Source organism: Leucobacter sp. cx-42 (genome assembly GCF_014529985.1).
GTDB lineage: Bacteria > Actinomycetota > Actinomycetes > Actinomycetales > Microbacteriaceae > Leucobacter.
Window position 1 is genome coordinate 115,344 of sequence record NZ_JACVMU010000007.1, and the last position, 202,489, is coordinate 317,832.

The window sequence follows — 202,489 nt, forward strand, 5'->3', positions numbered from 1 at the left end:
TCATCAGAACGGAACGGCGTACCGGTGAGCGAGAGCCTACGGCGGGCGGTGCCGTATGCCTCGCGGATCGCGTCACCCCAGCTCAATGCGTCGCCACCGTGATGGACCTCATCAAGGATCACGAGCGTGTCGGCGTTCTCCGTGAGGAGCTTGTGCTGGATCGGCTTCATCGCCACCTGCGCATAGGTGACCGCGACACCGTGATAGTGCCGCCCGTAGCCGAGGCCGTCGTTGTTCGAATAGTCCGGGTTCAGACGAATACCGGCGCGCGCGGCCGCGTCCGCCCACTGCGTTTTCAGGTGTTCCGTGGGGGCAACCACGATAATCTGGGTGACTGTGCGGTTCGCTCGAAGAATCGCAGCCAAGCGAAGCGCGAATGTCGTTTTACCTGCGCCAGGCGTTGCCGAGGCGAGGAAGTCTTGGGGACCTGTTTCGAGGTAGCGGTTGATCGCTTCCTCCTGCCAGGCACGAAGCGTTCCCGCTGTACCGTGAGCTGCACGCTCTGGGTACGCCGGGGGCAGGTGCTCTGCGGCACTTGTTCCCGGAAGGTGAATTGCTTCCTGCTGATCGGTCACAGCCCAATAGACTACCGGTGAACCCCCGACACTGACTGCCGCGTTTCTCAGCAGGCCTGGAGTTTTGAAGGAGACGTCAGATATGGAACACCTCGCTGTACAGCACCGCGATAACACCGCACTGCCGTGGACTCGGTACGTTGCAGTCGGCGATTCTTTCACCGAGGGAGTCGGTGATCCGAGCCCCGATAGCCCGGGCGGGTTGCGTGGGTGGGCGGATCGCTTCGCCGAGGTACTCCACGAGAAGAATCCCGAGCTCGCGTATGCGAACCTCGCGGTCCGCGGCAAGCTCATTCAGCAGATCATGGACGAGCAGGTCGAGCACGCGCTCGAGCTGCGGCCCGATCTCATCAGCGTCTGCGCTGGCGGCAATGACGTCATCCGCCCCGGCACCGATCCTGACGAGGTTGCTGAGAAGCTCGAGCGACTCATTGCGAAGCTGAAGTCCGGCGGCGCAACGGTCATCGTGTTCACGGGTGTTGACGTGTCGTTCCAGCCGGTGTTCCGCTCGATCCGCGGCAAGGTCGCGATCTTCAACGAGAATGTGCGCAAGGTCGCCCAGCGGCAGGACGCGATTGTCGTCGATCAGTGGGCCATCGAAGAGCTCCAGGACAGCCGCTACTGGGCAGGTGACCGCCTGCACATGAATGCGCTCGGCCATCACACAATTGCACGCGCCACGCTTGACGCGCTCAACGTCCCGAATGACCTTGAACCGCTCACTCCTCCGGCGCTTCCCGAGCGCAGCTGGCGTGCTGCCCGCAAGGACGACGTGGTGTGGGCGAAGGAGCACTTGGTTCCCTGGGTCATCCGTCGGCTGAAGCACGTCTCCTCAGGTGACAACATCGTCGCGAAGCGGCCTGAACCTGGCACCCCACTGCCACCGCAGGTGCCCCAGGCGTAAGACACAGGCACGCCGAGAATTTTCGGTGCATTTCTCGCGGGTGCGCGGTAGGTTGAAGACATGACGAACCTCACGAAGCAGCTCGCAGACGCCGTCACGAAGAACGGCGTGAGTGCAGCCTACGGCGATCCCATTGATGTTGACGGCACGACGATCATCCCGGTCGCGTGTGTCTCTTACGGCTTCGGCGCAGCTGAGGGCGATGCTGGCGACACTGACGCCAAGGGCGAAGGTTCGGGCGGTGGCGGCGGCGGATCTTCGATTCCCGTTGGCGCCTACGTGACGCGCGATGGCTACACCCGTTTCGAGCCCAACATTATTGCGCTCCTCGCGGTCGGCGTACCGTTTGTCTGGGTAGCCGGTCGGGCACTCGCTCGCGTGATTCGGGCGCTTAAAAAATAAGGCCGGGCCACGTCCAGGCATCCCGCGGCAGCGCCTGCGGGTCAAAGCGTGCAAGGAGCAGGTCAGTGGTGACCTGCTCCTTTTCGTGTGCCAGGCCAAGGGAGACCGCAAGCGTGCGAAGCACCTGCGCGTCGGTGATCCCCTGTTCGCGCAGTTGCGGCAGCGTCACCGCGCCATCACGCTTTGCGAGGCGCTGACCGGTCGGCCCCAGCACGAGCGGCACATGCGCATACTCCATCGCCGGCGGCGTCGGGAGGCCCAGCAGCTGCTGCAACAGAATCTGGCGGGGTGTTGAGGGCGCGAGGTCCGATCCGCGCACCACCTGATCGACCCTCATTGCGGCGTCATCAACGACAACAGCGAGGTTGTAGGCGACAGTGCCGTCTCCGCGGACGAGTACACAATCGTCAATGTCGCCCGTGACCTCGCCAAGTATGAGGTCAGTGAATCCGAGCGCGATCAGTCCTTCCGGGGCCCGCAGCCGAAGGGCTGGGAGGCGCGGGGCGATGGCCGCACGGGCCGCTTCGCGCTCGGCATCGGTGCGGTCTCGGCACGTGCCTGGGTACGCACCGGGCGGGGCGTGTGGCGCGCTTGGCGCCGCAAGAATGTCCTTGCGCGTGCAGGTGCATTCATACACCAGGCCAAGGCCTTGCAACTTCGCAATGGCAGCGGCGTGATCCGCACCCCTATCGGTCTGCAACACGGCAGGGCCGTCCCAGTCGATGCCCAGACTCGCGAGGTCGGCGAGCTGCTGCTCCCCCGTTCCAGCATCACGAGCCCGGTCAAGATCTTCGATGCGCATGACGAACGCACGCCCCGTCGAGCGGGCGAAGAGCCACGCGAGGAGCGCCGTGCGGAGATTTCCGAGGTGCAAATCGCCAGAGGGACTCGGGGCGTATCTGCCGGCGCCGCGGAGGGCATCGCTCATCGTCATGATCCCAGTTTCTCACGGCACCGCGTCGCGCCCGGTGTCACGCGCCCCGCGTCGATAGGCTGCAAGCAACCAATGAGGGGGAAATAGTGGATCTACACGCACTGCACACTGCGCTCGGCAATCGATTCGTGACCGAGGGCGACGCGGTCTCCACGCACGCACTGGATTCCTCACGTGCCGTATTCACCGGCACTCCCCTCGGTGTCGTGTTCGCGGAGTCCACCGCAGACGTCTCGACGGCGCTCGCGTGGGCACACGCACACGCGGTTCCCGTCAGCGTGCGTGGCGCTGGCACCGGTCTTACTGGTGGCGCGGTGGCGTATGACGGCGGACTCATCGTCTCTCTCGAGCGCATGACACAGATCATCGAGATTGATCCGGCGAACCGTATTGCGGTCGTGGAAGCCGGAGTCATCAACGCGGATCTCACCACCGCGTGCACCGAGCACGGACTGTTCTTCCCGCCCGATCCCGCGAGCTCACGAATCAGCACCATCGGCGGCAACATTGCGACCAACGCGGGCGGTCTACGCTGCGTCGCCCACGGCGTGACGAGCGACTGGATTGCAGGCCTCACCGTGGTGCTCGCAGACGGCCGCATCATGCAGACCGGCGCACGTACTCGGAAGAACGTCGTCGGCTACGATCTCACAAGCCTATTCGTCGGCTCCGAGGGCACCCTCGGCATCGTCACCCAAGCAACCGTGCGCCTGAAGCCATTGCCAGAGGGTGTACCTGTCACGTTCTGGGCAGACTTCGACTCCGTCGGCGAGGCTGGCGATGCCGTCGTAGCGATTGTGAACAGTACCGCCGGTCCAGAGGTGCTTGAACTCATGGATGCGTTCAGCGTCGAGATCATTGAGTCTTTCAACCCCACCGGGATCCGCGTCCCCAAAGGCGCGCTCCTCGTCGGCCAAACCGCAGGCTCCGACGCCTTCGCGGCCGCAGAACTCATTTGCACAATCGCCAAGGCCTCAGGCGCCGTCGATGCAGGAATCGCCGCAACGGACGCCCTCATCGAGGCGCGACGCCTCTCCAACCCAGCACTCAACGCACGCGGCCTGAAAATCTCCTGCGACGTCGGCGTCCCTGTCTCCTCCCTCGCAGAGATGTTCCGCGGTGTCGAAGCGCTCGCCGCAGCACATGGAATTCGGGTGTCGAGCGTCGCGCACGCTGGTGACGGCAATCTGCACTGTACGGTGGAGTCCCCCGACACCCCAGCTGGCATCGCCGCCGCAGATGCGCTCATTGACGACATCACGCGCCTCGCCCTGTCGTTGCACGGCACCATCACGGGCGAGCACGGCATCGGGTCGGTGAAGCAGCACGAGGTGTCGTGGCAGCTCGACGAGGTCGCGCGAGACGTGCAGTTCGCCATCAAGGGGGCGCTCGATCCGCGCAATATTCTGACGCCCGGCCGCGGCATCTAAATTGGTTCACCGGAATGCACGCGCAGTGGTCCATACTGAGGCCCGGTGGGAAAATCGAGCCATGCGAATGCTCTCAATTCAGTCCGCCGTCTCGTACGGTCACGTTGGCAATTCGGCAGCGGTCTTCCCCCTGCAGCGCATCGGCGTTGAGGTCATGCCCGTTTCGACCGTGTGCTTCTCGAATCACACCGGGTACGGCTCATGGGGTGGCCCGATGCTTACCGGCGACAACGTGCGCGACATCGTCGCGGGAGTCGAAGATCGTGGCGGCCTCGCCGGAGTCTCTGCGGTCCTTTCGGGCTACCAGGGCGGCGACGATATCGGCGACGCAATTCTCGACGCCGTTGCGCGCGTAAAGAAGCACAGCCCCGAGGCGATCTACGCGTGCGACCCAGTCCTCGGCAACGCCGTTTCGGGCTGCCACGTTGCACCAGAGGTGCAGGCGCTCATTCGTGACCGCGTCGTCCCCCACGCCGACCTCATCACGCCGAACCAGTTCGAGCTCGGCTTCATCACCGGCACGTCGCCCGACACGCTTGAGTCGACCCTTGCATCGATCGATGCAGCCATGGCCATTGGCCCGAAGTACGTACTCGTCACGAGCGTCACCTACCCCGAGCAGGCAGCCGATTCGATCTCGATGATCGCGGCAACCGATGCGGGCGCGTGGATGATCACGACCCCCCGTCTGCCGTTCAAGGCAAACGGCTCTGGCGACGTCACCGCAGCGCTCTTCACCGCACACTTTGCACGCACCGGCGACGCTGCAGATGCGCTCGCGCGCACCGCGTCGAGCGTGTACACCCTGCTGGAGAACACGCTCAACTCGGGCGAGCGCGAACTGCAGCTCGTCGAGTCACAGGACGCATATGCGAACCCGAGCATGCAGTTTGCGGAGGAGCAGATCCGCTAAGTACCGGCGTAGCCGAGCGCGATCCCCAGGATCGCACAGCAGACGGCCGCAACCAACATGCCAACACCGTTCGCGAGTGCCGCACCATAGCGGCGCTCGCGAACGAGTTTTACCGTGTCGAGACTCGCGGTACTGAATGTCGTGTACCCACCGAGCATGCCCGTCCCAAGCAGGAGCATCAGCGGCACCGGCGTTGCGAACCCCACGAGGAGCCCGAGCACGAACGAGCCAGTGAGGTTCACGATCGTGATGCCCACTGGATATCGGGCGCGGATCCGCCCCTGCACGAGCGTGTCAACGACGTGGCGAAGCACAGCACCGATGCCGCCGCCGAGGGCAACACAACCGAAGGCGAGGAGCGCACTAGGCATGATCCGCCCCCTGCGTGCTCGACTGTGCATCGCGGGCGCCAAGCGCATTGCCGGAGATCATGCCCAATAGGCTCGCGCCCGCACCACCGATGATTGTCGTTGCGGCGTACAACGCAACGAGCGACCATTGCTGCGCGAGGATGAACTCCCCAAGCTCGACGGCGAGCAGGCTGTAGGTGGTGAATCCACCCAGCACACCAGTGCCAAGGAAGAGGCGCGCGTTCCGGCGCCCGCCGGCGTCTGTACCGCGCGCCGCCAGCCAGAAGGTGATGAGGCCGAGGAAGAACGCACCCGCGAGGTTTGCCGTGAGCGTCGCGACGGGGATCCCGTCACCCACTGGAAGCGCGAGCGAGAGCGCATAGCGAGCCACAGCGCCAAGCGCGCCACCGAGCGCAACAAGAGCGATCTCTCGCAGCGGCAGGGCCTGTTTCATAGCCCAATTCTATGGGGGCGTTTCTGCTGACCGTATATTAGCGGCTGCCCTTGCGAGCGCACCCAGCAGATTGCAGCACGATACATAGTGAAACCCTTTCAACTCAATGTCGAGGAGTATTGCGTGAAATCTGTGCAGGTAACTGGCCCCGGAATCAATGCGTGGGTCGAAGTCCCCGAGCCAACGGCGGGGCCGAACGACGTGCTGCTGCGCATTCGTGCGTGCGGCATTTGCGGCTCTGACGCATTCTATTCACACAACGGAGGTATTCCACCCCGAATGGGCGCCACCCCGCTTGGCCATGAGCCAGCAGCAGAGGTCGTTGCGATTGGCACGAAGGTGACGGAAATTGCCGTGGGTGATCACGTGGTCATCGACACGATGCGATTCAGCGACGGCCTCCTGGGTAGTGGCGGTGCGCAGGGCGCACTTTCGCCACTCGTCGTGGTGAAAGACTTTGAGCCAGGCAAGCAGTTGCGCGTCATTCCCAGTGATATTCCGTGGCACGTTGCTGCCCTCAATGAACCAATGGCGGTTGCACATCATGCGGTGAACCGTTCTAGCGCACAGGCGGGCGACAAGGTCGTCGTGTTTGGCGCTGGACCTATCGGGCTTGGCGCATTACTGAGCCTAAAGTCGAAGGGCGTTGCACACGTGATTCTCGTCGACATCGTGGGTAAACGGCTTGAGAAGGCGCTGCAGATTGGCGCAGACGCGGTCATCAATTCAGCAGAGGAGGATGTCGCGGCACGTCTCATCGAGTTGCATGGCGGGCAACCAGATGCGCTCGGCCGCGGCACACGCGCGGGCTCGGACATCTACATCGATGCGGCCGGCGCACCGTCGGTCATCCAGACAGCGCTCCAATCGGCAAAGCACCGTGCGGTGCTGACGATCCCTGCGGTCCACAAGTCACCTGTGCCGATCGACTTCGGTGACATCCTCATGACCGAGGTCGACATTCGCATGTCCATGGGATATCCCACAGAAATCTTCGAGGTGACCGATGCAATCATCGCGAGCCCTGAAAAGTACGCACTCATTGTGAGCGACATCTTGCCCTATGAGCGTGCGATTGAGGCACTCGAACTTGCACAGATTCCTGGCGCAGCCGAGAAGGTCGTCGTAACCTTCGACTAGCGGGAATCGCACGTACAACAATGGGGCGAGGGGCGGAATGCGCTCCTCGCCCCACTGTCCTTTATTGCGCGCCTTGCGGCCGGGAGGCGCCTACCGAATGTAGACGTCGAGGTGGTTGCCGAAGGTACCGCGATCGTAGATCTTGCCCTTGAAGCCGAACGGCGTATCAACCACCGTTCCCTTCGCCGCGTCACCGGCAAGAACGATATACCCGTCGGCGTCTGCGACATACCCACCGGCATTCACGTGTCGACCCGGCACTTCAAGACCTTCACCCGGCAATACCTGCTGGCTGTAATAGGTGAAGCGATAGCCGCCCCAGTTCACGACGCCACTGAACAAGAACTGCTCGAGTGTATACAGCGCCCCATTCGGCTGCGCTGCCGATTCGACGTCTTTCACCGAGGGAATGCGCAGATCGAGCATTTTCTCGGGCCCCTCGGCGACGACGAATGCCTGCACCTGACTCCCCGCGGTGAGGTCAAACTCTGAGGGAGCCGAGGCATCCGCCTGCGTTACTGGCGCAAGCGCGGCCGAGCCGAGCAGCAGCCCCGAAAACGCCACGGCGGCAACCGCTTTGCCGCGTGAAAGGCGGGATGCGGTTCCGGATGTCGTAGGCATAATGCGGAAAATTGTACCCGGGAACGCTGAGTTTTCAACGAATAAGAAATATCTATTTCTCATATTGCATTTAGGGCACCCTCATGAAATGATCATTTCACACCATTTACGGAGCAAAGGAGCTCTCAATGAAACTGAAGTCGTTTACCCCGCTCATCGCAGCAGCAGGTATCGCTTTCGCCCTCTCGCTGACCGGTTGCACCAACGCGGCCGAGCAGTCGACCAGCACTGAAGGTGAAACCGCTGAGCAGTCGACCGGTTCTGGACTTCCCACCGAGCAGATCACCGCGCTCTCTGCAAACCCCGAGCTGGTGAAGCTCCTCCCGGCGAACATTGCCGAGGCAGGCGTGCTGCGCGTTGCGACCGACCCCACGTACGCACCCTTCGAGGTCTACGCAGACGACAACAAGACCGTTGTCGGCCTGGACGCAGATCTCGCAACCTCGCTCGGACAGCTGCTCGACCTCAAGGTTGAGTTTGTCCCTGCAGGCTTTGACGCAATCATCCCCGGCTTGAGCTCGGGCAAGTACGACATGGCAATGTCCGCGTTCTCCGTCACCGATGAGCGCAAGGCAAACGCTGACTTCGTGATCTACCACCAGTCTGGCAGCGGCGTAGCCGTGCCGACCGGCAACCCCGACAAGCTCTCGATGGATCCGCTCACACTGTGCGGCAAGACCATCGGCGCAGAAAAGGGCACCACCCAGGGCATGGAGATGCTCCCCGAATTCAGCACCACCTGCACCGACGCAGGCAAGGAAGCAATCGACATCAAGCTCTTCCCCGGCACTGACAAGGCGATCACCGCGCTGTCGTCCGGTCGTGTTGCTGGCGTTGTTTCGGGCGCGACCGGGCTCGGCTACCAGGCAAAGATCACCGGCGCATTCGACCTCGCAGAGGGTGGCGACTACGCATCGAAGCCCACCGGCCTCGTTCTCCCCAAGGGCTCGGATCTCACCCCCGCAATCACCGCAGCAATGCAGGAGCTCGTCACCACTGACGCATACACCGAGGCATTCGCAAAGTGGGGCATCAACGAAAGCAACTACGTCACCCCTGACGAAGTTCCCGTTTCGTAAATTCCCCGCTCGACCGTAAGCACAGAGGTACAAGATCACGATGAGTACATTGGTGGATCCGATGAACGAAACAACCACAACGCATGCTCCTCCCACGGAGGACTATCCGATAGCCCAGAAGAAGCACCCCTGGCGGTGGATCTCTGGCGGCATCATCCTGTTCCTGATCGGGATGCTGGTGTACTCGGCGATCACGAACCCCCGGTTCCGCTGGGATGTCATCGGCCTGTACTTCCGCGATGTGTCCATCGCGGAAGGCATCAAGCTCACCCTGTTCCTCACGATTGTGTGCATGGTTGTCGGCGTCCTGCTCGGCATTGTGCTCGCGGTCATGCGACTTTCGGTCAATCCGGTTATCAGAGGGGCAGCTGGCCTCTACGTATTCTTCTTCCGAGGCACTCCGGTCCTCGTGCAGCTGCTCCTCTGGTACAACCTCGCCGCGCTCTACCCGGACATCACGTTTGGCATTCCCGGCATTCACCTCGACGCCAACCAGATCGTCACGCCACTCATGGCGGCCATTCTCGGCCTCGGCCTCAATGAGGCCGCCTACATGTCCGAGATCGTTCGCGCCGGCATCCTCTCGGTCGACCAGGGCCAGTCCGAAGCGTCTGGCGCACTTGGCCTCAATCGTCTGCAGACCATGATCAAGGTCGTGCTCCCACAGGCCATGCGTGTCATCATCCCGCCGACAGGCAACGAGACGATCGGCATGCTCAAACAGACCTCACTCGTCAGTGTGCTCGCCGTTTCCGAGCTGCTCTACACCACCCAGGTGATCTACACCAAGAACTTCCAGGTCATCCCAATGCTCATCGTCGCGAGCATTTGGTACATCATCATGACCACCGTATTTACGCTCGGCCAGGCATGGCTCGAAAACCGGTATTCCCGCGGCGCAACCCGTACCGTCCAGGTCAGCTGGACCCAGCGAATCCGTAACGCCATGCGCGTCCACGCACCCGAAAGCAACCCGAAGGGTCTCAAGTCATGACCAACCCAGATCTCATGGTGCGCGCAGCAAACGTGCACAAGCACTTCGGCTCGCTCCAGGTACTCAAGGGCGTCGACCTCGAGGTCGGCCGCGGTGAGGTCGTCTGCCTCATCGGCGCATCGGGGTCGGGTAAGAGCACGCTCCTGCGTTGCATCAACCACCTCGAAAAGCTCGATGGCGGTCGCATCTGGGTCGACGATAATGTCGTTGGCTACGAGCTCCGGAACAAGACGCTGCATGAAAAGAACTACAGCGAGATTTGCAAGGACCGCACCCAGACGGGAATGGTCTTCCAGCAGTTCAATCTCTTTGGTCACATGACCGTTCTGGAGAACATCATGCTGGCCCCGAAGACGGTACTTCGCAAGCGCACGGCTGACGTCAAGCCTCGCGCATTGGCGCTTCTCGAACAGGTTGGCCTTGCGGACAAGGCCAACGCCTACCCGCGCCAGCTCTCCGGCGGCCAGCAGCAGCGCGTCGCGATTGCGCGAGCACTCTGCATGGATCCCAAGCTCATGCTCTTTGATGAGCCCACCAGCGCACTCGACCCCGAGCTCGTCGGTGAAGTACTCAAGGTCATGCGTGACCTTGCTGCCTCGGGCATGACGATGATCGTCGTCACGCACGAGATGGGATTCGCACGGGAGGTCGCGGATCGCGTGGTCTTCATGCACGGCGGCCAGATCGTCGAGCAGGGTCCCGCCGCAGAGGTACTCGAGAACCCGCAGCACGAACGCACCAAGGCGTTCTTGGCAGCGGTGCACTAGGCCTTCGACGCACGCGGCCCGCGATGTACGCATTTCGCGGGCCGCTCCCGGTGAACGTCGTACGTACTCGGCGATACGCCACCTACTGTCCCTGGGCTTCGAACCGGGGCTGAGCCGCTGCATGCCCGCGCGCGGCCAAACTCAATGAAGAGAATGGATGAAATACGTGGATCACGCAAAGATTCGCCGAACTCTCGGCGTCACGGCTGTGGTTGCCTCACTCACAGCTACCAGCCTGGCATTCGGCGCAGCCTCAGCGCTTGCGAACGATGACGCCACGGTTGCCCCGGCAGTCGTTGACACCGGCAAGAAGGGCACCGTCGTCATGATTGGCGGCGCAATCAGCCCAAGCGATGAGAGTGGCCATAGCGCCGCAATCATGGATGAGATTGTGCGGCTCGCGCAGGAGCACGCTGACCCAGGCAATAGGCCGCTCATCGCAGTGTCAACCGCGGCCTCAACTCCCGCAGCAAACGCCATCGAAGCGGCAGACGAAGAAGAAGATAACGCCACCATCAACGGCATGGCTTACTACAAGCAGTGGTTCGAAAGTCATGGCGCTGATGTCTACCCGATCCCGGTTGATGTCAACACCGGTCTCGATTACGAAGGCGACCCGTATAGCGCCGACAATGCGCGTGACCAAGCAGTTGCAGACGAAATCGCCAAGGCTGACGGCGTCTTCTTCGGCGGTGGCGACCAGACCAACTACATTCGCGCATTTATGGATTGCGAAGGCCCCGACGCTGAAGCTGAAGCGATTCACGCCTACACGAGCTGCACCGATACCGTCGCGATGACTGCGATCCGCTCCGTGGTCGACAGCGGTGGCGTCACCGGCGGCACGAGCGCCGGCCTTGCGATCCAGCAAGGCAAGGACATGATTTCTGGCGGTTCCCTCTACCAGTCGTGGTCAGAAGGCCCTCGCCCGGGCTGGTTCACCGGAGATGATCCCGTGATCGGTGATCCGCTCACCTATGTCCCTTCGGGTGGCTTCGGCTTCTTCGATGAGGGCACCATGGACTCCCACTTCGCACGTCGCGACCGCCAGCCCCGTGTGATCCGCCTCGCGATTGACCGTGGTCACGAGCTGGCATTCGGTGTCGAAGAAAAGACCGCGCTCATCGTCGATCGCGCGACCCGTCAGGGACGCGTCATCGGCGATCTCGGCGCGACCATGCTCGATGTGAGCAATGCGGCATCGGACGGCCAGAACGTCACCGGCGTGCGCTACTCCTACTTCAAGGACGGCTCAACCATCGACTTCGCCACCCGCGAGATCACCCTGCCTGGCGAAATCAAGACCGGCCCCGGCACCGAAACCATTCCTGCCGATTGGGCACAGGAAGATATCTGGGGCTCGGCAGACTGCAACGACGGCATCTTCGGCACCACGGACGTCATTGAGACTCTGCTCCCCTCAACCGAGTCCACCCTGTCCGGCACCACCTGCGACGCAGGCGATGGCAAGCCTCGCTTTGTCACCACCTTCAATCGCACCGCGAATACCCAGTGGACCGACGCTGGCAGCTTCACCGGTCTCGAAATGACCATCGCACACCAGGCCTCGTTCGAGGTCGCTGCAGTGTCCAATCTGGATAAGGTCATCGCTGGCGAGGCGACCGATCTCCAGTTCACTGTCACGAACACTGGCGGCACGGGCTTCATCAACGTCGCGGCCAACGGCGCAGCGACGACCTCCGCAGCTTCGGCTCGGGCCGCCGCACCGGTACTGCTCCCCGGCGAGTCGGTCACTGTCACCGCCCCCATCAGCGCGAAGCTTGGCGCTCAGGAATACGCACCGAACGTGACCGCTACCCCGAGCACGCTCGACGGCGTTCCCCTCGGTATCGACGCGACCACCGCGTCCAGTGAGGTCTTCACCGTCACTGGCGTCGCAGCGACCCCCACCACGCCCGAGAAGCCCGGCACCAAGCCTGGTACTGATGCAGGCACCGGCGGCGTCGCGACTGGCGGATCAGACACCACGGCCAAGGACGGTGCACTCGCAAACACCGGCGCTGATGCAACCGCTGGAATGGCCTTCGGCCTCGCGGGTCTCGCACTCGTCGTCGCTGGCGCAGCTGCGACCCTCTTCGGCCGCCGCGCTCGCGCACAGCGATAACGCCTCCTGAAAAGACTTGTGGCCCCGCTCATTCAATTGAGCGGGGCCACAAGGCATTTGTTTGACGGATCAGCCAGCCAGCGGCGGCATGTCCCACACGGCGTCATACTGCACCGAGAGCTCTGGCCAGATCTCGCGCAGGGCGTCATCTAGTGACTGCACGGTCTCCGCTGGGTCGCCAAACACAATGATCTCGTGCGGAATCACGCGGCCAGAACGATCCGTGCGGCCCCGCGGGTCCATGAGTCGGAACATAAAGCCGGTGTTGTCGTTCGTACGGGCGAAGAAGTCGCCAGACGCGGGTGCGCCACGAAACGCTTGCTCGAAGGCAGGGAGCGGATCCGCACAGCCATCTGCGCGGAGAAACTTAAAGCCCCAGGTCTTGCCACGGGTGGCCCAGATGATCTTCATCGGTTTCTCCTGAGCAGTATGTGTGCGCGCTCCGCCTGTTCGAGCGCGAGTTTAAAGCCCGTGAGAATCATGGCTAAGTGATCATTCTTTGCGCGCGCCTTTTCGTTGAGTTTCTGCAGCGCGTCTCCGCCGAGCTGCGCAGCCTGATTGATCTCATTCGCGCCAACAAATTTGAATACAAGGCCGAGACGGCCGCGAAGGAACGGCGTGACAAACCCGAGCAAGCCGCCGGCGAGTGTGCCGACATTGCGCAACGCCTTCTCCGCAATCTGCACAGGAAGCTGCTTAGCAGCTGCCCACTTTGCATGACGTTCGAACGGCATAATTACTGAAAGTGGCAGTATTAGATCCACACCGACGCGCTTTTCAACGTCAATAGTGCCGGGAGTGAATTGGGCCGCTGAAATAAGCATGAAGTCATCTCCGATGGAGAGCGCTTCCGCCCCATCGATCATCCCGCTAATCACACCTTTGAGGTCTTCGAGCTCAGCGCCCGCTTTCTCGATAATGAGGTCGCGGAACCAATAGACATCGTGCTCTGGCATGAGGTCGGCTTTGGAGAGCGCTACCGGCCAGATACGTGGGAACACCGCGAGCTTCTCGCCGTTTAGACACAAGTTCTCCTGCATGGCAAGCAGCGTGTTCCGGAAGTTTGCGAAGAGGCTCTTGAGGTAACGTTCTTCCTCACCAACGTTATCCAAGAGCCGCTGAGCGTCAACCAGAAGAAAGGCGACGTCAGCTCCGAGGAGCGAACGGAAGGTCTCTACTCGACGTTCAGCCTCAGCTGGACCACCTGGTTCCTGTTCGAACCACTCGCCTGGATAATCGTGCCAGGTCAAGCGTGCGGCTGAGAATGGCTGCTTCTTCGAACCGTTACCGACGTTCCAGTTGTGCGGCTGGATCGAGAACGAATGCCGCGATACGTCGAATCGCGTCGCAGCAGGCGGCACAGCAGAGTTCTTCATACCGAGGTAGTTCTGGTGCAGTCGTAGGCCAGCACCCAGGTCGTCAGCGATAACGCGGAATCCGTTTTCCTTCGGATACTGGGCTTCCTGTGTAAAACCATAGAAGGAAGAAACAAGTACTGATTTACCGCTGCCGCTTTCACCAAACACGGCGATCTCTTGCTCGAGCTTCTTTAGTTCTTTCATAGCTTCAGCCTAGTCAAATACTCATGTGGGCATAGCTCCACTCGCAGGCTCCACGCACCCCTTTGTCCTTCAAGCGATTCTCGGGGTCGTCGAAACTGGCGCAGCCGCTGCCTTCTTCTTCTGCCGTAACGCTCAAGTTCAGGGATAAGCGACAGTACGTGCCAGGGGGCTGGGTTCTACATTTCGGTGTGAAACCCAGCCCCTGACGCGTGTACGCACTTCCCTATTCGGCGATCACCGGGATTCCCGTAAGGACGGCGGCTGCGTCGAGACCGCCAAGATCTGTCACCTGCTTAATGCCTGCGGCTTGCAGGAGCTTGACGGCCTGGCTTGAGCGGCTCCCCGAGCGGCAGTACACGTAATACTCCTGCTCCGGATCGAGTGCTGCCGCTTGCGCGGCTACTTCGCCTGCGTTGAAATCAAGTACCGTTGCGCCGGTGAGGTGTCCGCTCGCAAACTCCTGCGGGGTACGCACATCGAGAATGACTGCGTCAGCTGGCACCTCGATGGTATGTGTGCTGGCTTGTGGTTCCGCACCATCGCCTGCGGCTGGAGCGCACCCGGTAAGCCCAACAGCAAGCGCAACGGCTGCGAGTGGGAAGGTGAGTGCGGTGAGCATCTTACGAAGCATCGGTCGTCCTTTCGATCGGGGAAATGTGATTGCCAGAGGTAGGCGCCGCGCAGGTGTCGCCCGCGCAGTACATCGGTGGACGTCTCGAAAAAAGCCCCTGCAACTTACATCCCACGCAAATGCCAAACGCAACTTCGAGAAACAGGAAGCTCAAACAGAGCCCACACAACGCAAGAGTGACCCACAGCGGAGCTTGGAACAGCCCCGTGGCCGCGCAGGCGACAACGCCCATCCCGTAGCCCATCCACCAGGCAAAGAGCTTCTGCGGTGCGCCAACCCACTCTGGGGTTTGCCGTCGAACGAACAGCGCGCCAAGCGCAAGGGATGGCGCCCATTTCTCGCCCGCCGTCACACGAATGAACATGTCGATTATGAACAACGCCCCGAAGGGTTTCAGTGCTTCAGCTGAGCCTGTAGTCGCGGCAATGACGTACAGCACCAGGCCGGGCAGAAACAGCAACCCAGCCCCGGCCCGCGCTACGCGCTCATTGATCACGGGAATTTCGTAACCAGGTACCCACTGGCCAACGGGGGAGGCGTCCTGGCGCGCAGGGTCCACGTTGAGCGAGGCATCGCGTTGCGAATGAGGCATGACTGACCTTACGTCCGGTGTGCAAGATTTGCAGGCGCAAGAGCGCCAACACCTCCACCATACTATACCCCTGGGGGTATTGGTTCACCGGGGACATCGCAGTGAGTTGTCGCCTAAAACACTGCCGCCGCGCCACCACCATCACCCAGCGCAATCAGCGTGCAACACGTAGCCTATACAGCAGCAATTGCCGATTGTAGGAGCTCGTAGGCTGCCGCATCGATTGTCACCAGACGCACTTCGCTCACGTCTGACTTCACTTGCGAAAGAGTGTGCACCGCAATCGTGATGGCGTCTTCAATAGGCCAGCGATAAATACCGGAGCTGAGGAGTGGGAACGCAACGCTTTGCGCGCCGAGTTCACTCGCCACCTCCATCGAACGGCGATAGCAAGACGCCAACAGCTCAGGGTCACGCTGGCCACGGCCATAATTGGGGCCCGGGGTATGAATAACCCACTTTGCCGGCAAGTCACCGGCCGTCGTGAAGCCAGCATTTCCCGTCGCGAGGCCCTCTGGGAAGCGAGTAATACACTCAGCCAAAATCGCGCGCCCACCCGCTCGGTGAATGGCGCCGTCAACTCCCCCGCCACCGCGCATGCGATAGTTCGCAGCATTCACGATCGCGTCAACGTGCTGCTCAGTGATACTCCCCAGAACTGCGGTAATAGTCGTCATGCGTTCACACTAGAGCCGACCACTGACATTTCGGGACCCCCAGACGCCAAAAGGCTCCGACCGCAATGGTCGGAGCCTTTTATTGGTGGATCTAAGGGGATTCGAACCCCTGACCCCCTGCATGCCATGCAGGTGCGCTACCAACTGCGCCATAGACCCAAGTGAAGTCGGACGAATGCTCGCCCGACGACTCTCTTACTCTACCTCGAGACGAGCCTCGTGAGCCAATCGCGCACGCTCGAGCGTGTCGTTGACATCAATGCTCGGGCAATCGCCCCAGAGGCGCTCGAGCTGGTAGAACTCACGGTCCTCGTGATGGAACACGTGAACGAGCAAATCACCAAAATCGAGCAGGACCCAGCGTCCACCCGAACGCCCCTCACGACGAATCGTGCGAACGCCGGACTTATTCAGCTCGTCCTCGATGTTGTCAGAGATAGCCTGAACGTTGCGCTCAACAGAGCCACTCACAATCAGGAACGCGTCAGCGTAACCGAACTGCTCGGCTACGTTCAAGGCAACCTGGTCGGTTGCGCCCTTCGCGTCGGCGGCGAGGACCGCGGTCTCAATGATGGACTCAAGCGGCTGCGTCTCCACTACGGTGACCCTTTCGAAGAAGTGTTTCTGAAGAACTCAGAATGCGCCGCTGTTTACGGCCCAAACAATAATACCGCCAACGACTACGACCAGTCCGCCACCCGAGAGCGCAAGGATCATCGGAAGCTTGCTCTTCTCGCGTGTCGGAGCGGCTACCACAGGCGCCTCGCGAACGGTCTGCGCACTCACAGCGGCGCGCGCGGAGACCGGAGCGACACCGTGGTCTGCCGTTGCGTTGAGGGAGTCTTCAACCACCTCAGCAACAAACGGATCGTACTCAGCCGAGTGCTGCAGCGACGCGTGCGTACCAGTTTCGCCGAGCGACTTCGGAAGATGAATAGCTCCAGTGACGAAAAGTTCACCGGTCATACCCAACGGCCCGGTCAGCGAGTCGGTTGCCTCGGGGTGTGAAGGAAGGATGAGCGCCGAAGTGTTGCTTGGGCTCGCCGCGCCCTCCTGCGCCACGGCGCGGGAGATAAGCGACTCGAAGTCTCCCTGAGCCGCAGCAGCACCACCGACACGTGATGCGGGATCGTCAATGACGGGATGCCACTCCTCCGGCGGGCGAATATCAGGGAAGGTATACGCCGGTGCATCATCTGATGCAGGCGATTCCTCCTCGACAGCCTCTTCGCCAACTACCGGCGCGACTGCGGTGACGGGAAGTTCATCAGCCTCAACCGAGGCTTCGACCTGCTCAGCGTCACTTGAGTCTTCAGGTACCTCAATGTCAGCTTCAGCTTCTGTCTCTGCCTCAGCTGCGTCTTCAAGGTCAGAAGCCTCAGCATTTGCAGACTCAGCTTCGGCAGACTCGGCCTCGTCAGACTTCTTGCCACGACGCCACAGCGAACCAAAGCCACGCTTTGACTTTGCTTCCTGCTCGCTGCCGTCAGACTCTTCAGTGCCGTCAGCCGTGTCTGCGCTGTCTACCGGAGCCGCGTCTTCACCCGCATCAGCAGCCTCAGCGCTGGGCTCTTCGGCCAGCTTCAGCTCCTCGAAGGTGTACGGTGCAGTCTCCGGGAATGCAGTGTCGTCAATCGCCGGGACCTCGGCGAAAAGATCCGCAGCGCCCGGCGCGACAATCTCAGCCTCGGGCTCAACGTCGCCAGATTCGACAGCTTCTACCGACTCAACTGCGGGCGCAAGCACCTCTGCAGCGAAGTTCTCAGAAGCAACTTCTTCCTGCAATGCAGCAACAGCCTCTTCACGGAGCTGTCGCATCTCGCGACGCGAACGCGGCGTGCCGTCCTCGTGGACAGGCGAAATTTCGATTGCTTCGAGGACTACCTCTGGGATCGACGCCGTGATCGGCGCCGGTTCCTCTACGGTCTCCTCAACCGGCTCAACCGGCTGCTCATTTGCGGCACTATCGTGTGCGCGCTCCGCTTCTTCGCGGGCACGCAGCTCGCGACGCGTTAACGGTCGTTCCTGCTCACTCATGATTCCAATGCTCCCTCGGCGTATAGCCCATGCTTTGCAATGTACTGCACGACGCCGTCTGGCACGAGGTACCACACGGGAAAACCTCGTCCAACACGCTCTCGGCAATCCGTCGATGAGATCGCAAGCGCTGGAATCTCCAGAGTACTTACGTTTTCATGGGAGAGCCCAGACAGTTCAAGTTCATGGCCGGGGCGAGTCACCGCAATAAAATGCGAGAGGCCCCAGAGGCGGTCTACGTCTTTCCAGCCGACGATCTGTTTGATGGCGTCGGCGCCCGTGATGAAGAAGAGTTCTGCATCGGGCATCTGCTCCCGGAGGTCCGCGAGCGTGTCGACCGTGTAGGTGGGGCCGAGTCGATCAATATCAACTCGGCTCACCTTAAAGCGCGGGTTCGAGGCGGTCGCGATTACCGTCATCAAATAACGGTGCTCCCCCTCGGAAACGTTACTCTTTTGCCACGGCCGACCGGTCGGCACGAAAATGACCTCATCGAGGTCAAAACTCTGTGCCACCTCACTGGCTGCGACGAGGTGGCCGTGGTGAATGGGATCGAATGTTCCACCCATCACCCCGACCCTGCGTCGGTTAGCCACGATTAGTGCTGCGACTCGCCGCCGTGCTCACGTGCGTATGCCTCTGCCTTCTCCGAGTGACGGTTTGCAACGTCACGGAAGGAGAACACAACGAGACCCATTACGGCGAAGAGAGCGCCGACGATAATGCCGTAGGCAACCGCCGGAATCGGCAGTTCGTTCACAATGTGCGCGCCCTCAGAGGCTGCGAGAACGGTTGCTGCAAGTGACATGAAAACCCCTTGTGTGGAAACTCAAGAAACAGATGTTCAAATATAAGTGTAGCGGTTGCCGCTAGCGGATCTGGCCAGCGCCGCGCACGAGCCACTTCGTGCTCGTCAGCTCGGGCAGTCCCATCGGGCCGCGTGCGTGCATCTTCTGGGTCGAAATTCCGACCTCCGCGCCGAAGCCAAACTCGCCGCCGTCAGTGAAGCGAGAAGAGGCATTGACCATGACGACCGCAGCGTCGATCTCTGCGAGGAATCGATCCGCACTCGCGATATCGCTCGTCACAATAACCTCGGTGTGACGGGTCGAGTAACGCTCAATGTGCTCGATTGCTTCGTCCAGCGAGTCGACCACGCGAACGCCCATCGTGAGGCTGTGATGCTCGGTCTCCCAGGTCGCATCGTCAGCCGCGGTGACAACGTCGTTCGCAGCAATTGCGCGATCGTCGCCGAGCAGGCTGACGCCGCTCTCTGCGAGCGAGGAGAGGATCCGCGGAAGCATACGCTCAGCAGCGTCACGGTGCACCAGCAGCGTCTCAGCAGCGTTGCAAACGCTCGGGCGGTGAGTCTTCGCATTGCGCACAATTTCCACGGCCATGTCTTCGTCAGCGGACGCGTCAACATAGACGTGCACGACACCCGCTCCGGTTTCGATGACGGGGACAGTGGACTCCTGCACAACGGTCGAAATGAGGCCTGCGCTACCGCGCGGGATTAGCACGTCAATGAAGCCACGGGCTCGCATGAGGCGGTTCGCGCCCTCGCGGCCGAATTCATCGATGGTCTGAACCACGTCGCCGTCGAGTCCCGATGCCGTAATTGCCTGCTGAATGAGGCGCACGAGAACTTCGTTGGAGGATGCGGCGGCGGATCCGCCACGCAGCACTGCGCCGTTCCCGCTCTTGAGCGCGATTGCGGCAATATCAACCGTGACGTTCGGGCGCGCCTCGTAAATCGCGCCGACGACGCCAAACGGGACGCGGACCTGCGAAATGCGGATACCGTTCGCGAGGGTACTGCCGCGTACGATCTCACCAACGGGGTCCGGGAGCGCGATGATCTCGCGCACAGCTGCGGCGAGACCCTTCAAGCGGTCTTCGTCGAGACGGAGGCGGTCGAGGAGGCCATCGCCGATGCCCTGCTCGCGTCCACGGTCGAGATCTTTGGTGTTCTCTGCCACGATCTCTGGGATGTTCGTCTCAATGGTCTGTGCAATCGCTTCTAGAGCGCGATTCTTCTCATCGGTGGTCGCGGTACCGAGACGGCGCGACGCGGTCTTTGCACGCTGCAAGCGTGCGAGAAACAGATCTGAGGTAGCCATGACCACAGTCTAGGACACAGATGTGTCGGTCACAGCTACCTCAGAGCTATAGATTGCCTACGAGTTAGGCGGATGCGGGCCGGGCGTCGAACCAGGTTCCGCGATCCGCGCCCTCAAGCACGGAATCAAACAGGCGCGCCTCGGTCAACAGCACCTCGGCGCCAGCGTCAGCAGCGAGGCGAGCGGCCTGCACCTTGGTCGCGGCACCGCCGGTGCCCCAACCTGAACGGCTCTCACCAATCTCGATACCTTCGAGCGGATCACGGAAACCAACGCGCGGAATACGCTTGGCGCCGGGATTCTCGGGCGGTGCGGTGTACAGCGCGTCTACATCAGAGAGCAGCACGAGCAGATCGGCACCAATGAGGCGTGCGACAAGCGCCGCAAGCCGATCGTTGTCGCCGAAGCGGATCTCGTGGGTTGCGACCGTATCGTTCTCGTTGATGATCGGGAGAATGCCGAGCTCAAGCAGACGCTCGAGCGCACGCTTCGCGTTGCCGCGGTGCGTCGGGTTCTCCATGTCGTTCGCGGTCAGGAGTACCTGACCGCCGACAATCTCGTGGCTCGTGAACGCACGCTGGTAGCGGTTGACCAGAACATTCTGACCAACCGCGGCAGCGGCCTGCTGAGTTGCGAGGTCGTCGGGACGCTCGTCCAGCTTCAGGAACGGAACGCCGGTTGCGATCGCGCCGCTCGACACCAGCACAACCTGTGCTCCGGCAGCGTGCAGCTTCGCAAGCGAATCAACGAGGAGTGGGATCTGTGCGGCGTTGTCGCCACTCACCGAGGAGGAGCCAACCTTTACGATGACTCGCTTCGCAGCAAAGAGCTTCTCGCTCAGATTCACTCTTCTTCCTTCCAGAGTCCTGCCTCGCGCTCGCGCTCGAGCTCGGCACGTGCTTCTGCCTTCGCGTCCATCATCTTGTAGTAGTCAGCGCGACGCTCGTTGTTCGTACGGCGCGAATTTCGATCGATGCGATCATCAGAGCCACGAACGCCAACCTGCACCTCGGCAGCACTCGTAATCGAGGGCTCCCAATCGAAGACGACGCCCGAACCTGGGCCAATCACGACGGTTGAGCCAGAGACTGCACCAGCCTTGACGAGCGCGTCCTCGAGGCCGGCCTTCTGCAGGCGGTCAGCGAGATAGCCCACAGCCTCATCGTTTGCGAAGTCCGTCTGCTCAACCCAGCGCTCGGGGCGCTCACCGAGAATACGGAAGATCGTGCCGTGCGTGCCACCCTCAGTGCGAACCGTGAACGATGCTTGACGGCCGCCACGGCTGCGCTGCTTGGGCTCAAGCACGATGCGCTCGCGCACCTCTGCAGCCGCAGCGAGCTCAGCTGCGCGTGCTTCCTCGACGAGGCCAGCCAGCGCGAAGGAAAGCTCGCGCAGGCCTTCGTGGCTTGCAGTCGAGATCTCGAAGACACGGTAGCCCTGCTTCTCAAGGTCGCCTCGTACGAACTCCGCGAGCTCACGAGCCTCAGGGATGTCGATCTTATTGAGTGCGATCAGCTGGGGGCGCTCGTTGAGCGGCTTCTGGCCCTCAGGTACTGGGTACGCCTCAAGTTCTGCCTTGATGACCTCGAGGTCAGACAGCGGATCGCGTCCCGGCTCAAGCGTTGCGCAGTCAAGGACGTGCAGCAGCGCGCTGCAGCGCTCGACGTGACGGAGGAAATCAAGGCCAAGGCCCTTACCCTCACTCGCGCCCTCGATGAGACCGGGAACGTCTGCAACGGTGTACCGGTGCTCACCAGCAACAACCACACCGAGATTCGGGTGGAGCGTGGTGAACGGGTAGTCGGCAATCTTTGGCTTTGCCGCACTCATTGCGGCAATGAGGCTTGACTTACCAGCGGACGGGTAGCCGACGAACGCAACGTCTGCGATCGTCTTCAGCTCAAGGGTGAGCGAGAGTGCCTTGCCCTTGGTCCCGAGCAGCGAGAAGCCTGGCGCCTTACGCTTCGGGCTCGCGAGCGCCCAGTTACCGAGGCCACCGATGCCACCACGAGCGGCGAGGAATCGCATGCCGGGCTCGGTGAAATCAGCGAGGGTCTCCCCCTTCGAGCTCTTGATCACCGTTCCGACAGGAACGCTCAGCGCAAGCTCTGTGCCGTTTGTGCCATCGCGGTAGTCGCCAGCACCATATCCACCGTTTTCAGACATGAGGTGTGGGCGTCGATGGAAATCGATCAGCGTCGTGCTCTGTGGGTCAGCAACGAAAACGATGTCACCACCGTTTCCGCCTGCGCCACCGTCTGGGCCAGCGAGAGGCTTAAACTTCTCACGCTTTACCGAGACACAGCCGTCGCCACCGCGTCCTGCCTGCAGGTGCACCTGCACCTGATCAACGAACGTCACCATGACTTTTCCACCCTCTCACCTGCGGCCAATTACACCTCCAAGTGTATGGCCGTAAAACAACAAGAGGCGAGCCGAAGCCCGCCTCTTGCGAAAACCCGCGAACTTACGCTGCGGTGACGATGTTGACGACCTTGCGGCCGCCCTTTGCGCCGAATTCAACCTCGCCTGCAGCAAGTGCGAACAGCGTGTCATCCTTGCCACGGCCGACGTTTACGCCGGGGTGGAACTTGGTGCCACGCTGGCGAACGATGATTTCGCCTGCGTTCACGTCCTGGCCACCGAAGCGCTTCACGCCGAGGCGCTGTGCGTTCGAGTCGCGGCCGTTCTTGCTAGAGCCTACGCCCTTCTTTGATGCCATGAGTCTCTACTCCTTAGGTAGCAGCCGAAGCTGGTTACTTGATGCCGGTGACCTTGAGGCGGGTCAGGTCCTGACGGTGACCCTGGCGGCTCTTGTAACCGGTCTTGTTCTTGTAGCGCTGAATGACGATCTTCGGGCCGCGGAGGTCGCCGAGAACCTCAGCAGTAACCTTTACCTTTGCAAGCTTCGCTGCATCGGTGGTCACGGTCTCGCCGTCGACGAGGAGAACTGCGGGAAGCTGAACCTTACCCTTTGCGTCACCTGCCATACGGTTAACGGTGATGATCGAACCGATTTCGACCTTCTCCTGCCGGCCGCCTGCGCGCACAACTGCGTAAACCACTTGTCACCCTTTTCCTAGGATCGTCTTTCTAAGTCAGTCGCAATTGGTCTGCAACCGAAACACTGTCGCCGATGCACATAAAAGCATCTAGCACAACGATCAATATTAACTTGAACTTCTATTTTCGGTCAAATATGTGCCAGCGTGTCGAGCCTGGTGTCGACCAATCACCAGGCTCGATGGGACTGTTAGTCCCGCTCGGAAGCCTTTTCTTGCACGCGCACATCGAGCGCATCAAAAATGAGCTGCTGCGGATCTACCGCGACGTCTTTCGCCACCTGGGGTGCCGAGTCTTCCGTTGCCGAACCAGCGGACTGCGTCGCGCGATTCGCACGAGCCGATCCACCTGCCGGCTGCGAAGCCCGACGACGAGCTCGCGACGTTCCGACCGCGGGTGCGTCCGGAAGAGCGTCGAGAACGCTATCAAGCAGGTTCGCTGCAGGGCTCGGTTCAGCAGCTGCGGGTGCGGCGCCACCACGGCGGGCCTTCCCACTCACTACCTTGCCGCTCTTCTTTTCTTCTGCGACAGCTGGTTTCGATCCCGCATGCGCGGGTTCGTCAGCCGATGAAGCAGGAAGTGTCGAAGCGGCTACCTGAGCCAGCATGTTCTTAGCGCCATCGGTGATGGCGTGAGCCTTAGCGTCGGCTGCGACAGGCTGCGACTGGTTTTCACCCTGCGCATTGCCGTTGTCGCTCTTGTTGCCGGCGTGAGTGTTCGTGTTGCCACCACCGCTGTTGTTGCGGTTTCGCTTCGATGAACGGGGTGCCTCGTTACGATGCTTCGAGACGGGATCGTGGTGCACCACAACGCCACGGCCCGCGCACACATCGCAGGGCTCGCTGAACGACTCGAGCAGGCCAAGGCCCAGCTTCTTACGAGTCATCTGAACGAGACCAAGCGAGGTCACCTCAGCCACCTGATGCTTGGTGCGGTCGCGGCCGAGGCATTCAACAAGACGACGAAGCACGAGATCGCGGTTCGACTCGAGGACCATGTCAATGAAGTCAATGACGATGATGCCACCGACATCGCGCAGCCGAAGCTGACGAACGATTTCCTCAGCAGCCTCAAGGTTGTTCTTAGTGACGGTCTCTTCGAGGTTGCCACCAGAGCCAACGAACTTGCCCGTGTTGACGTCGACAACGGTCATTGCCTCAGTGCGGTCAATGACGAGCGAGCCACCCGATGGCAGCCAGACCTTTCGGTCGAGCGCCTTCGCGATCTGCTCCGTCACGCGGAACTTATCAAAGACATCACGCTCACCCTCGTAGCGCTCGACGCGCTGCAGCAGATCGGGAGCAACCTGCTCGAGGTAGTTCGAGATCGTCGCGTGCGTATCGTTGCCCGAAATCACCATGCGCTGGAAATCTTCATTAAAGACGTCACGCACAATCTTGATGAGCATGTCCGGCTCTGAGTGCAGCAGTGCGGGACCGCCACCCTTCGCCATGCGTGCCTGGATGTGCTCCCACTGACGTGCAAGATGCTGAACGTCGCGAGTGAGCTGCTCTTCGGTCGCACCTTCGGCAGCCGTGCGCACGATGACGCCAGCGCCGCTCGGGAGGACTTCCTTGAGGATCTTCTTCAGGCGTGCACGCTCGGTATCGGGCAGTTTGCGGGAGATGCCGTTCATCGCGCCGCCGGGGACATACACGAGGAAGCGACCGGGAAGCGAAATTTGGCTGGTCAGGCGTGCACCCTTGTGCCCCACCGGGTCCTTCGTGACCTGCACGAGCACACGATCGCCGGGCTTCAGTGCATTCTCGATCTTGCGAGCGGTGTTTCCACCTTCGAACTCAGACCAGTCAACTTCGCCTGAGTAAAGCACCGCGTTGCGGCCGCGCCCAATATCAACGAATGCTGCTTCCATGCTCGGGAGCACGTTCTGCACACGACCGATGTACACGTTGCCGATCAGTGAGTTCTCGCTCGAACGAGCAACGTAGTGCTCAACCAGAACGCTGTCTTCAAGTACGCCGATCTGAATGCGGTCAGCAGAGCTGCGCACGATCATTTCGCGGTCGACTGCCTCGCGGCGAGCAAGGAATTCCGACTCGGTAATGACTGTGCGACGACGACCTGCGTCACGCCCATCACGACGACGCTGCTTCTTAGCCTCGAGTCGAGTTGAGCCCTTCACGCGCTGCGGCTCGGTCACCACCGGAGCCGACTGGCGACGCTGGGGCTCAGCCTCAGGCGCCGCCTGAGGTGCAGCAGAACGACGCTCACGACGCTCACGACGTGCGGGCTGCTCAGCCTCGCGATCATGCTGACGAAGCGCCTGATGCTGCTCTTCAAAGATGTCATCGAGCTGACGGAAGTTACCACGACGGGGGCGCGGATCAATCGGCGGAACGTCAGGAGCAAGGAAGATCAGCCGCGTGGTCGCACGGAACTGCTCTTCTGGCGAGAGCGCAGCGAGGGGTAGTACGAGCGGCAGGCCGTCGGAACCCTTCACAACCTCGGGCTCTGCGGGCTTTGCTTCTTCCGCCTTAACCTCTTCGGCGACAACCTCAGCGGCAGCGTCGGGCTTCTCAGCTTCGTCAGCGGTCGTCTCAGTCACAGCTGCATTCGCTGCTTCGGCGGGCGCGTCAGCCACGGCCACCTCGACAACTTCGACAGTTTCTACGGATTCTTCTCCCGATCCGCCCACTTCTGGGGTCTCGGTAATCTTGTTCGTCACCATTCCTGGTGCTCTCCATTCACTGCCCCAAATACGGGATCTGGAGCAAAAACTCTTGGCGCAATGCGCCTTAACAACTCGTACTCTTCCGCGTACCGGCAGACCGTCGCCCTGTGCGACTGGCCTCGCTTTCCGGCGGTGCAAGACTCTTGTGGGTAACACGACTATGCGTTGCCACAGCTTCCATTATTACATGCGACTTGCGACATAGCCTCGTCTGACGTTCAGTGTCGTGGGTTTAGAATCGGGGCATGACTGAGGTGACGCAGACCCCAACCCGTTCCCGCGTGTTCCCGATTGCGACAATCGTGCTCGGATTCATCGGGCTTTTCGCGGCTTTCGAGCTCATCACCGAGTACATCAAGAAGATCAAAGAGCCGGGATACATCCCGAACTGTAACGTAAGCGTGCTGGTCACCTGTGGCCCAAACATGGACTCTTGGCAGGGTTCCATCTTTGGCTTCAGTAACACAATCATCGGCATCGGTGCATTCATGGCTCCGATCATCGTCGGTGTCGCATTGCTCGCAGGTGCCCGGTTTGCGAACTGGTTCTGGGCCCTCTACCGCATCGGCCTCGCGCTCGGCCTCGTGTTTGTCGGCTGGCTCGCATACCAGAGCATCTACAGCCTCGGCACCCTGTGCCCGTGGTGCATGGTGGTGTGGTCGGTCACGATCCCGCTCTTCTGGACCACACTGTTCCAGCCCGAGGCTGCGGGCTACGTGAACGTTTCCGACCAGACCAAGCAGCGCTTCGTCAACATGCGCTCATGGGTGTGGGTAGCGATCGTACTCTGCTTCGTCGTTATTGCGGCAGCAGCTCAGTTCCGTCTTGATTGGTTCGCTGAGTTCACGCGTTAATCACCGCAACACCAAGGGTCCGGGTCGCAGGCAATGCGGCTCGGACCTTTGTCTATGTGCTCGCGGGCCTCGCGGGGCGGATCACTCCCCCAGCGACTGCCAGATCGCATCGACCTGGGCGCGGGTCGCATCCAGTGACTCAGCAGTATGAATGAGGATGTCCGCAATCGCACGACGGTCCTCATCGGTGGCCTGACTCGCGATACGTCGCTGCGCTTCCTCTTCACTCAGACCGCGCAAGTCACGCAAGCGATCGAGACGCACCTCCGCAGGCGCGTCTGCAACCACGATGACATCCCATTGCTGCGGCGATCCCGCTCCGCCGAGCCCGTGCCCCGATTCCACAAGCAGGGGAATCTCATAGACGATAACCGCGTGCGGATCCGCCTCGCGAGCGGCATCGATGCGCTCGGCCGCAAGACGACGAACTTCCGGGTGCACGATTCCATTCAGTGTCGCAAGCGCTTCCGCGTCGCCAAACACCCGCGCGCCAAGCGCAGCACGATTGAGCTCTCCTGAAGCCGAATCGAGCACATCAGCACCGAACGCCTGCACGATACCGGCAAGACCAGGCGTACCGGGCGCCACGGCTTCGCGGGCAAGCTGGTCAGCGTCAATGACGACCGCCCCGAGCTCCGCGAAGCGGGCACTGACCGTGGACTTGCCTGAGGCGATACCGCCTGTGAGTGCAATAAGTGTCATATCTCCATCAAACCAGAAAGCCCGGCTCCAGAAGGAGCCGGGCTTTCTTACGTAGCTATCGAGCTAGAAGGACTTAGTTGCCTTCGAGCTGAGCCTTGAGTGCAGCGAGTGCCTCATCGTCAGCGAGTGCGCCGGTAGCGTTCGAGTCGCTCGAGAAGCTCGAAGCGGGTGCCTCAACTGCGGGAGCTGCTGCTGCCTCAGCGATCGAAGCTGCAACCTGCTTCTTGTGTGCTTCCCAACGCTCCTGAGCAGAAGCGTATTCCTTCTCCCAGTTCTCGCGCTGGCTCTCGAAGCCTTCCTTCCACTCCTGGGTCTCAGGGTCGAAGCCTTCGGGGTACTTGTACTCGCCGTTCTCGTCGTACTCAGTGGTCATACCGTAGAGTGCGGGATCGAACTCGGTGCCCTCGGGGTCAACGCCCTCGTTTGCCTGCTTGAGGCTGAGCGAGATGCGGCGACGCTCGAGATCGATGTCGATGATCTTGACGAAGACTTCCTGGCCGGCCTGAACGACCTGCTCAGCGAGCTCAACGTGCTGACCCGAGAGCTCCGAGATGTGCACGAGGCCCTCGATGCCGTCTGCAACGCGAACGAACGCGCCGAAGGGAACGAGCTTGGTGACGACGCCCGGTGCAATCTGGCCGATTGCGTGGGTGCGTGCGAATACCTGCCAGGGATCTTCCTGCGTAGCCTTGAGCGACAGCGAAACGCGCTCGCGGTCGAGCTCAACCGAAAGAACCTCAACGGTTACTTCCTGGCCAACCTCAACGACGTCCGAAGCGTGCTCGATGTGCTTCCACGAGAGCTCCGAAACGTGCACGAGGCCGTCGACGCCACCGAGGTCCACGAATGCACCGAAGTTGACGATCGACGAGATGACACCCTTGCGAACCTGGCCGGGCTTGAGCTCTGCGAGGAACGACGAACGGGTAGCCGACTGGGTCTCCTCGAGGAGTGCGCGACGCGAAAGCACAACGTTGTTGCGGTTCTTGTCGAGCTCGAGGATCTTTGCCTCGATCTCCTGGCCGAGGTACGGCGTGAGATCGCGGACGCGGCGGAGCTCGATGAGCGATGCGGGGAGGAAGCCACGGAGTCCGATGTCAACGATGAGGCCGCCCTTGACAACCTCGATGACGGTACCGGTAACAACGCCGTCGCTTTCCTTGATGCGCTCGACATCGCCCCAAGCACGCTCGTACTGAGCACGCTTCTTCGAGAGGATCAGGCGGCCTTCCTTGTCCTCCTTCTGGAGAACGAGTGCCTCAACCGAGTCGCCGACCTTGACGACCTCATCGGGGTCAACGTCGTGCTTGATGGACAGCTCGCGCGAGGGGATGACGCCCTCGGTCTTGAAGCCTACGTCGAGGAGAACCTCGTCGCGGTCAATCTTTACAACGGTGCCCTCGATGAGGTCGCCGTCGTTGAAAGACTTGATGGTCAGTTCGACCGCTGCAAGGAAGTCCTCGGCCGAGCCGATGTCGTTGATTGCGACCTTGCTGGTGGTCGTTGAGTTAGTCATGAAATTGGTCTCCAGAATGGACAGGAAATCAGGCGGACACGCACTAACTCACGTTAGTGAGGCACAAGGCCTCCGAAGCGGTGTCCGCGTGGACAGGTTTCGCCACAAATGTGACACTCAACCCTACCCCGAATCTGAAAGTTTTGCCAGCAGCATGCGACGCGGCGAGTTATGCCGCTGGCGGCACCAATCCCAGGTGTTCCCAGCCAAGTCGCGTGGCGATCCGCCCACGTGGCGAACGCGCGATGAGACCAGCGCGCATAAGGAATGGCTCAACGACCGCCTCGATCGTCTCCGACTCCTCACCGACAGACGCAGCGAGGGTCGATAGGCCGACAGGACCGCCGCCAAAACGCTCAATAATCACGCCAAGCACCTCGCGGTCAAGGCGGTCGAGGCCATTCTCATCCACGTCATACAGAGAGAGCGCCGCGCGCACCGCAAGTACATCCGCCTCCACCTCGTGCACGAGGCAGTAGTCACGCACTCGGCGCAGCAGTCGGTTTGCGATACGGGGCGTGCCACGAGAGCGACCCGCGATCTCCACGACGCCAGCATCTGCGAGTGGGAACGCGAGGAGACGAGCTGCGCGCGCGACCACCCGTTCAAGTTCGGTGTGCGCGTAGTACTCAAGGTGCGCAGTGAAGCCGAAACGGTCGCGCAACGGGTTGGGCAGCAGGCCAGCCCGCGTCGTCGCGCCAACGAGCGTGAACGGCGCCAATTCGAGCGGCACAGAGGTCGCACCGGCACCCTTGCCCACCATGATGTCGACCTTGAAATCTTCCATCGCGAGATACAGCATCTCTTCGGCGCTGCGCGCCATGCGATGGATCTCGTCAATGAACAGGACTTCGCCCGGCGACAGCGAGGACAACACCGCGGCGAGGTCGCCAGCGTGCTGAATTGCCGGGCCAGATGTCTGCTGCAGCGGCACCTCAAGTTCGGCCGCAACGATCATCGACAGCGTGGTCTTGCCAAGCCCGGGAGGGCCAGCAAGCAGAATATGGTCGGGCGTACGGCCATCAATTGCCGCTGCCCCGAGCAGTAGCCCGAGCTGGTCGCGCACCTTTTCCTGACCAACAAACTCGGCGAGCGAGCCAGGGCGCAGGGCACCCTCGTAGGTGAGTTCGGCGGATCGGCCCTGCGGGGAGAGCTCACCGTTGTCGACGCTCAACGTCCCACCCCGCGGTTACTCTGCAAAAGTGCGAGCGCGGCACGCAACAGTCCGGCGTGGCTCGCGGGAGCACCAGCGTCGAGCGCATCCTGCGCTGCCTGCTGAGCATCAGATTCGCGCCAGCCGAGGCCAACGAGGCCCTCTGCGACTGCCGCTACGACGGCCTCGTTGGGATCCGCACTCTCTGCTGCGTCATGACGCAGCTCAATCTGGAGGCCGTCCAGTTTGCCAGCGAGCGACACAACGATGAGCTTCGCGGTCTTCGGGCCGACGCCAGAAACCTTCTTGAACGGCTTCTCGTCTTCGCGCTTGACCGCCTCAACCAGCTCGGTCGGGGCAAGCGCAGACAGCACACCAAGTGCCATGCGCGGGCCAACACCCGACACGCTCAGGAGGCGCGTGAAGAGCTCAAGCTCAACATCTTCGTGGAAGCCAAACAGCGTGAGTGAGTCCTCGCGCACGATCAACGATGTAACGAGCGAGAGGTGGTCACCGACAGTCACGCTGGGGCCGCGGCCTGCAGGCACCTCGACGCGGTAGCCCAGGCCACCAACACCAATAACTACCCAGCCGGCACCCTGCGAGAGGACCGGCCCGTTAATCGAAGAAATCACAGTGCCAACCCTAAACGCACGAATGGCCGGAGTGACTCACGCCACTCCGGCCATTCGAACAAATGTACGACTACTTACGCCGCGACCTTCGTGCGCTCAGCGCGGTTGATCGAAGAAACGATCGCCTTGAGCGTCGCACGGGTGGTGTCAGGATCAATGCCGACGCCCCACAGACGCTGGCCATCAACCTCAAGGTCAACATACGCAGCGGCTACCGCGTCACCACCCGAGCTCATTGCGTGCTCAACGTAGTCAAAGAGCGTGACCTCGTGGCCACTCTCGTTCACGCCCGAGATGAACGCGTCAACAGGACCGTTACCGCGCGAGGTCATCTGCTCGCGTGCTTCACCGTCACGGTAGTCAACGACGAGCTCGGTGACACCGTCGCCTGCACTCGTCGATGCGGTGCGGAACAGCTCGTAGCGACCCCACTGGTCAAACTCGGTACCGGCGGTCGGCAGGTACTCATCCTGGAAGATGCGCCAGATCGACTCGCTCGAGACCTCGCCACCCTCGCTGTCAGTGACGTCCTGCACGACAGCGCTGAACTCGATCTGCAGTCGACGCGGCAGATCCAGGTTATGGTCAGTCTTGAGCAGGTACGCAACGCCACCCTTACCCGACTGCGAGTTCACGCGAATGACCGCCTCGTAAGAACGGCCGAGGTCCTTGGGGTCGACGGGCAGGTACGGAACCGCCCACTCGATTTCGTCGACGCTCTTGCCCGCAGCCTCAGCATCGGCCGCCATGCGCTCGAAGCCCTTCTTGATCGCATCCTGATGCGAGCCAGAGAATGCGGTGTAGACCAGGTCGCCAGCCCAAGGGCTGCGCTCGGGCACGCGAAGCTGGTTGCAGTATTCGGCGGTACGGCGAACCTCGTCGAGGCGCGAGAAATCAATCTGGGGGTCAATTCCCTGCGTGAACATGTTGATGCCCAGTGCGACCAGGTCAACGTTGCCGGTGCGCTCACCGTTACCGAAGAGGCAACCCTCGATACGATCCGCGCCCGCCATGTAGCCCAGCTCCGCTGCAGCGACGCCGGTACCGCGGTCATTGTGCGGGTGGAGCGAGATGATGACGTTCTCGCGATTGTTGATGTTGCGGCACATCCACTCGATCGAGTCGGCGTAGACATTCGGCGTTGCCATCTCGACGGTCGCGGGCAGGTTCAAAATGACCTTGCGCTCGGGGGTCGGCTGGAACACGTCGAGGATCGCGTTGCAAACCTCTGCCGCGTACTCGAGCTCAGTACCGGTGTACGACTCGGGTGAGTACTCGTAGAAGATGTCGGTGCCTGCGCAGATGTGCTCGAAGGACTTGCAGAGCTTTGCACCCTCGACTGCGAGCTGCTTGATGCCCTCGCGGTCCTGACGGAACACCACATCGCGCTGCAGAATGCTCGTCGAGTTGTACAGGTGAACTATCGCCTGCTTCGCACCGATGAGCGACTCGTAGGTGCGCTTAATGAGGTGCTCGCGTGCCTGGGTCAGCACCTGAATGGTGACGTCATCGGGAATCGCGTCGTCTTCAATGAGCTGTCGCACGAAGTCGAAATCGGTCTGGCTTGCCGAGGGGAAGCCAACCTCGATCTCCTTGTAGCCCATCTTCACGAGCAGATCGAACATGATCCGCTTACGCTCGGGGCTCATCGGATCGATAAGTGCCTGGTTGCCATCACGGAGATCGACTGCGCACCAGCGCGGAGCCTCGGTGATCTGCTTCGTGGGCCACGTGCGATCGGGGAGATCAACCTTGATGATCTCGCTGTACGGACGGTAACGGTGGGCCGGCATGCCCGAGGGCTGCTGCATGTTCTTCATGAACCTTGTATCTCTCTACGTTCGCTTGTTTGTTCCGCCAAACACAAACACCGCGACGAGGAAGGCCAGAAGGATTAGGCCTCGTCGCGGCAACTAAGGAGAAGCGTGCCGAACAGCATGTCTTTCACTATAGCACCCGCTAACCTAGCCACATGCCATGGACACGCTTTGCGCTAACCCCTGTACTGCTGCTGGCGGCATCCTCTGCCGCAATATTTGGCGGATCAGCACCGGCTTCAGCCGATGTTGACGACTTCTCCTACAGCAGCTGGTCTGTGGACTACCGCATTACGCAAGATGACGACGGCCGCGCACTCACCCACGTGACCGAGACACTCGTGGCCGAGTTTCCCGAGGTTGATCAGAATCGCGGCATTGTTCGCGGTCTGCCGATGAACTACGAGAAGGCGGCAATCGATCCACGAGATTTCACCGTCACTGACGAGCATGGCGCAGCGGTCCCCTTTGACACTGAGGTGGACGAAGACGGGGACTTCATCGCGGTCCTCACCGGAAACAATGACTACGTCCACGGCCGCCAGACCTACGTCATCGACTACACGCTCAGCGACACCATTCTCGCGCGCGACGACGAAACCGCCGACGAGTTCTACTGGGATCTCGTTGACTTCGAACACCACCAACAGATCGACGCCTTTCAGGCATCAATCACCGTAGATCCCACGCTTACGTCTTCGCTCAATGGCAACGTTGCGTGCTACGCCGGGGCTGCCGAATCAACGGACCGTTGTGACATCTCGCGCTCGGGCACGACATTCACCGTCCCCCCGGCCCCACTCGCCGCATATGAGGGCGTCACGGTCGCTATCGGATTCGCGCCGGGCACCTTCACCCAGCCGCCTGTGCGCCTGCCCAACGCACTCCTCGACACCGTGCCGTTCCTATCCGGCGGACTGGCTTTTCTCATGAGTCTCGGCTCGATGTTCACGGGGGTGCGATACATTCGCAAGCGGCGGATCGATCGCGGCACCATCATTGCCCAATACGACGTTCCCCGCGACCTCCCTCCACTGCTGGCAGCCAAGATTGCTGGGCGCTCCAGCTCCCCCGTTCCCGCCGAGTTTGTTCATCTCGCAGTGCAAGGCGCGATCCGCATCGAAGACGACCCCAAGAAGCCTGGCGCTCGATCGGCAAGGCCGACGCTGCGCCTGATGAGCCGCGAGGCAGCAGTCGACCCGCTCGATGGCGCGACACTGAACAAGCTCTTCGGAAGCGCGGGTCCCGGCGCGAGCAAGACGCTCCCAAAGAAGGATGAGAAGTTCGGCGCTAGCATGCAGAAGCTCACGGAGGCAGGGAGTAAGCAGGCTCACTCGCGGGGCTACTTCGAGAAACGTCAGGTACCGCTTGCCCGGCTGCTCGCCTTCATCAGCATGCCGATCGCCGCGGTGCACATTGTGCTCACGATCATGGCACTGGTACAACGTGACTCCGGCTCGTCGGTACTGTTCCTCATCATCGCAATTGCCGCCATCGTCGGCATCATTTTTGGCCTGGTGCCACATGAGATGCACACGAAGCGCGGGGCCGAGGCACGCGAGTACCTGCTCGGCGTGAAGGAGTTCATTTCGGTCGCGGAGGCGGATCGCATTCGCGTGCTGCAATCACCCACCGGAGCAGAACGCCGTGAGGTTGACGAGGCGACGGTCGTGGAACTCTATGAGAAGCTCCTCCCCTACGCGATGCTGTTTGGCCTCGAGAAGCAGTGGACGAAAACCTTGCAAACGAAGTATGCGGAGACGCCAGGGTACTCCCCGCTCTGGTATCCGGCGCTCATGATGCACGGCGGGATCGATCGCTTCGCGAGCGAGATCTCACGCTTCACCGACAACATGAGTTCGTCGGTGAGCTACACCTCAAGCAGCTCGGGCGGATCGAGCGGCGGTGGCTTCGCCGGCGGTGGCGGCGGAGGCGGGTTCAGCGGCGGTCGTTAGCGGTCGGTGACGGCCGGTGACGGCTGCCCGAGGCGCGCTCCCTCGCCACGCACACGCAAAAGGGCCCGTTCTCTCACAACAGACAGTTGCAGCGGTGAATAGCTGCACGTCTCGAGAGAACGGGCCCTTTCGCGTGGTTGAGCGCAGCAACGTGGCCGCGCAACCGCGTTACTGCGCGTTGCGGTCGTACTTCGCCTGGCCGAAACCGATGATGAAGAAGCCGATCGTGGAGAAGATCCAGATCAAGAACACCGAGAATGCGGTGCTCTTGCCGAACTTCATTCCCACACGGAGGCACACCATGATGTTGAAGATGAAACCGATGATCGGAACGATGTAGAGCAGCGAAAGCCAGCCTGAGTAGCCGGCAATCTTCACGAGGAAGATGATGTTCACAATCGGGATAATCGCGAGAATACCCGCGTACCCGGCCTTGGTGAAGACCTTCCACATCGCAATGACGACGAGGATGTACCAGGCCACGGAGACTACGCCGAGACCACCCTGCATCAATGCGACAAACTGCTCACTTACGTCCACTTCGGTCTCCTCTTCGAGGTCGGATTGCGCTGGCTATGTAGCCGCTTTAGAAACCGAGCTTACCGAGCGCCTTCGGGTCACGCTGCCATTCCTTCAAAACTTTTACGCGGATCGAAAGGTACACCCGGCGCCCGAGCAGCTCTTCAATGCCTTTGCGTGCGGTCTCACCGATCGCCTTCAGACGCTGCCCGCCCTTGCCGATCACGATGCCCTTCTGGCTGTCACGCTCGACGTACACCGAAGCGTAAATCTCGATGAGGCCATCCTCGCGCTCCTCGCGGTCATCGACCGAAGCTGCGAGCGAGTGCGGCAGCTCTTCACGAGCACCCGCGAGTGCAGCCTCACGGATGAGCTCTGCGATCCGCTCGTCTTCGCTCTCATCGGTGATCGTCTCGTCCTCGTAGAGCGCTGGCGACTCAGGCATGAGGTCGAGGAGCACCTCAGAGAGGATGTCGAGCTGCTGGTCTTCCGTTGACGAGATCGGCACGACCGCATCCCACTCGCGCATTGCGCCGAGCTTGGTGAGCTGGTCGATGATCTCGGTCTGCGAAGCACTGTCGATCTTCGTGAGGATCGCAACCTTCTTTGCACGCGGGAAATCGTTCAGGCGCTCATCGATGAAACGATCGCCGGGGCCAATCTTCTCGTTCGCGGGCACGCAGAAACCGATCACATCGACGTCGCCGAGCGTGGTCTCCACGAGTGCGTTCAGACGCTCACCGAGGAGCGTGCGCGGGCGGTGAATGCCCGGGGTGTCAACGATGATGAGCTGACCATCGGGACGGTGCACGATACCGCGAATCACGCGACGCGTCGTCTGCGGCTTTTCACTCGTGATGACGATCTTCTCGCCAACGAGTGCGTTGGTCAGGGTCGACTTGCCAACATTGGGGCGACCGACGAATGAGACAAAGCCAGCGCGGAACGGCTTCTCAGCAGCCTCCGCAGGCCCGGTCACGTCGCCAGCAGGCTGCGAAACTTCTTCGCTCATGATGATTACTCTTCCTCTTGCTGTGCTGACGACGCTTCGTCGTCATTGAATTTTTGGGCGCGGATCGTGACGAGCCGCTGTCTGCGACGCTCGACCTCGACGGCCTCAAGTCTGATGTCCTCGACGACTGCGGAGTCGCCGGGTTCCGGGAGTTTGCCTACGAGCATGGTGAGCAGGCCGCCGACCGTATCAACGTCTTCGACGTCGAGTTCGGCCTCGAACAGGTCTGCGAGACGGTCGATCGGCAGGCGCGCACTGACGAGGTATGTCTCGTCACCTTCCTCGACGATGTCAACGGTTTCACGGTCATGCTCGTCGCTGATCTCGCCAAAGAGTTCCTCAATGAGGTCTTCCAGCGTCACGAGGCCGGAGATGCCGCCGTACTCGTCCACAACGAACGCAAGGTGGTTGGCCTCGTCCTGCATCTGCCGCAGGAGACGATCCGCGCGCTGAAGCTCGGGGACAAACACCGGCGACTTCGTAATGCGCGTGACCGGTGAGGTTTCTGCCTCATCAGGCCGCCGCAAGACGAACTTACTCGCGTCGCGCAGATGCACCACGCCAACGATGTCATCGGTGTCCCCACCGACGACCGGAAGGCGTGAATGACGCGAGCTCAGCTGCGCTTCAAGCGCCTCGCGCACGCTCTGATCTGCGCTCACGGTCACCATGTCGATGCGCGGCACCATGACTTCGCGAACGTAGGTGTCGTTGAGCTCAACGATCGAATGAATGAGGTCGCGGTCGTCGTCTTCGAGCACAGCCTGCTCGGCCGCTTGATCAACCACGGACAGCAGCTGTTGCTCATCACGAATGCGAGCAGCACCGTCACGACCGGGCGTCACTCGGTGGCCGAACCTGATCAGGCCGTTCGAAAGCGGACCCAAAAGGATGCGGATCGCGTGCACCGTCGGAGCCGTAAAACGAATCACGCCGTCAGGGCGATGAGTACCGACCGTGCGCGGACTCGAGCCGACGAGCACGAACGTCACGGCCGTCATCACGATCGTTGCGATGACGAGTTCGAGCCACAGTTCGTCGAGCATGTAGGCGAGCACGAGCGTGATGAGTACCGCCGAGAGCACCTCAGCAAACACACGTGCAAATGACAGCGCGTTGATGTGGCTTTCTTCGTTCTCGGCAATCGCGCGGATCGACTTACTCGAGCGACCACCCTCGTCTGCGAGCGCGAGGAGTTCAGCCCGCGAACGCACCGAAAGTGCCGCATCGGTTGCAGCGAGCAGGCCACCGATCGCGGCAAGCAGCAGCGCCGCGATGATGAGGAGGGCAGCTAAGCCAGCGCTCAAAGTGAACGCTCTCGCGCGTGGAACGCGGTGACGATGTCGCGCTGAATGCCGAACATCTCGGCTTCCTCTGGCGGGGTCGCGTGATCGAAGCCGAGCAGATGCAGCATGCCGTGCGTCGTGAGAATGATGATCTCCTGCGCGAGGTCATGTCCCGCGGCGTCGGCCTGACGATCTGCCACCTGGGGGCAGATCACGATGTCGCCGAGAATGCCAGCTGGCGTCTTCGAATCAAGACGACCGGGGCGCAGCTCGTCCATCGGGAAGCTGAGGACATCGGTTGCGCCAGGTTCGCCCATCCACTGCTCGTGCAGGTCAGACATCGCGGGCTCATCGACGAGCATGATTGCTACGTCGGTGTCGGCGTGCACGTGCATCGCCTCGAGCGCGAACAGCGCGAGGCGCTGCAGCTGCTCTTCAGAAACTTCGATTGCTGATTCGTTATTGATCTCTACGCTCATGAGGCGTCTCCTTGGTTCTTCTGCTCATCGTAATCCTGGTACGCGTCGACGATGCGACCGACCAGGCTATGACGAACGATGTCGTCTGCGGTGAGCTCCGCAAAATGGATGTCCTCGACGTCGCCGAGGATGCGCTGCACAACTCCGAGGCCGCTGCGGCCCTTCGGGCGATCGACCTGGGTGAGATCGCCCGTGATGACCATCTTCGAGCCATAGCCGAGACGGGTCAGGAACATCTTCATCTGTTCGGGTGTCGTGTTCTGCGCTTCGTCAAGAATGACGAACGCTTCGTTCAGGGTGCGACCGCGCATGTAGGCGAGTGGGGCGACCTCGATGGTGCCGTTCGCGAGCAGACGGCCGACAAGATCTTGGTCCATCATTGCACTCACCGCATCGAACAGCGGGCGCAGGTACGGGTCAATCTTTTCCTCAAGACCACCGGGCAGGAAGCCAAGGCTCTCCCCCGCTTCGACCGCGGGACGGGTGAGCATGATCTTCGAGACTTCGCGGCGCTGCAGGGCCTGCACGGCCTTCGCCATCGCCAAGTACGTCTTGCCAGTGCCGGCAGGTCCGATGCCGAACACAATAGTGTTGTCATCAATCGCGTCGACGTAGCTGCGCTGGCCGTCGGTCTGGGCACGTACGGCGTTGCCCCGCACCTGCACGATCGGCTCGCTGAGACGCTGGGCGGCGGATCCCGCCTGCCCCTTGTTGACCAAATGGGTGATCGCGCGCACATCGTGTGCTGAGACCTGCCCGCTCTTGCGAGCAAGATCGAGCACCTCAAGCACGACTGCCTCAGCGGCACGCACCTGTGCGACGTCACCGCGCAGGGTCATCACCTCATCACGTACGTGGAACCGTACGCCTGGATGCAGCTCCTCGAGGTCACGAACGAGCTGGTCTCGGTGCCCGAGGAACGAACTCAGTTCGACACCCGAGAGCGTAATGGTGCGTGTCAGCTCACGTGAGTTGACGGACGCGGAAGTGGGGCTGGTTGTTTCAGGCTCCAACGAGCGAGTTCTCCTTGAGGTCTCCTGCGAGCACATGGGCGTGCACATGGAATACGGTCTGGCCGACAGTTTCACCCGAGTTGAAGAGCAGACGGAAGTCACCGTTGCCGTGCTTCTCTGCGAGCTGCTTCGCTACCGCAACCATCTCGGCGAGGGTTTCGGGGTCACCAGCGGCAAGTTCGACGACGTTCTCATACTCGGTTGATTTAGGGATCACGAGAATGTGAACGGGCGCCTGGGGCGCAATATCTGGGAACGCGATCACGCGCTCGGTCTCGGCGAGAATCTCGACCGGGATATCTCCAGAAACGATCTTGGCGAAAATGGTGTCCTGAGCCATACCACCAGTCTACCCGGCCAGGGCCGATGCGAAAGAGTCGCAAACGCAGTTCGCCCCTGGCAGACAGCAAGCGCTGGAGCCAGGGGCGAACGATGCGATGACGAACAGTCGTTTTAGGCTTCGTCGGTTGCGGGCACGTCGGCCTGCAACTTTTCTGCGTCACGCTTCTTCAGCTTCTTCCGAACAAGCGGCCAGAAGAGTACGAGTACCACGGTCGCAATAAGGCTCGTCCACACCTGGGTGCGGCCTGCCTCAGTCGTGAGCATGATGATGAGGATCGCGACGATTGCGAGGATGAGGACAATGTTCAGCCAGGGGTGCAGCCACATCTTCAGCTTCAGCCCCTTCACCTCATCGGGGCTCATCTTCTGACGCAAGCGCATCTGCGTGATTGCGATGAAGACGTAGACGAAGAGCGCAACGAGGCCAGCCGAGTTCATGATGAACGAGAAGACGCCCGAGTCAGGCGCTGCGAAGTTCACAATGGTTGCGGCGACCGCACCACTCGTGGAGGCGATCAGTGCCCAGACAGGCACGCCGTTACGTGAACGCTTCGAAATCAGCTTTGGCGCGAAGCCCTGGTCTGCAAGAGCAGCGAACATGCGTGATGCCGAGTACAGGCCAGAGTTCAGTACCGAGATCACCGCGGTGAAGATGATGAGCTGCATGATCATCGCTGCGCCGGGAACGCCCAGCAGCGAGAACACCTGCGTGAACGGAGCGACTGCGACGCTCACGGGTTCGGGGAGTTCATCCCAGGGAATGACCATCGTGATGATGAGCACTGCACCCACGAAGAAGAGCAAGATGCGCCAGATGATCGTGTGCGTAGCCTGACGGATACCCTTCGCCGGGTCTTCCGATTCAGCGGCTGCCATAACCGCAATCTCAGTGCCGAAGTACGAGAAGATGACGAGTGCTACACCAGTGAAGACTACGCCGAAACCGTTCGGTGCGAAGCCGCCATGCTCCCACAGATTCGGTACAGAGAACGTTGCATTCGGCCAGAGACCAAGCGCGAAGAGCAGACCAGCACCCAGGAACACCACGATCGCAACGACCTTGATGCTTGCGAGCCAGAACTCAACCTCGCCGAAGGTACGAACCGAAATGAGGTTGGTGCCAACGAAGATTGCGATCAGAATGAGCGACCATGCCCATCCTGGCAGGAAGGTGAACCAGCCGTTGAGGGTTTCACCACCGAGTACGGCCTCATATGCAAGGACACCGACCCAGAAGTACCAGTACAGCCAGCCGACGAGATACGCCGCCCAGTTGCCCAGACCAACTCGTGCATACTCCATGAACGAACCGATGGTGGGCCGCGCCGCCGCCATCTCTCCGAGCATGCGCATCGCCAGGAAGACGAGAAGTCCGCCAATGAGGTAGGACAGCACCGCTGCCGGTCCAACCGCGCGAATAACGTTGCCAGATCCCACAAACAAACTCGCGCCAATGATGCCACCAAGCGTGATCATCGTCACGTGGCGAGACGCCAGCTTTTTGTGCTGAATGGGGGGCGGCGTCGAGGCGTTCGGTATCTCTTTTGCTCCGTTGTTTAGTGCACCGTTTGAGTTGTTGTCACTCACTTGTAAAAACCTCTATATACCTATGTTCAACGCACATCTTTCGGGAACGCTCGTAGCGAACCCCATGCGTGAGCACGATGGTATACCCAGGTGACTTATATCGCAAAAGCCAGAGCTTGGCCAGAGTTGAAATGATCCCGTTTGGTGGAACAAATCAGTGCATATGCACTGATTTACCAGCGGTGTAGCCCCACATTCAGCACGGCGAGCGCAGCTGGACCAGCAGATGATGTGCGAAGTACCGTATTTCCGAGTACGAGCACACGCGCGCCAGCAGCCTCAAGCTCGTCAATTTCGCCGTCAGAAAGTCCACCTTCTGGGCCAACAACGAGCATGATCTCACGCGCCTGACGGTCAAGACCATCGGTAGCCCAAGAGCTCAGCGCACGTTCACCGCGCGGGTGCAGCACGATGACTTCGATTTCGGGATCCGCTGCAGCCGCACAGAGGTCACGTGTGGTCGCGAGCGGACCAACTTCCGGGATCCAGGCACGAAGCGACTGCTTCGATGCCTCGCGAGCAATGCGCTGCCATTTGGCAATGCCCTTCGCTGACTTCTCTGCGCCGCCAGCGCCATCCCAGCGCGAGACTGAACGCGCAGCCTGCCAGGGCACAAAGCCGTCAACGCCAAATTCCGTCGACTGCTCGACGGCGCGCTCATCTCGGTCGCCCTTTGCGAGCGCTTGTACGAGGGTGAGGCGAATCTCTGGCGCTGCGTCCTGCGTCACGTCGAGCAGACGTACCGAAAACCGGTCCTTGCCAACGACGGTTGCCTCGGCGTTTGCGAGCGCGCCCGCGCCATTGCCGATGAGGATCTGCTCACCCTGCCGCAGACGACTGACGCGAACTGCGTGCCGAGCTTCGTCACCGGTAATTTCGATGACGGCGCCAGGAACGAATTCAGCTGCGGTCAGGCCCTCACGGTAGTAGAGATTCGCCACGGCGCTTAGTTCTTAAAGAAGCGATCGCGGATCTTGCCGAAGAAGCCCTGGTGGAACTCACCAAAGTGGGGATCTTCGTCCTTGCGCAGTGCCGCGAGCTGGCGCACGAGATCTTTCTCACGCTTGCTGAGCTTCGCGGGGGTCACGACCTGCACAGCAACCTTGAGGTCGCCGCGGTTCGTGGTCTGAAGGCCCTGGATGCCGCGGCCACGCACGGTGATGATGTCACCCGACTGGACGCCAGCGGGAACCTCAATCTCAACCTTGTCACCGTCAAGCGAATCGAGCGAGACCTCAGCGCCGAGCACCGCGTCAGTCATTGCGACCTGGAGCGTGCTGAGCAGATCATCGCCGTCGCGGCTGAAGATGTCGTGGTGCGTCACACGGAATTCAATGAAGAGATCGCCGTTGGGGCCGCCACCTGGGCCAACCTCGCCACCACCACGCATCTGCATGCGGGTGCCGGTCTCGATACCCGAGGGGATATCGAGGGGAAGCTCGCGGCGCTCGCGCACGCGGCCCTTGCCTGCGCACGAGGTGCAGGGGTGCTCAATAATCGTGCCGTAGCCTGAGCAGCTGCCGCAGGGGTGCATCGTCACAACGTTGCCGAAGAGCGAGCGAACCTGACGCTGCACCTGACCCTGGCCGTGGCAGACGTCACAGGTAACGGGGCTCGTGCCGGGCTGGCAGCCACTGCCGTCACACGTATTGCAGAGCACTGCGGTATTGATGGTGATGTCGCGCTTCGCACCGAAGACAACCTCTTCGAGGGGAACGTCAATGCGAATGAGTGCGTCCTCGCCGCGCTCGGCGCGCGAGCGGGGGCCCTGTGATCCGCTGCCGAAGCCGCCACCAAAGAAGGTCTCGAAGATATCGCCGAAGCCGCCGCCTGCGCCGCCGAAGCCGGGCTGATCGCCACCGCGGTCGTAACGCGCGCGCTGCTCTGCGTCGCTGAGCACGTCGTATGCGTGAGTGACGTCCTTGAAACGCTCTGCGGCGTCCTCAGACGGGTTCACATCGGGGTGGAGCTGACGCGCAAGCTTGCGGTACGCCTTCTTGATCTCTTCTGGGGTCGCTTCGCGGGAAACTCCGAGGACCTCGTAGTGATCTGCCACTCTGATTGCTCCTTAGTGGTTGCGGTGAAAAACTGATGAAAAACGGCGAAGGCTGCTAGTGCGCTTCGTCAAGGATCTGATTGAGGTACCGTGCGACAGCGCGGACGCTCGAAATGTTGCCTGCGTAGTCCATGCGGACGGGACCGAGCACGCCGAGGCGCGCAGCATTGTCACCTGCGGAGGCATAGTTGGTGGCGATGACCGACGCTTCGGGCAGGCCATACAGCGCGTTCTCACGCCCGATCGAGGCGGCAACGTCACGCTGGTCATGCACGAGTTCTTCAAACAAGCGCAACAGCGTTACCTGCTCCTCGATCGCCTCGAGCACGGTGGTCAGGGTACCGGAGTACTCCCCCGGCCGCGAGAGATTCGCTGTGCCAGCAACCGCGATCTTGTCACTGCGATTCGCTTTGAGCTGCCCGAGCACGATGTCGAGTACGCGCCCGATGAGCTCGTTTTCGAGCGGATCGACCCACTCGTTCGCGTTCGCAGCGAGTGCGGTCAGCGCGCGTTCAGCGGAGTCAAGATCGAGACCGATGATCGCCTGCGCGATCCGCCCCCTGAGTCCGTTCACCCACGCCTCGGTCACCTGCGCAGAAGGCAACTTCGCGACCTGCTGCTCAACCACGCCGGAGCCAAGGATGAGCACGCACAGCACGCGATCTTCGCCGACGGCAACGAGGTCGATGTGACGCACGACCGTGCTGCGTAGCGACGGGTACTGCGCAACGGCCACCTGGTTCGTGAGCTGCGCGAGCAGTCGAACCGTGCGGCTCATCGCATCGTCGAGATCATTCGATTCACCGAGGAACCGTTCGATCGCGGTGCGCTGCGCCCCCGTGAGCGGACGTGCGCGAGCCAAAGTGTCAACGTAGAGCCGGTAGCCCTTGTCCGTCGGCACACGGCCAGAAGAAGTGTGTGTCTGCGCGATGAGCTCTTGGTCTTCGAGCGAAGCCATGTCATTGCGAATGGTCGCGGCCGAAACCCCGAAGCTGTGCCGATCAACGATGGATTTCGAACCAACCGGCTCGCTCGTCGCAACGTAGTCACTCACGATCGCGTGCAAGACAGCGAGACCGCGTTCGGTAACCATCGCGACTCCCTTCCTGGCACTCAACACCTTCGAGTGCCAAGTCTAGCGCAGCCAGCCTCAGAAATACTTAGCTCAGCAGAGCGCCGACTACGCGGTCAGCGAGCAGCCGCCCCTTGAGTGTCGGCACGATTCTGGGTGCGGATCCGCCACTTCCCAATGCAGCGCGACCCTCGATGAGGCCGTCAGCAATCAGTCCGGCAACCGCTCCGCGTTCGCTCTCAGCAAGAGCCGCGATCGGGAGGCCGTCGGCAATGCGGGTCTGCAGGAGCACCTGTTCCTCGTGCCGAGCCTCGTCGTCGAGCAGTTCACGCTCGAGCGCGGGCGAGAGGCCCTGCGAGATCCGGTCAGCGTAGGCGCGGGGATGCTTGACGTTCCACCAGCGCGTGCCACCGATGTGACTGTGCGCACCCGGGCCGGCAGCCCACCAGTCCTCGCCGGTCCAGTACGAGAGGTTGTGGCGTGAACGGTGATCCTCGCTGCGCGCCCAGTTACTCACCTCGTACCATTCGTAGCCGGCTGCCGCGAGCTTCGCGTCTGCATGCTCGTACATCTCAGCGTGCAGGTCGTCGTCAGTCTCCGGGTACTCGCCGCGCTTGATCTGCGCGGCAAGCTTCGTGCCGGGCTCGACGATCAGAGCGTAGGCCGAGAGATGATCGGGCGCCATCGCGAGTGCAGCATCGAGCGTGGTCTCCCACTCCTCGATGGTCTCGCCAGGCGAACCGTAGATGAGGTCAAGACTGACCTGCAGGCCGACCTCGCGCGCCCAGGCAACCACCTGCGGCACGCGCTCAGGTGAGTGCGTACGGTCAAGCACGCGCAACACCTTCGGCACAGCCGACTGCATGCCGAAGCTCACGCGGGTGAAGCCGTTGTCTGCAAGGTGCTGCAGGTAGTCGCGATCCACCGAATCGGGGTTTGCCTCGGTCGTGACTTCAGCGCCCTCCGCGATGCCCCACTCGTCACGGATACGGTTGAGCATCAGCACGAGGTCGGCAGCGGGAAGCAGCGTCGGGGTACCGCCGCCGAAGAAGACGGTCGACACCTGGCGCTCGGGAAGACCCGAGTCACGCATCACCTTGGCACCAAAGCTCAGCTCAGTTGCCGCCTCAGACGCGTAGTGCGACTGGTTCGTGGTGCCGAGCTCGCTCGCGGTGTAGGTGTTGAAGTCGCAGTATCCGCAGCGCACACGGCAGTACGGGACGTGGACGTACACGCCGAACTTCCGGTCTTCTGCGCCAGGAAGCACAGAGGCCGGAAGGGCACCGTCAGCGGGAGCAGGCTCGCCGGGCGGGAAGGTGCTTGGCACGGTTAGCGATCCGCCGAATCATCAGCGGGAAGCTCGATGATTATGGGTTCGGCAGCATCCTCAGACACTACCGGGTCAGTTTCAACCGCAACATCGCCCGCTGCCGCGTCGTTCGGCAGCGTGTTCACCGGGGCAGCACCGGGCTGCAACGCCTCAAGGATGCGCTTGGCAGCATCAACGACGTTGCGTTGATCGCCACGTGCCTTCAGGCCGAGGAAACCGTTCTGCGAGGAGTAGAAGAAGCCGCGAACGCCGGCCCAGACCGTGCCGTCTTCTTTCAGCTCCACAACCGCGAAGTGCTCGCCGTAGGGGCCGCCCTCTGCAGAACGATCGCCCCATGCGAAGCCAATGCGGTTCGTCTCAACGAGCGTGTAGACCACGAGAATCTCGCGGTCGAGGTCGCCAATTCGCAGCCGAGCAGTGGTGCCAGCAGTGATGAACGGCTCACCGTCGGGGCCAAACAGCTCCTCGGTGTTGCCACTGGGCAGGGGCGAACCCTCGGCATCGAACGCGACACCAACGTAGTTACTGCCCTCGCCACGATCGACATCGTCGACCGCGCAGCCCGCACCACGGTGCGCACCCCAGGTCATCAGCCAACTGGAGGCCAGGATGAATCGCTCTTCGCCGCTCCCGAGCTGGGCCGTCTCCTCGTATGAGGTACTCCCGGCAGGCGGGAAGCGGAGCAGATCACTCGCCCGCGAGGCGCCGACGGCTGCGTAGCCAACCGGCATCTCGCGGTGCGTCGAGCGCCGCGGAAGTTCTTCCTTCGGCGCCGGGGTCACTTCTTCGCGTCCTTCGTCTCGACGTCGCCCGACAGCGCTGCGATGAAGGCCTCCTGTGGCACCTCAACGCGGCCGACCATCTTCATGCGCTTCTTGCCTTCCTTCTGCTTTTCGAGCAGCTTGCGCTTACGGCTGATATCGCCGCCGTAGCACTTGGCAAGGACGTCCTTACGGATGGCGCGGATCGTCTCGCGAGCAATAATGCGCGAGCCAACCGCTGCCTGGATGGGCACCTCGAACTGCTGGCGCGGGATAAGCTTGCGCAGGCGCTCAGCCATCATCGTGCCGTAGTGGTATGCGTTGTCACGGTGGACGATCGCGCTGAACGCGTCGACCTTGTCGCCCTGGAGGAGGATGTCGACCTTCACGAGGTCTGCTTCCTGCTCACCCATGGGTTCGTAGTCGAGTGACGCGTAGCCCTGGGTACGACTCTTGAGATGGTCGAAGAAGTCGAACACGATCTCGCCGAGGGGAACGCTGTAGCGAAGCTCAACGCGCTCGCCGAGGTATTCCATGCCCATGAGGCTGCCTCGGCGGCTCTGGCAGAGCTCCATGACGGTTCCGACGTAGTCCTTGGGGGTGAGAATCGCGACGCGCACGACGGGCTCGCGAACCGAGCGGATCTTGCCCTCGGGGTACTCGCTTGGGTTCGTCACGGTCGTCTCCGAGCCGTCTTCACTCGTGACCTGGTAGACCACACTGGGCGCGGTCGCGATGAGGTCGAGGTCGAACTCGCGGCGCAGGCGCTCCGAGATGATCTCGAGGTGCAACAGGCCAAGGAAGCCACAGCGGAAGCCGAAGCCAAGCGCGACCGAGGTCTCTGGCTCGTACTGGAGCGCCGCGTCAGAAAGCTTGAGCTTGTCGAGCGCCTCGCGGAGCACCGGGTAGTCGGAACCGTCGATCGGGTACAGACCCGAGAAGACCATGGGCTTCGGGTCAGTGTAGCCGGGCAGCGCCTCTTCAGCACCGTGGAACTTGGTGGTGACGGTATCGCCAACCTTCGACTGGCGAACGTCCTTCACACCGGTGATGAGGTATCCCACCTCGCCGACGCCGAGACCCTTGGTCGGGGTCGGCCCGGGAGCCGAGACGCCAATCTCGAGCGCTTCGTGCTCGGTCTTGGTCGACATCATGAGGACCTTCTCACGCGGGGTGAGCTTGCCGTCAACCATACGGACGTAAGTAACCACGCCACGGTAGGGGTCGTAGACCGAGTCGAAGATCATTGCGCGGGCGGGGCCGTCAGCGTCGCCGACGGGCGCGGGAACGCGCTCAATGACGCTGTTGAGCAGCTCTTCAACACCCATGCCGGTCTTGCCCGACACCTTGAGAATGTCATCGGGGTTGCCACCGATGAGATCCGCGATCTCAGCAGCTACGCGCTCAGGGTCTGCAGCTGGGAGGTCGATCTTGTTCAAGACGGGGATGATCTCGAGATCGTTCTCCATCGCGAGGTAGAGGTTCGCGAGCGTCTGCGCCTCGATGCCCTGTGCGGCGTCAACGAGCAAGATCGCACCCTCACACGCTGCCAGCGAGCGAGATACCTCGTAGCTGAAGTCAACGTGACCCGGGGTATCGATCATGTTCAGTGCATAGTCACCACCGTCGTGGTTCCAATGCATACGGACAGCCTGCGACTTAATGGTGATACCGCGCTCGCGCTCGATATCCATGTTGTCGAGGTACTGAGCGCGCATATCGCGGTCAGAAACAGTGCCCGTGACCTGCAGCATGCGGTCAGCGAGGGTGGACTTACCGTGGTCGATGTGCGCGATGATGCAGAAGTTGCGAATCTTCGCGGGGTCGGTCGACGACGGCGCTGGGGGGTTCACACTACGAGGAGACATTGTGGCTCATTATCTCACAGTGGCCCCTGAGTTGCTGTTCCCCCTATATGAGAGCACGCGTGGCGTGCCCCTGAGCGCGGTTGCGGCGCTGCTGGGCACCACCGGGGCGCGGATCAGCGCCTCCCCCACAACCGCTCTTACGCACGTTGTGTGACCGTCACGCGTCCACAATGCGAACACGCACGACGACGCACCCAGCAGGAATGACCCTTCATCTGATAGAGTTAATCTCTGACTTGCGTGTGGAACTATCCACACATCCGGGAGGTGCCCTCTCTCACCGAAACGGAACAATTCATATTGACCTTGAAATGAAGGAACTCACTTAACGTGGCAAACATCAAGTCGCAGCTGAAGCGCATCAAGACCAACCGCAAGGCTACCGAGCGTAACCGTGCATACAAGAGCGAGCTGCGTACCCTCATTCGCAAGACCCGCGAGTCGATCGCGGCTGGCGACAAGACCGCTGCTGAGGCAAACCTCAAGGTTGCTACCCGCAAGCTCGACAAGGCTGTTTCGAAGGGTGTTCTGCACAAGAACAACGCTGCGAACCGCAAGTCGAAGCTCGCAGCTCAGGTTGCAGCTATCTAAGACTGCTTTCTGAAGCATCGCAAAGCAGCGGATCACTTCGGTGGTCCGCTGCTTTCGTCTATCCGCAGTCGTGATGTGCTGCGTTCATGTGAGGAGACACGCTTTGCCCGCTGCTTGGAAAGCACTGTTGCAGACGAAAACCCCGCCGCGCCCTGCGCTGAGCAAAATCGTGGTCGCCACGCTGGTCGCTGGCATTGCGCTGTGCTCGTTGGTCGCGATTGGCACATGGACGGGGCATCAACTACTGATCCCGCCGCTCGCTGCGAGCATGGTGTTGATTGTGACGGGTCCGAATCTACACCTGTCGCAGCCGCGTCAGGTCGTTGGCGGGCACCTGCTGTCTGCGCTGGTCGGCGTGGGCGTTGGCTACATCAGTCATTCGCTGTGGGCTGCCGCTATCGCTGGCGCACTCTCGCTCGGCGTGATGCTCGTGCTGCGCACGGCGCACTCCCCTGGCGCGGCGACGGCGATGATTGCGGCGATGACAGTGTCGGGTCAGTGGTCGCTGATTATCTCGACGGTGCTTGGCGCGATCATTCTCGTGGTGTTCGGCATTCTGTTGAACAAGATCAAGCACACGGGCTACCCCGCATACTGGTGGTAAACCGGCGTTAGCGGCTGGTGCGGCCTCGGAGAGCAACGAAGCTCACGAGCTGCTCGAGCGCGTACTCGGGATCGCGGGTGCCGCCCTTGAGCTTCCACTCGGTCTCGCACGCCAAGTCGATTGCGCGTGCGAGGTCTTCTTCGCGCCAGGCCTGCGCGTCACGTACGGCGTTCTGCACCATCCACGGTGCCATACCGAGTTCTTTCGCAAGCTGACCCGCGTTGCCACGGGCACCGTAGACTCGTGCCATGCCGCGCAGCTTCATGTTGAGTGCCGCGAGCATCGGGATCGGTGAGAGGCCGGTCAGGAGCGCCTGACGCAGGAGCACGAGCGCGTCTGAGCGCCGGCCTGCAATTGCCGCATCTGCAAGCTTGAAGCCGCTGGCCTCGACACGGCCCTCGGTCGCGCGGTTGACCTCGGTTTCGGTGAGGTTGCGGCCGACGTCTGAGACGAGCTGCACGCACGCACCTGCGAGCTCACCGACGCTACCGGAGGCGTAGGCCGCGACGAGCATGCGGACCGCGCCAGGTGTTGCCTGCGCGCCAAGGCGACGGAACTCCTGCTGCGCGAACGCGAGTCGGTCAGACTCTTTCTTGATCTCGGGGCACACGATCTCGATCGCGCCGGGTGCGCTCCCGCGAACAGTGTCCAACAAGGCTTTGCCGCGCATGCCATTGACGTGACGAAGCACGAGAGTCGTGTCTTCTGCCGGGTCAAGCACATACCGCTTGGCGTCTTCAATGAACGCATCGGAACTTTTCTCGACATTACTCACGCGGATGAGTCGAGGTTCGGCAAAAAGCGACGGGCTCGCAAGCGTGAAGAGTTCGCCCGCCGCATAGGACGCAGCATCGATATCGTGCACCTCGAGCTCAGCATTCTCAGCTTTGAGCTGTTCGCGAATGCGTTGCCCTGCCCGATCAGCAAGAAACTCTTCAGCGCCGCTCACGAGCACGGTTGGCGCTGGGCGCGCTTCGGTCCAGTCACACTGCGGTGCCTTGGTCTTCGCGCTCTTCGCCGGTGTCGTTCGTGCTGCTGCTGCCACGACACACACTCTACCCGCCCCCGCCGACATCAGCAGGTTCACCCCAGTTAACGCCCCATGAGCATCCCACTGGAAACACATGGATAAGCGGGAACCTCATTCATCTGACTAATATTAGGAGAGCCTTACTTCTATGACTAACTCCCAGGTGACCATGACAGTTCTCACTCTGCACGCCGACCGTGCACCACGCCCGAGCCTCCAGACTGAAGCCCCTGAGCCACTCTTGGCACGGCTTCCTCTGCACTCGCCAGAACACTACGTCGCCGATCCATATCTCTTCACCACTAGCGTGCACATCCCCAACCATGCCGTCACCTGGGCTCGCCACAGTCACCCAGAACACGAGCTCCTCTGGACAGACCGTGGTGTTGTCACAATGGTGACTGGTGGCCGCCAGTGGACAGTCACCCCAGGCATTGGACTATGGATCCCAGCCGGGATGGAGCACGAAGGCTCCTCACGCGAAAGTACCGAGATCCGCACCACCTACTTTGCACCGGAAAGCTGGACGCGCGTCTGGGACAAGCCCGTCGCGGTGCGACTTGTGCCGGCCGCACGTGAGTTGCTGATTCACCTGAAGAATACCCGCATGTCAGTGCAACAACGCTTGCGTGCGCAAGAGGTCTGCATCGACATGCTTGAGTTGAACGATTCTCTTGGTCTCGACGTCCCGATCCCAGAGGACCGGAGGCTCGCACTTCTCGTGGAAAAGGTCCTGAGTGACCCGGCCGACGACCGCTCTCTCGAGCAGTGGGCTTCGCTGCTCAACATGACATCACGAACGCTTACTCGTGCATTCAGCGCCGAAGTTGCAATGAGCTTCACGCAGTGGCGTCGACTCGTGAGAATGCGCGCTGCGCTCGGCTCGCTCACCGATGGCAACAGCGTGAAGTACGTCGCACGTCGTGTGGGCTACAGCACAACAAGTGCGTTCGTCACTGCTTTCAGAAAGACCATTGGCTGCACGCCAGGCGAGTTCACCGAGCGAATTACCGGGCAGGGCCGAAACCGGCGCGCAGCTTAACGCCTGTCTCATATGAGAAACGACCTGTCTCCCCAGGTCTGAAGTACCACCGTAGCTTGGAAGTACGCGCCAGACCGGCGCGATCGCCCTCACAGCCACCGGAGCTCGCCTCGCATTATGCCCATGCCGACTCAAGCCAGCACTCAACCCCGAGATCACGCGGACTTACGCGATTCACCGGAACGACCGAGCCAAGGAAAGGCCTCAGGAAACCTCGCACGCACGCTCTGGTTATTCGTGGCTTGTCTCGGACTCGGTGTCATCGTCGTCGCAAGCATCGTCATCGGCTCACGTGAAATTCCCCTGGCTACCGTGTGGGACGCACTCTTCGCACCGGCCGATACCGAGGATCACTTTGTCGTCCGCGATCTGCGCGTCCCCCGCACCGTCGTCGCTATCGTCGTTGCTGCAGCACTTGGCATTGCCGGGGCACTCATTCAGGCACTCACCCGCAATCCTCTTGCAGATCCCGGCATCCTTGGCGTCAATTCAGGGGCCTCATTCGCTGTCGCAGTGGGGGTCGGCGCATTCGGTGCAGCCTCAATCACCGAATACATCTGGTTCGCGTTCGGCGGCGCCCTCATCGTCACGTTTGCGGTGTACGCCATCGGCTCGGCTGGCCGCGGTGGCGCGGATCCACTCCGACTCGTGCTCGCTGGTGTTGCGCTCGGTGCAGCCCTGAGTGGCCTAACTTCAGCTTTGACGCTGCTAAATCCTCAGGCCTTTGACAAGATGCGAAACTGGGGCGCCGGCACCGTCGTCGGTCGCGACCTCGATACCGTTTGGCCTGTCTTGCCGTTCCTCGCAATCGGACTGATCATCGCCATGTGCCTCGCACGATCGCTCAACGCCATCGCGCTCGGTGACGATCTGGCTGCGGCGCTCGGCGCGAACGTGCTGCGTACCCGAATCCTCGTGGTCATTGCGGTAACGCTTTTAGCTGGTGGTGCAACCGCAATTGCAGGACCAATTGGTTTCGTCGGCCTCATGGTGCCGCACGTTGCACGCTGGATCGTTGGGCCAGACCAACGGTGGATCTTTGCCTACACCCTGGTTCTCGCACCAGCACTGCTTTTACTTGCGGACATCGCCGGACGACTCATCATGCGTCCAGCAGAGGTCCCCGTCGGAATCGTGACAGCGTTCGTGGGCGCACCGGTACTCATTATGCTCATCCGCAAGCGGAAGGTGAGTGGCCTGTGAGCACTCCATCGAAACCACAGTCGGCATACACGCAAGGAGATGCTCCAGCGAATCCGCACCTGCCACAGCATGTGCAGTTTGGCCGCACCTTCCGCAGATGGCATGTGCGCGGCGTATGGCTCCGAATCGACATGCGTGTGTTCACCATGTGCCTCGCCCTGGTGACGCTCGCGGTCGTCATTTTTATTGCGGCTCTCGCAAGCGGCGACTACCCGCTGACAGTTGCTCAGGTATGGCAGGCACTCACCTCGCAGGCCGAAGAGTTCACGCGGACCGTCGTCATCGAGTGGCGCATGCCGCGCGCGCTCGCGGCATGCGCGTTTGGCACAGCGCTTGGGGCAAGCGGCGCTATCTTCCAGTCGCTCACGAGAAACCCGCTCGCAAGTCCCGATATTTTGGGCTTCTCAGCCGGCGCCTACACCGGCGCGCTCATCGTCATCATTGTGCTGCAGGGCACTTACCTTGACGTTGCAGCAGGCGCGTTCGTAGGCGGCATTGCTACTGCTGGACTCGTGTACATTCTCGCGTTCAGGGGTGGCGTGCAGGGTTTTCGACTCATCATTTCAGGTATCGCGGTGTCAGCAATGCTGAGCTCGCTCAACACGTGGCTGACACTCACTGCAAATCTCGATACCGCCCTGGTCGCGGCTGTCTGGGGGGCCGGATCCCTCAACGGCATGACCTGGCTACAGACCGGCGCTGGCACTGTGCTGGTGATCATACTTCTTGCGGTCACCCTAGGGTTCACTCGACCGCTCAAACAGCTTGAGCTTGGCGATGATGCCGCGCAGGCACTTGGCGTGCGCGTCGAGCCTATTCGCCTGGTTCTCATGCTGCTCTCGGTCGCACTCATCGCCGTAGTAACCGCCGCAGCTGGCCCGATCTCATTCGTCGCGTTCGCCGCACCGCAGATCGCGCGTCGCATTACTCGATCTCCCGGTGTCTCTGTTGCCGCATCGGCCTGCATGGGTGCGGTTCTCCTTTCGGCCTCTGACTATGTCGCACTGCACGCGCTTCCAGCAATGCTTCCAGTCGGCACCGTGACCGTCGTTCTTGGTGGCGGTTACCTCATTTGGTTGCTCATCGCCGAAGCCCGCAAGCGCGGTTAACACCTTCATTCCCCACGCTCTCAGAAAGCACTCGCATGACTGTTTCTCCTTCTGCCGCCACTGCACTACAGGTTGCCGACGTCACGATTGGCTATGACCGAAAGACCATCTCAGAGAATCTCTCGGTCGCGATTCCAGACGAATCATTCACCGTCATCGTTGGCCCCAACGCGTGTGGCAAGTCGACCCTGCTTCGCGCACTTTCCAGACTCATACGTCCGACTGCCGGCGAAGTGCTGCTCGACGGCAAGAATATTGCAACGTATAAGGCGAAGGCTGTAGCGCGGAAGCTCGGCCTACTTCCCCAGTCATCCATCGCCCCAGAGGGAATCACTGTGGCGGATCTCATCGCGAGAGGCCGGTACCCACACCAGGGCCTCATCCGCCAGTGGACCGACGTTGACGAACACGCTGTACTTCAGGCTATGAACGCAACGGGAGTCACCGAGCTCTCACCCCGTCTCGTCGATGAGCTTTCAGGTGGACAGAAGCAACGCGTGTGGGTCGCCATGGTGCTTGCTCAAGAAACCCCGCTGTTGTTGCTTGATGAACCCACCACTTATCTCGATATTGCACATCAGATTGACTTACTCGAACTCTTCACCGATCTGCACCTTGCTGGAAACACGCTTGTTGCAGTCCTACACGACCTCAATCAGGCAGCGCGTTACGGCACTCACCTCATCGCTATGAAAGATGGCGCCGTGGTTACCCAGGGGTCTCCAGAAGAGGTCGTCACCGCTGAGATCGTCGAGGAGGTCTTTGGGCTCGCGTGCATCGTCGTTCCCGACCCGGTCACCGGATCCCCGACCGTTGTGCCACTCGGTCGTGACCGTTCACGTCCAGATCGCGAAGCGCCACGTCTCCCCCTCGATGCGAGAAGTTTCTAACGTTGTACTCAGTGGCCAAAGCAAACACGCTGCGGCCCTCTCGCCTGCCAAACAGGCACCACATCATGTCAAGGATTTATATGCCACTCTCAATTGCCGAATCCGGCATTTCACGCCTCAGGCCTGCCCGTCGCACACGCGCCCTAATGTTCCTCTCAGCGGCAGTTTCGGTTGGCCTGCTCACCGGTTGCGCTGGCGGTAACACTGCAGGGACCGAGAGCAGCGCCTCAGGTGAAACTATCGATTTCAACTACGAGGGCTACACTGCAGAGATCCCCGCAGATCCGCAGCGCGTAGTCGTGCTCGATAGCCGCAGTGGCCTCGAAATGGCGCTCCTCGCGGACTACCCACTCGTAGCAACTGCATACGGTGAGGACAGCCCGCTCTCACCGCTCGTTGATGAGGACGTCGCTCATCTGAAAAATACTGCATTTGATTTGAACCGCGAGGAGATCGCCTCGTACAACCCCGATCTCATTGTCGTTGGCAAGGGTTGGTGGGATTTCTATGAGGGCGAAGACTTCAAACTTGATGACATCGCTCCCGTGCTCGCCGTGAACGATGGCATTGATGTTGAGGGTGCCTCTGCCGAGGATCCGTTCGTGGCGATGACTGCACAGCTCAATATGCTCGGTCGTGAAAATCAGGCCGAGGCCGCTATCGAAGGTTACGAGCAGGCGGTAGAAGACGCACGTAAGCGCATTGAGTCCTATACCAAGGGCAAGTCGATCGCCGTCATTCACGCACCAGTTGATAATTTCACGGTCATTTCCGACGAGTCGCTCTACCAGGTCGTGTTCCCCGCGCTCGGATTCAACATTTATGACAATGCAGAGATCACTGCTGCACCGCCTAACCCAAACGGTATGGGCCACATGCTGAGCTATGAAAGCGCAGTCAGCTCGCTCGGTGACGCAGATGCATTGCTCGTCTACAAAGCCGATGTCGATGCGGATCTTGATCCGCTGCTCAACCGAGTGCCAGCGGTCGCAAACGGTACTTGGATCGAGGGCAACCTAGCTGAGCGATTCGGCTTCGCGCTGACCTACACCAGTGTCGTTGACGGCATTGCGGACGCAGTTGAGGAGTTCCCCGACTTCAAGTAGTCACAGAGTGAGCTGCAGGGGGTGCAGCTCACTCTGCACATGTGTGCCGGTACGGTTTCATCTCCGCAAGTGACCGTACCGGCACTTTTGTATCGATCGTGACATACACGCCCGTGCGTTTCGCATCTTTAAGGCAGCCGAACAGATGCACCTCGCCCTTTCATATGAAATCCACGCAGCCCCTGCACTTCCAGCACAAATACGACCGTGCCCAAGTCATCTGTTCGCCAAGTCTGCATACCCATCTTTTGAAGTGCAGAGAGTAACTCTTGGTTGGGGTGCCCGTAGCGGTTCTTGCTACCAACAGATACGAAGGCAGCCCCAGCACCCACCTGCTCGTAAAGGGTGAGGTACTGATCCTTTGACCCGTGATGCGCAATCTTCACGATGTCGCTAGAGACATCTAGCCCAGCGGCGAGCATGCTTTTCTGCTCGTCTTTACCAGTGTCGGCAAGCATGAGAATGCGCTGACCCTGGATCGAAACCGACATCACAATACTCGCCGCGTTTGTATCTTTCGGAACGACTCCCTGAGCCGGAGCCAACGCTTTCCACCACAAGCCAGAATTTCCTCCGGGAACAGCTCCTCCGGTATCACCCTGCCGCACAATCACTGGCGTCAGGCCATGCGCACGCAAACTTTTCACGAGTGCACGATCTTCGCCGTCATCAGCATTCGCCGGCGCAATGATCACCGTCTCCGTGATTCCCGCGACCGCATCTAACGCACCGACATGATCACGATCATCGTGGGTGAGTACCAGCTGATCTATGCGTGATACCCCGAAGCGCTTCAGGCATTGCTGCAATAGGTGTTCATCGTCTCCCGTATCAACTAACATGACGAAGTCAGGGCGTTCAGGGTCCCGCAGCAGCGTTGCGTCTCCCTGTCCGACATCGCAAGAAACGATCGCCCAGTCTTGCGGAATCCCAATTTTGGACGCTACCGGCGCAACACCGATCATCGTGAGTGCAATGCCAGCACTGGTCGCCCCGAGCAAAACACTGATCCGCTTCGCAGCTACCGGCAGCCGTTGCACCTCACCCCATGGAAGTCTGCGCTTCCCTGTTTCCCACGTGCCTCGCGAGAGTTGTCTCGTAATCACCGCCACCAGCATCACACCGATCGCTTCAACCAATGCCAAGGCGCCTGCCCCGAACCAACCTCCGCTCCAATGCCATCGCCCAAACGGCAACTCTGATCCAATCGCTGCGATTATTTCGATCCAGCGCGCCGGTATCGCGGCAAGATATACCAGACACGTTCCAGCTTGTTCTGCGACCGGAAGAACGATGGTAGCGCCCAGCCCGAGTGCAGTCCCAAGAGGTGCCGCAGGCGCTGCCAAGACGTTTGCGAACACACTCACAATTGAGACGCCTGATTGCAGAAGTAGGAGCAGTGGACCGCATGTGAGTTGAGCCGCCAGCGTGAGCGCAAACGGTGTCGCAAGCCATCCGGGTACCCGACACCTGCGCTTCAGTCCGCTCGTGAACTGCCGAGAGAACAACAGGATGCCTAGTGTGGCAGTGACCGAGAGCGCGAATCCGGCTTGAACAGCTTCCCATGGGTCGCGGATCAAGAGGATCAGCACAGCAGCTCCCAACGCAGATAATGCCTGCGATCGTTTCCCTGCAAACTGCGAAATCAACACGACAGCTGCCATCACCGCGGCTCGCTGCACGCTCGAGTCGGGCCCAACTATGCCAACGAACCCGAGGAGAAACAACCCCGCAATTGGAAGCCTCGCCCGACGCCCAAGCCCCAAGCGCGAGGCAAGCCAGATTCCGGCGGAGACAACGAGCGCACAGTTCGCGCCTGAGACGGCAGTGAGATGCGTCAGCCCGGTTTCCAGCATGTCGGCGGAGAGGTCTTCATTCACCAGCGAGGTATCACCCACGGCGAAGCCCGGAACTAGCGACGCGCTCGCCACCGGAGAAGCTGCCGCCAAAAGGCTTGCGCGTAGGCGGGAAGCAGTCGCGTTCCAGCCTCCTGCAGGCGCAACTACCTGCAAGCTGCGCACGGTAATGTGCCAAGCACTTGTAGCACCGAGCATCGCTGGTTTCGGCCGCCCGCGCACAGCGACTCTCGTCCCGGGTCCGAACGTCACATCTGGAGCCCCATCGAGCCAGAGATTTACCGGCACGGCTGCCCCATGCATATCGGCCATCGCCTGCATCCCAAAACTCGCTCCTCCGGCGGGAGCCGCAGTTGCTCTCGGGAATCCGACGACATCAGCTTGAAACTCAATGGCCCGTTCTTGCTTCGCCGCTGCAACAAACTCAACGTGCATCCTCGCGGTGTCACTCATCTCTACCCGCGCTGCGAGCAGAATGACGACAGTCAATAACACGAGCAGCGCGCTACGAACCGTCGGCGCACTACGATTGCCGTCTCGATGACGGGATCGAAGCGTGCCCACCAGCGTAACGATTCCAGCGACAAACGCAACGGCAATGCACCATCGGCTTGCTTCTGGACGATGAATCAAGAGCGCATACATGACCCAACCTGCAAGCGCAGGAAAGAGGAGCCGCCACGCGCCAGGTGGGCCTGTGCTCGCATCGACGAGAAATTGGCCGTCGACTCGCGATTTCATAATGTGACTAGCGGCTTGAGCGATTCAAGTGTTTTGTCGCCAATGCCGCTCACTTCACCGAGCTGATCAATCGTGCGAAAACCACCGTTTGCCTTCCGCCACTCGATGATTCGTGCAGCGAGGGCAGGCCCAACGCGAGGCAACGTCTCAAAGTCGCTCTCGTTCGCAGTATTCAGGCTCACCAGCGGAGCGTCGCCGCCACTTGTCGCACCACCGCCTTGACTCTGATCTGAGACTGCAGCAGCTGAAGCTAGCGACTGTTCGAGGTTTGGTACAACAATTTGTTCGCCGTCAATGACCAACCGTGCAAGATTGACGTCGGTGAGTACCGCAGTTGCAGTAGCGCCACCGGCAGCCGCCATCGCGTCAAGCACCCGTGATCCCTGAGGCAGTTCGACCACCCCGGGCTGCTCCACCTCTCCTACGACGTGCACGGCAAGCAGAGATTCAGGTTGGCCCGTCCCCTCGTTTTCCGTAATCACGCCGCCACCAGCACTTGCAGACTGCTCAGACTCGACAAACGGAGCCGTAGCCTCCCCCGGCTGCTCCCAAATCAACAGCAGAGTGACGAGTGAAGCGACAACGAACAACGCGATTGCGGCGGCAGCCGGTAGGGCGATCGACCGCTTCGTCAGGGCGGCGACGGAGACCCGTTCGCGCCAGGTGAGCGCAGGAGCCTCGGCAGTTCGTTTTGGGTGTGCAAGGGCCCAGCGCCCTGGCACATTGGGCTCCTGAACCGACGCAGGTTCCGTCGCTGTCTGATCGCCTTGCACGAGGTGCAACCAACCTTGCTGTGTCGGTGTTTCCCGCGGGCCGGTGCTCTCTGCATCGTGCATCGGCTCGCGCGTCTGCTCGTACACATGCTTTCGAATTGGTGGAAGTTCCCAGTGCTGCGGTCTCATGCAGCCCAGTTTGGGAGTGAATACCTGCGCAGAAGGGTGGGTTCACAGAATTGTGGGCAATGCACGCGATTCAACAGACATTCACGATTGTGCACAACATACGAAGGCCGCGCAGCTCGTAAGAACTGCGCGGCCTTCGTGACGCTTATCGCGTGAAGCGGAAACGACTACTTCGCGGGCTTCACCGCGATGCTCACGATCTTGGGAACGCGAACAATGAAGTTCACGATCTCCTGATCGCCGATAGCGCGCTTCACGCCGTCGTCTGCGAGTGCAGCCTCGCGTGCTTCGTCTTCGGTAACCGATGCGGGCAGCGTGAGACGCGCGCGCACCTTGCCGTTGACCTGCACGACCATGGTGACCTCGTCCTCGACGAGCAGCGACTCGTCAGCGGCGGGCCAGGTTGCGAGTGCAACTGTCGCCTCGTGGCCGAGCTTGGCCCACATGTCTTCTGCTGCGAAGGGCGCGAAGAGCGAGAGGATCTGTGCGATCGCCTCTGCCGACTCACGAACAGCGGGGTCTGCGATGCCGCAGCCCTTGTCGATTGCCTTGCGGGTGAAGTTCACCTGATCCATGAGACGTGCGACGACAACGTTGAACTTGTACTGCTCAATGAGGGTCGGTGCGTCTGCGAGGAGCTGGTGGGTGTGCTTGCGGAGCGCCTTGTCACTGCCGGCGAAGTCGACGCCAGCGGGGGCACCGTTCTGCTCGACATCGTCGGCGATACGCCACGCACGTGCGAGGAACTTTGCCGAGCCCTGCACCGAAACGTCAGCCCAGTCGATGTCGTCCTCGGGCGGACCAGCGAACGCGAGCGTGACGCGCAGTGCGTCAGCGCCGTGCTCCGACAGCTCCGAAGCGAACTCGACGAGATTGCCCTTCGACTTCGACATCTTCGCGCCGTCGAGCAGCACCATGCCCTGGTTGAGGAGCGAGGTGAAGGGCTCTTCGAAGTCGAGGTAGCCGAGGTCGTGCAGCACCTTGGTGATGAAGCGCGAGTAGAGCAGGTGCAGAATTGCGTGCTCAACGCCGCCAGCGTACTGATCGACGGGGCCCCACTTCTTTGCTGCCTCGGGGTCGAACGCCTGGGTGTCGTCGTTCGACGAGAGGAAGCGGAGGAAGTACCACGAGCTGTCCACGAAGGTGTCCATCGTGTCAGGGTCGCGCAGCCATTCGCCGTCTTCATCGGTGACGGTTGCCCACTCGGTTGCGGCGCCGAGCGGCGACGAACCCTTGGGCTTGAGGTCGAGGCCCTCAGATGCGGGCAGCTCAACGGGCAGCGACTCCTGCGAGACGGGCTTCATTTCGCCCTCGTGCTCGCCGGTGCCGTGCAGGATGGGGATCGGAGTACCCCAGTAACGCTGACGCGAGATGAGCCAGTCGCGCAGGCGGTAGGTCGTGGTCGCACGGCCTGTGCCGCGTGTCTCAAGCACCTCGATCGCCTTGGCGATTGCCTCAGCCTTAGGCAGGCCGTCGAGCTCGCCCGAGTTAACGAGCAGGCCTTCGCCCGCGGTCGCCTTGCCGCTCTCAGCGGGGTTGGGGAGCTCTGCACCGTCTTCGTCACGCACGTCGACGACCACACGAACGGGGAGGTCGAACTTGAGAGCGAAGTCAAGGTCGCGCTGGTCGTGCGCTGGCACGGCCATGATCGCGCCGTGACCGTAATCAGCGAGCACGTAGTCAGATGCCCACACGGGGATGCGCTCACCGTTCACGGGGTTCACAGCGAAGTGATCGAGGAAGACGCCGGTCTTCTCGCGATCCGCATTCTGACGCTCGATCTCGGTCTGCTTCTGCGTCTGCTCCAGGTATGCCTGGAACTGCATGCGAACCTCGGGCGATGCGCCAGCTGCGAGCTCTGCAGCGAGGTCAGCATCGGGAGCGACCACCATGAAGGTTGCGCCGTGCAGGGTATCGGGACGGGTCGTGAAGACGGGAACCTTCTCGTCGCGACCCTCGATCTCGAACTCGACCTCTGCGCCACGCGAGCGACCGATCCAGTTGCGCTGCATGTTGAGCACCTTGGTGGGCCACTGGCCCTCGAGGGTGTCGAGGTCGTCGAGCAGGCGATCCGCGTAATCAGTGATGCGGAAGTACCACTGGGTCAGCTTCTTCTTGACGACCATCGCGCCGGAGCGCTCCGAAGTGCCGTCAGCGAGGACCTGCTCGTTCGCGAGCACGGTCTGGTCTACGGGGTCCCAGTTGACCCAGCTCGCCTTGCGGTATGCGAGACCCTTTTCGTACATCTTGAGGAACAGCCACTGGTTCCACTTGTAGTACTCGGGGTCGCTCGTGTGCAGCACGCGGCTCCAGTCGAATGACGGAGCGTACTTGCGGAACGAGTCCTTCTGCTGCTGAATGTTTGCGTAGGTCCACTCACGGGGATCAACGCCACGCTTGATTGCCGCGTTCTCAGCGGGGAGACCGAACGAGTCCCAGCCGATCGGGTGCAGCACGTCATAGCCGCGACCGCGCCAGAAGCGAGCCATGATGTCACCGAAGCAGAATGCCTCAGCGTGACCCATGTGCAGGTCGCCCGACGGGTACGGGAACATATCGAGCACATACTTCTTCGGCTTGCCCGAATCTTCGTTACCCACCTGGAACGGCTTCATCTCGTCCCAGACGGGAAGCCAGCGTTCTTGGATCTTGCGGAAGTCGTAGCCTTCGGCGTCACGCCCCTGCTGCTCGGTCACACATACCTCGTTTTCAACTGCGTCACACGCCCCGGCGGACGTGCATATCTTTCAAGAATACCGCTTACAGCGCGGCAAGAAGCGGAGTTGCCTTCAGATGCTTCTCTGCGGCCTCCATTGCCGGGTCGGAGTCAGCGGTGATTCCTCCCCCGGCGCCAATGCGCACGGTCGTTTCGACTGCCCCACCGACTCCCTCGCGCGAGTGGATTTCCACGCTGCGAATGGTCATTGCGATCTCTGCGTCACCGTTTTCGTCGACCCACCCGAAGCACCCGGAGTAGAGGCCGCGCGGGCCAGCCTCAAGCGCCCCGAGAATCTCGACGGCGCGTCGTTTCGGCGCCCCGGTCATGGATCCACCTGGGAAGCAGGCCGCAAGAGCGTCCCACATGTCGTTCCCCGCAGCCAGGTCGCCAGCGACCGTACTCACGAGTTGGTGCACGTGCGGGTGGGTTTCTACCTCAAGGAAGCGCTCGACGCGCACCGATCCTACGGTGCATACCCGGCTGAGATCGTTGCGCATGAGGTCAACGATCATGAGGTTTTCTGCGCGTTCCTTCGGGTCGGTGCGGAGCTCGGTTGCGAGTGCGCGATCCGCCGCTTCGGTCGTCCCACGTTTGCGCGTGCCCTTGATCGGGTGCGTCCGCACGGTGCCGTCGTGCACGCTGAGGAAGCGCTCGGGGCTCACACTCACGAGCGCGCGGTCGCCCGCGACGATCACACCACCGCGCACGGCTGGGCCTGTGGCGCGCAGCTGCAAGAACAGGGCGAGCGGATCAACCCGCTCAGTTACGACCGTCTCAGCCGTGTCGGTGAGGCACAGGACGTAGGCATCACCCTCGGCGATCGCGGAGCGGCACGCTTCGACCTCGGCCTCGTACTGCGCATCCGTGCGACGCCAGGCGAGATCGAGATTGCGTGGGGTACGGGCGGGCGTGGTCAGGGGCTCGGCAGCAGCTGCCGCCGCGCGGAGCGGTGCATCGAAGCGCGCGAGCCAGTGGGTACGTGCCGGGGCGGATCCGCGCAGGGTCGCACGTCCGGTCGCGTGGTCGATCGCGAGTACGGCATCGAGGCGGATCGCGAAGCTCGCGTCGCCAGAAAATCCGGGCGCACGTGGCACGCCCAGCAGACCAACACCAAACTCATACGAGAGCGCGAGCGCCCAGTAGGCGCCGGCAGCGGATTCCGCACGAAGCTCCGCGAGGAACTCGTGCTGCGCACCTGGCTGCGGCATACGAACCTCAGCGGCAACGCCAAGCAGACTCACCGCTGATTCTCCTGGCGCTGGCGCGGCGCCGTCAAACCAGCACCACGCCTCACCTGAAGCGGCCAGCACAGCCGCGGCGGTCGAGGCGTCGACGGCGTACGGCAGCTCGGTCAACATCACCTCATAAGGGTAGCGTCGCCGCGCGGGGTCTTGCTCCACGGGCGGTGGGATCCGCCGCCCTGCTACGCTCACGGCATGGAACGTGAGCTACTTGTCGCCGATTCATTCCGCACCCGCACGAACTCCTTCACAGGAGAAACTGAGGCGCGCGGCATGGAGATGCATGTCTCCCGCTTTATCGACTCGGTCGAGGAGGCGGTGGCTGGCGAGATCCCGTTCGATGATCTCGCGGGCTGGCTCACTGACTTCTTTGAGTCTGCCGGTGAAGATATCGCCGCGGGTGGCGATGGCTTCCCACGTTTTGAGCTGTGGCGCACCGAAGAGGGAGACCTGGAGCTGGCGTGCGCGATCCGCCCCCTTCCCGAACTCGGCGAGACGCTTGCACTCGTGACGACAGACCGAGCGGGTGAGCGCATCACGCCGTGGCGCAAGGGGCCGAACATTCCGTTCTACTCGGCACTCAATCGTGAGCTGGGGGCCGAGGCGCTGTTCGTCGATGAGGACGGGTTCGCCATCGAGGGCGCGACGACAAGCTTGGTGCTGTGGAATCCCAGCACGGGTGATGGCCACTTCCTTCCGGGCGCCGGTGAACGCCGGCCAGAGGGGCGGATCGTCTCGGTCACGGAGATCCTGGTTCGGGTCATCGCTGAGGAGGACGAGTCGAGTCAGGCGATCACCGAGATTGCAGTGCTTGGCAGCGCGATCACCCTGTTCGAGGTCTGGGCGGTCAACGCGCTGCACGGTATTCGCGTGGTGACGAGCGTCGACGGCAAGGCAACACAGCCGGCAAACGAAGAGCGCCTTGCGAGGTTCCGCAAGGTGCTCGACCAGAGCTGGCAGCCGGTATAAGCGGCCCGCCAGCCTCAGATTCGATTACAGCTCGAGTCGCGCGCCGGTCACATCCGTCGGCAAGTCGGTGTGCGTAATGAGTACGACCGCACGGTCATCGGGAATCGCACCGAGCAGATCGCGCATGAGCACATCTGCGCGCTCACGGTCGACACCCGCGGTTGGTTCGTCGAGAATGACGACCGGGAAGTCCGCGAGAATGGCCCGCGCGAGCGCAATTCGTTGCGCCTGACCGCCCGACACGAGCGCGCCGTGTTCGCCGACTCGGGCGTCGAGCCCGCCGCGTTCTGCGAGCCACGGGCCGAGGCCCACACGCTCAATGACGGCGAGCAGCTCGTCGTCGCTCGCGGTTTCGTGTGCGAATTTCAGGTTCTGGCGAATATCTGAGTCGAAGAGGTGCGGGCTCTGCTCGCACAGGCCGACGAACGAACGCAGATCCGCGCCGGCGAGGGTGTTCGCCTCGACTCCGGCAACGCGATATTCCCCGCGGTACTCCAGCAAGCGGGTGAGCGCGAGGGCAAGCGTCGACTTTCCCGAGCCCGACGGGCCGGTGATCACGAGCAGCTCACCGGCAGCGAGTTCGAAGCTGATGCCGGTGACGGCATCATGATCCGCGCCAGCATGGCGAACCGAAAGGTGCTGCGCCGCAAGCAGCGGGGTGCCGGTCGGCACGGCCGCCGGCAGCTTGGCTGGCGACGCAGGGTCGACCGGAATCTCGGCGGGCAGCGGCTGCTCGGTGAGCTCGGCAATGCGATCGGCGCTTGCCTCAACCGCGCGACGAGCGGTAAAGGTCGCGAGCAACTGGGCATACACCTCGAAGACCGCGGCCGGCACCACGACAATCGCAGCAAAGACCGGCGCCGAGATCGACTCGCCTGCTGCCGGCAACGCAATAAGGAAGATGCCGAGCGTCGCGATGCCAGCGCCAAGTGCCACAATCGCACCGGTCAGTCCAGCGGATCGCGCGCGGCGCTCCTGCACGGCCGCGAGCCGCGCCTCGGCCGCAGCAATGCGTGCGCGCTGCGCCGGCAGCGCGTCGAACGCGGCAAGCACCTCTGCCGAGGCGAACCGCTCGAGGAGCGCGTCCATGAGGCCGGATCGCGCGGCCGCGAGCTCGCGGTCACTCTCGCCAGCGAGACGGCGTGCGAGCCAGGCGGCAACGAAGCCCGAGAGCACGAGCACCAGGAGCAACACGAGCGCCGCGGGAATCGATGCGATCGCCACGACCAGCACCGTCAGGCCAATGACGATGCCGCTCACGATCTTGGGCTGGCGAACGCGCAACGCCTCGTCCTGCAACTGATCAACGTCGTCAACAAAGGCCGACAGGACCTCGCCACGCTTCGACGTTTCGAGCGCACCCGGCACCCGTGGGATCAAGCGCTCGAAGGTCTCCGTGCGGAGGTGTGCGAGCTGCTTGAGCGCAGAGTCGTGGCTCGATAGTCGCTCCACATACCGGAACGCCGCACGGCCAACCGCCAATGCTCGCACGCCCACGATCGCAAAAGTGAGGTGCAACACTGGCGGCTGCTCCCCCGCGCGCACGATGAGCCACATGCTCAACGCGAGCAGGCCAACGGCGCTGCCGTCAGAGAGGACGCCCAGCAAGATGCCAGGCATTCGGCGCTTCGTCATCGGCACCGCACGCGCGATGACCGTCTCGCGAGCCGTCACTGTTGCGCTCATGCCTGCACCTCTGCTGCTTCGATTCGTTCAACTCTGTCTGCGGCGTTCAGTACCGCCGGCCGGTGGCTCACTACCAACACCGCACGACCGGCATCAGCTTCATCACGCATTGCGCGGATCACCAACCGCTCCGAATCAGCATCAAGTGCCGAGGTGGGTTCATCGAGCACGACCGCTGGCGCGTCGAGCTGCCAGGTGCGGAAGAGTGCTCGCGCAACACTCACACGCTGCGACTGGCCACCGGACAGACCGCTGCCGAGCGAGCCGAGTTCGTAATCGAGCTCGAGGTCTTCGAGACCGACCGTGTTGAGCGCGCGGCGCGCGAGCGCCACATCGGGCGTGCCGCCGAGTGCAAGGTTTTCACCAACTGTGCCCTGGATGAGGCCCGGTCGCTGACCCACCCAAGACAGGTGCGCCGGTCGGTAGACCGTGCCCTCGGTCGGTTCGAGCGTGCCCATAAGCAATGCAATGGCGGTCGACTTGCCGACGCCAGAGGGCCCGGCAAGCGCCACGACCTCACCTGGCGCGGCCGAAAGCTTCAGTGGTGGCGCGAGCTGCCGCGATCCGCGCACAAGTGGAACATCGGCGAGTCCGATGAGTCCATCGGTGACGGCGACATCACCAGCCGTGGTATCTGGCTTGGCAGCAGCGTCGGTGTCGGCATCGGCATCGGCATCGGCATCGGCACCAGCCTCGGCTGCGCCCCCGAGCTCCTTGCCATCGATGAGGTCAAACACGTCACCGACTGCCGTGAGTCCCTCGGCCGAAGCGTGGAACGCCGCGCCAACCTGGCGGATCGGAATGAACACCTCAGGCAGCAACAGCAGCACGAAGAGACCCATCGCCAGCGGGAAGTCGCCCACGACCAACCGCGTGCCGACCGTGACCGCAACCAGCGCGATGGAGAAGGTACCGGCAAGGTCGAGCACGAAGCCCGACAGGAACGTCACGCGCAGCACCTTCATGGTGCTCTCGCGGTACTCGTCCGTCTCACGCGCGATGCGAGCGGCCTGGCGCTCCTCGCGGCGGAAAATCTTGAGGGTTGCCAGGCCAGTCACCACGTCGAGGAACGAGGCAGAGAGGTGCTGCAGTCGGCTCCACTGGCGATCCTGCACAGCTTTCGTTGCGAGGCCGATGAGCACCATGAACACGGGAATCACTGGGAACACGATGACGACGATGATGCCGCTCAGCGGATCCGCCAGAAATACGCATGCAATCATCACCGGGGTTGCAACGACCGCGAGAATGAGCTGCGGAACGTACCCGGCAAAATACCCGTCGAGCGCGTCGAGGCCGCGGCCGAGCGTGGTCGCAAGCCGCGAGTCCGGCACGCCAGCAGTGGCCTGCGGAGAGCGCGCATCGATCGCATCAAGGGCGGCGGATCGCAGCTCCGCCTTTACCCGCACCGAGCCGCGCGCCGCAAGCGCGTCCATGGCCCAGCTCGACCCTGCCCGCAGCAGCAGCGCAACCAGCGCACACCCCAGGAGGAACGGAAGCTGCTCAACCGGTGCGGTCCCCTGCGGGGTGAGGCTGAGATCCGAGCCCTTCGTGAACCGCAGCACCGGGAATGCCGCGGCCGCAATCGACTGCGCGAGGAACCAGCTCCAGGCGATAATCGCGAGGGTGCGGATCAGGCCGATCAGCGCACCCCACCCAAACACGGAACGGGCAGAACTCGCAGTGCGCAGCATGCGCGGGTCAAGCGGTTTCACAGCGGTGAACTCCTTGAGGTGAAGCGGATCCGAATGCGCCAAGGGCCAGGCCCGGGTCTTCCCGAACCTGGCCCTTGTATTGCACTCAGACTAGTGTGCAGCGGCGGGAATCATGTCCCGACTGACGCGCTTACGGAATACCCAGTAGGTCCACGCCTGGTACGCAAGCACCAGCGGGAGGGTAATCACTGCAACCCAAGTCATGAACTCCAGGGTCTTTGGCGAGCTCGCCGCGCCCTCGATGGTCATCGAGAATGCGGGGTCAATGCTCGACACCATGAGGTTCGGGAACAGGGCGGCAAAGATCGTCAGCAGCGCGAACGCGATCGTGACGGTGTTGCCAACGAATGCCCAGCCCTCACGACCTGCGAGGTTCGCAACCCAGCCGGCAATGAGCGCGACAGCGGCAATTGCAGCGCACGCGATGATGAGGCCGAGGTGCGGGCTGTCGAGGTTCATCACGATCGTCCAGACGAGGAAGCCAGCGGCTGCCACGATCGTGACGAGTCCAACGCGAGTTGCGAGCGCGCGAGCGCGGTCACGGATCTCGCCGGTGGTCTTCAGCGCGATGAAGACTGCGCCGTGGGTGAAGCAAAGCAGCGTCACGACTACGCCACCGAGCAGACCGTACGGGTTGAGGAGCGTGAGCAGCGTGCCCTCGTAGAGCCAGCCACCGTTGTCCATCTTGGTGATGGGGAGACCCTGAACGAGGTTCGCGAACGCGGTGCCCCAGAGGAGCGGCGGCAGGAACGAGCCCCACATGATGAACTGGTCGAACCAGTTCGTCCACTGCTTCCCCTTGCCCTGGTGGCGGTACTCGAACGAGACACCGCGCAGAATCAGCGCAACGAGAATGAGGAGCAGCGCGAGGTAGAAGCCCGAGAACATCGTCGCGTACCACTCGGGGAACGCAGCAAACAGGCAGGCACCAGCAACGATGAGCCAGGTCTCGTTGAGATCCCAGACCGGGCCGATCGTGTTGATCATGACACGGCGGTCGGTGTCATCCTTGCTGATGAAGGGCATCGACATGCCAACACCAAAGTCGAATCCATCGAGAACGAAGTAGCCGATGAGCAGCACTCCGACGATGAGGAACCAGATTGTCGTCAATTCCATGATGATCGTCCCTCCTTAGTAGACCGTCGTCAGCTTGTGCTGATCCGGCTGCTTGCTGTCGTCGCCATCTTCAAATTCGATCTCAGGCAGGCCAGCGATCGCTGCCTTCCGGATGAGTCCGAACTCGACCACGGCAAGCGCGCCGTACACGACTGTGAACACGATGAGCGAAATGAGGACTGCCCAACCGGGGACGCCCGGCGAGACTGCCTGCTCGGTCGTCATGAGGCCGAACACGATCCAGGGCTGGCGGCCCATCTCGGTGAAGATCCAGCCAACGAGCGAACCGAGCAGCGGAAGCGGAGCGGTCCAGATCGCAACGCGCCAGACCCAAGTGGGGAGCTGCGTCTTCTTGCGGGTCACCCAGAGGCCAACCGCAGAGATCACTGCTGCGAGGCCGCCAAGACCAATCATCCAGCGGAACGACCAGTAGGTCACCCAAATGATCGGCGTGAAGCTGCCGTCAGCGGGGCAGGTCATGAGCGAGTCAGCACCGCAGAAATCGGCGGTGTACTGCGCCTGCAGGTCGTTGATGCCTTCAACCGTGCCGTCGAACCCACCGGTAGACAGGTACGAGAGAAGGTACGGGATACGAATCGAGAAGATTTCGTGCAGGCCGTCGGGAGTGCCGAGGCTGAAGATCGAGAACGACGCGTCCTTACCCGAGGCTGTGTTGTAGATTGCCTCAGCTGCAGCCATCTTCATTGGCTGGGTCTCGGTCATGGTCATCGAGAGGTGGTGGCCGGTGAAGCCAGTGCCAGCGAACGCAATAATGTTTGTCCATGCGCCGAAGCGGAGTGCCGTGTGCATTTCATCAACGAACTGGTTGCGCTTGAGGTGCCATGCTGCGATAGCAACGATGACGACCGCAGCAAACATGATCGAGGCAAAAATCGTGTGCGGGAACTGCCAGACAGCAACCGGGTTCGTGAAGACCTCACCGATGTTGGTGAGCTCGGCACGGCCACGCTCTTCGTTAATCTCGAAGCCAACCGGGTTCTGCATGAAGGCATTCGCCACGAGGATGAAGTACGCCGAGATGGTCGAACCGATCCAGACAAACCAGATACTCATGAGGTGCAGGCCGCGAGGCAGCTTGTTCCAGCCGAAGATCCAGATGCCGATGAACGTTGCCTCGAAGAAGAACGCGATGAGGCCCTCGAGCGCAAGTGGTGCGCCAAAGACGTCGCCGACGAAGCGTGAGTAGTTCGACCAGTTCATGCCGAACTGGAACTCCTGGACGATACCGGTGACAACACCCATCGTGAAGTTGATGAGCAGAATCTTGCCAAAGAGCTTGGTAAGTCGCAGGTACTTAATGTTGTCGGTGCGCACCCATGCGGTCTGCAGCAGTGCGACCAGCAAGCTCATGCCGAGCGTCAGCGGCACAAAGATGAAGTGGTACAGCGTGGTCAACCCGAACTGCCAACGGGCAAGCAAGAGCGGATCGAGCGCCTCGGTCATATATTGCATTGTTGACTCCTGAACGTGGAATCCCTATCCGCGCCAGCGAATCAAATTCCCGTAGTGAAGTTTTCCGAATCGGGCATATTGCCAAAATCGGTGAAAGCCAAAATGGCCGTCACCTGTGATTTTACGCATATCTATGAGATTCCTGCGAATAATTCTTGACGTCAAAATTCTTCTAGTTTGATGTCAAAATATTCATAGCTTCACGTCAAAACAATGTTTCCTCGACCCGAAGCAAAATGGCGCCAGTTGTACCAACTCCGCTCGGCGCGAACATTCCGCCTCGCGCACAGACTTCCATTCAGCACACGGGTCGACGGCCTAAACTGGCTTGGTGACTTCCCTACAGCAGCCAGATGATCGACCGCGCTTCGCAGCGCGCCTCGAAGATCGCATTCACGGCTTCCGAGAGAAGCGTGCAATTTCGCGCGGCAAGACTCCGTCCGTGATTCCCTACATTGGGTACGGCTCGACGGAGTGGGTGCGCGTCCTTGGCCGGGTGTTGTATTTGAAGCCAGACACCCGCGAGCACACACGCTTTCGCCCTGATGTCGCGGCAATTTCTCGCGTCCGGGGCTGGCGCACATTCACCAGCCTCGCCGTCCCATTTCAGCGAGTCCAGGTCCTTGTCGATGGCGAGCCAGTAGGCGAGGTGTTCGCAGATCGCGGCGGCGTCATCGACTCTATGGTGCCCGTGAGCCTCACCCCCGGCTGGCACACCGTCACATTGCAGACCGACGAGGCCGAAGCGGCACATGCCCCGGTCAACATTCTTGACCCGAAAGCCACGCTCGGCGTCATCTCTGACGTCGACGACACCATCCTGATGACGACCCTCCCCAAGCCGCTTGTAGCAGCCTGGAACAGTTTCGTTCTCGACGAGCATGCGCGCACGGCCATCCCCGGTATGCCCGTCATGCTCGATCACTTCACCGCTGCACACCCGGGCGCGCCGGTGATCTATTTGTCGACCGGCGCCTGGAACGCGGCCCCCGCGCTCAGCCGTTTCCTGGAACGCAATCTGTACCCCATGGGTCCGTTGCTGCTGACCGACTGGGGTCCCACGCACGATCGTTGGTTCCGCAGCGGCAAGGAGCACAAGCGCCGCGAGCTCCGACGTATCACCAAAGAATTCCCCGGCGTGAAGTGGCTCCTCATCGGCGATGACGGCCAGCACGACGAGACGCATTACCACGAGTTCGCAACTGAACACCCTGAGAGCGTGGCCGCTGTGGCGATCCGCCAACTCTCGGTGGGCGAGGCCGTTCTTGCGGGAGGCCGTTCAAAGGCGCGTCTGCACCGAAATACCAGCGGTGTGCCCTGGGTCTATGGACCTGATGGGGCAACGCTGCGCGAAGAACTCAGGAACATCGGACTGCTATGACCATCAATCAGGGCCGCATGGACTGGCGAGGTGCGCCAAAGCGCATCACCGGACGATTCACCGTTTCACAGCGGCAATCAATCCTGCAGCCCCTGAAAGCGGCCGCTGCCGCCATTACCACCTGGCTGGTGTGCACGACGTTCCTTGATTCGCATCTCCCGATCTTTGGCGCCATTGCGGCGCTGCTCGTGATGCAGGAGAACGTTGACCAGTCCCTCACTCGCGGTATCGAACGCGTCGTCGGTGTGGTCGTTGGTATTTCCGTTGCTCTCGGCGCAGCGGCCATCTTTGGCCCGCATCCTTGGCTCTTTATCGCCGCGATCATCGTCGCGATGCTCCTCGGCTGGATACTGCGCATGTCCCAGTCTTCAGCAAACCAGATTGCCATCAGTGCACTGCTGATGATTGCGCTCGGCGGCCTCTCCATGGACTACGGCGTCGAACGACTCCTGGAGACCGCTATCGGCGCCACCATCGGCGTCCTGTTCAATGCGCTCATCGTCGCCCCGGTGCGCACGCCGTCGTTGCGCGCGGCGATCACTGACCTCACACAACAGTCTGCCGACGCGCTGATTCGCCTCGCTGAGGCGCTCGAAAGCCCCCGCGACGAGGCTTGGCTTCAGAACATGTACAACCAGGCGCGTTCGCTCAATGCCGATCGCGCACGCGTACACACGCTGCTGCGCCAGGCGCGTGAGAGCCTGCGCCTGAATCCGCGGAGCCGGCGCTATCGCGCGGATCTCATCGAGGACGACGAGCTGTTCCAGCAGCTCCAGCCCATCATCACCCAGGTCATTGGCATGTCACGCACGACGTTTGATCTGTACGACGTTGATGTGGTGAATGATCCCGCGGTACCCGGCATGGCCGATGAGATTCGCCGCGCTGCGCACGACCTGCGCCTGCTCTCAGCTGGTGACTCTGAGTGGATCTCCCATCATGAGCTGCCAGCGCTGACTGCGCCGTATGTGATTCCGCGTGCCAACCCTGACCACTGGATCCTCATTGGTTCATTGATGGCGGATCTCGGCCGCGTGCGCGGCCGCATCACTGGCGGCCTCGACCTCTAAGCGCAGCTCACACCACGGAGGTAGAGCGCTCCCCCATTTCCTGAGACGACAAACGCCCCGTGACCAACGTCACGGGGCGTTCATACTTATTCTGCGGCGTACCGACCCTTGCGGTCTGCACGTTCACCTGGCGGAAGCAGGTCGGGTCGCACCTTCCGAGTGCGCTCGACGCGCTGTTCCTGGCGCCACTTGGCGATTGCCGCGTGATTGCCACTGAGAAGCACGTCAGGGACCGAGCGATCACGCCAGGTAGCCGGCTTGGTGTAGCTCGGGTACTCGAGCAATCCATCTTCCTCGTGCGATTCCTCGACGAGACTCTCGGGGTTACCGACGACACCGGGAACGAGGCGACCAATCGCCTCGATCATCGCGATTGAGGCGACTTCGCCGCCATTCAAGATGTAGTCACCAATGCTGACCAGGCGGATCCGCGCACGGGACTCGTACTCATCAAACACGCGATGGTCAATACCCTCGTAGCGACCGCATGCGAACACCAGGTGCTCTTCGTGAGCGAGCTCACGTGCCATGCGCTGCGTGAAGACATCACCGGCGGGCGACGGGAAAATGATGAGCGGAGCCGAGTCGTCAGCGTCCTCGATAATGCCATCGAGTGCCGCGCCCCAGGGCTCGGGCTTCATCACCATTCCAGCGCCGCCGCCGGTGGGTGTGTCGTCTACCGTGCGGTGCTTATCGTGCGCATGGTCGCGCAGATCGTGCACGTTGAGGTCAATGAGTCCCTTGCTCTGTGCCTTGCCCATGAGCGAAAGCTCGAGCGCGTCAAAGTAGCCAGGGAAGATCGAGACGACGTCGATTCTCAAGAGTGATCTGCCTCCGCAGTGTCAGATTCCGAGTCTTCGAAAAGACCCGCGGGCGGGGTGATGAAGATCTTGCCACCTGCAATGTCCACCCGGGGAACGATTGCTTCCACGAAGGGAACCAACACTGGGCCGTTTTCGGTCTTCACCGTAAGCAGGTCCTGTGCGGGGAAATGCTGCACTTCGGTGACCTTGCCGACGACTACGTCGCCGTCTTCAGTCTCACGAATGACCTCGAGTCCATTGAGCTCGTGGTCGTACCAGGCGTCATCCTCAGCACCGGCGTTGACGGTTTCTTCATCGATCCAGAGGATCGCACGAACGATCGATTCTGACGCGTTGCGATCAGGAACCTCGTGGAAGAAGCCAACGGGCGAGTCGTTGAACCAACGCAGTTCGCGCAGCTCAATCGTCTTGCCAAACCACTCAGACTCGGTCGGAACCTGGAGGTGGAACACCGCACCAGGAACGAACCGGAGTTCGGGGTTATCCGTGAAGAGCTCGAGCTTAACGCCGCCCTTCAGGCCGTGAGGCTTCGTGAGCCTACCGACGCGCAGGCTCCCCGCCCCACAATCGGGACGGGGAGCCTGCGCGCGACGTGGAGCGTCTGCCATTAGCGAGCGCTCCGATCGCCGTCGGTATCGATGACGTCAACGCGAATACGCTCGCCAGAAGCAAGAGCGGAAATCACGGTGCGAAGCGCCTGTGCGGTACGCCCACTGCGTCCGATGACGCGACCGAGATCTTCGGGGTGCACACGCACCTCGAGAACCTCGCCGCGACCGGAGCTCTGTGCGTCCACGCGAACATCGTCAGGGTGATCTACGATCCCGCTAACGAGGTGCTCGAGCGCCTCAGCAAGTGCCATCTGAGCCAAAGGACTTAGGCCTCGGTGGTCTCAGCTGCAGCCTCTTCAGCTGCGGGAGCCTCAGCAGGCTTTGCTGCCTTGGGGCGAACAACGCTCTTCTTTGCTGCGTCAGCCTCGAAAGCAACCTTTGCCTCGGGTGCGAGGACCTTCGACTCGGTGTTGCCCTCGCCCGAGAACTTGCCCCAGTCGCCGGTGAGCTTGAGGAGTGCTGCAACCTGCTCGGTGGGCTGTGCGCCAACCGAGAGCCAGTACTGTGCGCGGTCCGACGAGATGTCGATCAGCGAGGGGTTCTGGGTGGGATCGTACTTGCCGATCTCCTCGATGACGCGGCCGTCACGCTTGGTGCGCGAGTCTGCAACGACGACGCGGTAGAAGGGTGCGCGGATCTTACCGAAGCGCTTGAGGCGAATCTTTACTGCCATGAGTAACTCCTAAAAAGTGAAGTGTGCCGCACCGAAAGCCAGTGCGGAAGCCTGAATACGCGGTAACCGCGAACTCAACAATTCTTCCACAAACAAGGGGTGAATTGCAATTTTTGCTGCGACCAGGGGTTTTAGCAGCAACCTGAAGATTTAGAGCTTGCCGCCGAGCATCTGCTGCAGCTTTGCCATGTCTTCTTCGGTGGGTGCAGCACCCGCGCCACGTCCCAACCCGAAGCCTGAACCAGCCGCAGCGGACTCTGCCTTCGCGGCGATGCCCGCCTGCTCCTGGGCACGCTTTGCCGGGTTACCCGACTGCTTCTTGCCCTTGCCCTTGGCCTGCTGCTTCTTCTTGCCGCCGTGGCTCATGCCAGGCATGGGACCCATGCCAGGAATCTGGGGAACGCCACCGCGTGCAACCGTCTTCATCATCTTTGCAGCCTGCTCAAAGCGCTGCACGAGGGAGTTCACGTCGGTCACGGTCATGCCCGAGCCCTTCGCGATACGCAGACGACGCGAGCCGTTGAGGATCTTCGGGTTGGTGCGCTCTTCCTTGGTCATCGACTGAATAATGGCCTCGGTACGAACAATCTCACGCTCGTCAAAGTTCTCGAGCTGATCCTTCATCTTGCCCATGCCCGGAAGCATGCCCATCATCTTCTTGATGGAGCCAGCCTTACGCAGCTGCTGCATCTGACCGAGGAAGTCGTCGAGCGTGAACGCATCCTTCGCGATCTTCTCGGCAACCTTGCGCGCCTCATCCTCATCGAAGGCCTGCTGAGCCTGCTCGATCAGGGTAAGGATATCGCCGAGGTCAAGAATTCGGCTCGCCATACGGTCGGGGTGGAACGGCTCGAAATCGCCGAGCCCCTCACCGGTCGACGCGAACATGATCGGACGGCCGGTAGCCGAACGGATCGAAAGCGCAGCACCACCGCGTGCGTCACCGTCGAGCTTGGTGAGGACAACGCCGGTGAAGTCAACGCCTTCCTGGAACGCCTTCGCGGTTGCCACCGCGTCCTGACCGATCATCGCATCGATGACGAAGAGTACCTCGTCGGGATCGATTGCCTTGCGGATGTCAGTAGCCTGCTGCATGAGCTCAGCGTCAACGCCGAGGCGGCCAGCGGTATCGACGATGACGAAGTCATGCTGCTTACTCTTTGCTTCAGCGATACCGGCCTTTGCGACCTTGACGGGGTCGCCGACGCCGTTGCCAGGCTCGGGAGCGAAGATTGCCGCGCCAGCCTGCTCGGCAACAACGCCAAGCTGGGTCACTGCATTCGGACGCTGAAGGTCACACGCGACGAGCAGCGGGGTGTGGCCCTGGCCCTTGAGCCACTTTGCCAGCTTGCCTGCGAGGGTGGTCTTACCCGCACCCTGCAGACCGGCGAGCATAATGACGGTCGGCGGGTTCTTCGCGAACTCGAGACGGCGCTGCTCACCACCGAGGATCTCAACGAGCTCCTCGTTCACGATCTTGACGACCTGCTGCGCAGGATTCAGCGCATTGTTGACGTCATCGCCCAGGGCGCGCTCGCGCACCTTGCCGGTAAATTCCTTGACGACGTCAAGCGAGACGTCGGCCTCGAGCAGTGCACGGCGAATCTCGCGGACTGTCCCATCAACGTCAGACGCCGAGAGCTTGCCCTTAGAGCGGAGATTCTTGAGCGAGTCAGTCAGCCGCGCCGACAGGTTTCCAAAAGTAGCCATAGTGGCTAAATTCTACCCTTATTCTGCGGCGCGACTCACGCGGAAACTCGGGTGTCAGCCGATGAGCTGTGCAGCGAACACGTGCGGGGTGAAGCCCGTCAGGTCGCCAATGCCCTCACCCTGACCCACGAGCTTGATGGGAAGCTTCGTGTTCTCCTGTACGGAAAGCACGAATCCGCCCTTTGCCGAGCCGTCGAGCTTGGTGAGCACAAGCCCGGTCACGCCAGCGTGCTCAATGAAGGCTTCCGCCTGCGCAAGACCGTTCTGACCGGTGGTTGCGTCGAGCACGAGAAGCACCTCAGAGACGGGCGCAAGCTTCTCGATGACGCGACGCACCTTGCCCAGCTCATCCATCAGGCCGCCCTTGGTCTGCAACCGGCCTGCGGTGTCAATGATGGCAATGTCGTACGACTCGTCGATCGCCTTCTGCACGGTCTGGAATGCGACCGACGCCGGGTCCTGGCCCTGCTGCTGTGGCTTGACAATTGCGACGCCTGCGCGATCCGCCCACGTAGCCAACTGCTCAACAGCTGCCGCGCGGAACGTGTCGGCCGCGCCAACGATGATCTTCTTATCGAAAGCCTGGAGGTAGTTCGCAAACTTACCAATGGTCGTGGTCTTACCGACGCCGTTGACGCCAACCACGAGGATCACCGCGGGTCGCTCCGACAGGCGCAGAGTCGGATCGAAGGCCGCGAGGCGCTCCTCGATCGCGTCCTGGAGCATGCGGCGCATCTCCTTGACCTCGGTCACACGGTGGCGTTCGACCTGCTCGCGCAGCTCGTTGAGGATCGACTCCGCGATATCGGGGCCAAAATCGGCAGTGATGAGCGCAACCTCAAGGTCGTCCCAGGTCTCATCGGTGATGAGCTCGGGTCCGCTGAAGAAGTTGCGGAACGCCTTTGAAAACGACCAGGATTTCTCTGCCATGCAGATAAGACTACCGACTACGGGGCGCGGATCGTGATTCGGCCGCTATTCAGCCGAGGTTTCGGCCACTTCCCCGTCTCGAGCGAGGCGCTGGCCAACAACCGCTGAGATACCGTCCTTGCGCATCGAGACACCGTAGAGCGCGTCAGCAATCTCCATCGTGCGCTTCTGATGCGTAATGACGATGAGCTGCGAGTTCTCACGCAACCGTTCGAAGACCTCAAGCAGGCGGCCAAGATTCGCATCGTCGAGCGCGGCTTCCACCTCATCCATAATGTAGAACGGGCTCGGGCGGGCCTGGAAGATTGCGATCAACCAGGCGACCGCTGCGAGCGAGCGTTCGCCACCCGACAGCAGCGACAGGCGCTCGACTTTTTTGCCGGCCGGGCGAACCGAAATCTCAATGCCCGTCGTGAGCATGTCATCCGGATTCGTGAGGATGACCTCGCCCGCACCACCCGGGAACAGGATCGGGAACACCTCACTGAACGCCGCCTTGGTGTCGGCAAACGCTGCAGCAAAGATGTCCTTCATCTTGTCATCGAGTTCGGTGATGATGCCTCGGAGATCCGCGCGGGTACGGGTGAGATCTTCGAGCTGCTCGACGAGGAACTTATGGCGCTGCTCAAGCGCCGCAAACTCCTCAAGCGCAAGCGGGTTGATGCGGCCGAGCGCAGCGAGACGCTGCTCAGCCCGCGCCAGGCGCGCCTCCTGCTCGGCACGAATGTACGGGACCCCAGACACTTCAGCTGCAGGAGCCGCTTCGGCCGAGGTGCCCTGAGCGGTCGGGCCGGTAGTGCCCGCAAGCTCGTCAGCGAGCGCCGCCTCGAGCGACCCTTCGTCGACACCAGCGTCCGGCGTCTCCCCCAGTTCGGCAGCCAACTGCTCTTCGAGGCTGAGCTCGCGCGGAGCCTCGCGATCCGCCCCCGCCGTGCCATCGGCGCTCTCACCGTCAGCATCGGACGCGATGGGAATCAAGACGCTCGGGCCGTACTCCGCGAGGAGCACCTCTTCCCGCAAACCAAGTTCATTCGCGGCACGCTCGACGAGCGAGGTGAACTGAATGCGACGCTCGTGGCTCTTCATCTCAGAGCCGTGCACGAGATTCGTGACCTCTTGGAGCCTGGCGCGCAGCTCCGCTTCTTCGGCACGCAGCAGCGTGAGCTCCTGCGTATTGCGTGCACGCACCTGTTCTGCACGCTGTTGCGCGACCCGAGCCTCGATGAGCGATCGGTCGCACGCCTCAAGAATCATGGGAATACGTGCCGCAACGCGCTCGGCCTGGGCCGTCTGACGCGCTCGCAACACGGCGCGGCGAGCGGCTTCTTCAGCCGCAATGCGCTCTGCCTCGAACTGCCGCTCGATCGACTGCGCCTGAGCGTGTGCCGCCCTGGCGCGCTCGCGGGCAGTCTCGAGCGCGAGACGCTTGTCGAGCTCGACCTGGCGGCGCTCGTCGAGTGCGCGCTGGGCGCCCTCGCGCCGGGTCACGTCAAGCACAGGGCGCGGATCCGCAAGCGCTTCAGCCAACAGCTCTGCCGCGCGCTCAGCCTCAGCCTGAGCGGCCTCGCCATTTCCTGCGACACCTTCGTATGCGGTTTTGGCGCGCTCAGCCTCGGCGCGGCCGGCCTCGGCGCGCGCGACCAACCGGTTGCGATCGTTCTGGAACGCCGCCACGCGGGCATCGGCCTCACGCATCTCTTCGAAAATACGCTTTGCGTCGGCCTGCGTTTTCGAGACGAGCGCGCGCAAATCACCAAGCTCAATCTCGACGCCCGCGAGCAACTCAGACACCTCTGCACGACGTGCGCGGGCCTGGTCGAGCTCACCCGTGAGTTCAATGCGGGACGGTGCCTGGCCTGATCCGCCGGCGAGGGTGTGCGCAGTGATGACGTCGCCGAGCTCGGTCACGACCGTGAAATCGGGTGCACCAGGAAGCGCGCGGAGTGCAACCGCACCCGTCTGTGCCGCGGCAAGATCCGTAGCGATGTACGTCGTCTGCAGCAGCGCCCGCACGCCAGCAGGAGCTTCAAGAATTACTTCGCTCGCGTGCGTGAGACCCGCGATCTCAGGAGCTTCGGCACCGATCGCGGCGCTCGAAGCACCCGCGACCACAGCACGCAAGCGGCCGAGTTCGCCATCGTGGGCTTGGCGGATCGCGGCTACCGCCGAATCCTCATCCTCGGCGAGCAGTGCATCTGCGAGCGAGCCAAGCGCCACACCGATCGCGGCGGAGGCCCCTTCCTGCACACGGAAGTGGTCAGCGACGCGGCCGAGTACGCCGGAAGGTGCCTCCGCGAGGATGGCAGCTGAGGCGTCCTGAGCTTCGAGCGAGCGGGCAAGCGCGGAGATACGGGCATCAAGGCCCGAACCCTCACGCTCAAGTTCGTGAAGACGATCGCGGGCTTCGTCGCGGGCCTGTTCTGCTGCGACCTGCGCGTCTTGGGCGGCCCGGTAGATGGCGTCGCGATCCGCGCCAGATCCAGTGTCGTCAGCGAGATCACCCGCGCCAGCCGCGGCAGCACGCTCCTCGAATTCCGTGAGTTCCCGTTCAACGGCCGTGACGCGCTCGTCAGCTTGAGTGAGCGCAGTTTTGCGGCGTTCGATCTCGGCGGTCACGGCGTCGCGTTTCTGCTCTGCCGCTGAGACAGATCCGCGCAGCTGCGAAACCCGCAGGTCGTATGCCGACACAGCCGCGCTCTGCGCTGCGACCTGTTCGTCGATGGCGTCAAGTGCGGCCTGCGCCGTGCGGGTCTGCAGACGGGCCTGCTCCCAGACTTCTTCCGCCTGCGGGATCAGCTGGTCAAGCTCGGTGGCCTCGGTTTCCGCGTCACTCACGGTGCTCTTCGTAATGCGATGCGCCGGGGTGTCTGGATCAGCCTGCGTTGCAAGGAAAGTCAGGCGCTGTTGTGCCTGGGTGTAGAGACCGCGAAGCTTCGACTGCGCGGCCTCCAGCGACATCGTGACACGACGTGCCTCGTCGAGTGCGTCGCCCTGCTGTTCAGCTTCGAGGTGGGTGATGCGGAGTCGCTTCTGCTCGGACTGCTCCTGCAGTACAACCTGCTCCTGGTGCCGCTCAGCTTCGTTGCGCGAGAGGTCTTCGAGTTCGCGTTTGAGGCGCGTGACGTCGTCAGCGATCAGACGCGCCTTGGCATCTCGCACTTCGGCCGCGATGCCCTGTGCGGCGCGGGCTACCTCCGCTTGGCGACCAAGCGGCTTCAGCTGACGGCGCAGCTCCCCCGCAAGGTCGTTCAGGCGGGTGAGGTTCGCCTCCATGCCGTCAAGTTTGCGAAGGGTGCGCTCCTTTCGGCGGCGATGCTTGAGGATGCCCGCGGCTTCCTCAATGAACCCGCGGCGCTCCTCAGGGGTGGCACGGAGCACGGCATCGAGCTGCCCCTGACCCACGATGACATGCATTTCACGGCCGAGACCGGAATCGCTCAGGAGTTCTTGCACATCGAGCAGGCGGCAGCCCTCGCCGTTGATGGCGTACTCGCTTGCGCCGCTGCGGAACAGCGTGCGGCTAATCGTGACTTCCGAGTATTCAATTGGCAGTGCGCCGTCACTGTTATCGATCGTGAGGCGAACCTCCGCGCGGCCAAGCGGCCCGCGCGTCGACGTGCCAGCAAAAATGACGTCTTCCATTTTGCCGCCGCGCAGGTTCTTGGCGCCCTGCTCGCCCATGACCCAGGCGAGCGCGTCGACGACGTTTGACTTGCCAGATCCGTTCGGACCGACGATCGCTGTCACGCCAGGCTCAAACTGGAAGGTGGTGGGCTGAGCGAAAGACTTGAAGCCGCGCAACGTCAAACTCTTGAGATGCACCCGCCGTCCCTTCGCTTCCGATCAGCCGATCCGCCTACGTATTTCATAGGCCCGATATATACGACAAGCCTAGTCGCAGAAAAGCCTCCCGCCACGGTGTGACGGGAGGCCTCGACGTGTCGCTCTAGGCGAGCACCATCTGCACGATCGTGCCATCGGCGGCGCGAGGTCCGAAACCGAGGGTGCGGTCGATCGCGATGTGCACGAACCAGGCAAGACCTGCGAGGGCAAGCGCGTAGAAGCCACCGGGGAACGCTCCGGTGAGGAAGAACAGAATGACACCCACGATGAGCATGATCACGGGGATCGTCATCGTATGCATCGTGTTGTAGAACTTCACGCGGCTCGGCTTCAGACGCCCCTTCTCAGCGAAGGCCCCGATGAGTGAGATGTCGGGCAGCAGGCCGAACACAATCGCAATCGCAACGGCAGGTACACCCCACATGACGCAGCACAGAATGATCATGATGAACCAGACCGCAGCACTCATGCCCCAGGTCAAACGCAAGAAACCCATGCCTGAATTGTATCGGGGCAGCGCACAGGCTTCCTGGCGCTCCCCCGAGTGTGGGATTCGCTTAGACCTTTGCGACGCTCACGGATACCGGGGTGGGGTTCACGAAGAGGTCGTAGACCGGGCAGTTCGCATCGACGGCGACGCGCAGCTCCTCATAGCGTTCGAGGGATTCCGGGCCAGAGATCTCCACACGCAGACGAATGTCGCTGAAACCTGCACGAACCGAGGGATCCTTACCCAACAGGCGGGCAGCGTCGAGGTCACCCTCAGCGATGACCTTGATGTCGTCGACCTGGATGCCGAGCGCATCTGCGTACAGGCGGTAGACCACCGTCTGGCAGCCGATGAGCGCGCCGAGGGCGTACTCAACCGGGCTCGGCGCAACATCGTCACCCGCGAGCGGTGCAGGCTCATCGATCACAAACTCGTGCTTGCCCGAACGGACACGGGTAGCAACGCTGCCCTCACCAACACCGGTGGTACGGAAGGTGAGCTTCGACGAGTTTCGGTTCGCATCGATGCGGTCGCTCCAGGCAGCGCCAGCGGTACGCAGACGCTCGGTGCGCTCCTCGGCGGTGATCTCGGGGATTACGGTTGCGGGTGCAATTGCAGTAGTCATGTCCGAGACAGTAGCCCGACCGATCCGCGCCCCGCATCTGCGGGTGAAACGTACCGACACCGGGAGTCATTCGGCGTCACAAAGCGGCGAATGTTTGCCCAAATCCGTGCGCTGTGATTCGATGCGCGGCCAGAGAAAGCGCGCTGAAAATTCCGGGAAACTGAGGCAGGCATTGGGGTGGCCTGATGGTCGAGTGGTCATTTCGGTCAGAATCTTGGCCGTCATTCATCTGCGCTGCTTGGATTGAAGCATGCACAGCACAAAACAAGACTTCGGTCGCTTCGTCTCCGAGCATCGCAAGAGTCAGGGACTCACCCAACGCGAACTCGCAACGGCACTGCACGTGACCGAATCCGCAATCTCAAAGTGGGAACGCGGACTCTCCTACCCTGACATCACCGTGATCCCCTCGCTCTCGCGAGCACTCGGTGTCAGCGCAGATGAACTCATGAACGCCAGCGAAGATCAGGACGCCCGCGAAGAAAAGCGCGAGGCGCGCAGCTACCGCAAGTGGCGCACTGCGATCCTGTGGAGCACATCACTGGCATATGCCGCGGCACTCATCACATGCTTCATCGTGAATATTTCGGTCTCGCACCGACTCGACTGGTTCTGGATCGTGCTCGCCGCCGTCGCACTTGCGGCGAGCCTCACGACACTGCCGCTGTTCAACCTGCCCGCGAAGGGATGGCTGGTACTGGGAAGCGCAACGGTTTCGCTGCTTGCGCTCCTCGGAATCACGGCGCTCGTCGTAGGGTCCGGCGCCGGCACCTGGCTCCCCATCACGCTCACCGCAATTCTGCTGGGGCTCGTCATCTGCTTCGGGCCGATTTGGCTTTCGTCGGCCGCACCTCCTCAGCCGGCCGCCTCACACAAGATGGTGATCTCGCTCGCGCTCGATACGGTCGCGCTCCTGCTCTTCATCACCGTCACCATGCTTGTGCTCGACCGGGGCGACGCACTCGTCATGCCGACCCTCGCGCTCGTGGCGATTGGCCTCATCCCGTTCTGGATCTGTGCACTCGTGATCCGCTACGTCCCCCTCCACGGGCTCACCCGTGCCGGCATTGTCCTCGGCATTCTCGGCGCCCTTTCGTTCTCCATGAACGACTGGATCTCTGCCGTACTCGACTCCCCCATCACCGAGCGTAGGTTTGACCTTGCGCGGTGGGACGGCGCGTACCTCGACGGCAACATTGCCGTGCTCGTAAGCGCAGGACTGATCGCACTCGCGGTGATCTTCATCCTCGTCGGCATCGTCCGAGGTGCACAGCGGCGTCGCCAACGTCGCTAGTACACCGTCCACTTCTGTGGGCCCGGGCATACCCTGCTCGGGCCCACAGTTGGTTGTTCATTGGCGCGGATCGATGTCCTCGCTCGACTTGGCAGCTTTCTATACTCGAAGACATGCACCTGGAAACTGAACGCCTCGTTCTTCGCGAGATGTCCGCGGCTGATTTGCCTGCATTGCGCGCGATCTTGCAGGACGAAGAAACCATGACCGCTTACGAAGGCGCATTCACCGAGGCGATGGTGCAGGACTGGCTGCAACGCATGCTCGATCGGTACGTGACGACTGGTTTCGCACTGTGGGCAGTCGAACTCAAATCGACCGGCGAGGTCATTGGCCAGTGCGGGCTCACCAGGCAGCACATACTCGACGAAGATGTCATCGAAGTTGGGTACCTCTTCAACCGCGCACACTGGCACCACGGCTACGCGACCGAGGCCGCGGCGGCCTCGCGCGACTACGGCTTCAACACACTCGGTCTCGACCGCATCTGGGCTCAGGTGCGCGATACCAATATCGCATCAATGAATGTCGCGATCCGCCTCGGAATGACCGTGCGCGGCCGCTTCGTGAAGCACTATCGCGGGATCGAAATGCCGCACCTTGCATTCGCCGTGGATCGGTAGCCAGTTAATTATCGCTTCGACGCCCGATAGCCCGCTGCAACCGCAGCTGCCGTCGTGCGGAAGCACTCCTCGGGGTTCGTTCGGTTGTAGTACGCGCCACCGGGGACGTGGTAAATCATGGAGCTCGCATTGCCCTTGATGGGCGCCCATGCCGGGCAGCTGCCACCGGAGACCGTCACGCGGTTGGGATAGGTCACCGTGGCAGTCTGAGCCGAGGTTCGTGTGGCCGAGCTGTACCCCGACTTCGCGCCCGTGATGCGCACCGAGATCTTCTTGCCGGCATCGCTCGCGGTGAGCTTGTAGTTCGCGCCAGTCGCGCCCTTGATGGCAACACCGTTCCGCAGCCACTGGGTTGAGAGGCTGCTGCCTGCGGTCCAGGTACCGCGGTCGACCCTCAACGTCGAGCCAACCTGCTTCGTGCCAGAGATTGCGGGCGCGGCAGTTTTCAGCACTCGCGGGACGCTCTTGCTGGCCGAAGTCCGAGCAACCGACGCGTAACCAGTCTTCTTGCCGGTCACACGTACGCTGATCTTCTTGCCTGCGTCGCTCGAGGTGAGTCTGTAGCTTGTCTTGGTTGCACCCGCGATCGCGGATCCATCCCGCAGCCACTGGTACGACAGCCCAACCTGGGCGGGCGACCAGGTTCCGGTCTTCACCGAAACCGTCGAACCTACCTTGACCGTGCCCGAAACGGTCGGCGTCGGGGTTGCGGTCAGCGCACGGAGCACGGACCCAGTCGCCTTCGAAGTCGACGATTTCGCGGTGTAGCCAGCATTCGTGCCGGTCACGCGCAAGCTGATGTTCTTCCCGGCATCGCTCGAAGTGAGCTTGTAGGTCGACTTGGTCGCGCCAGGAATTGCGGCGCCGTTGCGTAGCCACTGGTAGCTGAATGTCGTTCCCTTGGTTGACCACGTGCCAGGTGCACCGGTCAGGGTTTTCCCAACGATGGCGGATCCGGAGACCGTCGGAGTCGCGCTCCCGAGCGTGCCCGCGACCACCTTGGAGGTGCCGCGCGATGTAACGGTCGCAGGCGCGTCTCCGCCATGAGTCCCCGTCGCGCGTACGCTCAGCACCTTGCCAAGATCCGCCGCGGTGAGCGTGTATTTTGCGGAGGCACTGCCAGCGATCGCCGAGCCGTTGCGCAGCCACTGATACGTGAAGTGCGTGGCAGCAGGCTTCTGACCCGCATGAGTAGCCAGCAACGTCTTGCCGACAGCAGCTACTCCTTCAACCGAGACGCTGCCAAGTGCGAGCGTTCCCGGACTCACTTGCACAGCGTTTGCGGGAAGCGGAAACGGCGGGAGTTCGCCAGAATGCAGCCAAACAATGAGTCCAAGACGCGAACCAGCGTGCTCAACACCCGGCACAAAGGTCTCGCTCGTTTCACCAGGCACGGCAACGTCGTCAACCAGCCACTCAATGGTGGTCGTAATTCCTTCCCCGCCGTCCCACGCGCCGAAGCTTGCTACAACAGGGACCCCGACCTGAGCCGTGCGAATCTCTGGCAGTTTCGTGATCGTCGGGAAGGTGGGAGCGGGCGGATTCACTTCGTCGGGACCACCAGGGAACTCGGGTAGCACCGGAGTGACCGGCGTTGCGGGTGGCTCCGGCGTCACCGGAGCGACTGGCGAAGCCACGTCCTCCGCAAATACAGGACCCACCGGGCCAAGTGTCGTCATTCCGCCACCCAGCAATAGCGCAGTCGTGAGCATAAGCCCGGCTGCTTTACGCATCGCATCCTCCATCAGAGGCGCAGCGGCCATCGCTGCGCAACCTTGCAAGGTTATGGGAGCAAACGTCCCAAAACTCAACGACACGTGCTGCACATCTGCATTGCCTTAGCCACGCTGCGTCCTATAAGTGGCAAAGCCCTTTCTTTGCAACATCTATCTGGCTACGATGATTTGGGGGCTATCTATGAGAATGCCCGTAGTTGTCGCGGTGAGAGCTTTGCCCAATGCCTCCATCTGCAACTCCTTAACTTGTTTCCGTCGCATGAAGGATGTCGCTTACATGAAGAAGCCCATGAAGATCGCTGGTACGGCACTCATTGCCGCAGTTGGCCTCTCTGCGCTCCCCACGCAAGCATTCGCCGCCCCCACACTTCTGTCGGAATCAAGCGCTTCGCAGCAGCCCACACTTGCTGAACTACAGCAACGCGTCGCTGAAGCAGCGGCAGCCGTTGCCGCAGCAGAGGAGCGAGTCTCACGTGCTTCAACGGCGGCGGACCTCATGCGCGATGCGCACGGCACAGCGCTCGCCGATCTGGCAGCTGCTGAAGCGGCACTTCGCGAGGTGAACGACGAAGACGCCATCGCCGACGCCACGGCCGCAGCGGCCGCAGCGGCCGATAGTCTCGCTGCCGCCAAAGACGCAGAAACGCAGGCAGCTGCAGACTTGCAAGCTCAAGTCGCAGTTCATGAAGCCTCCCAAACGGCACTCTCACAGGCAGCCACCGCCTTGAAAGCCGCTGAAGAGGATGCCCAGGCAAAGCAGGCGCAGGCCGATACACACGACTACGCAGCACTCGAGTCTGCAACACAGGCCGCAACACAGGCGGAGAATGACGCCACAGCCGCTCATGCCGACGCAACCGATGCGCTCACCGCAAAGCAAGCCGAGGCGGTCGCCGCCAAGGAGGCCCTCGAGAAGGCAGAAAAGGATGCGGTCGACGCCACAGATCCTGACAAGTACGCTCAGGCGGAGGCTGCCGTTGCGGCCGCCAACAAGGTGCTACAGGAAGCCAATGCAACCCATTCTGATGCGAAGAACGTTCACCAAGCAGCGACCACAGCACACACGGACGCCAAGGACGCGCGAGACACCGCTGTCGCCAATGAGACAGCAAGCCAGGCTGAGGTCGATCGTTTGAAAGTCGCCGTGGAAACCTCAAGCACCGCAGTTGCAAGCGCCACGACTGAGCAAGCGGCAGCCACAACCGCAAAGAATGACGCACAAACAGTAAAGACCGCGGCTGATTCCGCTGACGCCACAGCGCAGCAGGAGAAGACCGCAGCCGCGACCGCACTCGGCGCAGCTCAGCAGAAGAGCGATGACGCCGAGAGTGCTCGCCTCGCGGCCGTAGCGGAGGAAGCTCGCCTCAAGCACCTTGCCGAGGAAGCCGATCGCCTACTTCCCATGGGAGCCGCCGGATACTTCGAAAATCGTGGTGCCACTGATGCGCTGAGAGTGTTGACTGATTCCACGTTTACCCTCAACCAAAGCTACGTAAAAGTCGGCAATGACAATAGCGCCACGAGCCTCGACAATTTCAAGCAGTCCCTCGAGTATCTCAAGGAGGCGAACAGCATCCGACAGCTTCGCGGGGTGCCCACCGTCAACGTTTCTGACGCTTACATGGCTATCGCTATGGCGAATGCTGACTACGCAGCCACCGAAGGCAAGGCAGTCATGCAGTTCTCTAACTATGGAACCGAGAACCTTGCCTTCGGCAGCGGTTCACCCTTTAACGAGTGGTACTACGACGCGCAGGATGGCGCCATTCCGAAAACCATCTTGTTGCAGCAGGACCTTCGTTTCATGGGATTCGCGATCTCTGGGCTTGGTCCACAACCTGCATACGTCAATACCTTCTACACGACAGATTCGGTGACCAACCACACTGGTACGCCGGTCACCTCTCGAACAACTGCACCGTTTACCGTCGAGGACTACGAGGAAGACCTCGACTCATACATCTACGATCAGATCTGGGCGGGCGTCCGGCACGAAGAGTCTGCTGACGCACTCATGCTCGCCACGCAAGCAGCAACGGCTGCAGCGAGCGAACTCACTGCAGCAGAAAAGCGACACACAGATGCGATTGCAGCTGCTGAGCTGACCGCAAGCGCCAAGCAGGAAGCAGATGAGGCTTTCAACGCTGCTTCGACTGCGCTCACGAACGCTGACGATGCACTCGCTGCAGCACAGTCAGCGCACACTCAGAACACCACCGACCTGGCAACGGCCGAGGCAGAACTCGAAGATAACCAGGCGCTCGCAGCGACTGCGGTCGAAACAGAGAAGTCCGCAGCCGCCCACCTCGCGAGCGCAAATGCGGCCGTCACAGACGCTGAAGCTGCTGTCGTTGCTGCACAGCAGAAAAAGACTACGGCCGACGTCGCACTCGCTGCGCTCGACAATGCCCTCGAAAACCTTCAGCAGGCTCAGGATGCATCTGATGCTGCCCAGCAGGCAGAAGAGATCGCACAAGGCGCGGTCGACGCGGCGCTCGCAGATCTGAACGACGCCCGCGCAGCACGCGAGGCAGCAGAAGCAGCAGAAGCGAGTGCACTGGCGGATCTCGCGGCTGCGGAAGCAGCCCAAGCGGCGTTGCTCGATGCACAAGACGCACATCGCGATGCCGTTGCGGCTGAAGCCGCTGCGAGCGAAAAGCGGGATGAACTCAAGGCCGCAGCCGACGCCGCCACTGCCGCAGTAACAGTTGCCCAGGAAGCACAGGACGCAGCTGCCGACACGCTTGATCGCTTGCTCGCGGCAGTCGCTGAGGCTGAAGAAAGGGTCGCGGAAGCGCAGGCCGCACTGGACAAGGCGGCTGACGCACTCGATGCTGCCGAGCAGGAGTTGGCTGCCGCGAACCAGGCGTTGAAGGATGCACGCGAGGCCTACGAGCGAGCGCTCGCAGCTCTTGAGGCCTTCGAGGAGGGTTCCGTGACGCCTAAGGATCCCGCTGTCGACGACCTCATCACGAATGGCACGGGTGGGGACGCTGGTACAGCTGGCAAGCCCGGGCTTGCCAACACCGGCAGCGCGGCAACCCTGAGCATCGCAATTGGCACCGCATCAGCGCTCGCCCTCGCGGGCGCTGGCGTGACACTCGCCGCACGCCGCCGATCCACGCAACATTCAGTGCCCAGCGAATAGGCTCAACCTATGTCAATGAACTTTGCGCTCGGTTTCGCGCCAGACACGACCGTGCCCTCGGCCGCTGACACGTTGAGTTTCGGCGAGGCCGCAAGCAGCATGTCTGGCCAGCCCGCCGCAGCCCAGCACGGGCCGCACACGCTCCTCATCGATCCGACGATGCAGATGCTCGAGTACAGCCTTCCGGGGATCCCTGACGCGTTGCTCGTCACGCTCGCGGGCGTTGCCGACACCTACGTCGTGCAGGCGTTCGGTAATCCCGGTCGCCTCCGCGTGTTCAGCGAAGGTGCAGTCATCGAAGAAGAGGGCGATCCACTCCCGACCGAATCCATTCTGAGCATGGGCGCGGATCCTGAAGACGCACACCTCGACTTCTTCTGCCAGGCTGCAGGCATCACCCCAGAAGCACTGTTTGCACTGCGCTGGTCACCTCTGACCGCGCAGGGCTGATCCGCCGCTGTCTCGTGCAGCGAGTGCGGCTAGCCGCAGGCCCAATCGAAGGTGTCTGACTCGAGGTCGATCTGGGCGTTGCCATCTCCGCCGAAGTTGAGGCCGACGATCTCTTCGAGTTCGAGGTACCACGGGGTCAGACCATCAGGAAGCCCTTGCACAGGGAACGTCGTTCCGCCGAGGTGACTCATGCCCAGCAGCGGTTCTGCCCATGGCTGGAAGTTTGACTGCGCATCAAACGGGTTCGAATACCCCGCGATTGCTGGCTCGTCGTCGGAGAATTCCTGCGGGACGATGCCAGCGTTGGGGTCGGCGCGCGGGACCAGCCAGACATCCGAGCGCGGAGCCCGCTCATCCCAGGCGTTGCAACCTTCACTGTCGTCAATCCAGGTTCCAGCGGCTCGCAGGTCGGGACTGGGCGCGGTTGGACCGCCAGCCAGCGCTTCTGCGGTGAGCCAGAGCAGCGCGAATTCGCCGTCGATAAGATCGCGCCTGCGATGCAACGCGGGGTGCTCGATCGCGGCCGCGAGGTCACGGAGGAATGGATCCGCCGATGACGCGTCGCCCTGAATTGGTTCTGGAGCAAACTGCCCCTCCCCTGCGAAGAATGAAATCGCCGGGTACTGCTCACCCTTGCGACGGTACTCAGCTGGAAGCACCAACGTGATGACGTGCATCATCGGGAGGCCGGTGGCGGCACTGCGGGGCCAGTACTGCCACGCGATTCCAGGCCCTTCGTGGCCGACCCATCCTGAGGGTGCGTAGGTGGGCGTCTGGAAGGTTGCGGGGCCTCCGGGCCTGGGCGCGACGCCGTTCTCGGTGGCGAAGAGCAAGTTCCAGGCGATGTGCGGGGAGGACATAGCCACATCGTAGCTATTTTTTCGTCAGGACGAACGCACCAAACGTTGCCCGAGATTTGAGCACCACAGCGCCAGTCCATAACTCATCACCGAGACCAAGAACACAGGAAGCGCGCTGACCAGAGCCACGACCATTGCTCCTTCACCCGAACTGGCGCATTCGGTAGCCGGGGCGCAGGCGACAACGGCTCGGTACATGAGCGCGATCACGCCGAGCAGGATGCTCCAAACGGCGACCATGAGGCCACCGAACAGCAGCGATTGTGAGAACGGAAAGAATCGACACAGCCTTCCTCCGACCAGGGAAGCCACGCACGCCGCCAACGAGGCAAGGCCTGCAATTGCGACCCAGGTTCCAAGTTGCGCCGCCAGGGCGGGTGAGTCTTGCTGCACAAGTGCATCTGCCGAGAAGAGCACAGCAGCAAGTCCAGCGACGACGATCGTCCACACGAACAGACGCCAGCCAATGCCCCAACGCGTCTTTTCGAGCCAAGCGTGCCCGGCAGGCAAGCCAGAGAGATCCGAGCCATCACTTTGATCGTTCGCAAGCCCCTCTGCTTTCATGGCCAAAGTGTAGCTCACGGTCTACGGAAGGGGTCGGAGCGTGGGTGATCCGCCGAATGGAGCAGGGATTACTCGAACGAGAACTCGACCTTTGCAGTGGGATCGACACTCATCACGATGTTCGTGTAGAAGGTGCGCGCCTGCGATTTCAGGATGTCGAGGTTCTTGGCGACGTAGGCGTCCTCATTCTCGGCGCTGAGAATTCGGTTCGTCATCTCACTCTGATTGATCTCGCCCGCGGTGCCACTCAGGATCCCGCCAACCTCAAGCATGTCGTCGAACTGCACGTCACCGTTCCCGACGAAGATGAACTTCGGAATCGCGATGTGGTACTCGTTCTCGTCCACCTCGGAGATGCGGACCTTCCCACCATCGATGCCAAGCTTTGCGGTGAAAGAGTAGGGCAGGAATGCCTTCTTGCCGCTGCCGGGCACAGACAGACCCCAGATTTCGCCGTGCGAATCGGTTTGCTCAAGGCCCTGGATGCCGAGACTCATCAGCACGACCTGATCCTCGCGCTGGACCGACATGACGACCTGCGAGCTGCGGCTTTCGGTGACTGTGGTTGGGGTGGGAACACCCCCTTTAACAATAATGACGGTGACGAAAGCGGTCGCCGTGATGAGAACAAGCGTTCCGAAGGCGATCAGCACAGCACGAAGAGTCTTCACGTTCAGCAGATTAACAGCAATCGCGAGAAACTTGCGTAGCAGAGGCACAGTCAACAGATTCACAGACGCAACATGTCATGTGTCTGACACACTCGAGGACATGAGCATCATGGTGGTGGGCGGCAGCAAGGGCCTCGGTCGAGCAATCGTTGAAGCGCTGCGTTTAGATGGCAGCACAGTGGTCGGCGTCTCACGAAGCGCACCGAGCGACTTGGCAGGTCCTTGGATCACCGCCGACTTCTCAACTCCAGAGGCCGCGGTCGCCACGTTGGCGGATCAGTGCCCCACAGACCTCGACACCCTCATCTGGAACTTGGGCATCTGGGAACCCACCGCATTCACCGACGCGTACCGTTTCGACGCCGCCCCGGACACGGTGACGGCCGAGCTCATCGCAACGAACGTGACGGCACCTATCCTCGCGCTCCGAGCGCTCATTCCGACATTGCTTGCAAGTGGCGCGCCCCGCGTGATCCTCACAGGCTCGACCTCCGCGCTTCGCCAAAGCGGTCGCCCGGAGGTTGCGTTTGGTGCAAGTAAGACCGCGCTGAATGGGATCGCTGATGCACTGCGCGAAAGCTACCGCGAGGAGGGACTGCGGGTCACCACGCTGCAACTCGGCGACCTCAACACGGAAGACGGGCTCGAAGTTGCTGCCACCGATGCCGCAAGCCGCGGAGATGGCGCGCTGGTGCCTGTTCACGATGTGGTCTCGATGATCCGCGCGCTACTCTCATTGTCTCCGGCATCCTTCGTTCGCGAGATCGTCATGCCCGCGGTGCGTGATCCGCGGTTCTGAATAGCCAAATCGCATCAGGCTCCGGGGATCCATCGCCACGTGAGAATCGAGCAACCTAGGCTCGAGATCATGAGAATCCTGCTTACATCGCTAAGCGCCCCGCCTACTTCTTCGCATCCTTCGGAAACATGAATTCCGTCTGCGACACCTTCTATAACTGGGATATTGACGCTGCGTTTGCACTCGTCAGGCCGCTGCACGTCGCGAACGGGATCGGATTCGCAGTTGTCGTGGCCTCTGTGATCGCGGGCCTACTGATTCTCAGCAATAGGCGGCGAGAACCTCAAACATTTCACCAGACACGTTGAGCAGGCCCACTGAGGGGATCTACACCTTTCCGCGCTGATCTGTCGGACGGGAGCGGTACTCTTGCCACGCGTTGAGAAGTTCGGATCGCGCGCCTGTGGGATTAGCCTCGTGCCACGCTCGGGTAAAGCGGTTGTACTCGAACTGCGAGTCAATGGGCTTCGCCCCTTGACTGCGCGTCGAAATGTAGTGCTCGAGCGCATCTCCGAGAGTTTGCATGCCATCCACCCCCGCGAAGAAGGCACGCATCTCACCGTCGAATCCGAAGGACGGACCCACCTGATCAACGAACCACGCCCTGACGACCTGGCTGCACCGCTGGCCTACGGGGATCACCGTTGCGGCTGTGAGTGGCGCTGCTAGCTGCTGGCCGGCATGGCGAGGTGCCCGCTGCGGCTCCACGAATGCGATGCCGTCGAGCTTCGCTGCTATGCGCCGCGTGAGCAGGTCTTTCTCGCCCGTTGCGCGGATACCCAAGTACCTGGCGAAATCGGAGAGCTCGTCCTTGAGCCAGTACCAACGGCGCAATTCGGAACTCGTCAGGCTGTCTGTCAGCTCAGGGCGTTTCTCTCCAGTCACGCAGCAAAATTCTACCGGAGCGAGGTGGTTCCCCGGCTACCGTGCACCACGTCGAAGGAGCGATTCGTTCCAGTCAGCTGCTCGGCGCGGAGGCTCGACGCTGACACTTCGGGCAGAAGTGGCTCGAACGCCCACCAAACGGAATGCGCGAGATCTCAGCACCGCACCGCGGGCATGCTTCTCCCCCGCGACCGTACGCGTTCAGTGAGTGCGCGAAGTACCCAGCCTGGCCATTCACGTTGACGTACTGCTCGTCGAAGCTCGTGCCACCCTCACTGAGCGCCTGACCCAGCACCTCGCGCACGTGGCCAAGTAGCTCACGCACCTTGCGCGGGCCGACCGCACGCCCTGGAGTATCCGGGTGCAGACGAGCACGCCACAGCGACTCATCTGCATAAATGTTGCCGATGCCGCTCGCGACCGCCTGGTCAAGCAGCAATGCCTTCACGCCGGTTCCGCGCGATCGCACTCGCGCTGCCCAACTCACGTCGTCAAACGCGGGATCCAGCGGATCACGCGCGATATGCGCCGCCTGCGCAGGAATGAGCGCAGGCGCGACCGGCGCACCGCCGGCGCTCGCCTCACCAGCAGCCCGCAGCAGACCGTTGCCGACGAAGCCGCCGGGAGCTCCATCATCGGTCGGCACAAGCTCATCGAGGGCGAGCGAGCCGAAGAGCCGCTGATCCGCGAAATCCAATCGCAGCTCGCCGTGCTCGGGATGATCGATCCAGATGCGGATCCGCACGTGCCGGTCATCAGCGGCCTCGTGCGCGCGCAGCAACATCTGCCCGCTCATGCCCAGATGCGCGAGAAGCGCGAGGCCTGACGCCCCGCGCTCGCTCGCGACCGGAATCCACATGAACTTCCCGCGCCGTGCGGGTGCACCGAGCACGACACCGGTCAGCCGGCGCTCGAAGTCGGCGGCGCGGATCGCAGCAGCCTCCGAGGTGAGCGTCACGCCGTGCCCACCGCGCCCGTCGTCGCCCACCATCGGCACATGCCGTTTGAGTGCACGTCCGTCGAGCACCTCGACGCCGACGATGCGAGCGCCGTCCACCGCGGGTGCAAGCCCGGCGCGGACGACCTCAACCTCGGGAAGTTCAGGCACTTAGCGGCGCTTTCGCTTTGCCGCGCGCTCTTGCAGCTGTTCGACAGCGTCGCGCGCCGCAGCGAGCTCTGCCGTCTTCTTGCTGGTGCCCTCGCCACGACCGCGAATGCCACCGAGGCTCACGCGCGCCACGAAGCGACGATCGTGATCAGGGCCAGCACCCATGGTTTCGTAGGTGGGGTGCGGTTCGCCACGCTTTGCGGCCTCCTGCTGGAGCTGCGTCTTCGGGTCGAGCGCCTTGGTGAAGCGCTTGCGATCCGCAAACAGCGGCGCAACCAGGTCGAGCACGAAGGTGTTGGCGATCGCAGGCGTGGTCGACAGGAAGACCGCACCAATCACGGCCTCAACCGTGTCGGCAAGGATCGAGTCCTTGTCGCGGCCACCGCTCTTCGCCTCGCCCTTGCCCAGGCGAAGCGATGCGCCAAGGTTCAGGCCGCGCGCAATCTCAGCGAGTGCAACCGTTGACACCAGAGCTGAACGTCGCTTCGCCAGCTCGCCCTCAGGCAGGTCTGGGTAGTCGTTGTACAGCTTTACTGTCACCGCTTGCCCGAGGATCGAGTCCCCCAGGAATTCAAGTCGCTCGTTGTGCGGAGCATGATCATGCTCAAACGCCCACGAACGATGAGTCAGTGCAAGTTCTAGAAGCCCGGGGTCTACGTCAACGTTGAAGGGACGGAGAAAGCCGCCGAACTCACTCTGAGAGGAGTCCGACGGCTTTACACCTTCTGCGTGAGACGCAGTCTTCGCGTTCCCCGGGATCGAATGTTCTTTCCCGTTCACGTGAGACTTAGGCGTCTGCGACCTTGCGGCCCTTGTACTCGAGGAACAGAGCGTTGCCCTGTGCGTCCTCAACTACGCGTGCGCGGTGGGGCAGGCTGTACACGGTACGGCCATTCTCAACGGTCTTTACCAGCTTGGGCGCAACAGCCTTCCATGCCGAACGGCGGTGGCGGGTGTTAGAGCGCGACATCTTTCGCTTGGGAACAGGCATGATGCTCTCTTTCCTACTTAGTCAGATTCAGGCGAACCCGAACCATTTGATTCTGCAGCTTCGACGGGCTCAGTCACGGTTTCTGCGAAACCAGCCAGAGCTGCCCAGCGCGGATCTACGATCCCGCCGTGCGATCCTTCATCCTCTACATCACGCAACTCACCAGACTCGGGATCGAGTCCCGGGCAGTCGGGGCGACACACAGGTTGAAACGGCAGTGCAAGCACTACCGCGTCTCGAAGCGTCGGTTCGAGATCTACATGATCTCCTTGAACCAAGCTTTCTTCGGCCTCACTGGGAGTATACGCGAAAAGTTCCTGGATTTCGACATGAAACGGCGTGGCGAACGTCTCAAGGCAGCGTCCACACTCAGCGTCCATCGTCGTGTTTACGTCGGCAGTTACGAGGACACCCTCGTGAACCGACTCGAGCTTGAGGTCGATCTCGATCTCGCTGCCCTCACGAACCTGGGCGAGCGCCTCGCCAAATGTTTCGGGTGCGACGATCGTAATTTCACGCTCGCGCATCTCACCGGGGCGACCCATCAGGTCGCGTACCTCAATGAGGTAGGGGTTTTTCTGAGCCATTATGCAAGCCTTGCCTTTTCAAGGAACCGCGATACAGGTGCGGGAACATAGCCGCTGACGTCGCCGCCAAGCTCAGCTACCTGACGCACCAGCGTGCTCGATACATGTGCGTGCCCGGGTTCGGGAAGCATGAAGATCGTCTCGACGCCCGCGAGGCTGCGGTTCATCAGCACCATCGGGGTTTCGTATGCGACGTCAATCTGCGAGCGAATGCCCTTGACGAGCACTGACGCGCCCACCTCGGTGCAGTAATCAACGAGCAGCCCAACCGACCACGAAGCAACAATGATGTTGTCTGGCATGCCAGGCGTTTCATTGAGCGACTTCTTGATAAGGTTCACGCGCTCAGCGATCGGCAGCATCGCTGCCTTACTTGGATTGTGCACGACGAGCACGTGTACCTCGTCGAACAGCTCCGCGCTTCGGCGGATCACGTCAAGGTGACCGAGAGTGATCGGATCGAATGATCCGGGTACCACTGCAATCTTCTTCATACCTAAGAGCATATGACCCCGACCATCACTCATGCTGATTACAGGCCGTGATCTCGAGCGAAAATCACCGCTTGGACGCGATCACGCAGCTCAAGCTTTGCGAGAATTCGCCCCACGTGGGTCTTCACGGTCGATTCTGAGAGGAAGAGATCCGCGCCAATCTCGGCGTTGTTTCGCCCGGTCGCGATGAGCGCAAGCACATCCCGTTCACGGTCGGTCAGCACCTCGAGCGCTGACGCGTCCCCCGCGGCAGCCTGCTCTTCACCGAGGAGGACACCACCGGCGCCCGTTTGCATCTGCTCAAGCATCCGTCGAGTGACCGCCGGCGCCATGGCCGCGTCACCTGCCGCGACGCGTCGGATGGCGTCGACCAGCTCCGTCGGCCGCGCGTCCTTCAGCAGGAAGCCACTTGCCCCGGCACGAATCGCACCGATCGCATATTCATCGAGGTCGAACGTTGTCAGCACGAGTACCCGCACGTCTGGGAATTCCTGCACGATGCGCTCAGTAGCTTCGATGCCGTTCATTCCTGGCATTCGCACATCCATGAGGACGACATCGCACGCGGTCCCCTCACTACTCAACCGCGCAAGCGTTGCGAGTGCTTCGCGCCCATCGGAGGCCTCTCCAACGACCGCGATGCCGGCCTCAGCCATGAGGACCAGGCTGAATCCTGTGCGGATGAGCTCCTGGTCATCGACCAGCATTACGTTGATGGTGCCTTCGGTCACGCTATGTCCTTTGTTCGTCAGTTGTATTCTCGCAGCAGTCACTGCATCGCGCACGGCCTGCGCAGCATGCTGCGTTGCTAGTTGGCGTTCTTTGCTCCGGAGTCAGCGCGGATCTCCGCGCGCACGAGCCAGCCTCGGCCGTCAGGCACCGGGCCTGCGTCAAGCGTGCCGCCGAACATGCGCGCGCGCTCCCGCAGACCCTGCAGGCCACGCCCAGAGCCAAGACCAGTGACCGGTGGCTGGGCGCCAACCGAACCGAAGTCACGCACGGCGACCTGGGCAAGGTTCGGGCTGTGTGAGATCCGCACCTCCACTTGTGCACCAGTGCCCGCGTATCGCAGCACGTTGGTGAGCGACTCTTGCACGACTCGGTAGATCGCGAGGCCCTGGCCACGGTCACCTGTTTCGGCACCCTCGGTGACGAGTGTCACGCGCAAACCTGCGTCATTAAAGTCGCGGATCAGTCCAGGCAGGTCGCTGAGCCCCGGTGTGGGGGCAAGCTCAGCTTGACCGCTGTCAGGGGTGATCGCGCCGAGTAGGCGCCGCATTTCCGCAAGCGCGGTGCGGCCAGTCTCAGCGCTGCGCTGCATGGCATTTGCCGCGGCCTCGGGCGAAGCCGTCACCGCACGGGAAGCGCCCTCTGAAAGCGCGATCATGACCGATACCGAGTGCGCTACGATGTCATGCATCTCGCGCGCGATTCGGGAGCGTTCTTCGGCGACGGCAAGTTGAGCCAGTTGCTCGCGTTCGCGTGCGAGCTGATGGGCGCGGTCGAGAATGGCATCGACGTACCGACGACGATTACCGATATTGATACCAGCGAGCAGCACCGCGAGCATCCACGCAGCGGAGATGAGCATGAGCGTGATGAATTCACCCATGCTCTTATGACTCGGCCCCATTGCGACAACGAGCGAACCCGACGCGCTGTTCGGGTTTGGCGTGATCCAGTACTGGAGCACCGTTCCGAGCATGACAATGCCGTATCCAGCCCAGCCAGCCCGCGCACTGCGGTACACCGGAACCGCGTAGAGCAAGAAGATCAGCGCGATGCCAGTTGCGAGCGCCTGAATTCCGTGGTCACCAAAGCTTGCCAACACACCTGCGGCGAGCGCAAGCAATGGGTACTTGCGTCGGAAGAGGAGTGCTGCCGAGATGACGGCAATGCGGAGGACCGCGAAAGGCCACCACGGCCAGGTGAGGTATCCGGGCATTGGGGAGTCCGGGACAAATTCACCTGTGGCGGGATCGGCGACGAAGGCCGCGTCGACGACATCCAGTCCGATACCCATGAGACAGCCGATGATGAACCAGACGACGATGAAGATGTCTACGGCGAGTGGGTGTGCGGCGAGCGCCCGCCGGATGAATCCTGGCGGGCGCGGGAGCCGGATCTCCTCAGTGTTGAGTGAGGTTGCGGGCTGGGGCTGTTGGGTCACATTCTCACCTTAGTGAGTGGATTATCGCGCGTCACGCTTGGCGAACAGGATGCCTGCTGGGACGAGGGTGATGGTGGCCCACCCGAACATGCAGAGGAGTGCCTTCCAGTACCCGAAGGGCTCGTAGGCGTACTCGGGGTCCTGGATACCTTGCGCGAGGGTGGAACCGAGCTGGTCAGGAAGGTAGCGGGAGAGCTCGTATGGCCATTCCCAGGTGCTGAATCCGGCAAGGATTGCGACTGCGATAGGGAGGACGAACATGATGCCGACGACGACAACGATGCCGCCCGCAGTTGAGCGCAGGAGTGCTGCGATACCGAGCGCGAATACCGTAATGAGGGTGAGGAAGAGGGTCGTACCGAGGATGCCGGTGACGACGGGAGCCGAGAGGGCCTGGTCTCCTGCCGTGGGGAAGGAGAGGATGGCAAGGCCGAGTGATGTGATTGTGAGGATGAGTCCCATGCCCAGTGCAAGCGCTGCGGTGACGATGGCTTTGGCGATGAAGACTGCCTTGCGGCCGGGCACGGCGATCAGGGTGGAAAGGATCATTCCGCTGGAGTATTCAGATCCGATAGCGAATACTCCGAGCGCCCCGAATACGAGTGCCATGAACGGTGATGCGAAGGTCGCAACGGTGAGCAGGTAGGACTGATGCATTTCAGCCCCGGCGTTGGCGAAGTCTGTTGTCGCGTATTCAGAGCTGGCGACCAGTGCGATGAGCAGGTTGAGGGCGATGCCTCCCACCAGGGTGAGGAGCACGATGATACGGATACTCCGGAGCGAGCTGAGCTTAATCCATTCTGAGCGGATCACTCCCCCAAAGCTGAGCCGTGGTGCTTCGGTGAGCCCTTTGGCGAGTATCCCGACCGGGCGGGATACCGCGCGTGAGGCGATCGGTGCGGTACTGGTTGGTGTGGTCATCGCTACATTGCTGCTTTCGTTGCTGGGTGATGCGCGTTACTGAGGGTCGCCGTGCGGGCGTTAGACAGTCTCGTACTCAAGGACGTCTCGGGTGATCGCGAGGTAGGCATCTTCGAGCGATGCCGTTACTGGCGTGAGCTCGTGCAACGCAATACCCGCATTCGCTGCGCAGGTGCCGACCGTCTCCGCGCTCATACCGGTAACGGTGAAGCGGTACTCGCCAAGTGAGTCAATCTGGGGCGTCTTCCCCGAAGCACTCGCATCGAGGAGCATGGCGACGAGCTTTGCCGCTTCTGGGCTCCCCACGGTGACGCGCGCCTGATGCGTTGTCGCGAGCAGAGCACCGATGGGTGCGTCTGCCACGACCTTGCCCTTGCCGAGCACAATGAGGTGATCTGCCGTCTGCGCCATTTCACTCATGAGGTGGCTCGAGAGCAGGACGGTGCGCCCCTCAGCTGCGAGCTGTCGCAGCAGGTGTCGTACCCAGAGCACGCCATCAGGGTCGAGCCCGTTTACCGGCTCGTCCAGAATCACCGTGTGCGGATCCCCCAGCAACGCCGCAGCAATTCCGAGCCGCTGTCCCATGCCGAGCGAGAACCCGCCAACGCGCTTGTGAGCAACCTCGGTCAGGCCCGCTTGTTCGAGCACCGCGTCAACACGCGCGTCTGGAATACGATGCGTTGCGGCGAGGGCACGAAGATGGCTGCGCGCTGATCGCCCGGGATGCACACCCTTTGCGTCCAGGAGTGCACCCACCTCTGCGAGCGGAGCCGACGAGCGCGTGAAGTTCTTGCGTGCGATGGTGACGGTGCCAGAGGTTGGCCGGTCGAGCCCGAGCATGAGCCGCATGGAAGTCGACTTGCCTGCACCGTTCGGGCCCAGGAAGCCGGTCACCTGTCCCGGCCGAATGTCAAAGCTCACGTCTTCGAGCGCTGTCTTACGGCCATACAGCTTAGTGAGGCCTCGTGCTTCGATCATCGGGTGTCCTTTCGCATGGGTGCGTAAGAGACACGTTAGGCACTGGGAGGTGGTGGGCGGATCCCCCTGAGGGATTCTGTCCGTAGTACCTGGGTACCAGGGGATCCTGACATCCGGGCAGAGTTCTCTCTGGTCAGGACTTTGCGAGGTTCTCGAGCCTGCCGCTCTCGCCGTACTGCGCCAAACGGGCGGCGAGAATTGGATGTTCCGAAAGCGCAGGGTCGGCTGTGAGCAACGCTTCGGCCACGTCTCGTGCGTGCGCGATGATGTCGCCATCCTTCGTCACCCGCAGCAACTTGAGCGTCGACCCGTTACCCGACTGCACCGTACCGAGGATGTCACCCTCGCGACGCAGATCCAGGTCAATCTCCGCGAGCACGAAGCCATCGCTCGTCGCAGCGACAGCTTCGATCCGCTCCCTCGCCTTGGTGCCCTGCTCAGCCGTGGTCATCAGCAGGCACAGACCGGGGTGTTCGCCACGACCGACACGGCCGCGCAACTGGTGAAGCTGGGAGACGCCGAAGCGATCCGCGTCCCGCACGATCATGATCGACGCGTTCGGCACGTTCACACCGACTTCGATGACGGTCGTGGCGACGAGGATGTTCGTGCGTCCGCTGGAGAACTCCCCCATGACGCGATCCTTTTCGTCGCTCGCCATCGCGCCCGTGAGCGCTTCGATCTGCATGCCTTCGAACTGCGGCATCGAACGGAGCCAGGCCACGGTTTCCATGACGTTGGCCATGGGCTTTGCTGCTTTGCCGTCTTCTGCATCATCGGGTGATGCCGCTTCTGGATCCTCTGCCTTGCCGCCCGGTTCGATCGCGGGACACACGACGTACACCTGGCGACCAGATGCGATGTCTTCGGCGGATCGGGCCCACACGCGCGCCGCACGCCGCGGCATCTCGAGCTCCGGCACAACAAACGTCTCAATACCCTGACGCCCAGGCGGCAGCTCACGGATCGTCAGCGTCTCAAGGTCGCCAAACGCCGTCAGCGCGATCGTGCGCGGAATGGGCGTTGCGGTCATCGCGAGGACGTGCGGCTGCGCACCCTTCTGCCGCAGCGTCTCGCGCTGCTCCACACCGAACCGGTGCTGCTCATCGACGACAATAAGACCGAGGTCGTAGAAGGACACCGTGTCACTGAGGAGCGCGTGGGTGCCGACGGCGATCCGCGCGGTGCCAGAAGCGAGGGACAACAGCGCGCGCTTGCGTTCGGCCGCAGGCATCTTGCCGGTGAGCAACACTGGGTTGAGCTTCGCAGTGAGATCCGGGCCAAGCGCCTCGACAATCGAGCGGAAATGCTGCCCCGCCAGCACCTCGGTCGGTGCGAGCATCGCGCTCTGGCCGCCGTCCTCAGCAACCTGGAGCATCGCACGCAACGCCACCAGCGTCTTACCCGAACCCACCTCGCCCTGGAGCAGGCGGTGCATGGGGCGTTCCGAATCCATTTCAGCGCGGATCACCTGACCCACCGCGCGCTGATCGCCCGTGAGTGAGAACGGCAGCGCATCATCGAACGCGTCGAGCAGGCCGCCGCTCACCGCGCTGCGCGCCCGGCTCTCAGCAATTTGCATCCGCATGCGTCGCGCAAGGAGCGCGAGCTGCAGGTCGAACGCCTCACGGAAACGCAGACTCTGCTGTGCGCGCTGCCAATCGGAGTCGCGTTTGGGGCGATGAATCAGCTCGATCGCCTGGCCGAGCGGCAGAATGCCCTCAGCACGCTGCACCTCGGCCGGCAGCGGATCTTCAATCGGGGCAAGCGCATCGAGCACGAGCTCGACAGAGCTCTGGATCGTCCACGTCGGCACCTGCGCTGTCGCAGGGTAAATCGGCACGGGGGTTTCCGACCATGCCTTTGCGGCAGCCTCATCGAGCAACTCTGCGCCCGGGGCTTCATCTGGGTCATCGAACAGCTGATAATCAGGATGCTGCAGTTGCAACCGGCCCTGGTACGCATTCACTTTGCCTGCGAACGTTCCGCGCACGCCGGGCTTGAGCTTTTCCGCCTGCCACTTCTGGTTGAAGAAGGTGAGCGCGAGGGTGCCGACGCCGTCGGTGATCCGCACCTCGGTCAGCACGCCGTTCCGGCGTTGCATGCGCCGCTCACGCGCATCGAGCACCTGCGCGACGACCGAGACTTGCTCGCCAATCGGCAACGAATCAAGCTGCGTGAGCTCGCCACGCTTCGAGTACCGGCGCGGCACATGATCGAGCAATTCACGGGCGGTGCGGATCGCGAACGCCTTCTCAAGCGCCTTCGCGGTGCGCGCGCCGACCACGTCTGCGATGCCGGAATCGAGCGTGACGGAAACCATGTCTCCAGGCTACGCGGTCAACGAGTCAGGATATTGACAGCTTGCCGCACGCCGCAGAATCATTCTCGTTCGCTACACTCGCAATACAAGGGACAGAACAATCGAGACAAGGACGTCATATGAGCCAGCTTTCTTCCCGCACCGTCGCGCTCGCAACCGCACCGAACATGCGCACCCTTGGAGGCTTGGAAGTGTCGGGTGGGCGGATCCGCGAAGGCCTCATCTTCCGTTCGGCCACGCTCGCGCACCTGTCTGAAACCGATGGCTTGGCATTCGCAGAGCTCGGTATCAAACTGGTGTTTGATCTGCGCACCAAGGGCGAATGCGCTGCGCAGCCTGATCGACTACCAGCAGGTATTGATCTGGTGAACCTCGATGTCCTCGCCGATAGCCCGGTTGATCTTGCAGCAAGCATGGCGATGCTAGATAAGGATCCTGCGGCCACCAACGCGATGCTCGCTGGCGGCAAAGCAGTCTCGATGCTTGAGCACTCCTACTGTGACATCGTTTCGCAGCCTTCCGCGCGGTGGGCGTATCGGACATTCTTCGAAACCCTGTCTGAGCCGGGTGAGACTCTGCCCGCACTGTTCCACTGCACGACCGGTAAGGACCGCACCGGCTGGGCAGCTGCCGCGCTGCTACTCCTTCTCGGGGCAGATGACGAGACCGTGCGCGCCGACTATCTGCAGACCAACGTCGATCTGCTTCCTGCGCTGACCCCATTGCTTGACAAGGCATCTGCAGCAGGGATTGATCCAGATTTGCTGCTCCCGGTGCTGTCCGTACAGGAAAGCTTCCTCGATGCCGCGTTGGGCGAGGTGGAGAAGCGTTTCGGGTCCATGCAGGGCTACTTCACTGAGGGGCTCGGGCTCAGCGAGTGCCGCATCGACGCGCTGCGCGAGCGGTTCGTCGTCGCGAACTGAAATACACTTGAGGCGTGACCAGAATCATCGCAGGAGCAGCCGGCTCGCTCACGCTCGACGTCCCCAAGGCAGGCACTCGACCCACGAGTGACCGTGTACGTGAGGCGCTCTTCTCGAGCCTTGAAGCATGGGGCATGCTTGAGGGTGTCAAGGTGCTCGATCTGTATGCAGGTTCTGGCGCACTCGGATTCGAGGCAGTGAGCCGCGGGGCGGTAGAGCTCGACCTTGTCGAAAAGCACGGTCCCGCAGCGCAGATCGTTGCACGCAATGCAACAAAGATTCAGGCGTCGCTGCGCGGATCCTCTCCGCGCATTGACGTTCACCGTCAGGCAGCTGCGAACTACCTTTCCGGTTGTGCCGAGGTTCCGATGTGGGACGTGGTGTTTATCGACCCGCCGTACGACCTTGGCGAGGCAGAGCTCGTTGAGAACCTTGAGGCTGTCGCGCTGCGCCTTCGTCCGCAAGCGCTCATTATGGTGGAGCGGTCGAGCCGCTCGCCCGAGCCAGCATGGCCTGCCGGCATCGTCCTGTTCAAGAAGAAGTCGTACGGCGAGACTGCCGTGTGGTGGGCGGAGTCGGCCGAAAGCGCGGCAGCGAATGCCGCCGACGATGCGAACACTGATTCGGGTTCCGAAGGATCGGAACCCGCCGAGTAGCATTCACCCGACTGCAAGCGGACACGGGCACCGTTCGCACAGGCGCCGCAGCGAGTTGCGCGGGGAACCTACCGGCCTGTTGCCCGCTCAGCTGAGGAACGACGAATGATCTTCCGAAGCTGCAGCTTTTGAGCTGCCTTGCGCTCACGTCGCACTTCGCGCACCGTTTCGTCGAAGGTCTGGTTAAGCTTCGCCTCTCGGTTCTGCTGACGCGCGGCGAAGGTCTCTGGCGAGAGGCGATATGGCATTGGCGTGAAGGTCATGTTCCACTTCCTCTCTGATTCAAAGCGTTACCCACAGAATACATCCCGAGTCTAAAAAGTGCTCCCCTTCGGGTGTGAGGCTTCCGTTTCGCTGCGGCATAGTACTCAGCAAGCACGTCTGCAATAGGGATGAGGTTTGCTTCATCGACCTCGAACAGATCAGTTTCAGACGCCGTATCGACCGTGAGGATTCCGAAGACCTGATCACCCCGCGAAACAGACACTGCCGCGAAGCTGGTGTACTCGTTTCCGATCATCTTCTGCTTGCTGACGGAATCGCTCTCGCCGGTGAGTAGGCTCATCATGCCGACAAAGACTTCGTCGCCATCGTCATGTGCCCGTGGCTGATCTTTGCGCCCAGCGCTTGCAACCGGACGCATGTGCACGTTGCCCCGCCCGTCGCGCCCCAGCTCGAAGAGCGTCACTCGATAGCCAAGTTCTCCCGGGTATGCGGTCTTGACCAGCTGTGCCACGATCTCCTCGAACGCTTGGTCTCTCAATCGTTGGCGGTCGCGTAGGCCCGCAGTCTCCATCGCAGAGAGGAGCGGCACCATGCGAGAGACTAAACGCAGACTTGCTCGCTCACGGGCGTCTTGTTCATCTTGCTTCTTCTGAACGTGACGCAGAAAATACTGGCGAATTGCGAGCGGAAACGTGCCAATCGCAATGAGAGCGACACCCAGCCAGAACCAGAACGGATCGAAGGTCTCCCCGACATGGGTTGACACCATCGGGCCACCAATGAGTGGCAACACCCAGGGTGCCATTTCGATGAACAGATAGCGGTTTGCAATGAACTCTACGGTGAGCCACCAGGCGGTTCGAATCAATCTCATGAACGCCCTCCTCTGTGCTCAGCCGATGGTGTGTGCGTGTTCCCCACGCTACGTCTGACCACTGACATTTCAAGACGCGCTGCTAGCCACCCGCACCTCAGCACGCTGGCGCACGCCCAACTATTTCTTGAGACTCAATCCCGCGAGATCGACCGTTTCTGCCGAAAAGACCCCTTTCATGCGTATGAAAGCATCAATCTCGGAAGAAACGGCCATGCTCGATGAGTTGGCGCCCCACCCAACAACCAGCACAACGGCACACCGCACAACAGAAAACGGGCGGCCCCGCATCGATACTCGATGCAAGACCGCCCGTTCACTAGGCGAAGAATTAACGCGGGATGAGCGTGTACTTCGTTGCGAGGAACTCGTGGATGCCCTCGAAGCCACCCTCACGGCCGACGCCCGACTGCTTCATGCCACCGAAGGGTGCTGCAGCGTTCGAGACGAGGCCAGTGTTGAGGCCCATCATGCCGCTCTGAAGCTTCTCGATCATACGCTGACCACGAGCAAGGTTCTCGGTGAACACGTAGCTCACGAGGCCGTACTCGGTGTTGTTCGCGATCTCAACAGCCTCTTCCTCAGTGGAGAAGCGGATGATGCCGAGAACCGGGCCGAAGATCTCTTCGCGCATGATTGCCGACTGCTTGCTGAGCTTGTCGATCACGGTGGGCTGGAAGAAGTTGCCAGCACCCTCGATGATTTCGCCACCAGCAACAACGGTTGCACCAGTGTCAACTGCGTCTGCAACGAGGCGAGCGGTGTTTGCCACTGCCTTGCTGTCGACGAGTGCGCCGATGTCGTTGCCCTCTTCAGCGCCACGGCCGATCGAGAACTTGTTGACGCGCTCTGCAATCTTCGCTGCGAACTCGTCAGCAACCGACTCGTGCACGATGATGCGGTTTGCCGCGGTGCATGCCTGGCCGATGTTACGGAACTTCGCGAGCATTGCGCCCTCGACTGCTGCATCGATGTCTGCGTCTTCGAACACGACGAAGGGAGCGTTGCCGCCGAGCTCCATCGAGGTACGAAGAACGTTCTGCGCTGCTGCTTCGAGAAGCTTCACGCCAACCGGGGTCGAGCCGGTGAACGAGAGCTTACGGAGGCGGCTGTCGCTGAGCAGTGCGCTCGACTGAGCGCTCGACTTGCTCGTCTGAACAACGTTGACAACACCTGCGGGCACGCCAGCCTCTTCGAGCAGCTGCACGAAGAAGATGGTGGTGAGCGGGGTGAGCGCTGCAGGCTTCACAACGACGGTGCAACCAGCTGCGAGTGCCGGCGCGATCTTACGCGTCGCCATTGCCAGCGGGAAGTTCCACGGGGTGATGAAGTAGCAGGGACCAACGGGCTGGTGCGAGACAACGATGTTGCCGCTGCCCTCGGGGTTCGGACGGTAGTCGCCGCGCACGCGCACTGCTTCTTCCGAGAACCAGCGAAGGAACTCGCCGCCGTAGTTGACCTCACCACGTGCCTCAGAGATGGGCTTGCCCATCTCCATCGACATGAGGAGTGCGAAGTCTTCCTTGCGCTCCATGAGGAGGTCGAATGCACGACGAAGGATGTTCGAACGCTCACGGGTCGAGGTTGCCGCCCATGCGTCCTGAGCAGCTACTGCAGCGTCAAGCGCGCGAACTGCATCATCAACGGTTGCGTCAGCAATGGTCTTGATGACGTCACCGGTTGCGGGATCGTGCACATCGAAGGTTGCGCCCGAGGACGATGCCTCGAACTTGCCACCGATTGCGAGACCCGAAGAAACTCGATCGAGCAGTTCCTGCTCGTTAGGCTTCAAAGCCATAAGAATGACCTACTTTCCTGTTGGGAAAAAGTTAGTTTGCCTTGATCGCGTCAACGACGACCTGGAGGCCCTCGCGAAGCAGCGCGTCAGAGATGGTGAGCGAAGGCAGGAAGCGGATGACGTTGCCGTAGGTACCGCAGGTCAGAGCGAGAACGCCCTGGTCAGCTGCAACCTGTGCAACCTTGTTGGTGAGGGCCGAGTTAGCCTTCTTCGAACCCGACTCAACGAGCTCGACAGCCATCATTGCGCCACGGCCGCGGATCTCGCCAATGCGATCGTCCGACTTCTGGAGCTCCGAGAAGACCTCGGTGATGGTTGCTTCGATGCGCTTTGCCTCGCTGAGGAGGTCGTCCTCGAGGTAGGTCTCGATGGTTGCGAGTGCTGCTGCACATGCAACGGGGCTACCGGTGTAGGTGCCGCCGAGGCCGCCTGCGTGCGACGAGTCCATGATCTCGGCGCGGCCGGTCACTGCCGACAGCGGGAGGCCGCCTGCGATGCCCTTTGCGGTGGTGATCATGTCGGGGACAACGCCCTCGAAGTTCGCAGCGAACATCTGGCCGGTGCGTGCGAAGCCGGTCTGAACCTCATCAAGGATGAAAACAACCTTGTTTGCGGTTGCCCACTCCTGGATTGCGGGGAGGAAGCCCTCAGCGGGAGCGATGAAGCCACCCTCGCCCTGGATCGGCTCGATGATGATCGCAGCGAGGTTGTTTGCGCCAACCTGCTTCTCGATCTGGCTGATTGCCTGTGCTGCAGCCTCTGCGCCGGTCAGGCCGTCACGGTACGGGTACGAAGCCGGTACGCGGTAGAGCTCGGGAGCGAAGGGGCCGTAGCCCTCCTTGTAAGGCATGTTCTTAGCGGTCATGCCCATGGTGAGGTTGGTGCGACCGTGGTAAGCGTGGTCGAAGACGACAACGCCGTTCTTGCGGGTGTAGTGACGAGCGATCTTGATCGCGTTCTCTACTGCCTCAGCGCCCGAGTTGAAGAGCGCCGAACGCTTCTCGTGGTCACCGGGGGTCAGCTCGTTGAGCTTCTCTGCGACTGCAACGTAGCCCTCGTAAGGGGTAACGGTGAAGCAGGTGTGGGTGAACTGAGCAACCTGCTCCTGAACAGCCTTCACAACGCGGGGTGCCGAGTTACCAACGCCGGTAACTGCGATGCCCGAGCCGAGGTCGATGAGCGAGTTGCCGTCGACGTCAACGAGGACGCCGTCGCCGCCTGCTACGACCGAGATGGGGAGAGCTGCGCCAACGCCCGCTGCAACAGCAGCGTTCTTGCGAGCGATGATTTCCTGCGACTTCGGGCCAGGAATGCTGGTGACGAGCTTGCGCTCCTGGGGCAGCGAGGGGCCGCCGATGACGGTTGCGTCAGACATGTTTGAAGTGCCTCCATGTGTCAGTGATAGGCCACGCAGGGGTGCTCCCACGTAACTAGTCACAAGTGTATGCTTCCTTTCCTGAGATTCCTGGTGCCATAATGGAGATTGATGAACACAGCTTTCGCCAATCCGGCAAACACACCCGCAGCTGACAGTCTGACCCACCAGCCATGGATCCCCCTTGAGGATCTCCTGCACGACTATCAGCTGGGTCTCGTCGTGATTGCTGGCGGTGGCGGTGATGCCGGCGCGCGGCCTGTGCAGTGGGTTCACCCCAGCGATCTCGTCGATCCTGCGCCGTTCCTCACCCCACGAACTGTCCTGCTGACGACCGGCGTCCAGTTCCCCGGCACGCTCTCCCCCGGCACCGCGGAAACCTACGTCACGCGTCTCGTTGATGCCGGCGTGTCTGCGCTCGGCGTCGCAGTCGGGCTGCGTTGGGACCGCATCCCCCCGACACTGATTCGCGCATGCGAGGAGCACCGTCTTCCGCTCGTCCGCGTTCCCTACGACACCCCGTTCATCGCGATTTCGCGTGCGGCAACCCGCCTCATCGAGGCTGCCGTACACGCCCGCAGCATGGATCGCACGGATAACCTTTCTCGAGCACAGCGATCCGCGCCCCATCTCGCGCGTGTGGAATCGGCCGTGCGTTCTGCCGTGTTGCGGCTCCTCACTGCCGGTGAGATCGAACTCGCAACCTCGGTTGCTGCCGAGCTGCTCCCTCCGCTCCCGCGCGGTCAGATCGTTGTGCTGAGCCTCGATGATCGCTCCGGCGCGGTGCGCCCAGCGATCGACTCAGCCATTGACGGCGTGATTTCAGGCGACCTCGATCATCGCTCGCTCATTGTGTGTGAGACGTCGCGGCTGGCGCCGATCCGCCGTCTGCTTGATCGTAACCAGGTCGCCGCGGGGGTATCCGAGCGCGGTCGCCACGACGACCTCACGACCCTCATTGATCAGGCGGATCGCGCGCTCGAGAACGCGCAATCGCTCGAGGCACCGAGCATCGTTGAGTATCGCCCGTCGATGCATTCTGGCGTGCTGCAGTTGCTCACGAAGAGCCGTGAGGCGCGACGTCGCGCACACGGTTTGCTCGCCCCTATCACGGCACACGATGAGCGGCACGGCGACACCATTCTCGTGAGCCTCGAAACCTGGCTCGCGCACAACGGTCAGCTCTCACCCGCCGCGGAAGACCTCGGCGTGCACCGGCACACGCTCCGCTCACGCATCAGGACGGCCGCGAGTCTCCTGCAACGTGACATCGACTCCCCCGATACCCGTGCCGAGATCTGGACGGCACTGCGCCTCCTGCACGCCGAACAGCAGGGCGAGAGCGCGCGCTAGTTCGACCCTGGCGGAACGACGAGGTACGGGTCCCAGCCAGCCGGCGACACCGGCGCGCCGTCAAGCAGTACGCCGGGCGTCGTGGCGGGGCCGTCAGCGGGGTTTGCGCTTGCTTCGTCCCCCTCACGCGTGACGACCTCACCGATCCGTACGAATCCTGCGGGAAGCGCGTCATCGGCAGGGAACGTCGCCAGCAGGCCATGATCCTCACCGCCGAACAGCATCGCGGGGACGCTTACAGCTTCCCCAGCCTGCTCGCCGAAGCCGGCGCACAGCAGATCCGCGCGCAGTGCCATCGTCACCCCACTCGCCGCCGCAATGCGCGAGGCATCGAGGGCAAGCCCATCTGACACGTCCATCATTGCGGTCGCACCAGCCTGCGCCGCGACGACGCCAAGTGAGATCGGCGGGACCGGAGCAAACTGCGCAGCAATCGCAGCCGGGTGGGCGGATCGCAACTCCCCCAACGTGCGCGAGTGCGCCGTGCCGTCAGCCTCGGTGGCGTCAGCAAAGAGCTGCGCGAGCCCCTGGCCCGCAAGTCCGAGCTGGCCAGCGTACGCCACCACGTCACCGACCCGCGCCCCAGAGCGCAACACCGGCGTCTGGGATCCCAGATCGCCGAGCGCGGTCACCGCGGCCATGAGGACAGGGGCGCGACCGAGATCGCCGCCCACAACGCCGCAGCCAGGAGCCAGTTCAGCGCACGCTGCGGTGAGTCCGCGCGCAACCTCTTCGAGGTAGTGGACGGGCAGATCTCGCGGTACCGCGAAGGCGACCGTGAGTCCGACGGGCACCGCGCCCATCGCTGCAACGTCTGAGAGGTTCGTGGCCGCGAGCTTCCACCCCAGGTCGAATCCGCTATGCCAGGCCAGGCGAAAGTCGGGTCCCTCGATCATGGTGTCGGTCGTCACGACACTCTCGCCCGCGTACCCCAGCACGGCACAGTCGTCACCGGGGCCGACACGTGCGGCTGCAGCGGGACCGAGATTCCGGAGCACACGCGCAAGGACACCGGCCTCGCCAAGTTCGCCAACTGTCACGTCTTCTGAGCCAATCACACTCGCAACTGTAGCCTCTCGGGGTTTCCTCCAGCGCGGCTCGCTAGAGTTGATGCTGTGTTTGATTCGCTGATCCGCCGCCCGCGCACGCTTGCCACTCTCGGTCTGATTGCGGTTGCCGCTCCGCTCGCCCTCTCGGGCTGCGCCGGCCCCGCTCCCATGCACGCGGCTGACGACGCGAACAACCCCGCCTGCGCCGACGTCATTGTGCGACTGCCCGACACGGTCGCAGACCTGCAGAAGCGTGCCACCAACGCACAGTCGACCGGCGCCTGGGGCAACCCCGCCGACGTTGAGCTGCGCTGTGGCATCGAGACGAGCGGCCCCACCACCGACATGTGCGTGAATGTCAACGACGTCGACTGGATCATCGACGAATCGCAGGCTCCCCTCTACCGCTTTGAAGCGTACGGTCGCGAGCCCGGCCTCGAGGTCTACGTGAACGGTGACAAGGTGAGTGGCACCTCGGTCGTGACCGATCTTGCGGCGGTCGCAAAGCAGCTTCCCCAGGTGCGCGAGTGCACCGGCTACGCAGACAGCATGGCGATCGCAAACGACAAGTAGCCGTCACCGCAACGACGACCACGCGAAAGGCCCCGGGGATCTCTCCTCGGGGCCTTTCGCGTGCGTGGCGATTAGTACATCGGGCGCTTCTCGATTGCGAGCTCAACGAGCTCAGTGATGAGGTCGGTGTATCCGAGGCCTGATGCCTCCCACAGGCGCGGGTACATCGAGATCGGAGTGAACCCGGGCAGGGTGTTGATTTCGTTGAGCACGGGTCCTTCCTCGGTGAGGAAGAAGTCGATGCGCGAGAGGCCAGCGCACTGGCAGACCTCAAACGCGAGCACGGCTGCGTCGCGGATCGCCGCAAACTCCGCCTCGGTCACGTCTGCGGGCAGTGCGAGCTCGATGCCTGCCGCACCGAGGTACTTTGCCTCGAAGTCATAGAAGTCACGGCCGGTGAAGACAATCTCACCAATCACCGAGCTCGTACGCGGGCGTGCGTCGCCGCGACCCTCGAGCACAGCGATCTCAACCTCGCGACCGGTGACGCCCGACTCGATGAGCACCGTGCGGTCCTCTGCGAAGGCGAGTTCGAGCGCTGCGGGAATCTGCGATGCCTCGGTGACGCGGCTGACGCCGACACTCGAGCCGGCGCGGGCAGGCTTCACGAAGAGCGGGTAGGTGAGACCTTCGTCGATCCGCTGAACAAACGCGGGATCGCGCTCGATCTGCTCGCGGGTCACGGTGCGCCACGGCGCGACCGCGATGCCCGCATCAGCGAGCACGGTCTTGACTGCGTGCTTGTCCATGCAGAGCGCCGAGCCAAGCACGCCGCTACCAACGTAGGGAACCCCCACGAGGTCAAGCATGCCCTGTACCGTGCCGTCTTCACCGTACGGGCCGTGCAGCATCGGCAGCACCGCATCGATGTCACCGAGGGGGCGGATCGCGCCCGCTGCGTCGATGACAGACAACTCGCGCGTCTCAGTGGAGGCGGGCCACAGCACACGGGTGCCGTTGTTCTGTACCTCAGGCAGTGCGCCAGCCTCGAGTCGGTACTCAGCAAGATCGGATTCCTGCATGAGAACGTTTGCGCCCTGCTTGGTGATACCAACGAGGATCACATTGAACTGCTCACGATCAATCGCACGCAGCACGCCAGCAGCGGTCACACAGCTGATGCCGTGCTCGCTCGAACGTCCACCAAACAGGATGACAACAGTGCGCTTCGCAGAGCTCATCACTTGCTCCCCTTCAATCGGCTAATAAACCGCTTCCAGCGGCCTCCCGCCTCGACCGCGAGCTTGAGCTCGGGCTGCGGGATATCGTCTTCGGTCGCGAGATGCGGACCAAGATTGTGTGGCTTCATGGTGCCCTCAAGCACCATCTTCACCTGCTGCACGATCGGCATTGTGATGCCGAGCTCAGACGCAACCTTCAGCACCGGATCAACCGAGGTGATGCCCTCAGCAGTCTGGTTCATCTGCGCCTTCGTCTCTTCGAGAGTGAATCCCTGACCAATGAGACGGCCAGCGGTATTGTTACGTGACAGCGGCGACTGGCAAGTTGCGATGAGATCGCCAAGGCCGGCGAGGCCGGAAAGCGTGATCGGATCCGCGCCAAGTGCGACCGCAAACTCGGTCATCTCAGCGAGACCGCGCGTAATGATCGCGGCTTTCGTGTTTTCGCCGTACCCCACGCCATCGACGATGCCGATCGCGAGCGCGATGAGGTTCTTCAGCACGCCACCCAGCTCAGTGCCAGGAATGTCAGTATTCACGAACGTGCGGAAGTACGGTGCGGCCGCAGCCGACGCGATTTCCTGCGCGATCGCGAGGTTCGCACAGGAGGCGACAGCACCGGTGGGCTGCTCCTTCGCGATCTCAAGCGCGATGTTCGGGCCGGAGACGACACCGATGCGCCACGGATCGAGATCGAGGGTGTCCTCAATAACCTCGGTCATCCGCATGGTCGTCGAACGCTCGAGGCCCTTCACCAGGCTCACGAGCACACTGCGCGGATCAAGGTAGGGCTCAATGTCTTCGAGGTTCTGACGCAGGGTCTGACTCGGAACCGCGAGGAATACGATCTCAGCGCCGGTCAGGACCTCTTCAAGATCTGAGGAGGCGTACAGCGACTCAGGGAGCTCAATGTCAGGCAGGTACCGGCTATTGCGGTGCTCAACATTGATCTCCTCGGCGACCTCTGGACGGCGCGCCCAGATGCGCGTCTCGGAGCCAGCATCACAGAGCACCTTCGCAAAGGTCGTGCCCCAGCTGCCCGCGCCGACGACGGCAACGCGGCGGCCGCGCTTACCTGTTGGCGTTCGCCCGGTGTCGATCAAAAGCGCCCCGTCTCTGTCTGCTGATGCTTACTTGGGTCCCAACGCTCCGCGGGAGCCTGCTCACCGCGGAGACCCTCAAGCAGTGCCGTGATCTCGTTCATGAGCAACACGGTCGCCTCGTTGATGGTCTTCTGGTCGTGGGGTTTGCCGTCAAACCGGCTCAGGTCAATTGGCTGGCCGACAGCGACATGAATGGTCTTGCGCGGGAACGGATGAATGCGCTTCGCGTAGCGCGGCATGAGTTCCTGTGTGCCCCAGTGCGCAACCGGGATCAACGGAATGCCCGACTCGAGCGCGAGGCGAACCGCGCCAGCTTTGCCGCGCATGGGCCAGAGGTCAGGGTCACGGGTGAGCGTACCCTCGGGATACACGATGACGCCCGCGCGCTGCTCAATGAGCTGGTTTGCCGCACCCATGGGGTTGTTCTTCGTCTGCGCCGAACGCGCAGCGCCCTGACGCTCGACAGGAATCTGACCCGACTTGCGAAGCAGCCAACCGAACACGGGAATCTTGAACAGGCTTGCCTTTGCCATGAAGCGGGGAACGCGACCGAGCTTCCAGGTTGCAACACCCATCGCGATCGGGTCGATCTCGCTGTAGTGATTCGGCGCGAGAATAAACGGACCCTCAAGCGGAATCTTCGAGTCGGGCGTGTACCGGTAGCGCGTCATGAGCGCCCAGATCGGAAGCACGAGCCCGGCGAGGATCCAAAACACGGATGGGCGTCGTTTTTCGGCGGAGGATCGCCCTCGTAGCTTCACCGTGTTAGTCATGTCCCCAATTATCCCGGAAAAGCATGATGGCGCGTGCATGCACGCGCCATCATGGATGAATCTTGTCAGCCCAACAACAGAGAAACTGTGTTGCTGGCCGGTCGAACTTACCCTTCGAAGACGAAGTCTGCGCCGAGCAGACGAAGCTTCTCGATGAAGTTCTCGTAGCCGCGAGAGATGATTCCGAGGTTCGTCACCTTAGTCTGTCCCTCTGCGGTGAGACCGGCGATGAGGTAGCTGAAGCCACCACGCAGGTCAGGAACTTCAATCTCAGCGCCCTTCAACGGAGTCGGGCCCGAGATCACTGCAGCCTGTTCAAACTCGCGACGCTTCACGCGACGGTTTTCGTCGTGCAGACCATCGCGGAAGACCTCGATGTTTGCACCCATCTTGTTGAGCGCGTCGGTGAAGCCGAAGCGGTTCTCGTAGACGGTCTCGTGAATCGTCGAAACGCCCTCCGCCTGGGTGAGCGCAACCACGAGGGGCTGCTGCCAGTCGGTCATGAAGCCGGGGTGCACATCAGTCTCGATGGTCACAGGCTTCAGTTCACCACCGGGGTGGAAGAAGCGAATGCCGTCGTCCTGGATGTCAAAGTCGCCGCCAACCTTACGGAAGACATTGAGGAAGGTCATCATCTCTTCCTGACGAGCGCCGCCAACGAAGACATCTCCCTTGGTCGCGAGCGCAGCCGAAGCCCAGCTTGCAGCTTCATTGCGGTCGAACAGTGCACGGTGGTCGTAGCCACGGAGCTCTTCGACGCCCTCAATGAAGATCACGCGGTTGGGCTCAACCGTGATGATCGCGCCCATCTTCTGCAGGATGCAGATGAGGTCGGTGATCTCCGGTTCAATAGCAGCGTTGCGAAGCTCAGTCTGGCCCTTGGCGAGCACACTCGTGAGCAGCACCTGCTCAGTCGCGCCAACCGACGGATACGGCAGCTCGATGTTTGCGCCGTGCAGACCGTTGGGAGCTGTCAGGCTGATGCCGCTCGGCAGCTTCTCAACGACCGCACCAAACTTCCGGAGCGCATCCAGGTGGAAGTCAATCGGGCGATCGCCAATGCGGCAGCCACCGAGGTCAGGAATGAACGCCTCACCCAGGCGGTGCAGCAGCGGTCCACAGAACAGGATGGGAATACGCGAGGAACCGGCGTGCGCATCGATGTCTGCGTGGTGTGCAATTTCAACGTTCGACGGATCGAAACGCCATTCGCCCGGCTCTTCACCGCGGGTCACAAGGACACCGTGCAGCGCGAGCAGGCCAGCAACCACGCGAATGTCAGAGACATTCGGCACGTTGCGAAGCACACTCGGGGTCTTGCCGAGGAGCGCAGCAACCATTGCCTTGGGGGCAAGGTTCTTGGCGCCACGCACCTCAATACGACCCATGAGCGGACGACCACCGTTGATGATGATCTCGTCAGAGGTCAAGCCGACACGAGCGCCCGCCTTTTGGGCGTCCTTCTTGAGTCCAGAAGCTTCGCTGTTGTCGTCCTGATGCTCTAGCTGAGTCACGCGTTCTCCTTCACCGGAAGCGTCTGCGGCATCCAAGCCGGACGACGCTTCTCGAAAGCGGTAATGTCTGCCTCGTTACGCAGGGTCAACGAGATGTCGTCGAGTCCTTCAAGCAGACGCCAGCGAGTGTAGCTGTCGATCTCGAAAGGAACCTGCAGGTCGCCTGCAGTAACGGTCTGATCCTCGAGGTTGACGGTGAGCTCAAGCCCGGGTGCAGCGTCCATTGCTGCCCAGAGACGCTCAACATCAGCCTCGGAAACCTGCGCGGCAAGCAGACCCTGCTTGCCCGAGTTACCACGGAAGATATCTGCGAAACGCGAAGAGATAACGACCTTGAAGCCGTAATCGCGGAGCGCCCACACGGCGTGCTCTCGCGACGAACCGGTACCGAAGTCCGGGCCTGCCACGAGGATCTGCGCGTTCTTGAACACGTCCTGGTTCAGCACAAAGTCAGCGTCTTCACGCCAGCGCGCGAAGAGCGCATCGTCAAAGCCAGTCTTCGTGACGCGCTTCAGGTACACCGCGGGGATGATCTGATCCGTGTCGACGTTCGAGCGCTTCAGCGGCGCTGCAACACCCGAGAATGTTTCGAATTTCTCCATGATTACGCCTCAACCTTCTGAGCTGCGTGGTCTACACCGTTGGCCAGGTCTTCCTGGAGGTCCCAGGGGCTCGAGAGCGTGCCGCGGATCGCGGTCGCCGCTGCCACGAGCGGCGATACGAGGTGCGTGCGGCCGCCGTTGCCCTGGCGTCCCTCGAAGTTACGGTTCGAGGTCGAAGCGCAACGCTCACCGGGAGCGAGCTGGTCGGGGTTCATGCCGAGGCACATCGAGCAACCGGCAAAGCGCCATTCGCCACCGAAGTCCTTGACGATCTTGTCAATGCCCTCGGCCTCTGCCTCGAGACGCACGCGTGCTGAGCCGGGAACCACCATGAGGCGGATCCCCTCTGCCATCTGCTTGCCCTCGATCAGACGAGCGAACTCGCGCAGATCATCGAGGCGTGCGTTGGTGCACGAACCCATGAACACTGCGTCAACCTTGATGTCCTTCATGTCCATGCCGGGTTCGAGTGCCATGTACTCAATTGCGCGTTCTGCAGCTGCGCGCTCGTTCGGATCCGCGATTTCAGCGGGAACCGGCACGCGCTCGCTCAGTGCGACGCCCTGACCCGGGTTGGTGCCCCAGGTCACGAACGGCTCGAGCTTGTTCGCATCGATGAAGATTTCCTTGTCGAAGGTCGCGCCCTCGTCGGTGGGCAGCGACTTCCAGTACTCAACTGCCGCATCCCAGTCAGCGCCCTCGGGAGCGTGGGGACGACCCTTGACGTACTCGAACGTGGTCTCGTCAGGAGCGACCATGCCTGCGCGTGCGCCTGCCTCGATCGACATGTTGCAGATCGTCATGCGACCGTCCATCGACAGTGCGCGGATCGCAGAGCCACGGTATTCCAGGACATAGCCCTGGCCGCCGCCCGTGCCGATCTGAGCGATCACTGCAAGGATGATGTCCTTTGCGGTAACGCCGGGGCGAAGGTCGCCGTCAACGTTGATCGCCATGGTCTTGAACGGCTTGAGCGGGAGCGTCTGCGTCGCCATGACGTGCTCAACCTCGCTCGTACCAATGCCAAATGCCAGCGCGCCAAACGCGCCGTGCGTCGAGGTGTGGCTATCGCCACAGACGACCGTGATGCCGGGCATCGAGAGACCGAGCTGGGGACCGACAACGTGAACGATGCCCTGCTCCTTGTCGCCGAGCGGGTGTGCACGCACACCGAACTCTGCGACGTTCTTCCGAAGGGTCTCGATCTGCACGCGGCTGGTCGGCTCTTCAATCTCACGCGTAATGTTCAGCGTGGGAGTGTTGTGATCCTCAGTAGCGATCATCAGGTCGACACGACGCAACGGACGGTCTGCCATGCGCAGGCCGTCGAATGCCTGCGGACTCGTCACCTCGTGAATGAGGTGGAGATCGATGTAAATCAGGTCAGGATCGCCGTTTTCACCCTTGACGACGACGTGATCGTCCCACAGCTTCTCTGCCAGGGTGCGGGGCTTCGTCGAAACGTTGCTCTGCTCAGTCATGTTTGCTTCTCTTCATTCTCTGCATGCGCGAAAACTCATCGCCCGCGCGTGAAACCGGTCATCACAAAGACTCCGCGGCGGGCGACCGATATGGGCTATTCCCCGCCGCGGCAAACAAGAAGCTGTTGCCACGAACGCATGTCGGGAGTCTAGCACTCAGGGCGCCCTACCGATTGGTAAGGCGCCCTGGAATGGCAGAACTCTCGGAGAAATTACTTCTCTGAATCGTCCTTCGGAAGCTCAGCAGCACCCAGGTGCAGACGCTCGCCGGTCTCCTTTGCGGTGCGCTTCATCTTCACAACGCTGAAGATCGTTGCGACAGCCATCGCGAGGACGATGAAGCCGAGCGACATACCCGTCGTAATGTCGGGCACGTGAACCGGCTCACCACCGTTGATGAACGGAAGTTCGTTCTCGTGGAGCGCGTGGAGCACCAGCTTCACACCGATGAACGCAAGAATCGCAGCGATACCGTACTTGAGGTACTCGAGCTTCTCGAGCAGGCCACCGAGCAGGAAGTAGAGCTGGCGCAGACCCATCAGTGCAAACACGTTTGCTGTGAAGACAATGAAGGGGCTCTGCGTAATGCCGAAGATCGCGGGAATCGAATCGAGCGCAAAGAGGACGTCAGTGCTACCAAGCGCAATGTAGACGAGCAACATCGGCGTAATGAGCTTCTTGCCGTCGATCTTGGTGACCATGCGGCCGCCATCGAATTCCTCAGAGTACGGCAGGAAGCGCTTCGCAAGGCGCACCATCATGCCGTCCTTCACAGGCGCATCATCGTCATGCTTGACCTGCTGAATCGCGGTCCAGATGAGCCATGCGCCGAAGATGAAGAAGACCCAGATGTAACGCTCAATGACTGCAGCACCAGCAATGATGAGAATGCCTCGGAAGATGAGCGCCAGCACGATGCCAACCATCAGTGCACGCTGCTGATACGCCGTCGGTACCTTGAAGCTCGCGAGAATCATCACGAAGACGAAGAGGTTGTCAATCGAGAGACTGTACTCGGTGAGCCAACCTGCGAGGAACTCTGTGCCGTGTTGGACGTCACCCAGCACGAAGATAGCTCCGGCAAACACCAAGGCAAGCAGCACGTAGAAGCCAACCCACAGGCTTGCTTCGCGCATCGACGGCACGTGCGGTCGCTTGATGATCATCAGCAGGTCGACGACAAGGATCGTCACGAGGACGACCATCGAGCCGACCTCGAACCAGAATGGAAGAACCGAGTTCACTCAGACTCCTGTTTCAGTAGGCCGCGTTTTACGGCGCGGCGGATTCTGAAAGTCTCTTCCCAAACTCAAATTCGAGCCTGCTCCATGCCGGCAGCGCCACGGAGCACTACGTATTGACGACAATGAAGAAGTGGAATACTCCCCTTCGCGGGTTTAAGTGTAGCGCCTTGACATCTGTGCTGCGTTACCATTTAACAACTTACCCACGACCGAAAGGCCGACCGTGTCCCGTTCTAGCCAACCCCACATTGAACGCACTGCCGCGAAGGGACCGAGCGCTGCCTCGCGCACGCTCGCTGGCTTCATCTTTGCCAGCCGCTGGCTGCAGGCGCCCCTGTACCTCGGCCTGATCATCGCGCAGGCCGTCTATGTTGTGCTGTTCTTTGTTGAGCTGTGGCACCTGTTCGAACACGTCATCATCACGGGCCAGATCAACGAGACCGACGTCATGCTGAGCGTGCTCGCTCTCATTGACATCGTCATGATCGCAAACCTGCTCATCATGGTCATCATTGGCGGCTACGAGACGTTCGTCTCGAAGATCCGCGTCAATGGCCACCACGATGAGCCTGACTGGCTCTCGCACGTCAACGCAAACCTGCTCAAGGTCAAGCTCGCAATTTCGATCATCTCGATCTCGTCGATCCACCTACTGAAGACCTTCATCGAGGTTGGCCGCATGGAGAACGGCATCGTAAAGGACAGCGCCGGCCGCGTCATCTACTCGTCAGAGGGCGTCATGTGGGAGGTACTCATCCACGTCGCCTTCATCGTTTCGGCACTCGCGCTCGCGTGGATCGACCGCATGAGCCAGCACGGCCACAAGGATGAGGCGCCCGCGGCTGCCCCGATCGCCCCCGTGGTCATTGCCCCGGTCGCGGCACACGGCGCTCCGGCAACGAGCGCGGATCCCGCAGGCTTCGTCACTGTCCGGCTCCCCGCCGGCGCGCAGCTGCCCGAGGGCGCTGAGGTCATCGACCGCTAGGCGATCCGCCGCAAAAAACACGCGGGAATGAAGTTCACGTCTGTCCGTAAAACCCACTAGGCTAAAACGGTGCCCACGGGCACAACGCGCGAGTGGCGGAATTGGCAGACGCGCTAGATTTAGGTTCTAGTGTCTTCGGGCGTGTGGGTTCAAGTCCCACCTTGCGCACCATCATGCTCTTACTAGAACTATAAGCACTAGAAAGAGCATTGGGAGAGTGAATTACATCAGCAAAGAGCCTGTCAGAAACGGCAGGCTCTTTGCTTTTCAGTGCGAATTCGTTGGCGGCGACTCGGATCTCACGCTGTCCGAGGAAGACGAAGGCTTCCGTGAACCTGGGCTCCACTGATGATTCCATTTCGCCGTGGTCGAAGAAAACATCAAGGCGTTCAAAGATGAGCTGGTTCAGCATGCGCCTGATGTGGGGTGGGGCTGCCTGGTAGCTGCGCGATAGATCCTCGACGATATCAAGTGCCAGCGTAATCAACCGATCCATTTCTTTGAGGTCTTGCATCTGCGCGTCGAGACTCCGGGTTACTGAAAGGTGTTCGGCTTCAAGACGTTGCTGCTCTTCGCGGAGCAGTTCGACAGGGATTGCATCGTTGTAGTGCGCTTCAAGCAACTTCTTCTGCTTCCGTTGAATTTGTATCTTCTCGGTCTCCAGGCGCTTTCGTTCGTCCTCGTTGTCTAGATCGACGGCTTTCAGGGCGCTACGCACCATGGCTTCCAGATTCTGTCGCAGGTCAGGATCAATGGAAATGCGCTGGTAGATTGCTTGAATCTTGTCTTCTAGCACGTCGAATTGGATGGAGCGGAGGTCGCATTTGGTGCGTTTGGCCAGTCTGCCGGAGCAGGAGAAATATTCGTATATCTCTCCGTTGCCTCCGGAGCGGGCCTTCTGGATGATGAGCCGTGAGCCGCAGTGTCCACAGAATACGGTGGATTTCAAGTAGTGCTCGTGCTTGCGAGAGCGTTCTCCCTTGAGCTTGCCCCGAAGCACGCTCTGTACCGTCTCGAAAGTGTCTCTGCTGATCAGTGGTGTGTGGTTGCCGGGATACTCAACTCCCTGGTAAATCACCGTCCCGGTGTAATAGGGGTTGTTGAGGACGTTATCGAGCTGCCGTTTCTGGATAGGTAGCGAGCTCATCCGGGCTGTCGGTACTGTCCTAAGGCCTCGCCTCGTCAGTTCTTGGCCGAGGGATTCCATTGTCCATTCACCGGTGGCATAGGCCTCAAATGCCCACGTGATGAGTGGTGCTCGGGTTTCGTCCACGATGACCGTACGGGCTTCTCGTCCGTTTTCAATGGTGCGCACATTCAGGTAGCCGATCGGGGCACGGCCTGGGGTTCCACCATTCTTGGCTTTCTCGCTCATACCTTTGATGACCTCATTGGAGAGGTTCTTGGAGTAGAACTCGGCGATTGACGACATGATGCCGTGGAGCAGGAGACCGCCAGGGGTTTGGTCAATGTTCTCACTGGTGGAGATGAGGCGAACCCCGAGGCCGTCGAGTTGCTTGTTGATCTCCACGTCATCTGCCCGGTTGCGGGCGAGCCTGTCGAGCTTGTGCACGATGACGTAGTCAATGTGCTCGGCCTGCTCTTTGAGATACCGGAGCATCTCTTGCAGCGCCGGTCGGTTGGTGGAGGTTCCGGAGACGCCCCGCTCGACGAACTCTTTGGAGATCATGGCCCCAATTGATTGAGCTTTCTTCTTGTTTGCTTCACGCTGTGCAGGAATCGAGAAGCCTTCTTCGAGGCCACCCTTTTCTGCCTGTTCACGAGTGGATACACGAATGTAAGAGACTGCGCGTTTCGGTGTGAAGCTTTGGGTCAGTGCCGCGAACGGGTCGGCCATCGCGGGCGGCGCAGCTGTTGCGCTTGGGGTGGATGTTGACATACTCATGTCTCCATTGACGCTTCTTTGCTCGGAAGAGTCCAGTCCATTCTGCGGCGTGATCATGCGGTTTTCCACAGGCTCTGGCGCGCCATCGGGGGTGGGGCTACTTGTAGAAGACATATACGCGGCCTCCCCGCTCTACCAAGTCAACCATGTCTCGTACTTCTTGCCGCAGGGCCTCCCAGTCAGGGGTGAGATAGTCGTAGTAGAGACCCTTTTCTGAAATGTATTCTTCGATCTCACGTTCTCGCTCGTCAAGGTCGCAGACCGAGCGCAGCGCATCTTCTTCGTCGCGAAACTCCGCAATATATGAGTTGTGGAAGCCTTCCATGATGTCGCCGCTGAACGCGTTCACGTTCGGGAGCGACAAATAGGCTTGCAGGCCGATGTCTTTATCGAGCTGCAGCAACGTGAGTTCTTGCTTGAGGTCTTCGATGGCGGCGCTGTCGTAGCAGCCGGGGACGTGCACTTCCATCTCAAGATCCTCGATCTGTACTTTCGTTGGCACGAGGAGCTCCTCGAGCGTGAGCGGGTAGGGCTCGTTGGAGCTAATCGTTTCGGCCTGTGGATACTGCTTGCGGATGATGTGGGTGCCGAGCCAAGTGACTTGCTCTGCTACCCAAGCGGGTGCTTCACTATCGATGTAGAGCTGAAGATATTCGTCGCGCATCGCCGCGTAGTCGGCTTCGCCGGTGCGGCCAAATTCAGCCAGGGCGCTCATCCTGCCGAACGCGCGCCCGAAGGTGTGCGCGATGCAGCGGGCGGTTTCGTGGTTGATGCCGGTGTGGCGTTCGGTGGCGTGGGCGATGCCGTCGGCGATGCGGTCGCCGAATCTGCGGGAGGCGACTTCAAGTCTGCGCCAGTCAAGTTCGACGGGGTCTGGCGCGAGATATGACTCCCCTGCAAGGCGGCGTTCAAGCAGCTGTTCTGGTTCACGTTGTGACCGATTGGGCGTGAGGTTGTCAATATTCATGGTGGATCCTCCTTTCGAGGTGAGGTGAAGATGTTTGGTGGTGTCGGCCAGTGGTTCGAGGGGTTCTGGCCGACACCGGGTGCTGGTTCTAGCGGTCGGTGGTGATGACCTCCGGCCCGCCTTCCATGAGTTCTGCTTCGACGAAGAAGTTGTCATGGGTGTTAAACCCGAGGACGTCTTCCGACGCGGCGAACAGTACTTGTGGGTGGGTGTTGTGCCAGAACGTGAAGAGGTCGGTGATGCCCTCGCGTTCCTCCGCCGGTGATTGCCCGCAACGGTCGATGAACTCGGCGATGATGAGTGTTTGGGCTTCTTGCGCAAGCTGCTCAATGATTCGACGTTGTTCATCGAGTGACGGGTATTTCTCCGCATAGAGGTCAGCGACGTGATCGGCTGGCTCTTCTCGTAGGTAGGAGACCCCGAAACGGTAGGTTTCGCCCTCGTAATGGTTGGTGTAGATCGATTGATAATCGGTCATGATGTCGCCTCCTTCCAGCGATGCCCACACCCAGGGTGTGGCGCTATGTAGTTGTATTTCCCCTTCACCTGCTGGTGAAGAGCCTGTGAACCACCGCCTGCACTTGGTGCTGAGAGGTGGTGGTTGAGTTAGGGCGCGGAGCGAGCCGAGCCATTTGCGCTGGGCCCGCTCCGCTGGTGGTGTTAGTCCTCGTACTCGACGGCGAGTGGCCTGCGGTCAAAGACGTGGACGCCCTTGATCGCGGGGATCAGCTCGTATCCCTCGGCGAGAACTTCTCGGAGTCGTGACTCGTCCCAAGGTAGGGAGGCTATGCCACCCGTGTCTCGATGAAGCGCCTGAATCGTGAGTCGCCAGCCAGATCGTTCGAGGAGTTGTTCGGTTGCGTTTTTGAGGCTCGTACCAGTGAAAAGGTATGAACGTCGGTACATGTCATGCAGGTCACCGGCGAACACTTCCTTAACTTCTGGCGCGAGCATAAACGCTGCGAACGACTCGCCGTATCGTTCCAGCCCGGTGACGAGCGCCTTCAGGCGTCCTGGTTCGTACGCGAGCATCACGATTGCCTGTGTTGCAGCGGTGAGTGCACGGTCGTACCGTTGGTCTTCTGCAGAGAGTTGATATGTCATAGTGATTTCCCTCCTTCCAGGGTGAGTTTGTTGACCCGGGACGCCCGTCGGCAGCAGCGCGCTACCGGGGGTGAACACCGGTCTAGAAGAGATCGTGAGGACTCGGGGAAGCTAGGTGTTTGAGGTTGGCCCGTCGCGGACAAGTTGCTGCAGCTCCGGCATCGTGATCACCGTGAAGAGATCTTTGGGTAGACCAGGCTCGCTGCTAATCGCTTTGACGAGTTGGTGCTTGCGCGCTTCATGTGGGACAAGCCACACCACTGCCGGGTAGACGCCGTGCTCGCGTTGTTCGGTGCCGCTGCGCTGGTAGTGGACGTAGCGCCAGCACTTTGCGATGACGCGGGCTGGGTTCTCGGTGTCTCGGTCGACTTCGATGAAGTAGCGGTCAACGTAGTCGTCGCTCGTTATTGTCGCTGCGAGGTCAGGCTTCAATGTGTTCGCACCGCCGTGTCCATCCAGGTAGCGTCGCCAACAATTCGGCTCGACCTCCACCTCAAGGCCACGGTGGAATTGCCGGGCTGCTTCGTGGAGCGTGACCCTGGTTTCAGTAATCGCGAGGTGGTGGCGTAGGAACGTTGTCGTGTGGTGGTGGGGCCTGACACGCCTGCTACTGCCGCTGAGGTGACGCAAGCCTTTGGTGGAGAGTGTCCAGATCGAAACCCCAGATCCGCCCTGCCAACCGCCGATGCGCCGCTCCAGACGAACCAGATAATGCTGTCGTTGAAGTTCGCGAAGGTGCCTGCTGGTCTGCCGAATCGCCGACCGACGGTTGCCATACCGGTGCATAGTGAGTCTCGTGAGCTGGTGGGTGTCAGCAAAACGATGCTCGTGAATCGTCTGCAGCAGTAACGCGTGAATGGGTTGCATATCGATGGTCATGGGGTACCTCCTGCGGCTCCGGCGGCGGCACCACTCTCAGCGAGAGAAGTCACCGCCACTTTCTGAGGTGTTTCGGCCACGTTCCGCGGTGCTTCAGGCTGTGAAACGCGGGCGGCATGTCTACCCAAATGTCTAGGGGTCAGGTATACGGTCATCGCTTGACCCTCCCTACCGGTGCACTCACATCGTCAGCCTCCGCACCTAGGTCAGGCGTATCGGGGTAGATGAGCTGCACCAAGTCGCGCTCGGTCTGCTCAGCAGGCACCCCGTAGCGTTCCTGCGAGGCAGCGTAGGCGTCGGCGGCGTGCTGCTGCGTTGGTGTCGGTGGGAGTGTGCGAACACTCATCCAGCCGGTGCTATCGCCGTCCTGCATGACGTTGGCGTAAGCGTGATATTTCGGGAGCAACATCAGGTCTTGCTGTTCTAGCCCCGGCATGAGTTTCGCGGTTGCGGCTGCGTCGAGGCCGTTCATGCCGAAGTAGATCTTGTTCCTGGTGTTTGCCTCCACCGCTTGCACCATCGCGGGAGACAGTTGTGATCGGTACTGGTGGGCGAGTACGAATCCTGCCCCGAGGGATCTCGCCTGTGCAAGAGCGTCAGCCAAATCGCCTGGGAGTCCGGCGATGAAGTCGTGCACCTCATCGATATAAACCCCGACCATGTGACGACGTGCCTTTGGCAAAGCTTGGCGAGCGAGCAGTCGACTCCACAGTTGCCCGAGCAGGAGCGTGCCGAGGAGTTTTGCGGCGTCGCTTCCCAGGAGGCCGCTATTGAGATTTACGATGACGATGCGTTGTTTCGAGAACAGGTCACCGATATCGAAACGTGGCATTTTTTGCCCGAGCACGGCACGCAGCCCCGGACGCAAGATGAGCTGCCGAATTTTGTTGAGCACCGGTGCGATCTCCACCGCCTGCGCATCGGGCTTCTTTGCGTCGTACTGCCGCCAGAACGCGTCGGTACCGAGCGGGTCAGTATTCTCCTTCAGGAGCTTCTTACGAAACACCGGATTTGTGAGCAGTGGGTGCAGCCAGAGTAGATTCGCGCCGTCCAGCCGCGCCAAGGTGAGGAACGCTGCCGAGAGGACATCCGCGGTACGGATGCCCCAGTTTTCTTTGAACAGCGATTCAAACGTGGCAAGTAGTGTATCGGCGGTGACGGATGGGTCACGTTCACCCGCGTTGAGCGGATTGAAGCCAATCGGAGTGCTACTTGTCGGATCAATGACGACAACATCGCCCTGGCGAGACGCCGGGATGCGGGCGAGGACATCAGTGGCGAGGTCACCTTTCGGGTCGATCAGGAACACGCCACGGCCAGCTTTCATATCGGCTTCGATGAGGCCGAGCATGACCGTCGACTTTCCGCTGCCGGTTGGCCCCATCAGATGCGTGTGGAAGGCGGCATCGGCGAGCGGGATCGCTACCGGATCATTCCTGCCAGGGGCGATCAACTCCCCGATGACTCGCTCGCTTGGCTCCAAGTCAGACTTCGGGGTGAGGAGCCTGGGATGGATGCTGCCAAACATCGGTAAGGGTGGTTCACCGATCGGCCAGCCCGTCAGCGCGGTTATTTCGCTTACGCGGAGGTGGAGCGGCCACCGCCAAGGCAGCTGCGGCTCCAACAATCGGATGGGGTGCTCATTCTCGAGACCGAGCGTGCTGCTGCTCGTTTCGAGCCCTCGGAGCACCCCACCGATACTGGTGATGAGATGTCGGAGCCTGCCGGGTGGGCTACCGGTCGCCCCGACCCGCACCGTCAGCGAGAAGCCATGCTCCTCGCTAGAGCGACTGGAGGTCGAGCGGGACGCGTGCGTTTTCGGCGGTGACGTGAGGAGCATTTCAAACCAGCTCGGTGCTTCCACTCGCTGCCAGCCTCCGGGAGCGATACGGCGACCAAGTAGCAGCTGGGTGACGACACGTTCATCTCCGGTGAGGCTGGTCAGTGTGCCGTACAAGCCACGAATCACAGCGGCCACTTTTTCGGGGGCGAGAGTCAAACCTCGCCCTCTCTCGTGTAGACGTGCAGCGACATCAACGTCTGGTCGCTTCCACCTCGGTTTCACAATGCGCACCTGGAGGAGCGCGGTCAGGGTCTGCTTGAGTGTGTCGATGCGGTGACGTTCCACGCCAATGAGCCAGCGCAGATGCTTCTCGTCGGCGTGGAGTTCCAGCCCGATGACACCGAGTTCTCGGGCGGTGGCGAGGCGTTCGAGGACAGTCGTGACGGTGTTCGGGGTCAGGGTGGTGTCGAAGTGGAGTTCGCGCCACTCGAGGTTCAGGCCCCGTTTCGAAGCCACGAGTGCTTTCAGTTGACGGTTACTCATGGTGCCCACCTCCATCACTTGTCATCTGCCCAGATTTCTGCCCCTTGTTATGGACGACCGGGTTCGTTTCGTCAAGATGCATCGCAAGCATCAGCATGATGCGAGCAAACTCTTTCTCATCAAAGGTGGTCTTCCAGACCGGGACGACCCGGTGATTTCCGTTGTCTTTTCGCACATAAGCGCGTTTCTTAGGCTTACTCATGACCAGCCCCTGCGAGTGCGGCGCACCGCTACCGATCGCCGTCCCACCGCTTCTTCTGTCGCAGAATCCACCGCCAGGCGATGCCCACGATGACCCCGATTGTCAGTAGCGCGAGGAGCCACCAGATCTGCTTCGCCAGTTCCACTGCGAGCATCAGCAGGACGACGCCGATGAATAGCGACAACGCGAGGTTCACAAAGTTCCCCCCGAAGGGCGTCTTCCCGCCACCGTCGGACATGCTTGACCCCTTTCATTACTTGGGCTCCTGGGCTACCGCCTCTGCCAGCGTCAGCAGCGAGGAAGGTGCAGCAGCGTTTCGGGCGACGTCGTTAGTGGGGTCGACAACCGGGTCGCCCGGCACCGGGTACCCCCACTGCTTCAGCGAAATCAGCGACGGTTCAGATCCTGGAAGTTCATTTCCCCAGACATCCCAGTCACCCCGCGTCGGCGCTGGCCGCCGCGCAAATAGCTCCAGGTACGGGCCGTCGCCAACTACCCTGGACACCATGGAGTGAATTTCCTCGGGCTTGTGCGAGTGCTGCTGGAGAGCATGGAAGCCCCAGTTGGGTTGTGACCGGAAGGCAAACTTCGTGCCCTTCCCGCGTACCCCAAGGAGGAGCAGCTCTCCAGCGTTGCGGAAGGTATTGCCGAGTGTGAACCGTGGCTTCGCCCAGAAATAGAAGTTCGTGTAGCGGAACCCCCACCGGGTGAGCACCTGGATGCCCAGCGGTAAGGTGGCGGCGGTGACCCAGAGGAAGCAGAAGCTCTGCTCGGCCGAGATCTCCTGGATGGCGTCGCCTAACCCAAGGATTCTTTCGTCGGTCATGAGTGGGTAATGGTCGGCTGCGGCTGCGTAGCCGGAGGAATTTTTTGACCGCTCCTGGAAGAGACTCCAGGGCGGATCGGCCAGGATCGCCCGGTAGGTGCAGGGCTTCGGGGTGCGGTCGGGGTTGAGCCGCTCGTCTCGGCTGCTTTCGGTGGCGATCGTAGTGGTGGGTTCAGGCATGGTGGTGTCTCCTTTGTTGGTGGTGAACGATGGTGAAAATTGGGTGCGGTCAGAACCGTCGGGTTCGGCTGCGGTGGCCTTATTGAGGACTACTTCGCAACATTTGTGAAGAGTTGGCAAGCGCTCTTGCTCCCGCGATTGACCATCCAAATAACAGAGGTCGGGCGAAAATAAGTGGCTACCGGAGCTGTTGCTGTGCTTTTTACAACGCCCCATGAGAACCACCCCGTTTCGGTACTGGTGAGAGCGGTTCCAGCCGGTAGCTGGGCTGTCCCGCGCCTGGCCGATACCGTGTCAATGAATGCGTAAGTGCAGCTGCCAAACGACCCGGTGGATCGAGGGAGCTGACCTGCGTAATGAGGACATTTGGAAGGGCCAGTAGCTCGGCAGGAGGGGCGGCGTTCATGACGACGGCATGCACGAGGCCCGGAAACGAAGCGATCTCTTCATACGGTTGAGCCGGGTTAAGATCGAAGAGTTCGAAGTCGGAGAAGATCACCGCCACATGGTCGGCATCGGGATGCTTCTCGGCGGCCCGGTTCATGGCCATCATCGCCGGAGTCAGAGTGCTCGCCCCCGTGATGCCCACGGGTGGATCGACCGCCGTCAGGAGTTCAGTCAGCGGCTCCTTCTTGTGCAGTGGCAGCGGCCCTACTTGCGGTACGTTGGGGTGATCGAATCGGTAGATAGTGACTTGCTGCATGTTGCTTCGTGAGCTGTTCGCAATGTGCCGGAGAGCTTTTTTGGCTTCTTCGTAGCGGGCACCGATGGGGTCGTTCCCGTGCGAGAGTGACCCGGAATCATCGAAACAGCACTGCACATAGACCGGGGAGCTGGGGTCGTGACCAGCAGCCCCGAGGGTGATACGCCGCTGCATAGTGGGTGCCGGGCGAGCTACTGCCGGGGGAAGCATCTGGCTCGGGAGCAATGTCATGGCTACTTCCCTCCCTTTCGGGGCGCACGGCCCACGGCGTCGTCAGGACGAGGACCGTGACCGGCCACACTCGGGTTGCCGCGGAGGATCCGCCATTTCAGGGCTTGCACCTGCCGAGTGGCCGCATCGCCGCGAGCCGTGAACTCTTCTCGCAGGCTGGCTTCCTCGGCACCGTGCTCTGCCCAGGCCTGCCAGTTGGTATCAGCGGCGAGCTTCAGGTGACGCTGCTGCTGCGCGTCATAGTCGGCCTGGTGGAGATCGATAAGGTCAGCGACCTCGTCAGCCCCGGCATACGAGACAAGGAATGAGCCGCCCGCGACCGCGAAAGCAACACCTGCGAAGATAAAGCCAACGAGCGGATCGTCGACTGCCCCGCGCAGCGCCCCAATCCCTACCCCGACCGTCAGCGCTGTCACGAGCGATAACAGCAGCACTCGTTTGACGATCTGTGCTCCGGAGTCGGTGTCAGTAAACAGGTGCGCGAAGGGGCGCTCCTCCGGGGTGAGAGCTTCCAAATCACGTTCGCGAAGCTTCCGTCGCCGCATGTCCGAATACTCGGTGCCGACGAGACCGGCAACGACCGTGGCTACGGCAGCACTGGCCGCCAACGTGACCGCGATAAATGGCGGTTCCCCGAGCCACATAGCCGCGGCCGCGAACCCCGCCATATCACCCACAAAGATGAGTACTTTCGCTAACTGATACCAGCGCTTACTACCAACCGCGCGACGCCGAAATAGCGACAGCACCGCCAAGACTTGCTGGAGTCTCGTCCGCGACTGGTCGAGAAGCTCCCGACTACCAGTCACTGCATGGGTTAGCTCAGTTGCCTGTAGTTCAAGGCCTGCTTGTGCAACACTGGGCCGCCGGGTTTCGCTGGCGGCAGTGGACTCCCAGAGGGCAACCTGCTCGCTGGTCAAGTCGTCATATTCCACCTCGACCCAGAGATACGCGACCTCTTTCGGGCGAGGCAGGACGCCTCCGGAATCGGCAGGCTGGAGTGTCACACGCTCTGCCACAGTGGCAGCGTCACCAGCCGCCTGGAACGGATCGAGCAGGGCCTGCGGCGCACCCATAACGTTTGGGTTCGTCATGATGCTCAGCCCTGCCACTGGGTTGCGACAGTGCAGGAAGCAGCGCCCGTGCGTTCGCAGACGCGCTGCCAGAATGCCGTCACCAGTTCAATAACCGATGAAGGCACCGACGTAGTCGTCCGCCCGATCCCCACGAAAGTCAGCTTCACACCGGAAAGATCCGGCACTGCAACCTGATCCGCCAGCGCCACTGCAGCCTCCGTGCTGGCCACTGCTGCCGGATCCACGCCGACGTTCGTGAAACCGTCCGTCAGGATGAATACCTCATGCGCCGCATCTGGGTGCTGCGCTTTGGCTTCCTCAATAAGCCGCAGGAGACCCAGGACGTCAGTGGCTGAGGCCGGGGTGCGGGCCGCGGCTTCGCCGAGCTTGTCACGAACGGTCGAGGTGGCGTCTTCTGCAAGCTTCTCCCGCTTGCGGCGTGCAGCATTCTCCGTCGGGGCTTCGACCTGGAACGACCGCTCCAGCAGCGTCACTGTCTGACCGGATGACTCCCCGAAGGTCGCCACCCACAGGTCACCGCCACAGGCGGCGGTGTGACGAGCGAGTTTTGAGATTGCCGTTTCGTAGTCCTCACCGCTGTTGCTCGCGAAGCTGGAGCCGGTGACATCAACGAGACTAATGCTCTTCAGTGGCGCATCCGGGCAGGCTTCGGTTGGTGCTGAACCGGTCGGAGCGGTGCAGCCAGTGAGTGCCAGGAGTGCCACTGCGGAAAGAGTGACACTACGCATAAAGGGTCGGGACATGTGCGTACCTTTCTGAAATGAGTTCTGGGGAAAGAAGTGGAGCTGTGGGGGCCAGGACGCGCGCATCATCACGTGCCCGGCATTTTCGTCCGCTCAGGCGGAGACTCCGTGAAGATCTGCTGGCAGATACCGCACCCGATCGTGCCAGCACGCCACCAGCCACGAGCCATGCGAATAGTGCGCTTGCGGCCCTGCTCGTTTCTGCAGCCACACTGCGCGAACACGTACTTCTGTACCGCGACCTCAAGCGCAGCCTCTGGGGTCGACTCGGCCTCGGCTGGCGTGGACGGTGTGAAGTTCGGGAGCAGTCGCAGCTCACGCTCTACCTGCGAGATGAGGTCCGCGTAGGTTTCTGCGCCCTGTTCGGTGAAGCCGGTGGTCTGGAACCCGATATGGCTGCGTCCGCTGCGCTCCACCCGAAGCTCCAGACGCCGAGCAAGGTCAGCGAACCGCTTGTTGTGGTAGCGGTTCCCGCGGCCCGATGTGTCTCGGATGTCGTTCGCTTTGGCGTAGAGATGGACGAGTTCGTGGCAGATCGTGAGCACGATGTCCGAGGCAATAGCCGCAGTGCTGCTACCGGCGTAGACCCCGTGCCCGATATTGATGTGGATCTCATCGAAGGGTTGCTCGTTATAGGCCCATTTCTCTGGCGCGTAGAAGCCGAGCGCGCCAGAGCGCTGACCGTTTACGACAAGCAGTGCCTGGTCAAGGTAAAGATCGGGAAGACCGGGGAGCTGTAGCGCGCACCGCTGGGCTACTTCACGACCAACGAAGTAGCACGTCGCAGAGAGTCGGAGAAAACTCTCCTGGGCCTGCGTCCCGCTTGGTAGCTTTGAGCGTCCCGGGTTGGTATTTTCGTCCAGATGGGCGGAGACTCTCGCTGCGGATTCAACCGAAACGATGTCATTTTGAGCGGTCACAGTACCCCTCCTTTCAGGCTTGAACTTGGGCTACTTCAAGCCTGAAAGCAGAGCGGTTTTACTGAAACTCAATGATGGGTCAAAGCTTGACCTAATATTGAACAGTTGGAGTCGTCTGTCGTGACTCCCTATTCCAAAGAGGGGACGTATGGCGAGTGTCTTACCGCAGGATCAGCTCTTTGACCTTTGCGCTCGCGAGGGTGCGACTCCAAAGAACATCAGAGAGCGTGCACCCTTCTTAGAAACACTTCCGGCGACCCAGCACGCCCTCAGTTTGCTTCCCGTGGAAGGTTGGGGTGAGGCAGCCCGAGCGCTGCTAATTTGCGTTACGAGACCAGGTGGGGCTGGTGGGTTTGATGAGAGAATTTCCCTTTTCGTTGTGACGTGCCTCGCATTAGACGGGTCCATTGCTCCGCTCGGTCAGCGGCTCGATAATTTAATCGAGAGAAGAATCGAGAACTATCCCACATCTAGAAATACTTGGACGAAGATGCGACAGGTCGCCATGACCAAGCTCGCCGTCTCACTTCAAACCCTGCAGGAATACCCTTGCGGGTCTGAAGACTCTCTACGGGGTATAGCCCGTTTGATCGCAGCAAATGCTGCGTTGATCCGAAAGCACATGGCCCCGAAGCTCAGCAAAGACGAAGTGTTGCAGCTTCACCAGTTGGTCTTCGAAGAGTTGCCGAGAGTCAATGAATACTTCGAGTCCATCCGTATCGCGCCAACCGCATATGTAAAGAAACTGCAATGGGTTATCAGCGCGATTTCAAGAGGAGCCTACGCGCGACTGTACGAGGACCTCGGGCCAAGTGCCGCTGAGATCCTCGTTCCACCACGCTATGTCACGTCCTTTTTTGGGGATGTGCTGGGGAGCTATGACCCAGACGCCGAGGAGATTCAACTCATGGTGCGCGCGATCTCAGTGATCATGTTGGACACGGAAGGCCACGACCTCTGGAGGGAGGCATTCCATAGAGAGCGGCGAAGTGAGAGCCTGTCTCCCGGCATGCTCGAGCAACGGCGCCGAATCGCAAGCTATTTTGAGTCATGGATGTTCGCTAAGCCTTCAATGGTCTGAGCTGTGCTGCTATCGAACCTTCGCGGGACGTTTGACGCAATGTACACCAAGAGGGGCTATCTGAACTGTGTAGCGCTCATGCTTGCGTTCTTGCGCACATGCGTTTATAACAAGGGTTAGCTCGGATCGAGCGCATCTAGTTGGTGGTGCGCTCTCAGAGCAGCACTTCCCTGTCTTGCACGGAGGTGCACCATGTCAGTAAAGCGGATTTTCGTAAGAATTGAACGGCCAATTGTATTTGAGGTCGAGATTGCGCCGGAGAAGCTTGGGCTTTTCGGAGACGCGATTGACCTGCTCAACAAGGGGGTTTGTGACGATGAATTCCCGACGGCCCTCACAGAAGCTGAGATTGTAGAGATGCTCGGGCTTCCAGGCGAAGAACAGCTTGACACCCAAAACTTCTCGGTCACTCGAGGGTATCTGGCACCGTTCACTCTTCACGTTGTTCCCGAAGAATAATCGCCTGACAGCTACTGCCCGCCACCCTCAGAATGAGGGGGCGGGCAGCTTTCATTTCTAATGCTGGTTCCAGATCCAGCTATCAAGCCCTTATGTCTCGCCTAGGTCTTCACGAAAACACCTGTTCATGGGATAATCAAAGACAGATCGCAGTGTTTGGTCGCAGCGCATATGCTCCCGGCTGCATCAACTCGTCGACCGAGTGTCGGTGGCAACAGGTAACTTTGTTACCAGCGCGAGAGCAACGATATTAATGCGCCCTGAGCGCAGAGGAGAACATCACCAGATGAGCAGTACAGTCCGAGCGAACAATACGAAGACTCACGCGAGGGTGGTGGCGTGACGGTGGCTCTCAAGAAGTCGGATCTTTACTCGTCATTGTGGGCGAGCTGTGACCAACTCCGCGGCGGTATGGATGCGTCGCAGTACAAGGATTACATCCTCACGCTCCTTTTTGTGAAGTATGTCTCCGACAAAGCTAAAACTGACCGGAACTCGCTCATTGATGTTCCCGAGGGCGGCTCGTTCGATGACATGCTCAAGGCCAAAGGTGACAAAGAGATTGGGGATCGCTTCAATAAGATCATCGCCAAGCTCGCCGAGACCAACGGTCTCCGTAATGTCATTGACCAAGCTGACTTCAATGATGAAGAAAAACTCGGTAAGGGCAAGGAGATGCAGGACAGGCTCTCAAAGCTGGTCACCATCTTCAACGATCTAGATTTCCGTGGATCACGCGCTGAGGGCGACGACCTACTCGGAGACGCATACGAATACTTGATGCGGCACTTCGCAACAGAGTCAGGCAAGAGCAAAGGGCAGTTCTACACGCCTGCGGAAGTATCGCGTATTCTCGCGAAGGTTGTCGGCATCAACAGCCAGACTCGTCAAGATCAGACCGTGTATGACCCTGCGGCTGGATCGGGCTCGTTGCTCCTCAAGGCCGCGGCTGAAGCGCCGCGCGGGATGACCATCTACGGTCAAGAAAAAGACAACGCCACCTGGGCGCTATCTAAAATGAACATGATTCTGCACGGCAACGAGATTGCCGAGATCGCAAAAGGCGACACGATCACAAGCCCACAGTTCACGAACGGCAATCAGCTCAAGACATTTGATTATGTGGTTATGAACCCACCCTTCTCGGTGAAGTCGTGGAGTAATGGTCTTGAGAACGAGTATGACCGCTTTGAGTACGGTCGTCCGCCTGAGAAGAATGGCGACTACGCGTTCCTCCTGCACGCGCTCAAGTCACTCAAGAGCAACGGCAAAGGCGCGATCATTCTCCCGCATGGAGTGCTGTTCCGAGGCAATGCCGAAGGTGTGATCCGCAAACGTCTCCTCAAGCAAGGCTTCATCAAGGGCGTCATAGGTCTCCCCGCGAATCTCTTTTACGGAACGGGTATCCCGGCATGCATCGTGATCGTTGACAAGGAGAATGCGCAAGCTCGCAGTGGTGTCTTTATGATCGACGCTTCCAAGGGCTTCATCAAAGACGGCAACAAGAACCGTCTGCGCAGCCAGGATCTGCATAAGATCGTTGACACGTTCAATAAGCAGATCGAGACCGAGCGCTACTCACGTATGGTGCCGATGAGCGAGATCGCTGATCCAAAGAACGACTACAACCTCAACATTCCGCGCTACATTGATTCCTCCGAACCAGAGGATCTGCAGGATCTCAACGCGCACCTGAATGGTGGCATCCCAAACGTTGACCTTGACGCACTCGCGCCTTACTGGGAGGCCTTCCCGCAGCTTCGCGATCAGCTCTTCAAACCAAACCGTCCTGGATATAGCGACCTAGATATTGATGTCGCCGATGTCCAGCAGACGATCCTTGACTCCATTGAGTTCAAGGAGTTTGCCGCAGCTGCCCGGACGCTCACCGGAGATTGGTTCACATCGCATCGTGACGCACTTGCCGCGATTGACGAGAACACTGAGCCTGCTGAACTCATCGAGACAATCAGCGACGACTTGCTTGAGCGATTCAAACCTGTGTCGCTACTTGATGAGTACAACGTGTATGAGCAGCTCCTGACCTATTGGCACGAAACGATGCACGACGATGTTTACCTGGTCATGGCTGACGGCTGGAAGCAAGCGGCGATGCCACGACTGACAATTAATGACAAGGAACGGAAGCTCACTGAGGAGCCAGACTTGACGATCGGCACCGGCAAGAACGCTCAGAAGTACAAGATGGACCTCGTTCCTCCGTCGCTAATCGTGGCGCACTACTTTGCAGAAGAGCAGGCCAGAGTAGACGAGCTCAATGCACAGCTTGAAGCTGCTTCTGCTGCGGTGACAGAACATGCCGAAGAACACGGCATCGATGAGGCACTGCTCTCGGAAGCAACCAATGACAAGGGTGCGTATACCAAGCAACTCCTGACCACCGCAGTCAAGGAGGCGAAGTCCACACACGACAACGAGACTCTTGTGTGTGCGAATGAAGCGCTCGCGCTCGTTAATGCCGAAGCGTCAGCTAAGAGGGCCGCCAAGGACGCACAGTCGCAGCTCGACCTCGCCACGCTCAAGAAATACGGTGAGCTCGCTGAGAACGATATCAAGGCGCTCGTGCTCGACGACAAGTGGAACGCCACTGTTAGACAGTGCGTAGCAAGAGAAGCAGAAGCACTCACTCTTAATCTTGTTTCCCGCCTCCAGCAGCTGGGTGAGCGCTATATCGAGACGACCGCTGATCTCAGTGCCGAATTAACAAGGCTCGAAAAGAAGGTTTCGGACAGTCTTGCGGCCATGGGGGTTGAGGCATGACAACTGCGCCCCCCTTAATAGCTGACTGGAAAGAGGTAGAGCTAGGTGACGTGTGCCCACCCGGTGGGCTCGTTAGAGGCCCGTTTGGAGGCTCTCTTAAGAAAAGCGACTTCGTACCTACTGGCTTTCAAGTGTACGAGCAGCGACACGCAATATGGGGCCCCAAAACCGAAGCTCGCTACTTCATCGATGCTCGCAAGTATAAAGAGATGCAGCGCTTTGCCGTCGAGGCAGGTGATTTTATCGTAAGTTGCTCGGGAACGATCGGTCGGATTTCTCGTATCCCAGGATCAGCGGCACCAGGCATAATCAATCAAGCACTACTCAAGATCCGAGTAGACGAACGAGTAATCGACCCACTTTTCTTCTTGACCCTCTTCGGATGGGAGATGTTTCAAGAGAAGATCTTGGACAGCACGCAAGGTGGGGCGATGCAAAACTTAGTGGGCATGCCTGTATTCAAGGCTACAAAACTTGCTTTACCGCCGATGGCAGAGCAACAGGCGATAGCGACCGCTATCTCCAGCATCGGTGAACTGATCACCACCCTCGAGCATCTCATCGCCAAGAAGCAAGCGATCAAGCAAGGCATGATGCAGCAGCTTCTGACTGGTCGAACCCGGCTACCGGGTTTCGAGAAGAAATGGCAACTACGGAAACTAGGCGAATTGCTGGGCTATGAGCAGCCCGGACCGTACCTTGTGTCGAGTACCGATTACTCCGATACAGGTGTGCCAGTGCTCACAGCAGGAAAGACTTTTGTCTTGGGCTACACAGCGGAGCAAAAAGGCATCTATGAAAACCTCCCGGTCATTATTTTTGATGACTTTACTACCGCCTCCAAATTTGTTGACTTTCCGTTCAAGGCTAAGTCTTCAGCTATGAAGATGTTGAAGGCTTATCCGGGAGTAAACCTTCGATATATTTTTGAGCGCATGCAGTTGATCGATTTCAATCCAGTTGACCATAAGCGTCGTTGGATCGCTGAGTTCAGCAAATTTGAAGTTGAAGTCCCAGAAACGGATGAACAGTCAGCGATCGCTGGGATCATCGAAGCGGCTGACGCAGAGATTAAGGCCCTGCAGCGACGTCTCGAGAAAGTCCGCTTCATTAAGCAGGGCATGATGCAACAGCTCCTCACTGGACGCACGCGCCTACCTGTGGAGGCTGTCTCATGAGCGACGTAGGACAAATCGAACGCTTCGCTCAGAACCGCGTAGTCAAGCTGTTTAAAGACCATCTTGATTATGACTACCTCGGCAACTGGGAGTACCGCGAGAACAACTCGAACATCGAGCAGAGTCTGCTCGTTCAGAACCTCAAAGCGCGTGGCTACGAAGACAACCTCATCACCCGCGCTCTTGATCACCTGGGTAAAGCGGCTTCAGTCGGTGGCAGCCACGATCTCTACGACGCCAATCGCGAGGTCTACAACCTATTGCGCTACGGCGTGAAGGTAAGGCCAGGCGTCGGTGAGCAAACCGAAACAGTCTGGCTTATCGACTGGGCAAGACCAGAAGCTAACCACTTCGCTGTAGCCGAAGAAGTTACGGTGCTCGGGCAGCACACCAAGCGCCCCGACGTCGTTCTGTATGTCAACGGTCTGGCCCTCGGCACAATCGAGCTAAAGCGCTCTAAAGTCTCAGCAAGTGAAGGCATCCGCCAAACGATCGGGAACCAGAAACCCGAGTTCATTCGCTCGTTCTTCTCAACTGTGCAGTTCGTTTTCGCGGGTAATGATGTTGAGGGGCTTCGTTACGGTGTCATCGATACGCCCGAGAAGTACTGGCTGGAGTGGAAAGAGCCAGCTGCTCCTGGCACACAAGCTCTGGGTCCGCTCGATCAATCACTTCTGCAGATGTGCGCGAAAGATCGCTTTCTCGAATTGATCCACGACTTTATCGTTTTCGATTCAGGCTGGAAGAAAGGTCCACGCCACAACCAGTACTTCGGAGTGAGAGCAGCTCAAGAGCGCATTGCAAGGCGTGAGGGCGGCATCATCTGGCACACCCAAGGATCAGGTAAGAGCCTGACAATGGTGTGGCTGGCGAAGTGGATCCGTGAAAATCAGCCGGACTCGAGAGTCCTCCTGATCACCGACCGTACTGAACTCGATGAACAGATCGAGAAGGTCTTTAATGGTGTCAACGAACAGATCTACCGTACAAAGAGCGGTGCCGATCTTCTCGAGAATCTGAACACAACCAGCGAGTGGCTCATCGGCTCCCTCGTGCATAAGTTCCGTGGTTCCGACGATGATGCTGATCTGGATGAGGCGGGGGCGGACTTCATTGCGCAGCTCAACTCGAAGATGCCGAAGGACTTCAAAGCCAAGGGCAACATATTCGTCTTCGTTGACGAGGCGCACCGTACTCAGTCAGGCAAGATGCACGCTGCGATGAAGCAGCTGCTCCCGGACGCGATGTTTATCGGCTTCACTGGTACGCCGCTACTAAAGGCTGACAAAGCCACTAGCATCGAGACCTTCGGCTCTTTTATTCATACCTACAAGTTCGACGAAGCAGTCAGTGACGGCGTGGTACTGGACCTGCGTTACGAAGCACGCAATGTCGACCAGCATCTGGCATCACCGGAGCAGGTAGACAAATGGTTCGAGGTTAAAACTAGGGGCATGACCGACCTCTCCAAGGCTGAACTCAAGAAGCGTTGGGGCACTATGCAGAAAGTCGTCTCCAGCGAACCGCGTGCCAAGCAAATAGTCAACGACATTCTGCTTGACATGGAAACGAAGCCACGTCTCATGGATGGGCGGGGCAACGCCATGCTCGTCGGTGCCAGCATCTACCAGGCGTGCAAGTTCTACGAGATGTTCGTCGCTGCAGGCTTCAAGGGCAAGTGCGCTATTGTCACGAGCTACACACCAAACGCCAGCGACATCTCGAAAGAGGACTCTGGCGAAGGCAAGACGGAGAAAATCCGTCAGTATGACATCTACCGCAAGATGCTCGCGGACTACTTTAGTGAGTCCGAAGACCAGGCCATGAACAAGGTCGAGCAGTTTGAGAAAGAAGTCAAAGAACAGTTCATCAAGAACCCCGGCCAGATGCGCCTCCTCATCGTGGTCGACAAGCTTCTAACTGGTTTCGACGCACCTTCCGCTACCTATCTCTACATTGATAAGACAATGAAGGACCACGGTCTCTTCCAGGCCATCTGTCGCGTCAACCGCCTCGATGGCGACGATAAAGACTACGGCTACATCATCGACTACCAGGACTTGTTCAACTCCCTCAAGGGCGCGATATCGGATTACACATCTGGTGCGCTCGATGGCTATGAAAAGCAAGACATCGAAGGGCTCCTGAGCAACCGCATCGACAAAGCGCGCGAAGATCTTGATGACGCACTCGAGCGAGTTCGTGGGCTTGTTGAAGCAGTTGCGGCACCAAGGGGAACCCTTCAGTATCAGCAGTACTTCTGCGCCCGGGAACCAGGCAGTGTCGAGCAGCTCAAAGTCAACGAACCAAAGCGCGTCGAGCTTTACAAATCCGTGGCTGCCGTAACTCGTGCATACGCCAACATCGCCAACGAAATGACAGCTGCCGGATACACGGAAGCTGAGGCTGCAGCGATCAAGTCGGAGATTGCCCATTACATTGATGTCCGTGCCGAAGTGAAGCTCGGTGCAGGTGAAGATGTTGACTTCAAACAGTACGAAGCTGGGATGCGCTTCCTGCTTGACACATACATCCAAGCCAGTGCATCAGAGACGGTCTCCCACTTTGATGACACTGGGCTCATCGACCTCATCGTCAAACTCGGTGCGGGTGCGATTGACAAGCTACCATCTGGCATCAGGAATAGCCCCGAGGCAGTCTCCGAGACGATCATCAACAACATGCGCAAAGTCATCATTGATGAGCGTGCGATGAACCCGAAGTTCTACGACAAGATGAGTGAACTTCTCGACGCCATTATTGAAGAGCGCCGCAAAGCTGCCATTGAGTATGAAGAGTTTCTCGCGAAGATCCTTGAAGCTGCCAAGCAACTCGGCACGAAAGAATCAGACACTAAATATCCCGACTGGGCGGCCAACGGAGCACAGCGGGCTGTGGTTGATTTCCTCTGGCCCCGAGACGACATCGCCCTAGTGCTTGACTATGAGGTTCGGCAGTCGAAGCCGGAAGCTTGGGTGGGCAATCGCATGAAGGAACGTGTCGTGCGGAATGCTATCGAGCGCGCAGTTGGTACCGACTTTGACCAGATCGAAGAACTCTTTGACCTCGTGAAGGCGCGAGATGAGTACCGCTAACGCCTACCTCACAGTCCGAGGCATCGATATTGATGTCGTCTACAAGGACATCAAGAACTTGCACATTGGCGTCTACCCTCCGATGGGGCGCGTGCGAGTAGCTGCCCCGCAGCGGTTTGACGACGACCAGATCCGCATAGCAGTGGTGCAGCGGCTCCCCTGGATCAAGCGTCAACAGGCGCAGCTCAAAGAAGCCCCGCGACAGACAGAACGCGAAATGATCACCGGTGAATCGCACTACGTCTGGGGCAACCGACTCAGACTCAAAGTGGTTGAGCGACCTGGTCGGGTGCACGTTGAGGTCGATGGTGATCGGCTGGTCATCTACACCGCCCCTGGTTCAACCGTGGAGTCACGACGCACAGCACTCGACCGTTGGTACCGTGAGCAGCTACGCCAGGCGATTCCTCCGCTGATCGAGAAGTGGGAGAACGAACTCCAGGTGGCTGTCCCCAAGTGGACGATCCGACGCATGAAGACCAAGTGGGGCTCCTGCAATAGGGAGTCGCGGCACCTCTGGTTCAATCTTGAACTTGCGAAGAAGCATCCTGATTGCCTTGAGTACATTGTCGTCCACGAGATAACGCACTATTTTGAACGTCACCACGGCGAACGCTTCACTGAGCTTATGGACAAGCAGCTCCCTGATTGGCGGGTTCGGCGAGAAGAGTTGAATGGGTCACCGCTTGCGAGCGAGGAGTGGGGCGTAAACGAACAATCTGAACGACGAAAGGCGCTACCAGCGAATGTCTGAATCGGATCTCACTGGCATCATGGGCAACCTAGTTAAGGCGACACGCGTTGATGCTGATAACTGCACATTGCACTACCGGATGCAAGACGGTCAGACGGGACGTGTCACTGGATTGGCGAATCTGGAAGTCGTGTCCATTGGTGACCTTCTCATTCTGGGTATCAATGGCTGGGAGCGGGCTCCAGACGAGATCTGGAACGAGCAGAAACTAGTTGCAGTCGTAAAGAGCGTGATCGATGACGGGGACACCCTTGTAGTAGATACTGATATGCGCCTCAGGAGTATCTCGAACCCCAAGGGAGTTGTCTTCAGGCCGGGAAATACAGTTGAGTACACCGACTTCGATGGTGCGCTTCGGGTGATCTCCGAAACGCCAATTCGCAGCAACACCTTTGGTCAAGAGACTGAGCTGGAGGACATCCGGAAGGAATATCTGTGGGACGCGAAGAGCCTGGGGGCGGGATTTAGCGATTTTGGCGGGTATCCCCTAGTCAAGGAGCGCGCTCAGGAGCTGATTGAGACACAGCTGGAGCGGCGTGAGAAATTGGAGAAGATTGGGGCACGACCTGTAAAGGGCGTGCTTTTCACAGGACCGCCCGGGACCGGTAAGACTCATCTCGCTCGTATTATTGCCAGAGAATCTGGTGCCGACTTCTTTTTGATCAGTGGCCCTTCAATCGTCAGTAAGTGGGTTGGTTCTTCTGAAGACAACCTGCGGAAGATCTTCGAGGCTGCGGCGAGTAGTGACTCCGGCAAAGCCATCATCTTCTTTGACGAAATTGACAGTATTGCCGAGCGTCGCGGCGGTGATTCACATGAGTCTTCGAGGAAACTGGTCGCGCAGTTCTTGACGCTCATGGACGGTTTTGACGATAGAGGCAAGAGCGTTGTAGTTATCGCGGCAACGAATCGTATCGAGTCCCTTGATCCTGCTCTTACACGGCCAGGACGGTTTGATTGGGAGATTGAGTTTGGGCTTCCCGATAGGCAAGACAGGTTTGAAATCTTGCTGGTGCGAGCCAAGACGCTTCTAACTTCAGGCGAATTACCGCTAGAGGATGTTGCTGTTCTTACTGAAGGTTGGTCAGCTGCCGAACTTACTGCAATTTGGACTGAAGCGGCCTTGGTCGCAGCTGGCGATGACAGAGAAGCAATTTCTCCCGAAGATCTCGCCATGGCTTACGAGCGGGTAGCTCGAAGGCCGAGACGGGAACTTGTAAAGGAGAGTGCGGGATGAGTATTAAGAGTTGGTGGCAAAACCGCTGGGGTAAGCCAAAGAAGCAAGAGCCGGAGGGTAAGTCCGACGAGTTCAGCAAGGAGAATCTGCGCGAGTTCGTCTATTTAGACGAAGTGAGCCTCAGAAGTCTGCTTTCTTCCCTCAAAGGCGACCTAAGGGACGGCACCTCCGAAGACTCAAGCGATACTCTTGAACTCGAAGCCGAGGCCATGGTTGAGGCGAATACCCCACTCGTCGGAAAAGCAGGGGCGTCTTCACGTTTTCAAACGTCAAACAGTAGCTCCATCCAGACGTCACGAAAAGCAACGGTGCAGTCGTGGTTCCGAGACTTTCGCACGATCGAAGGTATTCGCCTCGTCGAGAAAGCGACGCCCACGAAGGCAGCAACCGATATTGAAGCCTTGAAGAGAACCGATGACACCTCATTGAAGGTTGCATCTCGTGACCTTGTGCGAGGATCGCTAGTCGAATTCCGTGTTGAACTCGCAGCTGATCCGGTCTACCACTTGAGTACGGTTACATCCGAGCTTGCAGGCATGGCAGATGACTACCCTGAGATGTTCGCAGCAGGAGGCGGAGCAGAGGTGCTGCACGAGCTGGCTCCAGTCAGAAAGGTGCTGGAACGACTTCTGGCTGGACTCGTTCCAATCCGCGCTACATCTCTGGATTATGTTGTTATCCAGCTGGACGGAACCGAGTACGTCGTACATAAGGAACTCATCCAGGGACTTGACCTCAATTCCGAACCGCTGCAAATCGTTGGGGTCACGGAGCTTCTTGCCTATTGGAAAGACCTGCGGCGTGTCATCTTCTCGGAAGCAGAATTCACTCTTCTCGCGCGCATCTCTCGAACAGGCATTCAGTCCTCATGGACGCCGGTCAAGCTCGCTGATATTTTCAGAGAGATGGTGCCGCAGCTGGTTGCGCAAATCAATGCAGCTGGGAAGGTACCTTTTGCTCCGCAAGTGGACGAAACAAGCCCGGTCATGCACAAGCTGCGAGAAGCGTTAGCTCACTATGCAACCCACGCCCTGGCACTTTCTGGCACGGTACTCGAACACCCAGACCAAGCGGAGTTGGCATACCTTATCGAGACACTTAAGGTGCGCGTCGCGTCAATTTCAGATCAGCGTTCAGCGTTTAAGGTACTTCATCGGTGGATTGAAGGGCATGTCAGCGAGGGGATCTCGTCAGAGCAGAGCTATGAGCTCCGCGAGACAGCGCGCGACGAAACCGGGCTGTCTCTGTTTCCAGCGTTGGATACATCAGTAGCTAACGCTTCAGTCCAGATTGGTTCTGAACAGAAGGAAGTGCAGGTGGAACGAGAGCGACTTCTCGACGTGGAGATCATCGCAATCTATTGGTAGGCCATTCCCTTGGGTGTCAACGTGCCGAAGGGGTCGTGCATGACTTAGCTCCGCTGCTCCCGACAGGCTCTTGCAAGCACTTCTTCGAATACAGGTGGAACTGTTCCACCAGCGCTAAGAGTGACTCGACGGTAGGCCCCATGATTCTTCCTGGCTGAAACCCCGCTGGCTGTTTCAAGTTCGCTTAGCTCAGTCATCCATTCAGGCCAATTGTTCTGCAGATATCCTTCAAGATGGTCCTCGAAGATAGCTACATTTTCCTCAACGGTCTCAGAAGGGAAATCCACCTCGGGGAGGCCAAAGTAGGTGAGGAGGTTTCGATTCTCACGGATATGATTCTGCACATCTACCGCGATCTTTGCAATGTCCTTCCCGTTTGCAGTGGCGCGAGCTTCGTGCCCGGCATCTGCGTCAAAGAGGGCGTACACAGGCACGCCAAGCTCATCGAGGATTGCATGTGCCAACGGAATGTTCATTTTGCCTGACACTGGCACAATGGAAAGGCCCAAGGCTTCGAGACTACCCACGCCGCTGCGATCACCAAGGCCGTAGAACACTGCGCATTCCGTTGTTCCTTCGACCAAGAACGCGCGATCTGCGAAAATTGCAGTTGAAAGCTGGTTCGAGATTGTGCCGTCGAGCTGACTCTCGACGGACGAAGAATTGATCGTGCCGTTCAGTCGAATCTTTACGTCATCCAGCGTTGCCGAGTGCACGGTGACTTCGGGCTGTTCAGCTCCCGAGCGAGTCATGCGTCGCACTTGGTGGAACTTTTGCGCCTCAATGAAGTAGGGGCTGTGTGTCGCGTAGGTCACCTGAATGCTCTTTGAGTCATCCTCCGCAAGGGTGCGAAGTACCTTTGCGAATGCCTGTGCCTGGATGGGGTGTTGGAATAGCTCCGGCTCTTCGATTGCCAGGCAGATGACTCCTTCTTCCCCAGCGGCCCCAGATTGTGCGAGCATCTGCAGAGCTGAGATGAGAAGGGTGCGCTGGAAACCGTGCCCCTGTCGCTCGACAGAAGTCTCGGTGCTCCCGTCCAAGATGGAGACTTGGAAAGTAGTGCGCGGAGCTTTGAGTTCTACGTCGGCGGGTTTCACTGAGACAGAGCGCCCCGGGGTGTAGCCTTCAACGACGACATTCAAATCTGAAGTTATTTGGGCGAGTTGTTCGCCAAACGCCTCGTCATAGACGGCCTGTTGGTCGCGACGGCTCTGCTCTACGATCTCAGTAACACGCTCGTCCGCGAGCGTGCGATCCACAGAGCGCTCCAAGATACGCCCAATAATCGTGGACTTCGCATCTTGAGACTCTTCGCTGGCGCGGAGATCCGCCGTCACGAGAACGAAGTCAAAGAGGCCGTTCATCTTGGCGTTGCTGTTGAAGCCAAAGAAGTTGGTTTGGACCTCTGGAACGTCCTCGAGGAGGTCGATATGCTCCGCCTCCCACTCCGTCATCGCCTCCTCTGCCGCCGTACCCGACGAGGCAGCACGAAGGTTCAGCTCGGGTGAACTGTCACGAAGCTCCTTGTAACGGTTCTTCTTCTCGGTCGCATTCGGAGCATTCTTGATTGGTGTAAATGGAGGGAAACCCTTGGCGTTTGCAGACAAGGTCTCAGCGCCGTCTGACGTGCGAGTCTTCCACGCAGTGAAGGTATCCATCTCAGCGGTGACATATTTTCCGAGCACCTGCCTGTCAGCGGCGGTGAGAGAGTCAAATGTGACCTGCACCTCAATCGGCTGGTCGACTGCACCGTAAGAGCAGTCTTCATTCGTAAGGTCACCACCCTTGGAGCCATTGAAGAACCAGTCCAGTGCGCGAAGTACCGTCGACTTACCAGCACCGTTTGGCCCAATTAAGGTCGTGATGTCATCGAATTCGATCTCTACATCCTTGAGGGATCGGAAATTCTTGACAGATATATTTTTGATTCTCATCAGGCTCCATTATGACCGAGCTTTGAAGTAAGTCAATGAACACGTTTTCTTCACAAGCGCGCCGCGTGCCATCTCTACCGAAAGAAAGAAAGCAAGGCTACAAGCCTTTGTTGTGCGGAAGTATTTTGAAGCACAGATTTCACTAATGCATAGGTCGCACAACGCACAATGAGCGCCCCTCCAGCCGTTGACTTAACCCCGCTCATGCTTCATAGTAAGCGGCAGAATTTAGACATAAGCAGGAATATTATGCATGAGAGGGACATCTCCACAAACACCACGCACGACTGAAACAACCAAGCGGCTGGGTTTAGCGCTCGATCGACTCTCTGGGCTTCACCGTGGTTCTACCCATCGTGGCTTCACCATCGTAGAGCTCCTCATTGTGGTCGTAGTCATTGCTATCTTGGCTGCGATAACCATCGTGGCGTATAACGGCATTACCGCTAACGCCAAAGAATCTGCCCTCAAGGCAGATCTCAACACCACAGCCAAGAAGGTCGGTATCGCTCAAGCAGAAACCGGCACGTACCCAAGCTCAAAGCCTGCCGGTCTCCCTGACTCCATTCAGTACTCTCAAACCAACTCAGGCCAAGGCTTCTGCGCCACTGCATCCAAGGACGGCAAGGCCTTCCACATCACCCAGGATGGCACCATCCAGAGCGGTGCTTGTTCTGGCCACACTATCGCCGGAGGTGGCGGTGGCGGAGGCAATGAAATCGCTGCCAACTCACCAATCCAAAACGTCACACAAGCCCAGTGCCAAGCCCTTCCAGAATTCACAGGCAGCAACACCAGTGCCATCCGTACCGTCACTGACAACCGCGGTGGCACAACAAGAACATACGAAATAGCCAAACTCGCTGACGGCAAGTGTTGGATGCTGACTAACTTGAAACTTGGCTCTACGAGCGGATCAATTACCCTCACCCCAGGCGACAGTAATGTTGCTAGTAACTTTACGTTGCCACAGCTCAACGATGGTAGTCGCTCAGTGATCTGGGAAGGATCTGGCAACGACTACGACACGCCATATGCCTACGGCCCCGTCCCTGGTGACACAGGTTTAGGTGCCACTAACTATGGCTATCTCTACAACTTCTCAGCAGCAACTGCCGGAGAAACGCAAGTCTCCCTCATCACCGGCAACGCCTCGCACTCCATCTGTCCGGCTAACTGGCGACTTCCAACCGGTGGATCTCCAAGCAGCGACTTCGGGCAGCTGGATGTGGCCTTTGGTGGTACTGGCAGTTACGCAGGCAATGGAGAGACAAACATAGCCAAGTGGCAACCGAGCGGACCGTTTAGAGGGTCGTTATCCGGCAACTGGCGCAGCGGCTTCCGCGATCAGGGTGGCGGGGGTGACTTGTGGTCGGCTTCAGCCACCCCGGACGACCCGGACGGCGCCTTCTACGCGCACTTCGGTCCGGACGTCGTCAACCCGGGCGGTAGCTACGGCTACCGGTACTTCGGTCTCGGGGTTCGCTGCCTCTTAAATTAATCTCCGATGGGGTTGAGCCCAACGGGTGAGACTCCGGAGGGATTAATTTGTAGTACCCCACAAAGCAAGGTGAGCGTAAGGGAGTGACCACGACCGCACCCACCGCGTCGACTGGTCAGGCTCCAGGAAGTTTTCGGGCAAGGAGGCCATATGGAAGATAAACAAGGCTGGCTCAAAGAGGAGCTCGCCAAGGCATATAGATCTGCCCGCCTAGGAAAAACAAAGAAGCCAGAGGTTATGGAGTTCGACAAGATTGCCGCCGCAGAGATGTCGGCACTTGCCAGTGAGATTCATGGCCGCCGCTACACGCCGAGGCCATCAACAGCTGGCGTAAAAGAAAGGGTACGCTCTACCGCATTCGCAGGCTTGACCACCATATCCGCTCAGAGAGGCGGAACTGCAGCAGGGAGACCTATGTTCTCAAGCTTGATTTGCAGGGCTATTTCATGAGTCTTGATCGCAAGCGACTCTACACCCGGGCTCTATGGGGGGGGGGAGCGGCAATTTCCAGATGGAGGTTACGCGTTTCAGGCATGTCATTACCTCTGGAAGAGGAGTGGCCGCCAAGACCTCACCGCTATTGGCACGCTGATAGCGGTGCATTGAGCGGTATCGGCAGGGTGTCCTGTGAGAGGGTCGTTCTCCGGCAACTGGAACGACGGCTTCAACGATCAGGGTGACGCGGGTAACTTATGGTCGGCTTCAGCCAACCCGGGCAACCCGGACAACGCCTTCAACGCGAACTTCGATCCGAGCAACGTTAACCCGGGCGATGACAACAACAACCGGAACAACGGGATCGGGGTTCGCTGACTCTTATTGCGCTGGGGAGGGCGTTAACCGTCTGGTCAAGCGTTTTCACGCTTACTTCTCAATATTGCCGCTTCACTCTTACTGCGCATTGCGATCCCCGCGCGCTGCAGGTGCTTGCCTACTGCACTACTGCTGAATCCCAGTGCTTTGGCAACTCCAGCGCACGATAGTCCCGATTCGTAGAGATCTACCATTTTGGTGACTATATCTGCGCCAATAGGAGTGTACTTCCGGATCTTGATACCGTTCCGGCGGAGAACGTCAGTGACAGTTCTCAGTGGGCGATCCGTCTGGCGGCCAACTTCGCTCGCCGATAAGCCTTGCTCATATAACTCAAGGATTCGAGCTGTCTCCCGTCCGGTCACGTACTTATACCGTGAATCGTGATAGGTGCGCGTATCTGTGCTCTCAAGAAGGTCGCCTGAAGCTCGAAGCTTAGCTTTCAAGGGGCGGAGTGCGTCGTTAACCTTGGTCAATTTGTTTGTGTTGCAGGCACTCAGGCGCACCACGTTACACACACAGGGAAGTAGCTTTTCGGAGCCACTTCCATGTGTTCGTTTTTGGCGGCTTACGCGCGTGGGCGAGCAGCCTGCCGATCAGAAACTACCTGCCGCTGCTCCCACTGGACAGGCAAGACGCATAGCAGGCTCAAGGTTGTTTCAAGAACACGGTAAGGTACCCCACATGTGCCAGTATCAGTCGACTTGTCCGACAACACGCCACCGCCCAGGAACGGTGTGTCCAGAGCGTCACCGCATCCAGAAGCACAACCGCAAGGTCGACGAGCATAACCGTCAAGTAGATGCAGAGAACCGAGCTGCACTCATCACTGTGGCGGTAGTAGTCGTCATCGCAGCAGCGACTGCTGTGTGGTGGTTCTGGCTCCGCTAAGGAGCACCCGTAAGCGACCGCTGATACCGCCCGGGCGTCTGCCCGACCAGCGCGGTAAACGCGTCGATGAACGCGCTCGGGTTCAACCACCCGCAGGCGAGCGCAGTCTCGGTAACTGACCGGCCGGCGGCCAACAACAGCAGCGCGTGATGCACCCGCAGCTGGGTTCGCCAGTGTACGAAGCCCATTCCAGTCTCGGCACGGAACAGCCGATTCAACGTGCGCTCACTCGCCCCGACCCTGCGTCCGAGTTCGGCGAGCGTGGCAGGGTGCGTAAGGTCGGCCTGCACCAACCTGGTCACCGCGAGGAGCCGGTCATCCTCGGGCACGGGCAGGTGCAGCGGCTGTTCCGGGGCGGCAACCACGTCGTCGATGATGACCTCGCGCAGCCTCGTGAGGGATTCGACGGTGTGACGCCGATCCGCGTCCGTCGCCGCAAGCATAGCCTCGCGCGCGAGCGGGGTCATCACTAATACGGCAGAGTGCGCGGGAAGCAGAGCCGCGAGCGAAGCATCGAGGAAGATCACTCGCATGTCTGTGTGGCCGTGGGCGCGGTGCGCGTGCTCGAAGCCGCCTGGAACCCAGATGACGCGGTTGGACGGCGCGATCCATGACCCGTGCCGGGTGACGACCGACAGAACGCCCGTCGCGGGATAGACGAGGTGGCCTTGCGTGTGGGTCTGCGTGGGCGTGCGCTCATCATGCCCGAGCAGCAGGCTGAGCTCGGGATCGAATCCATCGTGGCGGGTTTCAGTCATTATCCGTCAGTTTATTGGTGGCACGCCAACCGCGCGAGCGGGTTCACTGGGGAGGAGAGTCACCGGGCAGATCCGCTTGGTGACTTTCGTATTTCCCGGAAAGGGCACCAGAGTGAACCTCGCCTCCCCCAGCACACCACGCACCAAGCCAGTGCCAACCGTGACAACCGTGACAACCGCACAGCCCACCCGCTCACGCTGGAGCCTTGCGTTGCTCGCGGCGGGACTCATGTTGATCGCCCTCAACATGCGTCCTGGCATCGCGGCGATTGGCCCGGCGCTGCTGGAGATCCGCACCGATCTCGGATTGTCGGCAGAGGTCGCGAGTTTCCTCACGACAATTCCGGTGTTTGCCTTCGGCGTCTTTGCGTTCTTCACGCCTGTGCTCGTGCGCAAGCTCGGCACGCACCGCTTACTCGGCCTCACGATGCTCGTGTTGGCCGCGGGAATCGCCTTGCGTCTCGCGCCGTCAATGCTCTGGATCTTCGCCGGTACCGTCTGCATCGGCGCCGCAATCGCGGTCACAAACGTGGTGATGCCCGCGGCAATCAAGCAGGATTTCGCTTCGCGTTCCGCCCTCATGATGGGCTTCTACTCCACGGCGATGTTCGTCGGCGCATCTGCTGCATCTGGCCTCACCGCTCCCCTGGCTGTTGCTGCCGGCGGTTGGCGCCCCGCTGTCGGCGTCTGGGCGCTGCCTGCGCTGGCCGCGTTCCTGCTATTCCTTCCCCAGATGATTCGCCCACGCGAAGTGGGCGCGGATCCGGCAGCCCGCACCACCGACACCACACCCGCGAGTTCAGCATCACGCGCGACACCACGGCTCCGAGATCTCTTCACGGATCGCGTCGCGATCGCCATCACGATCCTCATGGGCACTCAGAGCCTGTCATACTACGTGAGTCTCACCTGGTTCCCGGCGCTCCTGCAGGATTTCGGTGTGGACAAGAACACCGCTGGCCTCCTGATCGCGTTCACTGCGCTCCCCGGCCTCGTTGCGTCACTGTTCACGCCGATGATCGCGCAGCGTGTCCGCCCCACGTGGGTCCCGTTTGTCGTGGCGGCACTCCTGCCGGCCTCCGCGTACCTCGGGCTCGCGTTCTCGCCGTTGCACGGCACCTACCTCTGGATGACGCTGCTCGGCCTCGGCCAGGGCGCTGCGATCGGTTTGGCACTCACCTACATTGTGTGGCGCTCACCCGATGTGCAGACGACGGCGCTCGTGTCGACGATGTCACAGGGCTTCGGCTATCTCCTGGCCGGCCTCGGCCCAATTCTCTTCGGCGCACTGCACTCCGCAACCGGGTCATGGGACGCTCCGCTCTGGCTCCTTGGCGGGATTCTCGTACTGCAGGTCGTTGCGGGCATCGCAGTGAGTCGTCCCCGCATGGTGCTGGCTGGGCCGGTCGCATAGGGCGCGGATCGCGCAGCAGCACGCCCCATCAGCAGGTCGGGGCGAATTCAGCGCCGGTGAATCGATCCGCCGTCCACGCGATGAGGTCGTCTGGCAGCGCAGAGCTGTCACCAACGACCCCCATGTGGTCGAGGCCGGGATACGTGCGATATTCGATGGCCTGTCCCGCTGCGCAGCGATCCGCCACGAACTGCGTTTGCACCGCGGGAAGCACGAGCGTGTCTCCCCCGCCCTGGCCGATGAATACGGGTGCGTCGATGAGCCCAGTCGGGGTGTTCTCCGCAGCGCGCTCGAGCAGCGGACCGTGTACCGGGTCGCCACGCCACACGGTGCCGTCTGCGAGCAGGGCGGTTGCGATGGAAGCGAGCGTTCCTGGGTCAGTGAGGCAGCGCTGGGCGTACTCGTCGACGAGGATCCGCGCACCTGGTCGCACGTATGCTCCGAGCGTGACATCGTCGTAGGTGTCTGCGTATGCGGTGATCATGAATGCGCCAAAGACGCTTCCGACCCGCGTTTGGGTGAGTCCGGAAAGCAGCGCGGGAAGGTCGCTCGCGGGCGCAAGTGCCGCGACGCCGACGATGTCGAGCTCGGGTGCGTAGTGTGCGGCGAGCCCACCAGCCCAGAGGGCAGCGTGTCCGCCCTGCGAGTGTCCCCAAATGGTGGTCTTCGTACCAAGGTGTGCGGCCTCAAGCTGCTGTGCAGCGCGCACCGCGTCCAAGACATTGCGGCCAGCCGGTTCGCCCACGAGATACCCGTGGGTGCCCTGCGTACCGAGCCCCGCATAGTCGGTCGCGACAATGGCCCACCCCTTGGCAAGCACGGCGTCTGCGTTCAGCAGCGCACCGGCCTCGAACGGATGTTCCAGTAGCGAAGGTGCGCATCCGGTTGCCGCACCGGTCGTGCCGTGCGCCCACGCGATCACGGGTGCGTCCGGTATCCCAGACGGTGCCACCACGAGTGCAGATGCCACGGCGGTGCTGCCGTCAGCGTTGGTCGTTGAATACAGGATGCGCCAGCCCGCGCTGCCAGCGGGGATGTCGGTCGCGAACGGTTCTGATCGAATCAACGTGCCCGGTTCCTCCGGAATGTGCGCCGGTGCTGCGTAAAAGCCATCGGGTTGCGGCGTGCCAGAGAGCTTCGCGCTCACCCAGAATGAGCCGAATGCGAGGGCGCACACGAGTCCTGCAGCGATCGGCCGCGCCCATCGGCGCCCGCCACGGGAGGTGGCGCCCGGCAGTGTTTCCCTGCCGTCGCCAGCCGCGCGGGTGCGCTGATCACGCAGTGCTCGCACCGCACGCGCGATATTCTCCACCCCAAACAGGACGAGCTGCACACCAAACACTGCGGCGAGCGCGAAGACCGAGAGGTCCGGCCAGGTGAACGCGACGATGCCGAAGACGATCCAGGCGATGGCGAAGCAAAGGTCCGCGAGCCAGCCGTCTGGGCGGGCCAGGAGTGACTGTGTGAGCTTGACTGCACCGCTGATCACCAGTGCGGCGGCGAGGATCAGGGTGAGGAATGAAATGGTGAGGGCCGGTACGAGGAGTACTGCCGCTGCGCCAAGGCACCACGCGGTTCGGGCGGCGATGGAGAGTACGCGGTGTGCGGGTTTGCCTGTGCCTGCACGTGAGCTTGGCAGGAAGGCGTTGAGGAGCATGCCGCACGCGATGAGGATCACGAGCACCCGCAGTGAAGCAAATGGGGTAAGCGTGAGTATCACGCCACCGACGACTGACACGATGCCGAGCAACAGTCGGAACTGTGCTGATTGTGCCCAGCGCCAGTTCTGGCGGTCAATGACTCGTCCGTATGCGGCGCTGAACACTGAGGTCATAATTTCACAGCTTACGCGCGCCCCAGCCTCAGGCGATGCATAGTAGTAGATGTATCGTTCTCCGAAAGTGTCTGAGCGAAGAAGGAGCCACCCCATGCCTCACGAAGAAGAGTCCAATCAGACTTCGTTGCCCGCTTCGTTTCCGGTGGATAACGCTCCTGTTTCGAAGGCAACTCCGCCCAACGCACAAAAGCGAGGCGCGTCTCCACTTGACCCGAGCGCGTTCATCGAATCTCGCAGCACTGCGCAGGCGGAGTTTGGGCGCTTCAATCTCGCGGTGATTGGCGGGACAGGCGTGGGAAAGTCATCGCTCGTGAACGCGGTCTTTGGTCGAAATCTCGCGAAGACGGGGGCCGGCCTTCCAGTCACACGTGGCGTGAAGTACTACCAGGACGATTCACTGGGTATCTGGGATATCGAGGGCTTCGAGATTGGCTCGTCGGTGTCGCCGCGTGAACAGCTGCGGCAGCACCTCGCTGAGATCGCGAAGCATCCCGCCGATACGCAGATCGCAGTGGTCTGGTACTGCGTGAAAGCCAATGACGCCCGTCTCACTCCCGCAGATATTGAGATGATTCGTGAGCTCGATGCGAGCGGGCTGCCGGTCATGTTGGTGCTCACCAAGGTGGACTGGGATCGCAACCCGATCACCGGCGCACGACGACCAGTGAAGGCGCTCGCTGAGTTCATGGACTGGCTCGAGCATCCCGAGGACAATGGCACGCCCATCGACATCCCCTACCAGCGAGTGATGCCGACCTCGACGATGGACCGCGACGGAAAGGGCACGGGTCACGGACTCGGTGAACTTGTTGAAGAGACGCTGGCGCTCTCACCCGAACGCGCCAAGGATTCCTTTCGCGTCGCCCAACGACTCAACCTCCCGTGGAAGCGGGAAATGGCGCGCACCGCGACCAAAGCTGCCGTGGCGGCCGCTGGCGCAGCTGCCGCAGTCCCGCTTCCGCTTGCGGACGCCGTGGTCCTCGCGCCGATCCAACTCGGACTGATGGGGCGGATCGCTGCCATCTACGACCTTGATCTCACGACGATGATGTCAGCTGCCGGCCTTGCGCAGGTGGGCGTACAGTTTGCCGGGCGCGCGCTCGCGAGCAGCTTTTTAAAGCTCATCCCTGGCGCGGGCAGCGTCCTCAACGCCGGTGTCGCTTCGGCACTGACCGCTGCAACCGGTGAGGGGTGGACGCGGCTCTGCGAACAGATTCACACCGGAAAGCTCGACATTTCCAAGGTGGAGAGTTCCTGGGGCGCCTACGCGCCGAGCTACCTCGAGGTGGTCCGCGGTATCCTCACGCAGCGCGGGACACAGCGATGACCGGCGCACGCTCGACAGACACGCTTGACGATCTGCTCCAGCGTGCGATTTCCCCCGGTGTCGGATGCGGTGCCGTTCTCCTCACCGCCGTCGACGGTGCATTCGTCAGCGACTATGCGCTAGGCACGACGCGTCGGTACGACAACGTCGGCATACCCACCACACTGCCTGGCACACCGGTCACCCGAGACACGGTCTTTGACCTGGCGTCAGTGACCAAGCCGCTCGTCGCGGCAACCCTCCTCACCGAGCTTGCGGAGCGCGGCTACGGGCCGGAGCTGCCCGTAGCCGAGGTACTTCCCGAATTTCGCACGCCAGACACCCACGCGCTCACCGTCGGCCATCTCCTCACCCACACCTCAGGGTTCACGCCAACGTGGCCAGATCGCAGACCCGACCCAGGCGGTCGTCGCTTTCGCGCAGCCGCACGACCAAGCCGCGCCCCCATGCTGCAGCACGAATACTCGTGCCTGAACTTCATCTGGGCCGGATATCTCGCTGAAGCGCTCGCCGCAGCACCGCTCCCTGCACTCGTCACGCAGCGGGTGCTTGATCCGCTCGGCATGCGCAACACGGGTTACCTGCCGGCGCCAGAGCGTTGGCCGAGCATCGCGGCGACCGAGTATCAGCCGGGTCGCGGCATGGTGCAGGGAGAAGTGCACGATGAGACCGCGTTTGCGCTCGGCGGCGCGGTGGGCAACGCTGGCGTCTTCGGTACCGCCCCTGACCTTATGCGCTTCGCAGAGGCAATACGCACCGGCGTCGGGCTGCGTCCCCAGGTCCACGGGTGGCTCACCGAACCCGTACCGCTTCCGGCGGGTGCTGCCTACGCCCACACCTATGGCCTGCGCAGCGCAGAAGCCTGGTGCGCGGCAACTCCACGCACGGCAGTCAGCCACACCGGTTTCACCGGCACCGCATTCCTCACGGAGCCTGGCGGATCGTTTTCACTCGTCCTGTTCACGAACCGCGTGCACCCCACCAGAACGCAGACAGCGCTGCCGACCATGCGCGCGAGCATTGTCGCGGCGGCGGTCAGCAGCGCTGGCGTATAGCGGGGCGCGGATCCCTAGCGGCGCACCGCGAACGGCGTCAGGTCAAGGTTCTTCCCCTTCACCTGAGTGACGCGGTTCGCGACAAGGTCTGCGACAACCTCACCGGTCACGGGACCGAGCGAGAGGCCGTGCATGTTGTGGCCAGACGCGACGATGACGTCTGCGCGACCCGGCACACGACCGAGCAGCGGCATGCCGTCTGCCGTCATGGGGCGCGGACCCACCCATTCATCGGTGCGGTTGTCCCAGTCGCCACCGGTAATGAGGCCAGCTGCCGCACGAGTGAGCACGTCAAAGCGGTCGCGGTTCATGCGGGTGGGCTGCTGGTCGAACTCCATCATGCCGACGATCCGCAAGCGGCCGTGCATGGGGATGGCGACGCAGTGGCGGTCCATCGCGTGAATGAGGGTCGACGGCATCGTCTCGACGGGCACCGTGAAGCTGTAGCCCTTGCCGGAGACCACCTTGGTCGAGCGCACGCCTGAGCGTTGCAAGAACGGCGTGGTCCACGCGCCAGCGGCGACGACCACCTTGTCACCGGAGATCGTCACGGGTTGGCGAATCTCGTCTTCGCACTCAACGCTCGCGCCCTGGCCAAGTCGCAGCGCGGTGAGTCCGGTACGCACATCCGCACCAGCTGCGCGAATGTGGTCGCCCAGGCTCGCAACGAACGTCACGGGATCCAACGAGAACTCTGCCGGCAGCATGAAGCCACCGGTGACGCCGGGGTCAAGCGTTGGCTCGTGGGCCGCGAGTTCGGCATTGCGCATGATCTTGCCAGGCGCCTCGCCCCAGCCAAGGTCGGCACGACGCTGGTAGCCTGCGTGCGCTGCCTGCAGTGCACCCTCCTCTGAGCAGGTCATGAGGTAGCCGTCACCGCCACCTGAGATGTCGATACCGTCTGCGGCCATGCGATGCATCGCGGGCAGGATCTCGCCAGAGAACTGGGCGAGGGCTGCCGATCCGCGCGCCGTGCCGCGCTTACCCGACGCCTTGATGAAGCCGAGGCCGAAACCGGCGAGCGCGGGGAGGCGCAACGCGTCGATCGAGAGGTATGAAGAGCGCGTAAACACGCCACGCAAGACGTCACGTGCGGTGTTCGGTGACGCGAGCGGAGCAACCTGCTGCGGCGTGAGTTCGCCAGCGTTGCCAGTGGCAGCGCCAGCGCCGAGGTGATCGCGTTCGATGATCGTGACGCGGTGACCGTCGCGCAGCAGCGCATACGCCGAGCTCAGACCGATGAGGCCGCCACCGACCACGACAACGTGCTGTTTCTTCAATTCAACTCTCCTTCGAGCGAGCGGGGTACATGTGAGTGGCCGACTAGCCGATGATGACGCGTGGGCGACGTCCGTCGAGCTCTGACGCTTCGGCAGAGGTCACCGACAGGCTCTGCACGAGGGGCGCTGCGAGGCCAATCAGTCGGACCTCACAGAACAGTTCGCCGCGATCGCACGCAATCGACCAGCGCAGGTGGGCAGCATCGTCTGCTGATCGGATCCGCGAAGCGAATGCCGGCTGACCAGCAGAGATCGGGCCGATGTCGGCGAGCAAGGCATCGATCCGCGCCCGCCGAACCGGCTCGGGGGTATCGAGCAGCACGTTGGTCGCGAGCACACCCGTGTCTGCGAACGTCGTGTTGTGGCGGATCGCAGCGTCAAGCGCCTCCGCAGCGTGCAGGGTTGCCGGCCACGGTCGGGTTTCCTCTGCGGGAGCATCGACCGCCGCGAGCACGCGGACGAGTGCGTCGGCGGCGAGACGTTCCGTGCGGAAGACATCGGAGTTTCCAAATGCCACCGCCCCAATGCCGGTCGCGAGCTGCCAGCGCATGTGCGAGCTGAAGCCGGGCAGACCACCGGAATGCTGCGCGATGCGGCCGTGCTGACGATCGTGTTCGACCGCGAGACCGTAGCCGTAGCCGAGCGCAGCCAGATCGCGATAGGGGCCAGCGTCACCGACGGGAATGACCGTGTGCACGCGCTGCATTTCACGGCGACTGTGTGCCGAGAGCACCTCCGGGCGCAGCGGAGCGTCTGAGAACCCAGACGCGAGGAACGCCGACCAGGCCGCAATGTCATCGACCGTGCTGAAGAGTGCGCCGATACACGCGAGCGCGCCGGAGCCGACGAATGGTTCGGGCACGAAGCTCGCGCCGTCGTCAAAGGTGCGGAAGCCGTGCGCAAGATCGTGACCGGGCGCGTACTCACCCGCGTCGTAGCGCGTCGAATCAAGCCCGAGTGGTACGAGGAAGCGCGAACGCACCTCCGCTTCAACGGTGTTTCCGGTGACCGCTTCGATCGCGCGTCCCACGAAGGACATGCCGATGTTTGAGTACTGATACTTTTCGCCAGGCAGCGCGGTGAGTTCGAAGCCGTGTTCGCCGAGCGCTGCGATTTCTTCGCGGTTAGCCCCGAGCGCACGGTCACCGTACGCATTGTCCTCTGGCATGCCGGATCGGTTCGCCAGCAGCTCACCAACCGTCACCTGGCGGGCTTCACCCTGCCACCGGAACAGGACCCCAGGCACGTACTCGTCCAGATCACGGTTGAGATCGAGGCGCCCCTCATCGCTCAGCGCGAGCGCGGTTGCTGCGAGGAAGCTCTTCGACATCGACGCGATACGGAAGACGGTGTTCCTCGCAGTAGCGTCACCGTCGAGGCGAGGCTCGCCGAGTCCGCGCCAGGCGATGACGCCGGTGCGGTCAAAGATCGCCACACTTACGGCGGGAGCAACCTCGGTCTTGGCAGCCACGACGGCGTCATCGAGCGCGCGTGCGGCGGCTGCGACGATGCGGGGCGATCCGCCCATCTCTGCAGCGAACGCGTCAATCAATTGCCGGCTCGCAGAGGTGTTCTCGCCGTGCACGGCACGCGCCGCCGTGAGCAAATCTGCAATGTCGAGCCCCTCCTCGCGGAGCGCAGCATCGTCCCAGTTCTGCAAATCTGCCGCGCTTGCCTCTGGATGAAACTGCACCGCACGCACATGCTCGCCAATGACGAAGGCCTGGTTCTCGATCGCGTCACTCGACGCGAGCAGCACCGCGCTCTCGGGAAGGCGTGTGATCATGTCTTCGTGGTTTTCGATCATGTGGGCCGAGTGACCGATCGCACCGATGACACGGTCTTCACGTCCTGCTGGCGTGGTGTGGATCGCGGTCGCTCCGCGCTCCTTCGGGCCGGTTTTGGCCTGTACTTCGCCGCCGGCGACCTTCGCGATTACCTGCGCGCCGAGGCAGATGCCGAGCGTTGGCAGGTCCTGTTCAATTGCCTGCCGGACGAGATCACGCTCGACGGAAAGCCAGGGGGCGCGCTCGTCATCGTCTGGCATGAGTCCGCCGCCGAGCAGCACGAGACCGTCGAACCCGTCGAGCGTTTCCGGCAGGCCGTCGGCGCCGTGGACAGCGACGACCTCGACTCCTGCGTGTTCGAGCCACGTTGCGAGGCGACGCGGTCCCGAGCTCGGCGAGTTGACGACCACGAGCGCTTTCGGGGTGTGCGGGCTAGTCATGGGGTATTCCTTAGTTCTTTCAGTTTCGCTGTTCGGTATCGACCGCTGGGACGATCACGGGCGCGGTAGCTTCACCGGCGGCGCCAGCGAGGAATGCGCGGTAGTCGTCGTCCGATGCCTCGAGTACGCGAAGTACGTTTTCGTGCGCAAGACCGCGCAGCTCTGACTCAGTCCAGCCGCGACGCTCCAGCTCGGCAAAGAGCGCCGGGTAGCCAGACACGTCGCTGAGGCCGGTCGGCAACGCATCAGTGCCGTCGTAATCTGCCCCGATGCCCACCGCGTGGACACCCGCAATCTTCCGGACGTGATCGATGTGATCCGCCACGTCAGCAATGCCAACGTACGGGGCTTCGCCGACCTCGCCAGCCTCAACCCAGAGCCTGCGCGCTTCATTCAGGAACGAGGGCACAAACGCCACCATGACCACGCCACCACCCTCGCCAATCTTCGCGAGCACATCGTCAGGGACGTTGCGCTTGTGATCACAGATCGCGCTCGCACCAGAGTGGCTCACCATCACTGGACGTGTGCTCTCCTCGAGCGCGTGCCGCATGGTGTCGGGTGACACGTGTGCCAGGTCGACGAGCACGCCAATGCGGTTCATCTCGCGCACGACCTCGCGGCCGAAGTCGGTGAGTCCGCCGTGCACGCGCTCGTCGGTTGCCGAGTCTGCCCAGTCAATCGTGCGCGACCAGGTAAGCGTCATGTAGCGCGCGCCGAGGCGAGCGAACTGACGGAGTACTGCGAGTGATCCGCCAATCTGGGCACCACCCTCAATACCGATCAGCGAAGCAATCTTGCCGTCAGTGAGCGCGGATCGGGCATCAGCTGCCGTACGCGCCAGGCGGAGCTGGTCAGGATAGGTGTCGACAAAGCGGTAGACGAAGTCGATCTGTTCAAGGGTCGCGACGACCTGCTCTGCGCCCTGGAGTACTGGGTCAACCCAGACCGACCAGAACTGGCCGCCAACGTTGCCTGCGGCCAGGCGAGGCAGGTCGGTCTGCAGGTTCGGAACGCCAGTGTCGAGTTCGGCGACCGAGTACGCACGGTCGATACGGCAGGCCCATGCAAGATCATTGTGGCCGTCGATGACGGGGTAACGGGTGGTCATGCGAGGTCCTCCTCAGCGGAATCGAAGACTGCGGTCGAAAGTTCTTGGATACGTGCGGTGTCTACCTCGAATCCGAGCCCCGTTCCGGTCGGCACAGCGACCACACCGGAGACCGCGACTACGGGCGGGACGATGATGTCGCGTTCGTAGTACTTGTCTGAACCGGAGACATCCGACGGCAACAGGAAGTTCGGCAGCGACGAAATCGCGACGTTCGCAGCGCGCCCAATGCCGAACTCGTGCATGCCACCACACCACACGGGAACCCCAGCATCAGCCGCGACATCGTGCGCGCGCTTCGCTTGCGAGAGGCCGCCCATGCGCGAGACCTTGATGTTGAGAATGCGTCCGGCATCGAGACGCAACATCGTCTCGAGATCCTCGATCGTCACGACCGATTCATCTAGGCAAATCGGCGTCTCGATCACGGCCTGCAGCTCAGCGTGCGACACGAAGTCACGCACATCGAACGGCTGCTCGATCATCGTGAGTCCGTGAGTGTCGAGCTCACGGAAGATCTCAGTCGATTCCGCAGAACGCGGGTACGCACCGTTGGCATCGACGTGAACATCGAGCGTGGGAAACGCTCCGCGCACCGCACGCACCGCTTCGACGTCCCAACCGGGCGCGATCTTCAGCTTCACACGGCCATATCCCGCACTGGTGTGATGCGCCACCTGGGTGAGCAACGCGTCAATCGACGGTTCGATACCGAGCGAGACACCGGCGACGACCTCCGTGCGCGTGCCACCGAGCGCCTGCGACAGAGAAACGCCGCCGCGCTGCGCAAACAGATCCCACGCAGCACCTGCAAAGCCAGCCTTCGCGAACTCGTGCCCACGCACCTTCGCCCACGTCGCCTCAAGCTCTTCCGGCCGGTCCCACGACGCACCAAGCACCGCAGGCGCCAAGTACTTCGTTGCAAGCAGCCAGGCCGTATCAATGGTCTCCGAACAGAAGTACGGGTCACTCGGAGACGCGATCTCGCCCCAACCGATCCGCCCATCGGAATCAGTCAACTCGACCAGCAAGTGTTCGATACCCGACTTCCGGTGCGAACTCGTCTGAAAACTGTGCCGCAACGGGAGACCCATTGCACATACGCGCACACGTTGAATCGTCACAGCAGTCACGCTCACTCCCCCGCCCCGAGTCCAGGCTGATACAACGCAATCTGCGCCGCATACTGATCACGCACCGCCAACCGACGCCGCGCACCCTTCGCGCTCGCCGTCGTCAGCGTACTGAGTAGGTGGCACACCGCGGCAACCGCGGTCGGGGAATCCGCGTATGAGACGGAACCCGTGCGCACCTTGATGAGTGCCGTCGCAAAGTGCGCAAGCGGGCATTCTTCGCTGTCAGTAATGACGACGAGTTGGCCACCAGCCTCTTTGAACAGTCGCCCAAGCTTGATGGTTTCTTCCCGGTAACGCCGCATCGAGAACACGATGAGCACGTCGCTCGCGCGCACATCGGTGAGCACGGTGATTGGCGATAGGCCTCGTCCGTCGATGAGGAACACGTTGGACAGCGTCGCAGAGAGGTCAGCGTTGAGGAGCTGCGCGTAGGCCGCAGACTTTCCCTCGCCACCGATGTAACGCCGGCGCGCGCTCAGAATGAGGGCGGCCGCGCGGGGCACATCACCGGTCTCCGCGAGCTCTTCAAGCGTTTGGGCGAGCGAACTGAGCTCGCTCTCAATCACCTGTGACTGAATACCCTCAGCAGACAGGTTGGTCTTCAGCCGTTCGCCAAACCGATCTTGCGGTGAGACGAGCGAACGGTTGAGTGCGTCTTCCTCTTCGTGCTTCATGCGCTCTCCTCATGGGGTGTGGGCGGCCGGTCAGCTGGCACCGCAAGGTATGCGGCAGAAAGTTCATCAATACGGCGGCAATCGATCAGCACATGGCCGTCGGAAATGAGGCCGCCGAGCACCTCGGCGAGTGCGCCACGGATCTCAGGAGTCGCAGCAGCATCCTGGTCAGTTGGCAGCGAGATCCACACGCCGTGCTCATCTTCGATCGGGGTCGCCCACTGTGCTGTGGTGAGTCGGGGCGGCGTTGATCCGCGAAGTTCGAGGTGGGGCGTCGGCGCGTCACCGATCGCCCACTCAACGATGAGCCGGTCAGTTTCGCTGCGACCGTAGTAGTCGTGGAGGAAGCCGGTGCCGGTCGCGCCGAGGGTACCGAAGTTGAAGTGTCCATTGCGGGCAAGGATCGGATCAAACGTCCAGCGCATCGTCGTGTGTCCCCACCGTTCGGCGACTGCGCGCTGCAGCTGCTTGAGTTCGCGGCCAATACCGGAACCTTGATACGCGGGGTCAACGACCGCCGACTGCGAATAGTGGAAGTCACGACCGTTGTCATCTCGACCAGCGAAGCCATACGCAAAGCCGACAAGCTTTTCATTGCGGGTGTACACGCCGACGGCAGACCCACCGTTATCTTTGAGCGCAAACATGAGATTTGGGTTCAGCGCAAAGCTAGGATCTTCGTAACCGAACACCCGAACATAGAGTTCATTCGCTGCGCGGAAGTCTTCGTACGTCGAGAGTTCGCGGCCAAATAGCCCGCGGCCGCCCTGAGTATTCAGGTGCGCGAGTGAGGTCCGTGGACTGGGAACTACAGCGGTCCCGATCGACATCGTTGTGATCATGATTCGTATCCTATGTCCCCGGTCACTGTCCGGCAAGGCTTTTATTTTTCGGCTATTGCCAGAGTTCAAAGTCTGGGATACGTTTCGTAACATGACTTTAGAATCATCCGACCGCAACGCCGGGGTCGATGAGGTAGCGCTGCTTCGTCAGCTCGTCGAAATCGAATCCCCGAGCCTTGACACCGCGGCGAGCGACGAGATCGCCCAACTCATCGAGGCCGAGTTTGCGCGCCTCGATGCCACTGTCACGCTCACCCGCACCGAGGCAGGCACGAGCCTCACGATCGATATGGGGACCACGGGCGACGACGCCGGCCGCCCACCATTGCTCCTTGTCGGCCACACTGACACGGTTTGGCCGGTTGGCACACTCGCCGGCGACGTGCCATGGAGGCGCGACGGCGACCGCATCGCTGGCCCAGGCGCATTCGACATGAAGTCGGGCATCGTCATCATGCACGCCGCACTCGCACGGCTGGCCGGTCGTCCCCACCGGAAGGCGCGGATCGTGCTCACCTGCGACGAGGAAATCGGGTCACCCACCACACAGGAGCTACTTCGAGCAGCCGCGGCAGACGTCGCCGGGGTGCTCGGCTTCGAGTCACCCCACCCCGACGGGGCACTCAAGGTGGGGCGTTGGGGCAGCACACGCCTGCGACTCGGGATTACGGGCAAGGCCTCGCACGCCGCACTCGATCCGGAACACGGAATCTCTGCCATCGATGAACTCGTCGATCAGCTCATGCGCGTGCGCGAGCTCACGAACGATCCCGAGCTTTCTTCACCGGTGCTCTGCAACGTCGGCACCGTAGCTGGCGGTGGCCGCACTAACGTCGTCCCCGATCACGCGAGCGCAGAGATCGGTTTGCGCTTCGTGAACCCCGCGACCGAGCGCTCGGTGCTCGATCAGCTCGCGAGCCTCACGCCTTCCCGTACGGGGGCCCAACTCACCGTCGACACCCTGAGTAGCAGGCCGGCGTGGCAAGCAAGCGAACGCGACAGCGCGCTCCTTGCTGAGGTTGCCGCAGCTGCGAGCCGCGTTGGGCAAGCCGTGAGCGGGCGACCCGCGCACGGCGCAGGCGACACCAATTTGCTCGGCTCGCTCGGCATCCCAACACTCGACGGCTTCGGGCCGCGCGGCGGTGGCGCCCACGCCGTCACCGAGCACATCTTCGTTTCATCACTCATGGAACGCATTGATCTACTTACGGAAGTCCTCGGGCAACCGTAAGTATCGCGCGCTAACACGCGCAACCCTCTATGAAACCAATGATTTGAAACGTAAGTTCCATCGGAGATTCGATCACAATCACACAAAGTCCACTGAATTGTCTGTACAAAGTCTTGGAAGTGCCCCTACTATCGGGGTAACTCGAAACGAGAAATACGATTCATATCTTTGAATCAGCACGGTCATGATGGGGTGAACGATGCGTCTACACACGACAGCACGACGAAACAGCGAAGTTTTGTTCAGCGTCAGCGCGCTCCACACCTGCCATGGCAACAACACACTTGGCGGGGCCCCAGTTGGGCACCGCCTCACCAACCCATTTCGTGTGACAACCGAATTAAAGGAGATCCGGTAATGAAGATCATGAAACCACTCATCGGAACGACGGCGGCGCTTGCGCTCGCTGTTGCACCGGTGACTGCTGCATTTGCGGCAGATACCAGCGACGCTGAGTCGTCGATCCGCCTCTCGAGTGACATGAGCCAGATTGACACGCTGAACCCGTTCACCGCGGTGTTCAACGAGGCGCTCATCGTGCTCGACTACGAGTACGAGCCGCTCGCAGGCATCGTTGAGACCGGCGACTACGGCGGGATCCTCGCGAAAGACTTCAAGGTTGACGGCAAGACCTGGACCTACGAGATCCAGCCAGAGGCCACCTGGTCAGACGGTGAGCCCGTGACCGCTAACGACGTCGTCTGGACGTACGAGGCTGTCATGAACAACAAGGCGCTCCAGGTTGCGAACGGAGAGTCGGTCGGCAACATCGAAAAGGTCGTCGCAACTGACGACAAGACCGTCGAGATCATCACCGCAGACCCGACGCCGCTTCACCCCGGCATCCTGCCGATCGTCCCGAAGCACATCTGGGAAAAGATTGACAACCCCGACGAGTACGCAAACACCGAAGACGTCGTGGGCAGCGGCCCCTTCATCATCGATGAGTACAAGCAGGGCACCTCGATCACCATGAAGGCGAACCCGCACTACTGGCGCGGCGAGACCGGTGTCGACAAGCTCCACATCGTTGGCTTCAAGAACACCGATGCTGCTGTGCTCGCACTCCGTAATGGCGAGATCGACATGCTCGGCGGCCTGAACTCGGCGCAGTTCGATTCCCTCAAGGGCGTCGACGGCATCGAGGCATACCAGGTGAAGTCGAAGCACTTCTTCAACCTCACCATCAACGGCGGTTGGAAGACCACCGGCGGCGAGGCATTCGGCGACAACAACCCGGTCCTCGAGGATCAGGCGTTCCGCCGCGCACTCGGCCAGGCTATCGATCGCGATGTCCTCGTTGATCGTGTGCTCAACGGCCTCGGCAGCCAGGGCCCGACCATCCTGCCTCCCGGCAGCCCCGGTGGCATGTTCACCGAGCTCGAAGACGTTGCACTCCCCATGGGTGTTGAAGCAGCAGCAAAGTCGCTCGAAGCGGCTGGCTACACCACCGACGCTTCGGGCAACCGCCTCGATAAGAGCGGCAACCCCATCACGCTCCGCATGATGTTCAACGGTGGCAGCACCGCGAACACCGCTACCGCAGAGTTCGTCGAGTCGTGGTTCACCGACCTCGGCATCAAGATGGAGCTCAAGAACACCAACTGGGACGAAATGGGCGAACTGCTCCCCAAGGGTGAGTACGACATGTACATCGATGGCTGGGGCGTTTCGGACGACCCCGACTACATGCTCTCGATCAACACCTGCAAGGTGCTCCCCGAGACCCCCGGTGGTTCGAACTCTTCGCAGTCGGGCATGTGTGACCCCGAGTACGACAAGGTCTTCAAGGCACAGCACACTGAGCTCGATCCCGCGAAGCGCGAGACTCTCGTTCACCAGGCTCTCCAGATGATCTACGAACACGGCAACACCGCGATGTTCTACTACGACGACGCACTCGGCGCATACCGCACCGACCGTCTCGAGAACCTCGTAGAGGTCAATGGCTCGCCCTACAACCGCTTCTCGATCGCTCAGGCGACCATCAAGGGCCAGGACGAAGCAGGTTCGGGTAGCGCAACCGGTTGGATCGTTGGCGGCGGCATCGCAGTCGTCGTGATCGCGGCTGCGGCTATCTTCCTCTCCACTCGTCGTAAGCAGAACGCGGACGACCGAAAGTAAGTGAAAGCACAATGGAACGTGTGAATCCGGGCAATGCTGCCCCAGAAACAGAGACGAAACCGATGACCGGTCACGCCTCTGACGAAAGCGCTGACGTACGTCACGGCGGAAGTACCTGGCGGTACTTACTCGTCAAGGCGGGCGGTTCAGCAGTCAGCCTGCTGATGGTAGTGCTGCTCGGGTTCTTCGCGTTCCGCGTGCTCCCCGGCGACCCGGTGGCCTTGATGACTCGAGGCCGCCGGGTCACCGCGGACCAAATGGAACAGCTGCGAGAACAGTTCGGTCTGGACAAGCCCGTTCTCGTGCAGTTCTGGGAGTACCTCGTGGGGCTGCTCAACGGCAACCTCGGTACCTCCTTTGTCTTCCGTCGGCCCGTAACCGAGCTCATGGCTCAGTACGTCGGCCCGACGCTGCTCCTCATGAGCGTCTCGATGGTGCTTACCGTTAGCCTCGGCGTGTGGGTGGGTCAGCGTGCTGCGTGGAAGCGCGGCGGTTGGTTCGATAAGTCGGCCACCTGGACCTCCCTCTTCTTCTGGTCGATGCCCACCTTCTGGTTCGGCCTGCTCCTGCTCCTTGCATTCTCTGGCACCGGCTTCTTCCCGAGCAGCGGCATGGTCACCGTGGGTTCGGATCTGACCGGCTGGGCCCACGTCCTCGACGTCGCCCGCCACCTCGTGCTCCCAGTGCTGGCGCTTTCGATCGCGTCGTACGCACAGTACGTCCTCATCATGCGTTCCTCACTCATTGAAGAACTCGGTCAGGACTACCTCGTGACCGCTCGGGCCAAGGGTCTTCCCGAGGATGGCGTGCGTCGCAAGCACGCACTCCCGAACGCCCTGCTGCCGACCGTCACCATGATCTTCCTACAGCTCGCCGGCCTTATTAGCGGTGCGGTCACCGTCGAGACAGTGTTCTCGTGGCCAGGCCTCGGCTTCCTCACCTTCCAAGCAATTCAGGGACCTGACTTCCCCGTGTTGCAAGGCACCTTCGTGGTGTTCTCGACGATCGTCATCGTCATGAACTTCTTTGCGGACATTCTTTACCGCTTCATCGATCCCCGCGTTCGTGCGGCATAGAAAGGCGGCGACGGAAATGGATACTGCAACAGTCTCAACGACCAGCGCTCGCACCCTCGCGCGGAAGCGCCGTGCCGATGCGGCCCGCGCCAACTGGCGTGCATTCGCGAAACAGCCTGGCGGCGTCATCGGGCTCATCGTGCTCGTCATCGTGCTCGGCCTCGCAGCGTGCGCACCCCTCATCGCCGATGTCTCGGTGCTCGATCCCACGAACGCTGAGGGCCGCCCATTCGAGGCCCCCTCAAGCACCTTCTGGCTCGGCACGGATTACCTCGGACGCTCGGTCTTGCCGCTCCTCATCTGGGGCGCACGCACCTCACTCACGGTCGGTATCGCAGCAACGATCACCTCTATGATCATCGGTACCCTGATGGGCCTCATGGCAGGCACTCTGCACGGCTGGCGATCCGCCATCGTCATGCGCGTGATTGACTTCTTCCTCATCATTCCCGGCCTCGTTCTCGCGATCGTGCTGGGCGCGGTGCTCGGCTCGAGCACCTTCACGATTGTGGTCGCGATCGGTGTGACGTCATGGGCTGGTACCGCGCGAATGATCCGCGCACAGACCCTGTCGCTCGAAAACCGCGGCTACGTTGAACGCGCACGCGCACTCGGCGCATCACAGTCGCACATCACCTGGCGTCACATTCTGCCTGGCGTGATGCCGCTCGTCCTCGCAAACACCTCGCTTGCGGTCGGCGTCGCGATCATCTCGGAGGCAACACTCGCCTTCCTCGGTATTAACGGTGGCGGTATCTCGTGGGGCACGATGCTCCAGCAGGCCATGGGCTCGGGTGCCGCGGTCGCAGGATTCTGGTGGCTCATTGTGGCCCCGGGAGCCGCGATCCTCATCGTCGTTCTTTCTTTCACCCTCGTGAGCCGCGCCCTTGAGACCGTGGTCAACCCGACGCTCGGAGGTCGCTAATGTATGCACTGCAGTTCGAGGATGTCTCGATCTCCTACCGCACCCGCAATGAAGCAGGCGAGCCGATCGATTATGAAGCGGTCAAGAACGTCACGCTCCGTCTCCCGAAGCGCGGCACGCTCGGCATCGCCGGCGAGTCAGGGTCGGGCAAGTCGACCCTCATTATGTCGGCGCTGCGCCTGCTCCCCGACAGCGCGACCGTCACCGGCACCGTCAAGCTCGGCGACAAGAACATGAACGAGCTCTCCTGGGGTCAGGTGCGAGCCGTCCGCTGGAAGGAAGCATCGATTGTCTTCCAGGGCGCGATGCACTCGCTCAACCCGGTACAGCGCATCGGCAAGCAGATTGCTGAAGCGATGGAACTCCACGATCCGAAGGCGCACACCAAGCGTGGCAAGAACGCCTACCGCGCCGAGGTCATCTCGCTGCTCGAGCAGGTGGACCTGCCGGCGCGCACCGTAGATTCGTACCCCCACGAGATCTCTGGCGGCCAGAAGCAGCGCGTCATGATCGCAATGGCGCTTGCGTGTGACCCCGAGGTCATCATCGCTGATGAGCCGACCACCGCGCTCGACGTGATCGTTCAGGAGCGCGTCCTCGCCCTCCTCACGAAGCTCGTCGAAGACCGCGGTCTCTCGCTCCTCATGATCACCCATGACCTCTCGGTACTTGCGCGCACGTGCAAGGAAATCGCGGTCATGTACCACGGCGAGATTGTGGAGTCGGGCCCCTCGCTCGACATCCTCACGAACCCGCAGCACCCACACACTCGCGCACTCACGGACGCGGTTCCGGTCATCGGCGATCCCAAGAGTCGCATGAATCCCGCAAGCCGGAAGCAGAGTGAACCTGGCAACACGACCGTCGTGAGCGTTGTGCCAGAGGGGCCAGGCGACGAGCTACTCGGCGCCGACAACCTGTCGGTGCGCTTCCAGACGCGCGTCGGCGAGGTGCGCGCGGTCGACGGTGTCGACCTCAGCTGCCGCGAGGGTGAGATCACCGTGCTCGTCGGCCAATCAGGCTCGGGTAAAACCACCCTCGTCCGCACGGTGCTCGGGCTCCAGGCACCGACGGGCGGCAACGTCCGCTTCCGCGGCAAGCCACTCAGCCGCAAGCAGCGCGACCTGCGCGACTACCGCGGAAGCGTGCAGTTCGTCTTGCAGGACCCGATGTCTGCGCTCAACCCCAAGCACACCGTCTACGAGCTCATCGCAGAGGGCATTCGCGTGCAGGGCCTGCAGGGCGACGAGCGCCAGCGCGTGCGTGAGGCACTCATTGCCGCTGAGCTGTCGCCGCCTGAGCGCTTCTTCGCGAAGCTTCCGAACGAGCTCTCCGGCGGTCAGCGTCAGCGCGTCGTCATCGCGGGCGCCCTCGCGCTTGAGCCAGAGTTCATCATCGCCGACGAACCCGTCGCATCGCTCGATGCCTCGGTTCGCGGTGAGATTCTCGCGCTGCTGCTGCGCCTCAAGCGCAACCTCGGCCTCGGCTGTCTCGTCATCACTCATGACCTCGGCGTCGCGTGGAACATTGGCGACCGCGTGCTCGTTATGCACCAGGGACGCATTGTCGAAGCTGGCGCTGCCGAGGATGTCCTCCTCCGCCCAGAACACGAGTACACGAAGCAGCTTCTCGCGGCAGTCCCGACCATGCGCCAGCCAGCTGCGGCGCAGGCCGCGAATGATCACGTTGAAGGACAGTAGGAAGAGCAGATGACCAGCACCGAAACCATCCTTGCGCGGGCGACCGACCCGCGCTTCACGCGTCCCCGCATCCTCGTGCTTGAGGCCGACACCGGCCGCTCGCTCCTCGAACGCGCCGCTGATCGCGGCGAGGAGACCGCGAGCGTCATGAAGACGATCACCTGCGCTGCCGCACTGCATGAGCTCGGCCCGGACCGTCGCATCGAGACGCGCGTCGTGCGCGGATCAGCACCGGGCGAAATCGTCATCATCGGTGGCGGCGACGTTACCCTCAGCCGGGTACCTGGCGACGGACCGACGTACTATGACTCCCCTGCACGCATGGACGTGCTCGCACGGGACACCCTCGCGGCACTCGGCGACGAGGTGCCCACGCGCCTGGTCTACGATGATTCGCTCTTTGCTGGCGGCGAGTGGCTCACTGGCCAGTGGCTTGACGAAGACCGCAATCCCGAGGGCTACATCCCGATGATCTCGTCGCTCCAAGCAGACGGCGATCGCGAGGATCCCGCTGCCGATGACAGTCCCCGCAGCGCCGATCCCGCTGGGAACGCCGCTCGCGCGTTCGCGGCCTTCTTGGGTGACGATATCCAGGTGGTGCGCGGATCCGCCCCCGCAGACGCCGAGGAACTCGCGGTCGCGAAGTCACACACGATCGAGGAACTCGTGCGCGAGTGCCTGCGCACCTCAGACAACGGGCTCGCGGAAGCACTCGCGAAACTCGCGGTCATCGAGCGTGGCGAAGACGGCACCTTCGACGGGGTGAAGCGTGGCCTCACCGGCGTGCTGCGCGACCTTGGCGTCCCCACCGAGGGTGTGGAGCTGCAGGACGGCTCTGGTCTGAGCGACTACATCAAGGTGCCCGCGCGCACGATCGCGGATCTCATTCGACGCGCGCGACTGCGCGAGGGAATCCTTGGCATGCTCGACGACCGGCTGAGCCGCACCGGGCCGAACGGCACGATGTACAGTGCACGCTTCACTGGCGAGAACGCCGTCGTCGGCGATGCTGTGCGCGGCAAGACCGGCTTCATCAATTCGGTGCACTCGCTCGCGGGCGTCGTACGCACGGTCGGTGGCGCAGACCTCGTCTACGCTGTCTTCGCGATGGGAGAGGACATGTCACCTGAGCATCCCTCGCGCGTGGCAATCGATGACTTCGTCACCAGCCTGCACCTGCACGGCGACGCGCTGCTCACGCACGGCGAGACGATTCTGCTCGACGACTAGCCCTGGCATGGGTGGCTGCATTTCGTAGCGCCCACGCGAAAGGCCCCCGCGCATCGTGTGATGCCGGGGGCCTTTCGCGTTCCGAACTGTGGCGCGCTATACGTTAGGCATCGAACTCGATGCGTGGGTTCTCGTCAGCGATGAGGGTCGCAGTGACGCCGGCGCCGATCGGGAACGAAGACACATCGGGACCGTGCCCGAAGCGCAGCCCCCAAACAACCGGGATACCGAGCGGTTCGAGCAGCTCGGTCAACAGCGCCTTCACTTCGTCGAGGTCACCGCAGTCGACCCAGGTGCCGAGACCGACCGCGAGCGCACCCTCGAAATAGCCCGAGCGCAGCAGAATCTGCATCAGGCCGTCGATTCGGTACGGCGACTCGTGGACCTCTTCGATGAGCACGATCTTGCCCTTCGCGCGCTCGAGAGTGGTCGGGTGCGAGCCGACGCTCATCACGAGCAGCGAGAGGTTGCCACCGGTGAGCTGGCCGGTTGCGGTGCCCGGCACGATGGTGGTGGTGTCTGCATCACCGGCGATCTCCAGTGGCCCCTCGCCCAGGACGGCAACGCGCAGGTCCTCGACGTTGTTCGGCGACAGCAGCAGGTCGTTGGTGGCGATCATCGGGGTGAACCAGGTGGGAACCCCAAGCCGCTGCTCCCAGAACTCGTGGAGTGCGGTGATGTCAGAAGACCCAATGAGCGGCTTCGGCTCAGCCGCGGCGAGCACGTCGACGTCAAGGAGATCGATGATGCGGATCGCGCCGTACCCACCGCGTACACAGAATACAGCGTCGATCTCGGGGTCTGTCCACGCTGCCGTGAGATCCGCCGCCCGATCTGCATCGCTGCCAGCCAGGTACCCGTGAGCGCGCTCATGCCGATCGAGCACGTGCTTGCCGCGGATGGGAACGAGGCCCCACGAGCGCAGGAGCGCTTCAGCTTTCTCGACGGCCTCTTCGGTCGACGGCCCCGAGGGGCTCACCAGCGCGCAACGGGCACCTGGCGCGAGCGTGCGGAGTGCGGGTGAAGTGTTCCGAATGGTCATGTCGCTCCTTTGTGACAGTGTGGCGGGACCCACGCAGCCCACTTTACGATTCGTAAGACAGGAATACAAGAGTCTCGACTGGGTCAACTCCTTATACAAATCAATAAAAGTTGCTGCGTTATTCACCGGCGACGGATAGTGTTTATGTGACGTAACTTCGGTGCGCCAACGGCGGCGCACGGTACGAACCTCAGAGAGGACGGTTCGCGAATGACCGCAGAGATGACAGCAGCCGAATTGTGTGCGCACTTCGTTCGCTACGACACTTCAAACTTCGGTAACGGCAAGAGCAGGGGCGAGACTCAGCTTGCGGAAGAGATCGCTCGCATTCTCGCTGGTGCGGGCTATGCGCCCGAGCTCTATGCTCCGGAACCCGACCGCGCATCGGTCCTGATCCGCGTCCCTGGCCGCGATCGCAGCCTGCCCGGCGTGCTCGTGCACGGCCATCTCGATGTCGTACCCGCCGAGCCAGACCAGTGGCGTGTGCCGCCATTCGAGGGGCGAATCGAAGACGGATACGTATATGGTCGCGGATCAGTCGACATGAAGGACATGGTCGCGATGATGGTCGTGACCGCGCTCGAGTGGGCGAAGCAACGAATCGTGCCAGAACGCGACGTTGTCTTCCTTTGGGTCGCCGACGAGGAGGATCGCGGCGACTGGGGCGCAGGCTGGCTCGTGAAGGAACGTCCGGAGCTATTCGCGGGCATCGGCGCAGCGTTCGGCGAATCTGGCGGCCAGGCGATGCCCCTGACGGCGAAGGACGGCTCCCCCGTGACGCTCGTCCCCATCGCGGTTGCCGAGCGCGGCACACTGCACATGCGCCTCCGCGCTGAGGGCATCTCTGGTCACGGCTCACGCCCCGCACCAGGCAGCGCGATTTCCAAGCTGCTCGCAGCGACTCAGCGGCTCAATGATTACCAGTGGCCGTTGCAGATGGTCGACGCCGTCCGCACCTACATCACCGACACGAACGCCGCGCTCGGCTACGAAGCCGACCTCACAGATGAGGCGGGCGTTGCCAGGGCGATCGAGCAGATGGGCGAGGCCGGCACGGTTGCACGCGTCACCGTCCGTTGCTCTTCGACCACCACGGTGCTCAATGCCGGCTACAAGGTCAACGTTATTCCCGGCGTCGCCGAAGCCGAGATCGACGTGCGCTGCGTGCCAGGCACGTTCGAGTCAACGCAGGCAGTGCTCGCCGAACTTGTCGGCCCCGAGGTCTCGTACGAGTACATCGACCCGGGCAAGCCCACCGATTTCTCGCAGCGCTCGCCGTGGTTCGCGGCAATGCGCGAAGCTGTACTGCGCTCACACCCTGAAGCGGTCGTCGTCCCGTTTTGCATGGGCGGCGGTACCGACGCAAAGTCCTTCGCCAAGCTCGGCATCGAATGCTTCGGCTTCGCCCCGCTCACCCCCGACCCCGACGGTCGCCGCTCCGGTGGCGTGCACGGCGTTGACGAGCGAGTCCCCGTGGCTTCGGTCAACGGCGGCCAGCTCATCCTCAGCGACTTCCTGCGCTCGGTCTAACTCTCATCTTGCAAGGAACACCATGAAAAACCCAGACTTCGGTCTCGACGATGACCCCCGCGGCATCGTCAGCGACTACTCCGACGGCACCCCCGTCATCTCCTACGCGCTTGTCGACGCCGACGGGTCCGTCCTGCGCGAGCAGAATGCTTCACTCCCCTATTACTCGGCGTCGACCGTCAAGGTCGGTGTCCTCGTCGCTGCACTGCGCCGGGTACAGGCTGGCGAGTGGCGTCTCGACGATCCGCACATCGTCACGCACGAGTATGCGAGCATCGTGCCAGACGCGCCCCGGTTCACGATTGAGATCGAGGAGACCGATCCCGGCCTTGGCGCCCCCGGCGACACCGTCACCCTCGCACACCTGCTCAATCGCATGACGACCGTGAGCGCCAACTGTGCCACGAACATGCTGTTCGAAGCGTTGGGGGCGGATCGCATCGCAGCCGTCTCACTCGACGCAGGCGCGCCAGACACCGGCCTTGATCGGCCCTACTCCGACGTTGCAGGTCTCGAAGCTGGCGTTACGAATCGGGCGTCAGCGCTCGGCCTCGCGCGGCTCATGGCTGCGCTGGTTCGTGGCGTACTCCTCGACGCAGAGCACACCGCAATCGCAATGCAGCTCCTACGCGAGCGAGAGGAACCCGTCATCAGCACGGCAGCACAGACCTTCGGTGAACGCGCCGGCGTCGTAATCGACACCGGCAGCAAGGGCGGCAGCGTCGACGGCATCGCCCATGACTTTGCCTTCATCTCGCGCGACGGCATCATGCAGTGCCTCGCGGTCTGCACCCGCGGATACACCTATGAGCAGGGCGCGGCCGCCATCTCGGCGATTACCGCGGCGCTACTCTCCTCGACTCCCGCGACAGCGGCTTCGGCCACCTCAGCGAGCACTTCTCAGGACGGAGCACAGGCATGAGCGTCTCCAAACGCGGTGAGCCCAGTGTCTCGTTCACCCTCATCGATCAGGCCGGCACCACCCTCGCAGGTTGTGACGAGACGCAGACCTACTACGCAGCGAGCACGGTGAAGCTTGCCGTCGCGGCTGCGGTTATGTTCGCGGTCGAAGCCGGCACGCTGCACCTCACCGATGAGTTCCCCGTGCGGATCTCGTTCGCGAGCCGCGTTCCTGACGCTGCGCCGTTCGACTTCGAGCCAGCGGAGCAGGACCCGGGCCTTCCCGAGGTCGGCACCATGATGAGCGTTGACTGGTATCTCGAGCGCATGATCACGGTGTCGTCGAACGAGGCCACGAACATTCTCATTGAGGCGCTGGGCGCTGGGGTGGCTGGCATCAACGCGGTCGAGGCCGCACTCGATCGCCTCGGCGTGCGCAATGTAGAGATGTCTCGCCTCATTTGTGACTATCCCGCTGCGCTTGCTGGCTACACGCACTCGGTCACCACGCGCAGTCTCGCGGATCTGGCTCTCGCTGTCGTGTCCAGCGAGGAGCTCGCACCTTCCTCCCGCACGGTCATCCTTGGCTACATGCGGGCGCAGCTGTTCCCGATGATCGCGCCCGCATTGCCCGCTGGCACGGTGTGGGGTGCAAAGAGCGGCTGGGATGAAGGCATTCGCCACGACGTCGCCGTCATTGGCGAGCCTGGAACTCCGGAATTCCGGGTGCTCGCGGTGTGCACGAAGGCCTTCTTCGCTGCTGGCGCACAAGAGGCGATTGCCGCGGTTACCCGCGCCGTGCTGTAGTGCTCTGTCAATTCACCCCAGCCCCTCGAAAAGGGGCGTTTCTCCCGAGATGGCCTCTTTCATGCGTATGAAAGGCCCAGTCTCGGGAGAAACCCCTAGTCTCGGGGGGCGCTCCTGGCTGCTGCCGGGCTAGCGCACCGCAGCGCGGCGCATCGTCACCCACGTGCCGACAAGCGCGAGCAGCGCGACAACGATCGCTCCGACCGCGAGGTCTCCCCGCGTGATGCTCGTGACGATCTCAATGAAGTTCGGTGCAATCGCGAGCAAAATTAGCACGATGATCAATCCGAGCACGACACCAGCAATGGTCGGACCCTTCGTCCCGAACCGCACCCAGATCGCACCGAAGAAGCCGCCAATGGTGACCGCAACAAACGTCCCGAGGAACACCGTTACCGCAAGGACCCAGGCGTCGCCGCTGCCAAGCGCGTAGTTGTCGAGCGCATAGGATCCGAAGAACCAGTGGTCGGTCGCCAGCTCAATCCAGAGCAGCACCGTGAGCATTGCCGCAACGAATACCGAGAGGATCAGGTTCGCCAGCGCAGTACCGAGCACGTAGGCGCGTCGCGTCGTACCAAGTGCAAGCGCGAACGGGAAGGTGGTCGACACCGCCTGCACGCCGTAGTACACCAGGAAGCCCGGCAAGGCGTATGCCACTGCAATATTTGACCGTGCACCGTCTGCGTACGCTGGGCTCGCAGGGTCGAGCCCAGCGCGCTGCAGTGCGAAGGAAATGATCATCGTAATGATGAGCACCAGGGCGATAATGAACGCCGGGGTGCGGAACATGATCTCAGGCTTGTTCAGATGCAATCGAGTCACGTGCGTGATGTGCTTCATGAGTGTGCTCCCTTCGCGTCGAAAGCCAGCGCTTCGCCGGCATCGCCACCCGCGTCTGCATCACGGTCGAATCCATAGGCTGACACGAGTTCCTGCAGCGTCACCGAGCTGAGATCAAGATCAGCTGCCACCGCGGCTGCCCGATCCGCCTCGGTCAATGTGCCCTCGATCACCGCAGTCGCAAGGCCACCCGTGCGATGTACGCTGAGTGCCGTCCGGGCGGCCACGAACTCCTCAACCGCCGCGCGGCGACCAGCGACCTGGTACGCACGTCCCCGCAGCTCATCGACGTCGGCGTCTTGAACCACACGTCCACGATCCAGAATCACCACCCGCTCGAGCAGCCGGTCCATTTCATCGATGAGGTGCGTGGAGAGCACGATCGTGCGCGGATGCTCTTGGTAATCCCGCAGCAGCACATCATAGAAGTAGGTGCGCGCGGTCGCATCGAGCCCCAGGTACGGCTCGTCAAAGAACGTGACCGGGGCACGCGAAGCGAGACCGAGCACGATCCCGAGCGCCGAGAGCTGACCGCGAGAGAACTTCTTCACTACGGTCTTGGCTGGGATACGGAACAGTGCCACGAGCTCGTCAGCGAGCTCTTGCGACCAACCGGGATGGAACACCCGTGCCGCGCGCAGCGCATGCTTGAGCTTGTAGTCATCTGGGTAGCGCTGGTTGTCTCGAACAAAGCTCAGCTGTTCGATCACACGCTCGTTCTCGAACGGCTCTTCGCCGAGCACCTTCACGATGCCGGCAGTCGGACGATCCTGCGCGGTCACGAGCGACATGAACGTTGTCTTTCCTGCGCCGTTGCGGCCGAGGAGACCGGTGATCGTATTGGCCTGAATCTGCACCGTCACCGCATCGAGCGCGCGGATGTCACCGTACGCTCGCGTGAGGTCACGCGCCTCAATGGCAAATGTCATGATGTCTCAGTTTCTGTGTGAGCGGACTCCGATGGGAGCGCGGATCGCTCAGCCTCAGAAGCGACGAGGCGCGCAAGCGCAGCCTGGTCGATTCCGAGCATCGCCGCTTCCGCAAGCATCGGTCGGATGAAGCTCTGAACAAATTCCTGATGACGTTCTGCAGAGAGCGCATCAAATGCGCCTGCCGCGACGAACATGCCGATACCGCGACGCTTCACCAGCACCTGGCGTTCAACCAGCAGGTTCAGCGCCTTTCCGGCGGTTGCGGGGTTAATACGCAGGTGCTGCGCAAGCTCGTTGGTTGACGGAACTTGCTCACCCTCTGCATATCGACCCCGCAGAATGTCGCCAGCGATGCGGTCGGCAAGCTGCAGAAAGATTGGGCGCGTGTCGTCGAACACTTGCCACCTCACTTTCACTCTCGCAGCGAGCCTATCGGCTTATCTGGTTCATTACTTCACTAATGAACCTACGCACCAAGGGCGCCTTTGTCAATGCGAGTGCCGAGATTGAGTTATGAGCCGATCGCGTCAGCGACCGCAGCCGCAACGGTTTCGTGTGTAAACACAAAGCCAGATGTCAGCAGCACGTCTGGCCGCACGTCAGCATCAGCGGTTAGCAATGATTCAGTCGCCTCTCGTCCGAGCCCGAGGCGCAATGCCCACGCTGGTGCAGGCAGCAGGAATGGGCGATGCATATTGCGCGCGAGCGCGCGGCCCGTCTCGTTGGCGGTGGCTGCGGTCGGCCCGCAGAGATTGACGGGGCCAGTGATCCGCCGGTCAAGAATGTGCAAGATCGCTCGCACCTCATCGGTCAGCGAAATCCAAGGCCACGTCTGCTTACCCGAACCGAGCGGGCCACCGAGACCGAGGTTCGTGAGCGTGATCATGGGACGCAGCACTCCCCTGGGGTGAATCACGGGAGCGGTGCGGAGCAAGGCCACGTCAGTCACCGCTTCCGCTTCGCGTGCGGCGCCTTCCCAGTCGACGCAAAGTTTCGCAAGAAAGGTATCGCCTGCCGGGGAGTCTTCGGTCAAGACTCCTCCGGGAACTGAACCGTAGAACCCCACCGCAGAGCCAGAGAGCAGCATGGGTCGCGGACCAGTCATTCGCTGCAGTGCCCTAACGACGGTGTTCGTCGAGTCCAGTCGAGAGGTGAGCAGCTCACCACGATACTTTGCCGTCCATGGTAAGCGTCCAACGCTCGCGCCGTTCAACAGCACGATCGCATCGACCCCTGCAATCGCCTCTGGCGCGAGCTCGCCGCGCACTGGGTTCCAGGATATTTCAGACTCGCTGACAGCGGGCCGCCGCACGAGGGTTGCGATGTCATCGCCGCGGGCACGCAGCGCTTCACTCAGTGCCGAACCAATGAGTCCCGATGCACCGCCGATGAGCACTCGCATGATTACACCCTCTCCCAGGTGGCAACGCCGCCTGACACCACCTTAAACAGCGGATGGGGTGTTGGCGAGCTTTCTGCCCAACGAGCTGCGTCTTCTGGGCTCCGATGCGCAAGCTTTGACCCGAGGTGCGTCCATTCGAATGCAAGCTGGCCGTCGGTGACGGGGATGAGCTCTGTAACGTGCTCAGTACGCATGATTTTCGAGCCGTCGAAGCGATACCCGCGCGCGAGGGACTCCTCGTGCAACCCACGCAGGTAGGCCCCGACCATGAGCAGCGGGTCGCTCGTCTCACGGAATCGTTCAAGTTGTGGGTGGTTCTTGTACCCCTTCGTGAGGTCAGCAAGCACCGCCTGAGCGAGCAGTGTTTCACGCCAGCCGGCAACCAGGCCGGCACGATCAAGGTGACTGGGGTGAAGCGACCACATTCTCATGCTGACAATCTATCTAAGCGGTATCGATTTCCCTGCGGCCGCCGCGCTGTGCCGCCGCCCCAGCAATCACCACCAGCAAGATGCCAAGCACCTGCATGAGCACGGGCGCCTGCGCGAGCACGAGGAACCCAATAACGACGCCGATGCCCGGCTCGATGGCCATGAGCGTACCGAATGCCGTCGGCGTCATGCGTTTGAGCGCGAGCATCTCGAGCCCGAACGAGATGACGGGCGCGAGCAACGAAACCCCCGCGGCAAGCAGGATGAGTTGCCAGGTGAGGTCGCCCATGACGACCTGCGGCAAGCCGACTGGCATGGTCGCGATCGCCGCAATCGGGATCGTGATCGCCAGTCCAGAGATGCCACTGAATCGGTCGCCCACGCGCTGGGTCAGGACAATGTACAAGCCCCAGCACACACCGGAAAGCAACGCGAAGCCGATGCCTACGAGATCCGCGCTCCCACTCCAGGGTTCGGCAAGGAGCACGACGCCGACAAGCGCGAGTGCTGGCCAAACGAGCGCGGATCGACGCTTGCTCATCACGCCCGCAACCGTCAGCGGCCCGAGGAACTCGATGGCAACGGCGGTGCCGAGCGGCAAGCGTTCGACCGCGGCAAGGAACGCTGCGGTCATGTAGCCCGTCACGACACCCAGTGCAATGAGGAGCGGGACGTCAGCTTTGCGCACCAACCGTAGGTTCGGACGCGCGATGAGGAGCAGGAACACCGCCCCAAACATCATGCGCATCCAGGAGGCACCCGCCGGCCCAACCCCAGCTATGAGGTGAACCGACAGGGCGTTGCCCAACTGAATCATCGCCATTGCCGCGACCGCGAGCAGCCACGGCGGAATGCCCGTGCGCGGGGCGTTCGGAATACGCGCGAGCACCCGGGGTTACCAGCCTTCGGTCAAGACGCGGTCAAGCTGCGCAACCATAAAGTCGGCGCTCTCCTCAGTGAGGCACAGCGGCGGCTTCACCTTGAGCACGTTCGAGCGCTCCGAGGTGGTGAGCACAATCACGCCGAGTTCCTTCAGACGCTCACAAATCGCTGCGGTCTCTTCCTTTGCTGGCTCGAGCGTCTCGCGATCGCGCACGAGTTCAACGCCGAGATACAGGCCTTCGCCGTGAATCGGGCCGATAATGTCGTGGCGCTCCGCGAGCTCACGGAATCCGGCCGCGAGGCGCGCGCCAACCACGCGCGCGTTCTCCTGCAGCTGCTCGTCACGCATCGCATCAAGCACGGCAATGCCGACGCGGCACGACAGCGGGTTGCCGCCTGCCGATGCGAAGAACTGGCCCTGGGTCGCGAGCGCGTCGGCGATCTTCTTGGTCGTGATGACGCCACCGATCGGGAACCCGTTACCCATGGGCTTCGCAATCGTAATGATGTCAGGTGTGACACCCGACTGTTCGAAGCCCCAGAAGCTCGATCCCATACGGCCGAAACCGACCTGTACCTCGTCAGCGATACACACGCCGCCTGCGGCACGCACGCGTGCGTACACGTCACGCAGGTAGCCGTCAGGCAGGAGGACGCCGCCGGCGTTCCCCAGCACCGACTCGCAGATAAACCCTGCGACGTCTCGCCCGGCCTCGGCGAGGGCGGTGAGATCGTTGCCGAGATCCGCCGCATACTGCGCGCCAATGGTCGCGTCAGTCACCGCGCCGCGGTAGGTGCCGCGGAACCGGTTCGGCACGTCAGCAACGTGCACCCAATCGGGGCGGTTATCGAGCGCGTACGGGTTGTCGTATGCGCTCGTCGTGACAGCGTCGCTCGCCATGGTCCAGCCGTGGTAAGCCTCACGCAGCGAGACGATGGTCTTGCGGCCGGTCGCTGCCTGCGCCAGCCGGAGCGCGAGATCGACCGCCTCCGAGCCACTGTTCACGAGCAGTACCGTGTCGAGGCCGGTGCCCTCGGGCAGCATCTCAAGTAGGCGCTCGCTGTACTCAGTCAACTCGCGGTACAGGAAGCGCGAGTTCGTGTTGAGGATGCGGATCTGTCGGCTCGCCGCCGCAGCAACTCCCGGGTGCCCGTGGCCAAGACCCGTGACGTTGTTCACCATGTCGACGTACGACCGGCCGGTCGTGTCGATGAGGTGCTGGCGCCAGCCGCGCTCGATCTGCATTGGACGCTCGTAGTAGCGCTCTTGCGCGCTCGCAAAGATGCGCTGACGGCGCTCAAGCTCCGCAGCTGCCTCGTCGCGCTGGGCGAACGATTCCAGGCCGAGAATGCCAGCGGGATCAACGGTGAAGCGATCCCACGCTGGCACGCGCTCCGGCGCGACAAACTGCGCGCGGCCGGTTTCTGGCACCTCAAGTGCGAGGATCGGCGGCACGCTCTCAACGAGTTCACCGAACTCGGACTGCGAGTTGCCAGCGGTCTCACCGACGGCATCGGCACGGCACAGGGTGACGGCAATGGGGCGCGGATCGGCAGCAGCACCCAGCGTTGCAACCACATCGCCGGCCTGCACCTGCGCATCGACAGCTGCCGTCGCCTGCACGCCATCAATCGAGAGGTACCACTCGGCGCCGGTCAGCTCAATGAGCAAGCCGCGGTCAGTCGCAACGACGACCTTGCCTTCGACGGGGGCAGCAACCGGAAGCTCTTCGCCAGCCGCTACAACAATTTCGGTCGCAAGCGGCCAGGTCTCAGCACCATCGGTTGCGTTGATCGCGGTGCGGGTCAGGCGAAACACGCCGTAGGGCAGCACAGCCGCAGCCGCTCCCCCTGCGAGCGCTTCGTGCACCAGTGCGACATCAGCATCTGCCGCGAGGAACTTCCCAGCTTCAAGCGCCTCGGATTCGACGCCAGCATCGATGGTTGCGACCTCACCCGCGAGGGTGGGGAGCAGGGCGCGCAGCGGATCCGCCACCGAAGCAGCGGGTGCTGCGAGCGTACGCAGCCCAGCTCCGCACGCAATCCCGTCACGACCGAGTGCAGCGAGCACCTGCTCGGTCATCTCAGCCAGCGTGAACCGGGTCGCGGCATCGAAGATTGCCTGTTCGCCGGCGATGCGCTCGCGGGCGTAGTCATTGTCGCCATCGATCTCAAGCTGGCGCCAGCCGCTCGCAACGAGGTGCGCAGCACGCAGCACGACGAGCGGCCACACCGCACGCGCCTCCGCGTCAGCAATCGGCGCGACGCGGTCAAATGCGCTGATGGTATCGAGCGCACGCAGCGGGCGTGCGGGCTCATGATGCAGCATCGATGACACCGTCACCGAGAGTTCTGCGATGCGCCAGCCGTATCCGAGATCACCGAGATCGAGCAGGGTGTGCGGGTGGTATCGACGATCGTCACCGGGCTGGGCCACGACGTTGTCGTCGGTGAGGTCACCATGGATCGCCTGCACCGGCAGCGACTCGATGAGCGGCTGCAGCGCAGAGTGCGCAGCGATGGCGGCTTCAAGGACATCCTCGCGCAGGTCTTCGTCGGTGATTGCCGAAGCGAGGCGCAGGGTTTCCTCGAAGGCGCCACGCATGTCCCACGGGTTCGGGCGACCAAGGCCGTGGTGCTCCAGGTCAGCGAGCGCGTTGACCGAAGCTGCCGCGAGGGCACCGAACTCTTCGAGCACGACAGGTGCAAGGTAGCCATGGTCGACAAGCGACTTCCCGTGCGCGAACTCGCTGCGGCGCACCGCGAAACCGTTCCACCGCTGCGTCAGTTCGCCGTTCAGACCGGGCAGGACGCTGGCGACACGCACGTTCGCAGCGCGGTAGGCATCGAGCGCAGCGTGCTGTGCATCGCGCGCCTCATCGCCGAACACCGGATTGTCGATGCGCAAGACACTCTTCGTCCCGTCAGCCTCGACGATCATAAAGTTGCGATCTTGGTTGCTCCCAAGTTCCGTCGCAGACACCTCGACCCCGTACAGATCCAACGCGATAGTAATCGCGTCAGCCACACTTACGTTGGGGCGAACAAGGCCGCCCGGCTCGGTGATGTCGGTCAGGTTGTGCATCTTTACAGTTCCTTAGTTACAGGCCTCGCTGCGCGAAGCGGGTACAGCTCAAATATTACCGCCCGGAACGCACGAATGCCGCCCCAGGGGCTTCCCTGTGACGGCATTACGGTGTGTTTGAGTGCGCTAGTCGGCGGTGATGCGCTTCGCAATCTCTGGCGCGAGCGCACTGAATGCACGGTTGCGGTGCGAGACGAGGTCTTTCTCCTCCGGACGCATCTCAGCTGCAGAGCGGCGCTCTCCCGCCGGGCGGAAGATCGGATCGTACCCGAACCCCTCAGCTCCAGCACGCTCGGTAAGGATCTCGCCCTGCCAATGGCCGAGCTCGCACACCTCTTCACCGTCAGGCATCACGAGCGCAGCAGCGCAGACGAAACTTGCCGCACGGTTTGGCTCAGCGACGTCAGAAAGCTGCCAGAGCAGCAGCTCGAGGTTCTTCGTGTCGTCACGTTCCGGGCCAGACCAACGGGCAGAGAAGATGCCGGGGCAGCCACCGAGCACGTCAACAGCAATGCCCGAATCATCTGCGACCGCGGGCAGTCCCGTGTGCTTCGCAGCTGCGCGGGCCTTGATGAGCGCATTGGCTTCGAAGCTCAGGCCGTCTTCTACGGGCTCAGGACCGTCATAGCTGACAATCTCAATGCCAGGCACGAGCGGCTCGAGGACGCGACGAAGCTCAGCAAGCTTCTTCTTATTGTGGCTTGCCAGTACAACCTTGGTCACGATTACTCCCCGGCCAGTGCTGCAGACTGTGCGTCAGCGAGCTCAGCGATGCTTGCGAGCGCGAGGTCAAGGAGGGTGTTGAGCTCGTCACGGCTGTAGGGAACACCCTCAGCGGTGCCCTGCACCTCGACGAGGCCACCCTTGCCGGTCGCAACAACGTTCATGTCGGTATCGGCCTTCGAGTCCTCGACGTATGCGAGGTCACTCATGGGAACGCCGCCAACAATGCCAACCGATACTGCAGCAACGCTGTCCTTCAGCGGCTTCGCGTTGCGGCCGATGTGACCGTTTGCGCGCGCCCACTCGATCGCATCCGCGAGGGCAACGTACGCACCGGTGATCGATGCGGTACGGGTGCCACCGTCAGCCTGCAGCACGTCGCAGTCAATCACGATGGTGTTCTCGCCGAGCTCAGCGGTATCGATGACCGCGCGAAGGCTGCGGCCAATGAGGCGCGAGATCTCGTGAGTGCGACCACCGATCTTGCCGCGCACCGATTCACGCTGCATACGATCGTTCGTCGAGCGGGGAAGCATCGAGTACTCAGCAGTCACCCAACCGGTGCCCTGGCCCTTCAGCCAGCGCGGTACACCAGGGGTGAACGATGCAGTGCAGAGCACCTTCGTGTCACCAAAGCTGATGAGCGCGCTGCCCTCAGCCTGCTTGCTCCAGCCGCGCTCAATCGTCACGGTGCGCATCTGCTCGGGCGTACGGCCATCAACGCGGGTCATGTCACTCATCAGTTCTCCTTCTGGGGATGTGGTTCGACGGGATCGATCTCGATGCCGAGCATTCGGCGAGCGAGATCGGCGAAATGCTCTCCGTCTTCACCGGTCGTTTCATAGCGGATCACGGGCTCACCCGCACCCTCCGGTCGCAAGAGCTGCTCATCAGTGAGCACCTCGTAGACACGATTGGCCGTCTCGATGTCGCTCGAGACGAGCGCAACATCGGGCCCCATTACCTGGCGAATAGCGCCACGCAGGAATGGGTAGTGCGTGCAGCCGAGCACGAGCGTGTCGATCTCTTTTGCTTTGAGGGGCGCAAGATACTCGGATGCGATCGCAAGCGTCTCGTCGCCCGAGGTCTTGCCCGCTTCAACGAGCTCGACAAAGCGCGGGCACGCGCGCGACGTCAGCTCGACGTTTGCGCCGACCCGAAACAGGTCTTCATACGCCCGCGAGCGAATCGTGCCCTTGGTACCGATCAAACCGATCCGGCCGTTTCGGGTGATCGAGAGCGCACTCCTGACGGTTGGGCCAATCACCTCAACCACGGGAACGTCATAGCGCTCGTACGCATCACGTAGCACCGCAGCCGATGCCGTATTACACGCGATCACGAGCATTTTCACGCCCTCAGCAACCAAACGATCCATAACCTCAAGCGCGAGCTTGCGCACTTCGGCAATCGGCCGCGGACCGTACGGCGTATGAGCCGTATCGCCGACATAAATCATGGATTCGTTCGGCAGCTGATCGCGAATTGCTCGCGCCACCGTCAATCCCCCGACGCCCGAATCGAAGACTCCGATGGGTGCGTGCTGGGGGTTACTGCCAAACTTCACGGGTCAAGTCTACCGTTTCGGCCTTTCGGCTACTTTTCCTTCAACCAGGTGATGCGGTGGAGTTCGGTTGCGCCGTGTTCTTCTAAGCCCGCATAGTGGGCGGCGGATCCGTACCCTTTATTGGTGTCCCAGCTATACCCGGGATGCTGTTCGTGCGCCTCACGCATCAGCGCGTCGCGCTCCACCTTCGCGCGCACGGAGGCTGCTGCAACGCTCGCGCAAGCGCGATCCGCGCCCACGCGAGTGCGCACATCGAGCGGGGACTTGAGCTGCGGCGTGAGCCAATCTTGCGACCCATCGACGAGAATCACCGCGCGAGTGACATCGATTCCCTGCTCGTGGAGCTGCAGCAACGCACGCCGCGCGGCGGCGCCGAGCATCGCGGTGATGCCGTGCTCGTCAATTTCAGCTGCGGTCGCGTAGCCAACTGCGCCGGCACCCCACTCGCTGACGAGCGGCGCAATCTTTTCGCGCCGCTTCTCCGTCAGCAACTTGGAGTCTCGGAGCCCCTCCGGGAACGTTTCCGTGCCGCGCACGACCACGTGCGCGCCGACCGCAACCGGGCCAGCGATCGCGCCGCGACCCACCTCATCGATGCCGATGACGAGTGCTGCGCCTTCGTCGAACCACTGCCACTCCATGTCGAGCGTTGGGTCCTTTTCGGGCGGCGCCTTGCAGGTCAGCGGCTCACACTCAGTTGTCACGTGCTTCTTCTACTCCAACGAAGGTGTTCTCAGGGTTCGACAGCCAGCTCAGGCGGTTGAGCGGCCAGTTCAGTAGGAAAGCGCGACCAACAACCTCTGTCTCAGGCACAAAGCCCTTCCCCGGGCCATCCTGGTTGTAGCGTGAGTCCTTACTTGCGTAACGGTTATCGCCCATCACCCAGAGCGATCCTTCGGGAACGACGACGTCAAAGTCAATCGCAGACGCGCGCTTCTCACCCTCAGGCAGCACGATGTACGGCTCGTCGAGCGGGACGCCGTTCACGGTCACGCGGCCGCCGCTGTCACAGCACGCGACGCGGTCGCCGCCAACGCCGATGACACGCTTGACCACATAGTCGTGGCTCGTGTCAGCTGCGAGGCCGACTGCCTGCAGCACTTTTTCTGCGCCAGTCGGCTTCGTCTCGTTTGCGCGCGGGTACAGCCACCCTCCCGGGTCGCTGAACACGACGATGTCGCCGCGCTTGATGTCTTGCACATTCGGAACCAGCTGGTTCACGAGAATGCGGTCGTCAATCTGGAAGGTGTTCTCCATCGACTGCGATGGAATGTAGAAGCTCCGAACCAGGAACGTCTTCAGCAGGAACGACACCAGGAATGCCACGACGATAATGACGAGCAGGTCCCGGATAAACGTAAGAAAACCGGATCGGCGCCCGCGGGCTGTTTCGCTCATATCGCTCCTGAAATTAGCGGATCCCCGCAGCGCGCGGGGATGTACTCAGCGTATTGCATGACTGCTTAGAAACGCCTCAGGCTCCCACCTACGAGTAGATGAGAGCCTGAGAAGATCATGAGGGCAACAATTACTTGTCGCGCTTCTCCTTGATCTTTGCCTTCTTGCCGGTGAGGCCCCGGAGGTAGTACAGCTTTGCGCGGCGAACGTCACCGCGGCTGACGACCTCGATCTTCTCGATCGCGGGCGAGTGAACGGGGAACTTACGCTCCACGCCTACCTGGAAGCTGATCTTACGAACAGTGAAGGTCTCGCGGACGCCATCACCGTGACGGGAGATAACAACACCCTGGAACACCTGAACACGCGAACGGTTGCCCTCGACAATGTTCACGTGAACCTTAACGGTGTCACCGGCGCGGAATGCGGGGATGTCGCTCTTGAGCGACGATGCATCGACGTGGTCGAGCTTCTGCATGATTGTCTCTCTCTGCGCCCGCCGCAAGCCGGAACGCTGAAATATAAATTGAAAAGTAATTGCGTGCATCACGAACCATGCGAAACCCTCGCGGCAGCGTCGCGCCGTGGCACAAGCTTCAATTATGCCATAACTGCGGCCACTCTTCGTCACACGCACCCGCGCGTGTCAGCAGTTGGGCGATATCGGCGTAGACTGTCAAGATGACCAACACCTATGGTCACGACAGTCAACGGCGCTGAGTCATCGAAGCAGCACCCCCAGTTGAGTGGCTCAGGCCTTATACCTGATCCTTCGAAAGCGACATTTTGTCTACTTCAGCTTCCTCAACTGTGAACTCGGGCGCCGCGCCCGCGAACTCTCGTTCACGCGTGATTCTCGCGAGCCTCATTGGCACAACGATTGAGTTCTACGACTTCTACGTCTACGCAACCGCTGCTGTACTCGTCTTCCCCGTGCTGTTCTTCCCCACGGGCAACGAGACCACCGCACTCATCGCCTCGTTCGCAACGTTCGGTGCCGCGATGCTCGCGCGCCCGGTTGGCGCAATCTTCTTCGGCCACCTCGGCGATCGACTTGGCCGCAAAACCACGCTCGTCGCGTCACTGCTCACGATGGGCATCGCGACGTTCCTGATCGGCTTGCTCCCCACCCACGAGCACATCGGCATTTGGGCAGCGGTTCTGCTGCTCATCCTGCGCCTCGCGCAGGGCTTCGCTATTGGTGGTGAGTGGTCGGGCGCCGCGCTCGTCGCCACTGAGAACGCACCCGAGGGCAAGCGCGCCTGGTACGGCACGTTCCCCCAGCTTGGCGCACCGCTCGGCTTCGTCATCGCGAACATGCTCTTCTTCGTGATCAACAATGCCCTCGCAGACCCGGCCGCTCCCGGCATTGCTTCTGAGGCATTCCTGAGCTGGGGCTGGCGCATCCCCTTCCTCTTCTCGGCTGTCATGGTCATCGTTGGCCTGTGGGTTCGCCTGAAGCTCGTTGAATCTGAGGCGTTCGAACGCACGAAGCAGACCGGCAAGGTCATTCGCATGCCGCTCGTCGAGGCGTTCAAGAACCACAGCAAGGCGCTCGTGCGCGCGACCTTCGCGATGCTCGCAACCTACGTGCTCTTCTACCTCATGACTTCGTTCACGCTGACCTTCGGCACCCGCCCGACGCTTGAGACCGCTCAGGCAAACGCTGAGGCAGCAGGCACCCCGTTCGACGCATCGACCTACGTTGCCGGCCACGGCTACTCCTACAACCAGTTCATTCTCATGCTGGTCTTCGGTGTCGTCTTCTTCGGCATCTTCACGCTGGTCTCCGGTCCGCTCGCAGACCGCTTCGGCCGCCGCCGCACCCTCATTTGGACGACCGTCGCGATTGTCCTCTTCGGCTTCACGTTCGCCCCGCTGCTCGGCGGCGAGACCGCAGCCGTGATGTTCTTCCTCGCGCTCGGCTTCACGCTCATGGGCCTCACCTTCGGCCCGATGGGCGCGTTCCTGCCAGAGATGTTCCCGACGAACGTTCGCTACACCGGTTCGGCGTTTGCGTACAACGTCTCGTCGATCCTTGGTGCAGCGCTTGCGCCGATTATCGCGGTCTGGCTGTGGGGCCTCGCAGACGGCAGTCCCGTCTATGTCGGCTGGTACCTCGCCATTGCTGCGGTGATCACGCTCGTCTCGCTGATCTTCACGCCCGAGACGAAGAACGTCGACATTAACGAGTAGACGCTTGGCGCCGCTCAGTGCGGAGTCTCGGCTCCCGTCGCGGAATCATTCTCCGTAGATATGCATTCGGCCGTCAATATGCTCCAGAGCGAAGAATCTGGCATATTGACGGCCGATTGCATGTCTACGGCAGCTCGCGCGCTCGCTTCGTCGCACCGCTAGGCGCAGAAAACGAGCGTTGGGTAAGACGTATTCCCTGAGAATCGTCGTACCCAACGCTCGTTTTGCTACCGGGACTCAATGCGTGGGGCTCCGGCAGAGCTAGTGCTGGCAGCCGGGGCACCAATACAGCTTGCGGTTCGCCATCTCTTCGAGCACGATGTTCGTCCCACAGCGCTTACACGGAGTGCCCTCGAGCTTGTAGACCCAGTGGCGCTCATCGCGCTCGACCAGGGCCTTCTCATAGGCCTCCCCCTGCAGACCATCGATCGTCATCATCTGGCCGACCGTGATGCCGGTCTCGAGGAGCGCGGCCCAGTCGTCCCACATGTCTTCAAGGACTGTGCGGTCGATGGTGTTCGCGGGCGTGTGCGGATCAATTTCGGCACGGAACAGCATCTCGGCACGGTACACATTGCCGATGCCAGCGACGACCGACTGATCCATCAGCACAATGCCGATTGCGGTCTTCTTCTTGCCAGCGCGCTCGACAAACCGGGCCTTCTCGAGCGGAGTGTTCGCGTTCGCAGGGTCGGGGCCGAGCTTCTGGATGACCGCATCAACTTCGGCGGGCGTGAGGACTTCGCAGGCGGTGGGGCCACGCAGATCCGCGCACACGAGATCATTGAGCAATCGCACCCGCACCTGGCCTACGGGCTCGGGCGGCCAGACCGACGATGCGGCAGATGCCTTGTCGCTCTCCGCCATGCGCACGCGACTGCGGCGGGGCGCGCCGATTGAGGTGACTGAGTCTTCAGCGTCAGCGTCGACCGGGCGTGCGCCGCTCGGTCGCGAGTGCTCCCCCGTTTGGCCAAGCTTCGAATGCCCCGGGGTTTGACCATGAATCTGAATGGAGTCGTCGACCCGCACCTCGCCCGCGAAGTCCCAGGCGCCGTAGATGCCGAGATGGACGCGCAGCCAGTATCCGCCCTCGAACTCAAGAAACATCTGCTTCCCAACGGCACGCGCGTCAATCATCGTGCGGCCACTAATGAGTTCAGCACCCTGCGCAAAACGGCCCTGCGGGCTCGTAATCTCTGGTGCGGTACCGACAAAGTTCACGCCGAACTGACGCGCAATTCGGTGTACGGAATGCCCCTCAGGCATGGATTTCACCTCACAAATACAAGAAGTGGGGCCCGGGAACGCGCAGCGCACGAACCCGGAACCCCACCTCGCGAGTTAGTTTCGCGAGCTCCGAGAGAAACTCTCTAGAGCGAATCGACCTGCTTGCCGGCGATAAGACCGGTGCGCTCGTACTCGCCGAGCTGACCAATGCGGCGCACGTGGCGCTCATCACCGGGGAACGGCGTCGCGATGAAGAGGTCGATGAAGCGGATCGCGTCTTCAACCGGGTGCTGACGCGCACCGATCGAGATCACGTTGGCGTTGTTGTGCTCACGCGCGAGTTCAGCAGTCGAATCGTTCCACACGAGTGCCGCGCGGATGCCATCAACCTTGTTCGCAGCGATCTGCTCGCCGTTGCCCGAACCGCCGAACACAACGCCGAGCGCCTGCACGCCGTCGCGCTCATCACGCGCAACACCAAGTGCCGCGTTGATGCAGAACGAGGGGTAGTCGTCAAGCGCGTCGTAGGCCTCAGGGCCGTGGTCAATTACTTCGTGGCCCTGGTCTGCCAGGTGCTGCTGAAGCTGCTGGCTGAATTCGAGGCCGGCATGGTCGGTAGCAACGTGAATACGCATAATCTCTAGTTTACCTGCTCCGAACTAGAACTGCGGACCTGCGGTACGACCGCGCTTGAGCTCATAGAAACCGGGCACGCTCGCCATCATGACCATGCCGTCCCAGAGCCGAAGCGCGTCGTCGCCGGTCGGCGCAGGGGTCATCACCGGGCCAAAGAATGCGTTGCCGTCGACCGAGATGATCGGCACGCCAACGTCGGGGCCGGCGGTTGCCATTGCGTAGTCGGTGTTCGCGCGGAGGGTGGCGTCGTCGGAGACGTCTGCGCGATCCGCCAACTCGGCGGGGAGGCCCACTGCGGCGAGCGCTTCGAGCGCAATCGCGTCGTCATCGGTGCGGGCTCCGGGGTGAATGCGGGTGCCGACCTCGGTGTAGAACTTGCCGACGGCTTCGTCGCCTGCGGTCTCGCCGATCGCAATTGCGATCTGGCCGAAACGCTTGCCGCGACGGTGGCCTTCAACGTACGGGGCAGCTTCTGGGCTGGAGTGCAGCGCTTCATTGCCCTCGTTCAGGATGGCGAGGCTGATGGGGCGCCACAGCACGGGGAAGTTACGTACGGCGGAGACTTCATGTACCCATCGGCTGGTCATCCAGCACCAGGGGCAGCTCGGGTCGAAGTAAAACTCTACGGTGGGGGTCTGCTCGGTCATGGCTTCACCCTATCTGCGGACGGCCTGTGCGCGCAGGTCTTTTCCGCACAGAATGGCTACGGTTCTGCAGGCCGTTCAGCGCGGTCATTGGATATGCGAATACAGTTGACTCAATTACATTGTTTTTCGTGGAGTGGAGATCACAGTGCCAGGAGAAAACCTCACTCGTATTGAGGCCCAGGAACGCGCCCGCGTAGTACAGAGCCAGAGCTACGAAATTGCTCTGCATCTTGCTTCGGGCGACGAAACGTTCCAGTCAGATACGACGGTTCGATTCACGGGTGAAGCTGGTGCTTCGACGTTCATCGACCTTATTGCAGCGTCAGTTGAGCTCGTTGAGCTGAACGGTGTCGCGCTTGACCCCGCAGAGGTGTTTGCGGACTCGCGCGTGCAGCTGCCCAGCATTGCTGCTGAAAACGTCTTGCGGATCAAGTCGACCCAGCGTTACATGAACACTGGCGAGGGCCTGCACCGCTTCGTTGATCCTGCAGACAACGAGGTCTACCTGTACTCGCAGTTCGAGGTGCCCGACTCGCGTCGCATGTACCCCGTGTTCGAGCAGCCTGACCTGAAGGCGAACTTCCAGTTCACCGTCACGGCTCCCGCACGCTGGAAGGTGACGAGCAACCAGCCGACGCCTGAGCCCGTTGCAGTTGCTGAGCCCTCGGGCGTTGGCGTGCTCGGTGGCGAGGCGCTCGCTACCTGGACGTTCGAGCCGACCCCGGTCATCTCGAGCTACATCACCGCGCTCATCGCCGGCCCGTACTACGAGGTACGCAGCGAGCTCACGAGCAAGGATGGGCGGATCATCCCCCTCGGCGTATTCTGCCGTCACTCACTTTCGGAGTACATGGACGCAGACTACGTCTTCGACAAGACTCGCGAGGGCTTCGAGTTCTTCGAGAACGAGTTCGATTTCCCGTACCCGTTCGATAAGTACGATCAGCTCTTCGTACCTGAGTACAACATGGGCGCAATGGAGAACGCTGGCGCTGTCACGTTCACCGAAACCTACGTGTTCCGCAGCCAGGTGACCGATGCGATTCGTGAGCGCCGCGTTGTGACCATTCTGCATGAGCTCGCACACATGTGGTTCGGCGATCTCGTCACCATGCGTTGGTGGAACGATCTGTGGCTGAACGAGTCGTTCGCCGAATACATGTCGACGCTGGGTGTCGCTGAGGCAACCGAGTGGTCTGACTGCTGGACGACCTTCGCAGCAAGCGAGAAGTCGTGGGCATACCGCCAGGATCAGCTGCCTTCGACGCACCCGATCAAGGCTGAAATTCGTGATCTGCAGGACGTGCTCGTCAACTTTGACGGCATCACCTACGCGAAGGGCGCTTCGGTACTCAAGCAGCTCGTTGCCTGGGTTGGCCGCAAGCCGTTCATGACCGGTGTGCACGACTACTTCGTGAAGCACCAGTTCTCGAACACCGAGCTTCCTGATCTCATGACCGAGCTTGAGGCACAGAGCGGCCGCGACCTCACTGACTGGACCAAGAAGTGGCTCGAGACCGCTGGCGTGAACACGCTCCGCCCGGTCTTTGAGGTTGACGCAGATGGCAAGTTCACGAGCTTCGTGATCGAGCAGACCGCGCACGCCGATTACCCCACGCTTCGCCCCCACCGTATCGCGGTTGGCCTCTACGAGGAGCAGGACGGAGCGATCGTTCGCACCAAGCGCGTCGAGCTCGACGTTGATGGTGAGCGCACCGAGGTCACCGAGCTCATCGGCGAGACCCAGCCCGCACTCGTGCTCCTCAACGATGATGACCTGACCTACGCGAAGATTCGCCTCGACGAGCGTTCGCTCGAGACGGTCTCGGCTCGCCTGGGCGACATCACCGATTCGCTCGCTCGCGCGCTGGCATGGGGCACCCTGTGGGACGCAACCCGTGACGCAGAGTTCCCTGCCTCACGTTTCGTTGACATCGTGCTCGCGCACATGGATCGTGAGACCAACTCGACGACCCTGCGCACCCTGCTGAACCAGCTCATCCTCTCGGCATCGAGCTACGTCGCTCCTGAACGTCGTGCAGAGACCCTCGAAAAGGTCGCTGACACCCTGTGGCAGCGTGCGATCGACGCAGAGCCCGGCACTGACGCACAGTTCCAGTTCGTGAAGTCGTTCGCGCAGCTCGCTGCAACCGACGATCAGCTCGATTCGGTGCTCGCACTCCTCGAGGGCAAGATCGAGCTCGAGAAGCTCGACATCGACACTGACCTCGGCTGGGAGCTTCTCATCGCGCTCGCAGCTGGTGATCGCGCAACTGCCGCAGAGATCGACAAGGCGCTCGCAAACGACCGCACCGCAACTGGCAACCAGTCGGCTGCACACGCGCGCGCAGCGCTCCCGACTGCTGAGGCAAAGTCCGCAGCATGGGATTCGGTCTTCGTCGAGTCGGACAAGCCGAACGCAATCGTTCGCGCAACGGGCCTCGGCTTCCTGCGCGCACACGATCGTGAGCTGTTGACTCCGTTCGTTGAGCAGTACTTCTCGTCGCTCACCGCACTCTGGGATTCGCGCAGCTACGCAATCGTTGAAGAACTCGTAGACGGTTTCTTCCCGTCGCCCCTCGCCGATGCGGCACTCGAGCAGGCCACCCAGGCCTGGCTTGACGCGAACGAGGACGCAGCGCCCGCGCTGCGCCGCCTCATCATCGAGAACCACTCGGGCATCGTGCGCGCACTTGCAGCACAGCAGGCTGACGCGGCTGCCTAATGATGTTCATCTCTGAGGTGGCGGCGCCGCTCACTGACTTCTATACGACCTTTAAGCGACCGATCAACATTCTGTTGATCATTGTCATCGCGCTCTTCGCGAACTGGCTCTTGCGGTTCACGTTGCGCCGCACGGTTCAACGAATCGTGCAGGGGGTCAAGAAAGCACAGGACGTCGACTCCACCTCAGAGCTCACCGCTGCACCGTACATCAACGCACGTGCGGTGCAGCGGACCCGCACCCTCGGCACGGTCGGGCGCCACGTCATCACGTGGTCGATCGTTGTCTTTGCCCTCATCGCGATTCTCGCGAACATGGGCGTCAACCTGGCGGCGCTGCTCACTTCAGCGGGCATCGTCGCAGCAGGCCTCACCTTTGGCGCACAGAACATCGTCAAGGACATCCTCAACGGTCTCTTCATGGCGTTCGAAGATCAGCTCGGTGTCGGCGACTCCGTCACCATTGGCGCGGTCACCGGTACCGTCGAAGACGTTGGCATTCGAGTCACCCAGGTGCGCGCATACGACGGCACACTCTGGTTTATCCGCAACGGCGAGATCCTCATGCTCGGGAACGCTTCCCAGGGCTGGGGCCGAGCAGTCATCGACATCACTGTTGAAGCGGATCAAGACCTCAAGCACGTCGGCGAAGTCGCTATCGACGCCGCAGAAGATTTGCTCGCGCAAGAGCAGTACCGCCGCAAGGTTACCGGCTTCCCCGAGATCCTCGGTCTTGAGAGCGTGTCCGGTAACCGTGCAACCCTGCGCCTCACGATGCGCACCAGGCCGGAGGCGCGCGACGAGATTCGCCGCGCACTGCGCGCCGCGATCCGCCGCAGTTTTAACGAACACGGCATCAAACTCGCAGACGAACTCCCCCCAGCCCTCGGAGGAAAAGCATGACCGAACAGACTCCCGCACAGCCACGGCTGACGCTGCGCAAGGATGAGAACGGTGCTGCGCTCACCGACACGGTGTGGTCGCAAATTGGCGGCGAGGCGACCTTCGAGCTCATCGCAAGCAAGTTCTACGAGGGCGTCAAGGCTGACCCGGTGCTCGCTCCCATGTATCCGCAGGACGACTGGGATGGCGCGACCCGTCGTCTGCGTATGTTCCTCGAACAGTACTGGGGTGGTCCGGCAATCTACTCGGCAGAGCGGGGCCACCCGCGTCTGCGCATGCGCCATGCCGCGTACCACATTGATTCAGACGCGCGCGATCGCTGGCTCACGCATATGACCGCGGCACTCGACGCTGCAGCGCTGCCGCCGATGCACGATGCCGCGATTCGCGATTACGTTGAGCGAGCCGCGTTCTCGCTCATCAATCAGCCCGGGTAACCCCGCTCCCGCAGCGCCTCGGTAATACGAGCAAGACCCTGCATGAGGCGCGGAACGGTTTCCTGCCCGTAGCCAATGATCAGCCCATTTGCCTCGTCACGATCGCACGCGAGCACCACGAAATCAGCGAGCGGCTCAATGTGCACGCCGCGCGCTCGAAGTTCAGCAGCAAGCTCCCGCGCATCAATCATTGCCGGCATCGGCAAGACCACATGCAGGCCCCCGTCAGCACCGTCAACTGACAATCCACTGGCGGCAAAGTGCGCCAGCAGGAGCGACCGGCGGTGCTGATACTCGCGCCGGTTTCGTGCCACGGCACGCTTCAGCCCGCCGCCTTCGATGAACCGAGCGAGAGCGAACTGCGTGTGTGCTGACACCGTGGCTCCCACGCTGTCTCGTGCGGCGAGAAGCGCGGTGCGCAATGCCGTGTCTCCGGCGGGAAGTACAATGAACCCGCACCGGAGGGACGGATGGAAGGTCTTGTTCAGGCTCGCAATATAGACCGTCCTCCCGTGCGCATCAAGCGACGCCATCGAAGGTAGCGCCGGGCCGGTATGCCGGAATTCGCTGTCGTAGTCGTCTTCGATCACGGTCACGCCTCGCACGTGCGCCCATTCCAGCAGCGCGATTCGCTCATCGGCGGGGAGCCTCCCTCCCATCGGATACTGATGACTCGGGGTGAGCATGACCGCTGCGAGAGACTGGCCGCGATCCGCGCCCTGCAACGCCGTGAGGTCGATGCCGTTCGCGCTGACTGGCACCGCTCGGCATTCAGCGCCCGCAAGCTCGAGCGCACGCCGCCCTTCCGGGTAGCCAGGTGTCTCGACCGCGATTCTGGGCGCGGATCCTTGCACAGCGCGCAACGTCAACCCGACAAGCAGGAGCGCTTCTGAGGTTCCCGATGTGATCACGACGTCATCGGCGCTGCACGGCACCCCACGGAAGAACCGCACGTGCGCGGCGAGCTGCTCACGCAGTTCGCCCGCCCCCGCTGCGGCCGGCGCCGGGTCTGCCCAAGCATCGTGCGCGGCCGCGGAAAGCGCTCGAAGCCAGTCACGCGGCGGCTCTGGGGCGACGTAGGGATACCCAGGCGCGAGGTCGATGAGCGGAGAACTCGGGAGCGGTTGCTGCGCTGCAAGGCTTGGCGGTGGCGTGGCCTCGTGCGTTCGGGATTGCAACCAGTCAGGGAGCTCCCGCGATACTCGCGTGCCAGACCCTGCGACGCCCTCGAGAAAGGCCTCGCCCAGCAGCTGATCGTAGGCACTCACGACGACCGTGCGTGAGACGCCGAGCGACTCAGCAAGTTTGCGGGTCGCTGGCACGCGCTCCCCCGGGTGCAGTTGTCCACTGACAATTGAGGCGCGGATCTGGTCTGCGAGCTGCCGAGACAGCGAAGTCGCCCCGTTTCGGTCGAGCCGCACGAACGGCATGGGATCCATCCAAACTCCTCAAAGTGGTATGCACGAAAATGCAAATTGTGGCATTTTGAAACATACCAGTTATGGGCAGGATGGGAAGTGATCATCAGAAGCCCGCGCCGCCTGGCGCGCCACAGTGAGGAACCCGTAATGGCCACCAAATCTGCAGTCACCGTTCGCCCCGTCACCGCTGCCGACGAGCCTCGTTGGCGCGAGCTGTATGCCGCGTACCGTGATTTCTACAAGCTCGAACCCTCGGACGCGGTGCTGGACCGCGTGTGGGGCTGGCTGCTCGACCCCGCACACCCCACCTCCGGGCTCGTTGCCTCGGTCGACGGCGTCATTCAGGGCATCGCACACCACCGATTCTTCTTCTCACCGTACGTCGGCACCAAGAATGTATTCCTTGACGATCTCTTCACCGATCCTGCGTCTCGCGGACAGGGCGTCGGCCGCGCACTGATCGGCGCACTCACTGACCTCGCTGGCACAGAGGGCTGCGACATCGTGCAGTGGGAAACAGCAGACAACAACCACACCGCGCAGGCACTGTACGACTCACTTGCCTCGCGCACGACCTGGGTCACGTACGAGGCGCAGGCAACCCGTCCGTAAAGAGGTGCGGGGCAGGGTGTTTGACACCCTGCCCCGCACGATCGCGCCCCCGGCAGGATTCGAACCTGCGACCAAGAGATTAGAAGGCTCTTGCTCTATCCCCTGAGCTACGGAGGCAACCACTCAAGCTTATACGAACCCAGCTCCGACATCGAAGCGCACACAGCGTCACACTGTCTTGACTCGGGGCAGCCGTGATCCGCGCCCCAGAGCTAAGCTAGGAGGATGCCGAAACCCGCGAAGCACAAGCTGCCGTTCGAAGTCTGGGCGCTGGTCGCGGGTGGGTTCACTGTCGCGCTTGGGTACGGCGTGGTGGCTCCGGTCATTCCGCAGTTTGCGCTCGAGTTCGGAGTGTCGACCTTTGCGGCCTCGGCGATCGTCAGCGCCTTTGCGCTCATGCGTCTCGTGGGCGCCCCGCTCGCCGGCTGGGTCGTCGTCAAGCTCGGTGAGCGACGCACGTACACGCTCGGCATCCTGATCGTTGCGGCATCAACGGGCGCGGCAGCGCTCGCACAGACGTACGCGCATTTCATGGTGCTGCGGGGCATTGGCGGCCTCGGATCCGCGATGTTCACCATCGCCGCGACCGCGCTCCTCGTGGAGGTCAGTCCCCCTGATGCCCGCGGCCGTGTCGCGAGCGTCAACGCGGCATCGTTCCTGCTCGGCGGACTCCTTGGCCCCGTCCTTGGCGGTGTCGTCGCTGGCTACGGCGTGCGCGCGCCCTTCGTGTTCTACTTCATCACGCTCGTCATTGCGGCGATCATTGTCACCATCGCACTCCGCAGCAAGCGCGCGACCGGGGGCACAGTCCAGGAGAAGAGCGCGGATCAGCCAATGCAGCTCCGTGAAGCCCTCGGCATCCGGCATTACCGCGCACTCCTGGTCTCTGTGTTTGCCTTCGGCTGGACGTCATTCGGTGTGCGAATCTCGATCATTCCACTCTTCGTGGCGATCGTATTTAACGGTGATGCTGCCCTCGCAGCGTGGGTCCTCGCGGGATACGCCGCGGGCAACGCGATCCTCATCCTGCCTTCAGGCCGCTGGAACGATACGATCGGCCGCAAACCGCTCCTGATCATCGGTCTCAGCGTTGTATCGGTGAGTTACCTCGTGTTCCCGCTCGCGCATGAGGTCTGGCAGGCCGCCGTAATCATGATTGTTGCGGGCTTGGGATCCGCCCTCGCCAACCCTGGCCAGCAGGCAGTGCTCGCAGATGTGCTCGGCAATCGTCGCGGCGGCACCGTCGTTTCCACCTACTCCATGTCGAGCGACCTTGGCGGCTTGCTCGGCCCGCTCGTCGCTGGTGCAATCGTCGACGCGGCCGGCTTTGGCTTGGCGTTCGCGGTAACCGCAGCGCTCACAGCAGTTGCGGCCGTCTACTGGGCAACTATGCCCGATTCACGCACCCTACGCACCCGATAAACGCGTAAGCCCCTCACGAGGAGGGGCTTACGAAGAAACAGTTGTGCGGATCGCTTACGCGTCGATATCGTCGACGCCTGGCATCCAGGTGAGACCAGGCTGGCCCCAACCGTTGCGGCGGCGAGCCTTCTGAGCGCCCTTATTTTCCGGGTGCTGGAGACGGTCAACGTAGAGCAGACCGTTCAGGTGGTCGAACTCGTGCTGGAGAATTCGAGCGAACCACCCCGAGGCTTCGATCTCGAAGGGGTTGCCATCGATGTCCTGTGCACGGAGCAGCGCGCGCTCCGAGCGGCGAAGCGCGAAACGCTCGCCGGGGAACGAAAGGCAGCCTTCCTCCTCGTCTTCGCTGGGGATACCGGGGACGGGTGGAGAGATCCACAGCTCAGGGTTGATCGCGACGCCCTTCGCGGGGGCCTCTTCCTGATCTTCGTACATCCACACGAAGATGCGCTTGTTCACGCCAACTTGCGGAGCCGCAAGGCCAACACCGGGCGCAGCCACGGTTGTGTCATACATGTCGTCGACGAGCTTGCGCAGATCTGCGTCAAACTCAGTCACCGGCTCAGCCGGGTGATGCAATACGGGCTCGCCGCAGATCGTAATGGGAAGAACAGCCATACCTCTAAGAATACCCGCGGAGATAGACTGGATATTCGTGACCTGCAACATATTGCAGGAATCCGCGCTACTTTTTTTCTCGCATGTCCACAGGAGGCACCCGTGTCGAACACACCCGCTGAGCAGATCGTCTGGATCGATTGCGAAATGACCGGGCTCGATGCGGACCTCGATGGTCTCTGCGAGATCGCCCTCATCATCACCGATTTCGATCTGAAGCCGCTTGACGCACAGGGCTTCGAGATCATCATCAACCCGGGCGAAGCAGCCATGGAACACATGAACGATTTCGTTCGCGGCATGCACGAAAAGTCGGGCCTCCTGCCGAAGATCGCGGCTGGCGCCACCGTTGCGGAAGCTGAAGAGCAGGTGCTCGCGTACGTGAACAGCCTGGTTACCAAGGGTCGCCGCCCGCTCGTCGCTGGCAACACCATCGGTATGGACCGTCGCTTCATCGCGAAGTACATGCCCACGCTCGAGGAGCGCCTGCACTACCGCAGCATCGACGTTTCCACGATCAAGGAACTCAGCCGCCGGTGGTACCCCAACGCATACTCACTTGCGCCAGAGAAGCGCGGCGGTCATCGCGCACTCGCTGACATCGCAGAGTCCATCCAGGAACTCGCGTACTTCCGTGACGCAGCAATGCTTCCGCTCCCCGGTCTCGAACGCCCTGCGGTGAAGGAAGTTGCCGCACAGACCACCGATGCATACCGTGGTCTCATCGATGATGCGATCGCTGGCGGCAAGGCAGAGTAAACCTAGGCGCGCGGATCGGGGTCGTCAGCGCGGCTGGCGCCGATCCGAATAAGCTCGCGCAGCACACCCTCGTCGATGTCTTCAAGCTTTCGCACGTAGACACAACCTCGCCCCTCGGTGTACTTTCCGAGCTGCGGGAGGAGCTGCTCCCCCGCAGGCAGATCTTTCAGTCCGTAGAGCGACAGCTGTGCCTTGCGCGGCGAGTACCCGACCTTTGGCCAGATACCCCGAGTCGCTGGGTTCGCCGGAGAGATGTACTGATAGCTGCCGTAGCCGATCATGGTCGGCCCCCACAGTACGGGTTCCTCGCCAGTTTCCTCGCGGAAAATGCGCGCCAGCTCGAGGCCATCTGCCCGCCGCTTCGCTGGTTCGACCGCGTCGAGGAACACATCGACGTTCGCATCAGTTGGCTGTGTCTTTGGAGTACTCATACTTCTACCCTAACTACCTCATGTAATGACTCAATAGATCACATAACTACGTTCGACACTCCGCAAAGCGGTAAAATAGAGGGATATCGAGCATTGTCGCCCGATACCGTTTTACCCGCGTTGGAGATTCACATGGATATCACCCTGTCACTCTCGGTTGACTCCCAATCGGCAGTTCCCCCTTATGAGCAGCTTCGACGCCAGATCGCCGAGCAAATCATGAATCATGAGCTTGCCGCAGGCGACCGACTTCCGCCCGTACGCAAACTCGCGGAGCAATTAGGCATGGCTGCCAACACCGTTGCTCGCGTCTATCGCGAGCTGGAGGCAAATGACTACGTCATCACTCGTGGTCGCGCTGGCACGTTCATCTCCGACATCGCACCTGCCGACCCGCAGGCTGCTGCCACCGCAGCCTCACTCAGTGCCGCGTATGTCGATGAACTCCGCGCACTGGGCTTCGGCCCGACTGTCATCACGCAGTTCGTTACAGAGGCGCTCCGCGGCGCTTCTGAGTAGGTACTGTGGAGCCGCGGACAGCGTGCCGAACAGGCAACAAAAAACCCTCACTCTGAACGAGTGAGGGTTTTTGCCTAGTTGGTGACCCCAGCGGGATTCGAACCCGCGTTGCCGCCGTGAGAGGGCGGAGTACTAGGCCGCTATACGATGGGGCCGTGCTGCGTTTCCAAGCAAGCTCTTCTGTGCAACAGATCAATTCTTGCACACTCCGCAGCACGCCCTGAACGGTCTACGCTGAAGCTCTTCACCGACAACACCTACGCCAGCATCAGGAACGCGCCAACCACTTCCACACGGGCCCCCGTTTTTGGCGTAATTTCAACGATCTGGATCACTCACACTCGCAATTCCCGCGCCTCAACACCCCAGGCGAGCAGCTCAAAAATTCACCACCCGAGCTCTGCACTACACCGCACGTACCGCGTGTCTTTCGACCAGAACCCCGACACGACCAAGCCACGGCACCCAGGAGCCATCCGCTCGCGCGCAACTGCCACAGTCAGCCCCGCCCAGATGGCAGCTCCGCCCCTACGCCACGAACGTCTCCCCCACCTCCTCAACGGACGCCGGACCCCCTTCTGGGGCTTACACGGGGCCTGGGGCATCGCACGCACATCCCACCGAGCTCTACACGGGCGGATCACCAGCATGCTGCGAAATTGGGGCTTATAGGCCAAAAAGAGTGGATGGAACCCTGATCTAACCGCGTCATCACGCCGCTAGAACCAGATCACTAATGTCCGGCACCATTAACCGTGCCAACGACGACATCGCCAACCCAATGCGTGGT

At 61.4% G+C, this 202,489-nt stretch carries 188 protein-coding genes, 4 tRNA genes and 1 pseudogene (1 of these 193 running past the window's edge); 64 read left to right on the forward strand and 129 right to left on the reverse strand.

Annotated features, from left to right (window positions below):
• A protein-coding gene (locus ICM05_RS08090) for a DEAD/DEAH box helicase (protein ID WP_353055855.1) crosses the window boundary here: on the reverse strand, nt 1-575 show its 5' end (the start). 1,234 nt of this gene lie to the left of the window's left edge; 575 of the gene's 1,809 nt are visible here — the first part of the coding sequence; the start codon lies at nt 573-575; its stop codon lies beyond the left edge, outside the window.
• A gap of 82 nt (nt 576-657) precedes the next feature.
• Between ICM05_RS08090 and ICM05_RS08095 the strand changes: the two genes are divergently transcribed.
• Together ICM05_RS08095 and ICM05_RS08100 are read left to right on the forward strand one after the other, a co-directional pair.
• Entirely contained in the window at nt 658-1,479 is an 822-nt protein-coding gene (locus ICM05_RS08095) for an SGNH/GDSL hydrolase family protein (protein WP_188024072.1), read from the forward strand.
• A gap of 60 nt (nt 1,480-1,539) precedes the next feature.
• A complete protein-coding gene (locus tag ICM05_RS08100; RefSeq protein WP_188024073.1) occupies nt 1,540-1,881 on the forward strand; it encodes a GerW family sporulation protein in 342 nt (113 codons plus the stop codon).
• On the opposite strand, the gene gluQRS is transcribed toward ICM05_RS08100, so the two are convergent.
• Nucleotides 1,871-2,815: a tRNA glutamyl-Q(34) synthetase GluQRS gene (gene gluQRS / locus ICM05_RS08105; RefSeq protein ID WP_188024074.1), complete on the reverse strand. Its 945-nt coding sequence runs from the start codon at nt 2,813-2,815 to the stop codon at nt 1,871-1,873. The two genes, ICM05_RS08100 and gluQRS, sit on opposite strands and share 11 nt — an antisense overlap.
• Before the next feature lie 86 nt (nt 2,816-2,901).
• On the opposite strand from gluQRS, the gene ICM05_RS08110 reads away from it, so the two are divergent.
• Both ICM05_RS08110 and pdxY read left to right on the forward strand, forming a co-directional pair.
• Nucleotides 2,902-4,245, forward strand: coding sequence for an FAD-binding oxidoreductase (locus ICM05_RS08110; RefSeq protein WP_353055856.1), 1,344 nt, complete (start codon nt 2,902-2,904; stop codon nt 4,243-4,245).
• A 61-nt stretch (nt 4,246-4,306) separates the two neighbouring features.
• Nucleotides 4,307-5,158, forward strand: coding sequence for a pyridoxal kinase PdxY (pdxY, locus tag ICM05_RS08115; RefSeq protein WP_188024075.1), 852 nt, complete (start codon nt 4,307-4,309; stop codon nt 5,156-5,158).
• Here the strand turns inward: pdxY and ICM05_RS08120 are convergent.
• Together ICM05_RS08120 and ICM05_RS08125 are read right to left on the reverse strand one after the other, a co-directional pair.
• Nucleotides 5,155-5,529, reverse strand: a complete 375-nt coding sequence (locus ICM05_RS08120; protein ID WP_188024076.1) for a CrcB family protein — start codon at nt 5,527-5,529, stop codon at nt 5,155-5,157. The two genes, pdxY and ICM05_RS08120, sit on opposite strands and share 4 nt — an antisense overlap.
• Complete coding sequence (locus ICM05_RS08125; protein WP_188024077.1) at nt 5,522-5,962, reverse strand: CrcB family protein; 441 nt, start codon at nt 5,960-5,962, stop codon at nt 5,522-5,524. The genes ICM05_RS08120 and ICM05_RS08125 overlap by 8 nt, the downstream gene beginning before the upstream one ends.
• 123 nt (nt 5,963-6,085) lie before the next feature.
• Between ICM05_RS08125 and ICM05_RS08130 the strand changes: the two genes are divergently transcribed.
• A complete protein-coding gene (locus ICM05_RS08130; protein WP_188024078.1) occupies nt 6,086-7,102 on the forward strand; it encodes a zinc-binding dehydrogenase in 1,017 nt (338 codons plus the stop codon).
• 90 nt (nt 7,103-7,192) lie between these two features.
• Here the strand turns inward: ICM05_RS08130 and ICM05_RS08135 are convergent, their stop codons facing one another.
• Nucleotides 7,193-7,723: a hypothetical protein gene (locus ICM05_RS08135; RefSeq protein WP_188024079.1), complete on the reverse strand. Its 531-nt coding sequence runs from the start codon at nt 7,721-7,723 to the stop codon at nt 7,193-7,195.
• 128 nt (nt 7,724-7,851) lie between these two features.
• On the opposite strand from ICM05_RS08135, the gene ICM05_RS08140 reads away from it, so the two are divergent.
• From ICM05_RS08140 to ICM05_RS08155, 4 genes are all read left to right on the forward strand, one after another.
• Nucleotides 7,852-8,802, forward strand: coding sequence for an ABC transporter substrate-binding protein (locus ICM05_RS08140; protein ID WP_188024080.1), 951 nt, complete (start codon nt 7,852-7,854; stop codon nt 8,800-8,802).
• Between the two features lie 61 nt (nt 8,803-8,863).
• Nucleotides 8,864-9,796 carry an amino acid ABC transporter permease gene (locus ICM05_RS08145; RefSeq protein WP_188024081.1) on the forward strand — a complete coding sequence of 311 codons (933 nt, stop codon included), beginning with the start codon at nt 8,864-8,866 and terminating at the stop codon, nt 9,794-9,796.
• Nucleotides 9,793-10,563 (forward strand): amino acid ABC transporter ATP-binding protein, encoded by a 771-nt coding sequence (locus ICM05_RS08150; protein ID WP_285895423.1) that lies wholly within the window; start codon nt 9,793-9,795, stop codon nt 10,561-10,563. Before ICM05_RS08145 ends, ICM05_RS08150 begins: the two co-directional genes overlap by 4 nt.
• Before the next feature lie 166 nt (nt 10,564-10,729).
• Nucleotides 10,730-12,688 carry a cyanophycinase gene (locus ICM05_RS08155; protein ID WP_188024082.1) on the forward strand — a complete coding sequence of 653 codons (1,959 nt, stop codon included), beginning with the start codon at nt 10,730-10,732 and terminating at the stop codon, nt 12,686-12,688.
• Between the two features lie 69 nt (nt 12,689-12,757).
• On the opposite strand, the gene ICM05_RS08160 is transcribed toward ICM05_RS08155, so the two are convergent.
• The 16 genes from ICM05_RS08160 to ICM05_RS08235 form a co-directional block, all read right to left on the reverse strand.
• Entirely contained in the window at nt 12,758-13,099 is a 342-nt protein-coding gene (locus tag ICM05_RS08160) for a hypothetical protein (protein ID WP_188024083.1), read from the reverse strand.
• Nucleotides 13,096-14,250 (reverse strand): ATP/GTP-binding protein, encoded by a 1,155-nt coding sequence (locus ICM05_RS08165; protein ID WP_188024084.1) that lies wholly within the window; start codon nt 14,248-14,250, stop codon nt 13,096-13,098. The genes ICM05_RS08160 and ICM05_RS08165 overlap by 4 nt, the downstream gene beginning before the upstream one ends.
• A 223-nt stretch (nt 14,251-14,473) precedes the next feature.
• Complete coding sequence (locus ICM05_RS08170) at nt 14,474-14,881, reverse strand: rhodanese-like domain-containing protein (RefSeq protein ID WP_251364585.1); 408 nt, start codon at nt 14,879-14,881, stop codon at nt 14,474-14,476.
• On the reverse strand, nt 14,871-15,377 hold the full coding sequence (locus tag ICM05_RS08175) for a DUF4395 domain-containing protein (protein ID WP_353055857.1): 507 nt from the start codon (nt 15,375-15,377) through the stop codon (nt 14,871-14,873). The genes ICM05_RS08170 and ICM05_RS08175 overlap by 11 nt, the downstream gene beginning before the upstream one ends.
• A gap of 269 nt (nt 15,378-15,646) precedes the next feature.
• Nucleotides 15,647-16,150, reverse strand: coding sequence for an O-acetyl-ADP-ribose deacetylase (locus ICM05_RS08180; protein ID WP_188024086.1), 504 nt, complete (start codon nt 16,148-16,150; stop codon nt 15,647-15,649).
• Between the two features lie 83 nt (nt 16,151-16,233).
• A tRNA-Ala gene (locus tag ICM05_RS08185) sits at nt 16,234-16,309 on the reverse strand.
• A 36-nt stretch (nt 16,310-16,345) separates the two neighbouring features.
• A complete protein-coding gene (gene rsfS, locus ICM05_RS08190) occupies nt 16,346-16,747 on the reverse strand; it encodes a ribosome silencing factor (RefSeq protein WP_188024087.1) in 402 nt (133 codons plus the stop codon).
• A gap of 36 nt (nt 16,748-16,783) precedes the next feature.
• Nucleotides 16,784-18,187, reverse strand: a complete 1,404-nt coding sequence (locus ICM05_RS08195) for a hypothetical protein (RefSeq protein WP_188024088.1) — start codon at nt 18,185-18,187, stop codon at nt 16,784-16,786.
• Nucleotides 18,184-18,786, reverse strand: a complete 603-nt coding sequence (nadD, locus tag ICM05_RS08200) for a nicotinate-nucleotide adenylyltransferase (protein WP_353055868.1) — start codon at nt 18,784-18,786, stop codon at nt 18,184-18,186. The genes ICM05_RS08195 and nadD overlap by 4 nt, the downstream gene beginning before the upstream one ends.
• Nucleotides 18,786-18,995, reverse strand: a complete 210-nt coding sequence (locus ICM05_RS08205) for a hypothetical protein (protein WP_188024090.1) — start codon at nt 18,993-18,995, stop codon at nt 18,786-18,788. The genes nadD and ICM05_RS08205 overlap by 1 nt, the downstream gene beginning before the upstream one ends.
• 61 nt (nt 18,996-19,056) lie before the next feature.
• Nucleotides 19,057-20,310, reverse strand: coding sequence for a glutamate-5-semialdehyde dehydrogenase (locus tag ICM05_RS08210; protein WP_188024091.1), 1,254 nt, complete (start codon nt 20,308-20,310; stop codon nt 19,057-19,059).
• Nucleotides 20,311-20,374: 64 nt separating this feature from the next.
• Entirely contained in the window at nt 20,375-21,157 is a 783-nt protein-coding gene (gene proB, locus ICM05_RS08215) for a glutamate 5-kinase (protein WP_188024092.1), read from the reverse strand.
• Nucleotides 21,154-22,674, reverse strand: a complete 1,521-nt coding sequence (obgE, locus tag ICM05_RS08220) for a GTPase ObgE (protein WP_188024093.1) — start codon at nt 22,672-22,674, stop codon at nt 21,154-21,156. The genes proB and obgE overlap by 4 nt, the downstream gene beginning before the upstream one ends.
• Nucleotides 22,675-22,777: 103 nt before the next feature.
• Entirely contained in the window at nt 22,778-23,032 is a 255-nt protein-coding gene (gene rpmA, locus ICM05_RS08225) for a 50S ribosomal protein L27 (RefSeq protein ID WP_188024094.1), read from the reverse strand.
• A gap of 34 nt (nt 23,033-23,066) precedes the next feature.
• A complete protein-coding gene (rplU, locus tag ICM05_RS08230; RefSeq protein WP_188024095.1) occupies nt 23,067-23,375 on the reverse strand; it encodes a 50S ribosomal protein L21 in 309 nt (102 codons plus the stop codon).
• A 188-nt stretch (nt 23,376-23,563) separates the two neighbouring features.
• Nucleotides 23,564-26,062 carry an Rne/Rng family ribonuclease gene (locus tag ICM05_RS08235; protein WP_188024096.1) on the reverse strand — a complete coding sequence of 833 codons (2,499 nt, stop codon included), beginning with the start codon at nt 26,060-26,062 and terminating at the stop codon, nt 23,564-23,566.
• 248 nt (nt 26,063-26,310) lie between these two features.
• Here ICM05_RS08235 and ICM05_RS08240 point away from each other — a divergent pair, with 248 nt between their 5' ends.
• The gene (locus ICM05_RS08240; RefSeq protein WP_188024097.1) at nt 26,311-26,919 is read left to right on the forward strand and encodes a vitamin K epoxide reductase family protein; all 609 of its coding nucleotides are present in this window, start codon (nt 26,311-26,313) and stop codon (nt 26,917-26,919) included.
• Nucleotides 26,920-27,000: 81 nt separating this feature from the next.
• Here the strand turns inward: ICM05_RS08240 and coaE are convergent, their stop codons facing one another.
• The 5 genes from coaE to leuA all read right to left on the reverse strand — a co-directional run bounded on the left by coaE (nt 27,001) and on the right by leuA (nt 32,745).
• On the reverse strand, nt 27,001-27,621 hold the full coding sequence (coaE, locus tag ICM05_RS08245) for a dephospho-CoA kinase (protein ID WP_188024098.1): 621 nt from the start codon (nt 27,619-27,621) through the stop codon (nt 27,001-27,003).
• Nucleotides 27,622-27,694: 73 nt separating this feature from the next.
• Complete coding sequence (gene rpsA / locus ICM05_RS08250; RefSeq protein WP_188024099.1) at nt 27,695-29,137, reverse strand: 30S ribosomal protein S1; 1,443 nt, start codon at nt 29,135-29,137, stop codon at nt 27,695-27,697.
• A gap of 169 nt (nt 29,138-29,306) precedes the next feature.
• On the reverse strand, nt 29,307-30,311 hold the full coding sequence (gene ruvB, locus ICM05_RS08255; RefSeq protein WP_188024100.1) for a Holliday junction branch migration DNA helicase RuvB: 1,005 nt from the start codon (nt 30,309-30,311) through the stop codon (nt 29,307-29,309).
• Complete coding sequence (gene ruvA, locus ICM05_RS08260) at nt 30,308-30,925, reverse strand: Holliday junction branch migration protein RuvA (RefSeq protein WP_188024101.1); 618 nt, start codon at nt 30,923-30,925, stop codon at nt 30,308-30,310. The genes ruvB and ruvA overlap by 4 nt, the downstream gene beginning before the upstream one ends.
• A 74-nt stretch (nt 30,926-30,999) precedes the next feature.
• Nucleotides 31,000-32,745, reverse strand: coding sequence for a 2-isopropylmalate synthase (gene leuA / locus ICM05_RS08265; protein ID WP_188024102.1), 1,746 nt, complete (start codon nt 32,743-32,745; stop codon nt 31,000-31,002).
• A 152-nt stretch (nt 32,746-32,897) separates the two neighbouring features.
• On the opposite strand from leuA, the gene ICM05_RS08270 reads away from it, so the two are divergent.
• A complete protein-coding gene (locus ICM05_RS08270) occupies nt 32,898-34,697 on the forward strand; it encodes a DUF2207 domain-containing protein (RefSeq protein ID WP_188024103.1) in 1,800 nt (599 codons plus the stop codon).
• Between the two features lie 168 nt (nt 34,698-34,865).
• Here ICM05_RS08270 and ICM05_RS08275 read toward each other — a convergent pair whose 3' ends face one another.
• From ICM05_RS08275 to lepA, 13 genes are all read right to left on the reverse strand, one after another.
• A complete protein-coding gene (locus ICM05_RS08275) occupies nt 34,866-35,237 on the reverse strand; it encodes a DUF5684 domain-containing protein (protein WP_353055858.1) in 372 nt (123 codons plus the stop codon).
• 46 nt (nt 35,238-35,283) lie between these two features.
• Nucleotides 35,284-36,228, reverse strand: coding sequence for a GTPase Era (era, locus tag ICM05_RS08280; protein ID WP_188024104.1), 945 nt, complete (start codon nt 36,226-36,228; stop codon nt 35,284-35,286).
• 5 nt (nt 36,229-36,233) lie between these two features.
• Nucleotides 36,234-37,535, reverse strand: a complete 1,302-nt coding sequence (locus tag ICM05_RS08285; RefSeq protein WP_188024105.1) for a hemolysin family protein — start codon at nt 37,533-37,535, stop codon at nt 36,234-36,236.
• Nucleotides 37,532-37,993: an rRNA maturation RNase YbeY gene (gene ybeY, locus ICM05_RS08290; RefSeq protein WP_188024106.1), complete on the reverse strand. Its 462-nt coding sequence runs from the start codon at nt 37,991-37,993 to the stop codon at nt 37,532-37,534. The genes ICM05_RS08285 and ybeY overlap by 4 nt, the downstream gene beginning before the upstream one ends.
• The gene (locus tag ICM05_RS08295) at nt 37,990-39,006 is read right to left on the reverse strand and encodes a PhoH family protein (RefSeq protein ID WP_370566770.1); all 1,017 of its coding nucleotides are present in this window, start codon (nt 39,004-39,006) and stop codon (nt 37,990-37,992) included. Before ICM05_RS08295 ends, ybeY begins: the two co-directional genes overlap by 4 nt.
• A complete protein-coding gene (locus ICM05_RS08300) occupies nt 38,996-39,346 on the reverse strand; it encodes an HIT domain-containing protein (RefSeq protein ID WP_188024107.1) in 351 nt (116 codons plus the stop codon). The genes ICM05_RS08295 and ICM05_RS08300 overlap by 11 nt, the downstream gene beginning before the upstream one ends.
• A gap of 113 nt (nt 39,347-39,459) precedes the next feature.
• Entirely contained in the window at nt 39,460-40,824 is a 1,365-nt protein-coding gene (locus ICM05_RS08305) for an amino acid permease (protein ID WP_188024250.1), read from the reverse strand.
• Between the two features lie 284 nt (nt 40,825-41,108).
• Nucleotides 41,109-41,876, reverse strand: a complete 768-nt coding sequence (locus ICM05_RS08310) for a 16S rRNA (uracil(1498)-N(3))-methyltransferase (protein WP_188024108.1) — start codon at nt 41,874-41,876, stop codon at nt 41,109-41,111.
• A 5-nt stretch (nt 41,877-41,881) separates the two neighbouring features.
• Nucleotides 41,882-42,991, reverse strand: coding sequence for a molecular chaperone DnaJ (gene dnaJ, locus ICM05_RS08315; protein WP_188024109.1), 1,110 nt, complete (start codon nt 42,989-42,991; stop codon nt 41,882-41,884).
• Between the two features lie 55 nt (nt 42,992-43,046).
• A complete protein-coding gene (hrcA, locus tag ICM05_RS08320) occupies nt 43,047-44,084 on the reverse strand; it encodes a heat-inducible transcriptional repressor HrcA (protein ID WP_188024110.1) in 1,038 nt (345 codons plus the stop codon).
• Nucleotides 44,085-44,151: 67 nt separating this feature from the next.
• Complete coding sequence (gene hemW, locus ICM05_RS08325) at nt 44,152-45,390, reverse strand: radical SAM family heme chaperone HemW (RefSeq protein WP_188024111.1); 1,239 nt, start codon at nt 45,388-45,390, stop codon at nt 44,152-44,154.
• A 2-nt stretch (nt 45,391-45,392) separates the two neighbouring features.
• Nucleotides 45,393-46,175: a DUF1990 family protein gene (locus ICM05_RS08330; RefSeq protein WP_188024112.1), complete on the reverse strand. Its 783-nt coding sequence runs from the start codon at nt 46,173-46,175 to the stop codon at nt 45,393-45,395.
• Complete coding sequence (gene lepA / locus ICM05_RS08335) at nt 46,172-48,022, reverse strand: translation elongation factor 4 (protein ID WP_188024113.1); 1,851 nt, start codon at nt 48,020-48,022, stop codon at nt 46,172-46,174. Before lepA ends, ICM05_RS08330 begins: the two co-directional genes overlap by 4 nt.
• A 330-nt stretch (nt 48,023-48,352) precedes the next feature.
• On the opposite strand from lepA, the gene rpsT reads away from it, so the two are divergent.
• Both rpsT and ICM05_RS08345 read left to right on the forward strand, forming a co-directional pair.
• Nucleotides 48,353-48,613: a 30S ribosomal protein S20 gene (rpsT, locus tag ICM05_RS08340; protein WP_188024114.1), complete on the forward strand. Its 261-nt coding sequence runs from the start codon at nt 48,353-48,355 to the stop codon at nt 48,611-48,613.
• 127 nt (nt 48,614-48,740) lie between these two features.
• The gene (locus tag ICM05_RS08345) at nt 48,741-49,217 is read left to right on the forward strand and encodes an HPP family protein (RefSeq protein ID WP_215401763.1); all 477 of its coding nucleotides are present in this window, start codon (nt 48,741-48,743) and stop codon (nt 49,215-49,217) included.
• Nucleotides 49,218-49,224: 7 nt separating this feature from the next.
• Here ICM05_RS08345 and holA read toward each other — a convergent pair whose 3' ends face one another.
• Nucleotides 49,225-50,262, reverse strand: a complete 1,038-nt coding sequence (gene holA / locus ICM05_RS08350) for a DNA polymerase III subunit delta (RefSeq protein ID WP_353055859.1) — start codon at nt 50,260-50,262, stop codon at nt 49,225-49,227.
• 133 nt (nt 50,263-50,395) lie between these two features.
• Between holA and ICM05_RS08355 the strand changes: the two genes are divergently transcribed.
• The 5 genes from ICM05_RS08355 to ICM05_RS08375 all read left to right on the forward strand — a co-directional run bounded on the left by ICM05_RS08355 (nt 50,396) and on the right by ICM05_RS08375 (nt 55,597).
• A complete protein-coding gene (locus ICM05_RS08355) occupies nt 50,396-51,289 on the forward strand; it encodes a helix-turn-helix domain-containing protein (RefSeq protein WP_188024115.1) in 894 nt (297 codons plus the stop codon).
• 237 nt (nt 51,290-51,526) lie between these two features.
• Entirely contained in the window at nt 51,527-52,492 is a 966-nt protein-coding gene (locus tag ICM05_RS08360; RefSeq protein ID WP_353055860.1) for an iron chelate uptake ABC transporter family permease subunit, read from the forward strand.
• Nucleotides 52,489-53,601 (forward strand): iron chelate uptake ABC transporter family permease subunit, encoded by a 1,113-nt coding sequence (locus ICM05_RS08365; protein ID WP_215401765.1) that lies wholly within the window; start codon nt 52,489-52,491, stop codon nt 53,599-53,601. Before ICM05_RS08360 ends, ICM05_RS08365 begins: the two co-directional genes overlap by 4 nt.
• A 35-nt stretch (nt 53,602-53,636) precedes the next feature.
• The gene (locus tag ICM05_RS08370; protein ID WP_188024117.1) at nt 53,637-54,491 is read left to right on the forward strand and encodes an ABC transporter ATP-binding protein; all 855 of its coding nucleotides are present in this window, start codon (nt 53,637-53,639) and stop codon (nt 54,489-54,491) included.
• 146 nt (nt 54,492-54,637) lie between these two features.
• Nucleotides 54,638-55,597, forward strand: a complete 960-nt coding sequence (locus tag ICM05_RS08375) for an ABC transporter substrate-binding protein (protein ID WP_188024118.1) — start codon at nt 54,638-54,640, stop codon at nt 55,595-55,597.
• Nucleotides 55,598-55,725: 128 nt separating this feature from the next.
• On the opposite strand, the gene ICM05_RS08380 is transcribed toward ICM05_RS08375, so the two are convergent.
• The 4 genes from ICM05_RS08380 to ICM05_RS08395 all read right to left on the reverse strand — a co-directional run bounded on the left by ICM05_RS08380 (nt 55,726) and on the right by ICM05_RS08395 (nt 63,173).
• Nucleotides 55,726-58,098 (reverse strand): ComEC/Rec2 family competence protein, encoded by a 2,373-nt coding sequence (locus tag ICM05_RS08380; protein ID WP_188024119.1) that lies wholly within the window; start codon nt 58,096-58,098, stop codon nt 55,726-55,728.
• Nucleotides 58,099-58,190: 92 nt separating this feature from the next.
• Nucleotides 58,191-59,096: a helix-hairpin-helix domain-containing protein gene (locus tag ICM05_RS08385; RefSeq protein WP_251364586.1), complete on the reverse strand. Its 906-nt coding sequence runs from the start codon at nt 59,094-59,096 to the stop codon at nt 58,191-58,193.
• Nucleotides 59,097-59,263: 167 nt separating this feature from the next.
• A complete protein-coding gene (gene leuS / locus ICM05_RS08390) occupies nt 59,264-61,792 on the reverse strand; it encodes a leucine--tRNA ligase (RefSeq protein WP_188024120.1) in 2,529 nt (842 codons plus the stop codon).
• A gap of 64 nt (nt 61,793-61,856) precedes the next feature.
• Entirely contained in the window at nt 61,857-63,173 is a 1,317-nt protein-coding gene (locus tag ICM05_RS08395; protein ID WP_188024255.1) for an anthranilate synthase component I family protein, read from the reverse strand.
• A 78-nt stretch (nt 63,174-63,251) separates the two neighbouring features.
• On the opposite strand from ICM05_RS08395, the gene ICM05_RS08400 reads away from it, so the two are divergent.
• The gene (locus ICM05_RS08400) at nt 63,252-64,025 is read left to right on the forward strand and encodes a hypothetical protein (RefSeq protein WP_188024121.1); all 774 of its coding nucleotides are present in this window, start codon (nt 63,252-63,254) and stop codon (nt 64,023-64,025) included.
• Nucleotides 64,026-64,049: 24 nt separating this feature from the next.
• Here the strand turns inward: ICM05_RS08400 and cydC are convergent, their stop codons facing one another.
• The 4 genes from cydC to ICM05_RS08420 form a co-directional block, all read right to left on the reverse strand.
• The gene (gene cydC, locus ICM05_RS08405) at nt 64,050-65,711 is read right to left on the reverse strand and encodes a thiol reductant ABC exporter subunit CydC (RefSeq protein WP_188024122.1); all 1,662 of its coding nucleotides are present in this window, start codon (nt 65,709-65,711) and stop codon (nt 64,050-64,052) included.
• Nucleotides 65,708-67,426 (reverse strand): thiol reductant ABC exporter subunit CydD, encoded by a 1,719-nt coding sequence (gene cydD / locus ICM05_RS08410; protein WP_188024123.1) that lies wholly within the window; start codon nt 67,424-67,426, stop codon nt 65,708-65,710. Before cydD ends, cydC begins: the two co-directional genes overlap by 4 nt.
• A gap of 90 nt (nt 67,427-67,516) precedes the next feature.
• Nucleotides 67,517-68,545: a cytochrome d ubiquinol oxidase subunit II gene (cydB, locus tag ICM05_RS08415; protein ID WP_188024124.1), complete on the reverse strand. Its 1,029-nt coding sequence runs from the start codon at nt 68,543-68,545 to the stop codon at nt 67,517-67,519.
• A gap of 15 nt (nt 68,546-68,560) precedes the next feature.
• A complete protein-coding gene (locus tag ICM05_RS08420) occupies nt 68,561-70,009 on the reverse strand; it encodes a cytochrome ubiquinol oxidase subunit I (RefSeq protein ID WP_188024256.1) in 1,449 nt (482 codons plus the stop codon).
• Nucleotides 70,010-70,349: 340 nt separating this feature from the next.
• On the opposite strand from ICM05_RS08420, the gene ICM05_RS08425 reads away from it, so the two are divergent.
• Nucleotides 70,350-71,399, forward strand: coding sequence for a phosphatase domain-containing protein (locus ICM05_RS08425; protein WP_353055861.1), 1,050 nt, complete (start codon nt 70,350-70,352; stop codon nt 71,397-71,399).
• Nucleotides 71,396-72,469: an aromatic acid exporter family protein gene (locus ICM05_RS08430; protein ID WP_251364587.1), complete on the forward strand. Its 1,074-nt coding sequence runs from the start codon at nt 71,396-71,398 to the stop codon at nt 72,467-72,469. Before ICM05_RS08425 ends, ICM05_RS08430 begins: the two co-directional genes overlap by 4 nt.
• A gap of 86 nt (nt 72,470-72,555) precedes the next feature.
• Here ICM05_RS08430 and trmD read toward each other — a convergent pair whose 3' ends face one another.
• From trmD to ICM05_RS08480, 10 genes are all read right to left on the reverse strand, one after another.
• Complete coding sequence (trmD, locus tag ICM05_RS08435) at nt 72,556-73,290, reverse strand: tRNA (guanosine(37)-N1)-methyltransferase TrmD (RefSeq protein WP_188024125.1); 735 nt, start codon at nt 73,288-73,290, stop codon at nt 72,556-72,558.
• Nucleotides 73,287-73,901, reverse strand: coding sequence for a ribosome maturation factor RimM (gene rimM / locus ICM05_RS08440; protein ID WP_188024126.1), 615 nt, complete (start codon nt 73,899-73,901; stop codon nt 73,287-73,289). Before rimM ends, trmD begins: the two co-directional genes overlap by 4 nt.
• Nucleotides 73,901-74,155: an RNA-binding protein gene (locus ICM05_RS08445; protein WP_188024259.1), complete on the reverse strand. Its 255-nt coding sequence runs from the start codon at nt 74,153-74,155 to the stop codon at nt 73,901-73,903. Before ICM05_RS08445 ends, rimM begins: the two co-directional genes overlap by 1 nt.
• 14 nt (nt 74,156-74,169) lie before the next feature.
• Entirely contained in the window at nt 74,170-74,577 is a 408-nt protein-coding gene (gene rpsP, locus ICM05_RS08450; protein ID WP_188024127.1) for a 30S ribosomal protein S16, read from the reverse strand.
• A gap of 150 nt (nt 74,578-74,727) precedes the next feature.
• A complete protein-coding gene (ffh, locus tag ICM05_RS08455; protein WP_188024128.1) occupies nt 74,728-76,287 on the reverse strand; it encodes a signal recognition particle protein in 1,560 nt (519 codons plus the stop codon).
• Between the two features lie 54 nt (nt 76,288-76,341).
• The gene (ftsY, locus tag ICM05_RS08460) at nt 76,342-77,217 is read right to left on the reverse strand and encodes a signal recognition particle-docking protein FtsY (RefSeq protein WP_188024129.1); all 876 of its coding nucleotides are present in this window, start codon (nt 77,215-77,217) and stop codon (nt 76,342-76,344) included.
• A gap of 45 nt (nt 77,218-77,262) precedes the next feature.
• Nucleotides 77,263-81,039, reverse strand: coding sequence for an AAA family ATPase (locus tag ICM05_RS08465; protein WP_188024130.1), 3,777 nt, complete (start codon nt 81,037-81,039; stop codon nt 77,263-77,265).
• Between the two features lie 124 nt (nt 81,040-81,163).
• The gene (locus ICM05_RS08470) at nt 81,164-81,556 is read right to left on the reverse strand and encodes a DUF4260 family protein (RefSeq protein WP_251364588.1); all 393 of its coding nucleotides are present in this window, start codon (nt 81,554-81,556) and stop codon (nt 81,164-81,166) included.
• A 61-nt stretch (nt 81,557-81,617) separates the two neighbouring features.
• Entirely contained in the window at nt 81,618-82,175 is a 558-nt protein-coding gene (locus ICM05_RS08475) for an OsmC family protein (protein WP_188024131.1), read from the reverse strand.
• A 66-nt stretch (nt 82,176-82,241) separates the two neighbouring features.
• Entirely contained in the window at nt 82,242-82,400 is a 159-nt protein-coding gene (locus ICM05_RS08480; RefSeq protein ID WP_188024132.1) for a hypothetical protein, read from the reverse strand.
• 25 nt (nt 82,401-82,425) lie between these two features.
• On the opposite strand from ICM05_RS08480, the gene ICM05_RS08485 reads away from it, so the two are divergent.
• Together ICM05_RS08485 and ICM05_RS08490 are read left to right on the forward strand one after the other, a co-directional pair.
• Nucleotides 82,426-83,469, forward strand: coding sequence for a helix-turn-helix domain-containing protein (locus ICM05_RS08485; protein WP_188024133.1), 1,044 nt, complete (start codon nt 82,426-82,428; stop codon nt 83,467-83,469).
• 113 nt (nt 83,470-83,582) lie between these two features.
• Nucleotides 83,583-84,092, forward strand: coding sequence for a GNAT family N-acetyltransferase (locus ICM05_RS08490; RefSeq protein ID WP_188024134.1), 510 nt, complete (start codon nt 83,583-83,585; stop codon nt 84,090-84,092).
• An 8-nt stretch (nt 84,093-84,100) separates the two neighbouring features.
• Here ICM05_RS08490 and ICM05_RS08495 read toward each other — a convergent pair whose 3' ends face one another.
• Nucleotides 84,101-85,825: a hypothetical protein gene (locus ICM05_RS08495; protein ID WP_188024135.1), complete on the reverse strand. Its 1,725-nt coding sequence runs from the start codon at nt 85,823-85,825 to the stop codon at nt 84,101-84,103.
• Nucleotides 85,826-86,105: 280 nt separating this feature from the next.
• Between ICM05_RS08495 and ICM05_RS08500 the strand changes: the two genes are divergently transcribed.
• On the forward strand, nt 86,106-88,976 hold the full coding sequence (locus tag ICM05_RS08500) for a hypothetical protein (protein WP_188024136.1): 2,871 nt from the start codon (nt 86,106-86,108) through the stop codon (nt 88,974-88,976).
• Between the two features lie 9 nt (nt 88,977-88,985).
• Nucleotides 88,986-89,426 (forward strand): hypothetical protein, encoded by a 441-nt coding sequence (locus ICM05_RS08505; RefSeq protein ID WP_188024137.1) that lies wholly within the window; start codon nt 88,986-88,988, stop codon nt 89,424-89,426.
• 29 nt (nt 89,427-89,455) lie between these two features.
• Here the strand turns inward: ICM05_RS08505 and ICM05_RS08510 are convergent, their stop codons facing one another.
• The 3 genes from ICM05_RS08510 to ICM05_RS08520 form a co-directional block, all read right to left on the reverse strand.
• The gene (locus tag ICM05_RS08510; protein WP_188024138.1) at nt 89,456-90,286 is read right to left on the reverse strand and encodes a hypothetical protein; all 831 of its coding nucleotides are present in this window, start codon (nt 90,284-90,286) and stop codon (nt 89,456-89,458) included.
• A gap of 24 nt (nt 90,287-90,310) precedes the next feature.
• Nucleotides 90,311-90,850, reverse strand: a complete 540-nt coding sequence (locus tag ICM05_RS08515; RefSeq protein ID WP_188024139.1) for a hypothetical protein — start codon at nt 90,848-90,850, stop codon at nt 90,311-90,313.
• A 68-nt stretch (nt 90,851-90,918) separates the two neighbouring features.
• A complete protein-coding gene (locus tag ICM05_RS08520; RefSeq protein ID WP_188024140.1) occupies nt 90,919-91,521 on the reverse strand; it encodes a hypothetical protein in 603 nt (200 codons plus the stop codon).
• 100 nt (nt 91,522-91,621) lie between these two features.
• Between ICM05_RS08520 and ICM05_RS08525 the strand changes: the two genes are divergently transcribed.
• The gene (locus ICM05_RS08525; RefSeq protein WP_188024141.1) at nt 91,622-92,320 is read left to right on the forward strand and encodes an SDR family oxidoreductase; all 699 of its coding nucleotides are present in this window, start codon (nt 91,622-91,624) and stop codon (nt 92,318-92,320) included.
• Between the two features lie 327 nt (nt 92,321-92,647).
• On the opposite strand, the gene ICM05_RS08530 is transcribed toward ICM05_RS08525, so the two are convergent.
• The 11 genes from ICM05_RS08530 to ICM05_RS08580 all read right to left on the reverse strand — a co-directional run bounded on the left by ICM05_RS08530 (nt 92,648) and on the right by ICM05_RS08580 (nt 102,777).
• The gene (locus ICM05_RS08530) at nt 92,648-93,205 is read right to left on the reverse strand and encodes a DUF6434 domain-containing protein (RefSeq protein WP_215401766.1); all 558 of its coding nucleotides are present in this window, start codon (nt 93,203-93,205) and stop codon (nt 92,648-92,650) included.
• Between the two features lie 73 nt (nt 93,206-93,278).
• A complete protein-coding gene (gene mutM, locus ICM05_RS08535; RefSeq protein ID WP_188024142.1) occupies nt 93,279-94,313 on the reverse strand; it encodes a bifunctional DNA-formamidopyrimidine glycosylase/DNA-(apurinic or apyrimidinic site) lyase in 1,035 nt (344 codons plus the stop codon).
• On the reverse strand, nt 94,314-95,093 hold the full coding sequence (gene rnc / locus ICM05_RS08540) for a ribonuclease III (protein ID WP_370566771.1): 780 nt from the start codon (nt 95,091-95,093) through the stop codon (nt 94,314-94,316).
• Nucleotides 95,094-95,100: 7 nt separating this feature from the next.
• Nucleotides 95,101-95,304 carry a 50S ribosomal protein L32 gene (gene rpmF, locus ICM05_RS08545; RefSeq protein WP_188024143.1) on the reverse strand — a complete coding sequence of 68 codons (204 nt, stop codon included), beginning with the start codon at nt 95,302-95,304 and terminating at the stop codon, nt 95,101-95,103.
• A 17-nt stretch (nt 95,305-95,321) separates the two neighbouring features.
• Entirely contained in the window at nt 95,322-95,891 is a 570-nt protein-coding gene (locus ICM05_RS08550; protein WP_188024144.1) for a DUF177 domain-containing protein, read from the reverse strand.
• Nucleotides 95,891-96,385: a pantetheine-phosphate adenylyltransferase gene (gene coaD / locus ICM05_RS08555; protein WP_188024145.1), complete on the reverse strand. Its 495-nt coding sequence runs from the start codon at nt 96,383-96,385 to the stop codon at nt 95,891-95,893. The genes ICM05_RS08550 and coaD overlap by 1 nt, the downstream gene beginning before the upstream one ends.
• A 38-nt stretch (nt 96,386-96,423) precedes the next feature.
• On the reverse strand, nt 96,424-97,116 hold the full coding sequence (locus ICM05_RS08560; protein WP_353055862.1) for a response regulator transcription factor: 693 nt from the start codon (nt 97,114-97,116) through the stop codon (nt 96,424-96,426).
• A 77-nt stretch (nt 97,117-97,193) separates the two neighbouring features.
• Nucleotides 97,194-98,555, reverse strand: coding sequence for a histidine kinase (locus tag ICM05_RS12975; protein ID WP_188024146.1), 1,362 nt, complete (start codon nt 98,553-98,555; stop codon nt 97,194-97,196).
• Nucleotides 98,556-98,576: 21 nt separating this feature from the next.
• The gene (locus ICM05_RS08570; protein ID WP_188024147.1) at nt 98,577-99,476 is read right to left on the reverse strand and encodes an ABC transporter permease; all 900 of its coding nucleotides are present in this window, start codon (nt 99,474-99,476) and stop codon (nt 98,577-98,579) included.
• 60 nt (nt 99,477-99,536) lie between these two features.
• Nucleotides 99,537-100,454, reverse strand: a complete 918-nt coding sequence (locus ICM05_RS08575) for an ABC transporter ATP-binding protein (protein ID WP_188024148.1) — start codon at nt 100,452-100,454, stop codon at nt 99,537-99,539.
• A 133-nt stretch (nt 100,455-100,587) separates the two neighbouring features.
• Complete coding sequence (locus tag ICM05_RS08580) at nt 100,588-102,777, reverse strand: ATP-dependent DNA helicase RecG (protein ID WP_188024149.1); 2,190 nt, start codon at nt 102,775-102,777, stop codon at nt 100,588-100,590.
• 119 nt (nt 102,778-102,896) lie between these two features.
• Here ICM05_RS08580 and ICM05_RS08585 point away from each other — a divergent pair, with 119 nt between their 5' ends.
• Entirely contained in the window at nt 102,897-103,700 is an 804-nt protein-coding gene (locus ICM05_RS08585) for a tyrosine-protein phosphatase (protein WP_188024150.1), read from the forward strand.
• A 14-nt stretch (nt 103,701-103,714) separates the two neighbouring features.
• Complete coding sequence (gene rsmD, locus ICM05_RS08590; protein ID WP_188024151.1) at nt 103,715-104,356, forward strand: 16S rRNA (guanine(966)-N(2))-methyltransferase RsmD; 642 nt, start codon at nt 103,715-103,717, stop codon at nt 104,354-104,356.
• Nucleotides 104,357-104,424: 68 nt separating this feature from the next.
• On the opposite strand, the gene ICM05_RS08595 is transcribed toward rsmD, so the two are convergent.
• From ICM05_RS08595 to gabT, 4 genes are all read right to left on the reverse strand, one after another.
• Complete coding sequence (locus ICM05_RS08595; protein ID WP_188024152.1) at nt 104,425-104,619, reverse strand: hypothetical protein; 195 nt, start codon at nt 104,617-104,619, stop codon at nt 104,425-104,427.
• Nucleotides 104,616-105,455, reverse strand: a complete 840-nt coding sequence (locus ICM05_RS08600) for a hypothetical protein (RefSeq protein ID WP_188024153.1) — start codon at nt 105,453-105,455, stop codon at nt 104,616-104,618. Before ICM05_RS08600 ends, ICM05_RS08595 begins: the two co-directional genes overlap by 4 nt.
• Nucleotides 105,456-105,786: 331 nt before the next feature.
• The gene (locus ICM05_RS08605; RefSeq protein ID WP_188024154.1) at nt 105,787-107,253 is read right to left on the reverse strand and encodes an NAD-dependent succinate-semialdehyde dehydrogenase; all 1,467 of its coding nucleotides are present in this window, start codon (nt 107,251-107,253) and stop codon (nt 105,787-105,789) included.
• Between the two features lie 31 nt (nt 107,254-107,284).
• Nucleotides 107,285-108,628: a 4-aminobutyrate--2-oxoglutarate transaminase gene (gabT, locus tag ICM05_RS08610; RefSeq protein WP_188024155.1), complete on the reverse strand. Its 1,344-nt coding sequence runs from the start codon at nt 108,626-108,628 to the stop codon at nt 107,285-107,287.
• A gap of 111 nt (nt 108,629-108,739) precedes the next feature.
• On the opposite strand from gabT, the gene ICM05_RS08615 reads away from it, so the two are divergent.
• The gene (locus tag ICM05_RS08615) at nt 108,740-109,981 is read left to right on the forward strand and encodes a PucR family transcriptional regulator (RefSeq protein ID WP_188024156.1); all 1,242 of its coding nucleotides are present in this window, start codon (nt 108,740-108,742) and stop codon (nt 109,979-109,981) included.
• Here the strand turns inward: ICM05_RS08615 and thiL are convergent.
• Nucleotides 109,978-111,039 (reverse strand): thiamine-phosphate kinase, encoded by a 1,062-nt coding sequence (thiL, locus tag ICM05_RS08620; RefSeq protein WP_188024157.1) that lies wholly within the window; start codon nt 111,037-111,039, stop codon nt 109,978-109,980. The two genes, ICM05_RS08615 and thiL, sit on opposite strands and share 4 nt — an antisense overlap.
• 57 nt (nt 111,040-111,096) lie before the next feature.
• Here thiL and ICM05_RS08625 point away from each other — a divergent pair, with 57 nt between their 5' ends.
• Entirely contained in the window at nt 111,097-111,603 is a 507-nt protein-coding gene (locus tag ICM05_RS08625) for a DUF3515 family protein (RefSeq protein WP_353055863.1), read from the forward strand.
• Nucleotides 111,604-111,674: 71 nt separating this feature from the next.
• On the opposite strand, the gene ICM05_RS08630 is transcribed toward ICM05_RS08625, so the two are convergent.
• The 7 genes from ICM05_RS08630 to ICM05_RS08660 form a co-directional block, all read right to left on the reverse strand.
• A complete protein-coding gene (locus ICM05_RS08630) occupies nt 111,675-112,784 on the reverse strand; it encodes a D-alanine--D-alanine ligase family protein (protein WP_188024158.1) in 1,110 nt (369 codons plus the stop codon).
• A complete protein-coding gene (locus ICM05_RS08635) occupies nt 112,784-113,887 on the reverse strand; it encodes an NAD(P)H-dependent glycerol-3-phosphate dehydrogenase (RefSeq protein ID WP_223160391.1) in 1,104 nt (367 codons plus the stop codon). Before ICM05_RS08635 ends, ICM05_RS08630 begins: the two co-directional genes overlap by 1 nt.
• Entirely contained in the window at nt 113,884-114,660 is a 777-nt protein-coding gene (locus tag ICM05_RS08640) for a 1-acyl-sn-glycerol-3-phosphate acyltransferase (protein ID WP_188024159.1), read from the reverse strand. Before ICM05_RS08640 ends, ICM05_RS08635 begins: the two co-directional genes overlap by 4 nt.
• Before the next feature lie 107 nt (nt 114,661-114,767).
• Complete coding sequence (gene murA, locus ICM05_RS08645; protein WP_223160409.1) at nt 114,768-116,090, reverse strand: UDP-N-acetylglucosamine 1-carboxyvinyltransferase; 1,323 nt, start codon at nt 116,088-116,090, stop codon at nt 114,768-114,770.
• An 80-nt stretch (nt 116,091-116,170) separates the two neighbouring features.
• On the reverse strand, nt 116,171-116,776 hold the full coding sequence (gene leuD, locus ICM05_RS08650) for a 3-isopropylmalate dehydratase small subunit (protein ID WP_188024161.1): 606 nt from the start codon (nt 116,774-116,776) through the stop codon (nt 116,171-116,173).
• 2 nt (nt 116,777-116,778) lie between these two features.
• A complete protein-coding gene (gene leuC, locus ICM05_RS08655; protein WP_188024162.1) occupies nt 116,779-118,257 on the reverse strand; it encodes a 3-isopropylmalate dehydratase large subunit in 1,479 nt (492 codons plus the stop codon).
• A gap of 212 nt (nt 118,258-118,469) precedes the next feature.
• Nucleotides 118,470-119,501 (reverse strand): TerC/Alx family metal homeostasis membrane protein, encoded by a 1,032-nt coding sequence (locus ICM05_RS08660; protein WP_188024163.1) that lies wholly within the window; start codon nt 119,499-119,501, stop codon nt 118,470-118,472.
• Nucleotides 119,502-119,724: 223 nt separating this feature from the next.
• Here ICM05_RS08660 and ICM05_RS08665 point away from each other — a divergent pair, with 223 nt between their 5' ends.
• Together ICM05_RS08665 and ICM05_RS08670 are read left to right on the forward strand one after the other, a co-directional pair.
• Complete coding sequence (locus ICM05_RS08665) at nt 119,725-120,486, forward strand: TIGR00645 family protein (RefSeq protein ID WP_188024164.1); 762 nt, start codon at nt 119,725-119,727, stop codon at nt 120,484-120,486.
• An 86-nt stretch (nt 120,487-120,572) separates the two neighbouring features.
• A tRNA-Leu gene (locus ICM05_RS08670) sits at nt 120,573-120,657 on the forward strand.
• A gap of 619 nt (nt 120,658-121,276) precedes the next feature.
• Here ICM05_RS08670 and ICM05_RS12980 read toward each other — a convergent pair.
• From ICM05_RS12980 to ICM05_RS08740, 13 genes and pseudogenes are all read right to left on the reverse strand, one after another.
• A pseudogene (locus ICM05_RS12980) lies at nt 121,277-122,506 on the reverse strand (recombinase family protein); the annotation flags it as partial.
• A complete protein-coding gene (locus ICM05_RS08685) occupies nt 122,490-123,359 on the reverse strand; it encodes a hypothetical protein (RefSeq protein WP_188024165.1) in 870 nt (289 codons plus the stop codon). The gene ICM05_RS08685 and the pseudogene ICM05_RS12980, both read right to left, overlap by 17 nt.
• 88 nt (nt 123,360-123,447) lie before the next feature.
• The gene (locus tag ICM05_RS08690) at nt 123,448-123,837 is read right to left on the reverse strand and encodes a hypothetical protein (protein WP_188024166.1); all 390 of its coding nucleotides are present in this window, start codon (nt 123,835-123,837) and stop codon (nt 123,448-123,450) included.
• A gap of 182 nt (nt 123,838-124,019) precedes the next feature.
• Nucleotides 124,020-124,463, reverse strand: coding sequence for a hypothetical protein (locus ICM05_RS08695; RefSeq protein WP_188024167.1), 444 nt, complete (start codon nt 124,461-124,463; stop codon nt 124,020-124,022).
• A gap of 111 nt (nt 124,464-124,574) precedes the next feature.
• Entirely contained in the window at nt 124,575-125,342 is a 768-nt protein-coding gene (locus tag ICM05_RS08700) for a replication-relaxation family protein (RefSeq protein ID WP_215401767.1), read from the reverse strand.
• Between the two features lie 151 nt (nt 125,343-125,493).
• Nucleotides 125,494-127,668, reverse strand: coding sequence for a type IV secretory system conjugative DNA transfer family protein (locus tag ICM05_RS08705; RefSeq protein WP_188024168.1), 2,175 nt, complete (start codon nt 127,666-127,668; stop codon nt 125,494-125,496).
• Nucleotides 127,661-127,870, reverse strand: coding sequence for a hypothetical protein (locus ICM05_RS08710; RefSeq protein WP_188024169.1), 210 nt, complete (start codon nt 127,868-127,870; stop codon nt 127,661-127,663). The genes ICM05_RS08705 and ICM05_RS08710 overlap by 8 nt, the downstream gene beginning before the upstream one ends.
• A 28-nt stretch (nt 127,871-127,898) precedes the next feature.
• Nucleotides 127,899-128,108 carry a hypothetical protein gene (locus ICM05_RS08715; RefSeq protein ID WP_188024170.1) on the reverse strand — a complete coding sequence of 70 codons (210 nt, stop codon included), beginning with the start codon at nt 128,106-128,108 and terminating at the stop codon, nt 127,899-127,901.
• A gap of 15 nt (nt 128,109-128,123) precedes the next feature.
• Nucleotides 128,124-128,876 carry an MT-A70 family methyltransferase gene (locus ICM05_RS08720; RefSeq protein WP_188024171.1) on the reverse strand — a complete coding sequence of 251 codons (753 nt, stop codon included), beginning with the start codon at nt 128,874-128,876 and terminating at the stop codon, nt 128,124-128,126.
• A 202-nt stretch (nt 128,877-129,078) separates the two neighbouring features.
• The gene (locus ICM05_RS08725) at nt 129,079-129,579 is read right to left on the reverse strand and encodes a hypothetical protein (protein WP_188024172.1); all 501 of its coding nucleotides are present in this window, start codon (nt 129,577-129,579) and stop codon (nt 129,079-129,081) included.
• A gap of 233 nt (nt 129,580-129,812) precedes the next feature.
• A complete protein-coding gene (locus ICM05_RS08730; RefSeq protein WP_188024173.1) occupies nt 129,813-130,904 on the reverse strand; it encodes a hypothetical protein in 1,092 nt (363 codons plus the stop codon).
• 5 nt (nt 130,905-130,909) lie between these two features.
• A complete protein-coding gene (locus tag ICM05_RS08735; RefSeq protein WP_188024174.1) occupies nt 130,910-131,650 on the reverse strand; it encodes a hypothetical protein in 741 nt (246 codons plus the stop codon).
• A gap of 68 nt (nt 131,651-131,718) precedes the next feature.
• Nucleotides 131,719-132,570, reverse strand: a complete 852-nt coding sequence (locus ICM05_RS08740; protein WP_188024175.1) for a hypothetical protein — start codon at nt 132,568-132,570, stop codon at nt 131,719-131,721.
• A 505-nt stretch (nt 132,571-133,075) separates the two neighbouring features.
• Here ICM05_RS08740 and ICM05_RS08745 point away from each other — a divergent pair.
• The 8 genes from ICM05_RS08745 (at nt 133,076) to ICM05_RS08780 (ending at nt 144,522) form a co-directional block, all read left to right on the forward strand.
• On the forward strand, nt 133,076-133,651 hold the full coding sequence (locus ICM05_RS08745) for a hypothetical protein (protein ID WP_188024176.1): 576 nt from the start codon (nt 133,076-133,078) through the stop codon (nt 133,649-133,651).
• Nucleotides 133,652-133,843: 192 nt separating this feature from the next.
• Nucleotides 133,844-134,110, forward strand: a complete 267-nt coding sequence (locus ICM05_RS08750) for a hypothetical protein (protein ID WP_188024177.1) — start codon at nt 133,844-133,846, stop codon at nt 134,108-134,110.
• 339 nt (nt 134,111-134,449) lie between these two features.
• A complete protein-coding gene (locus tag ICM05_RS08755; protein ID WP_353055864.1) occupies nt 134,450-136,891 on the forward strand; it encodes a type I restriction-modification system subunit M in 2,442 nt (813 codons plus the stop codon).
• Nucleotides 136,888-138,069: a restriction endonuclease subunit S gene (locus tag ICM05_RS08760; RefSeq protein ID WP_188024178.1), complete on the forward strand. Its 1,182-nt coding sequence runs from the start codon at nt 136,888-136,890 to the stop codon at nt 138,067-138,069. Before ICM05_RS08755 ends, ICM05_RS08760 begins: the two co-directional genes overlap by 4 nt.
• The gene (locus ICM05_RS08765; protein WP_188024179.1) at nt 138,066-141,164 is read left to right on the forward strand and encodes a type I restriction endonuclease subunit R; all 3,099 of its coding nucleotides are present in this window, start codon (nt 138,066-138,068) and stop codon (nt 141,162-141,164) included. Before ICM05_RS08760 ends, ICM05_RS08765 begins: the two co-directional genes overlap by 4 nt.
• Nucleotides 141,151-141,918, forward strand: coding sequence for a M48 family metallopeptidase (locus ICM05_RS08770; protein WP_188024180.1), 768 nt, complete (start codon nt 141,151-141,153; stop codon nt 141,916-141,918). The genes ICM05_RS08765 and ICM05_RS08770 overlap by 14 nt, the downstream gene beginning before the upstream one ends.
• Nucleotides 141,911-143,155, forward strand: coding sequence for an ATP-binding protein (locus tag ICM05_RS08775; protein ID WP_188024181.1), 1,245 nt, complete (start codon nt 141,911-141,913; stop codon nt 143,153-143,155). Before ICM05_RS08770 ends, ICM05_RS08775 begins: the two co-directional genes overlap by 8 nt.
• Nucleotides 143,152-144,522, forward strand: coding sequence for a hypothetical protein (locus ICM05_RS08780; protein ID WP_188024182.1), 1,371 nt, complete (start codon nt 143,152-143,154; stop codon nt 144,520-144,522). Before ICM05_RS08775 ends, ICM05_RS08780 begins: the two co-directional genes overlap by 4 nt.
• A gap of 44 nt (nt 144,523-144,566) precedes the next feature.
• On the opposite strand, the gene ICM05_RS08785 is transcribed toward ICM05_RS08780, so the two are convergent.
• The gene (locus ICM05_RS08785; RefSeq protein WP_188024183.1) at nt 144,567-146,456 is read right to left on the reverse strand and encodes an ATP-dependent endonuclease; all 1,890 of its coding nucleotides are present in this window, start codon (nt 146,454-146,456) and stop codon (nt 144,567-144,569) included.
• Between the two features lie 253 nt (nt 146,457-146,709).
• Here ICM05_RS08785 and ICM05_RS08790 point away from each other — a divergent pair, with 253 nt between their 5' ends.
• From ICM05_RS08790 to ICM05_RS08805, 4 genes are all read left to right on the forward strand, one after another.
• On the forward strand, nt 146,710-147,957 hold the full coding sequence (locus tag ICM05_RS08790) for a prepilin-type N-terminal cleavage/methylation domain-containing protein (protein ID WP_188024184.1): 1,248 nt from the start codon (nt 146,710-146,712) through the stop codon (nt 147,955-147,957).
• 150 nt (nt 147,958-148,107) lie between these two features.
• Entirely contained in the window at nt 148,108-148,407 is a 300-nt protein-coding gene (locus ICM05_RS08795; RefSeq protein WP_188024185.1) for a hypothetical protein, read from the forward strand.
• 177 nt (nt 148,408-148,584) lie between these two features.
• Nucleotides 148,585-148,770 (forward strand): hypothetical protein, encoded by a 186-nt coding sequence (locus tag ICM05_RS08800; RefSeq protein ID WP_188024186.1) that lies wholly within the window; start codon nt 148,585-148,587, stop codon nt 148,768-148,770.
• Between the two features lie 735 nt (nt 148,771-149,505).
• Complete coding sequence (locus ICM05_RS08805) at nt 149,506-149,661, forward strand: hypothetical protein (protein ID WP_188024187.1); 156 nt, start codon at nt 149,506-149,508, stop codon at nt 149,659-149,661.
• Here the strand turns inward: ICM05_RS08805 and ICM05_RS08810 are convergent.
• Entirely contained in the window at nt 149,658-150,419 is a 762-nt protein-coding gene (locus ICM05_RS08810; RefSeq protein WP_188024188.1) for a helix-turn-helix transcriptional regulator, read from the reverse strand. The genes ICM05_RS08805 and ICM05_RS08810 overlap by 4 nt on opposite strands.
• Before the next feature lie 169 nt (nt 150,420-150,588).
• Between ICM05_RS08810 and ICM05_RS08815 the strand changes: the two genes are divergently transcribed.
• Nucleotides 150,589-151,833: an MFS transporter gene (locus tag ICM05_RS08815; RefSeq protein ID WP_188024189.1), complete on the forward strand. Its 1,245-nt coding sequence runs from the start codon at nt 150,589-150,591 to the stop codon at nt 151,831-151,833.
• Nucleotides 151,834-151,861: 28 nt separating this feature from the next.
• Here ICM05_RS08815 and ICM05_RS08820 read toward each other — a convergent pair whose 3' ends face one another.
• Nucleotides 151,862-153,667 (reverse strand): lipase family protein, encoded by a 1,806-nt coding sequence (locus ICM05_RS08820; protein WP_188024190.1) that lies wholly within the window; start codon nt 153,665-153,667, stop codon nt 151,862-151,864.
• 94 nt (nt 153,668-153,761) lie between these two features.
• On the opposite strand from ICM05_RS08820, the gene ICM05_RS08825 reads away from it, so the two are divergent.
• Both ICM05_RS08825 and ICM05_RS08830 read left to right on the forward strand, forming a co-directional pair.
• The gene (locus ICM05_RS08825; RefSeq protein WP_188024191.1) at nt 153,762-154,997 is read left to right on the forward strand and encodes a GTPase family protein; all 1,236 of its coding nucleotides are present in this window, start codon (nt 153,762-153,764) and stop codon (nt 154,995-154,997) included.
• Complete coding sequence (locus tag ICM05_RS08830) at nt 154,994-156,052, forward strand: serine hydrolase (protein WP_188024192.1); 1,059 nt, start codon at nt 154,994-154,996, stop codon at nt 156,050-156,052. The genes ICM05_RS08825 and ICM05_RS08830 overlap by 4 nt, the downstream gene beginning before the upstream one ends.
• A gap of 14 nt (nt 156,053-156,066) precedes the next feature.
• Here ICM05_RS08830 and ICM05_RS08835 read toward each other — a convergent pair whose 3' ends face one another.
• The 6 genes from ICM05_RS08835 to ICM05_RS08865 are packed head-to-tail and all read right to left on the reverse strand — an operon-like array spanning nt 156,067 to nt 163,322.
• Nucleotides 156,067-157,332 (reverse strand): FAD-binding oxidoreductase, encoded by a 1,266-nt coding sequence (locus ICM05_RS08835; RefSeq protein ID WP_188024193.1) that lies wholly within the window; start codon nt 157,330-157,332, stop codon nt 156,067-156,069.
• 43 nt (nt 157,333-157,375) lie between these two features.
• Nucleotides 157,376-159,559, reverse strand: coding sequence for a serine hydrolase (locus tag ICM05_RS08840; RefSeq protein WP_251364590.1), 2,184 nt, complete (start codon nt 159,557-159,559; stop codon nt 157,376-157,378).
• A gap of 19 nt (nt 159,560-159,578) precedes the next feature.
• Nucleotides 159,579-160,670, reverse strand: a complete 1,092-nt coding sequence (locus ICM05_RS08850) for a dipeptidase (protein ID WP_188024194.1) — start codon at nt 160,668-160,670, stop codon at nt 159,579-159,581.
• Nucleotides 160,667-161,794, reverse strand: coding sequence for an o-succinylbenzoate synthase (gene menC / locus ICM05_RS08855; protein WP_353055865.1), 1,128 nt, complete (start codon nt 161,792-161,794; stop codon nt 160,667-160,669). The genes ICM05_RS08850 and menC overlap by 4 nt, the downstream gene beginning before the upstream one ends.
• A gap of 11 nt (nt 161,795-161,805) precedes the next feature.
• Nucleotides 161,806-162,480 carry a MurR/RpiR family transcriptional regulator gene (locus ICM05_RS08860; protein WP_188024195.1) on the reverse strand — a complete coding sequence of 225 codons (675 nt, stop codon included), beginning with the start codon at nt 162,478-162,480 and terminating at the stop codon, nt 161,806-161,808.
• Entirely contained in the window at nt 162,477-163,322 is an 846-nt protein-coding gene (locus tag ICM05_RS08865) for a GNAT family N-acetyltransferase (protein ID WP_188024196.1), read from the reverse strand. Before ICM05_RS08865 ends, ICM05_RS08860 begins: the two co-directional genes overlap by 4 nt.
• A 91-nt stretch (nt 163,323-163,413) precedes the next feature.
• On the opposite strand from ICM05_RS08865, the gene ICM05_RS08870 reads away from it, so the two are divergent.
• The 6 genes from ICM05_RS08870 (at nt 163,414) to ICM05_RS08895 (ending at nt 171,608) form a co-directional block, all read left to right on the forward strand.
• Nucleotides 163,414-164,553 carry a M20/M25/M40 family metallo-hydrolase gene (locus ICM05_RS08870; RefSeq protein ID WP_188024197.1) on the forward strand — a complete coding sequence of 380 codons (1,140 nt, stop codon included), beginning with the start codon at nt 163,414-163,416 and terminating at the stop codon, nt 164,551-164,553.
• Nucleotides 164,554-164,910: 357 nt separating this feature from the next.
• Entirely contained in the window at nt 164,911-166,677 is a 1,767-nt protein-coding gene (locus ICM05_RS08875) for an ABC transporter substrate-binding protein (RefSeq protein WP_188024198.1), read from the forward strand.
• A 62-nt stretch (nt 166,678-166,739) separates the two neighbouring features.
• Complete coding sequence (locus tag ICM05_RS08880) at nt 166,740-167,753, forward strand: ABC transporter permease (protein WP_188024199.1); 1,014 nt, start codon at nt 166,740-166,742, stop codon at nt 167,751-167,753.
• Nucleotides 167,754-167,769: 16 nt separating this feature from the next.
• A complete protein-coding gene (locus ICM05_RS08885; RefSeq protein WP_188024200.1) occupies nt 167,770-168,678 on the forward strand; it encodes an ABC transporter permease in 909 nt (302 codons plus the stop codon).
• Nucleotides 168,678-170,378 (forward strand): ABC transporter ATP-binding protein, encoded by a 1,701-nt coding sequence (locus tag ICM05_RS08890; protein WP_188024201.1) that lies wholly within the window; start codon nt 168,678-168,680, stop codon nt 170,376-170,378. Before ICM05_RS08885 ends, ICM05_RS08890 begins: the two co-directional genes overlap by 1 nt.
• A 9-nt stretch (nt 170,379-170,387) precedes the next feature.
• Nucleotides 170,388-171,608: a D-alanyl-D-alanine carboxypeptidase/D-alanyl-D-alanine-endopeptidase gene (locus tag ICM05_RS08895; RefSeq protein WP_188024202.1), complete on the forward strand. Its 1,221-nt coding sequence runs from the start codon at nt 170,388-170,390 to the stop codon at nt 171,606-171,608.
• A 103-nt stretch (nt 171,609-171,711) separates the two neighbouring features.
• On the opposite strand, the gene ICM05_RS08900 is transcribed toward ICM05_RS08895, so the two are convergent.
• On the reverse strand, nt 171,712-172,650 hold the full coding sequence (locus ICM05_RS08900; RefSeq protein ID WP_188024203.1) for an LD-carboxypeptidase: 939 nt from the start codon (nt 172,648-172,650) through the stop codon (nt 171,712-171,714).
• A 210-nt stretch (nt 172,651-172,860) separates the two neighbouring features.
• Between ICM05_RS08900 and ICM05_RS08905 the strand changes: the two genes are divergently transcribed.
• The 3 genes from ICM05_RS08905 to ICM05_RS08915 are packed head-to-tail and all read left to right on the forward strand — an operon-like array spanning nt 172,861 to nt 175,887.
• Entirely contained in the window at nt 172,861-174,180 is a 1,320-nt protein-coding gene (locus tag ICM05_RS08905) for a M20/M25/M40 family metallo-hydrolase (protein WP_215401768.1), read from the forward strand.
• 22 nt (nt 174,181-174,202) lie between these two features.
• The gene (locus ICM05_RS08910) at nt 174,203-175,102 is read left to right on the forward strand and encodes a serine hydrolase (RefSeq protein WP_188024204.1); all 900 of its coding nucleotides are present in this window, start codon (nt 174,203-174,205) and stop codon (nt 175,100-175,102) included.
• Nucleotides 175,099-175,887 carry a serine hydrolase gene (locus ICM05_RS08915; RefSeq protein ID WP_188024205.1) on the forward strand — a complete coding sequence of 263 codons (789 nt, stop codon included), beginning with the start codon at nt 175,099-175,101 and terminating at the stop codon, nt 175,885-175,887. Before ICM05_RS08910 ends, ICM05_RS08915 begins: the two co-directional genes overlap by 4 nt.
• Before the next feature lie 129 nt (nt 175,888-176,016).
• On the opposite strand, the gene ICM05_RS08920 is transcribed toward ICM05_RS08915, so the two are convergent.
• The 13 genes from ICM05_RS08920 to rplS all read right to left on the reverse strand — a co-directional run bounded on the left by ICM05_RS08920 (nt 176,017) and on the right by rplS (nt 187,625).
• The gene (locus ICM05_RS08920; protein ID WP_188024206.1) at nt 176,017-176,727 is read right to left on the reverse strand and encodes a hypothetical protein; all 711 of its coding nucleotides are present in this window, start codon (nt 176,725-176,727) and stop codon (nt 176,017-176,019) included.
• Entirely contained in the window at nt 176,724-177,656 is a 933-nt protein-coding gene (locus ICM05_RS08925) for an ABC transporter ATP-binding protein (RefSeq protein ID WP_188024207.1), read from the reverse strand. The genes ICM05_RS08920 and ICM05_RS08925 overlap by 4 nt, the downstream gene beginning before the upstream one ends.
• Nucleotides 177,653-178,057: a GntR family transcriptional regulator gene (locus ICM05_RS08930; RefSeq protein WP_188024208.1), complete on the reverse strand. Its 405-nt coding sequence runs from the start codon at nt 178,055-178,057 to the stop codon at nt 177,653-177,655. The genes ICM05_RS08925 and ICM05_RS08930 overlap by 4 nt, the downstream gene beginning before the upstream one ends.
• 113 nt (nt 178,058-178,170) lie before the next feature.
• Nucleotides 178,171-179,061 carry a TIGR01777 family oxidoreductase gene (locus ICM05_RS08935; protein WP_188024209.1) on the reverse strand — a complete coding sequence of 297 codons (891 nt, stop codon included), beginning with the start codon at nt 179,059-179,061 and terminating at the stop codon, nt 178,171-178,173.
• A 2-nt stretch (nt 179,062-179,063) separates the two neighbouring features.
• Nucleotides 179,064-179,492 (reverse strand): pyrimidine dimer DNA glycosylase/endonuclease V, encoded by a 429-nt coding sequence (locus ICM05_RS08940; RefSeq protein ID WP_188024210.1) that lies wholly within the window; start codon nt 179,490-179,492, stop codon nt 179,064-179,066.
• A 13-nt stretch (nt 179,493-179,505) separates the two neighbouring features.
• Nucleotides 179,506-180,381: an EamA family transporter gene (locus tag ICM05_RS08945; protein ID WP_353055442.1), complete on the reverse strand. Its 876-nt coding sequence runs from the start codon at nt 180,379-180,381 to the stop codon at nt 179,506-179,508.
• A 6-nt stretch (nt 180,382-180,387) separates the two neighbouring features.
• A complete protein-coding gene (locus ICM05_RS08950) occupies nt 180,388-183,459 on the reverse strand; it encodes an aminotransferase (protein WP_188024211.1) in 3,072 nt (1,023 codons plus the stop codon).
• A 126-nt stretch (nt 183,460-183,585) separates the two neighbouring features.
• Nucleotides 183,586-184,182 carry an RdgB/HAM1 family non-canonical purine NTP pyrophosphatase gene (gene rdgB / locus ICM05_RS08955; protein ID WP_188024212.1) on the reverse strand — a complete coding sequence of 199 codons (597 nt, stop codon included), beginning with the start codon at nt 184,180-184,182 and terminating at the stop codon, nt 183,586-183,588.
• Nucleotides 184,183-184,184: 2 nt separating this feature from the next.
• A complete protein-coding gene (gene rph / locus ICM05_RS08960; protein WP_188024213.1) occupies nt 184,185-184,922 on the reverse strand; it encodes a ribonuclease PH in 738 nt (245 codons plus the stop codon).
• Nucleotides 184,922-185,749 carry a glutamate racemase gene (gene murI, locus ICM05_RS08965; RefSeq protein ID WP_188024214.1) on the reverse strand — a complete coding sequence of 276 codons (828 nt, stop codon included), beginning with the start codon at nt 185,747-185,749 and terminating at the stop codon, nt 184,922-184,924. Before murI ends, rph begins: the two co-directional genes overlap by 1 nt.
• Nucleotides 185,750-185,778: 29 nt before the next feature.
• Nucleotides 185,779-186,390: a ribonuclease HII gene (locus ICM05_RS08970; protein ID WP_188024272.1), complete on the reverse strand. Its 612-nt coding sequence runs from the start codon at nt 186,388-186,390 to the stop codon at nt 185,779-185,781.
• Nucleotides 186,391-186,442: 52 nt separating this feature from the next.
• A complete protein-coding gene (lepB, locus tag ICM05_RS08975; protein WP_188024215.1) occupies nt 186,443-187,147 on the reverse strand; it encodes a signal peptidase I in 705 nt (234 codons plus the stop codon).
• A gap of 130 nt (nt 187,148-187,277) precedes the next feature.
• Entirely contained in the window at nt 187,278-187,625 is a 348-nt protein-coding gene (rplS, locus tag ICM05_RS08980) for a 50S ribosomal protein L19 (RefSeq protein WP_188024216.1), read from the reverse strand.
• A 308-nt stretch (nt 187,626-187,933) separates the two neighbouring features.
• On the opposite strand from rplS, the gene ICM05_RS08985 reads away from it, so the two are divergent.
• Nucleotides 187,934-189,343, forward strand: coding sequence for an MFS transporter (locus tag ICM05_RS08985; RefSeq protein WP_223160392.1), 1,410 nt, complete (start codon nt 187,934-187,936; stop codon nt 189,341-189,343).
• Nucleotides 189,344-189,604: 261 nt separating this feature from the next.
• On the opposite strand, the gene ICM05_RS08990 is transcribed toward ICM05_RS08985, so the two are convergent.
• The 3 genes from ICM05_RS08990 to ICM05_RS09000 form a co-directional block, all read right to left on the reverse strand.
• Nucleotides 189,605-190,609 (reverse strand): Fpg/Nei family DNA glycosylase, encoded by a 1,005-nt coding sequence (locus ICM05_RS08990; RefSeq protein ID WP_188024217.1) that lies wholly within the window; start codon nt 190,607-190,609, stop codon nt 189,605-189,607.
• A gap of 104 nt (nt 190,610-190,713) precedes the next feature.
• A complete protein-coding gene (locus ICM05_RS08995) occupies nt 190,714-191,205 on the reverse strand; it encodes a ribose-5-phosphate isomerase (RefSeq protein ID WP_188024218.1) in 492 nt (163 codons plus the stop codon).
• A gap of 24 nt (nt 191,206-191,229) precedes the next feature.
• The gene (locus ICM05_RS09000; RefSeq protein WP_188024219.1) at nt 191,230-191,853 is read right to left on the reverse strand and encodes a DsbA family protein; all 624 of its coding nucleotides are present in this window, start codon (nt 191,851-191,853) and stop codon (nt 191,230-191,232) included.
• Between the two features lie 145 nt (nt 191,854-191,998).
• Between ICM05_RS09000 and pepN the strand changes: the two genes are divergently transcribed.
• Genes pepN through ICM05_RS09015 form a run of 3 tightly spaced genes read left to right on the forward strand, consistent with a single transcriptional unit; the run spans nt 191,999 to nt 195,917 of the window.
• Nucleotides 191,999-194,578, forward strand: a complete 2,580-nt coding sequence (pepN, locus tag ICM05_RS09005; protein ID WP_188024220.1) for an aminopeptidase N — start codon at nt 191,999-192,001, stop codon at nt 194,576-194,578.
• Complete coding sequence (locus ICM05_RS09010; RefSeq protein WP_188024221.1) at nt 194,578-195,480, forward strand: mechanosensitive ion channel family protein; 903 nt, start codon at nt 194,578-194,580, stop codon at nt 195,478-195,480. Before pepN ends, ICM05_RS09010 begins: the two co-directional genes overlap by 1 nt.
• Nucleotides 195,477-195,917, forward strand: coding sequence for a globin (locus ICM05_RS09015; RefSeq protein ID WP_188024222.1), 441 nt, complete (start codon nt 195,477-195,479; stop codon nt 195,915-195,917). Before ICM05_RS09010 ends, ICM05_RS09015 begins: the two co-directional genes overlap by 4 nt.
• On the opposite strand, the gene ICM05_RS09020 is transcribed toward ICM05_RS09015, so the two are convergent.
• Nucleotides 195,905-197,356, reverse strand: a complete 1,452-nt coding sequence (locus ICM05_RS09020) for a PLP-dependent aminotransferase family protein (protein ID WP_188024223.1) — start codon at nt 197,354-197,356, stop codon at nt 195,905-195,907. The two genes, ICM05_RS09015 and ICM05_RS09020, sit on opposite strands and share 13 nt — an antisense overlap.
• A 129-nt stretch (nt 197,357-197,485) precedes the next feature.
• Here ICM05_RS09020 and ICM05_RS09025 point away from each other — a divergent pair, with 129 nt between their 5' ends.
• Nucleotides 197,486-197,950: a GNAT family N-acetyltransferase gene (locus ICM05_RS09025; RefSeq protein WP_188024224.1), complete on the forward strand. Its 465-nt coding sequence runs from the start codon at nt 197,486-197,488 to the stop codon at nt 197,948-197,950.
• Between the two features lie 44 nt (nt 197,951-197,994).
• Here ICM05_RS09025 and ICM05_RS09030 read toward each other — a convergent pair.
• Nucleotides 197,995-198,067, reverse strand: a tRNA-Arg gene (locus ICM05_RS09030).
• 108 nt (nt 198,068-198,175) lie between these two features.
• On the opposite strand from ICM05_RS09030, the gene ICM05_RS09035 reads away from it, so the two are divergent.
• Nucleotides 198,176-199,372, forward strand: a complete 1,197-nt coding sequence (locus ICM05_RS09035; RefSeq protein WP_188024225.1) for an MFS transporter — start codon at nt 198,176-198,178, stop codon at nt 199,370-199,372.
• Nucleotides 199,373-199,426: 54 nt separating this feature from the next.
• Here the strand turns inward: ICM05_RS09035 and def are convergent, their stop codons facing one another.
• Complete coding sequence (gene def / locus ICM05_RS09040) at nt 199,427-199,990, reverse strand: peptide deformylase (RefSeq protein WP_188024226.1); 564 nt, start codon at nt 199,988-199,990, stop codon at nt 199,427-199,429.
• 102 nt (nt 199,991-200,092) lie between these two features.
• Between def and orn the strand changes: the two genes are divergently transcribed.
• Nucleotides 200,093-200,749, forward strand: coding sequence for an oligoribonuclease (gene orn / locus ICM05_RS09045; RefSeq protein WP_353055866.1), 657 nt, complete (start codon nt 200,093-200,095; stop codon nt 200,747-200,749).
• Nucleotides 200,750-200,751: 2 nt separating this feature from the next.
• On the opposite strand, the gene ICM05_RS09050 is transcribed toward orn, so the two are convergent.
• Nucleotides 200,752-201,180: a DUF1801 domain-containing protein gene (locus tag ICM05_RS09050; RefSeq protein ID WP_188024228.1), complete on the reverse strand. Its 429-nt coding sequence runs from the start codon at nt 201,178-201,180 to the stop codon at nt 200,752-200,754.
• A gap of 132 nt (nt 201,181-201,312) precedes the next feature.
• Here ICM05_RS09050 and ICM05_RS09055 point away from each other — a divergent pair, with 132 nt between their 5' ends.
• Nucleotides 201,313-201,699 (forward strand): GntR family transcriptional regulator, encoded by a 387-nt coding sequence (locus ICM05_RS09055; protein WP_188024229.1) that lies wholly within the window; start codon nt 201,313-201,315, stop codon nt 201,697-201,699.
• Between the two features lie 79 nt (nt 201,700-201,778).
• Here the strand turns inward: ICM05_RS09055 and ICM05_RS09060 are convergent.
• Nucleotides 201,779-201,854 (reverse strand) — tRNA-Glu (locus ICM05_RS09060).
• Nucleotides 201,855-202,489: the final 635 nt, after the last annotated feature.

Bases quoted from the DNA above. Each gene is read 5' to 3' on its own strand.
- ICM05_RS08095 (WP_188024072.1), top strand. From the start codon at position 658: ATGGAACACCTCGCTGTACAGCACCGCGATAACACCGCACTGCCGTGG.
- ICM05_RS08100 (WP_188024073.1), top strand. From the start codon at position 1,540: ATGACGAACCTCACGAAGCAGCTCGCAGACGCCGTCACGAAGAACGGC.
- gluQRS (WP_188024074.1), bottom strand. From the start codon at position 2,815: ATGACGATGAGCGATGCCCTCCGCGGCGCCGGCAGATACGCCCCGAGT.
- pdxY (WP_188024075.1), top strand. From the start codon at position 4,307: ATGCGAATGCTCTCAATTCAGTCCGCCGTCTCGTACGGTCACGTTGGC.
- ICM05_RS08120 (WP_188024076.1), bottom strand. From the start codon at position 5,529: ATGCCTAGTGCGCTCCTCGCCTTCGGTTGTGTTGCCCTCGGCGGCGGC.
- ICM05_RS08125 (WP_188024077.1), bottom strand. From the start codon at position 5,962: ATGAAACAGGCCCTGCCGCTGCGAGAGATCGCTCTTGTTGCGCTCGGT.
- ICM05_RS08135 (WP_188024079.1), bottom strand. From the start codon at position 7,723: ATGCCTACGACATCCGGAACCGCATCCCGCCTTTCACGCGGCAAAGCG.
- ICM05_RS08140 (WP_188024080.1), top strand. From the start codon at position 7,852: ATGAAACTGAAGTCGTTTACCCCGCTCATCGCAGCAGCAGGTATCGCT.
- ICM05_RS08145 (WP_188024081.1), top strand. From the start codon at position 8,864: ATGAACGAAACAACCACAACGCATGCTCCTCCCACGGAGGACTATCCG.
- ICM05_RS08150 (WP_285895423.1), top strand. From the start codon at position 9,793: ATGACCAACCCAGATCTCATGGTGCGCGCAGCAAACGTGCACAAGCAC.
- ICM05_RS08160 (WP_188024083.1), bottom strand. From the start codon at position 13,099: ATGAAGATCATCTGGGCCACCCGTGGCAAGACCTGGGGCTTTAAGTTT.
- ICM05_RS08165 (WP_188024084.1), bottom strand. From the start codon at position 14,250: ATGAAAGAACTAAAGAAGCTCGAGCAAGAGATCGCCGTGTTTGGTGAA.
- ICM05_RS08170 (WP_251364585.1), bottom strand. From the start codon at position 14,881: ATGCTTCGTAAGATGCTCACCGCACTCACCTTCCCACTCGCAGCCGTT.
- ICM05_RS08180 (WP_188024086.1), bottom strand. From the start codon at position 16,150: ATGACGACTATTACCGCAGTTCTGGGGAGTATCACTGAGCAGCACGTT.
- ICM05_RS08195 (WP_188024088.1), bottom strand. From the start codon at position 18,187: ATGAGTGAGCAGGAACGACCGTTAACGCGTCGCGAGCTGCGTGCCCGC.
- ICM05_RS08205 (WP_188024090.1), bottom strand. From the start codon at position 18,995: ATGTCACTTGCAGCAACCGTTCTCGCAGCCTCTGAGGGCGCGCACATT.
- ICM05_RS08210 (WP_188024091.1), bottom strand. From the start codon at position 20,310: ATGGCTACCTCAGATCTGTTTCTCGCACGCTTGCAGCGTGCAAAGACC.
- obgE (WP_188024093.1), bottom strand. From the start codon at position 22,674: ATGGTGACGTTCGTTGATCAGGTGCAGGTGCACCTGCAGGCAGGACGC.
- rpmA (WP_188024094.1), bottom strand. From the start codon at position 23,032: ATGGCATCAAAGAAGGGCGTAGGCTCTAGCAAGAACGGCCGCGACTCG.
- ICM05_RS08235 (WP_188024096.1), bottom strand. From the start codon at position 26,062: ATGGTGACGAACAAGATTACCGAGACCCCAGAAGTGGGCGGATCGGGA.
- ICM05_RS08240 (WP_188024097.1), top strand. From the start codon at position 26,311: ATGACTGAGGTGACGCAGACCCCAACCCGTTCCCGCGTGTTCCCGATT.
- coaE (WP_188024098.1), bottom strand. From the start codon at position 27,621: ATGACACTTATTGCACTCACAGGCGGTATCGCCTCAGGCAAGTCCACG.
- rpsA (WP_188024099.1), bottom strand. From the start codon at position 29,137: ATGACTAACTCAACGACCACCAGCAAGGTCGCAATCAACGACATCGGC.
- leuA (WP_188024102.1), bottom strand. From the start codon at position 32,745: ATGAAGAACATGCAGCAGCCCTCGGGCATGCCGGCCCACCGTTACCGT.
- ICM05_RS08270 (WP_188024103.1), top strand. From the start codon at position 32,898: ATGCCATGGACACGCTTTGCGCTAACCCCTGTACTGCTGCTGGCGGCA.
- era (WP_188024104.1), bottom strand. From the start codon at position 36,228: ATGAGCGAAGAAGTTTCGCAGCCTGCTGGCGACGTGACCGGGCCTGCG.
- ybeY (WP_188024106.1), bottom strand. From the start codon at position 37,993: ATGAGCGTAGAGATCAATAACGAATCAGCAATCGAAGTTTCTGAAGAG.
- ICM05_RS08300 (WP_188024107.1), bottom strand. From the start codon at position 39,346: ATGGCTCAGGACACCATTTTCGCCAAGATCGTTTCTGGAGATATCCCG.
- ICM05_RS08305 (WP_188024250.1), bottom strand. From the start codon at position 40,824: ATGATCACGCTTGGTGGCATCATTGGCGCGAGTTTGTTTGTGGGATCT.
- hrcA (WP_188024110.1), bottom strand. From the start codon at position 44,084: ATGGTTACCGAACGCGGTCTCGCTGTCTTGCACGCGATCGTGAGTGAC.
- lepA (WP_188024113.1), bottom strand. From the start codon at position 48,022: ATGTCTCCTCGTAGTGTGAACCCCCCAGCGCCGTCGTCGACCGACCCC.
- ICM05_RS08355 (WP_188024115.1), top strand. From the start codon at position 50,396: ATGACTAACTCCCAGGTGACCATGACAGTTCTCACTCTGCACGCCGAC.
- ICM05_RS08370 (WP_188024117.1), top strand. From the start codon at position 53,637: ATGACTGTTTCTCCTTCTGCCGCCACTGCACTACAGGTTGCCGACGTC.
- ICM05_RS08375 (WP_188024118.1), top strand. From the start codon at position 54,638: ATGTTCCTCTCAGCGGCAGTTTCGGTTGGCCTGCTCACCGGTTGCGCT.
- ICM05_RS08380 (WP_188024119.1), bottom strand. From the start codon at position 58,098: ATGTATGCGCTCTTGATTCATCGTCCAGAAGCAAGCCGATGGTGCATT.
- ICM05_RS08385 (WP_251364586.1), bottom strand. From the start codon at position 59,096: ATGAGACCGCAGCACTGGGAACTTCCACCAATTCGAAAGCATGTGTAC.
- ICM05_RS08395 (WP_188024255.1), bottom strand. From the start codon at position 63,173: ATGTTGACCGAGCTGCCGTACGCCGTCGACGCCTCGACCGCCGCGGCT.
- ICM05_RS08400 (WP_188024121.1), top strand. From the start codon at position 63,252: ATGGAACGTGAGCTACTTGTCGCCGATTCATTCCGCACCCGCACGAAC.
- cydC (WP_188024122.1), bottom strand. From the start codon at position 65,711: ATGAGCGCAACAGTGACGGCTCGCGAGACGGTCATCGCGCGTGCGGTG.
- cydB (WP_188024124.1), bottom strand. From the start codon at position 68,545: ATGGAATTGACGACAATCTGGTTCCTCATCGTCGGAGTGCTGCTCATC.
- ICM05_RS08420 (WP_188024256.1), bottom strand. From the start codon at position 70,009: ATGACCGAGGCGCTCGATCCGCTCTTGCTTGCCCGTTGGCAGTTCGGG.
- ICM05_RS08430 (WP_251364587.1), top strand. From the start codon at position 71,396: ATGACCATCAATCAGGGCCGCATGGACTGGCGAGGTGCGCCAAAGCGC.
- rimM (WP_188024126.1), bottom strand. From the start codon at position 73,901: ATGGCAGACGCTCCACGTCGCGCGCAGGCTCCCCGTCCCGATTGTGGG.
- ICM05_RS08445 (WP_188024259.1), bottom strand. From the start codon at position 74,155: ATGGCACTTGCTGAGGCGCTCGAGCACCTCGTTAGCGGGATCGTAGAT.
- rpsP (WP_188024127.1), bottom strand. From the start codon at position 74,577: ATGGCAGTAAAGATTCGCCTCAAGCGCTTCGGTAAGATCCGCGCACCC.
- ffh (WP_188024128.1), bottom strand. From the start codon at position 76,287: ATGGCTACTTTTGGAAACCTGTCGGCGCGGCTGACTGACTCGCTCAAG.
- ftsY (WP_188024129.1), bottom strand. From the start codon at position 77,217: ATGGCAGAGAAATCCTGGTCGTTTTCAAAGGCGTTCCGCAACTTCTTC.
- ICM05_RS08470 (WP_251364588.1), bottom strand. From the start codon at position 81,556: ATGGGTTTCTTGCGTTTGACCTGGGGCATGAGTGCTGCGGTCTGGTTC.
- ICM05_RS08475 (WP_188024131.1), bottom strand. From the start codon at position 82,175: ATGACTACTGCAATTGCACCCGCAACCGTAATCCCCGAGATCACCGCC.
- ICM05_RS08480 (WP_188024132.1), bottom strand. From the start codon at position 82,400: ATGACGGCCAAGATTCTGACCGAAATGACCACTCGACCATCAGGCCAC.
- ICM05_RS08485 (WP_188024133.1), top strand. From the start codon at position 82,426: ATGCACAGCACAAAACAAGACTTCGGTCGCTTCGTCTCCGAGCATCGC.
- ICM05_RS08490 (WP_188024134.1), top strand. From the start codon at position 83,583: ATGCACCTGGAAACTGAACGCCTCGTTCTTCGCGAGATGTCCGCGGCT.
- ICM05_RS08495 (WP_188024135.1), bottom strand. From the start codon at position 85,825: ATGCGTAAAGCAGCCGGGCTTATGCTCACGACTGCGCTATTGCTGGGT.
- ICM05_RS08500 (WP_188024136.1), top strand. From the start codon at position 86,106: ATGAAGAAGCCCATGAAGATCGCTGGTACGGCACTCATTGCCGCAGTT.
- ICM05_RS08505 (WP_188024137.1), top strand. From the start codon at position 88,986: ATGTCAATGAACTTTGCGCTCGGTTTCGCGCCAGACACGACCGTGCCC.
- ICM05_RS08510 (WP_188024138.1), bottom strand. From the start codon at position 90,286: ATGTCCTCCCCGCACATCGCCTGGAACTTGCTCTTCGCCACCGAGAAC.
- ICM05_RS08515 (WP_188024139.1), bottom strand. From the start codon at position 90,850: ATGAAAGCAGAGGGGCTTGCGAACGATCAAAGTGATGGCTCGGATCTC.
- ICM05_RS08525 (WP_188024141.1), top strand. From the start codon at position 91,622: ATGAGCATCATGGTGGTGGGCGGCAGCAAGGGCCTCGGTCGAGCAATC.
- rpmF (WP_188024143.1), bottom strand. From the start codon at position 95,304: ATGCCTGTTCCCAAGCGAAAGATGTCGCGCTCTAACACCCGCCACCGC.
- ICM05_RS08550 (WP_188024144.1), bottom strand. From the start codon at position 95,891: ATGGCTCAGAAAAACCCCTACCTCATTGAGGTACGCGACCTGATGGGT.
- coaD (WP_188024145.1), bottom strand. From the start codon at position 96,385: ATGAAGAAGATTGCAGTGGTACCCGGATCATTCGATCCGATCACTCTC.
- ICM05_RS08570 (WP_188024147.1), bottom strand. From the start codon at position 99,476: ATGACCACACCAACCAGTACCGCACCGATCGCCTCACGCGCGGTATCC.
- ICM05_RS08575 (WP_188024148.1), bottom strand. From the start codon at position 100,454: ATGATCGAAGCACGAGGCCTCACTAAGCTGTATGGCCGTAAGACAGCG.
- ICM05_RS08580 (WP_188024149.1), bottom strand. From the start codon at position 102,777: ATGGTTTCCGTCACGCTCGATTCCGGCATCGCAGACGTGGTCGGCGCG.
- ICM05_RS08585 (WP_188024150.1), top strand. From the start codon at position 102,897: ATGAGCCAGCTTTCTTCCCGCACCGTCGCGCTCGCAACCGCACCGAAC.
- ICM05_RS08595 (WP_188024152.1), bottom strand. From the start codon at position 104,619: ATGACCTTCACGCCAATGCCATATCGCCTCTCGCCAGAGACCTTCGCC.
- ICM05_RS08600 (WP_188024153.1), bottom strand. From the start codon at position 105,455: ATGAGATTGATTCGAACCGCCTGGTGGCTCACCGTAGAGTTCATTGCA.
- ICM05_RS08605 (WP_188024154.1), bottom strand. From the start codon at position 107,253: ATGGCTTTGAAGCCTAACGAGCAGGAACTGCTCGATCGAGTTTCTTCG.
- gabT (WP_188024155.1), bottom strand. From the start codon at position 108,628: ATGTCTGACGCAACCGTCATCGGCGGCCCCTCGCTGCCCCAGGAGCGC.
- ICM05_RS08615 (WP_188024156.1), top strand. From the start codon at position 108,740: ATGAACACAGCTTTCGCCAATCCGGCAAACACACCCGCAGCTGACAGT.
- ICM05_RS08630 (WP_188024158.1), bottom strand. From the start codon at position 112,784: ATGAGCTCTGCGAAGCGCACTGTTGTCATCCTGTTTGGTGGACGTTCG.
- ICM05_RS08640 (WP_188024159.1), bottom strand. From the start codon at position 114,660: ATGACTAACACGGTGAAGCTACGAGGGCGATCCTCCGCCGAAAAACGA.
- leuD (WP_188024161.1), bottom strand. From the start codon at position 116,776: ATGGAGAAATTCGAAACATTCTCGGGTGTTGCAGCGCCGCTGAAGCGC.
- leuC (WP_188024162.1), bottom strand. From the start codon at position 118,257: ATGACTGAGCAGAGCAACGTTTCGACGAAGCCCCGCACCCTGGCAGAG.
- ICM05_RS08685 (WP_188024165.1), bottom strand. From the start codon at position 123,359: ATGAATATTGACAACCTCACGCCCAATCGGTCACAACGTGAACCAGAA.
- ICM05_RS08690 (WP_188024166.1), bottom strand. From the start codon at position 123,837: ATGACCGATTATCAATCGATCTACACCAACCATTACGAGGGCGAAACC.
- ICM05_RS08695 (WP_188024167.1), bottom strand. From the start codon at position 124,463: ATGACATATCAACTCTCTGCAGAAGACCAACGGTACGACCGTGCACTC.
- ICM05_RS08700 (WP_215401767.1), bottom strand. From the start codon at position 125,342: ATGACCATCGATATGCAACCCATTCACGCGTTACTGCTGCAGACGATT.
- ICM05_RS08705 (WP_188024168.1), bottom strand. From the start codon at position 127,668: ATGAGTAACCGTCAACTGAAAGCACTCGTGGCTTCGAAACGGGGCCTG.
- ICM05_RS08710 (WP_188024169.1), bottom strand. From the start codon at position 127,870: ATGAGTAAGCCTAAGAAACGCGCTTATGTGCGAAAAGACAACGGAAAT.
- ICM05_RS08715 (WP_188024170.1), bottom strand. From the start codon at position 128,108: ATGTCCGACGGTGGCGGGAAGACGCCCTTCGGGGGGAACTTTGTGAAC.
- ICM05_RS08720 (WP_188024171.1), bottom strand. From the start codon at position 128,876: ATGCCTGAACCCACCACTACGATCGCCACCGAAAGCAGCCGAGACGAG.
- ICM05_RS08725 (WP_188024172.1), bottom strand. From the start codon at position 129,579: ATGCAGCAAGTCACTATCTACCGATTCGATCACCCCAACGTACCGCAA.
- ICM05_RS08730 (WP_188024173.1), bottom strand. From the start codon at position 130,904: ATGACGAACCCAAACGTTATGGGTGCGCCGCAGGCCCTGCTCGATCCG.
- ICM05_RS08735 (WP_188024174.1), bottom strand. From the start codon at position 131,650: ATGTCCCGACCCTTTATGCGTAGTGTCACTCTTTCCGCAGTGGCACTC.
- ICM05_RS08745 (WP_188024176.1), top strand. From the start codon at position 133,076: ATGACCAAGCTCGCCGTCTCACTTCAAACCCTGCAGGAATACCCTTGC.
- ICM05_RS08750 (WP_188024177.1), top strand. From the start codon at position 133,844: ATGTCAGTAAAGCGGATTTTCGTAAGAATTGAACGGCCAATTGTATTT.
- ICM05_RS08760 (WP_188024178.1), top strand. From the start codon at position 136,888: ATGACAACTGCGCCCCCCTTAATAGCTGACTGGAAAGAGGTAGAGCTA.
- ICM05_RS08765 (WP_188024179.1), top strand. From the start codon at position 138,066: ATGAGCGACGTAGGACAAATCGAACGCTTCGCTCAGAACCGCGTAGTC.
- ICM05_RS08770 (WP_188024180.1), top strand. From the start codon at position 141,151: ATGAGTACCGCTAACGCCTACCTCACAGTCCGAGGCATCGATATTGAT.
- ICM05_RS08775 (WP_188024181.1), top strand. From the start codon at position 141,911: ATGTCTGAATCGGATCTCACTGGCATCATGGGCAACCTAGTTAAGGCG.
- ICM05_RS08780 (WP_188024182.1), top strand. From the start codon at position 143,152: ATGAGTATTAAGAGTTGGTGGCAAAACCGCTGGGGTAAGCCAAAGAAG.
- ICM05_RS08785 (WP_188024183.1), bottom strand. From the start codon at position 146,456: ATGAGAATCAAAAATATATCTGTCAAGAATTTCCGATCCCTCAAGGAT.
- ICM05_RS08790 (WP_188024184.1), top strand. From the start codon at position 146,710: ATGAGAGGGACATCTCCACAAACACCACGCACGACTGAAACAACCAAG.
- ICM05_RS08795 (WP_188024185.1), top strand. From the start codon at position 148,108: ATGGAAGATAAACAAGGCTGGCTCAAAGAGGAGCTCGCCAAGGCATAT.
- ICM05_RS08810 (WP_188024188.1), bottom strand. From the start codon at position 150,419: ATGACTGAAACCCGCCACGATGGATTCGATCCCGAGCTCAGCCTGCTG.
- ICM05_RS08820 (WP_188024190.1), bottom strand. From the start codon at position 153,667: ATGACCTCAGTGTTCAGCGCCGCATACGGACGAGTCATTGACCGCCAG.
- ICM05_RS08825 (WP_188024191.1), top strand. From the start codon at position 153,762: ATGCCTCACGAAGAAGAGTCCAATCAGACTTCGTTGCCCGCTTCGTTT.
- ICM05_RS08830 (WP_188024192.1), top strand. From the start codon at position 154,994: ATGACCGGCGCACGCTCGACAGACACGCTTGACGATCTGCTCCAGCGT.
- ICM05_RS08840 (WP_251364590.1), bottom strand. From the start codon at position 159,559: ATGACTAGCCCGCACACCCCGAAAGCGCTCGTGGTCGTCAACTCGCCG.
- ICM05_RS08850 (WP_188024194.1), bottom strand. From the start codon at position 160,670: ATGACCACCCGTTACCCCGTCATCGACGGCCACAATGATCTTGCATGG.
- ICM05_RS08860 (WP_188024195.1), bottom strand. From the start codon at position 162,480: ATGAAGCACGAAGAGGAAGACGCACTCAACCGTTCGCTCGTCTCACCG.
- ICM05_RS08865 (WP_188024196.1), bottom strand. From the start codon at position 163,322: ATGATCACAACGATGTCGATCGGGACCGCTGTAGTTCCCAGTCCACGG.
- ICM05_RS08870 (WP_188024197.1), top strand. From the start codon at position 163,414: ATGACTTTAGAATCATCCGACCGCAACGCCGGGGTCGATGAGGTAGCG.
- ICM05_RS08875 (WP_188024198.1), top strand. From the start codon at position 164,911: ATGAAGATCATGAAACCACTCATCGGAACGACGGCGGCGCTTGCGCTC.
- ICM05_RS08880 (WP_188024199.1), top strand. From the start codon at position 166,740: ATGACCGGTCACGCCTCTGACGAAAGCGCTGACGTACGTCACGGCGGA.
- ICM05_RS08885 (WP_188024200.1), top strand. From the start codon at position 167,770: ATGGATACTGCAACAGTCTCAACGACCAGCGCTCGCACCCTCGCGCGG.
- ICM05_RS08890 (WP_188024201.1), top strand. From the start codon at position 168,678: ATGTATGCACTGCAGTTCGAGGATGTCTCGATCTCCTACCGCACCCGC.
- ICM05_RS08895 (WP_188024202.1), top strand. From the start codon at position 170,388: ATGACCAGCACCGAAACCATCCTTGCGCGGGCGACCGACCCGCGCTTC.
- ICM05_RS08900 (WP_188024203.1), bottom strand. From the start codon at position 172,650: ATGACCATTCGGAACACTTCACCCGCACTCCGCACGCTCGCGCCAGGT.
- ICM05_RS08905 (WP_215401768.1), top strand. From the start codon at position 172,861: ATGACCGCAGAGATGACAGCAGCCGAATTGTGTGCGCACTTCGTTCGC.
- ICM05_RS08910 (WP_188024204.1), top strand. From the start codon at position 174,203: ATGAAAAACCCAGACTTCGGTCTCGACGATGACCCCCGCGGCATCGTC.
- ICM05_RS08915 (WP_188024205.1), top strand. From the start codon at position 175,099: ATGAGCGTCTCCAAACGCGGTGAGCCCAGTGTCTCGTTCACCCTCATC.
- ICM05_RS08920 (WP_188024206.1), bottom strand. From the start codon at position 176,727: ATGAAGCACATCACGCACGTGACTCGATTGCATCTGAACAAGCCTGAG.
- ICM05_RS08925 (WP_188024207.1), bottom strand. From the start codon at position 177,656: ATGACATTTGCCATTGAGGCGCGTGACCTCACGCGAGCGTACGGTGAC.
- ICM05_RS08935 (WP_188024209.1), bottom strand. From the start codon at position 179,061: ATGCGAGTGCTCATCGGCGGTGCATCGGGACTCATTGGTTCGGCACTG.
- ICM05_RS08940 (WP_188024210.1), bottom strand. From the start codon at position 179,492: ATGAGAATGTGGTCGCTTCACCCCAGTCACCTTGATCGTGCCGGCCTG.
- ICM05_RS08950 (WP_188024211.1), bottom strand. From the start codon at position 183,459: ATGCACAACCTGACCGACATCACCGAGCCGGGCGGCCTTGTTCGCCCC.
- rph (WP_188024213.1), bottom strand. From the start codon at position 184,922: ATGAGTGACATGACCCGCGTTGATGGCCGTACGCCCGAGCAGATGCGC.
- ICM05_RS08970 (WP_188024272.1), bottom strand. From the start codon at position 186,390: ATGGAGTGGCAGTGGTTCGACGAAGGCGCAGCACTCGTCATCGGCATC.
- lepB (WP_188024215.1), bottom strand. From the start codon at position 187,147: ATGAGCGAAACAGCCCGCGGGCGCCGATCCGGTTTTCTTACGTTTATC.
- rplS (WP_188024216.1), bottom strand. From the start codon at position 187,625: ATGCAGAAGCTCGACCACGTCGATGCATCGTCGCTCAAGAGCGACATC.
- ICM05_RS08990 (WP_188024217.1), bottom strand. From the start codon at position 190,609: ATGCCTGAGGGGCATTCCGTACACCGAATTGCGCGTCAGTTCGGCGTG.
- ICM05_RS08995 (WP_188024218.1), bottom strand. From the start codon at position 191,205: ATGCGTATTCACGTTGCTACCGACCATGCCGGCCTCGAATTCAGCCAG.
- ICM05_RS09000 (WP_188024219.1), bottom strand. From the start codon at position 191,853: ATGACCGAGCAGACCCCCACCGTAGAGTTTTACTTCGACCCGAGCTGC.
- ICM05_RS09010 (WP_188024221.1), top strand. From the start codon at position 194,578: ATGATGTTCATCTCTGAGGTGGCGGCGCCGCTCACTGACTTCTATACG.
- ICM05_RS09015 (WP_188024222.1), top strand. From the start codon at position 195,477: ATGACCGAACAGACTCCCGCACAGCCACGGCTGACGCTGCGCAAGGAT.
- ICM05_RS09020 (WP_188024223.1), bottom strand. From the start codon at position 197,356: ATGGATCCCATGCCGTTCGTGCGGCTCGACCGAAACGGGGCGACTTCG.
- ICM05_RS09025 (WP_188024224.1), top strand. From the start codon at position 197,486: ATGGCCACCAAATCTGCAGTCACCGTTCGCCCCGTCACCGCTGCCGAC.
- ICM05_RS09035 (WP_188024225.1), top strand. From the start codon at position 198,176: ATGCCGAAACCCGCGAAGCACAAGCTGCCGTTCGAAGTCTGGGCGCTG.
- def (WP_188024226.1), bottom strand. From the start codon at position 199,990: ATGGCTGTTCTTCCCATTACGATCTGCGGCGAGCCCGTATTGCATCAC.
- ICM05_RS09050 (WP_188024228.1), bottom strand. From the start codon at position 201,180: ATGAGTACTCCAAAGACACAGCCAACTGATGCGAACGTCGATGTGTTC.
- ICM05_RS09055 (WP_188024229.1), top strand. From the start codon at position 201,313: ATGGATATCACCCTGTCACTCTCGGTTGACTCCCAATCGGCAGTTCCC.